Below are 230,686 nucleotides of genomic sequence, written 5' to 3'. Positions count from 1 at the left end.
TGGTGGGCGAGAAAACACTTTTACCGACACCAATTGAAATTCTTCAAGTGTTGCTGACGTTCGTATTGGTGACCTTTTCGCGAATATTTTTTAGATCTCCCACCCTTACGGATTCGTTTGCGTACATAAATCAAATTATCAATAATTTCACCTACGAATCCTATATCCACCCCATGGGGTATAGAATGTTGGATTTTTATGTATTGTTGGGCCTGTTTATTTTTTATGAGTACCTAATTAGAAGACATGAACGGGAACCCTTCAGGTTTAAATCCAAGATTGTCAGGTTTTTATTGTATGTTATAGTCGTTTTGGCAATGCTTTTATTCTATGATGATGGAGTCAACCGATCATTCATCTATTTCCAATTCTAGAAGTATGAAAAAATTTATCTTAAAAACAGTTTTATATATATTTCTTATTCTGATCGCCCTGGAACTTACGGTAAGAGCTCTTCACCTGTACACTGAAGATCCGCCGAGGTTTATAGATGACCAAGGGGTTGAAAAACGAGTGCCCGGCCATAATGGGTATGCCGTAACAGGAAACCGAAACCAAAACTTCTCAGAATTCCATATCAATAGTGATGGTTTCAATTCTTTTAGGGAATTTGAGCCCACTAAGGATAAGTTTGAAATCGCACTTATTGGTGACTCCTTTATTGAAGGTTTTCATCAGGACTTCTATGATTCTACAGGAAAGAAGATTGAAAAAGCCCTCAACGATGGCACCGAAGTGTATGAATATGGGTATGCAGGGTATGACTTGGCCAATCAAATGCATTTGATCAATGCTTACCATGACCAATTTGAACTAATTGATGAAATTTTTATTTATCTCAATTATGAAAGTGATTTGGGCCGTGGAGAGTACAAACCGAACAAACAAAGAATTGCCATGCTGCGATCTACAGTTTTTAAAATTAGGGACAACATCAAGCTTTTGGCATACGGATCTAAAATTGGTATTGTAGAACCACTTAAAAAACTCGTTACCGGAAAAGCATTTCAAGAAAGCTCAGAAGGTTTTGAGACAAACAAAATAACGGTGCCCAAAAAAAAGGATGAAGAGTACCTTGCCAATTTCAAGAGCTTGGTCGAATTATATGGTTTTGATAAATGTAAGACCTCTATCCTACTCGATTCCAGAAAAACCAGTGACTCATTTCTTGAATATTGCCGACAAAACGAAATTAAATATCTGGACTTTGCCCCTGCTTTTGAAAAGACCACCAAACCGGTAACGCTCATTTATGACCATCACTGGAACAATCATGGAAGAGATTTGATTGCAAACGTAATTTCTGATTATGTGGTACAAGTGGCCAAAAACAAAAAATGCGAATAAATCAATATTCGCACTCTTTACTTTGCCTTTATATCAAGTTTTTTAAAAGAAGTTGCTTCCAGCATTGTTCCTGTTATACCGGTTTAAAAAATCAAACCTTAAAAAAACCTCAAAAGAGCCATCGTTGAACTGTGTGCTGCCCAGTTCCGTGGTTTCCCAATCGTAGGATAGGCCCAACAAGAACTTCTCGGTCACCTGAAACCCAAAAAGGGCACTTACCGCACTATCCAGACGATATGCCGCACCAAACGAAAATGTTTCATTGAACAACAAGCTGGCCGAGATGTCTACGGATAAAGGAGCTCCCTGCACAGCTTTCATCAACATACCGGGTCTTAGCTTCAAACCAGGATTCAAATCAAAAACAAAACCTGAAATCAAATAAAAGTTCATCTGCTCGGAGGCCAGATAAGTATTCTGGGAACTATTGTCAAAATGTTCCGTTTCCAAAATCCTTGGCACCGATAATCCTGCATAAAATCGTTCTGTATTATAGAACACCCCCACCCCAAAATTTGGAGAAAATTTGTTGTCTATATTCGGCAAGTTGGATTCTGCCCCGTAATTCACCAATTGAGAAAAGTCCACGTTCAAAATATTGGCACTGGCCTTGATTCCAAATGATAAATTCGCGTAATTGGATACGGGCAAACTATAGGAAAAAGAAGCATCCACGAATGTTTCTTGGCTGGTACCATTTCCTATTTCATCGTTCACCACCGAAAAACCGATACCTACTTTTTCAGAAAGCGGTGTATTAAAATGTAATGTCTGTGTGGTTGGCGCTCCATCCAACCCCAACCATTGGGCCCTATATAAAGCTCCAATAGTGGTGACCCCTCTGGATCCCACCAAAGCTGGATTGATGACTTGGGTATTGAGCATATACTGTGTATACTGGGGATCTTGTTGACCTGTTACAGTGATTGAACTGATCATACTCCAGATCAAAATATTTAAGAAGATTATTCTTTTCATTATTCAAGCTTTTGCCTTAGTACTAACGATTTATATATAAGTATCCTGATCTAGTATTGCCTCTGGTTCCATTGGCATATTTTATAACATAGAAATAGACACCTGCCGGAAGCTGTTCCCCTTTTTGTAACGTTGCCCTACCTTCTGAAATACCACTAAAAACATTGGATGCATTATCGTATCCCGTTGTTTCGAATACGATTACCCCCCACCTGTTGAATATCTGAACGACGTTGTTCGGGAAAGATTCGATATTGGTGATGCTAAAGAAATCGTTGACCCCATCGTTATCCGCGGAAATTATGGTGTTGCCAATTTCAATATCGCACATAGCATCACTAGGAGGTGTACCACCCATGGAATCGCATGGATTTAAAGGATCGGTTTCGTCATTTACTTCTTGTCCATCATCAATGGTATCTCCATCCGTATCCGAATTGTTGGGGTCGGTACCTAAATCAATTTCTTCTTGGTACGTCAGTCCATCACCATCACAATCACTATTTTCCGATGGTGTTCCTCCATTCGAGTCGCACTCATCAAGTGGGTTTGTATTGTCCAAAAGCTCTTGTCCGTCACCAATCCCATCACGATCTGTATCAAATACATAAGGATCGGTTCCTAAAACTGTTTCTTCACCATTGGTCAATTGATCAGAGTCACAATCTGCAGCTGCCCAAATGGAATTGGTTTCATCAAATCCTGTATATCCTGGTGATTGAACCGGGTCGCATGGATCATTGAGGTTCGTTCCATTTGCCACTTCTTGAGCATCATTGATCCCATCCCCATCTGTATCAATATCCGCTGGGACACTATATGGATCGGTACCATTGATAAACTCATCGCCGTTGGTCACACCATCGCCGTCACAGTCGGCTGCGGCCCAGATTGCATTTGTACTATCATAACCTGTATATCCTGCTGCTTGGGTTGGTGAACAGGGGTCATTTTCATCCGTACCATTATTGATCTCGTTATCGTCGTCGATGCCATCTCCGTCCGTATCCGCAGAAGCTTCATAAGGGTCAGTTCCGTTTGTAAACTCATCCCCGTTGATCACGCCATCACCATCACAGTCTGCAGCGGCCCAGATTGTATTTGTACTATCATAACCGGTGTACCCAGCTGCTTGGACTGGATCACATGGGTCGTTTGCGTCGGTACCATTTGCCGCTTCAAGGTCATCCGATACACCATCACCATCGGTATCCGTGTTATCGTACGGGTCAGTACCATTGGTATCCTCATCGCCGTTGGTCACACCATCGCCGTCACAGTCCGCGGCCGACCAAATAGCATTGGTAGAATCATAACCTGTATATCCTGCTGCTTGGGTTGGTGAACAGGGGTCATTTTCATCCGTACCATTATTGATCTCGTTATCGTCGTCGATGCCATCTCCGTCCGTATCTGCTGAAACAGCGTATGGATCGGTGCCATTGGTAAACTCGTCCCCATTGGTCACGCCATCACCATCACAGTCTGCAGCGGCCCAGATTGCATTTGTGCTATCATAACCCGTATAACCTGCTGCTTGTACAGGGTCACATGGATCGTTCAGGTCAGTTCCGTTGGCCGTTTCCAAATCATCCGGTACGCCATCTCCATCGGTATCCGTGTTATCGTACGGGTCAGTACCATTGGTATCCTCATCGCCGTTGGTCACACCATCGCTGTCACAGTCGGCTGCGGCCCAAATTGTATTGGTTGCGTCATAACCTGTATAACCTGCTGCTTGGGTTGGTGAACAGGGGTCATTTTCATCCGTTCCATTATTGATCTCATTATCGTCATCGATGCCATCTCCGTCCGTATCCGAAGAAGCTGCGTATGGGTCGGTGCCATTGGTAAACTCGTCTCCGTTGATTACGCCATCACCATCACAGTCTGCAGCGGCCCAGATTGCATTTGTGCTATCATAACCCGTATAACCTGCTGCTTGTACAGGGTCACATGGATCGTTCAGGTCAGTTCCGTTGGCCGTTTCCAAATCATCCGGTGCGCCATCTCCATCGGTATCCGTGTTATCGTATGGGTCTGTACCATTGGTATCCTCATCTCCGTTGGTCACGCCATCACCGTCACAGTCGGCAGCGGCCCAAATTGTATTGGTTGCGTCATAACCGCTATATCCTGCTGCTTGGGTGGGGTCGCATGGATCCAAAGGATCATCTGTATCAGTAACCTCTTGGCCATCATCCACCCCATCGCCATCCGTATCGGGATCATCAGGGTCAGTGCCCAATACCGCTTCCTCACCATTGGTCAAACCATCACCGTCATCGTCGCAACCGGGACCGGTCACCGTATCGTCGGTACTGCTCACATCGGACTGTCCGCCGGATACCGCCACAGGCACACCATTGGCATCCACCGCACCATTTATTCTTCCATTACCATCTACGCTGGCTAATGTTAAGTTAACATCGTCACCCTCAAGAGCATCTACACAGCCGTCATCGTCGCTATCGTTGTCCAAATGGTCTTGGATTCCATCCCCGTCCGTATCCTGATAGGTACAGCTCCAGCTTAAATTCGATATCAAGAAGGCCATGAACGCTGTACTGGAACTTACCTCCGTATTGGAAAAAGTTAGTACCACCCTATCCACTGCTTCGCCCAAATTGAACACCACATCTCCAATGTCCGGTGTTAAAGGAACCAGTGCGTTCCCTTCAAAAATTCCACCACCCAAATCGTCCACTGCACTGCCAACCGTATAATCGGAAGCGTTCAAGGGTTGGGCCACACCGTCCCTGAACAGGTTAATGGACATCCTACCTGTATATGGGTTGTTAACTTGTGAACCTGTACCCTCAAAATCCAATCTTTTGTCTATATCCACAACGCGGAACGAAAGTCCGGAAACTGGCCTGTCGAATCGTATCTCATAAACTATGGGGCTATCATCCAATAAACCTATCGCAGACTGTAACAGTAAGCCTTGAACACCGTTAAAAGGAGTGTCCTCGATTGCAAAAAGGGAATTGTAAAGACTTGCGTCCGTTCCTGTATTGTCCATCGTTACCTCTGTACCATCTATGGTCGTGGTCGCCGTAGAAGCAAAATCATCATCAGGATCCCCTCCTGTCCATACTGGATCTCCCCACACCAAACTTCCGCTAATGGAACAATCGTATTCGTCAACATCCAAAATCCCATCGTTGTCGTCGTCCAAATCTTGGGTATCCATTACGCCATCATTATCGGAATCGACCACAACATAATATGGGTCGGTGCCATTGGCCACCTCGTCCCCATTGGTCACACCATCGCCATCACAATCAGCTGCTGACCAAATCGCATTGCTCGCATCATAGCCAGTATATCCAGGAGCTCGAAAAGGCGAACATGGGTCTAAGGGATCATTGGAATTTGCAACCTCTTGGCCATCATCTACACCATCGCCATCGGTATCAGGATTTAATGGGTCGGTGCCCAGTATCGCTTCCTCTCCGTTGGTCAGACCGTCCCCGTCATCGTCGCAACCGGGACCGGTCACCGTATCATCAGTGCTGCTCACACTGGACTGTCCGCCGGATGCCACCAAAGGCACTCCGTTGGCATCAACTCCCCCACTCAAACTGTTGTCCGCTGCAAGGTCTGCTATGGTAAAGCCTCCATCGCCCTCAATAGCATCCACACAGCCATCGCCGTCGCTATCGTTGTCCAAATGGTCGGGAATGCCATCCCCGTCCGTATCCTGATACGTACAGCTCCAGCTTAAATTCGATATCAAGAAGGCCATGAACGCTGTACTGGAACTTACCTCCGTATTGGAAAAAGTTAGTACCACCCTATCCACTGCTTCGCCCAAATTGAACACCACATCTCCAATGTCCGGTGTTAAAGGAACCAGTGCGTTCCCTTCAAAAATTCCACCACCCAAATCGTCCACTGCACTGCCAACCGTATAATCGGAAGCGTTCAAGGGTTGGGCAGTGCCCTCCCTGAATAAATCAATGGACATCCTACTGGTATAGGGATTTCCCGTAGGAGCTTCACTGGTTAATCTCTTATCTATATCCACAACACGGAAGGAAAGTCCGGAAACAGGCCTATCAAATCGTATCTCATAAACTATGGGGCCATCATCCAATAAACCTATCGCAGACTGTAACAGTAAGCCTTGAACACCGTTAAAAGGAGTGTCCTCGATTGCAAAAAGGGAATTGTAAAGACTTGCGTCCGTTCCTGTATTGTCCATTGTTACCTCTGTACCATTTATGGTCGTGGTCGCCATAGAGGCAAAATCATCATCAGGATCCCCTCCTGTCCATACTGGATCTCCCCATACTAAACTTCCGCTAATGGAACAATCGTATTCGTCGACATCCAATATCCCGTCATTGTCGTCGTCTAGATCATCACTGTTCAATACCCCGTCGCCGTCCGTATCGTCCGCGGTGACCGAAACACTAGGGATAATTGGAGCTGGAACATCGCCTCCATTAATAAAATAAGCCGCTCTTAGGCTCATATATTCGGAAAGTAAATCCTCTCCAACCGGTGAAGACGGGTGAACGCCATCAAAGCCAGGGTCGCTTACATCAAAATAGGTTTGATAATTATTCCGTGTAAAATTGTAAAGATCCACTATGGGATTACCATCCGCATTTATTTGGGATGGTGTGTTTGCAAGTATTTTGGGAATTAGAATATTCTGGTTGTAAGGCAAACTACCCAACTCCTGATTGTTGTAAATGTCATCGGAGATGTCATACGTTCGAAAAGTAATGGGCATAATGATAACGTCGTCCAATCTGGCTGGAGGTATTGCGGCATACAGGGCATCATAATCATCGCTTATTTGTTGGAGTTCTGCAGGAGTCGCGGTACTATAAGGTCTAGTAGCAGAAACATTATTACCCCCAATATGCACCATAAACAGTGTATTGGCTGGGTGTGCCGCCATTGCCGATTGAAGTCGGGCGACAACATCACTGATTTCTTCTCCTTCAAACCCATAACCGTACACATCCACATTTACACCATTGCCCTGCCATTCCGAAGTTCTGGCTGCGTTCGGAATTGTTAGATTCTGACCATACGTATATTCCATTATGGAAGCTCCCAGGATAACTACTTTGTCATACTGCGCATAAGAGAAGTAAGAAAAAACAAAAACAGACAGGAATGCTATTTTGGCCACGGCCTGCTTTCCTTTGTGGAGCAAGGAGCCCAATAATAAATGATGTGTTGGTGGCATTTATAAAAAATTGAGGTTGTTTTTAAACTATTCTTCCAATTGCGGCAATGTCAATTAGCTGGCCATCTATTTAAATCCCAAAATGGGGTTTACTATCAAAATTCAATGATCTGAAAGTCGGACCTTCTATTCTTGGCGTGCTTTTCTTCCGTACACGGTACTCCGTCAGAACATTCGTTTACCAATTGGGTTTCACCAAAGGCTTCGTGACTGATCCTATCTTCGGAAATTCCTTTGGAAACAACATACGCCACTGTACGTTCCGCTCTCCGTTCCGACAACCATTGGTTGTATTTTTCGGTTCCCCTAGAATCCGTATGTGCCGTAACCCGTATGATGATATTTGGCTCATCGTTCATTATCGCAACAAGCTTATCCAACAATTCTTTGTCGTTGGCCGTTAGGTAAGACGAGTTCAGCTTAAAGTACACATTGCCCAACTCGTTGATTTTTGTTTGAAGTGCAGCCCTCCTTGCATCTTCGGCATCTTTTTTGGCTTTTTCCGCTGCAGCGAGTTCAGCAGCTTCTTTTTCCTTTTGTAAACGTTCCGCAAGCAATCTTGCTTCTTCCTCTGCATTGGCAATGGAGTCTTGGACTCTTTTTTGCTCTTCTTCCATTTCTTTGAGCATAGCCAATTTTTCCTCTCCTTTTCTGGAAAGTCCTTTTTCCACTTCGAATCGATAGGCTACCCCTACGGCATGCTGCACATGGTTGGTTGCATTTTCTGTATCCATGGCCCATTTTCCTGTGGAGTTGAAGTCGATTCCCCAGTGATCGGAAAACCAGGTCCTAAAACCCAAAACAGCATTATATGTTCCCCTGCCTTGGTTATTGGCATCGGTATAACCTGCCCCTACGCCAATATAAGGATCAAAAAAACCTGTGTGACCCAAGATTTGATTTAAATCATAACTCACACGGAAATCAAGCCCCCAATAATCAATATCCTCTGGGTTGACCACATTATCAACAATCTTTCCTTCCTTGTACCTGTTGTAAGAGCCTATTGCCTCAAGTCCAATTCCGTTTTTAAAATAACGACCAACACTTACCCTGGATGGATAGGGAACCATATTCCAACCCTCTTTAAAGTCGAACAGCTCACCAAATTCATCTCCGGAATCATCAACAGCATTGGCACCAACGGTAACCAACCAGTAACTCTGTACAATACTGTCCTTTTTTGTTAATTCCAGATCTTGGGCGGAAATAAAAGCATGGCATAAAATAGCCATGACCATCATAGCGATAGGCTTTGAAGTATTCATTTTTCTCGATTTGAGGTTATCGACTTCAAATCTATATGAAGCTATGTGAAAACAGAATTTTGTACTTCTAAGTGCACTTAAATTCGATAAGTAGCAGCAACATTTCTGAAAATTCTAATTATCAACCTGTTGAAACCTGAGTGTTTTCTCGACCAATGGTATTTTATAAAGATAAAATGGGAAGTACACGGGTTGTATGGATATTTCTTCTTCTGTAGATACGTTGCGAACATCTAAGGCGATCAACATTTCTTGGTCGGTTTCCTCTAATTTGGACAATTGGATTGTTTTTTCTCCGTGCTGCTCACCTAAACAGAGCAGAATCAATATGTCCTTGGAAAAATCCACCATCGGAACTGGCAATCCGGGTTTACGTGTTTTATTGATCTGCTTATAAAACTTGCCCAAGGTCTTTGTATCCCTGATCACATGTGTCGCAAATGAATCAATATTGGTGAAATTATCATGGTCGACCAATTCCAAACCGTGGATTTCCTTCCCAACAGGAGGATTTTGTTTTTTTTGGGCTTTGCAGGAAAACAAAAATATAAGTGCTATAAAAAATAAATATCTAATGGCTAAAACGTGTTTTTAAATCTTGATTTATATGCCTTATCGTAAAGATCCTCATACAAGGGAAGAATGTGTACAATATCAAATTTGGAAGCCACATTGAATGCGTTTTCCTTGAACCGTTGCAAGGTTTCATCATCCTTCAAAATCTCAATGGCCTTTGTCGCCATGGTGTCCACATCGCCAACATCCGCCAAATAACCGGATACGCCATCGATATTTACTTCGGGAATACCTCCGGTATTGCTGGAGATTATGGCTACTTTATTGATCATGGCCTCCAATGCCGCCAGACCAAAACTCTCTGTTTCGGAAGGCAATAGGAACAGATCGGAAAAACAAAGGATGCGATCGATCTCGTTACTGTTCCCCAAAAAGAGCACCCTATCCTTGATCCCCAACGATTCGCAAAGATCTTCCGCCTTTTCCTTTTCCGGACCCTCGCCCACCATAATCAGTTTAGCGGGCATTTCTTTTTGGATACGATGGAATATTTTGATCACATCCGGAATCCGTTTTATCTTTCTAAAGTTACTGATATGGGTTATGATCCGTTCATCTTCCTTGGCCATCATGCTCCGTTGGCAATCTGTATAAACATTTTTATACTTGGTGGTCTCTATAAAGTTGGGGATGACCTCAATGTCCCTTTCAATATCAAAAATCTTTAAGGTTTCCTTTTTTAGTGCCTCGGAAACAGAGGTCACCACATCTGATTTATTGATACTGAAGGTAACGGCCGGCTTATAAAAAGGATGTTTGCCCACCAAGGTGATATCCGTTCCGTGAAGGGTGGTGATCATCGGTATAAAAATACCATATTCCTGTAGCATTTTTTTGGCCATATACCCGGCATAGGCATGCGGAATGGCATAATGCACATGCAGCAGTTCTATATCATACATTTTGATGGTATCCACCAATTTGCTGGATAGGGCCAGTTCATAGGGTTGATAATGGAACAACGGATATTCGGGTACGTGCACCTCATGAAAATGGATATTGTTTCCCAAAAGTTCCAATCGGACGGGCTGACGGTAGGTGATAAAGTGTATTTCGTGGCCCCGTTCTGCAAGGGCAATACCCAATTCCGTGGCAACAACACCACTACCGCCAAAGGTCGGGTAACACACAATCGCTATTTTCATAAGAACAAATCTACGGCAATATTTTATACCTAATTAATAATGGAATCATAAATGGCCTGCTGTATTCGGGTCCGCAGCCCCGATTTTATGAGCAAGGTATTTGTTGCTGACGGATAGGTCCTATTGGACAAAAACACATAAACAATTTCCTCATCAGGGTCGGCCCAAGTGTAAGTCCCCGTAAATCCGCTGTGCCCAAAGCTCTTTCTGGAAACACACCCGCAAGTAGGTCCGCTATCCTCCAACTGGGGCTTATCAAAACCAACGCCCCTCCTCACATTCTTGTTACAGAAATAGCAGGTATTGAAGCGCTTTACCGTTCTGGCATTAAAAAAACGTTCGCCCCCATAATAACCTCCCTGTAAATACATCTGCATGATCTTTGCTATCTCGTTGGCCGTGCTAAAGAGCCCCGCATGTCCTCCTACTCCGCCCTGCATGGCCGCTCCCATATCATGAACATACCCCTGCACTGTTTGATATCTGTAATAGTCGTCCTCCTCTGAAGGAACTATCTCCGTTTTGGGAAATTTTTTGAGCGGGTTAAAGGTCGTTCGCTGCAAACCCATTGGTCTGTACAAAAATTCATTCACCAACTCATCAATGGGTCTACTGTAGGTCTTTTCAATATATTCCTTAAAAACGTAGTAGCCCACATCGCTATATCTGTACCTGTTTGATTTTAAACTTTGCCGACCGATTCTATTGTAAATGGAATCCTTATAGGCCCTTGTCAAGTATAAATGCTCGGCCACTTTATAAGGAAATGCTTCTGAAGGGTTGGGACTGTAAAACTCCGTTGATGGCTTCCGGTCCTTGTCCAAAGTATCCAAATAAAAAGCTATCCAAGAAGGCAGGCGGCCATAGTGGGACAATGCCTTGAGCACCGAAACATCCTTAAGCTCGGTATCCGCATAAGCTGGAATCAAGTCCTTAAAAGTATCGTTCAAGGCTATTTTTCCTTCTTCCTCCATCTTCATGATCATGGGCAAAGTGGATAGTATTTTTGTAAGGGAGGCGAGGTCGTAAATGGATTCTTCCGTTACTTTTTCCTCGGAATTGTAGGTTGGATGGCCAAAACTCTTGTTATAGATTACCTTTCCCTTTCTGGCGATCAAAACCTGGGCGCCCGGGAACATCAAGGAATCCAATCCATGCTGCACCAAGGTGTCCACCTCGGCCAAAAGCTCCGAACTCATCCCGACCCTTTCGGGGATACTGTAGCCTAAGCGTTGTATGGGTTCCACATCGACACCTGTTCCCACGGGAAATTCATTATGGGCAGAGACCGGCAGTTTTCCCGTTGCACCAATGGCACCAAATATTACCTCCGCTACCTTTTCTTGGGCAATCTTACTGTTCTGATAACCTACCACCACACCGTCCATCGTATCAAAATTGAGAACGTCCAACAGAGCATAGGGTCTGGCAAACAGTGCCAAAATAGTGTTGCTGGTTCTCAAGCGTGATATTTCTTCCAGCCAAAACAGCTCGTTTTTCGAAAATTTATACCCTTTCCATGGGCTGGAATTGTCTTTATGGAAACCGATAATGACCAAGTTGTAATTGGCGAGCTCTTTTTTATATTGTGCAATATCCTTGGCTTTGATGTGGGTCACCTTGTAGTATTTGTTCATTGATTCGTGGAAAGTGGTACCAGGATCGTCCCCAAAATGGACATAGGCTATTTTTTTGTTGTCCAGTTTTTTGATGGGCATCAATGAGAAATTGTTTTTTGCCACTGTTATGGCCGCCTCAATGGCCTCTTCATAGATTACATCGTTCTCGAGTCCGTTCAGATCCTCGTACAAATTCTTCAGGTCCACGGCCTTATAATCATACAAGCCCACCTTATATTTGGCCATCAATATCTTTTTAACGGATTCGGCCAGTCTTTCCTCTGTAATCAATCCTTCATCATAAGCCTGAACAAAAGTTTCTTTGGCCTTGAGCACATTCTCAGGCATCAACAATAAATCGTTACCTGCCAAGAAGGCTTCGAGCTCAACTTTGCCTTCTGGAGCAAATTCGGAAACTGCCTTCATGTTCAAGGCATCTGTAATCACCAAACCTTTAAAACCCAATTGATTTTTCAACACTCCGGTAACAATACTTTTGGAAAGGGTGGATGGATGCCCTTCCCTGCTCTCCAAACTGGGAACTTCCAAATGTGCCACCATGGTGGAACTTAATCCGGCCTCCATTGTTTTTTTAAAGGGATAGAGTTCAATGGAATCCAAACGCTCCACGGAGGAGGTAATGATGGGCAAAGATTTATGGGAATCCGTGGCGGTATCCCCATGCCCCGGAAAGTGCTTGCCACTGGTGAGCACGCCGGCCTTTTCCATTCCCCGAACAAAAGCACGCCCCTTTTTGGCCACATTTTCAGGATTTTCACCAAAAGACCGGTTTCCAATAATAGGGTTCTCAGGATTATTGTTCACATCCAAGTCCGGTGCAAAATTGATATGGACGCCCAATCGTTTGGCATGTTTTCCTATTTGATTACCTACCTTTTCTACGATCGTACTGTCTCGAATGGCTCCCAACGTCATGTTCCACGGAAATGCGTAGGTAGAATCCAAACGCATGGCCATGCCCCACTCAGCATCGGAACCGATCAGCAAGGGTACTTTGGAAACGGATTGATATTCATTGGTGAGTTTGGCTTGCCGTAACGGTCCACCGACCAAAAAGATAACCCCTCCTATACCCTGTTCCTCAACAAGGTTTTTGACCTTATCGGTCGCTGCCTTGCTTTGATTTGATGCAACACTTACCATGAACAGCTGTCCCACTTTTTCCTGTAGGGACATGTTCGCATATTGATTTTCCACCCATGCCATCTGGGCCAAGGAGTCCTTGACAATCAAGGGATTCGACTGTCCAAACGTTTGAAGGCACACGAGTAGGAAAAGGGGGAGTTGGAGTTTTATCCGCATAAATATCTTGTCTTAGACCTCAACTTAATGCCCATAAAAATATTGCATTTCGTCGAGGAAAGTATGGAAATTAAGATAAATTAAGGGTTTTGTTATACAAATCTGGAGTGCCAACTGTCGCTGGCAGGTACTTCCCAGTTTTCCAGATATTCCTGTTTGGTGGCTACCAGATTGTTGAACACGATGGTGCTTGGAGAAACCGATTTGGCCTTGGCCATTTTCTTAAAATCGATCAACGGCTTGTAAGCTATGAACTCTCCCTGTTTGAAGGAAACATTCATTCTATCCAATAGTTCTACATTATATTTTTGCTCCAAACTTTGGATAAAGTGCACCGAGGCATCAATGGAACATCCCGAAGCACTGACATTGGTCTGGTCCAACCCGATAACAATAAAACGTTTGTATTTTATTTCGAATCCTGCGTTAAGGTCACTGCCGTGGGCCGTCCATTCCTTTAAAAAGGCTGTTAGGCTTTCCTCAATTTCTTTTTGCTCTTCTTCCGTAAAACTCCTATTGGCTTGATAAATCCAAACTCTGGAGTGATCTGGCAATTTATTAAAATCCGCTAGCATATTTTTTTGTGATTAGGTCTTGAAAATCGACCTGGTGTTTTAAACTTCTTTTTACAATCCTTGGGAGTTGGCCAATACTTCGGCTACATCCAAAACTGTGACACTGTCCTCTTTTTCGTGTGCCTTGATACCATCTGTCATCATGGTATTGCAATAGGGGCAGCCTGTGGCTATGATATTGGGATTGGTCTCCAAGGCTCCTTTGGTCCGTAGCACATTGACGTCCATATCTCCCTTTTCTGGCTCTTTGAACATTTGAGCGCCACCTGCCCCGCAGCACAGCGCTGTTTTTTTATGGCGCTTCATCTCCACCAATTCTGCATTTGTCTTGGCAAGCAGTTCGCGTGGTGCATCAAAAACGGAATTGGCCCTGCCCAAATAACACGGGTCGTGAAAAGTGATGCGCTTCCCTTTGTATCCGTCCCCGGTAATGGTCAAGCGCCCGTTATCGATAAGCTCTTTCAAGTATTGGGTATGGTGCACCACATCATAATTGCCTCCCAAACTTGGGTACTCGTTTTTTAACGTATTGAAGGAATGCGGGTCGCAGGTAACAATTCGTTTTATTTCGTAGCCATTCAGTACTTCTATGTTCATCATGGCCTGCATCTGGAACAAAAATTCGTTGCCAGCTCTTTTGGCCACATCACCGGTCGAGCTCTCTTCGGTGCCCAAAACGGCAAAATCCACATCGGCCTTGTTCAACAACTTTACAAAGGCCCTGGATATTTTCTTGGCACGGTCATCAAAACTACCGGCAGAACCCACCCAGAACAATATCTCTGGCTGTTTTCCTTCTGCCATAAACTCTTGCATGGTCTTGACCTTCAATTGTTCGCTCATAGTTTTAGATTTATTCGTTTACCCAATTTAGTCGGTCCATTTGGTTGTACGGCCATGGAGCTCCATTGTTTTCGATATTGGACATCATATTGTTCAACTCGGTAGGTGCTGCAGATTGCTCCATCACCAAATACCTACGCATTTCCACAATAATGGACAATGGGTCTATGCTCACAGGGCAGGCTTGCACACAAGCATTACACGTGGTGCATGCCCAAAGTTCCTCTGGGGTAATATAATCGTTCAACAATTGTTTGCCATCGGAAAAAAATTCTCCTTTGTTGGCATCCATGATTTTGCCCACTTCTTCCAATCGGTCGCGGGTGTCCATCATAATTTTACGTGGGGACAGTTTTTTTCCGGTTTGATTGGCCGGACACTCCGCTGTACATCGTCCGCACTCGGTGCAGGTGTATGCATTGAGCAACTGTACCCAATTGAGGTCCATAACATCGGATGCCCCGAATTTTTCGGGCTCTGCGGTGCTATCTTCCGCTGGTGCGGCATATGGGTCCGCATCGGGGTCCATCATCAATTTAACCTCTTTGGTGACCGATTCCAAATTATTGAACTGCCCTTGTGGCTTTATTTTACCGTAATAGGTATTGGGAAATGCCAAAAGGATGTGTAAATGTTTTGAGTAATAGAGGTAGTTGAGAAAGGCCAAAATACCCAAGATATGCAACCACCACGCTGTCCTTTCAACCAAAATCAAAGATGATTCGGAAAGGCCATCCAACAATGGAACAATAAATTGGCTAACGGGAAATGCGCCTGCTTGCTTATAATGCTCGGCGCCCAATTGTTGCAACTGAAAATCGGCAGCGTTCATGGTGAGAAACAGAACCATCAATACAAATTCAATGTACAGAATCATGTTTCCATCCGTTTTGGGCCATCCTTTCATTTCTGGTTTTATGAAACGCTGAATCCTGATTATGTTCCTTCGTATCCAAAAAACCACCACGGCCACAATAACCAAAAGTGCCAATATTTCAAAAGAACCTATCAAAAGGTCATACACAGGACCAAGCGGCGAAAACAATCTGTGGGTTCCAAAAAGCCCATCGAGAATAATTTCCAGTACCTCAATATTGATGATGATAAAACCGACATAAACTATAACGTGCATTATGCCCGCTATGGGGCGTACCACCATTTTTGTCTGGCCCAAAGCTATCTTTGCCATGTTCTTCCATCGCTGTGCTTTGTTGTCGCTTACATCAACATCTCTTCCCAGCTTAATGTTCCTTGTCAACTTTTTTACGTTGCGGACAAAAAAGCCAATGCCCGCTATCAGGGCCACGGCAAATATAATATTGGGCAGATATTCCATTTACGGATTGTTTTCTTGTTGTTCGGTCGGGTTTTCCTCTTCTTCGGCAGGGTCGTCTTCCGGGAGCGTGTATTCTTTTTGCTTTTTACCAAACACGGAAACGTTGACGTAGCGTTTTGGATTGAGTCTAAAGTCCTGGAGCAACAGGTCCAGTTCCCTGGATGCCTCTGCCAAATTATCGTAGAGCGCATCGTCCTTTTGCAATTTGCCCAATGTGCCCTCGCCACGCTCTATTTTGGCGAGAATACTGTTCAATTTGCCCACGGTGGTCTGGAACTGGGCCAAGGTACCGCCCAAATCTGCATTGACCAAAGAATCTGAAATCTTGGAAAAGTTTGATGTTATATGGCTCACGTTCTTCAGTGAGCTGTCCAATTGCGCCTGATTATTGTCCAACAATTTGTTCAAATTATCGGCACTCCCCTTAAAAGATTTTACCAATTGATTCATCGAAACAATCGTTTCCTGAAGTTGTTTTTTGGTAGGGTCATCCAGTATTTGGTTCACGTTCATCAACAGCGAGTCCGCATTGGAGACGGCACCCTCTACCTTCATTTGTAAAGGCGTCAGTTTTTGCTGTACCAGCTCGGTAAGCCCCAATTTTATTTTGGATTGCAATGTATCCCCTGATTTTGCAGGCGGGGCGTTGTCCAATACCGGTACAATTTGCACCCCTTTACCTCCAATGATTCCAGTATCGAACAATTCAGCAATACTATTTCTCGAAAACTCAAATTCGTTGGTGACTGTCAAGGTTACCAGTAATTTTCCGGAACTATCCCTGAACCTGATATCGGTGACATTGCCCACATTAAAGCCGTTAATGGTCACTTTTGTTCCCGGTTGCAAACCTCCTACATCATCGTAAATGGCGTAAAAAGTCTTGCTATTTTCAAAAAGAGCGGAGGATTTTAAGTAGCTCAAGCCAAAAATAAAGGCTGCTATTCCAGCAACTACGATAATCCCGGTTTTAATTTCCCTGGTTAGTTTCAAAAGATTCGGTTTATGATTTAAACAAAATTAGGAATAATTTTAACAAGACGTTATTTGAAGCCATCCTACTTCAATGCGTCCGTTATCGGAACCCTTACCCCATTTTTGTATGCCACGATGTACGATGTGGTATATCCCTTGGAATCCGCATCGTTCTTCAACTTCTTTGCCGCCTCGTAATTGCTTGCATTGCCATACATATATCGGAACATATTTTTGTAAGGCTCTTTGGACAATTCGTCCAGTCCATTAAAATTTTCCGGACTTAAAGGTATCGCTTTTCCACTTGCCATGAGCTGTACTTTAAAGACTATGCCAGAATTTGTGGCTTCCGCCCCATTTTTCTCTTCTGTCTTGGCAACATTGGTATTGCTTGTTTCTTGTTTGGGCGGTTCTTCTTTTTTGATGGTTTCCTCTTTGGGGGCCTCTTCTTTTATTTCCAAGGCCACTTCGGTATCTTCGGGTTTTGGCGTTTCGGCAACGGGATTTGAAGTAGCGAGCCCCATTTCCTCCTTATATGCCAATACAGCTTTGGCTATGGCATTGCCCATTTCTTGCTGACCTTTTTCGGAATTAAGGTAGCTTCCTTCGTTCTTATTGGTCAAAAATCCTGCCTCGACCAGGACACTTGGCATAAAGGTCTGGTGCAAGACTATAAACCCGGCCTGTTTCACCTTTCTGTCTTTACGCTTTAACTGTTTTGTAAAATTATCCTGAAGCTTTTTTCCCAATTGGATGCTCTGGTCCAAAAATTCTTCCTGCATAATGGTAAGCCCTATTACGGATTCCGGCGAGTTGATGTCGTACTCGGCATAGCGCTGCTCATAATTATCCTCTAGATAGATTACCGAGTTCTCCTTTTTGGCCACTTCAAAGTTTTGGCGATTGGCGTGCAATCCAAGCACGTAGGTTTCCGTTCCATAGGCATCGGAGCTATGTGCGTTGCAGTGTACGGACACAAAAAGGTCGGCGTTCGCCTTATTGGCGATTTCCCCGCGTTCGAACAAATCCACAAAGGTGTCATCATCCCGTGTGTAAACCACTTTGATGTCCGGATGCTTTTCCAGCTCTTTCCCGACTTTTAGGACAATGGCCAGTGCTATTTTCTTTTCCAAATAGCCATTTCCAATGTTGCCAGGGTCATGCCCACCATGCCCCGCATCCAAAACCACAACAAATTTATCTTTCGATTGAACCTCGGTATCATTTTTGTTGAAAGAGGTCAAGGGAAGGACCAGAAGTGCGAAAACTAAAAATGCCAACCGACTTTTATTCATAAGACTTGAGTAATTATAGCGTTCTGTAATGGTTAAAAATATCGTAATCCCCAATTAGTAGAACAAAAAATATATGTAAGTTTGACCCCAAAACTGGGCCAACTAGCACAAAAATAGGATTTATCACGTTGCAACCAAATAAACATCTTTTAGTTTTCCTATTTGTTCTTCTTTGTGGCATCGTCACCTTAAGTGCTCAGGAAGACCCGATTACACCTTTGCCAATCAAGGCCATCAAGGATACCATCTTTGCTCCTTTGATGCCCCCGAATATTCTCAACGACTCCATCCGAACAGATTCTGTTCAAACAGATACGGTGCCAGAAAAGCAACCTATGCTGTTGGACAAAATAAAATATAAGGCCAAAGATTATGTAAAGCTAAGCCAAAAGGACAATAAAATTTACCTGTACGATGAAGCGGAGATCTATTATCAGGATACCGAGCTAAAAGCTGGGGTCATTGTAATGGATTATGTAAAAAATGAGGTATATGCCGGCCGTATGAAGGATTCCTTGGGAAATTACTCCCAATTGCCATTTTTTAAACAGGGGGAGCAAGAGGTCCGGCCCGACTCCATACGTTTTAATTTTGATACGGAAAAAGCATTGATTTGGAATTCCCGAACCGAGCAACAGGCCGGTCTGGGACAATTGGGCAGTGACGCCATGAAGGTGTATGCCGAAAAGACCAAAAAAGAGAACGATTCCGTTTATTTTTTAAACGAGGGAAAGTTGACCACATCGAGCGATACGGTAAACCCCGATTACTACATTCGGATAAGAAAGGCCAAGTTCGTCCCCAAAAAGAAGATCATTGCCGGATACAGTAATATGTACATTATGGACGTGCCCACACCCATAGCCCTACCATTTGCCTATTTCCCTTTAACAACGGGAAGAGTGGCCGGTATCCTGTTCCCAACTTTTGGTAACGACCCAAGAAGGGGATATTTTATCCAAAATGGCGGGTATTATCTGCCCATAAGCGAATATGTGGACCTGAGCATTACAGGGGATTATTACACCAACGGGAGCTATGGCCTGCAGGGAAGGTCCATTTATTCAAAAAGGTATAAGTTCAATGGCAACATCAACATAAGCTACGAAAACTTGGTAACCAGTCAAAAAGGTTTTGATGATTACAGTCGAACGAGCAACTATAATATCCGGATTTCCCACTCCCAAGATTCCAAGGCCAGTCCAAATTCAAGGTTTTCGGCATCCGTTAACCTAGGTTCCAGTCAATATTACACCAACTCGTTGAACCAGGTCAACCGTAACAATTCACAGACCAACACCTTTGCATCATCCATAAGTTACTCCAAAACATTTCCGGCCTATCCCTCTGTGAACACGAGCTTAACACTGAGCCATACCCAAAACAACCGTTCGGAGGAAAGGACCATCAACATGTCGCTGCCCACCTTCCAGGCAAGTATGGAACGTATTTATCCATTTGTAAAACGGGACGAGGTAAAAAAGGGAGTGTTCGAGAACATCAACTTCCAATATGACGTGAATGCACAGAACAGCATTACGACTACGGAAGAGAACTTTTTTAAAAGTGGTATGTTCGATGATGCCCGGATCGGTGCACGGCACAGAATTCCGGTAGCGACCAACTTTAAACTGGCAAAATACCTGAGCGTTAGTTTAAGTGGTAATTATGAGGATGTCTGGACCATGGAAACCATAAGGCGCCGGTATGATGCCGAGGCAGAAGAAGTGGTCACCGACACCATTGCTGGGTTCGATAGATTCAATAGATATAGTTTCGGAACAAGTATCGGTACAACCGTATATGGTACATGGAACCGTGGTGAGGATAAAAAGATACAGGCATTGAGGCACGTTATGCGACCCTCCATAAGTTATGGGTACACACCATCTTTTGAGCAGTTTTATGACAGTTACATTGATGGGGACGGCGATGAGGTTCAATATACGCCTTACGAGACAAGCCTGTACGGCAGACCTTCACTGAACAAGGGCAGCTCATTGAGTTTTTCCCTTCAAAACTCGTTAGAGGCAAAAGTGAGGGATAAGGACTCCACAGCAACCGAGCCCAGAAAGGTAAAAATACTCAGCAACCTTAGTTTCAATGCCAGCTACAATCTCGAAGCGGATTCCTTAAAGCTAAGTCCCATCAGCATGAGCGGTGCAACGGAGATCATAAAAAATGTGCCCATCAACTTTGCGGCAACGTTCGATCCCTATGCCATAGACAACAGCGGAAGAAGGATCAACACCCTTAACATAAAAAACGGTGGCGGCATTGCCCGTTTGACTTCTGCCAGGATCAACACCAGTTTTTCCCTGAACAGCGAAATGTTCCAAAAAGGCGGCGCAAAGGAAAAAAGCGAAGAGGAGAAACAATCCGATTTTAGCGACAACCCTTTTGCCATGGACGATATTCGCGGTGAACAGTCACGTTTTGATCGCGGCAATGCAAACAAGGGCGACCAAAAAAACGAAGACCAGCCTATTTACAACAACAAGTTACCGTGGGACGCCCGATTTACCTACGTTGCCTCCTACAACAACAGCAATCGGCAAAGCGAGATAACCAACCATTCCCTAATGTTTTCGGGCAACATTCAGCTTACCCCAAAATGGGAAGTGGGGTTCAACTCGGGCTACGACCTAAAGAACAAAGGTTTTGCCGATACCCGGTTTGCCTTTAAACGCGACCTTGGGAGTTTTAGGTTGAGCTTTGACTGGACCCCTTTTGGCAGATTTGAACGTTGGTATTTCTTTATTGGGATTAAGAGCTCGATTTTGAGCGATATCAAATGGGAAAACAGAAGTCAGCGTTAGTCGCTATTGTTTTATTCGTTACCTTAAACCGTCAAAATTTGCACCATGAAAAAAATCATAAATACCTCAAAGGCACCTGCTCCGATCGGACCGTACAACCAAGCTGTACTTATAAAAGATACCCTTTATATTTCCGGACAGATTCCGATCGACCCATCAACGGGCGAATTGGTTGATGGTGATATCAAGGCCGAAACAAAACAGTCCATGGAAAACCTGAGGGCCATTCTTGAGGAAGCGGGAATGACTTTTGAACACGTGGTCAAGTCCTCCATATTTATAAAGGACATGAACCAGTTTGCCCAAATAAACGAGGTGTATGGAACTTATTTTGATGCGGATACCGCTCCTGCCAGGGAAACGGTGGAGGTTGCAAACCTTCCAAAGTTCGTCAATGTTGAAATTTCGATGATCGCTATCAGATAGTTTCCTTGTGGAATTCCACTAGGCCTTCGATGGGTCTACGGCGAATGACTCCCAAAATCAAATCGTTGCGTTCCAGGCAAGCGGTAAGTTCGTCCTGCAGAAAATGTGCTATACTGCCCACAAAGCTAATCGGCACTTTGGTGGCCAGCTCATACTGCATAATATAATTGTTGACGAATTGCTGTAATCCTTTTTCGATGACACCTTTGCAGTAGGGATGCTCCTTGTTTTCAATAATAAAACGTGCAAATGTGGCCAAATAGGTGTTCGGATTGGGCTGTTTGTACAGATGCTCCTTGATCACATCGGCATCGAGGTCGAATTCCTTGGCGAACTTCATCCCAAGATCTTGTGGCATTTTGTGGAAATAATAATCCCGTATCAATTTTCTACCGAAGAAATTTCCACTGCCATCATCCATTAAAATATACCCCAACGAGGTTACTTTCTGGATCAATTGGTGCCCATCGTAATAGCTACAATTGGAACCTGTTCCCAGGATACATACGATGCCCTGTTTACCAATTTTAGTGGTGGAATAAATTGCGGCGTAGGTATCTTCCCGTACTTCCGCCTTGGCATTTGGAAAGAAATCCTTGAAGATGGATTTCAAAAAGTTTTTCATTCTATCGGTACCACAACCGGCACCGTAGAAATACAATTGACGTACTTGTTCCTTGTTCTTGGACAGCTCAAAATTATTGGCCAATCTATCCTCTATTACTTCTTTGGTAAGCACTTCTGGACTAAGTCCCAGTGTTTGGGTAACAAAAAGTTGTTCCCCTTTTTCATCAAGGGCAATCCAATCGGATTTAGTGGCGCCACTATCCACGATCAAAACCATACGTCGAGATTTTATATTGAAATCCTGAAGAGCGGGGTTCCGCCCTTCAGGATAAAAATTTATTGAGATAAAAAATTATAGGCTTGCTGCGTGCAGTGCCAAATCAACCAATTTATTGGAGTAACCTGTTTCGTTATCGTACCAAGAAACCACTTTGAAGAATTTGGAATTCAGTTCAATTCCTGCATCTGCATCAAAAATGGAAGTCCTGACATCGCCCACAAAATCTTGTGAAACGACCAACTCATCGGTATAGCCCAAAATCCCGGACAATTCTCCTTCGGAAGCGTCCTTCATGGCCTTTTTGATTTCTTCATAGGAAGTTTCCTTTGCCAAACGTACGGTCAAATCCACTACGGATACATCGGCAGTAGGCACCCTGAACGCCATACCTGTAAGCTTACCTTCCAAAGATGGAATTACCTTGGTCACGGCTTTTGCTGCACCTGTTGCGGCAGGAATAATGTTCAAAAGGGCACTTCTTCCGCCTCTATAATCTTTTTTGGACGGACCATCCACGGTCAACTGGGTCGCTGTTGTAGCGTGTACCGTAGTCATCAATCCCTCATCGATACCGAACGCATCGTCCAAAACTTTGGCGATGGGCGCCAAACAGTTAGTGGTACAAGAGGCATTGGAAATGATTGTATCCGTTGCCTTAACGTCCTTGTGGTTAACTCCCATTACGAACATCGGGGCATCTTTGGAAGGTGCCGATATCACTACTTTTTTGGCACCTCCGTCGATGTGGCTCTGTGCCATATCCAAAGTTGTAAAGATACCGGTACATTCTGCTACGACCGCTGCACCAACTGCATCCCATTTCAAGTTTTTTGGATCGCGCTCAGCTGTAATTCTGATCGTGTTGCCATTAACCACCAAGTTTCCGTCCTTAACTTCCACGGTCCCATCAAAGTTACCGTGTACCGAATCATACTTTAAAAGGTATGCAAGGTGCTCCACATCCAACAAATCGTTGATTGCCACAACATCCACATTGTCCCTTTTTACGGTTGCTCTAAATACCAACCTTCCAATTCTACCGAATCCGTTGATCCCTATTTTCAAATTTGACATGTTCTTCTTTTTTGTGTTTAAATTTAAGTTGTCATTATATCCGAAACTCTAATGAGCTCTTCATCGATTTCTGTGTGTGCCTTTATGGCTTCTGCCAATGGCGTCAGCACCAATTTGGTATCCCTGATACCTACCATTAGGTTTGATTTGCCCTCTAAAATGCTTTCCACGGCCTTTACTCCCATCCTACTGGCCAGAACACGGTCGAAACAGGTCGGGTTGCCCCCGCGCTGCATATGCCCCAGTACGGATACCCTTACATCATAAATTGGGAGATGTTCCTCTACATATTCCTTGAGTTCGAAGACGTTTTTACCAATTTTGTCGCCTTCCGCCACAATAACGATGCTGGAGGATTTACCTGATGCCTTACTGCGCTTCAGGGAATCCAACAAACGCTCAAGACCCAAGTTTTGTTCTGGTATCAATATTTCTTCGGCACCGGCACCTACACCCGCATTGAGTGCAATATGTCCCACATCCCTTCCCATCACCTCAACAAAAAACAGTCGATTATGGGAACTTGCGGTGTCGCGTATCTTATCTATGGCATCTACCACGGTGTTGATCGCTGTGTCGAAACCAATGGTAAAGGATGATCCTAAAATATCATTGTCAATGGTACCGGGTATGCCGATTACCGGAAAATTGTATTCCTCGGTAAACAAAAGGGCTCCTGTGAAACTGCCATTTCCCCCGATAACGACAAATGCATCGATACCTTCTTTGGTCAATTGGTCGTAAGCTTTCTTCCTTCCTTGCTTTGTCCTAAAATCTTCGCAACGTGCAGACTTTAAAATGGTACCTCCTTTATTGATAATATTGTTTACACTACGTGCATCCAAGGTCTTAAAGTCGCCTTCTATCATACCTTGATATCCTCTGTAGATACCAACACATTCAATATTTAAATATGCGCATGTACGGACAACGGAACGAATTGCGGCATTCATTCCAGGAGAGTCTCCGCCAGACGTAAAAACTCCTATTTTTTTAATTTCTGAAGCCATTCAAATTTTTAAGAAATCAAAGCTAGGAAACTTTATTTAAATTTTGAATATCTTAATAATTTATTTGTTTTAAAGGGCTTTCTCAAACGTTTTCGTAATAAATTAATACAAAAACGCTTAAAAATATAAATTTTATTGGCCTGATTTAAGGACGGTTAACCGGCTTTTGGGAAAAACGGATAAGGCTATCTTTGCCCATGACCTGGGTAGCTTGTTTTCGAGGAGCGGGCTCCTCTTCTTTTTTGGGCTTTTCCTTTGTGCGGAACACCTTTCGCATCAACTCCCTAAAGCTGTTAAAGTCTACTTGATAGGATAGTCCCAATCCCTGTGTGTACCCTTGCCTTTCGGCCAAAAACTGCTGTATTTGGTTCTCACGGTTAAATATTTTGGCACTCAGTGTTCCCTCGTCGTTCAGTAAAATCTGTACTTCCACATCACCAGCGACCACGGTCTCGGAGACCCCTCCTACCGGTACGCCTACCCTTCCGTTGACCAAGATACGATCGGATAGTTGCGTGGAAACGGTAACCCCTATCCTATCCTCCGTGGCAATATCCGCATTGGGATCGTTATAGCCCTGTTCGTAGGAGACCCCAAAGTTCAGTTTGTCGTTGTTGCCAGATAAAATTTGATTGAACAGTCCGGATGCGGTCTGTATCAGGTTGCCGGTCACTGCCTGTTGGTTGATTCCTCCGGTCTGCGGGTTCACAAAAGTTCCCTGTGCCAATAAGAAAAAGGCATTTCTTTCCTTGATGGTGGGATCCTGCAATCGATACTCCAGTTCTGATTGCACTACGGATGTGGTACCCGGAAAATCAATACCAAAATTGATGTTCGGACTTTCCAGTTCGCCATCCAACCGAACCACGACCTCGGTGGGTATTCTTCCCGTATATCCGGCATTGTCCAAAAGCGGCGCAGGGTTGGCGTTCAACGAATATACCGCTTCGAGGTTCAACTGGGCCGCAAGAGGATCTTGTTCCCACAAAATGGTTCCTCCCGGACGCACTTTGAACTTTTTGTCTATTACCCCGCCGTACTTAAAGTTATATTCCCCCGTGACCACTACAAAATCCCCGTACATATTAAATTTTCCGTTGGTATTTATCTCGATCAGTAATATCCCCTCGCCTGTTCCCTTTAGCGAACTTCCCGTGGACTGGTCGACCACGATCTCCACTTCGGCCTCTGGTGTAACGGCAAGGTCAAATGCCATTTCCAGACCTTGATAGTCTTCCAGGACACGCTCTTCTTCCAGGGACCCCTCGCCCCCTTTTTCTATAAAGTTGATAAAGGAATAATCGCCAACACTGGTCACATCGCTTAACGGGATTTTTAACGAAGTGCCCCTTGCTGTGCTGGCATCCACGGTTATGGTCAGCGCATCGACAGGGCCATAGATACTGCCAGTTCCATTGATAAAGCCTGTTCCGTAGTACAGCGATTCTTCGTCATAATCCGTGTTCAAGATCATAAAACGGTCTTCCTTGGTATTCAAATCCAAATCAAGGTACCAGTCATCAAAACCTGTATGGCTAATGGAGCCGTCCATGGTTGCCGTTGTACCTTCTTCTACATCGGACAGTTGTACATTTTCAAAATAAAAGGTCTGATCAAAGAGCCGCACCTGTGATCTGGGCGCAAAATCGTAATCTACATTGAGGTACGGGACTCCAATACCTGCCTCGTTCAAAGTCAACAGACCATTGATAGATGGATTTTCCACGTCTCCCGTAATCACGGCATCACCGCTGATGAAGCCCCTAATATTGGAAATTATATCTTGCCCCAATGGTTTAAAGGGCTCCATGGCAAAATCCTTAAAATTTGCCCTTAAATCTAGTTCCTGCTCGTTGTTCACGTTGGTCACCCTGCCGTTTATGCTCATGCGCTCCCTGCCGTCATCGTTCAGCCAAGTGCTCACACCAAACTCGGTAAGGTCGTTATTACCGTAGATTCCCACTTCCAGGTTGCCCATACGCATGTCGTTGACGCTAAAATTTTTGATATTGAGGCTGGATGTGGGCAAATAGTTCCCATCTTTTTGTAGAATGTTCAAAAACCCGTCTACTTCACCGTTCAACTTTAAACTATCTATGGCCGGGGTCACTTTATCGAGTGACACCAACTTGAACTGCAGATCTAGATCTTTGTAGGTTGAATCGGCTATCTCTCCCCGCAATCGGATTTGTTCCTCATTGTTGTTGTCCATGACCACATCCTCGATAAGGATACTATCCAACGTACTGTTGAAAATGACCTTGTTCTTGTTGTTGCCGTTTTTGTTGAGCACCCAAGTATTGCCCTTAAAACTGATGTCGGATTTTTTGAGACCGATCACCGATCGGTTGTTCTCGTTAAAAGTGTGGTAAAAGTTAAGGTTATAGCTATCGTTGTACTCGCTACCGCCCTTGAACTCGGTTCTAAAGAAAAGTGTATCCTTTAAGGTGGTGTTTATCAAACTAAAATCCTTGATGTCGTAATATACCGTGGACATATCCTCAACGGAAACGAAGGTATTGAACAGGGGGTTCTTGTTGTCGATCTTCAATTCAATATTGTCGAATTTGTTGCCGAACGCTTCAATACTGGGCGATTTGAACGTGAGCTTAAAATCGCTCTGGTCGGCTTCTATGGCCCCTCGTATAAATGTATTGGCATCAAAAGCGATTTCCGGCACAAACACATCCACGATTTTATTGTAAATCTTAAAATTGAAGTCCAAATATTGCCCATCGGAAATTTTAAAGGGTTGATAATTGGTATAGATGCTACCTACCGAGTTTTGGACCAATTGGCCCAACTCGTTCAACTTGAAGCTGCCCCGCATGTATCCGGTTATAATGTCCGGGGAATTGATCTCAATGGTACGTATGGTATCCCTATCAAAAGACGAGACCACACTGAAATCCTCAAAATAATAGGTATCGTTTTTATTTTGATATGTGGTATTGGAAAATCGAAGCTGTCCGGCCATATCATCCAGATTATTCCCTTCGATGTCCATGTTCACATGCCCTTTAAAGATGGAAATACTATCATTGATGAATTTCAATGCTTTTAAGTCAGCATAATCAACTGCGGCCACAAAGTTGAATTTGTTCTCCCTTTCCCCGAAATTGGCCAATCCTTGAAAATCGAACCTAAAGTTCTCATCGTTGCAAAGAAGGACCCCATCGAACAACTGGTTACGGAGTATACCGGAGACCTTTATTTTATTGTATTCATAATTATTGAATTCGAGTTTGTAAACATCTCCTGAGACTTCGGTGTTCAAACTTTCCGCAACAAACCCCTTTCCTTCCACGTTCATGTCCATGGAGGCCAGCCCCAATTGTTCATTGTCTATAAACTCGCCTATATTAAAATCGATCAAGGAAATAAAACCAATGTAGGAGGCATCTTCAATGGTCTGCACGTTGGTCATCTGTAAGTCTACATAACTGTCCCCTACCGCTGTGTTAAGGTTCACGGTCACATCTATCGAGGTTTCGGTGACCTCCGTATCGCCCCGAACCGTAAACTGACCAAGTTTTTGAACGGACGCCGGAATGTTGTCGCCCAAAATTTTGGGCAAAATACTTCTTAGCTGATAGTAACTGGAAGTCAGGTTGTCAATATCGCCCCGTAAAACAAATGGGGCCTGCTCACTGAACATATTATCGAACCTAAAATCGCCCCGAATCCCGGTGTTGTCGGTGAACAGAAACAGATTATCCACCTGAAGCTGATTGAGCCTACCGCTAAAATCCCCGGTAAAGTTTACGATTTTATCCTGCCCAAACTCATCAAAAAAAGCGTTTACTTCGTTCAGGGCCACGGTAGATTCTGTAAATTTCGCATCCAATTCCACCAAATCGACAAAGTTTGCCAAATCTTCGCGCTCATATTTGAACATAAGGTCGCCCTTGAGCTTGGACTGCTCGGTATCTATCAAAAGGGAGTCAAAACGCATATATTCCCTAGTATATTCAAAGTCCGCGGAAAGCTTCTCCAACCGAATGCCCCTTTTGGCCAATGTAGAGAGGTCATCTATTTTAAGGGAAACATCCGGGCCAAGAATTTGAAAATCATAGGCCAGAATTTCAATTTCGGAAAAGTTCAACACTTCGGCCGCATCCAAGTTCTCATCGATCAGCCTAAATTTTCCTTTATGTATCTGCACTTCCCCCGAGGACAAAAAAAATGGAGGGGTTCCCGGGTCACGGGGCTTGCCATCATCCAATTTATCCACAAAAACATCCAAATTGGTATCCGATGCGCCCTCGTAGGTCTTTAAATTAAAGGTAAGCCCATCCAACTCTATATCGCCAAACTCCATTTTATTGCCGGCCATGTTCCTAAGATTAAGGATAGATGTAGAGAGTTTGTGTATATAAAAAAGAGTGTCCTGCCTGTAGTCCTCGACATAAACGCCCTTTATATCGGCATTTAGGCCGAAAAGAGAAATACTTACGCGATCAATCTGGATATTGGTCCCAAACTCCTTGTTCAAGGTATCCGTTGCGTATTTGCCCAATCTGGTCTGAACGGCCGGAACGGAAAGCACCACAGACCCCAATACCAGAATAAGTATGATGGCCAACAGGGAGCGCAACAGTATTTTACGAAGTTTTTTGATAGGGCTTTTATGTTTTACCTTTGTTGACCAATTTTTGTTCCAAAACCAGTGGAAAATCAAAAAAAATACATCCTAGCAATAGAATCATCCTGCGATGATACCTCTGCCGCCGTACTTTGTAATACAAAAGTACTGAGCAATGTGGTAGCTACACAAGAAATCCACAAGCAATATGGAGGCGTTGTTCCAGAATTGGCCTCAAGGGCACATCAACAAAATATAGTTCCCGTGGTACACCAAGCCTTGGCCAAGGCAAATATCGATAAAAAACAACTATCTGCCATAGCCTTTACCAGAGGACCGGGACTCATGGGCTCCCTATTGGTGGGCACATCCTTTGCCAAGTCGTTGGCACTTGGGCTGGACATTCCCCTGATCGAAGTGAACCACATGGAAGCGCATATACTCGCACATTTTATCGAGGACGATGCCCAAACAACCCCGGAATTCCCGTTTTTGGCCATGACCATCAGCGGTGGACATACACAAATCGTAAAGGTGACCGATCATTTTAACATGGAAGTCCTGGGCGAAACCTTGGACGATGCCGTTGGGGAGGCTTTTGATAAAAGTGCCAAATTAATGGGACTGCCCTATCCCGGGGGACCGCTTATCGACAAATATGCCAAACTGGGAGACGCAACTGCTTTTTCATTCCCAAAGCCAAAGGTCGATGGGCTAAATTTTAGTTTTAGCGGACTAAAGACGAGCATTCTTTACTTTTTACAGCGCGAGTCCCAAAAAAATTCTGATTTTGTGGCTGAGAACATCAACGATATCTGCGCCTCGGTACAATACACCATTTTGGAAATATTGATGGAAAAGCTCCAAATGGCCGTTGACCAGACCGGGATAACCCGAATTGCGATCGGTGGCGGAGTGGCTGCCAATTCAGGTATACGCGGTAGATTAAGAGATGCCGAGGAAAACTTGGGATGGCAAACCTTTATTCCTAAATTTGAGTATTGCACGGACAATGCCGCCATGATCGGTATCGTGGGATACCTCAAGTTCAACAAAGGGGAGTTCACCCAACAAAATATTGCCGCCAAAGCAAGATATGCCATAGGCAGCTAACTAATTTAAACCTTAGCTATGCAGCTTTTTTACAACGCCAAATTGGACAATAGTGCCAAGCAATTTGTTTTTCCACCCGACGAAAGCAAACACATTGTCAGGGTTTTGCGAAAATCCGAAGGGGATACCGTCCAAATTACAAATGGCAAGGGCTACCTGTTCGAAGCAGAGATTTTGGAGGCCGACCAAAAAAGATGCAAAGTGCGCATTGTTTCGGAAAGTAGGACCATTCCAAAAAGATACAAATTGCATATGGCGGTGGCCCCCACCAAAATGAACGACCGTTACGAATGGTTTTTGGAAAAGGCCACAGAAATAGGCGTGGATGAAATCACCCCTATTATTTGTGACCATTCCGAGAGAAAGACCATCAAACTGGAGCGAATGGAACGGGTGCTCCAGTCGGCCATGAAGCAATCTTTACAGACTATTTTACCAAAAATAAATCCAGCCGTCCCCTACAAAGAGTTTTTGGAAACGAACGTTTCCGTAGGGTTTAAATTTATCGCCCATTGCCAAAATGGCGAGAAGATGGAATTAAAGCGAAGGGTTATCGCCGATAATGATGTTACCCTACTTATTGGTCCCGAAGGAGATTTTTCCAAGGAAGAAATTGATCTATCCAAAGAAAAAGGATATACCCCAATTTCCCTTGGGCGAAATAGGCTCCGAACCGAGACTGCGGCCATTGTGGCCTGCACAACAGTGGCGATTATCAATAACTAAAGAGAAACACTTCATTGTTTTACAAATGATTGTCCTATTTTTAGGGTCGGTTAACCGTTTCTTATGAAGAAAACCATGTTTTTGGTGTTTTCGCTGCTTTTTTTTGCACAAAACACCGCCATTGCACAGCAAATAGCCATTCTCAAATACGGTGGTGGCGGTGATTGGTACTCCAACCCAACGGCACTTCCAAATTTGATCCAGTTTTGCAACACCAACATAGATACCAAAATAGATTCTGAACCAGAGACCGTTGAGGCCGGCAACGTTTCCATATTCAAATATCCGTTTTTGCACATGACAGGGCATGGAAATGTGTTTTTTACTGATGAAGAGGTTCAAAATTTACGAACCTACCTTTTGTCCGGCGGATTTCTGCACATTGATGACAACTATGGTATGGAGCCCTATTTGAGAAGGGAATTGGAAAAGCTGTTCCCTGATAGGCAACTGGAGGAACTGGGTGCCGACCACCCTATATTTTCCCAAAGGTTCAACTTTCCGGATGGGTTGCCCAAAATTCACGAACATGATGGCAAGCGCCCACAGGCCTTTGGCATTTTTGAAAAAGGGAGGTTGGTCTTGCTCTACACCTACGAAGCCGACCTCGGAGATGGCTGGGAGGACCCTACCGTACACAACGATCCCGAAGAGATTAGGACAAAGGCCCTGCAAATGGGTTCCAATATAATTGAATATGTTTTTAAAGGCTGATCAATGAACTCAAAAACAATAGCCAACGGAATATTGAGGGCAGTGGCCATAATGGTGGGCGCGGTACTTATATGCTGGTTCTTTTACAAAATACAGTCCGTATTGGCCTACTTGGCCATAGCCGCGGTACTGGCCTTGCTCGGGCGTCCCATAGTTAGGTTTTTAAGAAACAGGTTGCGGTTTCCGAACACCTTGGCCGTGGTAGTGACCATGCTTTTTATGCTTGCGATATTCGCGGGTATCTTGGCACTTTTTATTCCATTGATCGCGGAGCAGAGCAAAAACCTTTCTTTATTGGATATGGAAGCGCTCAAGAACGACCTTAACAGGCTTTACCTGCAAACTTTGGAATATTTTGGCGCCTCTACTCGGAGCGTCAACGATATGATCAACGAATCCAAAATCGAAGAGAACGTACTCAAGGGATTGGACCTTAAGTTTATCCCAAACTTTATCAATTCATTCGTAAATGTATTGAGCAATTTTAGCATCGGCCTATTTTCAGTGCTCTTCATTTCCTTCTTCTTTTTAAAGGACAGCAAATTGATGCAAAACGGCATACTGACCTTTGTCCCCAATGACAAAGAAAGCAATCTGGTAAAGTCCATCGATAAGATCAATAATCTGCTCTCGAGATATTTTGCAGGCATACTGTTGCAATTGTTTATTCTGTTTGTAATTTATACTATTTCGCTTTTGATTGTAGGTGTGGAAAACGCCATCGTAATTGCGTTCCTTTGTGCCCTCTTCAACATTATCCCCTACATAGGTCCGATCATTGGCGGAGTGACCATGGTTCTTTTAACAATGACCACTTTTATCGATGCCGATTTTAGCTCCGTAATTTTGCCCAAAGCAATGTATGTTCTGATAGGTTTAACGGTGGGACAATTGATAGACAATTTCTTTTCGCAACCCTTTATTTTTTCCACAAGCGTTAAATCCCATCCCTTGGAAATTTTCTTGGTCATTATTATAGCGGGGCTTCTTTTTGGTGTGGTAGGAATGGTCGTCGCCGTACCTGGATATACTGCAATAAAGGTGATTTTGAAAGAATTTTTGGCCGAAAATGCATTCGTGAAAAAACTGACCAAAAACTTATAGTTTTAGTTTGAATAAACTTATATTAAATACTGGTGCACAGGATTTTATTTTAAAAAATTTATCAGGTGACATCATGTCAGTTCTGTTGGTAAAACCACTTTTTGAAGGGATTTCCCAAAAGGAACTGGCCGAACAGATTGAAGCGAAGAATAAGTCTAAAGATAAGCTCCCGATTTGGTTCAGCACCCCGAATATTTATTACCCCAATAAATTAAATATCGAGCAAACAAGTTCAGAGCTAACGGCAACATATAAAGCTCGATTGGTAAACGGAAAATCACTAGTGGATTTAACAGGTGGGTTTGGTGTGGACACCTACTTTTTTTCCCAAAAAATAGCCGCTGTTTTTCACTGCGAGATCAATCAAGAATTGAGTGAAATTGCCCATCATAATTTTGAAATTTTAGGCCAAAAAAATATTGAATGTCTAACTGGGGACGGCATCGATTTTTTAAAAAATGTAAGGACTGATTTTGATTGGATTTATGTGGATCCATCCCGAAGAAATGATGCCAAAGGAAAGGTATTTTTATTGGAGGATTGTCTACCAAACCTACCTGAACATCTCCCCCTACTTTTTGAAAAAACGCAACATATTCTGGTAAAAACCTCTCCGCTCTTGGACATAAAATTGGGGATCGAAGAGCTTCGGTTTGTAAAAGAAGTCCATGTAGTTGCCGTCCAGAATGAAGTAAAGGAACTTTTGTTCGTCTTAGAAAAGGGTTTCACAGGAAGCATCAAAATAAAAACCATAAATATTGCTCCACAACAAGACGATACCTTCAATTTTGAACTGGAACACGAGCATACCGCCCAAGTGGAATTTGGGGAACCATCGGCCTATTTGTACGAACCCAATTCGGCCATTCTAAAGTCAGGAGGGTTTAAGTCGGTCGCAAAGTACCATGACTTGGCCAAATTACACCCCCACTCCCATTTGTACACATCCGACAGGGTCATCGACTTTCCGGGAAGAAGGTTTAAAGTGAATCAAGTACTGCCGTATTCCAAAAAATCAATAAAATCCTTAGGGGTTGCCAAGGCAAACATTACCACTCGCAACTTTCCCATTACAGTGGCCGAACTTCGTAAAAAACATAACATAAAGGATGGTGGAAATAGGTACCTGTTCTTCACCAAGTCCCACAGCGGTTCGTTGTTGGTCCTGGACTGTGAAAAATTAGTCGATTAGTCCAAATGCGCTATCCAATCAAACAAAAGGTGTATCCAATCTTTCAATTTTTCATCTTGTAATGCCAACGAAAATCCATGCCCGCCTGTTGGGTAAACGTGCATGGTTGCGGGTACATTGTGTTTTCTCAAAGCTTCAAAAAACATGATGGTATTCTCCACTGGCACGGCCTCATCGTCCATGGCATGTAACAAAAAAGTTGGTGGAGTATCCACATCTACATGTTTTTCGTTGGACAGGTAATCCACTGCATCGGCGGAGGGCTCCTCCCCAATCAATGATGCTCTGGAACCGGTATGGGTGCTGGGCTCCCCCAACGTGATAACAGGGTAGATCAATGCCATAAAATCTGGACGGGCCGATAGGTCATCGGCTTCATCCTGCCTTTTGTATACCTTTTCATTATAGTGGGTGCCCAATGTGGACGCCAAATGTCCCCCGGCCGAGAAACCCATAATTCCGATTTTATTGGATGCGATGTTCCACTCTTCAGCGTTTTCCCTAACCAATCTAATGGCACGCTGGGCATCTTGTAAGGGCACTACGTTCTTCCCCCCGGTTATGGATTTGGACCAAGGCAAGCGGTATTTTACCACGATACCCGCCACCCCTCTCGCAGTAAGGGTTTTAGCAATATCAATACCTTCCCAGTCATACGCAAGACCATAATATCCGCCTCCCGGAAAAATGATTACCGCCTGCCCTGTCATGCTTTTTTGGGCAGGAAGGTAGACTTCCAATGTAGGCTCTTGAACATTGGATATCCAAATTATACCGTCATCGGCATGCTCTATCTTCTCCTTTTCTTCTGACTTAATTTGATTGGGTATAGCTTTTGGCCATAATGGCATAATAGTATCCTGAGCAGACATTCCAAACGAAATCAATACTATGGCCAAGGTTGATTTTTTAAGCTTTTTCATAAAGTTGAGCGATCACTAGTTACATTCCCATTTAAAATTGGCCACGGGATCATTGGAGGCTGACGAAAGGTTGTAATGCCACCACTCCGTTCTTATGGACCAAAAGCCATGGGCCTCCATGGTTTCCTTTAATAATTTTCGGTTGTCCAATATTTCTTGGGGCAAATCCATGTTATCGTGATAGGCCCTTTTTCCGAAATAATCAAAATCGGTTCCCATATCCAGTTCGTTGCCGTCCATATCCACCAAGGTAATATCCACGGCACCGCCCCTATTGTGAATCGATCCCTTGTCCGGGTTGGCCACATATTGGGGGTTGGGCACTATTTCCCACATTTTATATTGCACGGAGTTGGGTCGATAACAATCATAAAATTTGATTTTAACGCCTTTATCCATAAAATACTTATTGGCTTTGATCAATGCCTTGGCCGTTTTTACGCGGGTGTAGCATTCGGCACAATCGTACACCTTGGCCTTTAAAAAATTGTTTTTGGTGGCATAGCGCATATCGTAGGCGAAATCCTCGCTAAAATCTGCCAACCTTACAAAAGTGGTGTCGGCCAAACCATCGAAGGTTTTTAGAACGGGCTTGGCAACTTTAGCCGTGGTATCCGTGGGTATAGCATCCAAAGCTACTTCTGTTTCGGCTTCTACGGTAGTATTCTGGCGGGGATTTTCCTTTTGACGACAGCTTATTATCAAAAGAAACCCTAGAAAAACAATTGAATATCTCATATAGTTCATTTAATTCGTTTTTGAGCGGCCAACCAGGTGTACAATGAATCTGTAGTATAGGCTCTGTCCCATACATTATGCCCAACACCATTATATCTGGTGTAACGGATATTATGCCCCATTTCCCGTAATTTTTTCACCATATCATCGGACTCCTTAACATGGATCACATCGTCTTGGTCGCCATGAAAAACCCAAATGGGCATATTTTTATCGATCCAATGCGCATATGGCAAGGGGGCCATTCCACAGACTACGGCCATGGCGGCAAACTTATCGGGAAATTGGGTAGCCAATTCCCAAGATGCACTCCCTCCCCTACTCAATCCCGATAAATAGATCCTGTTTTTATCCACTCGATTGTTTTGGACCACGGAATCCAACAGTTGGACAACCGCATCGGTATTCCACCACTTTTTTGCGTGCGGGTTTTGAGGGGCCAAAATCAAAAATGGGAACTGCTTGCCTTCCACCAACATTTTTGGGGGACCTGTATCCTTTATTTCCTCCACGTTCCTACCTGACTCTCCTCCTCCGTGGAGAAAGAGCAACAGACCAAATTCTTTGCTTTGGGAATCGAAATAATCCTCGGGATAGTAGAGGTAGTATTTTACGTTTTCCGTGGTAACGGTTTCCAGTTCGTCCTGTACCAAATGGGACTGTGCAGCACAGGCCTGAAGCATGGACATGCCCAAAAACATAAAAAACCGGGATACTTTGTTTTGCATTGCAATTGCAAGTTACAAAAGTTTCTCCGCTATATCCTTCCAAGTATCGGCACGTTCAAAATCGGTAACGTGGGCGTTATGGGGCGATGTGAACATGATCGACCTACCATCAAAAGGTCCAAGGTTTTTGCTCCTGTCATCGATAAGTACATCGCCTTTTAAAATATGTTTGTTGCCGCACAATATTCGGTTCTGCCAAGGAATAAACGGGAAATGGGTATCCAACCAATCCGACTTTTCCCGTAAGGATTGAGGGAACTCCATTGCGGCCGAGGCAATGTACACCTCGTGTTTTTTGCTCAATTCCTCAAGCACCTCTTGGCTATCGGGGATTACCTTTAAACTACCAAAAAAACCATCCCGTCTTGTATGGTCTTTTATGGATTGCTGGTGTCCTTCGGGGACCATCTGCCAAAATTCTTTGCCAAAACAGTCCTCGATTTTTATCCGTGCCTTAAATTCTTGATTGTAAATATCTAGATGTGCAACGTAGGCATCTGCAATAACCTCGTCCATATCAACAAAAATGATCATAGAAATGAATTTTAATTTGTGAAGTACGCAAAATCTGAATGAAAAATCAAAGTTTTCAATAATTCAAAATACATACTTTACAATTTGGTCATAATGGACTCGACCATCGATGAAATACCACTTTAAGAATTGCTTAACGCTATTGAACGTTGATTAAAAACCGTTCAAAAAACTCTTCAAAAATCATTCTGACAAACACTTGTGCATCAATACTTTTGCTGCCGATTTTGAAAGTTATGAAACAATTTAGCAGATTTTTTATCGTATTTTTTCTATTGGTATCAACCTACTCATGCACCACTACTTCGGTGGAGGAAGTTGAAACAACCTACTACAAAAATCAAGTATCCTCGATGGAGGAAGAAATTCTTGAGCTTGTCAACCAACACAGGGCCTCTATAGGCATGAACACTCTTGAATTTGATGGTATTGCCTATGATTATGCCATTGCGCATACCAAGGATATGATCAACAAACAAGCGATCAGCCACGATGATTTTGATCAGAGGTCATCCAATCTTACCGTAGAGGCCAAGGCCAATTACGTATCCGAAATTGTGGGCAGGAATTTTGTGACGGCCAAAGGCGTGGTAGATGCTTGGTTAAAAAGTGATTCCCACCGAAGGGCAATAGAAGGCGACTACATCTTTTCGGCTGTTAGCGCACAAGCGGACGCTAATGGTGTTTTTTACTTTACCCAAATGTTTTACAGATAAGTATATCATCTTAAAACACATCTATTTCTTTCATTATAAAAAATAATTTCCTACAAATTTTAATCCATTGCCAAAAACGAATTCAATAGCGGCAAACCCTAGATTTTAAGCGGATTTAACCAAATACTTAAAGATCAACACTTTATTCATTTTTCCTATTTATTAAACAGTTTTTTCCTACATCATAAAATATTAGTCGATTCATTGCGTTTTTTATAATAATGAAAAACATTTTTTATGGATCAATTATTACTATTAGGAAAAAAGTGCTTATTTCTCATTTTGCTATTGTCTTCAGCTTGGACATTGGAAGCACAGACCTTCGCCACAACTATTAATAGTGAGGACGAAGTTGACAACTCTACAAATGCTATCGACGGGGACCTTTCCACCTCCGCCAACGTAAGGGCAAGTTCTGGTTTGGCGTTAGGCGTGGGTGCCTACGATGGACATCTTGAACTGGAATTTCCATCTACTTTGACATCCAATACACAATCTTTTGTAAAAATTGAAACAGAGGATGACCTATTGCCATCGTTGCTGGGGGGCAGCCTGGGAAGTCTGCTATCCAATGTACTTGGTGTAGTACTAATAGGAAACCAACAGTTTATAGTAACCGTAAAAAACAACGACAACAATGTTCTCCAAGAATCATCATTTGGCACTAATGCCTTCTCCTCCGACCAACTTAGAGTGGTAACGGATGCCAATAATGATTTTTACCTCGCCATTGCACCGGAAGACGATTACAACAGGGTACGTATTGAAAACCAGATTGGTTCAGTCCTTGGTCTGTTCAATACCCGGAGCTTGGATGTATTTGGAGCCTTTTACGGCGGAGACCCCAGCTTGTGCGGAACTCCCTCCTATACCTCCTTTGATGGAAGCGGTCTTTCTTTGGACCTTCTAGGGCTTGGTGGTGCAGGCGTTACAAACCCAAACTTGGCCATAGATGGGGACTTGAATACAGCTTCGGAAGTAGGTCTTGGTGTTTTGGGCGTGGCCGCCAGCATTGAGCAGACGGTCTATTTTGACTCCCTCTCTCAACCTGGAGACAACTTTTATGTGCGCCTTGCCGTAGACCCCTCCCTGCTTACGTTGGGCGTAGCCGACAACATCCAAGTGATTGCCCAAAATGGTTCCGAATCACCTATTTTTTCTGGAAATCTTTCCGCTTTGTTGGATTTAGATCTTTTGGGGCTTCTGGAAGGAGGGCAAGTGGCCACTATTCCGTTAGATCCATCGGGACAGGCCAACCGGGTCACCTTCCGACTATCCTCCCTATTAAATGTTGATATTGCGCAATCCTTTGATCTTTATGAAGTATATCGTGCCCCTGCTTTGCCCGAACTCGATGCAAGTTCACAAGATGTAAGTATATGTACGGGAGAATCCGTCGATTTGGTGGCAACTACCGCAGCCGGCAACGAACTTAGATGGTACGACTCCGAAACCAACGGAAATCTATTGGCCACCGTAAACTCCGGAGATCCCTACACCACGCCGGTTTTAACTGCCAGCACCACCTATTATGTGGCAGCTGCAAACCCAAGTTGCCCGGAAGAGTCCCCAAGAATCCCCGTGGAGGTAAATGTGGTGGACATACCTACGGCTGCTGATATAGACATTATCGGTGATGAATCCCCAATTTGTTCGTCCAACAATGTAGTTTTGACTCCCTCTAGCGATATTGATGGGACATACACTTGGTTCTTCGATGCCAATGCAACCAACGAAATCACAGACGGTTTAACCGTTGGTGCTGTAACTTATACCATAGATCCCGAAGATGGGGCACTGATCATTAGCGGGCTGGACCAAGGAGGGAGTCCCTATACCTATTATGCAAGGGTGACCGAATCATCGGCAGGTTGCGAAAATGCCGCTGGTGACTTACAATCCGCAACAGTACAAATAGTGGATTCGGGGGCTAGCATTGCAATAGATGCGACACCTGTTATCACACTGGATATATTGTCCGACATATTTCAAGTAGACCCGACATTTAATGTATCGGGAAGCATTAGTGGTGATGCAAGTCCAGGGGATGCCATTATCCTTTCCGTTAATGGACAAACTTTTAACGGGGTTTTGGATGCCAACCTTGATTTTAGTGTAGACGTAAATGGTATAGATCTATCCTTGGACGCCAACAGCGCCATTGAAGTATTTGTGGATGGTGGTCTTTGTTCCCTTACCGGAGGCATTGATATAGACATTCCCGACTTGATCATTGACGATTTGGTCCAGACTTTCTGCGCATCGGACAACCCTACATTATTGGATTTAGTGGTTAATGTGGACAATATTGCATTCTTTGATAGTTTGGATGCGGCCCTTGCACTAGACCTTGGCACACCTTTGGTGGATGGCGAAGTATACTTTGCCGGAATTTTGGGTGTTCCCCTTGAAGTGCTTGTAAGGGTGGGCATCACGGTTAATCTAATCAATCCGTCAACGCCCACCGCAAGCGAGACCACACAGACTTTTTGCGCAAGCGAGAATCCAACATTGGCCGATATTCAGGTAAACGAATCCAATATACTTTTCTTTGCCGATGCCGGTGCAAACACAACGTTGGACGTCACCACACCTTTGGTGGATGGAGAGTCCTATTTCGTTGCCAATGTTAGTGCAGAAGGTTGTATCAGCACATCATTGTTGGAAATAATTGTCAATCTTGAAGGTCGCACCCCCACTACCAATTCGGTAACACAGACCTTCTGTGCAAGTGCGGGACTCACTTTAGCGGATATTCAGGTAAACGAATCCAATATCCTATTTTATGATAGTGCCACGGGCGGTCAGGAACTGGATGCGTCGACACTGCTCTCGGATGGCACCTATTATCTTTCTTTAGAGGAAACAAGTGGTTGCGAAAGCCCAACCCGTTTGGAAGTCACCGTTGTATTACAGGAAGATGAACCGATCACCCTTACCGGCCAATCCGAAGATGCCTGTATCAACCAAGAATATACCTACACCACCGAAAGTGGAAAGCAAAACTATTCATGGACTGTGACCGGCGGAACCGTTGTTGACGGTGGCGGCATCACGGATGACTTTGTATCGGTCAATTGGACCAGCCTCCAAGAAAATTCGATAAGCATAGCGTACGACGACCCTGCAGCTTGTACTCCCTCGGATGCTTTTGAACTGGATGTTGCAACGATTGAATGTGGGGAAGTATTGGATGAGGAATTCTGTCTCATGGTCTATAACGAGTTCTCTCCCAATAACGATGGATTCAATGATTTCTTCGAAATAGAATGTATCGAAGATTATTCCAATACCATTGAGGTCTTTAATAGAAACGGCAATACCGTCTTCAAGGCGGTCGACTACCGGAACACTTGGAACGGCATAGCAAATGTAAATGGAATCCTTAACAAAGGAGATCATCTTCCTTCGGGAACATATTATTACGTCGTCAATATTCCAGAACTGAACCGAAACCTTGTAGGCTGGTTACAGCTCGCCCGATAATCCAAAGCCTTTTAACATTCACATATCAATTCTATCAATTATGATAAATAACATTCAATATAAAATGATGGTTACATTGTGCATTGTCCTACTTCATTTTGGCGCAAAGGCACAACAAGCCCCGCAGTATACGCAATACATGTACAATACCACAGTACTCAATTCAGGCTACACGGGCACATCGGCGAATTTCGAAGCAAATGTCCTTTACCGCTCCCAATGGGTGGGCCTGGATGGAGCTCCGGAAACACAATCCTTTACCGTTCAGGGCAGGACAGGTGAAAAGGTAGGACTTGGGCTCACCGCCATCAACGACAATATCGGTGCCTCCAACAATGTTCGGGTCAATGGGCATTTTGCCTATGAGCTTACCACGGGAGCAAGCACAAAGCTGTCGCTCGGGATCAACGCCGGGGCCGATATTCTGAGTATAGACTGGTCCAAAGGAAATTTCAACGATGACCTGGACCCTGTTTTTAGCGAAAACCTTAACAAAACAAGACCCATTGTCGGGTTCGGGGCATTCTTTTACAGCGATCATTGGTATTTGGGCGCCTCCACCGATAACTTTTTGAACTCGGAAATCTACAATGATGATGACCGAGAGGTGACCGATAGAAAAAGTCAATACTATTTTATGGGCGGATATGTGTTCGACCTTTCACCATCACTAAAGTTTAAGCCCGCCATGCTTACAAAACATATTGCCGGAGCACCGCTCACCGTAGATGTATCCGCCAATTTCTTGATTCAGGAAAAAGTGAACCTTGGTCTGGCCTACAGGTACGACGATGCCCTAAGTGCATTGGCCGGTTTTCATTTAGGAAGCAAATTCTTCATTGGCTACGCCTATGATTATTCTTTGACCGGTCTTGAAAACTACAACGATGGGTCCCACGAGATCATTCTTAAGTTCACTGTTTTTGATATCAACAAAAGAGCATTGTCCCCCCGTTTCTTTTAAAAAAAATCATTATGAAAAAAATAATACTAGTTATAGCCTTAGGCACGTCCTTAATCAGCCTTGCCCAGAGCAAATTGGATAGGGCAGATCAATACTTTGATGATTTTAAATTTGAAAAGGCGATAGCACTTTACAGTGACCTTGCCTCGCAGGACCAAAAAAAATCGACCCATATAATTCAACGGTTGGCCGATGCCCACTTTAACATGGGCGAGTACCAGAGCGCAAAGGATTGGTATGTGAAACTCTATGCCGTGCAAGGACAAAATGTGGGCGAAAGCAACATTATAAAACTTGTACAGTGCTTAAAGGCAAGTATGGAACCCGAAAAAGCGGACCAATTGCTCAAGGATTTTTACTCCGATCAGGATAGATTGAAAATGATTCTCGCACAAAAAGAGCAATTGGAAGGGCTTAGGGAAGAAAATCCAAAGTTTGAGATTCAAAAGTTGGCCTTCAACAGTAAAAAATCCGATTTTGCCCCTGCCATGTTCAACGATATGCTGGTTTTTGCATCCGCGAGGGATACATCGGAATCAAAGGGAAAAATATATCCCTGGAACAATCAGCCCTACTTGGATGTCTACCTTACCAATCCCAATATTCCGGACTTTGTCCCAGAAAAATTCTTGGACAACATGGACTCGGACTACCACGATGCCAATGTGGCCTTTGCACCGGGTTCCCAAACCGTATATTTTACCCGGAACTACATTAAAAAGAACAAGTTGAGCGCCAACAACGACGGTCTCTCCAATATGCAGATATTAAAAGGGAGCATTTACCAGAACAAACTTATAGAGGTTACCTCACTATCCTTTAACAGTAAAAATTACTCCTGCGGGCATCCTGCCGTTAGCCCGGACGGTAAATTCCTGTACTTCACTTCCAATATGCCGGGCGGCTACGGTCACAGCGATATTTATGTGGTGGAACTGGGAATGGACGGCGATGCCGTATCGCCACCAAAAAATTTGGGCAAACAAATAAATACCAAAGGGCGTGAAATGTTCCCATATATTGATGGCGATACCCTTTATTTTTCTTCGGACGGCCATTACGGGCTGGGCGGGCTGGATGTCTTTGCTTCCACCATATTGTCCATGAACCAATTTGAGCTGCCCAACAATTTAGGGGAGCCCATAAATGGAAACATGGATGATTTCTCTTTGATATTCAGTGCAAAAAAAGACCTTGCCTTCTTTGCGTCCAATCGATTTGGAGGCGCTGGGGATGATGATATTTACCAAATAAATGAAGCTAAGCCGGTTGATTGCCTGGTGTATTCCGGTTACGTACTGAACAAAAATACGGGAGATCCCATACCCATGTCCAAAATTGAACTTTATGATGGTGCTACCGGATTTGTAAGTGCGCTGCAAACGGATGATAATGGCTACTTTAACATTACTTTGCCCTGCAACAAAGAGAACAAACTTGTATTCTCCAAGCCCCGCTTCACCAAAGAGGAAGTGATTATCACCACGGGAGAAAATCCCGAGGAAGCTTCGGAAGAAAACATGATATACCTTACTCCTTTTGAAAGTTTGGTGGTCAAGGAAGGGGATATCGAAAAAATCAAGGTAAACCCCATCTATTTTGAATATGACAAATCCGATATTACCCCAAGGGCCGAGATAGAATTGGAAAAAGTACTCTACGCCATGCGGGAGTTCCCGGATATCAAAATAAAAATTGAATCACATACCGACTCCAGGGGCACCGACCAATATAATTTTAAACTTTCGGACGACAGGGCAAAATCGACCATGCGATACCTAATATCCAAAGGCATTGACCACGACAGAATCGTAAGTGCCGACGGTTATGGTGAATATCGATTGAAAAACAAGTGTGCCAATGGTGTAAAGTGCAGCGAGCAAGAACACTTGATGAACAGGCGCTCGGACTTTATTATTGTGGAAAAAAGTGAAACCTTGGAAAACGTACAACGATAACACAAGCGGTGTATCCCCCATAGCAATCGGTCGGTTTTAAAATTTTAAAACCGACCCCGTTTAAAAGTCCCCCGAGACAAAACCAGGTCCCCATAACTTTTGGGCACTTGGTTTTTCTTTTGGTAAATATCCATTACCTTCACATGGTAAGATCGTGGAAATGTACCCTATGTATTTTTCCTTCCAAAACCGACCACATGTTGCCCAAGGGAAACTTTCCTGAAAAAGTCTTTTTAAATGGAAAAATAATATCGGCCGAAGACGCCAAAATATCTGTTTTTGATCGTGGTTTTTTATTCGGGGATGGCATCTACGAAGTTATGGTGCAATTGGAGAACGGAATTTTTTATAAAAAGGCGCATTTGGACCGACTGCAAGATAATTTGAACAAAATAGGTGTTTCGTTCCATGTTAAAACTATTGACGATGCCTTGGAACCGCTGCTCAAAGCCTCGGATTTAACGGACAAATCCTGTTTGATCTACATGCAGGTCACCCGTGGTGTTGCCCCACGAAAACACTCGTTTCCAAAAGGTGCGCCTGCCACCGTGATGATGTATGCCCTTCCGTATGACCTGCCCTCCATCAACCCTAAAAACATGAAAGCCATTTTGGAACCTGATTTTAGATGGCACCGATGCGATATTAAGTCCATTTCGTTGCTCGGCAACATTATGACCAATGAATCCGCTATGGAATCCGGCGCAGATGAAGCTGCATTGGTCCGTGATGGTATGATTTCGGAAGGTTCGCATACCAATATCTTTTTTGTAAAGGATGGTACTGTGATCACCCACCCGGCCAATGAACATATATTAGATGGTATAAGCAGGCAAATTGTTCTAAAACTCTGTAAAGAAATGAACATTCCAACCCTTGAAAAGCCTGTTCCACAAACCGAGATCCAAAATATGGATGAAGCCTTTTTTACCGGAACAACTACGCAAGTAGCTTCTATAGCCGTATTGGGAGAGCATACGTTTTATGACAACGACAATGTTGGCAAAACAACAAAAAGGCTTCAAGAGGCATTCGCCAAATTAAGAACAACTGACACTTCACAATCCACACTCTAGCGTTTTACCATTGAAGGGAAACACTAAAAAATCCTAAAAGAAAAAGCAAGGTTTTGCACCGGCATTCTGCTTTTTAGAATTACCATTGCCCATTAAGTAAATTGACTTTACTCTGCTTTGGTAAATACCAGGGCCTTGCCCCTGTTCTGAGTTACCACAATGTAGGGGTTTCCACCTCCGGCCCTTTCCACCTGAACCATATCCTTTGCATCCCCGGTAACCTTAAAGCCACTTTCCTCGGCATTTTTAAACTCAAAACTTCCGTTGTTGTCCCCCAACAATATTCCGCCATTAAAGGCATCGTACCTTCCAATAAAGGCCTCATTGCCAAAATCGTTGCCGATCATTAATATATCCGTTGCAGTATTACCTGCATCGGTGGTAATCATACATTTAATCGGAGCTGATTGTGTTTCCCAAGGAAGTTTGCCCATTGTGAATTGTCCATTGCCGTCGTTTTCAAAATAAGTGGTCTGGTCGTGGTTTGCCATGAGCTCATCTGCTCCTTCCAGTTGTTCGGGAGTGAACAGTTCCTTTTTGGTGGTTGTGGCATAGTCCCTAAAGTAATCAAACTTTTTTCTGAACATGGGGCTCTGCCCGATCAGGTCGCCCCAAAAATTGACTGGATAGGGGTTATAAATTGTATCCCCGAAGTCCCCCTTGAAATAGGCGAACATTACAGGATCTATAGCTCCGTTGTTATCAAAATCCTTGGCCAACATGGTAACCGGCCTTTCCTGTGATGGCTGGTACAAATTGTTTTTTCCCAAGTTGCCTGCAATCAAATCCACATCCCCGTCATTATCAAAATCCTGGGCCAGCACGCATTCCCACCATCCAGAGAGTTGTTGTATTCCGGTTTGATCCATCTTTTGAAAAGAATCTTTTTTATTTATAAAAATGGTCACGGGCATAAATTCTCCCACCAAGATCAAATCCTTGAGGTTGTCGTTGTTCAAATCCGCCCATTTGGCATCGGTGACCATTCCTGGTTTTCTAAGTGCTTTACTGTACGTATCGGTGACATCGACCAATTTTCCGTTTTCGTTTTTCAACAGATAGCAATCATCCGGCTTTGGATACTGGGAAAAAGGAGTACGGCCACCAACAAAAAGGTCTACATAGCCGTCACCGTCAAAATCCTCTGCTTCCACTACGGATCCGCTGGATTTTATTTCCGGCAATCTATCCGTAGATCTTTGGAACTTTCCGTTTCCTTGATTGATCATAAGGTAGTCTTGGTAATAGGGCGAGTCCAAATCAAACTCATTGCTTCCTGCCACCATGTAAATGTCAAGGTCTCCATCATTATCCAAATCAAAAAGGGAAATACTGGTCTCCTCCCGTTTTTTACTGGCTTCATCTTCAAACAGCGGTGTACGCGTAAAGGTTCCGTTTGCATCTTGGGTAAAAATCATCGGCGAGTATCCAGATGAACTTCCAACGATAAAATCCTCAAAACCATCGCCATTTATATCCCCCTTTGCCAATCGTGGACCATTCTGGGTAAGTTTATGTGGGAGTGTGGGCTGCACGTAAAAGTCGGCCTTATCGGTTTCTTCGTGAACGTAGTCGACACCTACTTCGCCAGAAATTTCCCGGTAAATGGGGTCGGTCTGTTTGGGTGCCAAAGGAAATGCCAGTTTTTGTTCGCCGATGGCTTTGGCATCGCTATAATTTACGTCCAACTTTTGATTTCCCTGAATGTTTTTTATTGTTTGATATTTGCCGTCGGGCCATAAAATATCCAAGGATTCTATAGTTGTTTGGACCCCAATTCCAAAGTGTGCCATGCTTTCTACCGTGGATAGATACCCTCTGTTTAATTGGTGTTCGTAATATTGAAAGGTTCCATCCTTGAAGCGTAACGCTACCTTGGTTCCAAGCCCGGCCGTATTGGATTTTGGCCCTTTTAAATTCAATTGAAGAAAATTGTTTGTTCCCGTTTGCTTGCGTTCCAGATTATTTTTGAAAAGAAATGCTTCGTCGTTTATATTGCTTACCACATAATCCAAATCGCCATCGCCATCCAAATCGGCAAAGGCGGCACCATTGGAAAAAGACGGTATGCTCAAGCCCCATTCCTTGCCCACGTCCTTAAATTGTCCGTCGCCTTCATTGCGATAAGCGTAGTTGGGTATTTTCACCACGGGGATGGAATCCAAAATTTGGGCGGTACTCAAATATTTTTGAACGTTGAAATTGAACTCTCCAAAATCAAGGTCGGTTATGTCTCTTGGAAATCCATTGGTGATCAATAAATCTTTACGTCCATCGTTATCGGCATCAACAAAAAGTGGCGACCAGCTCCAATCTGTTTTGGCCACGCCCGCCATAAGCCCAATCTCACTGTAAGGCATGTTCGGGCCCTGTCCCATTTGAAGCATGTTACGCATATACTGATAGTCGTAACCATACTTCTCGTTCATGTAATAATCGTTATAATTTGTTGCCTTTATGGTAGTTTTTAATCTATAGTTCGTTTCCCCGAGCATATCGAGTGTGAGAATATCCAAATAACCATCGTTGTTGAAGTCGGCCACATCGGAACCCATTGAAAATTTGCTTTGGTGCTTTACATATTCCCCGATTTTATCGGTAAATGTTCCATCGCCATTGTTGATGTAGAGGATATCGTTGCTCAGGTAATCATTACTGACATAAATGTCGGGCCATCCATCATAATTGAGGTCGGATACGGCCACTCCCAATCCATAGCCTTCAATGGTGATGCCGGCCTCGATGGTTACGTCGGTAAACGTATTGTCGCCATTGTTTCGGTACAGGCGATCATTGCTCAATGATGAGCCATCGGTTATTTTTTCCCTGTAGTTTGCAGGCAAAACGTGGATGTCCACGTTGTTGAGTACATAGAGGTCCAAAAGGCCATCTTTGTTATAATCTATAAATGCGGCGTTCATACTATTGCCCGTATCGGCTACCCCGTATTCCTTGGCCATTTCTTTAAAAATAGGGACACCGTTATCATCCATTCCTTGGTTCACATATAATATGTTCGCCTTTTCTTCTGGGCTATCGTACATAGCGGCGCATACATAAATATCAAGAAGCGAATCATTGTTTATGTCAACAACTGCGGCCCCGGTTTTCCACTTATCGGATGCTGCAACGCCAGATATCTCGGTTACATCCTTGAACTCGAAATTTCCCTGATTTAGGTACAACTTATTGGTCACCTGGTTTCCGGTGAAAAAGAGGTCGGGTTTTCCATCACTGTTGAAATCGCCCACGGCCACACCACCTCCATTAAAGATATATTCACTGGTAAGGATGTTAAAGCTGTCCGTCTCCACAATTTTATTGTTGAAGGCGATACCTGAATGATCGGATGAGACCTTGGAGAACAAGGTATCATCTTCCTTCTTGGAACAGGAGACAATAAATAATGAAGCCAGAGCTATTAAAATATAACTTTTAGTCACTGTGTTGAAGTTTTATGGTTGACCCTAATTTTGATAAAATGGTAATGGTTTTAAATTGAATGACCGCAATTATTCAAAAAAATGGATTTGTTCTCGTTCATGCCCATACCGAATTGCTAAAAATAAAAATTTGGATGCTGTATTGGAGTCACGAACGGTTAATATTAACTAATAACGATTAATTTTTAATTAATATGGACTGTCCTTAATTAAAATAGGTTGCCAATAAAATTGACAACCTATCTCTCTACTCGAATTAAATTAAACTAACTCAGATTCTACTTTTCATTATTGCCATAGTGGACTCTGCTGCAACACATTTCCACTTTGGTCAATGGCGTTAATAGGAATAGGGAACAAATCATGCTTAGGTTGATATTCATTGAATTTTGAATCGTAACCAGCTTGATCTAAATCCTCTGCTTCGTTTTCTATATAGGTATTGATGGTCTCCATAGCATTGCCCCATCTTCTTAGGTCGAACAACCTATGTCCCTCCATACCAAATTCCAAGCGACGCTCAAAACGAATTGCTTTTCTAGCAAACGCTTGGTCTGGAAAGGATGCATAAAGCTCAATTTGATAATTGGCCGCATCTGTATCTGGAATAGGATCATCGTTTTCATCCAAGGCCTGTACATATGTCATGTTCTTTGCCCTATCACGTACCCTATTTACATACTCCAGTGCCAAAGGTAAGTTTGGACTGGTTTGCTCTACAGCAGCTTCAGCCGCCATCAACAATACATCGGCAAAACGCATAATGTTATAGTTGATACCGGACCAATCGGATCCCCAACCACCCGTTCCGCGGTTGGCGCCTACTTCATCTGCTTGGTACACGTTCTTCTTGGGCAAATAAGGTCCTGAAATATCACTAAAAGTTGCTCTGATCCATGCCTTTCCAGGATTACGTCCAAAACCGTTATAATCGATTCCTCTACGGGAAACTGTGTAATCCAACCTTGGATCTAATGGTCCTGTATGAGGTGTGAAATCTGTTGGGATTTCAGGAGTCTCTTCATTATCATCATGATCAAAAGTGGAGTTAATTCCATAATCACTGACTACATCGGTAGCAGCATAAGAATCCAATAGTGGCAATCCTGAACCATCGGTCTGATAAGCATTTACCAAGTCCTGTGTAGGTTGATAAAATCCACAACAAGTACCCAAAGGCCCACCACCTGGGAAGTTTAATGTACCGGCACCGTTACCATTAAAGGAACGACCATCATCCGATGCAAACTGAATGGCAAACATCGATTCGAGTCCATTCTCTCCAGCAGCATTAAAATTGTCAACAAACTCAGTATTTAATGCGTATGGTCCATTATTGATGACATCATTGAACAGAGGTAAGGCCTCATCATACTTTCCTTGGTACAAGTATGCCTTTCCTAAAAAGGCCTTGGCCACCCAAGCATTTGCTCTACCTACAATTATTTCATCATCCAACCTTTCTATGGCAGCTTGAAAATCAGCTTCTATTTCGGCCCAGATAGGTCCAGGATTGGGTTGATTGAATTCTTCATTCACCAAATTCTCTACAGAAATAAAGGATGGATATCCATAGAACTTTTGAAGTTCAAAATTAAAATATCCTCTTAAAAAATAAGCTTCACCTGCTTGTCTTGTAAAGTCTTGGTCCGTAATTTGATCAATCAACGCCAAAACCGCATTACTCCGATTGACACCGCCATAAAGCGCACTCCATCTTCCTAAAAACCAGCTATTACCGGTTTGCCAGTCCAAGGTTTCTACTTGGAACAAGGCCGTGTTGTCACCATCGGTACTTCCACGGTGCGCATCATCGGAAACCACATCGGACCACCAGTTGTCACCACCAGCGGCAACTCCCTCTCCTTGTCTGTTTACACGCTCACCATCCATAGCTGAGTATGCTGCGGTCAACTTTAACTCTACACCAGTTGCTGTTTGTAAATCCTGATCGGGTATGTTCCCGGTAGCCGATTTCTCTGTAAAATCATCTGCACAGGCCCATAGCAATAGACCTACCAGCATTGTTGAAAATATTATCTTCTTTTTCATTTTTTAAAATTTTAGATTAACTCCAAAGGAATAAATTGCAGCCAAAGGGTAGTTGTTGTCCGAAACCCCTATAGTAAGGTTGTCTATAGCTCCACCATCAAGTCTTGGTTGTAGTTCTGGGTCTACCCCATCGTAACCTGTAATGGTAAACAGATTGGTTCCTTGAAGATACAAACGGACGCTGTCCATTCCCAAATAACCGGACACTTCTTCGTCAAAAGTATAACCAATTTGTAGGTTCTTCAATCGCATATAGGAGCCATCCTCTACAAAAAATGAGTTCGCCGTACCTTCGTTGTTTGTGATACTCTGACTCAATGCGGGTAATTCGGCATCCAAATTGTCCGGAGTCCAGGAATCCAATACCCTCACACTTCTGTTAGCGTTAAAGAAGGTAGGAAAGTCGGTATATACTTTATCATTATTGAATATATCGTTTCCTTGGGAACCTTGGAAGAATGCAGACATATCGAATCCTTTGTATGCCATTCTAAAGTTAACACCATAAGTGAAATCTGGGTGAGGAGAACCGATAAAAGTTCTGTCATCGTCATTTATAGTCCCATCACCATTAATATCTCGGTATCTAAATCTACCAACACCATCAGCATTTGTTGCAAACCCTTGGCTTGGTGCATTGGCCACTTCAGCTTCAGAAGCAAAGATGCCATCCACAATTCTACCATAGAAAGAGGAAATGGGTTGACCCTCTTGTGTTCTGGTTACAGTTCCTGTAGTCCTAAAACCACCAAAACCTGTTTGGAATGCGCTGATCAAATCAAGTACTTCGTTCTTGTAATGTGAAAAATTAACGTCGATACCATAATTAAAGCCGGAATCGGTTTGATCTGAAAAGCTTAAAGTGGCATCCACACCTTTATTTCTAAATGAACCCAAGTTTACATAAGGAGGGGCTGCGTCCAAAGCTGTAGAACTGTATAAGCTACCATCTTGATTGATCAAATCTTTGGTAGTAATGGTAAAATATTCTGCAGAAAAGTTCAGTTTATTGTCAAAGAAGCCCATTTCAATACCAAAGTTGGTGGTCTCTGAAGTTTCCCATTTTAAATTTGGATTCCCAGCTGCTGACAATATTGCCCCTTGGGTTATACCTGCAGCACTTCCATTATAGGCATAATTTGCATACTGCTCACTTAATATAGAGAAGTTTACTGTTGGGTTGTCCACTGGTAAGCTTTGGTTACCTAACTGTCCCCAAGAACCTTTCAACTTCAATCTACTCATAAAGGAATCAGTCGGCCAGAAGTTTTCGTTGCTCACCACCCAACCTGCACTAAACGAAGGAAATATATCGCTCTTATTGTCTCCAATAAATCTTGAAGATTCATCACGACGAACCGTAGCGGTCAAAAGATACTTTCCATCGTAGTCATAGTTTACCGTACCAAACACAGAGAACAAAGATGATGCATTATCATAGGCATAGGCCACGTTAGGTGCACCTCCACCATTGCTCAACAAATAATAGTCAGGTCTTTCATAAAAATAGTCGGTCCTGGAAATCTCTTTCCCTTTACCGTGATTATCCAATGCTTCAATACCAACAAGTGCATTAACACTATGATCTCCAAAAGATTTATTGTAATTCAAAGTGTTTGTCCAAACCCACTCATAAGTATCCTGGTCTGCTTCGGTCAATGTATTCGTGGCAATAGGCTCGGAGGATTCCGGAATCAACGCTCTGAAACGTCTATCGTTATACGCCCTGATAGATCCACCAAAAGAGGTTTTGAACTGTAATCCGTCCAAAATATCAACGGTTGCATAGATGTCACCGAATACTCTAAATGTTTTGGCAAAGTCATCTTTTTGGCGAGTTGCCTCTGCAACAGGGTTGTTGGGATTGGAAAGACCGGTATCATTACTATAGTTACCACCAAAATTACCATCGGTATCATATACCGGTACCAATGGAGACATTCTTTGGGCAAAGTTGAACCAAGATTGTCCACCGCTTCTTCTATCAAACGAAATATTTGCGTGTTGTCCAATCCTGATTCTATCTCCAACTTTAAACTCGGAGTTCAATCGTACGTTACCTCTTTTAAATCCAGTATGGATTTGGATACCTTGACGGTTCAAATAACCGGCAGAAAAAAGGAACTTGGATTTTTCGTTACCATTCTCCAATGTAATAGAAGCATTTTGGGTAATGGCACTTCTGTAAATTTCATCTACCCAATTTGTCCCATTTGGAGCGACATTCATTGTTACCGGAACACCTTGGATAGTTTCCGGCACAACAGGGGTTGGTCCTTCTCCATACTGTGGATGGGAAGGTGTGCCTCCATCATTCAGTATACTCTGCCATAGCATTTGTCCATGCTGGGCAGGTGTCAACATTTCAGGTAAGTTGGTAGCGACGGAAAATCCAGTGTACATATCCAAAGACACTCTTGCTCTATCCAAATTATATCCACCACTCTTGGTAGTTACGATAATAACACCATTTGATGCCCTAGCACCATAAATAGCCGCGGCACCATCCTTAAGTACGTTCATCTGTTGGATGTCAGCTGGGTTTATTGAGTTCAATATACCAGGGTCATCTGTTTGGACACCATCAATAATGTAAAGTGGATCGTTACTGTTTCCAGAACCGAAACCCCTTACACGAACAACAGGAGCGGATCCTGGCTGTCCATTATTGGTTATGGTAACACCCGCAACCCTACCTTGCAAGGCTTCTGCTGCGTTAACCACTGGTGTTTTAGTGGCCTCGGCCACATCAACCGTTCCAACGGAACCGGTCAGTTCACCCCTTGTTTGGCTTCCATAACCAGTAACCACAACTTCATCCAAAGCTGCTGCATCTTCCTGCATGGTCGCATCCACAGTAGCATTACCGTTTACCGGGATTTCTATGGTTTTAAACCCTACATAAGAAAAAATCAAGGTAGCGTCGGAAGGCGCTGTAATGGAATAATTACCGTCAAAGTCTGTCTGAGTTCCGTTAGTGGTACCTTTTACAATAACATTGGTACCTGGCAAAGGTGTTCCGAAATTGTCCACAACCGTACCCGTTATGGTTAATTGGTAAGGGGGCGAAGGAGCATCACCCGAGTCCGGGGCTGCTGCAATTGCAGATCCACCCACCAACATCATTGTCATTGACAAGAAAAAAGTCTGAAAAGCCTTTAGGGCACCAAACAACCTTGTCAAAACTTGAAATCTGTTTTGATTCATAGATAGTCTATTTAGTTTAGTTATTTTATCCGATCTCGACCGTGCATATTGTCTCAATCAGGAACAATAATAGTTAAATTTTTATAATTGGCAATATTTTAACACCAAATAATAAATATGAAAAAATAAATACTCTAACATTATAAATTTGATATTTCCAAAAAAAACCTCCGAACAACAAGGCCTGTTGGGTGAAAACGACACTTATAAAAATTGCTCAAATGTCAACCCCAGTTTAAAAAACAACAAAAAACCATCATTTAGTTAAAAGTTAAAATGCAATAGCGTATTACACCCAAAAAAAGAATTTTAAAGCTAACTGAATGAAACCGGTTAGGGACTTTACCACTATATAAGCATAGCATATAATCTTAGGAAATAAGATTTACCACCTTAATCTTCATTGATTTCCTCCAAACCTCTTTATTGTATCAAATTGACACAATAGTTTTTGATTTTTTTCATATTTATATTTTTTTAATGTAAATTTTGCGATGTTTATAATATGTTGCCTTCAGAAACTAAATACCTAACCAACGTTTCCTTTGATACCGTAATCTTTGGTTTTACGGGCGAAGAGCTGAAAATTTTGGTCCTTGAATATCAAAATACCGGCTTGTTCGCACTGCCCGGCGGTTACATTAGGCGCGATGAAAACCTGCTGGATGCCGCTAAAAAAGGGGTCATGAAACGTACCGGTCTAAAAACCATACACTTGGAGCAATTCCATACTTTTGGAAAGTTGAACCGATCTGACCCCGAACCTTCAAAACAAATAGCTAAGGGCCTAGGTTATGAAATGCCAGAGGATCATTGGGTTTTAGATCGATTCATTACCGTAGGCTATTATTCCTTGATCAACTATAACCTGGTAAAACCAACACCTAACAAATTTTCCGATTCCATCAATTGGTATAGTATAAACAATCTGCCCCCATTAATGATGGACCACGAAGAAATCGTACAAAAAGCTTTGGAAGCCATCAGGAACGATCTTGGAAAAAGACCCATCGGGACCAACCTACTACCCGAAAAGTTCACCATGAAAGAATTACGGAAGGTCTATGAGGCCATATTGGACAAAAAATTACGGCGGACCACTTTTCAACGAAAAATATTGAGCATGGATATTTTGATAAGACACGAAAAATTATTCACAGGGGCAGCTAACAAAGCTCCTTATCTATATAGTTTCGATAAAAAGAAAATTGAAAAACTATAAATTATTGAACAACAGTCCTGAGAATTCGCCAAATAATTGCAACCTTTAAAATCTAAACTAAATACCTAAAATGCCAAACTTTAATATTGATGCCGACCCCAAGCATACTTACGATGCCATTGTAATCGGCTCAGGAATAAGTGGTGGGTGGGCCGCCAAGGAACTTTGCGAAAAGGGTTTGAAGACCCTGGTTCTGGAACGTGGCCCTGTAGTGGAACATCCCCAAGATTATACAACTGCCAACCTTGATCCATGGGATTTGGAACTAAGGGGCGGACTGACACCCGAACAAAAGAAAAAACATTATAAAGGAATCCGTTCCGGTTTTATAGGACAGGATACCGAACATTTTTATGCCAACGATGAGGAAAACCCATATACCGAAGTAAAGCCATTCCTTTGGATACGTGGACACCAAATGGGCGGTCGTTCTTTATTATGGGGAAAACAGACCTACCGCTGGAGCGAAATGGATTTTGAGGCCAATGCGAAAGACGGCCACGGAGTGGATTGGCCCATCAGATACAAGGATCTGGAACCTTGGTACACCTATGTGGAAAAATATGCGGGCATTAGTGGCGAAGCACTCGGGTTGCCGCAACTTCCCGATAGCCACTTCCTCCCTCCTATGGAACTGAACTGTGTAGAAAAAGACATCAAAAAACGCATAGAACGGGACTTTCCAGGAAGGCACATGATCATTGGCCGTGTGGCCCATTTGACCGAACCTTTGAACGGCAGGGGACAATGCCAATACCGAAACCGATGCAGCCGGGGCTGCCCTTACGGCGCATATTTTAGCAGTAATGCCGTAACACTTCCCGCGGCCAATGCCACTGGAAATCTAACTTTTAGACCCTACTCGATCGTACAATCCATTATGTATGATGAAGGTTCCGGTAAAGCCTCAGGTGTTCGAATTATCGATGCCGAGACCAATGAAGATATCGAATTCAAGGCCAAGATTATTTTCTGTAATGCCTCTACCTTGAGCACCACGCAAATTTTGCTGAATTCCACTTCAAACCGTTTCCCCAACGGAATGGGGAACGATAGTGGTGAACTGGGCCACAACCTTATGGACCACACCTATCGTGTTGGAGCCTTGGGGAAAGTCGATGGTTATGAAGACAAGTACTACAGTGGACGTAGGCCCAACGGAATCTACATTCCACGCTACTGGAACATTGACGAAGAATCCAAAACCGATAAATTCCTAAGAGGTTTTGGTTTTCAAGGCGGAGGATACCGAATGGGCAACAGTGAAGCTGCCAATCGCAAGGAATTTGGTGGTGATTACAAGGACAGCATCATGAAACCGGGACCATGGGAATTCTTCATTACAGGATTTGCCGAATGTTTGCCCTATCATGATAACAAAGTCTTCCTGAACAAAGAAGTTACGGACAAATGGGGACAACCCACCCTATCCATTGATTGTGAATACAAGGAAAACGAACTGGCCCAAAACAAACAAATTCAGGAAGATGCCGTGGAAATGTTGGAAAAAGCAGGCGTTAAAGATGTCATAGGTTTTGATAACGAACACGAACCCGGGTACGGCGTCCACGAAATGGGGACCGCACGTATGGGTCGCGATCCAAAAACTTCCGTTTTGAACGGTACCAACCAGATTCATTCGGTAAAAAATGTTTTCGTTACCGATGGCGCCTGTATGACCTCCAATTCATGCGTAAACCCATCATTAACTTACATGGCACTCACGGCACGAGCTGCCAATCACGCAGTGGAAGAACTTAAAAAACTCAACATTTGACCTCATGGACCGTAGAAAAGCTTTAAAATTTACAGGAAGTATGGCCGCAATAGCGGTTGCAGGGCCGTCTTTGCTCTCTTTATTGCAATCGTGCAAAAATGAGGCTCGGGTAGATTGGCAACCGATGTTTTTAACCAGCGAAGAGGCTGCATTTGTATCCAAAATAGTGGACATGATATTGCCTCGGACCGAAACACCCGGCGCATTGGATGTAAAGGTGGATATATTTATAGATAAGGTCTATGCCAAATTGTACGATGCCGAAGCGCAGGAAAATGTCAGAAAAGAAATAGAAAGATTCAACGCTGATTGCATTTCGGATTTTGGTGACAGCTTTGTAAACCTATCCGAATCGGAACAAATCAAAGTTTTGCAAAAAGCGGAAGATAATTCAGGACAATTTGGTAGCGGCGTATGGGGAACCACAGTTGGCAAACCAGAACCCGTAGGTTTTTATCGTTCCTTAAAATCAACAGCGCTCTGGGGCTATTTCACTTCACAGGAAATTGGCGAAAATGTATTGAGCTACGACCCCATTCCAGGTGCATACCACGGTTGCATATCCTTGAGCGAAGTAGGCAACAAATGGAGCCTCTGATATGGACTCCAAACCCTTTTATATCAACCGAAGAAAGTTTTTGGCAAGCTCCACGGCAGCTCTGGCACTTTCAACATTTGGCGCCTATGGACTGGATTTGATCTATTCCCAAAAAAAATGGAGGGTCGGGCTTATCGGATGTGGCTGGTATGGTAAAAGTGATCTGTTCAAGCTCATTCAAGTGGCCAATGTAGAAGTGGTATCGCTTTGCGATGTGGATAAAAAACACTTGGAAGAGGCTGCTCAATTGGTCGCCCAACGTCAAGCATCCAAGAAAAGACCACGTTTGTACCACGACTATCGTAAAATGCTAGCGGAAAAGGATCTGGACATAGTTCTTATTGGCTCCCCAGACCATTGGCATGCGTTACAAGCCATTGAAGCCATGGAATCCGGGGCACATCTCTATCTGCAAAAGCCCATAAGTTTAGATGTTCTGGAAGGAGAGGCTATTTTAGCAACTGCCAAAAAACTGGGTAAAAAAGTACAGGTCGGCACACAACGAAGAAGCACTCCCCATTTAGTGGAAGGCAAAAAAAATATTATCGATGCAGGACTGTTGGGCAAAATCTCCCATGTAGAAATGTGCTGCTATTACCATATGCGGTGGAACGCCAACCCACCCGTACAGCAGGTTCCCGATTATTTTGACTATGATTTTTGGTCAGGTCCCGCCCCGATACGCCCCTACACCGGGTTGCCCCACCGAAGCTGGCGCGCCTTTATGGAGTACGGTAATGGCATCGTGGGCGATATGTGTGTCCATATGTTGGACGCCGTCCGCTGGATGCTTGATCTTGGCTGGCCCAAAAAAGTAAGCTCCACAGGAGGGATTTATGTACAAAAAGACTCCATTGCCAATACCTCGGACACCCAAATGGCCATTTTTGAATTTGATGAACTGAACTGTGTATGGCAGCATCGTAGTTGGGGCACTCCGACCGACCCAGATTACCCGTGGGCCTTCTTCATTTATGGTGAAAAAGGCACCTTCAAAGGAAGTGTCTTCCAATATGAATTTATTCCCAATGGCGATGGTGAGCGCATAAAAAAAGAAGTGGTCTATGAAAGGGAAAAATATCCCGAGGATTTAAAAGAAAAGGATATCGAACTGCATACGGCACCAGCAACAAGAGCCCATATGTTGGATTTAATACACTCCATTGAAAACGATAGCCTACCAGTAGCCGATGTAGAACAAGGACATATTTCCACTGCAAGTTGTATTTTGGCCAACCTATCCATGAAACTGGAACGGCCCCTGGCCTACAATCCACAGGAAAAAATTATCCTAAATGATTCCGAAGCATCTGCGTTGTTAAAGAATGCGTACCGTGGGCCATGGAAACATCCTTACAAATCCATCTAATCACCAATAAAATTGGTGAAGCAAATGCGAAAATATATTATGAAAAACCTCTACCCCCTTCTCTTTTGTATTTGTTTGAGCACCATATGCCCGGCCCAACAAAACACTAAAAGAACCATAGTCACCACTGATGGTGAAATAGATGATGTGGACACCTTTATCCGTTTTTTGATGTACACCAACGAATTCGAAACCGAAGGACTTGTGTATTCCAGTTCCATGTGGCATTGGAAAGGCGACGGTAAGGGCACCACCATGGTTTCGGAAATGGAAATGACCCGTAATCTATACGGAGAACGGAGTGAATTAAGATGGCCCGGTACCACTTGGATGCAAGAACTATTGAAGGAATATGCCAAGGTTCACCCAAATCTACTTTTGCACGACAAGAATTATCCTTCAGCTGAAGAACTTTTAGGATTAGTGAAGGTGGGCAACATCGATTTTGAAGGTGAAATGGATAAACGGACCGAAGGCTCCAAATGGATCGCACAAAAATTGCTGGACGATGACCCCCGCGAAATATTCCTTCAGGCTTGGGGCGGCACCAACACCATTGCCCGTGCCTTAAAATCTATTGAGGAAGATTACTCAAACCATAAGAATTGGGGGGAAATCAAAGAAAAAGTATCCCAAAAGGCAATCATTTACACGATAATGGACCAAGATGCCACTTATAAAAACTATATAGGGCCCAATTGGCCGAAAATCCGTGTATTTTACAATGCCAATCAGTTTTGGTGCTTTGCCTACCCTTGGAAAAGAGTGGTGCCCAAAGGCCAGCAGCCTTATCTGGAAGGGAGTTTTATGGGCCCAAATATCATCAATGACCATGGCCCGCTTTTCAAAAAATACTATTCCTATGGAGATGGGCAAAAACAACAGGGCGATCCCAACCATTTTGAAGGGGATATCTCCAAAATTGTACATACAGAGAGAGGAAGTTTTTCAAAATATGATTTTATATCCGAAGGGGACTCCCCTGCATTTTTGCATTTGGTAGATGTGGGGCTGGACAATTACGAGGACCCATCACGAGGGGGCTGGAGCGGTCGTTTTGTACAATCAACAGAAAATCCGTACCGATATGAAGACGGGGAAGCCGCTTCCGATCTAAATCCAGAAACCGGAGAAATGGATAAAAGCTATCCACAGACCCGGTGGATCAAACCCATGCAACTCGATTTCGCCGCACGCGCCGATTGGTGCGTAAAATCATTTGACGGGGCCAATCATCCCCCAAAAATTACGGTCGCAGAGGGAAATACCATAAACGCCGTTTCAGGGGAATCCATTTCCCTCAATTTATCCTACGAAGATGTGGACGGACATCCTGTATATTTTAAAGCATGGCCTTATGCTGAAGCAGGAGATGGAGCCGCGGAAACGACCCTTAAATTAGATCATGCCACCGTGCAGATACCAAAAACTGCAAAAAAAGGGGAGAAATACCACATCATTATTGAAGGTACGGATACCGGTTTTCCGGCTTTGACAAGGTATCAAAGGGTAATCATAACTGTGGATTGAACCGGAAAACATCGGTTGATAGTTAATCCAAGAAAAAGGTATATGTGCCGCAACGCTACGTTGCCCCTACCGTAAACTGGTTTGGTGTGGCAACAAAAGAGCGAACCGAACATCCATTTAACATGGAAGTGGTCGCAAAATATTTTGAGGTTGTGGACGACCCTAGCGAGGCAGATTTTGCCATGGTAGGAATCGAAAACCCGAATGGCGGTGTGGGCTACAATATTGCAGATAAAGAAAGTGGAGGAAACGGATATGTTCCCATAAGCTTACAGTTCGGAACATATACGGCAACACATGCCCGAGAGGAAAGTTTAGCGGCCGGCAGCCCTTTGGAAGAAGGAATTACCAATCGTTCTTATAAAGGCAAGACCACTACGGCCATCAATATTTCCGACATGGCACTGGTAACGGATACCAAAAGAAAAATGGGCGACAAACCCGTTGTTGTACTTGTAAAAGTGGCCAAACCAATGGTTTTTGCCGAGATCGAACCAGCAGCAGATGCCATTTTGGTACACATGGGAGTTCAAGATCAAGCATTAATGGACATAGTTTCAGGAAAAGTGGAACCTTCTGCCCTATTGCCGTTTCAAATGCCAAAAGGCATGAAGACGGTTGAAGAACAGTTTGAAGATGTTCCAAGGGATATGGAACCCTATACCGATTCGAATGGAAACACCTACGATTTTGCTTTTGGCCTTAATTGGAGCGGCACCATTGAAGATGAACGGACCCAAACATATAAATAAGCAAAGAATCGTGACTTATACAAAAGGTCCTCAACTCGTTGAGGACCTTTTTCTTTATAATTTTGAACCAAAAAGAACATTTTATCGTGTATCCCGTGGCTTTGACCCAATCAAAATTTCAATTGTGGGTCAATGTATTAGTTTTGCATCGCCAAACTTTTTTTGAAAACCTAAACCAGTTTTTTGAATGCTCCCAAAAGAAAATATCGAGAAGAACCTCTACATCATTCATTTTCTCAATTCCATTTACCCTTTGGGCACAGAGTTAAAAGAATATCTTGCCCAGAAAATCAAGAGCTGTTCCTTCGAAAAAAATGAGCTTATCAGCAAGGCCGGTGATATCTGCGATTGTCTTTATTTTATCAAAAAGGGAATGGTCCGCGGATATTTTATAAGCGACGGCTCGGAAATCACAACTTGGATAGATTCTGAGCATGAGGTTTTTACATCAATAACAGGCTTTTTTAGAAATCAAAAAAGTGAGGAGTATATTCAAAGTTTGGAAATCACACATTGTGATTATTTGGAATATGAAGATTATAAGTATTGCTTGGACAACTTTCCCGAGATGCGTCATATCAATCGTATTTTATTGGAAGAGTATTATGTGCTGGCAGAACACAGGGTTTACTTGGCCAGAATTCCGAATGCCAAAAAAAGATTGACCTTTTTTATAGAAAAAATGAAGCCTCAAATCGTCGACCGAATTCCTAGAAAGCACTTGGCGTCGTATTTAGCGATACGACCAGAGACTTTGTCCCGATTAATGAAGGAAAAAAAGTAACCCAGCCACTGCAAGGGTTTATAAATAAGGATAGGATGGTTGCAACAAACAGGACAAGACCGTAACCTTACCTGAAAAAGGCCATCAAAGCAGAGTCTTACTTTTGCAGATACTCTTTTTATTGAGTGTGATAGGCTTATTTAACACGATTGGCAATATTCTTGGAGCTAAGATTTACAGTAGCCTTTTCAGTAAAATGTTTAAGCAGATAGTGTAAATAGACCACCAAAATGGACATGAAGAGATATTCGTTGAAATAGTTATCCGATGAAGGTGGAGTCGGCACATATACTTTGAACGAAATCAGGTAGTTCAGCAATGTTAAAACACCTAAAAAAGCCAAGAATTTAATTTTTGAAAAACAGATTTGGTAAGCCCTGTATGAAAATAACAAGGAAATTTCCCTGTAACAATATTGACCAACGATGGGCCATATAAAAACAAGCGGAAGGGAAAATAACCTCGCCTCTCTGGAAAAGGCGGCCACGAGCACAATAATTATGTTCGCCGAACAGCTCAGATAAAATGCCTGTACAAACCTTTTGTGATTCACTCTAGTGTTACGTAAATGAGAGCGATAAATAAAATATGTGAACACCCCCAATGAAAGAAAAATGGAGACCAGTGTCTCTATGGAACGCTGAGTATCCCGAAAATTTTCCTTGAGACAATGGAACCTATCCTGTAATTCGACATAGGTATTTGCCCAAAGTCCGTTTATCTCCATGTAAAATAACAGGTACACTCCATATAAAAGTACGGGCATCCCTATACATAGAAAATTATAGAGTCTCCCCAAATAAGAAGTGTTTTTGTGGTAAAACGGGGAACCTCTCATAAAAACCAAAAGGCCCAAGATCAAAACCACCGTATTTTCCCGAGCTATCATCGCAGCGGTAAACCACAACACGTAGCCCAACCATTGCCGTTTCAAAAAGCTGGTCAAGCCGGCAAATACCAAACAATATTGAAGTGGTTCATCATAGCTGAAAACGGGAGGAAAAAATGCAAATATCACAGAAAAAGAAAGGAAAAAGAGTATGATATTGATCAGTCCCTTGAAATATCCAGAGTTCAATTCCCTGGAAAGTCGAAACAACAAGGTTCCTGCTAGGAAGAATAAAGAAAAATTCACCCAAATAAAGGCTCTCCCCAAAGTAATTCCGGATAGGTTTGCTGTAGTCTCTATCAAAAAGGTTGTCAACGGTCTCCTTGCAAAGGGACCAAATTCCTTATGATAATTGATCTGTGAAGCAAGAAAAACATTGGAGATGACATCGTTTTTTTCGTTGAGCATACTGTCAACGTCGCTTAACATGTGTATTTCGAAAATCAAAAGGGAAAATGCAGCACTGATCAAATAAGGAACAAGAAAGCTATACTTTTGGAAAAAACGTTTTCCAAGACTTTTGTAGCCATCATATATCTTGGAAGTATAGTTCTTTATTTGGCTCATACACCGTAATCCAAGTGTTTTGAAATTGGGGCGCACCAAGTACAGGTTTCGAATAGCACATACATTTGATGAATGTAGGGAATCTTGGATTGATTTTCAAAAGAGATACGAAATATATTATACTATCTTAATGAAAACAGGTTCTTGACTTTTCGCAAAGCCGACCTGTATTAAATCATCTCATAAAAATCCATCACATTGATTTTTAAATGGTCAAAATTCCATCATCTGACCACAATTTTATCGTTATACATAGCATCCAATCCCATTTGCACACAAGTTGCGGCCATGGCGCCCGTTTTGGCATTGGAAACCGGTAAGGTATTGTTCACGATGTTGTCCCTGAAGTCAATCAAGGCCTGTTTGCTTGGATCTTCATGATCAAACTTTAAGGGTATGCCCTTGCCCTGGTCCCAGTTTAAGGTGGCCCCCGAAACACCATCGACCTCACCGATCTCTTTCTGGTAACTACCCTCTGGATAGTACCAAGCCTTGACGTAATCCAAAATATAGGTCCCCTTGTCCCCCATTACCTTGACCTTGTAGTCGCCCATGGCATTACTGGTAAGGCAGGTAAACGATGCCCGTACCCCTTCTGGATAGCTGTAGATAAGATGGATATTGTCATAGGTTTCCCTACCATCTTTCCAGTAATCGATACCACCAACGCCCATCACCTTTTCGGGCATGGCACCCATTACCCAGTTGGCAAAATCCAATTGATGCGAACAAAGTTCGGCCAAAAGACCCCCTGAAAATTCCTTGTACATGCGCCAATTGATCATACGCTCCCATTTTGGGTCAGGAACAGGGCGTCGCCAATTGCCGTTTCGGTTCCATTGGCACTCAAAAGCCGTTATCTTGCCTATCTTACCATTTTTGATCTCATCAACGACATGCGAATACAAACGGGAACTATGGTATTGGTGTCCTGCTTGAAATATACCGTTTGATGCTTCGGCCGCCGCCACCAATTCTTCTATCCCCTCGTATCCCTTTGCCATGGTCTTTTCCCCATACACGTGTTTTCCCGCTTTTAGGGCATCAACAACGATTTTGGAGTGTGTACTGAACGGGGTCGCCACCAAAACAGCATCCACATCCTTGTCTTCCAACATTTTTTTATAATCGGAATAGCCCTTGGCCTTTCCTTCTACTTTTGAAAGTCCCGAACTAAGTCTAAAGGGGATGATATCGCAACAGGCAACGACCCGCATATTGGGAATCTGGTTGATAAATGGAATGAGTCCGCCGCCCCGGTCTCCTGTTCCAATGACCCCCACATTGATAGTTTCGTTCGCACTGGGGGTTCCGTAGGCAAGTACCGTTGGGGCATACAAGGCGGCAGAACCGGCCAAACTACTTTTTACTACAAAATCTCTTCGCTTCATATCCATTTAAAGTTTTGGTTCCCACCCAGGTTCATATGTTCGTTTCCAAAGCTCCATGCCTTCCCGATCAAATATCCTGCCCGTGTTTCCATCCACATTAAAGCCTTTATCGATGCGATAGGCTATATTGGCATAGTGTGTCAACATTTGCGAAATGGCCCCCACTTCGATATGTGATGTCAACGCTTCTTTTCCTCTAATGGCATTAAAGAAATTCACTGCATGCCTAGTTGACAGGTCTCCTCCACCCCCAAGAGCGGTTCCTCCTTCATTGCCGTCGGATTTATTTTCCTTGATCAATTGCCCCTTGAGGTCGTACAGTTCATATCCGTCACGGTCCACCATTACCGAACCCTCGGAACCATAAATAAGGGTGCCTCGACCACGACCGTATTTGGAATAGCCGTTCCTACTGCTCCCATCCCATTGAATTATCTTATCATCGGCAAACGCATAGGTCGCCTCCATGGTGTCGTACATTTCCCATCCGTCATCCATAAATTGCTCTTTTCCAGCGATCACATCCACATATTCCGGATATTTTACATCCAACGCCCATCGGGCTATATCCAGTTCGTGGGTTGCATTGTTGCCCATTTCGGCGGTGCCATAATCCCAACCGTACCAATGCCAGTTATAGTCCCAGGTATCGTGCTCATACGCTTTTCTTGGAGCGGGCCCTTGGAACAGTTCCCAATCCAAGTCCTCTGGCGGTGCGGTCTTTACAGGTACTGGAACTTCTCCCCTGCCATTGGTATAGAAAGCTATTGCTTTGTAGGCCTTGCCAATAATTCCTTTATGGATATCGTTGATGATTTCGATACTCTGTGGTGACGATCGTTGCTGATTGCCCATTTGGACCACCTTATCGTACTTTTTTTGAAACGCGACCACTATTTCATTCTCATGGGGATTATGGCTGCAGGGCTTTTCCAAATAAACGTGTTTCCCGGCTTCCATGGCCATACAGGCTCCCGGTGTGTGCCAATGATCGGGCGTTGCCATAAAAATCGCATCCACATCCTTGTCCTCAAGAATTTTTTTGATATCCTTTTCCTGCTTGGGATTATATGATATTTGTTCGGATACATATTTTGCCGCTTTTTCCAATTGGCTGCCCCGAACATCGCATAGATAGTCCAGGCGCACATTGTTTTGCTTAGCCGCTATGGAAGGAATATAGGCTCCATATCGCCTGCCCAAACCTTGAAGAGCAACATGGATTCTATCATTTGCCCCTAAAATATTGTTATAACTCTTGGCCGTCATGGCATTGATGCTACCCGGTAGTCCCATGCCAATGGCAGCGACCGTTGTTTTCTTGATAAAGTCTCTTCGCGCTCCCATACATTTATATTTAGTCAATTGGTTTTATTTTGATGTTCTTAAAACTTACGTGGTCCCCATGGTCCTGTAACAATATATGACCTTTATCGGCCTCACCAAAGTTGGGCCATTTCTCGTACTTGCTTTCGGATACCAGTTTGCGATATGCATCGCTTTTTCGTTCGTACTCCAAAACCTTTGTGCCATTGAGCCAATGTTCCACATGGTTGTCCTTAGAGATAATATGGGCGGTGTTCCATTCTCCGATCGGATTGATGGGCTTATTGATATCAGCTTGAATAAGATCGTACAAAGATGCTACGGTGCGACTACCTTCATGATTCCCCAATTTTGCATCGGGATGCCTTTCATCGTCCAAAATTTGATATTCCAAACCAATTGAGGAGCCGGGTCCCTTGTTCAAATCCGTGTCCACATAATATTTTATACCACTATTGGCACCTTCCGTTAATTTGAAATCCACTTTCAATTCAAAGTCCCCGTACAGCTCCGTGGTCACAATATCCCCACCGGCGGCGGATTCTTCCCCCCCAGAGGACAGCACGGTCAATATACCGTCCTTGATTTCCCAACCTTTATCTGGAAAATCATCCAATCGGGCACCGCGCCAACCTACGGTGGTCTCGCCGTCCCATAACATTTGCCATCCATTTTTTTGCTCATCAATGGTCAGTTGATTTTTGGTCACAACCGGGGCCAAGGGCATTTCTTTACTGTATTTTGAAAGACTGTCCGTCAAGATTTTGACATTTTTCCAGGCTATCTCCGTTCCCGCCTTCTGATCTTTGCCAATACTGTGCACCTGAAGCGCAATAAAGCCGCTTGCTGTTTTGTCATCGATCAAATGTGCCGCTGGAACCCCGTTGATCCAGGTTTGGATCGTATCTCCGATGGCCTCGATGCGATAGTGGTTCCAATCGTTTTGCTTGAAGGCCTTTTGTGCCTCAGGATTATCTTCCAAGGTTACGAGCCAACCTCTTCGCCCTTCATCGTAGATTCCGGCACTCCATGCCCGGTCCGATGGGTCTATCTCAATCTGATAGCCATGCACCCTCCCATTTTGATAATGGGGAAAGCTATTGCTCCGTATTTGGATTCCCGAATTCATGGTGGAATCCACTTTGTAATCCAGCTCCAAGATAAAATCGTCGTACATCTTATCCGTGGTCAAAAAGGAATTGGGCGTATCATGGACAGTGGACCCCACAATGGCATCCTCTTTTACCTCATAATTGGCTTTTCCGCCCTTTTGGTTCCATCCGTTAAGCGTTCCATCGGACAATTCAATCCACGGAGTATCATCTTTGGGTGCGTCGGCACATGCCCAACACAGTAGCAATGCCAAGACGCCTAGTTTTAGTTTGTTCATTTTATGTGTCATTAGTTAAAAATTATATTCTACAATTCGATTTATAGACCAAAAAGACCGGGCAACCACAAGGCCAACTCTGGAATATAGGTAATCAGAAAAAGTGCCAGTATCATGGCCGCAAACAAGGGCAACAGGGGCCTAATCACTTTTTCGATGGATGTTTTTGCCACACCCACGCCTACAAAGAGTACCGAGCCCACCGGAGGTGTACAGAGTCCTATGCAAAGGTTCAAGATCATAATGATGCCAAAATGCACCGGGTCTATCCCCAATTTGGTGACAATGGGCAAAAATATCGGGGTAAATATGAGCACGGCCGGGGTAATGTCCATAAATATACCCACTATCAGCAAGATTATATTTATGATGAGCAACAGGGCAATCTTGTTATCGGTAACAGACAATAGTCCTGAACTGATTTCCTGCGGTATATGCTCAAAGGAAAGTGCCCACGACATGCTCATGGAGGCCGCTATCAAAAGCATAACAACAGCGGTGGTGGCCGAAGCATTCAAAAAGATATGGGGCAGTTTTTTGAACGTTATCTCTTTATAGACAAAGCCCAGTATCATACTGTATAGCACGGCAATGGCGGAAGCTTCGGTGGCGGTAAACACACCGGCCACGATGCCCCCAATGACCAAAACCAATAGGAACAGGCTTGGTACGGCATCAACAAACGTTTTAAAAACCTGTTTTAATGAGCTTCGTTGTCCCTTTCCGTAGCCTTTCTTCTTGGCCCAGAACATGGCGACCACCATCAACAATAAGCCGGTGATCAAACCTGGGATGTAACCGGCCAAGAAAAGAGCGGCAATGGATGCACCTCCACTTGCCAAGGAATACACGATCAATACATTGCTTGGAGGAATTACCAAACCTGTTGTGGCCGAGGTAATGTTGACGGATACCGAAAAACCCTTATCATAGCCTTCTTTTTCCATTTCCGGTCCTAGAATGCTTCCCATGGCAGAGGCAGAGGCCATGGCCGAACCTGCAATGGCGCCCATGAACATCGCCGATATAATATTGATCAGGGCAAGCCCTCCGGGCAATGCACCCACCAAGCTTTTGGCAAAAGCTATCAAACGGTGGGCAATTCCACCGTGGTTCATCAGTTCGCCTGACAATATAAAAAATGGAATCGCCAACAGGGCGAAACTATCCAAGCCCGTGGCCATTCGTTGGGATATGGTGGCGAATGCGGGCAGCATGGGTAAACTGACCAGTAGGGTCAACATAGATGAAATGGCTATGCTCCAGGCCACAGGAGTGCCAATGGCCAAAAGCCCCACAAAACTGATGATCAAAACTAGCAAGGGTATATATTCCATAAGACTCAATCCGTTATTATATCCACGACTTTGTTATAGGTCACTATCAATCCGCTCAAGGGAATCACGACATATACATAGGCCAAGGGCAACCCCAATGCAGGGGAGTGCTGTTTGAGTTCGTAGGTAGTGTACACCAACCATCCGCCGCCTATCACCATTGCCGCCATACAGAAGAGGATAATAAAACCGGACACTGCTCTTTTTAATACTCTTTGATTTTTGGCATTGGCCCGTTTGGCCAATACATCTATGGCCACATGACCATTTTTCCCCGACACATATGCCGCTCCCAATAATCCCAACCAGATCATAAGAAATCTGGCAAGCTCATCCGTAAAGGCACTTGGTGTACCCAGAACATATCTACTGAACACCTGCCAAAGCACATTAAGTACCATAAGGCTCATTAACAATACCAGCAAGTGAGCCAAAATATTTTCCACTGTCCTTTTGAGTCCCATCAATTTGCCAATGATTTGATTTGTTCTATCATGTTGTTCAACGCTTCGTCCTCTTCGTAGGTCCGGTACATTTCCTTTGTCATTTCGATAAATGGCTTTTTATCCGGATATGAAACCTCTACACCAGCTTCCTTGATTTTTTCCAACGCTTCGGCTTCCGATTCGGCCCACAATTTCCGCTGATGCTGCAGCGACTTTTTTACTGCTTTGTTGAGCCAACCTTTTTCCTGGTCTGAGAGGACATCCCAAAACTGGGTACCAACGATCAAGACATCTGGCGAAAATGTATGTTCGTCCAGCGAATAATACGGACAAACCTCATAATGTTTGGAAAGATAAAAACTAGGTAGATTGTTCTCCGCTCCGTCCACCACACCTTGTTGTAGGGATGTGTAGAGCTCTCCCCACGAAATGGGGGTCGGGGAACCTCCGAGACTTTTGACCATATCCATTGCGGTAATACTCTCCATCACCCTTATCTTGAGCCCCTTTAGGTCATCTGGGGCGGTTACGGCTTCTTTTTCGGTATAAAAACTTCTAAACCCGGCATCGTAATACCCTAAGCCTTTCAATCTAAATTGTTCGGCATTGTCCAATAATGATTGTCCGATTGGACCATCCAATACCTCAAATGCGTGTTCCCTGCTCTCAAAAAGATAGGGCAGCCCCAATATTCTGGTCTTCGGGGCAAAATTCTCCAGGGTTGCAACCGACACTTTGGTCATATCAAGGCTGCCCAATTGAATCAACTCCAGAATTTCACGTTCAGTGCCCAATTGTTGATTGGGGTAGATTTCGATTCGGAGCTTTCCTTTTGAAACACTATCAAGGTCTTCCCCCATTTTCACCATGGCCCTGTGCACGGAATGGTTAATGTCCAGACCATGTGCCAACCTAATTGTTCTAATGCCCGAGGTTTCTTCGCAACCGAGGGCGAAAAACAAAGTGCATAATAAAATGGTGGCTTTGAGGTGCTTCATTATTTCTCTCTTCTGATTTTTTCTATCAATTTTAAGGTGTCCGTCACTTTTTTCTGCAATCCTTTAAAATCCTTTTGCTCCAGAACCTCTTTGGAAATCAATTTCGAACCCATTCCCACACATGTTACTCCTGCATCAAACCAAGCCCGAAGGTTTGCCTCCTCTGTACTGACCCCTCCGGTGGGCATGATACTTGTCCACGGCTGGGGGCCTTTAATGGCCTTTACAAACCCTGGGCCATAAGTAGACCCGGGAAAGAGCTTGATGAGTTCACAGCCCAATTCTTCCGCCCGGTTGATCTCGGTCAAAGAGCCACAGCCCGGAGACCAAAGTACTTTTCTGCGATTGCATACTATGGCGATATCTTCCCTTAAAGATGGGGTTACCACAAAGCTTGCCCCCATTTGCATGTACATGGATGCTGCAGCTGCATCGGTAATGGAACCAACTCCCATGATCATACCGGGCAGCTCCTTCATTGTATATTTGTTCAGCTCCGAGAAAACTTCGAAGGCAAAGTCACCACGGGCAGTGAACTCCAACAATCGGGCACCGCCATCATAACATGCCTTGAGCACCTTTTTCCCTATTTCGACGTCGGAATGATAGAACAAGGGAACCATACCGGTTTCCTGCATTACCCGAACTACTTCCAATCTTGAATATCTTGCCATTTTGTTTTTTTATCGTGATACTCTTCCAGAGGCATCGCCTCCCATTAACTTTTCCACTTCTGCAACGGTGGCCAAATTGGCATCCCCTTTTATGGTATGTTTCAAACATGATGCCGCTACGGCAAAGTCCAATGCTTTTTGGTCGTCGCCGGGCCAGTTCAGCAATCCATAGATAAGACCACCCATGAAGGAGTCACCTCCCCCGACACGGTCCACGATGTGTGTGATTTGATACTCCCTTGATTGGTACATGGCTTGTCCATCATACAGCACGCCGGCCCATGTATTGTGCGAAGCTGACAAAGACCCCCTTAATGTTGTAATGACCTTTTTTGCGTTGGGGAACCTTTTCATCATCTGTTGGCAGACCGATAAAAAAGCATCCGCCTTTACATGCTCGCCTTGCGTGGTAATGTCCAGCCCTTCGGGTTTGATACCAAAGTGTTTTTCCGCATCCTCCTCATTTCCCAAAACAATATCGCAATACGAGGTCAGTTCGGACATGATCTCTTCTCGCTTGGTGTCGTCACAATATTTCCAAAGTTTGGCCCGGTAGTTCAAATCCGTGGATATGGTAACGCCATGTTTTTTTGCGATTTTCACGGCCTCGATACAGGCATCTGCCGCCCCCTGCGATATCGCCGGTGTGATGCCTGTCCAATGGAACCATTCCACATCCTTGAACACACTGTTCCAATCTACCATACCAGGCTCTATCTCCGCCATGGCAGAATGTGCCCTATCGTAGACCACCTTGCTGCCCCTGCTGACCGCACCTGTTTCCAAAAAATAAATACCCAAGCGGTCTCCTCCATAAACAATGTTATCGGTACCTACACCTCGCTTTCGCATCTCCATCAGGGCACATTCCCCAATATCATTTTTTGGCAATCGGGTCACAAAATCCACTGGCACGCCATAGTTTGCCAAGGAAACTGCGACATTGGACTCCCCTCCGCCATAGACCACATCAAAACTATTGGCCTGCGAGAACCTCAAAAATCCCGGTGGGGCCAAGCGAAGCATTATTTCCCCGAAGGTTACTACTTTTTTCATCCTGTTACTTTTGTTTTAGTTATCTCCTAAATTAAAATAGGCTTTGGCATTTCTATAAGAAATGTCTTGGACCAATCCGCCTATGTATTCGATATCATTGGGTACAAGCCCTTTTTTTATGTCATTCCCCAATATATTGCACAACAATCTCCTAAAGTATTCGTGTCTGGGAAAGGATAAAAAGCTTCGGGAATCGGTGAGCATCCCCACAAAACAACTGAGCAAGCCCATATTTGACACTGCATTCAACTGTTTTTCCATACCATCCAGTTGATCGTTGTACCACCATCCGGAACCCATTTGCATCTTCCCCCGTACACTGCCATCATTAAAATTTCCCACCATTGCGGCAAAAACCTCATTAAGGGCGGGGTTGAGGTTATAAAGGATTGTCTTGCTGAGCTGTCCCGTATTTTCAAGGGCATCTAAAAATTTGGCCAGATTGATGGCCTGCGGAAAGTCACCTATCGAATCAAAACCGGCATCAGGTCCTAACTGGTCGAATTTTCTTTTGTTGGTGTTTCGCAACGCTCCCAAATGAAATTGCTGTACCCATCCCAATTTATGGTATTCTCGGCAAAGATGGATCAAAGTCTCAAAGGTAAAGTATTGTTTCTCTTCTCTTTCCAAGGGAAGGCCGTTCAATAGCTTACCAAAGATGGCCTCAACATCATAGCTGTTCATCTCAAAATGATACAGTTGTTCCAGACCATGGTCGGAAAGGCGGCAACCTTGTTCATGGAAAAATATCATTCTCTTCTTAAGAGCCTCTATCAAATCCTGATAAGTAGCTATTCGGATTCTGGATGCCTCCCCCAATCTTTCCAAATATGCCCTGTAGGCACTATTGTCCTCTATGGCATATGCCTTATCGGGCCTGAAGGTCGGCAGCATCTTTAATGAAGTATTCTTTTTCGCTGTGCTACGATGGTGTTCCAAATTATCAACCGGGTCATCAGTGGTGCAGATGACCTCTACGTTGCACTGTTGCAACAGTCCCAATGCACTATGGCTCTTCTCTTGCAGTTGTTCTTTGGTATCCTCATAAATACGTCCCGCGTTTTTTCCGCTAAGCAGATCATCGATTCCAAAGTAACGTTTTAGTTCCAAATGTGTCCAATGATATAATGGGTTTCTTAGGGTGTAAGGAACTGTCTCGGCCCATTTTTGAAACTTTTCCCTATCGGGTGCATCACCGGTAATGTAACCTTCATCAATACCACAAGCCCGCATTGCCCTCCATTTATAATGATCATCCGTCAACCAGGCCTCCGCGAGATTTTTAAACTGGTGATTATTATCAACATGCTCGGGCGACAAGTGGTTATGGTAATCAATTATAGGCATTTCCTTGGCATAGCCGTGGTACAGCTCCTCTGCTTGTGGCGTCTCCAATAAAAAGTTCTCTTTTATGAATGTCATTATAGCAGAGATTTTTCGATGCCGTACATGAGTCCCCTTAATTCCGCAAGGCCACGAAGGCGCCCTATAGCGGAGTATCCCGGATTCGTTTTCTTTTGGATATCGTCCAACATTTGGTGTCCATGGTCGGGCCGCATGGGCATACGTTGGTTCTTTGCGTTTTTTTCCTTGCGCCCAAGCTGTTCTTTGAGCAATTCGTACATTACCCCGTACATATCCACATCCCCATCCAGATGGTCCGCTTCATAAAAATTGCCGAGCGCATCTCTTTTCGTGCTTCTTAGATGTATAAAATTGATTTTTTTTGATAAACGACGGGCCATGCCCACAAGCTCATTGTCCTCCCTGACGCCATAAGACCCCGTGCAAAAACACAGTCCATTGTGAGGGCTGTCGTAGGCCGCAAGCAGTTTGTTGGCATCTTCTTCCGTACTCACCACTCTTGGGAGGCCCAAGATAGGATATGGGGGATCATCGGGATGTATGGCTAAAAACACCCCGGATTTTTCCGCAATCGGGCCAATCTCCTTGATAAAGCTGTACAGGTTGTTTCTAAGTTCCTCTTCTCCAATATCCCTATACATGTCCAAAGCCCGTTGAAATTGCTCCACAGTATATCCTTCCTCAGCTCCAGGAAGACCGGCAATGATGTTTTGCACCAAACGGTTCTTTGCATCGTCGTCCATCAATTCGAATGCTGTTTTGGCCATTTCAATGGTTTCCTTGGAGTAATGGTCAAAGGCTTCTTCACGATTTAAAATAAAGAGTTCAAAGGCGGCAAATTGAACGGCATCAAAACGAAGTGCATAGGAACCATCGGGCATTTCATAGGACAAATCCGTTCGGGTCCAGTCCAAGATGGGCATAAAGTTGTAACACACCGTATCTATTCCGCAAGAACCAAGATTCTCAATGCTCTGTTTGTAATTCGTTATATAGGTCTCATAGTTTCCCGTTCTTTTTTTAATCTCCTCGTGCACGGGTATGCTCTCCACCACCGACCAAGTGAGACCAAAGTCCTCTACTTCTTGTTTTCTTTTGTTTATTTCCGATATCGGCCATACATCGCCATTTGGAATATGGTGCAATGCCGTTACAATGCCGGTCGCGCCGGCCTGTTTAATATCAGCAAGGGAAACAGGGTCTTTTGGTCCGTACCAGCGCCATGTTTGTTCTAACCCCATAATTATTGAATTTTAAAGCTTTTAATTTCTTTTTTTACACACCACTAAATGCACTGAACCCGCCATCAATGGGAACCACAATCCCGGTAACAAATTTTGACTGGTCGCTGCACAACCATAATGAGGTACCTACCAAATCCTCCGGTTCTCCAAAACGCCCCATGGGAGTTTGATCGATAATCGTAGCCCCTCTAGCGGTCAGACCTCCTTCGGGCTCGGTCAATAAACTTCTGTTTTGATCGGTAAGAAAAAAACCGGGGGCCAATGCATTGACCCTAATGTCCACTTTGGAAAAATGGACGGCAAGCCATTGGGTAAAATTGGAAACGGCGGCTTTTGCCCCACTATAGGCCGGTATTTTGGTAAGTGGCGTAAAGGCATTCATCGAGGAAATGTTCAGAACATTACTGCCTGTGCGTCCCACCATTTCCTTGGAAAAAACTTGTGTGGGCAAAAGGGTTCCGATAAAATTCAAGTTGAACACAAATTGAATCCCTTCCATGTCCAAATCAAAGAATGTCTTGAAATCCTTTGCTGTTTCAACCAAATCCTCCTTGAGCAAATAGGGGTTACTGGTCGTTCCCAAAGGATGATTCCCTCCTGCTCCATTGATCAGTATATCGCAGGGACCAAACTTTTCCGTAATCTTCTTTTTGGCCTCTTCCAAGCTTTCTCGATCAAGTACATCTACTTTAAGAGCAATTGCCCTACCTCCGGACTTATCAATCTTGTCGACAACGGCTTGGGCGGATTCCATATTCAAATCCATCACGCAGACCTTTGCGCCCTGCCCGGCAAAAGCATGGGCCAGTGTACTGCATAAAATACCTCCACCACCTGTAATTGCGACAACCTTGCCTTTCAAATCTTTATATTTGGGATTATCCATTGGTATTGTTTTTTCTTTGAACACAGTTTTAAATGAGGCATAAAAAATATTCTGTGTACTTTTAACATAGTTTCAAATATATAAAATTTAAACACCCATTCGGAGAAAAAGACAATATTTCCTATAAAAAAATGAATACTCAAGAAAAATTACAGGACATTCAAGTAAAATCGGATTCCTTTGAATGTTCGGTGACAGCTGACATAACGGTTTTCGGATATGTTGATGGTAAACTGAAAATCCTTCTTATAAAAAGGTCGTTGGGACATTTTAAAAACCAATGGCACGTTCCCGGAGGGGTCATGGAAGAGCATGAAACTATTGAAGATTGTGCCGCCAAAGTCCTTTATTCCCTGACTGGGTTCAGGGACATACACTTTGAACAGGTAAAGACCTACACGGCTTTGGATAGACATCCTTTAAAAAGGGTCATTACCATCTGTTTCTATGCACTGGTCAAACCGGAGAACCATCCTTTAACCTTAAGGGACAACATTACGAGCATTGATTGGTTCGATATGGACGACATACCCAATAATCTTGGTTACGATCATAAAAAGTTGATCAGCGAAGCGTACTTATTTGTGCAGAACAATTTAAAGCATAGGCTAATCGTTGGCGAGCTTCTTCCAAAGGAATTCACTTTACACGAACTGCAAAAGCTCTATGAGGACATTCTAAATGTTGAACTGGATAGAAGGAATTTCAGAAAACGTATTTTCCAAATGGATGTTTTGGAGAACACTGGCGAAAAAAAGCAGGGTGTTAAGGGAGGCCCTTATCTGTACAAGTTAAAATAATGCCCGCTGAGATACTATCGCATATTCAATTATCAAATCCCTTATTTTGATTCAAACAACACCTAAAGGCAGCTATTAGCTTTACTTTCGATATACCCAGAATCATTTAGAATACAAATTGGGAAGTAAACTTAATTATGCTTTACATTATTCAACGGCATAGACCGGTCAAATGTAAAATTTCTTAAGTTTGTTATTCTATGAAAGGTATCCTTGGCCGTCTTTTCAGTGTTTTTTTAATCGGATTGCTCCTGATCAAGATTTCTGCATTTCATGTTTATGATGACCATGACCCTTCAGAAGATTCATCCAATCACTGTGAGCTCTGTCTTCTGAGTTTTGTTGGGCAACAATCAGAAGGACAGATTACACCCCCATTTATCACCCTCCAAGAACCTGAAACGCCCATTACCACCAAGCAACAAAATGTTTTTTACGCTTCTAGATATTCAAATGCGAACAAGCCCGTCATACTTTTTTCCAGACCACCTCCCTACAGCCCCAGTTGATTTTTATCTGAGTAAAACGACAATAGTATAACACAACTTGGAAATATTACCATTTCGAATAATGGTTCCCTGTCCATCTGGAATTTGGAGAACCTTTATAATAATTACCCATAATCCATTTATAAATTCTAAAAACAAGAAAAATGAAAATGTTTAAATCAAATTTTGTTACAATCATGCTTTTTTTGGTTGCCATTACCACATCGTGCAAACAACAGAAAAAAGATGCTGCCGATGAAACTGCTGAAGACAGCAAGATGGAAACATCCCTAGAGACAGAGCAACCGACCATCACTCTTGAAAAATTGGAAGGATCACCCGAATATGCGGATGCTGTTCTTCAATTGGATGAACCCACAAACACCAAAATCGCGAACGGTGGAGAGGTCAATTTTTCGTTTACGGTGAACAATTATGAACTGGGTGCCCAGACCGAAGGTCCTAACGCAGAAATGCTCGCCAATTCCGGCAAAGGGCAGCACATCCATTTCATCTTGGACAATCAACCTTATTCGGCCCATTACGAACCAAGCTTCGCAAAAGAAATTCCTGATGGGGTTCATCATTTGGTGGCATTCTTAAGCCGTTCCTACCACGAGTCGGTCAAGAATGATAACTCCGTAGTGGTAAAAAAACTTGAAGTCGGCACAAATCCCGAGGACAGTCTGGGATTGGATATGGATGCCCCGACCTTGATCTACAGCCGACCTAAAGGTGAGTATTCCGGGAAGGACACGGAAAATCTACTTTTGGACTTTTTTGTGCTCAACACGAAACTTTCAGAAAGTGGCAATAAGGTGAAGGCGACCATCAATGGTACGGAATTTTTGATTGCGGAATGGGCCCCACACATCATAAAAGGACTTCCCAAAGGAGAAGTAACCATTACGTTGGAACTCATTGATGCTGACGGAAATATGATTCCAGGACCTTTCAATCAAGTTACAAGAACCGTTATGCTCAAAGAATAGCAATTGATGAAAATTGAATAATCCACAAAAGTTTATGTGCCTGTTAAAATCCAGCACCGTTTCTCCCTAAACTTTTGAGGTTATACCTAGTTTTAAAGTTGGCACAACCCGAAATATGGCATCAATCTTTGCTTATTTTATGAGATGTATTGTGTCAACTTTATCATTTTTTCCGCTAAATCGGCTATTGCGGCTGCATATCGTTCATCCCATTCTTCCAAACGTTCCGTGGAATTTGAAGACATTTCATACTCCAATCCCGGAAGAATCCAAGAAGCATAGCCGCTAAAAGGGTCGGTAGAGGCATACAGCGATTTATACCAAGAACCAAAATACATCCCTTTTTCGTCTATAAAGCTCTTTTCCAAGGCCAACAATTGTTTGTTGATTTCCTTGATTTCCTTTTTTGATAGTTTTTCGCTCGACAGGGCACTTTGAATTGCAGCGCTCAATTCTTTTCCATTTTCTTCCAAAGTGGCCAGTGATTGCTCTACTTTATCAAATCCAGCAAATTCCTTGTCAAACTTTTGGATTTTTTCAACGGCATTTTCAAAATGACCCTTTAGATCAGTGGCGTAACGTTCCACATCATAAGGGATTATCTCGGCATTGGCCATCCTAAGCGCCATCAACCCCACCCATTGTTCTATGGTTCCGCCCATTTGAAACTCGGGGTCCACAAACTTTTCGTAAAAATGAAAATCGTCATAATTGGTATGATACAATGTTGGGCCGCCCGCTCCCCCACTCAACGAAGGAACTCCCACGTGCATGTAAAAACCGATATGATCGGAACCTCCTCCCAAGTTTCCTATGGAAGGCTGTTCATTCTCACCACTCCAATGACCATACAATGTTTTATCGGAATAGGGATACTCCACTTGTTTTGCCATTTCGGTCATTATTTCCTTTAAGGTAGGTGATGATGAACCACCAATGTTCTTGCCAGAAACACCTGCATCAAAATTCATATAGGCCACTGCCTTGGCTCCCAGTTCCTCCTTTAATTGTTCCACCCATTCCGAAGAACCGAGCACGCCATGCTCCTCGGCATCCCAATGTGCAATCATAATGGATCTCTTGGGTGCCATTCCATTCTTAGCCAATTTTCCGAGGGTTTCGCTCAAAGAGATCAACATAGCGGTACCACTGTTGGGGTCGGTTGCCCCAAAGGCCCATGCATCAAAATGGCATCCAATAATAATCCACTCATCAGGATATGTAGTCCCTTTTAAGGTTCCCACAATGTTGCTCACTCTTACAAAATCCCTCTTTTGGTCAACCTTTACACGGACCTTTAATTCCTTGCCTCCCTCCAAACGGTAGGTATGGGGCAAACCTCCCTGCCATCCATTGGGCACGACCTGTCCTTTCATACGACCTATGATTTCGTTTGCCGAGCCATATGGCAATGGCAATACCGGAATGGTATGGAGGTCGGTTTCGGCAGGATCCAATCTTTGTATTTTTTTCTTGCCGTCCAATGGCAATGCGGGTTCAAACGGGGTAAGTGGATCACCGGTATAATCAACGGTCAAAACGGAGCCTCTTTGTATGGCACTTTCATTATAGTACACCCCATCCGGATACACCAATCCTTTGGTATATCCACTATCACCAGGGTCGGTATAAATAATAAGCCCGGCAGCACCATATTGTTCAGCAAACTTGGCTTTAAATCCCCTGAAGTTTTTTCCGTAACGGGCGATAACGATTTTTCCTTTGACATCGACCCCCATTTCTTCCACCTTTTCGAAGTCTTCCTTGGTCCCATAGTTGGCATAGACAACTTCGGCGGTAACGTCGCCGCTTCCAGAGTACGCATTCCAACCCTTGTCCAAACTTGGATCGCTGGAAAATGGATCCTCTTCCAAAATATATTCCTGTTGGTTGAGTGGCAATCGAATTGGGGTGACCAATTCCACAACGGAGCTCCCTCCTTCGGTGGACATATAAATATCGTAGGGGTATCGGTCGACTTCCATTCCGGCGTCTGCCATGACCTGAAATATGTAATCGGCAACCTTATCATTGGCAGGGGTTCCCGCCACGTGGGGCTTCTCTGTTAACTTTTGAAGGTGTTCCTTGAATTTTGGGAAATCCACCGTGTTTTTAAAGGTGGATTCCAATGCCTGTTGTTCTGATTTGGATGATGGTGTATATCCTCTAAATTCTTGGGACATGACAAGTTGAGCCGCCATCAATCCAAGAAAAGAACAGATAATGGTTTTAACGGGGGCACTCCCCTTTCTTTTGTAAATCATAATTGAGTGTTGAGTTAGTTAGATGGTTAAAAATAAAAATTATACAATTGGCTTCCGCTATAAATGGATTAAAAAAATAATCTTGAACCCATCGCTTGCCATACAATTAAAGTCGATCATACCTCTATTTGGTTGAAAAGCACTGGTACATATTCGAATTATTAATGCAACTATATCGCAATAATAGAAATTGTTCTTAGATTTGACCAAAATCCGGCAATATTTAGTGTATAGCCAAAAACACAACTTATGATTTGATCGCACTGACAAGTTCGCTTGTTTGCGCCATTCGTTGTGCGCTGGGCAGATTGGATTTAAGTGAACTCTGGGAGGTGTCCCTTGTGGTTCTGCTGGTTTCGATGGCCCATTTCGTCAACTGGAAATTATTGAGATCATCCTGTAAACATAAAAGCGAATGAGTTTTATAATGGATTTTTACAATACTTATTCGTTGCAATGAGACAAAGTTCCTTCAAGATCAGCATCTCCATTTTATTCCTTGCCATTTTCCTAACCTTGAAAATAGCTGGGCTACATTCTTTTGCGCATCTTGGTGATGGCGATCACCCCCAACAATGTGATGTTTGCGATATGGTAGTGGCCAGCCAATGTTTGCCCATAGCAAGCTTTCAATCCGAAGAAATTACTTTTTACAACGGGGATTTTTTGATTGTAAAAACAAACCCTGAAGTCTATTGCTTTGTTCCTGTCAATAAAATTTCTGTAAACCTGCTCTTTTCGAGACCTCCTCCTTATTTCATCTAAACAAATTAACAGATGCATTTTTAAGGTTGAGCCATAGTTTTTGGGTGTATGAATCCTTTCATTCCCATACATTTTATTCAAAAATTTGGGCTCCCATAATGTCATTTATAGTCTGTTTTTTAAATTTTTTCAAAATACTTTTTAATTCATATAAATATTTTTTTAGCTTTGTCTAAATTTAATTTTATACTAACAAAAATAAATATGCACAAACATATCCCCCTATTTATGCTAGCCATATTCTTACAATTCACCTCGTTATTTGGACAAGAAGAAATGGGTGTTGTAGTTGGCCAAGTAACCTCAAATGGAAAACCTGTTCCTTACGCGGCCATTTATGTCAAGAATGGAAGTCAGGGAACCAATACGGACGACAACGGCAATTTTGAACTAAATGTTCCGGTTGGAGAACAAACCATTGCGGCCGCCTCACAAGGATTTAGAACCGCAACACAGTCCGCCACAGTCCGTAAAAACCAACAAACGACCGTGAATTTTGAACTTATAGAAGATGCCCTTGGCCTTAACGAAGTGGTGATCAGTGCCACCCGTAACCGGGTGGAACGCAGGGAGGCACCCGTAGTGGTTTCCTCTATAAAACCACGGTTGTTGAATGCCACACAATCCATATCGGTTGCTGATGGACTAAACTTTTCTCCGGGGGTGCGTGTAGAGACAAATTGTCAAAATTGTGGTTTTACCCAGGTTCGTTTGAACGGGCTCGAGGGTGCCTATACCCAAATATTGCTCAATAGCAGGCCTGTTTTTTCTTCCCTATTGGGCGTATACGGATTGGAACAGATTCCCACAAATATCATTGAGCGAATTGAAGTGGTACGAAGTGGAGGTTCTGCACTATACGGTTCCAATGCCATTGCCGGGACGGTGAACATTATCACCAAGGACCCGATTCTAAACACTTGGGAAGTGGGAAGTACATTGGCCTTGGTAGATGGAAAATCAGCAGACCGTATCTTGACGTTCAACACCTCCATTGTGGCCGATGATCTCAAAAGCGGAGTTACCCTTTTTGGCAATTACCGAAATAGACAATCCTATGACGCCAATAGTGATGGCTTCACAGAGATGGTTGAACTCCAAAACAATACCGTTGGGGCCAAAGCATTTTTCCGCCCCAATGACCTCAGCCGTATTTCGGTCAACCTGAATGCCATTAGAGAAACCCGTAGAGGGGGTGACAAACTAGACCATGCACCACATTTTACCGATATCACCGAACAATTGGACCACAATACCTTTCTTGGAGGTGCCGATTATGAGATTTACAGTGAGGACAGAAGTGCCCAATACCAAGTGTACACCTCTGCCTCACACACCGATCGTGGCAGCTACTATGGCGGATTGGGAGGTGGAAGAACCCGTCAGGACAGTATCCAGGCGAACAATGCCTATGGAAACACAAAGGATTTGGCTTGGGTAAATGGATTTCAATATACCAAAACCTTCAAAGGGAAGGACGTATTGACTTCCGGTGTGGAGTATAACCATTCCAACACCGAGGATGAGATTCCGGGTTATGACAGACTGATTGACCAACAAGTAAACTCCCTTGGTGTTTATGCCCAATATGAATGGAAACCCAGCGACGCGTTCACGGCCTTGATAGGTGCCAGGTTGGACAATGTTTCCGTTGATGGTGCGTACGCCATTGGAGGAATCAATAGAGATGTCGACCTTACCCAAACCGCTTTTTCTCCCAGATTGACCCTATCCTATCAATTTACGGAAGAATTGAAATTCAGGGGCGGTTATGCCCGTGGTTTCAGGGCTCCACAAGCTTTTAACGAGGATCTGCACATTTCCAGCGTGGGTGGTGAGCCGATGTTCGTGATTCTTTCCGAAGACTTGGAAACTGAATATTCCAATGCCTACACAGGGTCGTTCAATTACTCCGTGACCAAAGGATTGTTACAGATGGATATCCTTTTGGAAGGATTCTACACAAGCATTGAAGCCCCCTTTACCACCGTCAGCACCGGGGCCACCTTGGCAAACGGGTCCATTTTGGAAGAAGTGCGCAATGGTTCCGGGGCACAAGTGTATGGCTCCAATTTTGAATTTGGCATTTCTCCGGACCCTAAATGGCAAATGCAGTTGGGCGGTACGTTGCAAAAATCCGAATACAAAGAGCCTCAGCTGCTTTTTGAATCGGATGGAACCCCAGGAGAGAACGACATCATCATTGATGAATTTGTCCGCAACCCCAACCTCTACGGCTATCTGAACGTAACTTGGTTGCCCAGTGAAAAATTCAATATGGGCGTTACCAGCACCTATACCGGTGGTATGGTCGTTCCCCGCGTTATCAGCGATTCTGGATTTATGGAGTTGGTTGATACAAATCCTTTTTATGACCTCAACCTAAAGTTAGAAACCCACTTTGACCTTAATGAGAATTTTGCGATTACACTTTCTGGTGGGGTCAAGAATATTTTCAACAGTTACCAAGATGATTTTGACACAGGTGCTGAAAGGGATTCCGATTACGTTTATGGCCCCGGTGCCCCAAGAACCTACTTTGTAGGATTAAAGTTTGGAAAATTGCATTAAAACAACACATAAAATTTGATATACGAAAAGGCCACATTTCTTTTTAAACCAAAATTCCGGTAATTTAAAAGCGAAAAGGATGTGGTCTTTTTTTAAAATCATTAAAATGTATCGTAAAAAAATATACCTATCTATTTGTTTCATTTTTATGATGATAACATCCCTTGTAGCGCAAAAACGAGGGATCGATTGGCTGAGCTTTGAGCAATTGGAAGATTCGCTTTCCCTCAATCCAAAAAAAGTATTGCTATTTTTCAATGCGGATTGGTGTGCCTATTGCAAAAAAATGGAACAGGCAGCATTCAAAGACTCCAAGGTTGTTTCCCTGCTCCGCTCAAGCTACTATGCGGTAAAAATGGATGTTGAAACAGCGGACACCATTGTTTTTGACGGACAACGTTTTATAAATGATGAAATCGGCCAAAAAAGAAGCCCTGTGCATCAAATACCCAAATTATTGGCCTCCAGGGAAAGCATCCCTTTTTCCGTACCGGCCATAGTCATATTGGATACGGAGTTCAAAGTGGTCGGTAGATATTTTGAATACCTCTCTCCTAAAAAAATGCACGGCATTCTATCAAAGTAAGAAAAACGTTTGTTTCTATAAATGAGTTTCATGCAACATAGTTACGCTCGTAACGACATCTATTGTATTTGCACATAATTGTTGGACACCTTTGAGATGATAAAACGGGGAAAAGCACCGTAGTTCACCCCCCTGCACCAATTTAATATTACAAATGACGGTTTAATTGGTAAAATATCTTTCTAAATGGAAAGGAAAATTTTGACTAGGGAGGTTGTAGCAGCATAGATTTCCAAATCACTGAAATTGAGCTACTTAAAAAAGGTATTCAATATAAATATTCGCAGGCTTCTTCACCTTTTTTTAGCCTCGATAAGCGTATGCTTGGTTTCCAACTTGGACATCGGTCAACCTTAGCTAAGAAAACAAGCATTAATCGAAGTTTAAAAAAATAAATATCTATACAATACTAATATTCATCTAAAAACCCATAATTAATTGGGCGATACTATAATTATTCCTAATTTCAAGTAAAATTCCCCTACAAACAAAAGACTAAATGAACTACAAAAACAGGCTTTAAATAAAGCCTGTTGAAATTGTAAAAATCACATTTTGTATGTGGAAAAGGATTATAAAAACATCCCTGGCCTTATATATTCCATTATTGATATTTTCCCTTGTTTGGGGCTATCTACAAAAAGACAGCCTCATCAAAAACATGGGGGAAATACAGCAGCGGAATATCCTTAACAAAAGCTACCACTTGATTGATCAGAGTATTATTTTGGTCAAAATCACCTCTTTTTGGTCCGATGTCAAATTTCCCGAATCCTTTTCGGAAGAAAATCCGTTGGACTCAACTTTCATCTCCAATTATATACGAATTATGCAAGGCCTGGATGTCTATCATCAACTAAGGTTCATTGATTTACATGGGGACGAAGTAATGCGATACGAGAGATTCAGTCCAGATAGTATGACCCCTGCTCCGTTACAGAGCAAAATAGACCGTGGCTATTTTCAAAAAGGACTTACTCTGAGCAAAGGTCAAATCTATGTGACTCCCATTGAACTCAACAGGGAAAATGGTGTGTTGGAAACCCCACATAAACCTGTAATACGCGGAGTTACACCAATTTTTGACAATAGGAACGTGCAAGTAGGACTGGCCGTTGTGAATTTTGATATGGACAAAATCTTTGGTTTGATGCGAACAAGGATTACGGACGACAACTTTTATTTATTGGACAAAGATAGGAACGTGATCACGACGAACCTATCCAATGGCATCTTGCCACACCAGTCCCATATGAGCCCAATGGATTCCTCTATTAAAAAGAGGCTTGAACTAAAGAAATTGATTTTTCCAAGGGACACATTTTTTATGGAAAATGGAAGTTTGTGGGCCTATCAAAACGTAAGAACGGGATTTGAGAAGGATGTCGGCATGAACCGCTATGCGGATATGGCTGAAATAGTGTCAGATGACAGCTGGGCCATTCTTCAGGAAACGCCGCATCAATATCTTAGAGAAAGACTACAGCCCATTAGAAGAAACCTGATTTTGTTCAATGCACTGACATTGATAGTGATTGCAATAATTGCCATGGTCTATGCCCGCACACAAAGAGAGCGAAAAAACTTTTTGGAACAGCTACAGCACCAAAAAAATGCTTTGGTAAAAAGTCAAGCACAGCTTAAGGAATCCAACAACTTGGTAAAAAGTGCCAATGAACGCTTAAAGGTACGCAACAGGCAGTTGGAGGATTTTAATTACGTAGTTGCCCATAACTTAAAAGCTCCCGTAACCAGTATGTCCATTATTGTGAATATGTTGGGTAAGTCAGAGGACAAAAAAACAATGAGGGAGCTTTTGCCCAAATTGGAAACCATATCCAACAACATTAGCACACTTACGGAAGATGTACAGACCTACGTCTCTATTTTGAACAACCAAGATCTTAAAGTGGAGAACGTTAACTTGTTACTATTGATCAAGAATGTGGAAAACGATTTTGTGGAGAATTTACTGGACGAGGCACCCCATGAGTTTGAAACCATATACAAGTTGGATGCTTGGCACTCCATAAAGTGTTCCCCTTTTTATATGAAGAGTATCGTACAGAACTTAATATCCAATGCCATAAAATACAGACAATCGGATGCTGAATCCCATATTGTTTTTGAAAGCGCCTGGGAAAACGATAAAAAGGTACTTTATGTAAAAGACAACGGACTGGGCATAGATATGGAAAGGCACAAGGACAGTTTGTTTAAACTATATAAAAGGTTCCATAGAAGCTACTCGGGCAAGGGAATGGGCCTTTTCATTGTAAAATCGCAATTGGAAGCGATGAATGCCTCGATTGAAGTTGAAAGCAAGGAAGGTGTAGGTACAACTTTTAAAATAAAATTTCATTAGTTATGAGGAAACCCAGCTTATTATTGGTAGACGATGACGAAGTTTACTTATTTGTCACAAAAAAAATATTGAACAACCTTTCAAATGATTTGGTGATCAATACCTTTACGGATGGAGAACAGGCCATTGAATATATGGACCTATGCCTGAGAGAGGATGTAAAACTTCCCGAAATAATACTGTTGGACATCAATATGCCCTTTTTGGATGGTTGGGGTTTTTTGGCCGAATTCAAGAAAATGAAACCCAGACTGGATGCGGAAGATGTCAACATTTTTATGGTCACTTCCTCCAATGATCCCAGCGATTTAAAAAAGGCCCAGGATTTTGAAGAAATTACAGGCTATATTGTCAAGCCGGTTTTTGAGGACAAAATGGAAGAAATTTTGACGGAAGTTTATAATGGCCGTTGGAAAAGTTAAATTTGGGACAATATGGTATTAAAAAGCCTCCGCTTTCTCGGAGGCTTTTTTATGTGATCGCGATAGGACCACTGCATACTTTATATCTATCTGACATCCAAAAAGTTGTGCCGATATATTTTTGGATGCACACCGTTTTGTACACTGTTTTATGGGAACATCCAAAGAATTTTTAATTGGTAATAAATATCGACAAATATTATCAAATAAAAAACCTCTTCAATAAATAAGTTGGTTGATTCGGCATTGACTGGTGCTCAAATGGTGTAGGATTCGAACCTGTATTCCAACTCATTAAAAACCAATAAGTTATTTTTAATTGACCGATAGGGCTGCGAATGTGGCAGGTTATCGGCCAAAAACGGGTCTCGTTGGGGCAAAAATATGAAATGAAATCAATTGATTGCAAATAGAATCAGTAGAATCAGCCATATTAGAGCCATTCATCAAGAGTGTATGAAATAGATAGTCTATAGCGAAGATATTAGAGCGCGGTTTTTCCGTATATACCGTCTATTCTCTTTCGTCTTTGGTAATTTATCTAATTCGACCATTCAAAAGCAGTGAAAAGAAAGGCTTACATAATTAATAACTAAAACAAATAATACAACGCTCAACAAACTTTTAAGATTCTTTTTTAATTCTTGTTGAGTTGGAAACTGAAGGACTCGGATTTTTCCATTGAAACGACCTTCCCGAAATCGGGATGGAGGGGATTTATGAGCAAGTTGTGCTCTGTTGGATACGCACTCAAGTTCAATCTGGCAGATGGAACTCCCAAGCAAACACTTTTTTGGTCTGCTGCCCATTTCGACCCAATATCTTTGGTTGACTTTCCTGATGGCCTATGATTCCAGTCTTTGGGCATGTCAGTATCTCGAAGAAAAAGTATGCTACTTTCATCTATTTCCAGAGTTGCTAAAATCCAGTTGGATTTCGCCACTACACTCCCCTTAATACTTAATATCTCATTGATAACTATCGAAGAAAAATTTGATACATATATCAATGGAATACCACTGTGGTTCCACCGTGCACCACCAATACCAAAACCCAGAGGCGACCTTGAAGAAATATCCTCGAACAATCGATAATATTTCATAAGTAACTACCCCATGACATAGCATCAATGGCCTCCTCCACGAGTTCGATGGAGTATACATCCTTCAAAAGATCAACGGGCTTTACATCTCCTAGCGCATAATTATTGGTATTCAACCAGTCTTGAAAGGATTCCTCACCACCAAAAAGCCTCACACCCTTGGCAATGACCTCATCGATATCCAAAATCACCTTAGACCTTATTTTACCAATATCCACGGGCTTGTCAGAATTTTTCCATCGAGATAGCGTACTGGGATTTGCCTCCAAGAGCTTTGAAGAATCTTCCTGATTATAGCCCAAAAAGCTTAACAGGGGTTTAATATCCGAATAGTTATAGGTTGGGGATTTAACACTAGTTCGTGGAAGGAAATGTAAGATGTCCAGCTTAATTGCCTCGTCGAGATCAAGCTGCTGCGGAGATACCTTTGTCTTGATTCGGACCGTTCCACGATGGGATTCTACGGATTTATGTCGATGCTTACCCTCTTTGTGCTTTCCCGTTTTTTTAGTAGACCTAGTCCTTGAACTCGAAACTTTTTTTGCCATAACAATTGCATTTACAATAATAAAATACTGTAATTACAATAAAAGTACAAATTTTACAGATATTTTAACTCTGATTTGGGTTAATTTTAGTTGTTTGGGGATTTATTTGTTTTTAATGTAGGCTTTTTTCTTGTTTGTTCTCTCAACTATTCACGACCCAAAATTTAAGCGTCCCAAAATCCTTACCAGGGCTAACCTAAGCACGGAACCAGTCCCGATATTTTAGCGTATAGAAAATTTAGCGTCAAAAAATATCGGTACAGGCGCTTATATTATGCTATTTGGAAATATGCAAGTTGATGAAGTAAAAGAAGCCATGTACCATTTTCGAATATAGGCCTGCATGAAGAGAATTACCAGTTCAAATCATATTTACGTTAAGCTTATTGAAGGGCATCAAATACCATTTTGTAAAGTTTTTCCACATGTTCATCAACTATTTCATTATGAATTAGATATTTCCTTATTTCACGTAAATATTCTTTGGAATCACTTCTTTTCCCTTTTTCACCTTTAAGAATAATTTTAGCTTTTTCTTCTAAATCAACGTTAGGTTCAAGGTAATTTCGTCCTTTGGGATTCGGGAAAAATACAATACAGTTTTCAATTTTTTGATTCAGTAGATTAACCACTTCCAACTCATTCGATTCTCCCGTATTCTTAGGGATATATCCTCCTTCTCTTTCTAAAACCTTACTATAATTTTCTTCTGGTATTCGAATAAGTTTTCCAATACAATCACCGCCATATTCCAAACCCAAAACTAAACCGGGGTTCTCCTTGGTTCCCCTTGATACAATTGATTTCTTGTTAAAGCTTCTGTGGGCTCCATTAAGTTTTGCGTCAATTATTTCCGAGGGCTCTAAATCTTCGTTGTCCCAAATAATCGAACCATATCCAAATATTAAGATCGTACTATTTTTTTTCATAAATCATCATCAATATCAAAATTGATAGATTTAGCATATTCAGATAAATCTATCGCAGCCACTGTTCCAATGCTTTGCTGGAGATATCTGGTTAACTGAAGAAAAAAAGTAACCAATGAATTATTTTTTTGGCTAAACTCAATAGAATCAACCTTTCTAGCCTCATAGAATTTAACAAAAATATCATTGTGCTCTTCCAAGGTAAGTACCGTATCATGTCCTATGTTAAAAACACTGTCATCTTTTAAAAAATCAACATAAAAGCTTTTGTTTTTTACTGCACAACCGATATCAATTGCTTTTAACCCCTTTAGATTCTTTAAATGCTTTTCAATGGTCATCTCTGCAATTGAAGTTTCTATGGTTAAAATCCCACCCAGTATTTTAGTCAAAGTCCTTGGATTGTATAACTTACCTCTATCAATCATATTTGTGGAAGTCCTAAAAAGCTTTCGAACACTTTCAATTTTTTCGCCAGCATATTCAATATTGCCTTTATCCAGTTCGGGTTTTACCTCAAATACGGCATAAACTCCTTCTGCAGGAATGTAGAAAATACCATTTTGTTTAAATACAAATGGCGTATATGTCTGATCGTAAATTACCAAATCAATCTGATGGCTTAATTGGCCCTTTGAGTCTATAATTATTGCTTTGTCTACGCAATATCTATTGGGTAAATAGTTTCGCAACCATTCAATCCATGTATTTTCCAGTGAGTCTCCTTTTGAACTCGGATGCCCAATAAACTCCCTATTTGTATTTAATTGGGCAACCATTTGATTTTGTAGTCCACCAAACAGTTTTCGAATATTTACCTTAGAGCTCATATCTATTTAATTTCGATTTATTGTATATATAGAAATCATTCGAAAATGATTCCATAGAAACAGCCACGATCATAAGTAAAGGTTGCGCAATGCTGATTTTTTTATCTCTTGCAATTTTTTTCATCTCATTAAAATCTCTTTTGCTTGGTTTTGTGGGACCGTCTGGATGCGAGTGCCACTCGCCCAAATATTCTATTTTTCCATTTGTGGTTCTATGAATTTCACTTAACCTTTGATTTAGACTGCCTGGATGCCTAATAAATATTGCCCTTCCATTTTCAAATTTATCAGGGAGAAGGAGATCGGTAATTATAAAATCACGGTCTGTTCTATAACCAACGAAAACCCCACCAAACTCATTTGGGTAATGAAATCTTGTGATTTCTTCTATTTCATTTAGAAGACCCATAGGAATATGTATAGAACTGTTTTGATTATCACTAAATGAAAAATTGTATTCTATAATATCAATTGACGGTACGCTTTCAAATTCTGGTTTAATGACAAAGGTTTCATTCTTTCTATTTTTAGAATAGTTGTTATTTATGATTTTCAATCCGGTATGCAGAAGATAGTTTATGTCATTATAGTTAGCTTCAAATGTTGGATAACCGCAACCGGTTCCCTCAATATACGTTGGTTCGGAGTTCTCAAGAAAGGCAAACAAACTTCTTGCCTGTTTCGTCAAATTTGGCCCTGTGATAGATACTAAAGATTTGGCATTATTTGTAATAGCCAAACTGAATATATCTCCTTTGAAACCAACCTTATCCAAAATGAATGTAACCTCCGGATCAGCTGAACAATCGAAAATAACGTCGATATATTTGTCCAATATTTCCTTAACTTTCCTTAAATCGATACTATTTAATTTAAAGTCGATCGAAGTAGTATTCAAAAAAGGGGAAATGGCTTTAAGTCTTTTAGTCAAACGCTCCGTTTTTTGGTAAATCATATCGTATAGATGATAATTTGCCCTGCATAAATTTCCGCCCCTTATATTGTCAAAATCCTCCAATGAAAGGTTTTTAACTCCTCCTCTTGCCAATATTTCGGCCAAAGAGCTACCTAGTGCACCACAGCCAATAATCAGAATATGAGAATTTGTAATCTTATCATTTAACTTGCCTCTTCCGAAAAACCTTGTATAATCTATATTCTCTGTAGTTCCCCACAAGATTTTGCTTTTTTTTAGAGTAGTCTCATGCATCTTGTTCAGCTGTTCACGCTCTTGTTTTGGAATTCTTCGACTTTCTACTGGAATATTTCTTTTTGAAATTCTGATTAGATCCCAATGTTCCTCATAGTTTTCCAGATTGGGAATTCTATATCCGATTAAAAAAAGAAGATTATTCTCATGAAAAAAACTTTTCCCGAAACCCCTTCTGAGTCCAGTGTGTAGATAATCAATGAATACATCGGAAAGAAACGTGTTCAGCTCATCCCAGGTTTCAACACCTTTTCTTCCCCTTGAAGACTCCCTTATAGGTTCATCTTCTATGAAATAGTAAATCCCCTTTTTACAAGTTCTACTCTTCAGTTCATCCCTAAAGGTTTTTGACCATTTATCTTCCTCTCCATTACGAAAACCTAGTCTGAAGAATTTCTTTACAGGAATTTTCGAATCACCATATTTTTCATCTGTAAAGATTGAATAGTCAAATTCACCGAATGAATTCTTGTCAAACTTGTTTTCAGTATTCGTGAAATAAAGCCTGTTTACCTTACCCTTTTCGGTGGTGTGAACGAGATATGAATAATTTTCATCCTGTTTTCCAATTATGTAGTAGTCCCGAATCCATTGTTTTAAGCACTTTAGTTCATAAATAAATTTTCTGTCAAAATCATCATCTTTATCTGGGTGAAAACAAACAGATCCATCCAAATTGATATGTTCTAGACCAACATATTCCTCATTTTTAAAAATGATTGAGATGTTGTCAGAGTTGGGATGGGTTAGTGGGTAGTGATTCGGGACTTTAATTTGAAAGGACAATAATTCATTTAGAAAACTGACCTCTATTTTCCCGGAAAAGTAATTTCCATCTAGACGAATTTTCTCAAGTATTGTAATATCCTCATCTTTTCCAATTAACCTATTTAACCTTTCGAGGATTTCGCTTTTTTCTTTATCCAAACTTGCTCGTGCTAAGAACTGACACTGAAGAGGCTTTTGAATTAGAATCGTCATCCTCGTCATCATACTCTTCATTAATTGGAAAATACTCCTTTATCTTATCTGAATCCTCGTCAGTATCCTTTATTGTTTTTTTCATGCCGCTTTTGGTATCAGATTTAGCCGTGTCACTCATGGAATCTGAAACAATATTACTGGAGTTTGCAGGATCCACTAGGTCATTTTCAGTAATATTATCTACAATATGGTTCATTACCATCTTAACCTTCCCCCACAATCCATTCGGTATTTCATCGGCTTGGTCAAAAGCTTCTTTAGTATAGAGTTCCATCATGAAGGACTTGATCAGCTTTCCTCCATTCTGATTTTTTCGTTCAGTTTTCCAAACCTTAAGCAATTTTGCTACTTTCCTTTCATGCACTCTGCTGCTGCCTGATAGCAAATCAAGATGTTTTTTGATGTTTGTTTTGATACGGGTCTTACCATCGTCCACCTCCTTCTTTGACCTATTCGGTGGATGGATATGCAAGCTTAAATCAGTATTGTTATTTCCATAATCATTATTGCTCGGTCTTTCTCTACCTGGAACTACGTCCATTTCGAATTCCTCGCCATCAATATTGAATTTTAGCCCAATCGAAACCTTCTGTTTTCTAACGTCATCTTTTTCTATGTCATCATCTTCCTCAGTGTACTCATTTTTTAAGTACTTGTAGACATCCTCAAACATATCTGAAAGACTACTGTAACCCTTATCTGAGTCTTTTTCCCGTTTCCTGAATGGGATGCAACAATCTATATCAAACTTTGTGTTTATTGCAGTATGTTTAGCATATGAACCAGAATCCATACAATTGGAAGCTTTGTCTTCAGAGAACTTCTCATTCAAAGCATTTTTCACTTGATTCTTCTTTGCAATGAACTTATCCAAGTTTTCCAACTTGTTTATTTCGTGGGTTTTTAAAACCTTATGTAAATGTTCGTTTCTGTCTGTTGCCATTTGCGTAATACTTTTTTAATGCTTGCAGTATGAAATGTCTTTACTGGTAGCGAAAAACGATTATAAAAAAGGGAGTTTCAGAAGGTTGGTAAACATAAAATTACAAACAACATAGAAAGTATTGTCCTACTATAATATTATTTATTAACGAAAATATTAACAGGTGTAATTAAATAATTCATGTAAACACCCAAATTCATATGGAACTCTTAAAAAATTTACTACTGTGTTAAGAGAAGAAATACCGACAAAAAAAGGGGTTTCCCCCTTTTCTCCTAGTTTCCTAGATTCTTGGTCTGTTCCTGAAGGTCATTTTTGAAGACTTCCACGACTTGGTCCACTTCGTTCAACAGATAGGCTGTGAAGTTTTCGACGGTCTCGGGTTGGTTGATGGTGAAAATTTCCTCGAACCGGTCGTAATCCCCTTTGCCCTTTAGAACGATAACATATGGAAATTCCTCCACTTCCTCCTGCTCGAACTTGTCACTTTTCTTGGATTTGTGCGTTTTGATCTTTTCCAAGGCCTTTTGAAGATCGGTCTGCTTGTACTTCAATCGACCATAGTGTCTTTTGAGCTGTTCCAAGCGTTCAATTTTCTGAAGGATGGTCTCCATGTTCTCCAACTTCAGAGTTCCCTTTGCTGGAACCACATTCGCAGCTTTTGGTTTAGTTGCCACTGCTGTAGCTTTCGCATTCTTTTTTTGTGTTTCAACTGTTTTTTCCATGATTAAAAAGATTTTAAATTAAACATGCAGTGAACCCAACCAACAGGAGCGAAGCGGAGGATGGATCAAGGTGGAATTAGGGAGCTGGCTCCCGGTAAAAAATTTAGCGGGCTCAATTTTTTAAATCGACCTTGACAGGGGTAGCGGCTTGGTTATCTTTACTGAATGATTAAGGTAAATCGAATTATTCCCCTTTCCTGAACCAGTATTTAATCTGGTCATAGACTTCCTTCAAAATACATTTAACCAATGTTAGGGCCTCATTTGTTATTTCCTTCATTGAAATAAGTAATCAAGGTTTCCAATACGACCAAAGCAATGGCGGCAATGCTTGGCTTCTTTTTAAGGTGCTCCTCTTCTACCCTATTGGACAAAAACCCAAGTTCGACCAATACCGAGGGGCACAGTTGGGTGGTTTCCTGTAGTACCAGGAAATTGGCCATCTTTACTCCTCTATCCTTTAGGCCCAAATGTTGGTTCAAATTCTGGCGAATGGCATGGGCCAACTGAAGGGAAGTTTCCGTAAACCTACCACCGCCCTCGGGAACAAATACTTCGATGCCCTGGGCTCCGATTCTCCGAGCTTGGTTGCAATGGATGGACACATAGGCATAAGCTTTCAAGGCTTTGGCCAACCCTGTCCTATCGCTGAGTGAGATCAGTGTATCAGCGTATCGGGTCAGGTAGAGTTCCAAGGCACCACCATGGATTTCCCGGTTCAACCGCACCATCTCCTGGGCCACCTTCAGTACGATGTCCTTTTCCAAGACCCCTTGTGTCCCGATGGCCCCTGAATCCACTCCCCCATGTCCGGGATCGATGACCACCAAGGGCGGATCAGGGAGGTTTTGTCCGAAGCATAATGGTGGGTATCCTGTGCATAGCAGGAGCAGGATTGGCATGGCAACTCTCATATCAAGGGTTTTAAAATTCCATTGCACAATTTTTAGCGAATACCTCATTTTGTTCAAAATCCCCCAAATTTTAACGTCCCCGAATGTTAAAATTTATGTGGTTTCCAAGGAACCTTCCCAAACGCTAGAAATTCCGCAATTGAATTTCTAATCCGCCCGAGAAGGGCCTTAAAGCCATTTTTATGAGACCACTTTCAAAAATTCGGGCAACATTGTTGCTCATTTTGTTTTCCCTGCCCATCTACCCCCAGATCGGGGGCATCGAGGATTCTGTCAACGACATTTCGGATACCATCCGGACCATCTTTCCCATCATCCTCGGGGTCATCTTCCTGATCGGGTTCCTGTTCAATGCGGGGCACTTTTTCGGGGAGAACGCGGACCTTAAAAAGGGGATCACGCGGGTCCTGGTCTTTGTCCTGATCGCAGGGGCGGTGGTGGGTATCTTTACCTATCTGATCGGTATCGTCGTCTAAGCCTCAAAGAGGCCTTATTATACCTTTCTTATGAAGCAGTATGCAGTTTATCGCCATATCCGTGGGCGTGCCCTGATCTTTGGGTTGCCCGTGGCCTTTTTTGCCCTTCAGCTACTGGCCGTCATCGGCTCCCTGATGGCGGTCATTTTCTCCTTTGACCTGGTCTTGCTCTTTGGGGCGATGGTGGCCAATGGGATACTCTATGGTCTCCTCCTCAAATGGGCCCAACGACCTGAAATGTTACGAGTGGGGAATGTATTTCCCGATATGATCTCCAATAAAAAAATCACTATACATGAAACATACGATGAACCTTCATGAGCGGTACCCGATCGTGGACGTGGACCAAAACAGGATCCTGGCCAACAATGGGAACCTGGCCTATGCCTTCCGGCTGGAACTGCCCGAGATCCACTCCCTTTCGGAGAAGGATTTCGAACAGCTCCACGATCTGTGGTTCCAAGCGCTCAAAGCCCTGCCGGTGGGCACCTTGGTCCACAAACAGGACATTTATAAGAAAACGGCCTTTGATGCCAAGGGCTTGCCCAACAATACCTTTTTGGCCCAGGCCACCCAAAAGCATTTTCAGGGCCGGGAATACCTGTCCCACGAATCCTTGCTCTTCTTTATCTGGCCGAAGAACAAAGCGGTAAATAGCTCCAGTTTGGTCAATCCCTTTGCCCATATCCCCAAAAAGCTGCCGGTGACCCTTGGGGAAAAGGCGGAACAGTTCGGCAAAGCGGTACGGGATGCGGTGGGCTTTTTGAACAACGGTCCCCATCTTTCGGTCCTGCCGTACAACCAGGCGGCCATGATCCAGTATACCGATACCTATTTCAATGGGTTCAATGCCGGTTTTGACACGGATATGGTCTTGGGCAGGGACAAGGTCCAGATCGGGGACCATTTCTTCGGGGCCATGGCCGTGAACAACGAGGCCTGTTTTGGGGACATGGTGAAGACCAGTCGGCCCAACGAAAAGTATACTGCGGACGGGTTCCTGTTCCACCAGGGCTTTATCGATGGACTTGGGCTTACCCTTCCGGGGAACCATATCGTCAACCAGATCATCCATCTCGACGACAAACATAAGTGGCGGAAATTGTTGGAAAAACGCTTGGAGGAACTCTCCAAGAGCAGCAATTTCGGGTCGTGGAACAAGGTGCTGTACGACAGGGTATCGGACACCTTGGCCCAGATCAACAATGACGATTCCTCTAGAATAGTTCGGGGCCAATTGAACACCATTTTTTGGTCAAACGAGGAAAAGAAACTCGACCATACCGTCTCGGAACTCGTGGCCCGTTTCAAGGAACTGGACATCCAGCCGTACCGGCCCGAGGGGCAGGCCCGTATCCATTACCTGCTCAACAGCTATCCGTTGTTCTCTTCCAACTTTTCGGACAACGATCTCTATGTGACCGACCTGAAGCATGCCCTGTGCCTGATGGTCAACACTACCAACTACCGTTCCGATGCCGAGGGCATCCTTTTCAATGACCGTTTGGACAATATCCCGGTACTGAAGGATGTCTGGGACGAGGGGAAGAAGCGCATCAAGGCCCGGAACTTTGCCATTTTTGCCCCGACCGGGGAGGGGAAATCCTTTTTGGCCAACAACATCCTGCGGCAATATTTTGAACAGGGAACCCGCTTGGTGATCATCGACCTGGGGGGCAGTTATGCCAAGTTCGCCCAGCTCTATCCGGACCAGCACATCATCCTCAAATACGAGCAGGGCAAAAACCTGGGCATCAATCCCTTTTGCAAAGCCCCTGGCGACGGTGTCGCCCCGGAGTGGTTGGAGGATTTGACGGTCTTTTTGATGGAGCTCTATGGTTCCCACCAAAACGTGACCAAGGCCCAACAAGTGGCCTTGAAGAAAATCCTACGCCGCTACTATGGAGCGGTCCAAGAGAACCACAGTCTGGATGGACTGTACACCTTTATCGAAGCGAACCAAAATTCATTATTACAAGGGTTGGGCATCGACCCGAGCTATTTCAACCTGACCCATTTTCTGCACATTCTTTCCGAATATGTGGGCGATGGCCTCTACAGCTTTCTGTTCAAGGTCGGGGAAGACCAATCCCATCGTCTGGAGGACAAACGCGTTATCGTCTTTGAACTGGACGAGGTCCGGAACAACAAGGAAGTATTGTCCGTAATGCTGAAGCTCATCAAATCGGCCATACAGCGGACCATCTGGCGGAACCGTTCGGAGCGGGGCATTATCCTCTTCGATGAGTTCGCCAAGCAGCTCAAGTTCGACAATGTGTTGGAGAGCGTAGAGTTCTATTACCAGGCCATTCGCAAACAGAACGGGGCCATTGGCATCGTTCTACAGTCCATCAACCAATTGCCCGAGAACCACACCTCGGCTTCCATTCTGGAGAATACCCAGGTCCTCTACAGCCTGCGCAATGAAAAAGGATACCAAACCCTTAAACAACGGCTCCACCTGAGTGCCCATGACCTGAACCAACTGCGCTCCATCCAAAACGACCTGAAGGGGGATCGGAAGTACACGGAGATCTTTATCAAGATCGGTTCGGAGAGCAACGTCTACCGCTTGGAAGTGCCCCCTGAGGCCTATGCGGCCTACCTGACCGATGGCACCGAAAATGAGGCCATAATGGCACTTTATGAAAAAAGCCATGATATGGAGAAAGCCATAAAAGAATTCCTAATCCAAAAATCATTTATCTAAAATCACAGACCATGAGGAAAAACAACACCAAAATTTTAGGACTGGCCCTAACATTGGCCCTATTACTATCTCCCCGCATTGCGGGGGCCCAGGGGATGCCGGTGTATGACAACACCAACTTTTTAAGCTTGGGGAAACAACTGATCGAATCCGCCAAGCAGACTGCTGAGCTGCTGAAAATGGTGGACGAGCTCAACGCCGTCCGGGAAAAGATCGAAAAGGTCAACAATGCCGTCAAACAGTATCAGGCCGTTAGGGACATTACCCGCAACAATGAACAGCTTTTCCAGATGGTCCGCGACGATCTTCGGGAAATTTTGAACTCCCCTTATATCCATGGCGATGAAGTGGAGACCATAAGTAATGCCTTCAACGGCATCATGGAACATTCCCTGGGCCAACTGGACTTTATGGGCCAGGTGCTCAGTAGTGATTTTTTGAACATGAGCGATGCGGAACGCCTGGAAATCTTGGAGGCCCAGCGGGCGGACTCCCAAGCGATGGTGGCCGACATCCAAATGAAAAAACGTCGGTACGATAGGATCATATCCTTTCGGAAAATGCAGGCCCTGATCAAGGACCGAAAACCAAACTACTAAAGACAAGGTATGGGACTCGAATATATAGATGCGGTCTTCCAGACCATCAAGGACAGTAGTTTTGCCACCTCCACGATTGGGGGCATGAAGGCCTTGGCTGTACTGTTCTTTTTGGTCAACATCCTCAAAAAATACTATGAGGGCGGGGCGACCCGCACCGGGCTGACCTGGGGGCTGACCCCGACCGATCTGATCAAGAACTTTGCGGTGGTGCTGGTGGTGCTCTTCTCCACGGAAGTGCTCGGGGCCTTTGATGGCATTCTGGTGGCCATTGAGGGCCAGTACCGGGACACGGCCCCCGACCTCTTGCCGCTGGGACTTCAGGAAGTGGAAATCGAGGAGGAGACCGGTCTCTTCGATGCGGCGACCAAGGCCATGGCCCTGTTGTACGAATGGTTGGCGACCCCCTTTTTGGGGCTGCGCACCCTGGCCTGGAGCGGGGCGTTGGTCCTCTGGGTCCTGGACCTGTTCATCTATCCGCTCTTTTTGGCCGAACGCTATTTTATCCTGGGGGTGATGCAGGCCTTTTTTCCGTTGGTCATCAGCATGGCGGTCTTTGAGAAGTTCCGGGAAATGGGCTATCGTTTCTTTCGGCTCTATGCGGCGGTGTACATGATCGTGCCGGCCTTCTTTTTGGTCAACGTCTTTGTCAACGCACTCTACCAGGAGGTGACGGAGAATTTCTGGCCCAACCTCTTTGGGACGGAGTATGGGAGTGAGCTCTTTGCGCCCCTGATCGAACTGGCGGGGATCGGGTTCATCGTGCTGTTGAAGTTCAAGCTCTACAAACGGGCGACCTCGTTCACCTTCCGCCTCTTCAGTGGTGCATAATGCACATTAATTATTTAAAAAGATTACCCATGAAAAAAGTATATAGGAACATCACCGACATTTTACGATTGAACCGTTTTATCGTTCTGGCGGTGGTCGCACTTTGCCTGCTTTGCAGTGGCCTTTCCCTGGGACTGCTCTACCATTATCAGGAAAAACTGTTGAACTCCGCCTTTGCCATCCAAAGCGATGGTTCGGTCCTTCCCTTGGAACTGGTGGACCAAAGGGAAAACCGTGAGGTGGAGGCCCTGGCCCATATCGACCGCTTCCACCGGCTCTTTTATGGCATCGATGGTACCAATTACCGGTCCCAATTGGAAAAGGCCCTCTGGTTGGGTGATGCCTCCGTGGATGCCGTCTACCGGCAAAAACGCTCGGATGGGGTCTACAACCGCTTGTTGCAGTTTTCCCTACGTCAGGAAGTGGTCCAAGTGGACATCGAACTCCATCTGGACCAAGAACCCTATCGCTTTCGGGCAAGGACCGTGTTCGAGGTGAACCGGGGATCGGTCACAGACTATTACCAATTGGACACTTCTGGGGAACTGGTCACCGTGGACCGGAACTTTCCGCACAACCCCCACGGGCTGTTGATCACCCACTTTTTTGAGGACGCCCTTCGTAAACTGGAACCACAACCCTAAAACCCCACTCCCATGAAACTGGAAAAGAACAAAATTGTATTTGTCGGATTTTTATTGGCCATAGTGATCTTTATCGTGCTCTATGCCATTTCCTTGGGCAAGGAAACGGAGGAACCTGAGTTGAAACAGCCCAAGGTACCGGAACTCAAGGATATGCCCGAGGAGTATGGCTCCAAACTGGAGGCGGTGGATGACATCAAGGAACAGCGGGAGACCCCAAAGCCCAGCCTGTACGGGGAGGGACATATCGATTCCACAGGGACTTATGACCCCTTACTGGAAGAAAAAGAGCGGCAACGTATCGTGGACAGTATTTATCGAGAGGGACGGATCGATTATGGACAAGGTACCTATCGAAAGTCCAAACAGGTTGTAGTAGAAAAGGAAACCGCCTCCCAAGCCACACCCGATGCACCTCCGAAACAGGAACCCGAACTTGTCTATTTTTTAGAGGCCTATAGAACCTTCTTTGCTCATAACACAAGGAATGTCAATACCAACCCACCTATGGTGGTGGCGGTGGTCAATGGGGAGCAGATGGTCCGATCCAAAAACCGTCTGGAACTTAGGTTAAGGGAAGCCGTGGACCTGAACGGGAGGCATTTTAAACGGAACACCCTGCTCTATGGTTTTGTCAGTTTTCGGGCCAACCGGGTCTTTGTGACCATCGACCATATTGGCCAACATCCCGTAAACCTTAAAGTGTATGACCTGTTGGACGGGGGTGAGGGCATCTATGTGGAGCACAGTTATCGGGAAGAGGCCACGCGTGAGGTACTCGACGATGCCGTACAGGATATGAACCTGCCTGGGGTGCCCCAGGTAAGTGGCATCAAACAAGTGTTCCGACGTTCCAACCGCACCGTCAAGGTGACCATCCATGACCAATACCAATTGATACTTAAACCTTAACATTCCATCCTATGAGACCTTTCCACGTATTCATTTTCAGCCTTTTGTCCCATTTGACGTTACTGGCCCAATCGGACACCCTTTACGTAAACGACACCCATACCCTGGCCCTGGTATTCCCCAACCCCATTGCGCGGGCCGTTACCGGACACCCCAATTATACGTTTGGATATGATACCACCTCCCCAGGGAGGCTTGGACTTTTACAGGGACATCCGGGTACGGACAGTAACCTGTTGGTTTTGACCGATGATGGTCTGGCCTATTCGTTTTATCTGGTCTATCGAAAACAGTTGCAGGAAGGCCATCGGTTTGTGAATGTGGACAAAAGCATTGGAAACGTCCGGCCTGAAAAATGGTTGGATTCCTTGGTGCCAAAGAAAAAGAATTTGTCCAATACCTCGCCAGAATCGGACAGTCTCCAGTACCAAAAGGCCAGTACCTATTTTTTGGAAAGGGCCCAAACGGTTCTACGATCCAAACGAAGGGATGGTATCATCCTAAGGCTCCGGGATGTGGCCTATTATGGTACGAGTACCTATCTCGTTCTGGAGATAGAGAACCGCTCCGCCATCGATCTTGAGGTGGATTTTGTCCAGGTATTCAAGGCCCATGGGAACCCACGGAAAAAGTCCTCCTACCAAAAACTGATTATGGAACCGGTTTACAGGCACAAAATGCCCTCCATGGTCAAGGTGGGGCAAAAACAATGCTTTGTATATGTGGTGCCCAAGTTCACCTTGGGGGATAGGGAAAAACTGGTGGTGGAGCTCCGGGAAAAGCGTGGGAGTCGTCTTATTGTACTTAAAGGCATTATGCGTACCCATCATTGAGATATTTGCAAAACATCCTTGTACGTCTTCAAGTTTCATTATCTTTAAAAAGGGCGCGGCCATTCTTGATTGCCACGCCCTTTTAACTACCCAAACAAACTAAACTAACTCAAACAAAAAATAATCTTTTTATGGAAAACAAGTAGTCCTGCAATGACAATTATTAAATATCCATACAATTATGTCAATTTAATGTGACATTCAAATAATCAATAAGTTCTTGAGGACGGTCGGTTTGGATTACATTGATGTACTTTTTTGAAAAAAGTTTGGAATACCCTGAATTCTGTTCTTCCTTTTCCATATTATCATATTTACCCAGTGCATTGATCCAAACCCTAACATTGGAATCCACTATTTTTTTCATCAGTCGTTCCTTGTAAAAACTTTCATCCACATGTATGATCTTAATATAATCCCAATCCAAAATATTGTTCACATCCTTCTTTTTGTATGCACGCGGCATGATAATAAGCTCTGGACATATGGAATGCAAAACCGGAGCTAGTTTATAATCGTACAGAAAAAAGATAATCTGGTGCTCCATCCCATATTTTTTAATCAACTCCACTGTTTTTACCAAGGCTTCCTTGCTGTTGGCCTTAAAGTCGATATCGATTAAAATTTTGTCCTTTGCAATGGGCAGTACCTCGTCCAAGGTTGGAATAACTTGTTCGGTAGGCTGGTCTTGATGGAGTAACCGGAGGCTTCTTGCCTCTCCAAAAGTCATCTCGGATAATTTGCCCTCTCCATTGGTTGTTCTATCGACCGTTCTATCATGAAGAATTACAAGTACACTATCATTGGTCATCCTAACATCCAATTCAACAATATCGACCTCTAATCGAATGCTTTCCTCTAGGGCAGCAATGGAATTTTCGGCAAAATTTTGATGGGCGGCCCTATGGGCCGCCACCAAAATTTTATCTGGCTGATGATAAAAATCCTCTAAAATACGATCTGCCCTGGTTGATTGGCCAATTGCAATGGTCGCACAAAAAAAGGCAACGAATGCTAATGCAGTGGTTTTAAGTTTATATCCCATCATCATTTATTAATACCCCTCATTTTGGGGAAAACTATTGGTACTCAAATCAATTTGGGACTGTGGTATTGGTCTTAGCCCATGAAAAGCCTTGATGTTCGGTGTGGCATTTTCGTTGTACATGGATACTCGTTCCTGCAATTTTCCGGTACGAGCCAAATCCATCCATCTTTGTGCTTCACCTCCCAATTCACGGGCCCTTTCGTCAAGAATAAAATCAATATCCACCTCATTGGCACTTACCTGTACCATTGTGCTCCCTTGTTCCGCTGCACGGGCCCTGACCACATTTATGTAATCTGCTGCTTCTTGAAGCTTGTTTTGTCCCATTAAGGCTTCGGCAACCACTAAATAAGTTTCGGATAAACGGTACACAAAGAAATCCCTAAACCCTCTGGTGTCTTGAAAGCTTGCCCTTGTCGGATCATCATGCTTCTTCACGCCCCAATGCATTTGGTCTGTGTTCGGGGCAATAAAAGAAAACTCTCCAGGGGTTGTTTCCCAAACTACCGTATCACCTATTTGGGCACCTTCTGGTAGGGTTGCTTCATTGTTATAGGTCCAAGTATACCTAAAGGTTACATCAAACCGGGTGTCATTGTCCTCGAACAATTCTCTATAGAACTGTGTGGGCCTAAACCTTGTCCATGGCCTTCCTCCCTGTGTCAAATCCCTGGTAAGCCCTGGAAATTGGTCGTAGGCAGGTGTAAAGAACAAATGTCCTTGGTTACCGTTTGCGTTGTTCAATGGATCGTTGATATATTGCACTGCAAATACAACCTCATCGTTTATTTGGTTGTCGTACTCAAAAATATCACTGTACGAATCCAATAAGGAATTTGGTCCTTCCTGAATCAATTGCTTTCCAGCTTGTTCAGCACCAATATAATCCTCGACCAAGAGCAAAATCTCTGCCAATTGATGCAATGCTGCACCCTTGGTGGCCCTTCCGTAATCGGTGTTGCTCCAATCAAGGTTTTCCACGGCAAACTCCGCATCCTCTCTCATAAATTCCCATACCAAGGCCCTATCCGTCCTGACATCATCCGTAATTACCCCTTTGGTCTCCGTATTCCTCAATACCACATCTCCATACTGAATGGTAAGCCAGTAGTAAAAATGCGCTCTTAAAAACCTTACCTCTGCTTTATATCTTGTTTTATCGGAATCGGGCATTTCCACCAAGTCAATTCTATCTAAAATCGTATTGGCACTGTTGATGCCACGATAACATATTTCCCAAATATCTTCCACATAACCCAAAGAGGAATTAAAATCGGTGCCGTAGCGGTCCATGGCCTTGTAGCCCCCATCCTTTCCATGTCGGAAAATATCGGTCCCCATGGTTGTCATGGTGAAACCGGCTTGGCTTCCATATAGGTCACGTAGATTGGAATATACTCCGTTCACACCATCCCTTATACCGCTTGCAGTGGAATAAATGGCATCGGGGGTCGGTTCGGAAATTGGGACTTCCTCAAGAGAACAAGAGAAAAGTAATATTCCCGAAATCAAAGCAAAAATCGAATTGAATATTTTAGTTTTCATGTATTGATTTTTTTAAAAAGTTAGGTTTAGTCCTATCGCATACAATTTGGTGGAAGGATAAAGCGCTCTTTGACCATTGGACTCAAATTCTGGATCCATACCCTTGTATTTGGTAAATGTGAATGGATTTTCGGCCGTTAGGTTAAAAGTGACATTCTTCATTTGCAACTTGTCCAATATTGATTCTGGCAACGAATAAGAAAGTGCCACATTCCTGACCCTTACATAGCTCACATCCTTATAGGCCAAAGTTGACCCCAAAAATGCGGATTCCTGACTTACATTCGGCCGTGGATTGTCATTGGTCGGGTTCTCCGGAGTCCAATAATCCACATCGATATTATTGTATCTACCTGCCAAACGGTTGTTGTTCTCATACCATTCGGAGAAAATCATATTGCTTTGTCTTGTATTCAACACAACGGAAAGACCAATGCCCTTATAACCGATTCTTGTGGTAAGTCCGGCAATCCAATCAGGAGCGGCATTCCCCAAAATGGTACGGTCATCAGCATTGATCACCCCATCGTCGTTGATATCCTCCACCTTGATCTGTCCAGGCTCAAAACCGTAGCTTTCCGCCAAATCGGCCTCATCCGTCTGCCAAATACCAATTTTCCTGTAATCATAAAATACATTGATGGGCTTACCTATGAACCATAGGTTGCCCAGATCATCCAGGCCATCACCAAAGAGTTCGGTGATCTTGTTCCTGTTTCTTGAAAAAGTAAGATCTGCTTGCCAGTGAAAATCTTCGGAAGGAATGATGTCCCTAAAGGAAACCAACACTTCCAACCCTTTGTTTTCGGTCGAACCGATATTTTCCAATACGGTCGTGAAACCTGAACTCGATGGCAGACTTCTGGGCAACAATAGATCTTTGGTCTTTGATACATAATAATTGATGGACCCAGCCACTCTTTCCTTCCAAATTTCGAAATCCAACCCAACATTGAGCTGTTCGGTGGTCTCCCATCTTAAATTGGGATTGGAGATGGACTGTGGAACAAATCCAGGTGCGCCATTATCCCCAAGGGCATAGGAACTGGTGTTCAACGTACTGAAGGTCTGATACGGGTCAATCCCTGTATTACCGGTTTCGCCATAGCTCAATCTGAGTTTCAATTCAGAAATTGCAGAGGTCGGCACATTGAAAAATGGTTCTTCCGTTATTTTCCAAGCCACTGCCGCGGATGGAAAAAAGCCCCATTTGTTGCCTTCTGCAAAGCGGGATGAGCCATCGGCTCTGGCTGTTGCGGTAAATAGGTACCTGCCCATCAATTGGTAGTTCAATCTTCCAGTATAAGAAAGTAATCTCCATTTTTGATAATTACTTCCCACTCCCAATACCTCCCCTGCCGATGCTAGGTTATTATAGGATTGGGAATCGAACGGTAACTTACCCACGTTTGTATAATCGCTTCGGGTAACCTGATTTTGATAGCTTTGAACCAAAGTGGCACCAAGTTCATGTTGATCGCCCAATTTACCATTGTAGTTCAAGATGTTTTCGATGGTCAAGGAAATTCGTTCATTGTTGCTTATACCGGCAGTTGAAGACCCTCCTTGATTGTTCGTAGTCATACTGCCATAGAAATAACCCCGCTTAGATGTTTCCGCATCCGGTCCGATATTCAATCTATAGCTTAAATTGTCGTTGAACTTGTACTCACCAAAAATACTGGCAAAAACCCTTGTCTTAAATCGGTCATCAACTGAATTGGCCAAATCCGATAATGGGTTTACCCGCTGACTTTCATCATTTGTTGGTCTGAACAATACATTGCCCTCATCATCATAAGGTGTGCCCAATGGGCTAAGACGAAGTACGTTGTCGTACAGGTCTATTTGAACAACATTTTGCTTACTTCGGCTCATAAAACTGGATACGCCCAGGTTTATTTTTTCACTCAGTTCATGATCCAGATTGATCCTTAGATTGCCACGTTGGAACTTGGCCTTGTCCACAATACCGGTTTCTTCAAAAAAGTTGAACGAAAGGGCAAATTGGGTCTTCTCACCACCACCGTTCACACTTACCTGGTGGCTTTGTCTCTGACCTGTCCCATAGGTGAAATCCTGCCAATCCGTAAACCTTCCTTGTTGTAGGGATTCCAATCCAATATTATCGAATAACTGGTCATCCGAGGGTGCGGTTCCGTCCGCTGAAACGGTACGGTTGGCTTCCCTGCGCAATTGCGCGAATTGCTCCCCGTCCATCACATCCAATTTATTGATAACTGAAGTAAGACCGTAGTAACCATTATAGGTGATTCGGGTGTCCCCGGTTACACCGCGTTTTGTGGTAATCAGGATAACACCATTGGATGCCCTGGACCCATAAATGGCGGTAGCGGATGCGTCCTTAAGTATTTCAATGGAGGCTATGTCATTTGGATTGATTTCATTGAGTCCCCCGGCGATGGGGATGCCATCCAATACGATCAAGGGACTGTTGTTGGCCCCAATGGAACGCTCACCCCGCAAACGAATGGTAATATCGCCGCCTGGCTCATTTCCTCCATTATAGACATCAAGTCCAGCAACCTTACCTTTTAGTGCTTGTATGGGGTTGGTAACGGGTATTTCGGCCAGATCTTCTTGGCTCACAGAGGCCACTGCCCCAGTGATATCGCTCTTCTTCTGTTTTCCGTACCCAACCACCACAACCTCTTCCAGGGCATTGGAGTCTTGATCCATGGTTACCGTTATGGTGGTCCCTGCATCCACGACCACCTCTTGGGTTTTAAAACCAATGTATGAAACTTGTAGCGTTGCTGGGGAACTTGACACGTCGATGGAAAAAGTTCCATCGAAGTCCGTTGTGGTACCATTGGAGGTCCCTTTTTCCACTATCGTGGCTCCCGGCAAAGGTGCACCATTGGAATCGATCACGGAACCCTTAACGTTAAATTGTTGGCTTTCATCACTACTGCCTTTTTCCGCGATCAGCACCTTGTTCGAACCTATCTCGAAAGCAAAATTTGCCTTCCCTGACAAATCGGAAAGGATTTCTCTCAAAGACTTATTTTCATACTGGAGCGAGTACCTTTTTTGATCGTTCAAAACGTACTGTCCATAACTGAACTCATACTTGGTGGTATTTTCAAGCTCTGAAAATATCTCCAACAGTCTGGCTTCTTTCAGTTTAATGCTTATATTTGACGGCTGTACATATTTACTGGCCTTCATGCTAAAGCAACTCAATAAAATAACAACCAAGAGGTTGATTTTTAAATAATTGATTTTTAATTTCATTATAAGTGTTGTATTATCATTTACATTCGACGCTTTAATTTGAAGAGGCTGCTGGAACAGCCTCTTTTTTATTTTTTCAATTGTACTGTTATTTCATTGTTTTGGTTTTTGGTTAAACTAAGTTGGCTAATAAAATTGATGTTATCCATGACATCTTCGATACTCTCATCCTGGTCAATGGCAATGGTCATTTTTTGTTCCTTGGTCATCTCTTCCTTAAAGTATACCCTGAGTCCATAACGGGATTCAAGGATTCGGGCCACATCCAACATACGCACCCCATCCAATTTGATGGAGTTTTTGTACCACGAGGTATATAGGTTGTGATCAATTGAATCCTTTTGCATTTTATGGGTTTGGGTATAGTAGGATACTTTTTGATTTGGTCGCAATTGCACAGATTCTTCTAGGGACGTCACCTGCACCAATCCAGTGGCAACCGATATATCTATAATACTGTCTGTGCTCCTTATATTAAAGCTGGTTCCGAGCACCTTGGTCCGAACATCATTTGTTTGGATCACAAATGGGGCTTGTTCATCCCTGGCTACATCAAAAAAAGCTTCCCCTTCCAATACCACAGATCGCACCCCATCAGATTTTTGATGGTATTGCAACTTGGAATTACCGTTCAGCATCACTCGGCTGCCATCTGGCAAATCGATAGGCATAAAGTGAGCGGTTTCATTCCTATATATGTTGGGTTCACCATTATGGTAAACTGCCCAAATTGTAGCGGTCAAGACCACGGCGATCGAGGCTGCAATTTTTAACCATGGGCTCTTTGATTTGCTCGAACCAATCTTTTTAAGGACTATTTTTTTGATTTCACGGTTCAATGCTTCTTTATGCATATCACTTTCAAAAGCTTTATCCTTTGAATCTTTAACGGCAAATTCCTCGTATTCCACTAGAAGTTTCAGTTCCTCCTCGGTAGCAGTACCTTGCACATATTTGTCAAGTAGATTTCTGAATTCTTGCTCTGTCATAATCTTGGTTCTATTATAGAATACCAAAATCAGATAGGCACACGTAAGTGAAAAGTGATTTTTTTAAAAAAAAATGATGCCAACGACAAACAAAGAGATGGCCAGCTCCTCTTTAATCTTTGAAAGGGCATTGGAAACATGGGTTTCCACGGTTCGCTTGGAAATATTCAAAATTTCGGAAATCTCTGCATTTCCGAGTCCCTGGTACCTGCTCAAAACAAATACTTGCCTACATTTTGGGGGTAAGCCTTCAACAATGTCATCTATTCTGGACTTGGTCTCCTTGGCTTCGATATCTGAAATGATATCATTGCTGCTGGGCAATTGCAGTTTATCCAAAATACTTTGGGAAAATTTCACAGTTTTTGAATCACGAAGAAACTTGTATACCTTAAAGCGGGTGGCCTGAAGTAAAAAAGCTTCAATATTCCGGTTTTCGATGCCAAGTTTTCGCTCCCAGAAATCAATCCAAACTTCCTGTACCAAATCCTTTGCAATTGCGCGGTCTTGGAGAAGACTGAACGCCAACACGTACATACGTTCCCATAAACGGTCGAAAAGAACCTGATAGGCAAGTTCATTGCCGTACTTGAACATTTCGAATAGCACTTCGGAAGGAAGATTGTTTGGGTCACCACGCTGCATGTAGCAAATAAATCGAAAATTGCAGAATTCTAGTTTAAGTAAATGTAATGTTTAGTGTAAAAAACGGTCATGGTATACTACTAAAAACGGAAAAAAGCGGGCATAGTTAAATTACAAATAAACCACTGCCCCACATACATCCATAGTAAAATATAAGATGGTTCAAACATCAGTATTTTTGGGTAATCCGGCAGGAAAGCCCGAAACGTATTACCCCTATGATGTGGGGATATTGCCACATTGGGCCAAGAACAAAAACCTTTTTGAGGACCTTAAGAAAATCAAAGGGCAACGTTATTCGCTATAGGGTTTTGCAATTCTTGATATGATTTTGGTCATCCTCCCTGTAGTTTTCTAATCTTGGCATTTATTTCATCCAATACTTTCTCGGAAATACTTTTGCCGTAGAGTTTTTCTGTTACTTGGACACCGGAATACCCCCATCCAGATAAGATTTTTCGGATACCTAGGCCTATGTTTGTCATATATCCCTTATAGCCTATAAGTCGTGATTTTTTTCGATATCTGCCAAGTTCTTAATTTCTATTTCATATGGACTTGTTTTTCACGATATAGAGGATAAAAAGTCTCTCAACATATAACTGGCTATAGAAACCAAACAAAAAACCGTAATCCAAATCCACTCCCCTTTGCACAGCATTCCTACCAATTCTTAAAAATGTATTGTTCGCGAGCTATGTCATTTTACCTGCATACAACAAATAAAGTTTAATGTCAATTTTATGTTCCCAAATTGTAAACTAACTTTGTGCCAAAATGTGGATACTCTCAAATCAATGTTGAAAATCAACTGGCTTGGCCTGGAAAAACCAAATCCTTTCCATCTACTGGATATGGAATATCACCTACAGCTACAGGTAATCATGGTTCTTATCAAGGAGGCGGAACATTTGATGGATTACCTTTCATTGGTCATCATCGACATTGACCCAAAAGAGGGTTCTCTCCAAATTAATATGGACACCCCGGAACCATTGCGCACCATTTTAAGAAAAGGCTTGACCGATTCCCATTTGCCAATGATGAAGAACAAACCTTTAAATTCCCAAAGGCTCTCCTTAGGCGTGACATCCAAACTAAAACAAAAGGCATAATGAAATTCATTATGCCCATTGCCAACTAAACTAACTCAAACAAAATTTATCTTCAGATGTCCCATGCCATACTAGTTTCCATTTTTTAAGGTACTGTGGTAAAAATTGGGATCTTGGTTCAATTGGAGTTGTAATAGTGATGCGACAATCTTGCCCACATCTTCCAGGTACATGTTTTCTATGACCTCCCCTTTCTGCATTCCTTTTCCATCTCCTACAAAACCGGTGGCGATATCGTGAAAATTGGGATAATACCCATGCTTCCCTCCTTTTTTATAAGTCATCAAGCTGCCTTCGGTATCATTGCTGAAGCTGTATCCCCTTTGAGCTGTCAATGCCAATCTAACTCTTGGATCTCCCCCACGAATGGCTATTTGGTCACGATTCACAATATCAAAGGTGCTTCGGATCTCTATGGGCAATTCTTCAAATAGCTGTTGTATCCGTTCCAAGGTCTCTTCATCATTTTCATCCCTTAAATGTAAAAAAGCAGAACCCCCTGCCGAAAAGAAAAACGCTTTGGGCCTGCCCCCCTTCTTCTCATATAACCCATGTTGGGCCAAAAGGACATTGGGAGCTATTTGTGTATGCACATCCACAAAGCCGTGATCTCCCGTTACTATTATCGTGGTCTCTTTTTCAATTCCCGCCTTTTGCAATGCATCTCGAATAACACCTATGGCATTATCCGCCCCGGCAATGGCCTTTCTTACCATAAGTCCTTTCCTTCCCTGGCGATGCTGGGCACCATCGGTAATGGGTAGATGAATGGTAAGTAAGTTTGGTCGGTACTTCCTTAAGAGATACCCTGCAATTCGTGCTAAATTCTGGTCCATAGTCAAGGAACTGAGATTATAATCATTGATTTCCAAGGTCCCCGTAGCATTTTTGACCACTTCTTCGAAAAGGCCCTTTGGGTTTGCTTTTTCTGAAGTTGCTCCCCTACGGTCCATAGGGTTTTCAAAAGACCAGAACTCTGGAATATTATAATCAATGTACTGCGCATTGACGGACACTGGCCAAGAGACCGATGCCGTGACCAGACCTTTTTCCTTGGCGGCCTGCCAAAGGGTCTTGCTCTTGATTTCCCTGAAGTCATAGACCCAACCTCCTGCTGAACCATCCTCCTTGATAAGGGTATTGTAATAGATTCCATGCTCTTTCGGAGTGGTTCCTGTAATGAGAGTGGTATGTGATGGATAGGTGACCGTTGGGAAAATCCCGGTTACCTCCTTGGCCGCCACTCCTTCCCTGAACATTTCCTGTAGGTTGGGAGTGGGCATGGAACTGTCCATATAGAACTCTGGCCTAAAACCATCGATACTGATCACAACCACGTGTTTGGGCTTTTCCTGGGCCACAACAGATTGGAAAATGGCCAATCCCAGCAGCATACAGATTAATTTAATGAAACGGTGCAACATCTTCAGAAGTTTTATTGTCCACAATTACTTGGTTCATATCATACAACATGGTAACATTTCCCGTAGTTCCATCCACTATAAAATCATCCATACCCCCATCCAATGGAATAAAACTTGGAATAACGGCTTGGGTAAAGGAGTCACCGACATTGGGATTGTTCAGCTGTTCGGTCTGGGAAACCGGGTAACGGATACCAAGGTCATTCATTCTCCTCCCTTCGCTTATGAATATCTCTTGGCGCAACCTGTAAACCAGATAGAGGAGCTGATCATTGGTCGTTGCCGCCGTTATATCCTCTTCGGTCACCTTGGTCCCTGAAACTGTATGGACCGTGATATCCCCTGCCTGACGGTCCAGTACATAGCCATCCTTGAACATAGCTTCCCCATTTTCCCTGACCTGCACTGCCGTAACGGGATAATCGGACCTATTGGTGCCATTTCTAAGTTCCCTGCTATCGTCCAACAGCTCAATTGGCCTTGTATTGACCACATTCAATAAGTCGATTCCCATGGTCTTTGCCCCGTTCAAATCATTTTCGGCCAACAAGGCTTCCATGACTATTAAGTAGGCCTCCTCTGCTTTGGCCAGACTCACCGGTTTTTGATCCGAAGCGGCCGTACCTTCATCAAAGTATTTGGGATCTAAAAAATCCAACCGGGGAAGCGGTGCAAACCTATTCTGGGTGCTGGTAAAAGTGGCGTTTTGCATTTCATTCCCTACACCATTCTCCCCGTCAAACCCTACGGTATACAGCAAGGACGTATTGTTCAGAAGTGAACCGGCAATGGACTTGGCGTTGTCAAGGTCTCCCAAGCGGTAATAGGTCCTTGCCTTTAGAAGTTGATAAGCGGCTATGGCCTCGGTATCAGCAGTCTGGGCAATGGCTATATCAAATTCTTCCAAGGCAACTTCCAACAAAGTCCTCCAATCGGAAACTTCCGCCAAAGGCTCAATGGGCAACCCGGAAAAATTTTCCCCGGCCAACAACAACGCAAATCCCCTGCAAAAGTGCATGTAAGCTACACTTTCATCCTCAACGTCCTCATCTTCCGCAACAACGATTTCCAATCCATAGTCCGCCATTTCCCGTAGCCTACCGATTTCTTGTTGCAAGGCATTCACGTCCACATCAGTGTAACTGATCTGTGGTCCATCAAAAACTTTGCTGTACAGTGTATAGTTGTTAAAATAATTATCAGAGGTCATTTCCGTATTGATCAACACACTGTTCATCGTCAACGCCAATTGACGCTTGAGACCGTTCACCCAACTTTTTGAGGGAGCCGGCGTGTTCAGGTAAATGTCCTCGGTCACATTTGGGTTGTCAACACAAGACCCTAGGACCACTAGCAACAAAAGGAGCTGAAATATATTTCTTGGTTTCATTTTGCTATGTTGTTTTCAGATTATTTAAAGTTGATTCGCAATGAGGTCAAAAATTGTCTCGGAGCAGAATAGGTCGCATAGGAAATACCTCCTGTTGATGCACCTCCCTGTCCCGTAGCGGCACCACTGATGGTTGCCTCTGGGTCAAAATCCGAAGATGTGAAGTTTAATGGGTTCACAATGTTCGCGCCTATGATAAGGTTGTCGAACACCTTGCTCGACCTAGGGGTAATGGTATAGTTCATGCCTATATCACGGACCTTTATAAAATCCGTTTTCTCAACGAACCTATTGGTGAAATTCAACCAATTTGATGTTCCGTTGGCCTCAATCTCAGCAGTAGGTATCTTATCCTCGGAAGCCCCGTACAGAAATCTGAACTGTTGGTCAAAGCTATTGGCATAAGCGCCCTTTTGGTAACTGGCATTGGCATAAAGGGAGAAATCACCATACGTAAAGGTCAGTCCCATATTCCCATAGAGGTCTGGTAAGGTGGTACCGAGATAGGACTGCGGGGTCGTGCTTTCCAAAACACCGTTCTCGTCAAATACACCAAGGTTCCCCCGAATGTAGCCAACAGGATATCCTTCCTCCACCACGGTCTGGATGGTACGGGCACTGAAACCGTTGATGTTGAAAGGGGCTATCCCCCCAGAATTCAACACCTTGTTCTTTAAGGTGTTTATGGAAAGGTTCAATTGCAACGAACTTTTATCCGTTCTGATAGGCTCAACATTTGCGCTTATTTCCCAACCTTTGTTCTCTATCTCGCCCACATTGTACAATTGACTTTGGTCGAATCCAGTGGATGGTGTGGGTGGCACATAAAAAAGGGCATCCTTTGTTTTGGCACTATATCTTGAGACGGAAAGGTTGACCCGGTTGTTGAACATGGCCACATCCACACCCCCTTCATAGGTGGTGGTCTTTTCCGGTGTCAGGTCATCATTCCCTGGATTGGAAAAAAATGCGGCCTGTTCCCCTTGAAAACCGTTGAAAGCAATGGTTCTCTCACTTACAAATGCCGGTGGCAGGTTCCCTGCAACCCCGTAGTTTCCACGAAACCTCAACGAGTTGAGCCAATCTACATTCTCCAAAAAGGATTCAGCACTCGGCAAATATGATAGCCCAATCTTCGGGTAGTACTGTGTCCCGATATTGTCCCCAAAAGAAGGGTTTCTATCACCCCGAATCCCAAGATCCAGGAACAACTTGTCCCTATATCCAATATTTTCCTGTGCATAGACGCCATAGTTCAATACTTCAGTTAAAAATTCATCACTGGTCTTTATGGCCGCGTCACTGATGGTTCGGGCCCCATCCCTGATGTTGGTCCCCACATACCTGATCTGATGGTCTTTATTTCTGAACAACTGCCCACCTATGGTGGAAACAAAAGAGAAATCACCGGTATCCCATTTGTGCTGCCCGGTAAATTCCAATGTGATTCCAAAATACTTCCGATCTACGTTGGAAATACTCCCTTCATCATTTACTTCTGATTGTGTCGTATGCGATAGGTACTCGTTGGTCTGCACGTTTTGGTCCGATTGTACCCTATAGTCGATACCTCCGGTAAACTTGAACTCCAGATTATCTATGGGCCTAAATGTAAAGGCCTGGGATGTGGTAAAACGGTTTACATTGATTTCATTGTCCTGCAATTCTTCAGCACGGTGCACATAAGCCTTTATTTCCTCAAACTCTGCCGCGGTCATTTCATCCAACCTATTGTTGAACCCATTCAAGGTGGAGGCGCCACTTTCAGCAAACCAAAGCCCTGTATACCCGCCTTGGTTTCCATTGCGGTTCCTTTTGTATTTGTTGTTCACGAAAATGAAAGAACTGTTATAGATTACTTTATCACCCAACCTGGCCCTAAAGCCGGTACTGAAGTCCAATTTTCCATTGGAATTGTTATCGGCATATTGTGATCCTTCATTGTCCAGGTAATTTCCAGAAAAACTGAAGCCAAAACCTTCGTTGCCCCCATTGATGCCCAAATGGTATTTTTGGTACAATCCTGTCTGGAACAACAGATCCTTGCTCTTGTCAAAATAAAGATAATCCGTGGTCGGGGTCTCAACACCTGATTGGACTTCAAGGGTGACTTTTGTCCCAGCGGCACTTCCCTTTTTGGTAAAGATCTGGATAACCCCATTGGCGGCATCGGATCCATACAATGTTGTGGCGGCCCCACCATTGATGTATTCGATACGTTCGATATTGTCCATGGGAATATCGGCAATGGAACTGATGGCCGCTCCTTGGGAACTGCCCCCACCCAGTGCGCTCCTGGTATTGAGGTTGTCCATACGCACCCCATCGATATAGAATATGGGAGTGGAGCTCAAAAATGCCGAATTGACACCACGGACACGGATAAGTGAGGAGGCACCGGCCTGTCCCCCCGTCAAATTTATTTGGGCATTGGGAAGTTTGGCGGACAGCAATTGATCGATACGTTGCGAAGGTATGTTTTCCAATTCCTCCGCCCTTATCACCTCGACCTTGCTTGAAATACGTTTTTTGTTGATGCCCGCTCCCTGACCGGTCACGACCACCTCATCCAGCTCAGATAAAGAAGCCTTCATGGTGACCTGTATCCTTAGGTCATTTCCGACTGTTATGGCTTGGCTTTCATATCCGATATGGGAAATCTGGAGTTCCAACGGCAAATCGGTGACTTCTAAGGTGAAGTTTCCTTCCCAATCCGTCATGGTACCATTACTGGTTCCCTTTATCACGATAGAGACGCCAGCCAATGGCTCCCCTTCTTCGTCCCTGACATTTCCTTGAAGGGTTTGTTGTAGTGGGGAAAACTTTTGGGGACTTAAGGTCGAACGCACCAAAATCCCACTTGGAGTCTTTTTGAACCTTAACCCTGTCTTCTTGCTCAAAGTCTGTAATACATTGTCCAAAGTAGCATTATTGATGTTCAAGGTAATGGGGTGTTCCACCAAAGGGTCGCTGGTCACATAAATGAATTTTACCGCAACCTGTTTTTCAATAAGCCGAAGTACCTCTTCTATCCTCCCGGAATCAACATGTATGTTTATGGTGTTCCCATACGCCGGCTTTTCCAAAAGATTATCGGAATTCCTTGCAAAGCCCAGCTGGGCCAATAAAGCAAAGAGCAGTATAATTGTTTTTTTCATTTTTCAAAATTTTAAGTTGGTTCTTACTTGTCCGTTAAGCTGTTTTTAATGGTTTTCATGGTAATGGCCACGTGCTGCTCCACTGTTCTGTATGAGATGCCTAGGATTTCTGCAATTTCCTTGTACTTAAAACCTTCTATCCTGCTCATCTCAAAAACTCTTCTGGAGCGCTCCGGCACATTCTTCAATACATTTGATATGCGTTCCTGATCGATTCGCTTCTCTTCTTGTTGAATGAGTTCTTCTTCATGACTGTGTTGTTCCGCATTGGAATAGTTCAGATTGTCCTGGATCCTTGTCAAAAGGGTTTCACTCTTTGCTGTTCGCAGCAATTTGTTCCTTACCATGACATACAGATAGGCCTTGGGATGCTCGACCTCCGATAGCATATCCCGCCGTGACCATAGTTCAATGAACACATCGGCCACTTTTTCCTCAACGATAAGGCTATTGTGTTCGAATAGGGCCCCAAACCTGCACAGAGGGCTGTAAAATCTTTGGTGCAAGCGTATCAATGCCTCATACTTTCCCTGTTCAAGCTGGTTGAACAAGTGAAGGTTGGTTTCCGTTTTTGACGATGGTCTTGGGGGATCGGTCTTCATTTGTTCTGGATCAGATAGGTTTGCTCTTCTACATTTTCTATGGTGAACCCGGTAATGAACTCCATGGCATCTTTGAACTCATCGACATCTTTGCCCTTGAACACTCCCTTGATAGATTTAGTGCCCGCGATACTGTCATTAAGGATAAATTCAACGCCATAATAATTGTTGATCTTTGGCAAGGCCTTTTGCAGGGCAATATCCTCCAATACCAATACATCATCTTTCCATACCAAGGTCACTTTTGGATCGAACCACCTTTTGTCCAAATGTTTGTTCTCAGGATCGTATACGACCAATTCATTGGGCAAAAGGGTCACGTTCATCCCACTCTCTGGAATCCGCATGCTCACCTTACCCTCTTCCAAGGCAACGGTCCGCAGGGAATCTGAAGTGTTCACATTGAATTTGGTGCCCAATACCAATACTTCGATATCTTCTGAGAAAACCTTAAAGGGCTGGCCTTTGCGATGGACAACTTCAAAAAAGGCTTCTCCCTGAAGATTGACATTCCTGTTTTTCAAAAAGTCCTTGCAATAGGAGAGACTGCTCTGCGAATTCAAGATGACCTTGGTACTGTCCGGCAAATAAAAAGTGACCCGTTCCCGGGCCTGTGTGGCTACCCGGTTTGGGTAGGCATCATAAAAGTTTTCAAAAAGGAACCACCCCATTAATAGGGAAGCCGCTATGGTTAAAAAAACTTTTACCCTCCTGAATTTTGATTTGAACGGATTTGGTTCCGATACGGTCTTTTGGCCATTCCTCTTTTCTTCAAAATCCAAAGGATATGCCTCCCATATCTTTCGATAGATGACGTAGTTTTTCTTCAGGTCGTCATTGATGCTCAATTCCAATTCAAAAAGAAATCGCTCTTCCTCACTCCCTTCTTTGGAAAGGTAACGGATACATTCCTCTTCCACTTTTTCGTTTCTCATCATAATTATCACCCTGTTGGTTGGGCCACATAAATAAGAGACATGAAGTTGAAAAATCCCGTAGTGTTGGATCTCAAGAAAACGCTAGAAAACCATGAAGTAAATGTTAACTTGGGTAACATGGTGCAACCAGATCAATTCCTGGACCAATTTAGGGGAAAGGTAGGGAGAGGATCTTTTTACTGAATGTTGGGCATTGGCCATCTCTTGAAGCAGTTTGGAGCCTGCCCCGGTTCCCATATAAATATCACATTTGGCCTGGTTGAACCACATGGTATCTCAAGTTTGAAGCAAACTTAAAATTACGGATTCCCATTACAAAAATGAAGCTGGTTTTATTCTTAAATCATTAGTTATCAACAAAATTAGGCCAGTGAAACAAGAATAAAATCCCTCAGTTGGATTCCATAACGATGACCAAATCTTCATCCTTTGAATACAGAAATAGGTTGGAACCTTTGATCTTATAGGTTTTGGGTCCCGTGATATGGTATAGATCAGCCCAGTCGGGTTGGTTCACCAAGGTCGTCGCAATGGGATCAATGGTCAGGGTTCCATTCCTCTCCAAGGTGTAGTCCCCATGATAGGCATTCGTCACGGATATGCCTGATACCACGCCCTTTCCATTTCCATCCGGTGCAGTAAAGGTGGCCGTGATGTCGCCATTGTTGTAATCCGGCCAGGTGGGGCTATCCTCCTTGGTCACCTTTTGGCTGCCTTCCATATAATAGGAAACCTTCCAGCTTCCAACGAAGTCATATGAAATTGTTCCGTCATCGTTTGAGCAGCCCAATAAGAGGGTGAACAGGAAAAAAAGAAGTACGGATTTCTGATGGGTCAAGGTGGGCTTCATAAAGAATCAAGGTTTTAGCGTGTAGATGCAAAATCCCTTTTCCCGTTGCGTACTTTTTTCAGGTCAGTAATAAAAATTGGCCATGTCATTTGTCTGGAATACCGCCCTTATACTTCGATGGATATTTTAACCTTTCCCCCAAGCCCCTTTTCAACAATATCATATAAGGTTTTCAATGTCAAATTGCTGCCATTGTTCTCCACCCTTGAAATATAGGTCCGTTTTTTATCCACCAACTCCCCTAGTTGCTCCTGTGTCAGTTTTTTTTCTTCCCTGGCCTTACGCAATAAAAGCCCGATCTTGAAAGATTCAAAGTCCCTTTCCAGTTCGTCCCTACGCTCAGTGCCCTTTTCACCGTAGACACTGTCCTTTATCTCGGTCCAGGTCTTTGTGTCCCTATTACCCATTTTTGTTTTGTCCATACAACGTTCATTTAATACAAATTCACGATCCGCCATGGGCGGTTTCATAATATTCTTTCATTAACCTGACAGCTTTGTCAATCTCTTTCTTTGGTGTCTTTTGCGTTTTCTTGGTAAACCCGTTCAACAGAATCACCAATTTGCCTTTGTCGAAAAAGCAAAATACCCTCCAAATGTTCGACCCCAATTTGATCCGGGCCTCAAACAGTCCATCGGTTCCAGTAATTGCCTTTAAATATGTCGTCGGAATCCGTTCAAAGGTTTCTATGATTTCGATTACTTTAAAAATCTTGTCCTGCACCTTTTTAGGCTGTGCCACCAAAAATTCCTCAAAATAGTGCTTGTAGGCAATTACGGTCCTGACCTTTTGTTCCATTGTTACAAAGGTAACTTAAAAGTTACAATATTCAAAATGGGACCATATTATCCGCTAAAGTTCCATAAGGCATTTAAAAAGTGAAAGCAAGTGGGATAGGGTCCGTCATAAATTTAAGTCCAGTCCATTCACCCAGGTTATGTCTTTCTGGTGGAAAATTGTATGGTTTCCGTTTTAAGTTTGGATTCCACTATGGGCAAAACCATCTTACCCTCCTTTAGTTTGTTATTTTCGATCAAGGAATACAAAGTGATAAAACTTTCAAAGGCCTTGAAATAATTGTTGCACTCATTTTTGGAAAGCAGCAGGATGGCTTTCTCTTTCAAATCTGTGACATCAATGGTAAAACCACCGTCATTGTCATCCTTGGTACTTAAACCTTGGTAAAAATCCTTTCCGTGGGCTATTTGATTTCTTTTGTTGATCATCCCACATAATGTCTTATACTCAAAGGAATCCAGATCCCACTTGTATGCATTGCCACTTACAATGGGCAAAAAGGTCAATAGCTTGGCTCTCAAGCCCAAAGTCATAAAGGATTCCGCATATATTTTTTGATCGGTGCCAGAAAAATATCTATTTGAGTATTCTATAAAAATATCATTCAATAGGTATTCCACACTGGTTGCACAAAAAAGGACAAACGGAGCGTAATATATTTCGGCCTGTTCGGGGTGTTTGGCCTTATCATAGAGTTCTTTGGCCACCTTCAAATACCTCTCGGAATTATCGATTTTAACGTAGACTTTCTTGGGAGCTATATCTTTTTTGTTCATCATCTTCAATTGCCATTAGGACTTGTCTAATAATTTTATTCCAAGTATCTATTGTCCAACCTTTTAAATTTTGCCTCACGGAACGGGAAGTTTTCGGAAAGCAATTTTTCCATTGCAGCATCATATACCCACTTTTCTTCTAAAAAAGCCCAGTACATATCCAAAACCAATTTTCCTTTGATTTCAGTTTCGAACATCACCAATCCAACACAGCGATGGGCTTTTTGATCATACTTTTGGGCATAGGTGAAATTACGCAAAGCGGTCTTCCAATGGCAGGAAGCTCTTTTGATCAGAGGTACGAAGACAAATCCACAATCTGTCCTTGGAATATAGATTCGGTAGGGAATCGTGACACCTTCCTCCCTACATTTTTCAATTGTAAGGACAAACCTTTTTTTAAATTCCGTCAGTTCGGCCCGATTTAGCTTTGCAATTTCAGCAATGATTGGGTAATAATCGGTCTCTCCTTGTAATAGTTTAATGTTTTTGTTAAAATTATCAATTAGATATGAGAGATTAAACTTGCTTGAATCCATGGTTACTTTTTTGAAATTGTCCATGTGTTCCAATTTGATTTCAGAGGTATCCAGTGTTTCAAAAAAATGGGCGAGGATATATTGTTCCGGCAGTTCATTCAATAGTTTGGGATGTGCATCATAAAATTCCTCCCTAAATATCAAATACTCATCTATTTCTGCAGGAGTAATAAGGTATTTACATATCCAATAATAGTCCTCTGAATGAAATAGGTGAATTAACCCAATTTCCTTACTTCTGTAAAACTTCATGAACCTTTGGGATTCACTGAAGTTATCGCTTGGGGAGTAAACGATGATTGATTGGATCCTGCTAAAATCGGCCTCAGAAATATTCCTTTTATGCCCTTTTTCATTGAAAATGGGTATGTTAGGGTATTTTTTTAAATACGTATGGGTCCTTTTGACCTGTTTAACAGCCTTGTTTAAAATTTTATTCTCAAACCAACTGGAATCATCAGAATCATCCTTCGCATTCCTTTCCTTTATTTCAAAAATTAAAAATATATTGCCCAGCCAGATTACATTATCGGAGAATTCAAGTTTTTGTTTTGAATCCAAATCAGTAAAATCATTTCTGGCAAACGTAAATTCCTTAAAAAATACATTGGAATTAATCCGTGAAATAACGTTTTCCGATGTGTTGATGGCTTTCATTTTATTTTTTAGTTATCCAAGATTTCCAATCCAACTTAAATATCTTAAAATTACATGAGCTTTTCGCTCCCGGTTTCCTATAATTTGAATACTTGTCATTTCAAAAAGGGTAACACAAGAGAATGGAAATTAATTTCTTTCCGCAAAATCCTTTAATGTTTTATAGCTTTCAATTTCAAAGTCATTGAAGATAGTGTCATATCTTTTTGTCACAGCTGACCCTCTTTTTCCGTACTGCGGATTGACAACAGTGATTTTTATATCATTCCGATTTTCGATAAAATAAATCTGTCTAAACAGCCATTCACTGTAATAATCTGTTGGAGGAAAAGAATATCCTATGAAGATAAGTTCATTGGTATCCAATAATTTTTCCCTGGCGATGAGCCATTGATTTTTCAAAAATTCGTCTTTGTGTATCATTTTGTTGCTCACTGGGGGAACAATGAGGGGTCTAAGATTATTGCTGCCACAATCCTTACAGGTATACGATTCATTCAAGCCGATAAGCTTATACCTGTTCTTTTGAAAAGGGGGCTTAATGGTATCAAACGATGGACACTCTGGATTCTTACAAACCATCCAATTAAACGATCCATGCAACTTCAATAGTAATCCCGTGTTTCTATACATCCTTGGTTCAATTTTATCCGACCGCATCAGCTTAGCATAATTCCTTATTTGATTGGCTTTGGCTTTTGCCAAGGTGTACTCAGCGATCGTATCCCAGTTGTATGAGATGACGGTATCTTTGGGTTCCAACCCAAAAAATACCCTGAGCAAGTATTCGCAATGCTGTCCTTCGCAGATCATTGGAATTAGTGGAAACATAAAGTCCAACAATGATTTTTGCGCCTGGCGATAAAGTTTCCCTTCCTGGGAGTCCTGGTCGAACATATTCGAGCCTACATCAAAAAAAGTCATGACTTCTTCTATATTTACTCCCCTCCATCCATTGGGATCAAAATCGTTATTGCCCTTATTTATGTTCCATGCCCTTACGATTACATCATAAAGGGCCTCGTAGGTCAATCCTAAAAAATTCAGGAAACGCTCATTGTGATTTTCGGTCTTATTAAGTTTGAACAGATCATAAAAAAAGTTTTCTGCCGAAGGCATCCTGTCCCTTAGTTGATCGAGAGATGAGTTAATGGGATACCTTTTGGATCCTATTGAAGCCCCAGCTCCCAATACCACCATTTTCCTTGATTCATTTGCCATGTGTTCGATGTACCTTTTAGAACGTAGAATATATACAACTTGTGAGACAGGCCGAAATTCAGTGCCTCAATCCCGAATATAACCAAGTTTCCCATGCTATCAAATAGTTTGCTCTTTCGTACTACTTCCCTTTTCTTTATTAAAAAACGATATCTACCATTTACGGTTTTCGAACAGTTCCTGCACCTTTAAATGGATGGTCTTGTAATTGGCCTGAATTGCTGGATCGTCATACTGGTAAAGGCGGTTGGGCAACTCCCTTATGATTTTCGGTCTGGGAAAGCGGACCCTTCGATCCCTGCCATCCCCAAAGGCGATGAACTCTCCTTGTTTCAACCGGAAGAACAGGTCGGCCCGTAGTTTGCTCACTTCCTTCTCCCCTTTGGTGACCCTGGTATCGAACTTCCAGTTGCTGCTCTTGCTCACACTGCGGGTCGGCCGTTTGACAATCTCAAAGAAGCGTTCGTAGTATTTGGCAGTTTCAGGGTCGTTGGCCTTTCCAAAGAACTGATAGGACAGGTTGCTCAGGATGGCCCTACTCCCCTTTTCCCCATACATCATGTCGTTCTGGATCTTGTCCTGAAGGATATAAATGGTCGCGATGTCATAGCTCCGCAGGGTGGCCGGGATACGGTGCATGTTCAGCAACCGGATGGTCGGTGCTTCTTCCATCAACAAAAAGGAAGGGATCTGGCCCCGTACGCTCATCTGTTTGGTGATGGTGTGCAGGATGGTGGCGATCACCGGGGAATAGGCCGTCTCAAATTTGGGGTTGTTCACGATGGCGATCACCGCGGGGTTCTTGGGATTGTTGATGTCCAGGGGCACCTCGTCGGCAGAGAGGGCCATAAAGATGCGTTCGGTGCTGATCTTTTTCAGGGCATTGGCCAAGGTGCTCATCACCCCGGCCGTCTGCCGTTCGGAATCCACCCCGGAGAGAAAGGCGTCGGCCATGGCCTTGGAGGTAAAGTCCGATTCCAGAAAAGCCATCAACTGGTCCCGTTTCAGATATTGAAAGGAGGCCATCAAGTGTGGCAGGGTACAGTACCGGGGAAACTCCGTCTTCAGTTTCCAAATGAGCCCGCCCAACAATCCTTCCACGGCATCGTTGAAGAACTTGGAGGAGCCATGGGCCAAGGACTCCCGTTGTTCGAGCAGGTTTTCCAACAGGACCCTTGAGATTTCGTTCACGCTCTCCGCATCGGGCAGGTAACGTGGGGCAATGGGATTCACCTTTTTGTGGATATCGTCAAAGGAGACCACATGGAAGGGAATTTTACTGCCCCTGAACATGGGATAGGCCATTTCGGTAATCTCAAAATGCTTGTAGTCATGTATGACCCCTGGGAACTGGTACCGGTTCAGGTGTTTCAGCAAGCTATAGACCACGGATTCGGTCTTCCCGCTGCCCGAGGAACCAATGATGGACACACCCCGCTGAAGGTTTTGTATGGTAAAGTTTCCCAACCGGACCCTATACTGCTTAGGGATGGAATCGGATTGGAACCCGTCCCAAACCAGATAGCACAACAAATTAAGGACCACCAAGGGAAGGATATGATGGAGCGTTACCTGGAGCAAGGTATCCAGCCCAAAACCCAGATACACCACAACCCCCAAATAGGTCCATAGGCCCATGATACATCCAAAGGCATATTGGGTATAGCGGTATACCAACAGAATCGTCCCTATCGCCATCACATAAAACAAAATAAATTGAGCTTCCATATCAGATTTCGATATTGCTGGCGGTTCGGGCCACCTGCATGGCCTTTTTGAATTCCTTGATGGTCTTTAGGGCCAGGTCCACCTTGGTCTTGGGAATACTTATTTGGGGAATATGCACCCCTGCCTTGCCCAGGATCTTAAAAGCGGCGCTGCGTTCACTGGTCGGCAGTCCTATCAGTTTGGCAAAATAGCCATAGGGATTTACATTGAACTCCTTTCGGGCCTGGTAGGTCTCCACATAGTTCCGGTTGTATTGGAAGAGGGCATCGAAGCGTTTTTCCGCTTGGTCATAGAATTGGTTCCGATTGAACCCCCGCTTGATCAGCTGACCGTTGAGGGAGGCTTCGGATTCGATATACCGGCTGCCAGGGGACAAGCTCAATTTGTTTTCGGCATCCTTCCGGCTGACAATGATATGGATGTGGGTCTGGAGTCCCGGCTTCTGCATCCCCTGTTTGATGGGCACCCCATCGATCTTGTGGGGCGTATCCCGAACCAATTGCTCGATCTCACTTTGAATGGCCTTGGCATTGCCCGTGATCTCTCCCCGTTCCAATTTCCGCAGGTCGTTTTCCAGTTTGGTGATCCGGGCCCTATAAGGTTGGTTTTCCTTAACCTGTCGGTCAAAACCTTTGAACTTACGTTCGTGCTCGATCTTGGCAAAATATTTGACATCGTCCACGGTCACCTCCCTATCCCGGTGAAAGGCTTCGGCATAGTCCTTTATCACTCCCCGGACATACTGCCGAAGCTTTTCGGGGTCGTTTCCGATATGCCGGAGCTCCCGTTGGCTCGGGTTGATGGTCAGGGCGTAGAACTTGGGCTCCCTCTTTTTGAGCTTGGCCGTATTCTTATCGATTTCATCGACCACCCGCTCCGGGGAAACTTGATTATTGTTCTGGTCAAAGAAATGTTCTTGGTCCTCTGGGGACCTATCCTCATTTTCCTTTTCTAGATAGGCCACATAGTCCCCAGCACTTTGGGAGAAGTGGTTATCGAGATGCTGTCGTGTGATAGTAATGTACATAACTATTTCGCTTTATAGGTGAGTTGGATCCGTTCAAATTCTTCCTTGGGCAGTTCCAGAATGATCTTCGGCTTGCCGAGGCCTCGGGTGGAGATCTTAGCGTTTTTCAGGAGCAGTTCCATATCGTTTTTGATTCGATTCAGTTCCTGTTGGAGCTGGGTGTTCTCCCGTTCCAGTTCAATGCCCCGTTGGGCGGTGGCAAAGAAATTGTCGTTCCTCCGGGTCTGGGACTCCCGTTGAGAGGGATGGCTTTGAGTGGGTTTGGGTGCCTGCTCAAAGATGAGCTGCATCATGGCAGTGGTGGGACCCGTCTGGTGCTTTTCGATGTCCTTGACAATGGCGATCAGGGCATTGATCCGTTTCTTGAGGTTGAGCTCCAGACCATGAAGATCTTTGCCCAGGTCGCCAAAGGGATTGATCTTATACTGGACGAAGAAGTCCATCATGGCCTCCAGGGTCTCGGTATGGGTGTGGTCCAGTTCCTTGGAAAATTCCCGGAACCGGTTGGTGGTCTCCACCCTGAAATTGATACGTGCAAAAATGACGGTCATAGCGGTTTTTGGTATAAATGGGACAGTGGTTTTCCCTGTTTATGGGGCTTCCGGGAGGCCACTGTCCCAATGGTTCGACTTTTTTTATTGGAAAGAAACGGTCCTTTGTATAGCTAAAGCCTTGAAATACAAGGAATAATAAAGGGTCTATGACCCCACAACGTCGCGATAGCGCGTTGTCGTCTTGCTCTTCCGATTTGTGCGCCGGGCCAAAATTTTGGCTTGGTGCACCCCGGTCCGTTCTGTTTCCATGTCGAATGTATTCCAGTGCTCAGGAGGTTATTGATGTGGCGTATTTTTTAAGATTTGGACTGGGACATTTTTGCGGGATTCTTGGCAAAAGGATAAAAACGTTGAAAATCCCGTAACCCTCGGGCATTAAAAAACCCCTGATTTCTCAGGGGTTGCGACAATTTCGGGAGGGATTTATAGGATGCCCTCGTCCGCAAAGCTGTAATGGCTCCCATCAGGTGCCAATATGATATGGTCGAGCAGACGGATGTCCAGAATGGCACCCGCTTTTCTGATCTTTTCGGTGATCTGTCTGTCCGCTTGGCTAGGGGTCAAGGTGGCACTTGGATGGTTGTGGGATAGGATGATCCCTGTCCCAGCCACCTTTAGCACAATCCCGAAAAGCAGCCGTACATCGACGATGGCGCCTGTCATACCCCCATGGGACAGTTCGATAATGGCCTTGACCCTGTTGCCATTGTTCAATATGGCCACTTTGAAGGTTTCATAGAGGGCAATGGTATCTTGGTCCCAACGTTCATAGAGCAGGGCGGCGGTATCCTGCGAACCGCTGATCTTGGGCCATTGTCTTGAGGGGATGCGCTGTTTGTAGCTTACTTTTATTTCATTAACTTTCATGTCCTTTAACTTTCGATGGTTAGGGGATAATCATTAACTAAGGGGTGTCTTTTCCAAGGGGACACCCCTTTTTGGTTTTAGTACTCCGAGGGCAATAACAGGGTATTGTCCACAAAGTAGAGTTTGAGGGCATCCATTGGAAAATCTGTGATGTGGTATTTCTGCTCGGTAAAAACGGTACCGTTCCCATCACCATAGGTAATCACCGCATCAAAACCGACCGCTTCCCTTTCTGCCTCGGAATAGCGTTTGAAATCCACGGAAATGAACCAACTCTTGTCCATCAGGCTCTTGCCCATGACCGATGCGTCCGTCAACAGCCAATAGGCTTTGGCCGCTTGCGCAAGGAAACGGATGCCATCGGTGTACAGGGTACCGCAGATGGGCAGTTTGTAGATTGTGCCGGTGGCCTGGAAATGGGCAAGGTTTTCCCAAAGCTCCCGGGCATCGGGAACCTTGGGAACATTGCCTTTTGCATCAGTCCGCATCCCCATCGGATTTGCTGCCCAAAAGCAGGATCTCATCGACCACGATGTCCGTTACCCTGCGCTCGTCACCGTCCTCGGTATTGTAGGTACTGGTCTTGAGCTTTCCCGATACGGCCACCTGCTTGCCCTTGGTCACATACTTTTCGATGATCTCGGCGGTCTTGCCCCACGCCTTGATATAGTGCCAATCGGTGGTCTGCACCTTTTCACCATGCTCATTGCGGTACTGTTCGTTGGTGGCCATCGGGAACCGTGCCACGATCTTCCCATCGTCCAAACGGGTCACTTTGGGGTCATCGCCCACATTTCCGATCAATGTTACTTGATTTCTGATACTACTCATAATAAAGGATTTATGGTCTGTCAGGTTCGACAGACGGGTTAAACAATGATTTTTAAAAACTGGCTTACTTATTATATCCGGAGCATTTTCCTTTTTTTGATTTTTTTGTGCCGTTGCGATCTGTTGTTGTGGATTTGATTTCATGTTGGACTGTTTTCGACTTACTTCCCATAGAGCCACCGCATTACCTTTTTTTGATGCTGTTGGACGTACAACCCCCAGGCTTGCACGGGGCGTATAAATAGCGAAGCGGCTTTATGCCGCCCGCAAGGATGGGTGTTGTTATTTTGCCATCCAAAAAAAGGGAGTGGTACTAAGGTGTCGGGCAAGTCGGGAACGTCCCGGAGAAGAAAGACCGTCAGCAACGCATCGGCACAAAATGCATTATGGAAGGAATTGGTATCGGAATGATAGCTCTTTGGGCCTATGGCTGGATTTCTGCCCACAAGAGAGGGTGTTCACTTGCTGCATGCGCTCTTTTTTGGAGGGTGGGATAAATGGGCCATTTCCCGTGGTTGTCGGGCCAGATACCCTTACGGTGGAGCCCTGCCCCTATGGAGCGTTCCCAAAGTGGGGGAGAGACCAGAAGGTAGTCCTGCTGCTTAAGATTGATGCCCTTTCGGTAGGCGGTCATGCTGTGGTAATGGGCATGGTTCCCCAAATCAGTGTCCGATACGAACCTTGGATGTCGGGATACAGATTGCAGGTCGGTCTCCCGTAACAGAGGTGCCAGGGTATTGGCAAACGAGGGGTCATAAAAAGTGCCGCTGACCATTATGCTCTGATGCCCTTCACTTCTCAAATTACCATAAATCCTGGCCAGGGCATGTGCTTGCTCTCTGCGAAACTGTTCCGATTCCTTGGAGAACTGCGCACATATCAAGACCATTGTACCGTGGGTATCCGATGTGATATGGTATTCCTGACAGTTCAAAGGAAAAAGCAACCCTCCTTGGCTATTGCGCAGGTAGCGGTGGGTCACAAGGCCCCGGAGATGGTGTCCGCCGTACAGCACGATCCCAAAGCCCCTACCCTTCCCCTCATTTCCCTCAAAAACGTGGATCTCAACATCATCCAGCATGTGGGTTTGTTGCAGGTACGTTTGGTGGAATGAAACCAATGAGTACAGGTCTTCCACTTCTTGAAGGAGGAGGATGTCCGCCCCTACGTCCAGGATCGTTCTGGCCTTATGATTTTGCGATTGCTTAGGAACGGGTCGGGTGTGGATAGGCAGCCAACCGTTCCACAGACTACTGGTACCCGCCTTGGGTTCCCCGCCCTGTACCCCCTGTTTGAGGTAGAGCTCCCCATTGCGGGTACGCAGGGTACCATAACGGTGCATATCCACTTGTTCAAAACCCAGCAAAAAGGAGAGCTCACGGACCCGGTCGATGTCATTGGGTGATTTGTCAGCGCGGAGCATGAGGTCGTCAAGTTCTGCCACCCATTGTTTGACATTGTGGGAGAGGGTATTCTCCCAAAGGGATTTGTGTCTGTGGAAGAGGTTCTGGATGTTATAGGTGGCGATTTTCATTTTCTTTCGTTTATGGTTTTTTGTTGATGGTAGTTGGGGTCATTTTCGTTTGTCCTTTGTATTTTGGTCGAAGGCTATGAGGTTAAAGAGTTCGCGCATCCGGCTGCGGACGCGTTTGCCATAGCGTTCCTCTATTTCCTGGGCATTGAGATTGGTGGTGGCATGGGTTCGGGTACCGGTCTCCATGAACAGATCGTGGCGGGAAAGCAAGATCTCGCCCATCACATTACAGTCCTTTCCAAAGTGCCGGCCTGTGGGTTCCACGCCGAGGTCGTCGAAACAGAAGAAACGTCCGTTGCCGTAATCCTCAATGATGCTGTAGCCCATATGGTTGAAGCCAAAGACAATGTTCCGGGCGGGAATTACCTCGTAGGGTTTAAAGTGGGGGGTGATATGACGGATAAGTTTCATTAGACTGGTCTTCCCACAGCCCACGGGGCCGGAAAGTAGAATACCCTTGTTGGGATCTATCCCGAGTTTGCGACAGGTCCCAAAATCCCTGATGGCATAATTGCAGAGTTTGAACAGCACTTCATGGTCTTCTTCGAAGATCTCAAAATCGGTACCAAAGAGCAGGTTGCCCTTGGCCTTGAGGAAGATCAGGATTTTCTTGAAATCATAGGCCACTTGCCTGCCGTCGAAATGGCCGAGGGAATAGACCATGGAGCCCAGGGTGATCTTAGAGGGGTTGGTCATAGTCCTTGTCGTTTTGGGTGATCAAATAATCCGGGTGGGCCAGGGTCAGGGACATTGGCCCTCTTTTAGTCATGGGGTCGGGGTGTTGCTGTGCGTCGGCTTTTAACATCCAGTTTTCGGCGGCGGCCTGCCAATCCTGGATGGGGGCTTTGCCCATTTTCCATCCGATGGCGCTGTAGTGCATAAAAAAGCGTTTGGCCTCATAAGGAGACCCTTCTTTTTTTTCAAAAAAGTCCAAGGCCTCTTTTAGATTTTTTGGTCGGGGCCCGTTTATATCCGTTTTATGATGTTTGTTATGTTTTATTTTAGGGACCGATACTTGTCCATCACTTGTTCCATGCTTGTCCAGTGCTTGTTCAGAGGTTGTATCAAAAATGAGCATCTTGATCTGACTGCCCTTATATGGGTTATGCGAGGGCAGGTACAACAGGTAGTTCCAAGAATCCAGGGCATGAAGGCATCGATGATAGGTGGCCTTGGAACCGATCTTGGACCAGGCCATGATCTCGGCCCTGTCCACAAAGAAGAAATCGGGAAATCGATGGATGTTCCAGTATTGGAACAGGGCCATATAGAGGCTGATATGGGTGGGGTTGGCACGACGGTCCCCGGCGAATTTCCGGAGTACCCCGTTCAAGTGGCGGATATAGTTCATCACGTGTCTCAATGAAGATTTTGGGTTTGGCCCTGGCCCAAGACCCTTTGGATATGTTCGGCGTCGTAGTAAAGGATATTGCCCAATTTGGAGTAGGCCAAGGTCCCATTGGAACGGAGGTTCTGGAGGGTCCCTGCACTGATCTGGAACATTTCCGTCACTTCATGGGTCCGGAGCCACTTTTTAGGTCTTTCGCCCAGGTATTGGATCAACAGTCCCTCGATTTCCTTTAGGAGTTCTACCTTGAACTCTTGAAGGTCTTCTTGAGTGATGATATTTGCTCCCATGGTACAATGATTTAAATTGAGGAGACCTTCGCCTTACTGTCACCTATTTTGATGGCCTCTTTGTTGATTTGACTTTCGTTCGGTAAAATTGATGGCATTTATCGGGAATCCATCAGAGTCCGGACCGAGTTCGGTCATATTTTAACAATTGATGGATTTGGTGCCATTTGAAGTGATTCGGTGTCCAACAAATGGTATCGGATACGCTAAAAGGAAAAACTGTTTATGGGATGGACAAAAAAACCGAGTATTCACCGAACTCGGTTTTTCCTTGAACGTCCGCAATGCATTCGATAATCTTTCTTGATTCCCTGGCCACTCCCTTAACAGAAAGCTACAACACTGGTCCGGGACCTGAAAGCTCCCAAACTATTGACTGTTTTGACTTCCTCCCACATCTTGTTTTGACATACTTAAAAATTCAGAAAAACTTAATATTATACTGGATCTTGGCCATAAAGAAAACAGTACCTTTTGCATTGCCTTGACATTAAACATAACAAGTTGAAAATCAGAAATTAAAAAATAAATTCAAATGAAAAGAATCATACCGTTATTGGTCATCGGGATACTTTTTACAAATTGTTCGGACGATAAAGAGGATTGCTGCGTAACGATCGACACTGGAATTTCAATAAAGTATCTCAATAGTTCCGGGGAAAACCTGTTTGCCATGGATAACGGTCCGACCGAATCGGACATTACAATATACCACAGGGAAAATGGAGTGTGGCAAAAGTACCACCAAGGAAACCTGGACCATCCCAAAGGTATCATGACCCTAGGAAAAGGGGATGAAACCTATTTAATGGTCTTTCCAAGCAATATAATCGTGGAGAACAATTGTTCTGAAACGAAAATTGAATTTTCAGACCCAGATCTGGGTTCGGACATCCTCAAAGCTGAAATCGACAGGGACAATTCCAATGAAATCGTGACCAAGGTGTGGTATAATGGAGCATTGAAATGGGAATCCCATCATACTGAACGTATGTTCGAAATCATTAAATAAAAGCTGTCCCCACTATATACGGTACTATAAACCCAGCCAACGACCTATCTGATCCATGAAAAAATCCTTATTGAACTGGTTACTCCTTTCTTTACTGCCAATGGGCTTCTTTTCTTGTTCAAACAATGATGATGGGACCAATTGTCCAGAGACCCATGTGACCATGACCATAAATGGGGAATCCCAATCTTTCGAGGCAATGGGGCGTGGAATCGATCTGCGCCAAAATCGCTATGAACTTCATCTAAACTTGGACAGAAGGAGCAACGATCCCTCCAGGGAACAGGGAATTTCCATCATCTTGCCCTATAAAAAGACCGGGGCAAATGTAATAGAGCAGTTCATCTACCATCAATATATTGACAATGTCCCATTTGATGGGGATTTCTTGGATGGGGAATTCCAAAGCAATGTAATGATCAATACCCATGAATGCTTTTATGCAACTTTCTCGGGAAAACTCCATGATGGGAACCAAGAGGTCACCATTACCAAGGGGGAATTGCGCTATACCTACGAAGAACCCTTTGAGGAATAAAACGAATCCAGTCTTTTATCCGCTGTCCACACCATCTTCATCCTCCATCTTTGTCAGGAGCCGATAGACCATCTCTTCCAAGAATTTCACTCGGGAACCCTTCCGGGACTTCAGTTCATTATAGGTCCTTGTATGGTTTCCTCTGGGGACATCCAGAAAGTTGCCCAGTATTTCTATAATTTTTTTGGTATCCTCCCGGCCACCGTCGATTACCCCCATTTCCTGAATTCCATATACCAATTCCACAAAACCTGCATAAGAACCTGTCCATTTAAGATTGTCTTCTGTATCCTGCTCGGTCTTTGGCACCGACCCTTCTTTTTTCCCTCTAAGATAGTTCGCATAAAGACCGTATCCCCGGATACGAGCCAATATCTCATCATGGGACGTATTGAACGACCTATCCTTGAAATAGGGCTGGCCCTTGATCCAAGGAAACCTGTTCCTATGCTTACGGGTAAAGAAATGCTTGTCGAAATGCTGGTAATCCTGATCTATATAAATCAAAAACTCGATGTGCTTTCCCAAGAAAACATTTACCTTATCCAATTGTCCTTGCAAAAATTCCAATCGATGGGAATCCCCAGATTGGGGGTCCCGTAGTTCACAGAACCGTACTTCCGTGTAGTAGACTAGGTATTTCATGGGGATTATCTTCAAATACTTGAAAAATTGAATTTCCATATCCCTGTTGGCAAAACCCTCCTTTTCGACAACTTGCTTCAATTCCTCCAAGGTCTGGTTACAGAGGGCCAGACCATTCACCGCCTCCCCCAAGATGTCTGAAGCGGTGTGCCTAATACGCTTTAACTCTTTACTGAATCTGGATAATATCTCATTGTACGGCATTTCCTTTTCTTTTGTTTGTCGGTATACCATGGATATGTTGGTCGGTTATGGTTTCCTTTTTATTTACATTTTTTTGGTCTTATTTTTACATTATCGTTTTAGGGCCAAAAAAGGGCACGGTGTGTTCCGCGCCCTTTCATGTTTTAAACTGTGGTCATAGCATGCCCTTCTCCTCCAGTATCGACATCAAAATGATGGACAACAGGTAGATCGAGAACAGTATCACCGAGAGCAGCATCAATAGCTCCAAGGGGTTCCCTCCCTTATTTTCCTCCAGCCCCACGTTTAGTCGTTCCCGTTCTTCCTGATTTCCCGGTATACCTTGACCAGGGTCCCCTTTCGGTCCACATAGCTCTCGGTCAGCCGTTTCAACCGTTCGATCATCTCCAGGTATTCCCCATAGATCTCCTCCAGTTTCTCCCCCAGGTCCAGCATGTCCGTGTTGTCGTGCCCTTCCCGTTCCAATCTTTTGGCCATGGCCTCCACCCTGCGTTCCACCTGTGTATGTTCCTTTCCCGTAATCCCTCTCATTTCCCATGATTGCCTTCATGACAGTGCCCCCTGCCATGGGGACAGGGTCCCCGTTCCCGTTTTCTCCCCGTCAAAAGTCAGGTAGGCGTCCTCCTCCCTGCCTGTGGTAAGGACATAGATCTTATCATCCAATCGGGCCCATTCTATATAACGGAACCGCAAGGCCACCTGTACCAGTACCTTTCCGGTGGACGTCTCCGGCCATGTGGGTGCCGAGAGGGTCACCGTGCCCCCTAGGGGCGATACCCGGCGGACGTTCCCGTTCCCATCCTCCACATAGCAGTTCCCCTGCACATCGAGACCCAATAGTTCCGGATGGTCGAACCGGGCCATATGGCCCGGACCGTCACGCTGTCCGCATTCCCCACCGGCCAGTACCGAAAAATGCCCCGAGGGACCTTTTTTCCAGATTAGGTGGCGGTACCTGTCCGCCAGGTACACCGTCCCCTCGGGGGAAATCCCCGCGGCCGTGGTATGGGTCTCCGTGAAAAGCCCTGCAGATAGCCGTGCCCATAGGCGATGCCCCCATGTCGTTCGTGTCCTTGTCCTCATTTTGGTCGTTGTTTGGTCTTGTTATATTGTCTAGGATCGGCTTCCTATAGTATGCCGTTGTCGAGGGCTCATAATACTGATATAAGTGCCATCAGTAGATTATAGTGCCCAAATATTGATTTTGTCCCTTCTTTTCAATTGACATCTATTTTTTGTGTTTAGTTAAAAAATCCCAAGGAGAGGGCACGGTCATACCCAGCCCTGGGAAATTTTGGCAAGAAAGTGGCCAAGAGAAGGTTTTCTTCCCCCTTAGTCTATCTCTAAAACAAAATAAGCGGCCTCTTCAACTCCCGTGAATAATACTTCCACATTGCTTCCGTCCAATCCAGCTCTTTTTATTGGTCCATTCGCAAGACCGGTATAGGTACACCAAAAGATAAATTCATTTTCCGTGTCGATTTCGATATCATAGGGCACTTCATAATCTTCCTGATAAATAATTTCTGAGTGCGAAACAACCTCTGTAAGTTCTCCAGTACCATCTATATTCCCAATATAAATTGCATTTGACAGCCCAAATTCCGCTCCTTTATCTATGACATAGATTTTTCCATTTGTTTCATCTAATGCAATGTTTGCTGGTAAAGCTTCTACCTCTCCTGTCTCAAAAAGATCATTATCAAAGCTAAAAAGTATGTTCGCTGAGTGAGATAATCCGTTTAGATTGATTACTCCTACTTTTCCTCCGTAAGAATTTGCATAAAATAATTTTGAGCCATCATTTGATAATTTCACTCCACTTGCATCATCGAAGCCACTGCTTTCATCTTCAAAAATTAACTCATGAGACAAATTGGACAGATTAATTCTAAATATCACCGCTTTACTACCACCAACGATAGTATCTTCAAATCCTGAAACATATAGGTACTGATTTGTTTCATCAAGAACCAAATCATTAAATGCTCCTGTAGATATTAAATCATCAGTCCCAATTAAAATATTTGCTACTCCTCCAGAAATGCTTCCATAATAAATAGAACCATTTTGGAGCCAATAGATGTTCTGGTTGGATATATCTAAAACTACCCCTTTGCCACCAGATTCCCCAAACAAAAGATCAATTTGTGCTCCAGTATCCGTAATTGTACCCTTATATACTCCACCATCCGCGGTCCAGTATACAGTCTTTACATCTACCGGAGTAGCATTAATCATGAAACTTACTGCGTTTGAGATTTTTTCATTTACCTGAACAGTTATAGTTGTCTCTCCTTCCGGTAATCCATCAGGAATGAAAACCGTGATTTCAGAATCTACGTCGGGGTAAGTAATCTCTCCACTAAATGACTCAACTGTGGCCTCTATTTCCCCAAAATATACTTTTGGCACTACCTGTTCATTTACATCTGTAAAGTTTACCCCAATGATGGTAATCATATTGCCTGAAAAACCATCATTGGCCGAAAGGCTCACAATCTCAGGATCGCTCAAAGAAGTATCTAACGTAAAATCAGATTCCGAGGCTATCTTTTCTTCTCCAACTACTATGGTAATGGGACCTGTCTGAGCATCACGATGAACCTCTACTACTAACTGGGTAGGGCCAGCACTGATCAAAGTTGCTATCTCGTCATTGGTTCCGTATCCCCCTTGGTGTGTTCCATAAAAGTAGACCTTGTTTTGGGAATCCACATCGGAAAACCCCGTCCCCGTAATGGTAACGGTCTCGCCTATGCGTGCCGTTGCCGGCTCGATTGCCGTAATGGTCAATTCGGTCTCCCCGGGCCCAGGGTCTGGTCCATCACCCCCGTCATCGTCACTACTACAGGCGGTAAACAGTGTCCCTATCAGTCCTAGGAACATAAACATGATTGTTGTTTTGGTTCGATTTGTTCTCATCATTTGAAGTTTAATTTTTAATAGTTATTACTTTTTCAGTGGAGTCATCCACTATTTTTCTCCTTTTATTTTTACATTGGGCCTTTTTGTCCTAAAACTCAAAATTCAGGCCTAACGAAAAGTATGCCCCCTCTTTCCATTCCCGCTCCACATAATCGTTCCACATCCGGCCATCTTCAAAAACACGGGGATTTTCGTCTATTTTATTGGGCTTGTTATTGAGGTTTTCGTCTTTGTAAAACTGTATGGGGCTGTTCAGCAGGTTTTGGACACCGGCCTTGACACTGAAAGCTTTTGTTATCCTTTGGCTTAGGCTCAAGTCCAGCACATGCCGGCGTTGTTCGTACAGGCCACCATGTTGGGACCTTACGGGTGGAGCCGAATAAAGACGGGGACCGGTCAAATTGTAAACGACAGATGTCTTGGTACCACTGTCCCGGTGGTCAAAGTATAGGCCCGCATTTACGATATACGGTGATGTACCCTGCATGGGGCGATCGAACACGGCACCACCATACACACTCCCTACCTCCTCTTCTATCTTAACTTCACTTTTTAACCAAGAGGCATTTACAATCAGTGAAAAATATTCCATAAAGGGATCGATGAACCCCAGGTTTTTCCTTACCTCCGCTTCTATGCCATATACTTTAGCCTCGTCGGTATTCCCATATTTAAAGGCAGGGAAGTTCCACGATGAGTCCGAAACGTCGGAGCGTTCTATCGCATCTGTCAATCTCTTATAGAACCCACCTACGGCGATAAATTCCGATGGGCCAGGATATAATTCAAAGCGCAGGTCATAATTATCTATCGTGGCATCTTTCAACAAAATATTAGGGTAGATAATGCTGCCCATCTCAAAGTCGAAATAGTTGAAATTGGACTGCTCCCTGTACTGGGGGCGATCTACGGTTTTGCCATAACTGCCTTTAATTATCAACTCTTTCGAAAGGTGATATGCTACATTCATCGAAGGGAGCCAGTACTTTTGTATCCGATCGGGAGTTCTTTCATAAACCTGATGCCCATCAATAAAATCCACTACCACGGAATCCGGCCTTTGGTTTCCATTTTCATCATAAACAAAGCGCTCGTTCCATTCATAACGGACCCCTCCATTGACCACCAGCTTATTTCCAAGAAGCGGAAGCCCAATGGAAGCATAAAAAGCCCGTACCTCATCGTCGATGGAATATTTGCCCGGATCGGCGGACTGGACCAAAATCAGCCCTGTTCCGTCCTCGCTAAAATAATCTTCGTGTAAGTCCTTTATCAATCCGTCCCATGGGGCCTCATCCATGTTAGGGTAACTGTTCGGACCCGCGTTAGGGCCCTCCTCTATTTGGTAGCGCCCAGATGTGAATATCCGATCGTTCTCTTTCCAATAAACGCCTGCCTTAATCTTGAGCGGACCGCCCTCCTTATTTGTTTCATAAGTTCTTGTATAATCCATATGTGCACTCTTACCCTTCTCCTTGGTATGGAAATCAATACGGGCATTTTCCAGACCGCCAGGAAGATAAAACCATTGATTTCCATCTGACACACTGTTATTTGTGTAATTGAACCTTTGTAGGTCAGGGGTGTAGTCCTCAACTTGATTGATCCCTGCCGACCACTCGATCGAGTGCGAATCGAAGGCATGCGAACCTGCAAGTTGTAACTGGTATAGATCGCGACGTTGATATTCGTAAGAATATGTTTTTTGAGAATTATCATAACTGCCACCTATACCATTTCCCTGCCGAACGAGCACCTGGTCGTTCACCGAACGGTTAAAAAAACTGTTGAATGCGATACTGTGGTCATTACCGATCACCAGGTTTAGGTTTTCCATGGCGCTAAAGCGAAGTTTATCGAGGTAGATGGAATCGTTCGCCAGATACTTTCTTCCCCGAGTCCATTCCCCGGTTTCTTCATTGTGCTCAATGCTCTCTGCCTGTTCGGTATATTTTTTTTCGATGAATTGCCTTTCATTGGTATAGCTTAAGGCGGTAAGGTTGTTGAGGCGGATTCCACTGTCGGTCAATTTCCACGAATCGTAATAATTAAAGTTCGCGCGAACATCAAGATCATGGTGCTGTTTTTCGGGCAGGCGTACATCCGGTAGGCTTTTGCCCATTTCGGTCACTTCGCCCGGATATTGGCCAAAAGGGGGAAGGGTGTAGCTTGGGTCCCTCAACAGTGCGGGCAACTGCCTATCCTCTACCCCGCCACCGTACCAGTCCTTGCCACTGCCTTTATAGCCGATATGGTCCGTGAAACTGGAACCCTCCCGATATTGTGTGGAAACACCCATCTGGAACCTACGTGCGGTCGATGAGTTTTTGGTCTGGATCTTTACGACGCCGCCCCCGAAGTTACCAGGGAGCTCAGGGGACGGGCTTTTGTATACCATGATCCGATCGATGATTCCCGTAGGTAGCAGATTGAGGTTGAACGCCCTGGTGTCCATTTCGGCACTGGGAAGGGTCATTCCGTTGAGCATGGTCAGGTTGTAACGCTTGCTCATCCCCCGTACAATGACAAACTCATCCAATACACTTACCCCTGGCACACGTTTCACCACATCCCCTGCATCCCTGTCCATCGATTGGGCTATTTGAAAATTGGAGATCCCCGTCACGATACCCGAGGCCTCTTGGATGACCTTGACCAGGCTCTCCTCGGTGGAAGCCTCGATCGGGGAAACCTTTACATTGATATCGGCGGTGACCACCACCTCGTCCAGGGCATCGCCCCCCTGTACCATGGCCACCTCGATCTCGGTTCGGTTCCCCCCGATCACCCCGATGTGCTCCAGGCGCTGGGGCACAAAGCCCACATAGCGTACCAATAGGCTGTACTCTCCTTCGGGAAGGCCTTTGAGCTCGAACATCCCATCGAAATCGGTCACTGTCGCCCATTGGGAGCCCTCCACTTGTACCGTGGCCCCCATCAGGGGTTCGCCGGGATTATCGGCATCGTAGACCTTTCCCCCGATGGTCCCCCGAGACTGGGGAATCCTTATCGGTTTTGGCTTATAAAGGATTATGCTTTTTCCGTTCACTTCGTATTCAAGGCCTATTTGTGCCATCAGATAGGCAAGTACATCCCCCAATGGGCTATTGTCCACTTTTATGGAAATGTGCTTTCTAATGGACCTAATAAGTTCCGCATCATAGGCGAACCGATATCCTGTTTTTCTTTGGATGAGCTCCAGTACCTCTCTTGGGTCATTCCCTTCATATTCTAAACTCAACCTCACATTTTTGTCCACTTTGGTGTCATTGAAGCTCGCTGATGTTCGGGCGTTCACTCCCAGGGCCTGGATGCAAACCAGGGCCAAAATCAAAAATCTTTGCATTGTTTATTGGTTATTTAGTATCCGTAGTCGTTTTGATGGAATCTCTGGGCTGTCCCTATTTTGATGATCGAGTCATTGGGCTGTTCGATCGTAATTCCCATACTGAGCCCTATAGTGTGTAAGATTTCGGGAAGCTTTTGACGGTCAAAGACCCCAGTAAATTTTTTATTGGCCAAATCATCCTGTTTGTCCAACTGAACGGTCACCCCAAATTTCCGTTCCAAGCTTGAGGCCACCTCGGAAAGAGGCCTGGCCTCAAAAAATAGGATATCGTTCTTCCATCCATGGAAACGATCGACAGGGTTGTCGTGCGTCAGTTCCGGGATATCCCATCCTATACCAAAGGCCAGCTCATCCCCAGGTTTCAACAGGTAGTCCTTGTGGTCCGGGCCATTGGTCACCGGCCTGACACCCACTTTTCCGGTCACCACCCCTACGGACTGGCTTTCATCTGGATAGGCCCGCACTGAAAAACTGGTGCCCAACACTTGGGTGGCACTTTGGGCCGTATGTACGGTAAAAGGACTTTGTTCATTGCGCGTCACCTCAAAAAAGGCTTCCCCGTCCAATGCCACGTTCCGACCCTTTCTTCCATAGTTGTCACTATACCGCAATGTGGTTTCCGAATTGAGCCAAACATGGGTGCTGTCGGGAAGGTAGACTTCCTTGATCTCCCCGATGCCGGCATAAAGAACTGTTTCGGTACCCTTCGAGGGTCCTGTGATATCCGTTCCCCAATAGAGGTAGGCCCCTATGCCGAACAGGACCAAAACAGTCGCCGCTGTGCCCAAGGCATATCGTGTAAAACTCAGGTAGTGCGTTTTTGATTGATTCAATTGGGCCTCGATACGGTTCCACATGCGGTTTCTGATCCCAAACCATCTCCCTACTTCAAAAAGATTCCCCTCATTTCGTCGATAGGTATTGAACCATTCATCCAATCTATCCCTTTCATTACGATCGGCACGTCCGGTCAACAGGCGCCGAATCAGAATGGCTATACTTTTTTGGTTGTTTGTCTCTTTTGACATTTTTACGGTTTCGTATGATATTCTATTTATATGTGCCGGAAAAAGAGAAAATGGGGGATATGGAACACATTAATAAAACAGAAATTTTATGTTAATTAAAAGTTACTTGGAAAGACATTCTTTGTGGTTCCATCGATATAATCCCAAAATTTCCATTGGGGCAGTATTAAAAAAAGGAGGGGATGGTATATTCCTGTTCTGTACAAACAAACCGAAAAAGCCTGTCCATCAAAGTCCAATAGGTCAAAAGGAATGGGGATGAAAACCTTCGCTTAATACAAAGTTAATATCAGACAATCAATACATTGCGGAAATCGTTCTATTTTTGAACCGCTTTTTAAGTTTGTTCACATCAAGAAAAGCAGCATATCGATTATTGATTATGGACGACGGATGGAAGAAAAGTGTTCCAGGATTCAGATCCTTTTTTGAAAAGCACGCGAAACGACTTTATTATACTGCATGTCGCCACTTGTCACCGGAAAATGCCGAGGACGTGGTACAGGAACTCTTTATAGATATTTGGGAGCGCAGACAGTCCATCAAGGTCCGTACCTCTTGGGAAGGCTATCTGTATGCCGCCTTGAAATACCGTATATTCCGTTTTTTGGACCAACAGAATGCGCTGAACGTGGAGTTGTCGGAAGCTGTACTGGAAGCTGGTACCGAGGAGGAAATCCTTGATTTTGAGGCCCTGTACCTGATGTTGGAGGATTCCGTGGACAAACTTCCCGAACAGTGTGGAAAAGTGTTCCGGGCCAAATATTATGGCAATAAAAAGAACAAGGAGATTGCCAAGGAACTGGGCATTTCGATAGAGACTGTAAAGTCCCATCTGAAAAGGGGACATATGTTGCTCAGGGAACAGATGCGGGATGCTTTGGCCAATTTCTTGTTTTTTTAAGTCAAATAAATGGTGGCCATGTCCCTTTTTATTTTCATACACTCAGGCTATTATGGGGCCATATTGCGCACAATAGTACCTCGAAACCTTCCTTCAGTAATTCGCAGAAAATATTCGATGCTCTTTCCGCCCTGTGCCTCGGGAAACAGTTCGATGGCAAAAGTGCCGGTCACCGTCCCATTAGCCTCATTATAGGAATCTATGCTGAATGTGGCCTTTTCAGGTTCCCGTAGCGTGTATTCGTCCACAATAACATCACCACCGAGTGTATCATAGTAAAGGGCCTTTTCCTTTTTCAAGGTATAGTCGCCCTCACCATCGAATTTCATTTTGACCATCAATATACCATTGTCCAATCCTTCCCCTATCGCCAAAAACGTGAGGGTGTCGTTTGCTGTCAGCTGTAGGTCGATCGTCCCTGTCCAGGCATCGTCGTTCTTTTGGGCGGTAAAGGTGTTGGCGGCCAAGGGGGGGGGTATGGAATCGTTATCAGAATCACATCCGAGGAACATTGGAATGGTCAGTAATAAAAGAAATATGGGTCTCATGGGTCTTTTTCTTTAAGATGAAAGGTGCCATAAAGGTTGCTTCTTTCTCGATTTGGTTACCTCTGGGAGCATCCTATTTAGTGGGCAAATCTGTCCTGAAAATCTTTAACCAGTGGATCAAAGGTATGGAATTACCAAGGCATCTAGGACCAGGCATTGGGGATTCCCGTGCTTGATCAAACCATTCATTTCATCGAATTGAAGGCGGTTTATTTGCACGGGTATCACTATCCCTTTTGTTTCGGCATCAGATATCCATCCCATGTGACGGGTACATTGACTTTACAAGATTGGTTTTTCCAACATATGGCAGCCTGCCGTCCCGTAACTGGAAAAGCGAATTCATTTACCCGGGTCAGTTGTCGGGGGCGAGCTGTTTTTTTCCTGTTTGAATTTTACTCCTGCCTTTGTGCACAATGCGATAATTTCCAAAAGCGTTTTTTTGCCGCAGTTCCTAAAATCACCTATGGCCCGTAACGATAGTTTACCGATATCCGAAACTTTAAGATCATTGTTCGTTATGGGAAATATAGGTCGTACCCCAAATGCTTTTGAATTGTTATAGAGCACGTTTTGTGTCCGTACACTTAGGTGGCAATCCCTTATAAAAGAATCCTTGTCTATTTTTGGCCCATTCTTCATATCCTTATAAAATTAAGAATATATGCCCAATAAGGGAATGAGCTATCATTAATGGTCATCCCCTTGTCTATCTAACTACTTTTAACACAGGAACGTAATGTGACTTTGGATTTGTTTCCTGTTCAGGAATAACCTTTGCTTCTGTGCCTTCTCCGCGGCCATCCAATTTGGTACGAAGTGCTGCCATGTCTTGACTGATCTTTTGTTCGATGACCCTGGCATATCTTTTCGTGGTGGACAATTTGGTGTGACTCAATAGTTTTGATACGGTCTCTATCGGCACTCCGTTGGTTAGGGTAATGGTGGTTGCAAAGGTATGGCGTGCGGAATGGAAGGTAAGATGCTTATCAATCCCTGCCTTTTAGGCCAAGGTCTTTATATCTCTATTTACGGTTTGGTTGGTGGGAATGGGGAGCAGTTCACCGGAACGGGCAACCTTTGGATTTCCTTCATACGCTTTGAGGATTTCCTGTGCTTTCCCTAATAGCAGTACTTTTACTGGCACTCTTGTCTTTTGACGGGATACATTGATCCAATCTTCCCCGTCGATTCCCTGTACAATGTGCTGTGGCTTCAATTGTTTGATTTCTATATAACTTAATCCTGTATAGCAGGCAAATAGGAACATATCCAATGTTAGTGCTAACCTTTTGTTCCTAAGCCTGAATTTTTCAAGGGTTCCAAGTTCGCTTTCTTCCAAAAAGGCAGCTTCCTTTGCCCTGAATTTCAATTGATACCGCTTGAAGGGATTGTGTGATACCCATTCGAACTTATGGGCAAGTCCCATCATTTTTTGGAACCTTTCCATGTGTTTCATGGCCCCGTTGTGGCCCAGGGATCACTGCTCTTGGTCCCTTCCCATTGGAACAGGACCCGATCCATCGAATCGTCGGGGTCGGAACAGGCAAACCATGGGAGCATCAGCCCAAGGGCCATCACTGGACCATATTGCTTTACTTTCATGATATCCATTTATCTTTTACCCAAAAAACGAGACTTTGGGCAAAGGGTTGTCTCTTGGCATTTTATCTTATGGTTAAGCCCTGATTATGGAAACCTTAATCCAATGTCCGATCAGGAAAGGCGCAGTCCATGTCATTCCCAATGCCACCAAGACCTCCCAAAATTCTGTCCCTGATAGGATGATTTAATCTTTAGTTTACAACAGCCTCCATCCAAAAAAATAATTTTACACCTCTAATCACATAATGACCTTTACATTTATATCATGGCCAACACCCATAAGGTTTCCCTTTTTTCCTATCTGATAATCATAGTGGTCATCTGTGGAGCCTATACCGTGAAGTACAGTGCAAATACACTGGAATACCAACAATCCAAGGAAAAATGGTTCTTCAAAGCCATATCCGGATATCCGATGTCCATTACCTTTGAACCCCTTGTCCTTTTTGAAAATGGGGACTATGTGGAAGTGGGCATGGAACCTATTGAATCCCTCAACAGGACTGTCTCCAAGAGTAATCGGCCAAAAGCTTGGGGAAAATGGGAATTGAAAGGAGACCGTTATTACCTGACCAACCACAAGGGAAAAACAAACGATTATGGATTGGGGTCCGGGAACTGGTTTCCCGCCTTTCCTTACCAGACCAATTTGAAATTGGCCAGGAGCTATAAGAACACCTGTTCCACGGATGTAGGGTATGGGAATACCCTGACCATCTCGAAGATTACGTTCATTGATGGCGAACACTTTTTGGAAGGGGAAAACATGGGTGCCCTTTCGCCCAATGCAGCTGCTTGGAAAAAAAGTGGCCATACAGGAACGTACCATATTGAAGACCATACCATCACATTAAACTTTTCGGATGGCAAACAGGAAAAGCGTTCCTTCGCCATCAGCGCAAAGGGAAATCCGGCTGTCCCTAACCCCAAGATGATCTTTATCGGAGGGGATGCCTATCTCGCTGAGGAATGAAACAAAAACAATCCAATATATTTTTTAAAACCAATGAAAAACAACCTTTCTATTTTGACCCTATCAGTATTGACGTTCTGCCTATATTCTTGTGATGAAGGTGGAGAAGGCGACAACGACAATAATGATGACAACGGATTTGACACGGAGATTGTGGGAGAATCCGGTATTTTGGAAAACTTGAACACCACAAACCTTGATACATCCAGTTTTCCTTGGTATTATCAGGACGATATCAACGAAACCGGGTGTATTTTTTCTGAGCTGACCAATGGAAAACTGAAAAGATGGGATATCGAAAATGAGGGTTTGATACCCGTAAAAATTGGTGCCGTGCCCTTTGCTACAGATGCCTTGGACGCCATCGAGGATAAATTGGGAATGACCTTGTTCGATAGGACGAGCATCTCCAATACGCCCAATGAAAATGTTTCAAGGGGACTGATCTTTAGCGAGGGGACCGCTTCCGGGCCAAATCCATCCACTGATTGTGGACATGTTTCTGCAGGTGTTGGGACGTTCAGTTACCCCTATGAAGGAGAGGACACGGAATACTCGTCTGAAAATATATATTTTGAATATGATAATGAAGGAAACATCATAGGCCATGACAATCCGATGGTGGGCCTGGCCTATGACGAGGCTGGTAATGCTGTGGGCAACATTTTGGAGGATACCCCTTTTATTTTCGACGACAATGGATTGGTTATCGGTGTCAAGGCAGAAGATGAAGAGCTGATCAAGGACATCAACGGGAAGGCCATTTGTACCATACTGTACAACAAGACCCTGTTTGATTCAGATGGAATGGCCATAGGGGCAAATGCATGGATCAGTGGGAGCCACGAAGACCGGGATGCCTACCTGATCAAATACCGTGTGGTCGAAGATCCCTTCTATGATGCAACGGGCCGTATCAATACCGTACTATATGTACATATCGGCTCTTCGGCCTGTGAAAGTGAGATCGATCTGGACTTGGTCGTACACGAGACCGGGCATGCCCTTGGACTGGGAGCACATTTTGAGGGATTTGGCTATGGTCCCGCAGTGGACGGTAACTTCTGGAACGTCCTCAATACCCTGTACCACAATCCCATTGGGAGCGATGAAAGCTCCATGGACATCCGTCAGATCGAGTTTTAGGTCCAAAGGAAAAAAATATGGAATTCCAACAAGCCTATTTGCCCCCCTGTTGGGTTTGTTTCAAGGTCCTGACAAACTGTTTCAGGTTCTCATGGGAATAACTCAAACGGCCATTTACCATGATCACGGGGGTGCCCACTTGGTTGCCGATGACGCCTTGTTCCCTGAGCTTGTCCCACATATAGGCACCATATTCGGGATGTTGGGTGAAATTGAGCAGGGTAAAGTCCACCTTGTTCTGTACCAGATAATCCGTCGCATAGGCACATCGTGTACAACCATCTCTACTGAAGACCACGATGCCCTGTTCAAACTTTTTGAAATCCTCGGGGTCGTAGAGCTTGGCCGGCATAAGCACCTGGTTGTAGCCATAGACATAACCTACAGGTCCCCCTATCTTTTTGAGCTCGGCCACCAATAAGGTCTTTTGAGGCTCCACTAGCTTTACGATGGGTTGCCCATCATATTCCAATCCCCTGATCTCACTGAGTTCAAATGTAATCTCAACAGGTTCATCCAAAGTATTTTTCGCCTTGAAAACCACATGGTCCGCGGTTTCCTCTTCAAGAATCTCCACGGCCATCTGTTGTGAGTAGGACAAAAGAGCGGACATAAGAAATACAAAATGGACAAAAAAGGTTTTCATATCGGATTGGTTTCAATAAGGTTGACACAAATTTGTTGCTTGATAAAGCACTGGAGTAAATTATTAAAAAAACAAATGCCTCAAGTTTACCATAATGTAAAGGATATTTTCCCGTGCATCTGATCTGACATGTATATCACGCATTTTCAGATGGAAAATTATCCGGTGAAAATCGGATATATTACTGCCTTGCCTTCGTTTAGTGCGATATGGCCAATTTGCTATTATGGCGTACCCCACCATGCTTCTAAAGATTCACTCGTATACCTTCGGGGGCTTGACCGAACCCCATTCCCGAACGGGGCTATCCGGGTCTCTTCCCCATCATCTGCCCAAGGGGGCAAGATATGGGACCGAATTGACGGCCCACTAGCAAATCCTGTACTTGGACAAGACCACATCCATGTCCTCCACCAGTTTCCTATCTACGACCTTGGCATAGATCTGGGTGGTCTTTATACTGGTGTGGCCCAACATCTTGCTTACGGATTCTATGGGCACGCCGTTGGCCAGGGTCACAGTGGTGGCGAAGGTATGCCGCGATAGATGGAAAGTGATCCTTTTGTTGATGCCGCACTGTTCGGCGATGTCAGTCAGGTATTCGTTTAACTTTTGGTTGCTCATTACGGGCAATATCAGGTTGTCCTTGGATCTGGCATGGAATTCCCCGTATTTTTCCATAATCTGTAACGGTATGGGAAGTAGTGGTACACTACTCTTGGTCTTGGTCTTTTTCCTTTGGGTCTTGATCCATTGTTGTCCGCGAATATCCAATACAATATCAAGGGATGAGAGTTTCTTGACATCGGCATAGGATAGCCCAGTAAAACAACAGAACAGGAATATGTCTCTGACCCGATCCAGTTTTTTGTTCTTGAACTCTTTTTCCTTAAGGGCATTGAGTTCAGGTTCTGTCAGGACTTCACGTTCGGTGGGCTTCCATTTGGCCTTCCAGTGAAAAAAGGGGTCCTTGTTGATCCAATTGTGGGCATAGGCGATACGGACAATCTTTTTGAAATTGGTGATATATTTTGTAATCGTGTTCCTTCCCCCTGCCTTGGTGACCTTCAGATGGTGCTCGAACCTATGGATGAATGCCAAATCGACCTTTTTCATCGGGATGTCCTGTTCGTCGTATTCCTTTTGTATGAACTTTCGCAAATGCTCCTTGGTCCTGTTATGTTGGTAGTATCTCCCCATGGAATATTCCTTTCCGACCAGTTCGAGAATCTCATCGTTGTGCTCTTGGTACAGGACTAGGAGCATTTTTTGCCGCTTTCCCTTTCCCGAAAATTCATTTCTGATGGTCTCGGCGGAAAAGGGTTTCCCCTTGGTGGTCAGTTTGCCGTGGATCTCGAACAGCTTGTGCCGAATCTCTTCTAGGTACCTATTGGTCTCCATTGCCAACTGACCGCTTCCCTTTACCTTGCCCGCGTTTGGGTTCCATTGGTTGGGATTTACCTTTCGTTGGACACTCATTTCAGCTCGCTTCGCACCTACAGTAATTCGGAGATGAATGGTGGCTCTTTCATCGCTATTGGACCTGCTTTTCCTGATGTAGAACAGGATGGAGAACGATTTTTTCATGGTTTTCTGCCTTTGTTTCGACTTCAATGTTGTTTTTATTGCTGCACTAAAAACTGATATTCAGTTTTTTAACACTGTATCGACACACTTTTTGCGGATTTGGCAATGCCAAAAAGTGTACACCGGATTGTACACCGGATTGCTCACCAATCCCTTTGTTTGCGTTTGGGACCAAATAGGGGCAATGAAAATAAAAAAGCCCTAAATCATTGATAACTAGGGCTTTTTGGACTCATATTGAAGTATGATGTGATCGCGATAGGATTCGAACCCCATCCGCCAACCCTTATGTTTATTGAGTTTTACCTTGCTTATGCTTTGTAACTAACCGAATTACAGACCACGTATTGTAATCTAACTTCGTATGACGCAAAACTAACCATTTAATATTAATTTAGTTAAGCATAGTACCTAGATTTGGCACAACAGTCTTGAAGAACTGTCAATTATCGTTGGATTTGGAATGAATCAAAGACAAATATGATCAGAAAAAAGAGGAAACATATATAGTTCTAAAGTTTTTCATACATGTTTCTCTCTTTATCTATTTCAAAATTCGACATGCAACAAACTATAATAAGTACAGAAAACCATACTCATTTGACTAATATTTGATGTTGTTCGTCTTTTCCATTATCATCCGTAATTTTCAAGAAGTATATCCCACTACGTAGATTAGAAACATTGATTTTAATTTCAGAAGTACTACCACGGATTTTTTCGTCAATAACTAGTTTTCCCGTTTGACTAAAAACTTTAACATTTGCATTATTGTATTGGATATTGTCAAAATTTGAATTTTCATATTTTTTTGACTTTTTAGGAATAAAAGTTAGGTCATCTTTTCCAGACTCAGAATTATTTATTGTAATTTCCGATGTACTTGGATTTGGATAAACAACGCTCTTATGCCCACCTCCACCACTACAATCTTCATAATAACTTTTGGAGTCGGATCCTCCTCCGCTACTAACAACTGAAATTATTGAGTTTCCTCCTTGACATCTATACCTGTAAGAAAAGGATGGATTTGTAGTGGTTGCAATAAGTGTGCTATTGACATACCATTTGTAGGGGGAACTACCACCAATGACAGAGGCTGAAATATACATTTCAAAATCCGACTCGAGATAATTGATAACTAAATCCACATCTTCGGGGTAAAACCTCCTTCCTGACATATAACTCTTATTTGTGCCAGTGGGATCCAGGTAATCCCTTACCCGACGCCTTATGGAATATGGGTTGTCCCACATGGAGCTAAACCTTCCAAACTTTGCAATTTGACTCTGGGGATTGGTGCAATTTGTTGTTGTGCTAGAAGAAAGCACGCCCAAAATCCTTTTGTTTGCTGATATCAATGGAGATCCCGAAGAGCCCGGCTGAACCACAGAATATCCATTAGTGGTGCCAATCCAGGAAACATCCCAGTTTGCCGGCGCATAACCTATTTGACTAGGAATAGGAGTCACGGTATATGTCGCTATTTTTTTCACATCTACACGTGGGTGGTGAATCACCACTCCCCCTGCGGGAGGATTTTGTGTTCTGTCCCATCCATTGAAATAAGTATTAAACCCTTTTTGAGCGGGCGATTCAGAAAGCCGCAGCAATCCAAAATCGGTGTTCAAATTATCTGAATTGTCATCATTAGCCACTAAGGTGGCCCCAAAGGTTGATTGAAGTGTTGGTTGGATGGGGCTATTGGCACATCCCGGTTGTTCATAGTTCCAATAAAATATCCAACCCGAGGCATTGGGGTTACTTACTGCGTCCTTGTTTCCCAGACAATGGTCTGCTGTCAGAAAATAGGGTATTCCATTTTGTGATGTGTTATTGACAAGACTCCCAGTACAAAATGTTATACCATTGAAAAAAACTGCAACTCCTTGCTTTTCATTTTGCCAGTTATTTCCTTCTGAGCAATTGATATTGACTTGGCAAGGCCCTGAGGTATTCAAGTTAGGGTCACGGTTGGTAACATCAGTTGCACTTGCCTTAGCGAGTTCAAGCTCTTTTTTAATATTTACCGCCTTTATTCCATGATTTATCTCTGATATTTCTATAATAATTTCACCTTTCACTCCTTTGGATTGAAAATACTCCAAAATAACTTCGTCATCACTGATTATTCCACTTGCATAACTTCCCGGGCTATCAAAATCTCCTTGATTATTAGCCTCTGTAAATCCTCCAAGCATTTCTGATCTGTCATTATTGTATATATGGATTAGTCCACCAGGAGGTATGTGGAATTTACCAAAAACTATATTTAAAAATTTAGCGCCTGGACTTTTTAATTTTATGCGCCAAATTTTAGCCCCATTTTTTAAAGTGGTCCAAACACCTGAGTTACTTGGCGAATAGTTTAATGTTTGCGTTACAGCGTAACGGTCAACATACTCTAGACGAGAATCTAGTTTATCATCACTTAGGGTTTGTGAAATTGTTTTTGAAAAGAATACAACTTTAGAGTGCTTTTCAACGTCATCGTCTAATTTATAAATATCAGAATAGGGTTTGAAAATGTCTTGTCCAAAACTAAGTGTAGAATAACAAAACAGGAATGCTAAGGTAAATAATCTCATGGCTAACGTGTTTTAAGTTAATTAAAGGTTTTTTGGGGGACACAAATTGAATTTATTATCTACGGATTAAAACCATATCCTTATTTTCATTGTAACTTAGTCTCAAGGTTTCAGACGAAACTGAAAATTCCATGATGATTTCCAGACTATTTGGGTCTCTCGCCGCTTCCAGAGCTTCATAGAACATAATCCCCCAATCTGTTTCGCTAACCAATGTCGTGGCAAAATTTGTAATGATCAATTTCTCTTGTTCAGTAGTGAAGTTCCCATTGATTTCATTGCTCGTTGTAGTCGCATGAAAATCCAAATTCTCCAAAAAATTGAGGATAATGGGAGTCTCTCCTGTCTGTGGTTCAACAATGTTAGTGCCATCAGAATTTTGGAAGCGAATTAATTCCCATCTATCTATCAATTTAGATTGCAAATTTAGATTAGAGTTACCATCATCATCCCCACAAGAGAATAAGAGGAAAAGAATGAAAAAAAATAAAGTGTTATAAAATCGCATGTCGCTGAATATTTGATAATTTAAAGTTATTTTTTTAGCGAATATTCTGGGTTTTATGTAGGTGAAATAATTGTTATCAAAATTGTAGATTCTAAATTCTGAGTTTAGGGAATAAGGTATCTTACCCTCTTAGACGTGATGTCTGAAAGAATTTCGGCTTTTTCTTTTAAAATTAACCGGTAAAGTAAATTCCGATGCTTCAGCGCACTTTCGGTAGAATGGTATATAATTGAAAAGACCGAGCATACAATTCTTTCAAGAGTGTTCAGTGATATTGAAATTGTAAACAAGAATGAAAACTTTAAGACCATCAAATGAGACCATTTGATACTTTATGGATCTACCATAAAAAATATAGAAATAGATTATAGAGTTTTTAATGACGAAGAACACTTGATTAAGTGATATTTTTAATAAGATTCTATTTCAGAAAATATAAAGGAAAGCTTACACTTTGCTTTCATCGTTTATTTGAACTTTATAATAGATTCATATATCCAGCCACTACCAAACAGACAATGAAGAGAACAAACCAAAACAAAATTCCTAGTGTCTGAACTTCGGAAGCTTGTTTTGCCTTTTTATCAAATCCGTATTTCTCAAATCGCTGATATTCTGAATCCGTATAATGATCATTTCGCCATTTTGGCCTTGGAGTGATAAACGGTAATATGAAAAATGACAACCACTCTTCTCTTGTTAAGGATTCATCCTTTCGATTTTCTTTAAATTCAAGATACTTCAAATATTCTGATTCTGTAGTTTGAAGCTCCTCATCCGTTAATTTCCTTTTCTCCAATTCCGCCTGAGCATTAACCACTAAAGCTTTATTCTGACTGTTTTTAATCACATTTAATAACTCTACATTGGTATATCTATAGATTTTCTTGTCAGACATTAAAAGTTGGATTTATTGGATTTGCTCATCGTTTATTTGAACTTTTTCATTCATGAAACCATGAATATACTACTTCAGAAATATCTCTGCTTTGAGATTCAGTCACATCTAATCCATAGGTGCTAATTAATTCACTTGTAATAATCCTATTAACCTTAGCCAAATCACAATCATTTTGTAATTGTCTAAGAAGGTGCTCACTTAACCTTACGAATGAATCATTTTTCCCAGACGGCATAACATTGGTTTGATAGATAATTTTACTAAGCTTTCGGATGTTATGATCGTCCAAGTACTTCATCGTTTATTTGAACTTAGTTAAATGAATTAATAAAATAGATTATAACCGATTCCCAGACTTAACTCTTGAAATGAGCTTAATTTATAATATTTCAGGAATATCAAAAATCGTTTAAAACTTCCTTGAATTTTACCTTGATACTCAATATTATCTTTATAAATCGAGATTTTGCTTACTAATTCTGGATATAGAGGTCTTCCAAATGAAGTTCCAAATCCAATTAACAAACCTGAAGATTTATAATTTCTTGAATTACCTATATTATTAATTTCTAGATGACTATAACCCGCTATAAAACTGATTCTTGAAAGATTAAAATCCGTTTCAAAAGAATAGGTGTTGTTCTTAAGTTCATTGTCAAATTTAAAATCTCGGTAGCTAGCCCTGAAATCAATATCAAATTCACAATTTGATATTGAATGTTTGAACTCTAAGCTACCTTCTTGGAAAACATTTTCTTTCGAATTTGTCTGATAGCTATAACTGGCTTCCAATACCCCTCCAAAATAAATGTATGGGGAGGCAATATCAATTTGTCCACCAATTGGATTGTTTATTAGTCCAGACTGCCCATAAATTCTAATCCTGTTTGAATCAAAAAAATCTTTGTTGCAATCCCATTTCGTTGTTACTATAATTTTATTTTCTCCTTTAAGGCTATATTCTTTGGTTACCATTCCAACAAATGAAAAAACCAAGATTGCATTAGGGTCTGAAACTTCAATCGAAAATTGACCGTCGAAGTCTGTTTGAGCTCCATTTTCAGTGCCCTTTTCTTTTACGATTACACCAGGGATTGAATCATTATCGGTTTTAGATATTACAACCCCAGATACTTTGAATTGACTCCAACTCAAAATTGGAACTAAAAACAAGGCGAATATCAGATGCTTTCTATTCATTTTTTTTGGTGATTACTGCACAACTTGTTTATAGAGATGTATTTATCATCTTTTATTGGAATCCAAAATATTGTTTGCATCCTCTAAATCAAAGTCAAAATCAGTGTAAGGTTATTTTGGATGAGTAAGAGCAATCGTTTATTTGAACTTATAATTATTGGTTGAATATTGGCCTCCCAAAAAAACGGTAGAAATCAATATGGCAAAATGTGGCATATAAGTAGGCCAAGCACCTAGTAAAATTCTTGCTAGAATATATATTGCTAAAACATTTAACCCACAAATCAACACTGTAAAAGTCCATTGAAAAAAAGTTCCGTTCTTGATGCTAAGTTTAATTGAAATATAAATTTCAATCAGTGCGATTATTATCGGAAGATATCCCCAAAATATTGCTTCAAGATCCATCTATCGTTTATTTGAACTTTAATTTTGTTTTTATCATGAAATCCAGGTTCCAACAATCTCATCGATTACCCATCCACCGACATCATTTCTTTTGATGAAAATTCTAAACCCACTTCCATTTAACCTTCCCCTAGTATAGCCACCACTAAGAACGCCATATTCATTTTTCTCATCAAATAATATTGGGCTAAAACTTATGGTAAAAGCTATATAGTAGTCATAATCAGTTCTCCAGATTTCAGATCCTGGCGGAAATTCAGAACTATACTTGAATTTTAGCTTTTTCTTGTTTGCATTTAACTTGCTTAAATCAATTTTGAACCGATCATCTAATTCTATGTTTCTTGAATCCAGAACTATTTTATGTGGTTTAAAATGATTTATTAGTTCATAGAAATCTTCTCTATCATAGTCACTTAAAGAATCCGAAACAACAATATAGACAGCGGAGGTGTCCTTTTGAATTTCCTCTTTTCTGATTTTCCAATTCTCTATTGCCTTTTTATATTGAAGAGAATCAAATTTAATTTCCGTTCCGTTTGAATCAATATAGGATGGTGGTGGAGGTGGCGGTGGAGTTAAGCGTTTATCGAAGTAAATCGAATCAATAATAGAAGGAAATATTTCATAGAAGACAGCCTGTTCAAATTCTTTTGATGAGACCTTTTCTCCATTACAATTCCATAAAAAAAATGTGAGGATTGATAAGGTAAAAACTGAAGTAAGCTTAATTCTCATTGGAATCGTTTACTTGAACTTTGGCAACAGTCGTGCGTATGGTACGTTTCCCGAAAGGTACGTGCTATATACAGTGTAGGCGCAATTACTTTCATTTTATGTTATTGTCTTTCATAAGTTTATCAAGAGCATCACCTCCCCAGTCTTTCCTTAAATTCTTGTTTTTCTTTACAGTTTTTAGTATTCTTTGATTAACATCAGAATCTTCATAAGCAATAAGAGCTTGGGCCGCTTTGAGATAAATGTGAGCATTCCACTCTGTTTCAAGTCGGTCAAAGAGTGGTTCAATGAATGATTTATCCTTGAGTTCAGCAGTTTTGTCTGCAAAAATTGGAAATAGATTCACGTTTGCTTCTTCAATATTCTTTCTTATTACTTCAAATCCAAATTCCTTATCTTGTTTTAAGGCAAGGTCAAGCATTGTCGATGTAAGGTTTTCAGATGCGTCAAAATCATTAAAGTTCAGACTGATATTCGCACTATAAAGTCCGTCAGTGTTTTTCAGGCTTTCTTTTGTCAGCTCAAATGTCTTTTCTGGATTTGTGCTTGATAAATACTTAAAAACGTCAGGGTTTATTCTTTTTTCCTCAGTCCAAAGTTTCCAGAACAAGTCCTCATAGATTGGGTCTTTGAATTCTCGGAGTGCACTAAAAACAAAGTCGATGTGATACTTTCTGATATTGTTGTGCTTAACTTGGGTAAATGGTACGAGAAGTAACTCTTTTGCTTTGTCATTCTTGTAGCTAGCAATTGCCTTATATAGTTCTCGCCACTCGGTACTAAAGTGCGTATTGTCAAGTGTCTTTTCAAGATTCTTTTCAAGAAGTGGAAAAAAGTCAGAATGAGGGAATTGGCTTATTGCTTTATATGTATAGAAGAAACCTCCTTCGTCAAATTTGCTTTTCGTCTTATTATTTTGAATCAGTTCAATATCCTGCTCCTTTTGGTATTTGGCCAATGTCACCAAAGCCGTTTGGTCATTTTCCTTGACAACCAATTCTCTGATTTTAGGGTACAGACTTTCGGTAGGCTCTGCTCTGTTGATTGCTGCTGATTTGGCACTCAGGTTATTTGGAGTGTAAATGAGAATACTGTCAAGAGTTGCGAACTGGACAGAGTCAAGTTTTTTGGAGTCAAGGTCAATGCGCCCTAGGGTAACGACATTGATGAAAAAGTCTCCGACAGATTCTCCACTGACAATGCAGCCGAACTGTGTATTTACGAATTTACTGTCGTTTATGTGGTTAAGCACAATTGGATACGGGTCAACGGAATGGTCATACGATAATGCCCAAAATGCATAGGAACGAACTGTCGGATTTGGATGACTTGTCAATTCCTTTAATTCGTCTGAAGTGGCCATTGATTTAAGCTTCATGAAATTGTCGTACTGTTCGGGTCGCACCCCTGCAAAACCTACGGCACTGCTCATAACCATGTTTATTTCTTCAATGTCTTGGGCAATTTTATTTGTCTCTTTTGAAATTTTGGACTTATCAAACTTTGTCTGCCCGTAAATGGTCAGTGTCAATAACAGAAATAATATTATCGTCCAGTTTCTCATTTTTTGTATTTGTGCCAACTTGTATATAAGAAGGTAAAATACTTCAATATACCATCAAACAGGAATAAATTCGATGTATTGATTCATCTTTTATATGATCTCAACTTTCCTGAAAGTCCCCTATGCCGTAAATACTTGTAATAGGTGGCTCTTGAAATGTTCAATCGTTCACATATCTCTGTAACGGTCAACACCCCGTCATTGAAATACTCCTCACAAAGTACAGCTTTTTGTTGATTTTTCTTACTTAATCCCCTTGGTGCACCTAATATCTTTCCTCTTCTCCTTGCTGATTCCAAGCCTGCTTTGGTCCGTTCAATAATGATGTCCCTTTCCAATTGTGCCAATGCGGCAAATATGTTGATGATAAACTCCGAATGTGAAGACTTCTCCGTAGTATCTATGAAAGGTTCGGTAATACTCCTGAAACGAACGCCCTTTCCTTTTAACTTTGTCATTAGATTGGTAAAATGAATCAGGCTCCTTGCCAACCGATCAAGTTTCCAGACCACAATAGTATCTCCGTCCCTTACATATTTTAAAAGTTTGCTCAAACTCTTCCGTACTTCCTTGGTACTTGATACCTTGTCCGTGTAAATGTTCTTTTGTGGAATCCCTTCCTTGAGGAGTGCATCCAATTGTAGGTCCAAACTTTGTTCCATCGTACTCACCCGTGCATATCCAAAAACCATAACCGAAAGTTTAAATAAACGGTAGAATGTAAACTATTTATTTAGTACGGGGAAATGAACTTTAACAAACCAGTGGGCTCGTTTAACAATGAAAGTTCAATAAAACGGTGCCTTAAAAACCACCATTATTAATCTAATATCGATATCAAAGCGAGCGCAACGAAGTGGAGTGCTGCAAGCCCCAAATCTTGCCAAACTAACCTTACTGAGCAAGGCAATTTTATCCATTAATCCGATATACTCTTCTCATCATTTGAGGTGATCCAATGGTCTGTTGGCCTCAGTTTTGTAACGTTCCAATCTCCATTCCGATATTTTAAGCTTTAGATTACTTTTCCAAAGGCCCAATTTTGTTTTTTAGTGAAATTGCGTCAATTTTTTCGTCAAAAATTCCCAGTGTTTCTAGGGGTTCCCAAAGGGTTTACTGTAGATTTTGGAAAAGTCTACTGTAGCCCCTGATTTTGAACATTATTCCAAAATATATTCAATTAACTGGTTTTCAACTTGTTGAAGACCCGAAAACAACAGTGATGGCGCAATTTGCGCATCACCCTCTTGCTATTCCCTTAGTTTAGCGCTGGCCATTTACATAGAGCTTTTCCTTTAAGATGATCGTTGCTCAAATGACGGTCGTCTTTAACTCGGGAATACCCTCGGTGACCGTAAGTGGCCACCGACCGATAAAGGAGGATTAAGCGCAAGAAAAGTCCAGGACTTATGCTTTTCAAATCCTTTTATCGGTCATCTCTGAACGGCATCAGATGGAAATACAGGCTTCAAGGCCTATTGTCCAGGGTTTCGATATGGTTCAGATATCATTACATCAACATCCCTATGTATAGGACCGGAACATATATCGCCGTCCATTGAGAAGGAATCGGGTATTGCCTACCTTGGAACCTCAATGATATTGGACGGCAACCAGACCGATAAAGACGTATTAATTGCTATTCAAAGTTCAGGACTTATAAGGTAGGATTAAATGCTTTATCGGTCATCTTCTGGGCCTGCATCATATGGAAATTCAGGCTTGAAGGCCTATTATCAGGGATTGGATAATCGTTCAGTTGTCGGTTGTGCCTAATTCATGGATCTCTCATTTTTTAAACTTTTTTATCATGGAAAAATCTGACTTCAAGTATTTTGTTGGCGTGGACATATCCAAAAAGTCCTTTGACATCGCCATTATCGAAGGGGACGACACGGCCTCGTTCGTGTTCGACAATTCACAAAAGGGCACCAGAGCGTTCATAAGGCTGCTCAAGAACAGGGGCATACCCTTGGAAAGCACCCTGGTCTGTCTGGAACATACCGGGATATACGGCAGGCTGGTCATCGCAAGGCTGCTGGAAAAACAGGTCAATTTCTGCGTCGAGATGTCGTTGAGGATCACACGTAGCCTGGGGATACAACGCGGAAAGAACGATAGGCTGGACGCCATCCGGATCGCACGGTACGCCGCCAAGAACCACAACGAGATGGAACTGTACAGACCTGTCCCGGAGATCCTGGAAAAGGTCAATGCCCTGCTCAAGGTAAGGGACCAACTGGTCAGGTTCAGGGCCGACCTGGGCAAACATCCCAATGAACTCAAGACCTTTGACCCGGAACTTGGAAAACATCAAAGGCACATCAGGAAGACGACCAAGTGCCTCAACGACGAGATACGCCGCATGGAGGGCGAGATAGAGGCTCTTGTGCTCTCCGATGAAAGGCTGAACACCACGGTGCGACTGGCGACCTCCGTGACGGGGATAGGTATGTTCACGGCACTATACTTCACCATCTTCACCAATTTTTTCACCAGGTACGAAACTCCCAAACAGCTTGCCTGCTACTGTGGTGTGGTGCCCTTCGAGCACACCTCCGGTTCCAGTATCCAGAAACGCTCCAGGGTGCACCATATGGCCAACAAGACGATGAAAAAACAGTTGCACATGTGCGCACTTGCCGCAGTCAGGCACGATCCGGAACTGAAGGCCTATTATGAAAGAAAGGCCGAGGAGGGAAAGAACAAAATGCTTGTCCTCAACAATGTCCGAAACAAGCTTGTCCTTAGGGTGTGTGCCGTGGTAAAACGGCAGAGGCCCTATCAAAAAAGTGTCGCTTGATACCGATATCATCGAATTGTTCACTTTGTTCATTTTTGACTTGTTTTTGACATGGAAATCATTTTTTCACGCTCGCGTGAAAACCCAAATACCTTTCTTTGGTGTGCAAAGCCATCAATAATTTGTGTGGTTTTTGTTGATTATAAGTTGTTGATTAAACATATCTTCCTGAACTCCACAAAAAACAAATAGAAACCAAACTCAAAGTTTAAAGGTAGGACTTGTGACAAAACATATGATGTGCATTTATGAATGCCTTTTCAGAATTACAAATCAAAAGTCAAGATTTCCTAACTTTTCCATATTGTCATTTGAATCTGAAAATTTCGAATCCAGAATCGTTTCTAGACCACTCATATCTTCACTTATTTTCTTATCCAATACTCTTGCATAAACTTGGGTAGTGGCCAATTTTGTATGTCCTAATATTTTGGAAACCGTCTCTATTGGAACCCCATTACTCAAAGTAATCGTAGTTGCAAAAGTGTGCCTTGCCATATGGAAAGTAACATTTTTTGGAATGTCACATGCATCCGCGATTTCCTTTAAATAACTGTTCAATTTTTGATTGGAGATTCTAGGGAATAGTTTTTCAGGTTCTCGTTTAGGATGATATTGGTATCGTTTAATAATAGATAATGCTGGACCAACCAATGGAAGCTTAAAACTATTCTTCGTTTTCATCCTTTTTGTGCTTATCCAATATTTTCCATCAATGCCAAGTACAAGGTTATCTTCGCTAAGACCCATTATATCACAATAAGAAATACCAGTATAGCAACTAAAAACAAACAAGTCTTTTACTATACGTAACCGTTCAATCCCTGTGTGATATTCTTGAATTTTCTGAAGTTCAGGTAAGTTTAAAAACTTCCTTTCCTTTCTTTCCATTCTAATTTTAAACTTTTGAAATGGGTCTTTATATATCCATTCATTATCAACGGCTATTCTAATCATTTTTCGTAGACGTTGAATATGCTTCATTGCACCATTGTTTGAAAGGTTAGCGTGATGATTTATGGGATGTAATTTGCGTAAATATGTTTCAAATCCAACTATAAATTGGTGATTAAGTTGTGATAGTCTGTAGTCATCACATTTATATTGTTGTTTGATATACTTCAACAGGTACTTCTGACATGTCTTGTAATGACTAAGAGTAGCCTTGCAAAGACTATGTGCATTATGTGTGTTGTGATACTCAAACAAACTCTTTAAAGTAACTTCACGTACATCTTCTCCAAAATAGTGCGCTTTGACCATCTGTGGAGTGATTTGGGACGTTCTAGACCGAAGTTCACGATAGCATTGAAAAAGTTCTGTTTCAACTTCCATCAGATAAGTATTGATTTCCTGAGCTTCCTTTGTTCGCCCCAGAACCTTCGACCCCTTACTGTCCCAGATCTCTTTCGGGATAGTATACTTTAAACTCATGTTTGCCCTTTGCGAATCAACGGTGATTCGGGCATAGATCTTTGCAGTGTTGTCACTCCTTCGGGATGTGCTTATCCAAAAACTGATTGAAAATGTGGACCGGGTTCTCATAGGTTTTGTGTTAAATTGAACGAAAATCACCTACGAAAGTCAAATACTAAGTGTTTGTAATATAGTTAATTACATCCTTATTCGGTTAACACTTTGAAGAAAAAAATTTACTAACCGAATTACAGACCAAAACATACCAAATCAAACCAGTTCAAATGAGGGTCTTAAAACATTAAAACCTTGCAAATCAATAAGATATGCAAGGTTTTGTTTTTGTTTGAACTCTAAAAGTGATCGCGATAGGATTCGAACCTATGACCGTCTGCTTAGAAGGCAGATGCTCTATCCAGCTGAGCTACGCGACCAAACTTTGCGGGTGCAAAGATACTAATGTAACCGATTGTAAAAAATATTTTTTTGAATTCTTGCCATTTTTATCAAAAGGCAGCCCAATCGGTTATCCTATTTTTTATTTGAAACCTATCTCTTTCAATCCTTTATGGCTGATTTTGATAACTTCCAGAGGTTTTTTGTCCCACGTCATATCCTGCTCAACAAAGTATTTTTCCATTCCAGATGTGTCCTTTTCATCCAAAATTCTTTTAAAATCGATGTTTCCCTCGCCTACGGGAGCAAATTTTCCTTCTTCATCCATATCCTTTACATGCCATAGTTTGAACCTCCCAGGGTATTTCTCAAAATAGGCCACTGGATCTGCTCCCGCTCTGGTCACCCAATATAAATCCATTTGGAAGTTTACATATTTTGAATCGGTATTCTCCAACAAATACACAATTGGTTTTATACCGTCCTCATTATCCTTATATTCAAAGTCATGGTTATGGTAGAGCAATTGCAGTCCTGCCGCTTCGCATTTTTTGCCAATTGTGGTCAAGATTTCTGCAAAGTCTTCCATGGTCCCTTTCATCCCCATTGTACGGTTCTCAGGGTCAAAAGTAAACATGCCCATCGGCGGTACCGGAATGGTGAAATACTCAAAACCGGCAGCTTTTGTATCTGCAATTTGCTGATCGGCATTCTCCAATGTAACGCTTCCCATGTGCGTACTCACAGGTGTTAAACCAATACTTTCCAAATAGGATTTAAATTCTTGTGGTTCCATCCCATAAAACTTTCCATCGGCATAACCTGCTGCTTCGATGTAGGCATAACCTGCGTCTGCAACTTTTTGCAACGTTGCTTTGGCATCTTCGCCCATGTTGTCCCTAACGGTGTATAAGGCAAGTCCACCAAACTTATCCTGCGCATAAAAAAAGGTTGAACATAGCATAAAGGCAAGGGCAACAATTCCCTTTGTAAATAAAATTCTCTTCATTGTAAGTGTTTGTAGTTAATCTAGGTTTCAAATGCCTTCCAAGATAGGGCTTTATCCATAATTTTTTGAAAGTATATTGTGATAATATCCAAAAATACAAGCCATATATCCACCTAAAAATCAAATGTGCTCTGTTTTTTGTTTTAACCTATGTGGCTATCTCAAACATTAAAAAAAACAACTAAGATGACCAAACTCTACATGCTGCCCTGCAGTTGCTTTCTTGTACGGTGGCCCCGACCAACCCAACGCCATTAGCCGTTTAAGGTACTACTCCATGTACGTACCCAAAATTATGAAGCGTATTGCCGAAAGTGCCCCGCAGGGAGCAGATTTAACGAGTTGGAAGTATAAATAATAAAAAATGGGGGCAAATAAGCCCCCATTCTTTGATTGGATATGTAGTTGTGGTTATCTGTAAAGGGTAAAGTGCCCAACGAATTCACGGGTATCTTCATCACCATTTAGCTTGATGATGTACCAGTAATCCCCTGTTGGCAAATCGGCTTTGTTATAAAAACCGTCCCAAGGATCGGTATCCTGCAACATTTTGTATATGCTTCTTCCATATCTATCAAAAATGGAAATGGTGATATTCGGGAATACTTCAATATTTCTTGGTTTCCAGGTATCGTTCAACCCATCACCGTCCGGAGTAAAGAAGTTTGGAATCTCAATATCAATAAATTCCATAAAAATTTCCCGAGTTACACTACATCCGTTTTCATCGGTAACGGTCACGGTATAAGTCGCTGTTTCCTTTATCAAGAAGGTGTTGTCATCCCCGTACGACACTCCGTCCAACTCAAAGGTATAGTCGGGGTTACCTCCTGCAACGCTAGCCGTTATCTCGTTGATATTGTCATTGCCCAACTCAAGTGTCAATGGTTCAAACCCTTCGACTTCAAAAGTAAAGGTACGGTCGCAACCATTTGCATGTGCCACTGTAAGGGTGTGTTCCCCAGGCGCCAAGTTGGTGAAATCCGGAGTCAAGACCATATCGTTAGGGTCATTGGAATCCAATCCGTACAACAGGTCCTGGAGTACGCTCTGGTCTTCAAAGTTGATATCAAGATAGTTGGTCGGTGAATCACCATCACACTCGTAGACTACTTCCACGGTGCCTTCCAAGTTTACCCCTGGATCTATGGTAACTATTTCGGTGGTGGTGCAACCGTTCGCATCCCGAATGAATACTACGTAGTCTCCACTCGCCAGATTGCCATAGCTCATCTGTCCCTCAACAAAATTCTCATCTTGGCTAGAGTTCAAGCTTGTGCTATACGGTGCTGTTCCGCCTTGGATATCCAAAGTTATCAAACCATCTTCACTACCAAAACAGATTTCATGTTCCGCTGTTGATGCTACGGTCAATGCATCGGGTTGCGCAATGGTAAAGTCCAGTACTTCGAAACATCCGTTGGCATCCTGTACAATTACGGTATAATCCCCTGCGGCAAGATCGGTGAAGGTCGCTTCGTCCACAAACTGGTTCAGGTTGGGTGAAATTGCATACTGATAGTCCGCTGTACCTCCCGATACGTTAAGTGAAATGCTTCCATCATCGGCACCCATACAGGTAACATCGGTAAGATTGCTGGTAATTGCAAGAGGTGCTGGTTCCGTAACATTTATGGCTCCTGATACCCATTCACAATCACCACTGGTTACACTTGCATAATATGTACCTTGAGAAAGGCCATCAAAATAGCCGTTAGTGTTGGTCGGTGCCGCTGGTAGTGTCAAGGCACTATCTTGGTACAGACCATATATGTAGTTTCCAAGACCGCCGTCCGCATCCACAGAAATATATGCCGTACTGTCCCCATTACAGTTCACGTAAGTCCCGTTCTCATCGACCACAGCAGTCAATGGAACAATCTCGTTTACCGTGATGGCATCACTTATTGCAGGTTCACAACCGTTCGCATCAATTACATAATATTGATATGGGACGGTACTTGGGCTCACATCAAAAGTGTGGCTGTTTCCACCAGACATATCGGTAAAAGGACCTGATTCGGATGTACTGAATCGATACACATTTCCAGCAAATGGGGTTCCCCCTGTTACCGTGAGCGTCAACTGCGCATCGGTATCACAAGTAAGGTTTTGTGACATGGCCAAGTTTGCCCTTACCGGTATTGGGTCACTGATAACTACTTCGGCAGTTGTCACGGTACATCCTGCATCATCAGTAATATTGATGGAATACGTACCTGCATTCAAATTATTGAAGTTATTGGAGGTCTGGGTAGAAGAAGTCGAAACGACACTTCCCGCCTCAATCCTATTTAAGCTGTACAATACGGTTCCCACACCACCAGATGTGAGTGTAGCTGTAATGCTTCCGTCGGAATCACCGATACAATCCAATGTTTGGTTGGCCGGCGTGATGTCCGCCAATAGAGGATCTACCGTTTGAATGGTTCCGCTCAACGTGGCGTTGGTACACCCTGCAGCATCGGTAACCTCGATGGTATAGTTTCCGTCATCCAAATTGGTGAATACATAGCTGTACACATTGGTCTGCGTCAATCCCAATGATGGTATCGAAATCGTGTACGGAGCAATACCTCCCGTTGGCGTTACGGACAATCTTCCTTGGTCGTTTGCGCAGGACGCATTGCCAATCTCGGTGATGGTCGCATCCAAAATGGCATCGGCCCCACCTACGGTAATTGTGGTTTCTTCGGTACATCTAGGAAAGTCGCCCTGAACCATCTCAATACGGTAAGTTCCCTTGGGCAAATCAATGTTTCCGCTGGTTGTACCGCTTCCGCTTCCGGTAGGACCATATTGCGTATCGTCACTGGTATCGCTCAACGTACCATTGGTATTGTAAACGGTCCAAGTAAAATCACCGGAATACCCTCCAGTCAATTCAAAATGATATTGGGCATCGTCCCCAGCACATACCACTGGTGCATCTTCGATCATATTGATTTGGAACTGTTCGATTTCTTCCACATTATGCGTCACAACAATGGAACATCCGGTCACAATATTGATTACTCGGAACGAATGCAATCCTACCTGAAGTCCCGTAAAAGTTCCCGTTGCATTGGTACTTCCTGTCGAGATTTCTTCAAATTCATAGTTATGGGGCCCTGAAGAGGAATCAGACAACAGGCCATGTGCGGTAATGGTAATGGTTTCCCCTCCGTTGTCACAAGAAATATCGTCATCCACATCGACGGTCGCATTTTGCAGCTCATCAAATTGTTGGATAAAGGCCGTAGTGGTTCCCGAACAACCCGTATCGTCATACACATTGATGGTATAGGTACCTCCTGCTCTATTCGAAATCATTAATCGGTTGTTATTTCCATCTTGCGCTACATTACTGGACGGGTCGATAAACTCATATCGAACATAAGTTCCCGTTCCACCGGTAATGGAATTTACCGTAATGCTTGCATTATCGGGGTTATTCCCTGCAGCACAACCAAACTGTACCACATCCGTAGCGGGAATGGTCACTGTAATGGTTGTGGGTTCGCCAATAGGGATTATGTTAGAGTCGGCGGGACAACTGTTGGTTCCAGTAGCCCTGACCACATAATTCCCAGGCGCCAAGTCTTGGAAGGTACGGGTAGCAGAATCATAGATGAAATCAGTTAAAGGAATCGGATTCAATCCACTGTCCAACAATTCATACGTCAATGGTGTGATACCATTATCTGTCTGTCTTACCGCGATGCTTCCATCATTGGCTCCATTACAGCTCACATCGGTTGGTGTTGCGGTGAAGTCTGGTTCTATTGGGTCAGGAACGACAATGGTGAATGTACGCTCACAAGCTTCATGGTCTGTTGTGGCATCCACGTACACTATGATTTCATACTGTCCTGCGGTTGTTGGGTGGAATTCAACGGAATTACCTCCCATGGATGTTTTAGGGACCTCGGTAGATGTAGTGGTCAGGTTTTCCACGGAATATTCGTAGGTTCCCGAACCTTGTAACGCTTCTATTTCAATGGTCCCATCTGGTGTACTGGAACAATCGATAAGTTTGGTCAATTGGGCATTGGCCTGGAGTGGTGGATTAACGGTAAACGTGGCCTGCGCCATGGAACACCCATTGCCATCAATCACATAGAAATCATAATCCCCTGCGGTTACATTGGTGAATGTTCCACCATTGTTCAAAAATGTGGTCGGAGCAGCAGCACCTGCCGTTACCATAGCATAACGAATCCCGCCTATGGCAGAACTTGCCGTTACGGTAACATCTGCGCTGCCATCACAGTTGGCCACTTGAATGTCATCAATAATCGGGTTGGGCGTCAACGTCATTGCAACTGAATATGGTGTGCTTACAGTACATCCATATACATCGACAACGGTAACATTGTAATTTCCTGCTGGTGAATTGGCAGGTATTTCGATTGGGTTTTGTGTGGTCGCAGAAATCGTCGAAAATCCAGTTGGACCGGTTACATCAAAAGTGTACGGTGCTGTACCTCCATTGATGTTTGTAACGGAAATCAATCCAGGTTGATTGCATCCAATTTCACGAGTTGAAGAAACATCTGCAGTAATCGGAAGTTGTTCCTCAATTAACACATTTTCACTGCCTCCAAGACATGCATCTACATTTAAACCATCTACCTGTGTAACGTTTACATAGTATTCCCCTGCAGATAATCCTGTAAAATCGAGGGTACTCGTATAAGGTACATTTGCTGCAGACACTCCACCTCCACTAACCTCCAATGGGGTAGGGTTTCCTACCTCAAAAAATTCCCATCTTATTTGAGGCTCTGCAAAATCAGGATTTAAACTGAAACTTACACTGCCGTTATTGGCACCATCACAACTTGGAATTGCCGTTTCTGTTATTTCAATAGGTAAATCAACTCCTGGTATTTCATTGACATTTCGATCACTCTGTCTAATACAACCATTAATATCCCTAACATAGAAAACATATGTTCTACCAGGTATTAAACCTGTAAATACGTATGGATCGCTTAATCCTTTAGCTGGAGATGTCCAACTTGCTGATGAAGGATCAAAATTTACCGGGTCTTCCGTGTAGGCATACACATAATCCGGGGTTCCTTGCTCCCCTTGAACCGTTACTTCCAACTCATTACAATTCAAAACAATAGCGGAAATCGAAATATCCAGATCATCCAAAGGATAGGTCAAAGTATATTGTGGCAAATCATATCTGCAAAGCGTATTTCCGCTTCCATCCACTGTTCTAATGGCAGGCTTTACTTCGTCTCCTGAAACCAATCCTAAATCATTAAATGTATCACTGGTTCTCCAACTTGATCCATTGTCATGGCTAAATTGAAGTGTTCCATTCAATCCACTTGTTGGATACCCGGTAATCCTAAATCCGATAGCGGGGTCGCAATCATCCGAAGGAAATTCAGTAAGTGTATATCCCGTCAATTCCGGTGGATCAACGACATCTATCAAAGTTTGGTTCAAGCTACATCCTGAACCATCCGTAATTCTCACCTCATAAGTACCTGCGGTCACATTGTTAAAGGTATAGTTGGTAGTTGCCAAATTGGAAATCGATGCAACTTCAGTAGCACCTTGATATAAAGAATACGTAAAAGGACCTGCTTGAGTAATTTGTGCAGGGGATAGGCTTCCTCCTCCGTTCAATTGTACATTGGCCACAATGCTTCCGTTGCCACCATTACAATTGGGGTCTTCGGCCACTGCCGCCACTTCCCAGTCTACCGCGGGGTTTATAATAATATCTTCCTCTATTACTTCGCAATAGGTAGAGGTTCCATTATTGTCCCTAACATACAGGTCAAAACCTGTTGGATTTGCCGTGGCAGTGGCATTGTCTATTGAAAAATTAGTTGTAGATCCAAAGTCACCTGAAGTGGGCACGTCACCTTCCGGAACTAATGCATAGACCAAAGTGCCGTTACCCCCTGTTGCCGTCACTTCGATAGACCCGTCCGCACAACTGCTCACATCTGTTGCGGTAACATTTACCACTAATTGAGCATCTATAACGACTTGGGTTATGACATCATCACAACCGAAAGCATCTTTTACATTAATGTCGTAAGTACCATTGGCCAATCCAGAAAAGGTATAGGTATTGGATGTACTTGGGTTTGGGCTTTGCCATGGGCCTCCATCAATCTGGAAAAGGTATCCGCCATTTCCAGAGGTTACGGTAATATCGATGGATGCATTATTGCCGCCATCATAACAACTGGTGTAATCTACATCGTAGGCCAATGCATCTGGAGCATCCAGTGTAATTATTGCGCTTCTTACTTCGCAACCGTTGATATCCTTTGCAACAATCACATAATCTCCCGCAGCCAGTCCATTAAATGTATTTCCTGTTGGGTTTGGAAAAGCTACAACAGAAGCTCCAACACCATCCTCCAGAGCATATTCGTAAGTAGGGGTTCCTCCTGTTACAGTTGCTTCGATACTTCCCAATGGGTCATTACAACTCGGATTTTGAAGAATGTTGGTACTAATGCCAAGCGCTGCTGGCTCGTCAATATCTTGGTTAAGTGTTATGGAGCAGCTGGTATCATCTGCCTTGCGTACCAAAACGCTTTGAGTGCCGGACGACAAAGTTGTTGCCGTAGTCACCGGTGATGTTGTTGATGCAGTCCAGTTGCTACCGCCATCTATGGAATATTCAAAACCGGCAGTGGCATCAAAATTTTCTACTTCAAAAGTGATGGAGCCATCGTTCGTGCCATTACAGGTAATATCGGTATGAGTAAGCACAGTAGCACCAAAGCCGTTACCAGCTTCGATCACCACGGGAATATCCATAGTCCTTGGGCAGGATTGTGGCACTTGTTCCACCAAAATATCGTCGATGGCCACATCATTACCACTATTGCCTATTTTTTTGGAAATTAGAACAAAATCCAGTTCGGTATGAACTCCTGGGTTTATGGTAAAATCAAAGGTGTTCCAAATGCGGTTCTTTGGGATATCATTGGTCTGGACTTCCCCTACCACGGTACTGGTTCCAGGTATTCTCATCTGCACATAGATGTCCGGATCTAGCTGTCCCCCACTTCCAAGTAAATTAATGGCAGCAAAGGAAATCCGCATATCTTGATTGGGGATAATGTCCTTAATTGGTTTTTGATATATAATTTGACCCGGTGCAGGAGAACCTACATTGATCACCAAATATCTACCATTGGAGTCAGTACCTCCCGAAGTATGGTCTGTTGGCCTAATCCATGGCCCAAAAGGAGATACGATATAACTCGTTATGGAATAATCGAAATCATTGATCTGGGTGTTGCTACCCACTTGATCTTCATAAGTATAGCCCAACACATAAGGACTGTCCACTGTTGGCCCACTGCCAAAATCCTCCAGTAACAACACACTTGGGTTTGGAGGGTCATTGTCCGTATACTCGGCCGTTATGGTGTAAGTGCCCGGAGCTATACCCGCGAAAGTTCCATCTGTTGAGGAAACAGTCGGTGCTGTGCTTATGGTATAATTGTAATCATATATACTTTGGTCGGGTGTGAGGAGTATATTTCCGTTACCATCACAATCATACGCAACATCCATATCAAAATTCGGAACAGGCAATGGAGGATCTATGGTAATCGGAAGCGTAATTTGACACCCTCTGGCATCCTTGGCGATTAGAATATGATTTCCCGGTGGCAACAGACTGATTCTTACCGTTGGGTCCATAGGATCATCGGCGATGAAGGAGCTTCCTCCATCAAAACTGAACTCGTATGGTGCGGTTCCCCCTTCTACATTGGTGAACCGTACTTCAGAGTTTCCATTGACATCACAGGTTCCTGTACTGGAAATACCGGCATTGGCCTTAAAAGTTTCCGGGTCGTCCAAAGTTACCGTTGTACTTTCTTCACAACCATCAGCGCTTCTAACCCTTAGGGTGTAAGAGCCCGGTGATAGATTGACAAATGTTGGGTCGTTCTGTTCCGTGGCCCAATTATCGATACTATAGCTGTATGGCGTCTGGGCCCCAGATACGTTCATCGTAACCTGCCCTGTATTGGAACCTTCGCAGGTAATTTCCGAATCAATGGTAGGTGCGGCAACAGTTAGTCCGCCCAAATCGTTTATGGTGACCGCGTTGGAAATTGACGAGCAATTATTCTCATCCACGACCACAAAACGGTAGGTACCTTCTTCGCCTGATGCAAAGCTGAATACGCCCGGTGTAGCTATATCCCTCTGAAATTCAGTCGTGGGAATATCGGTGATGTCGGTATAAAGTTCAACTCCATCCTTTTCCCAAATAGCAAATGAATAGCCAGGGGCACCTTGCGAAGCGGTCAATGAAATGGTCCCATCGGTACAGGTAATATGTTTGGTAGTTGATGCGGTAACCTGTGGATCGGGTATTTCCTGAACGGTGAACGCTTCAGATTCATTACAACCATCATCAGTTTCCACCACGACCACATAATCTCCCGGATTTAGTCCAGAGAAGGTGTAGTCACTGTGCGCGTATGCCAAATTTTGATTAACGAAGGCGCCAGGGTTTCCTGATCCGTCATCTTTGTACAATTTGTAGGAATAGTTGGCCCTAGCTTGGGTGGCTTGGATACGAACACTGCCCTGTCCCAAACAAGTAACCGGTACTACATCCAAGCTAAGCGCAAGGTCCCGTCTCTGAATTCCTATCTCCTCCGTGCTAAAGACACAACTACCATCCAATGGATCTCCTGTTGATGGGTCCAATTGTGTAAAATCCACTCGGTAAGTTCCTGGAGTGTCAATATCGAAATTTGGTCCGTTGTTGTCGGCATAGGAAACCAAAACAGTTTCTGAAGCAGTATCCACCAATTGATATCCGTAACCTGATCCAACATTTTGGATCCTGATATGCCCGTCGGTAGTACAAAAAATATTCTGGGTATCAACATCAAAATCCAGATTGTTCTGGAATACATCAAAGTAAAAAATACTGTTACAGCCACCTGTGTACGACAATACCAATCGGTAACGCCCTTCTGTATTGGCCGTAAACGAATTTCCTGAATCCACTTGGCTCCACGTACAGCCCATTTGGGTATTTGGACAATCGGGGTTGGTGGCGGCACAACTGGCCTCGTCCAATTTTTCCCATCTTATGGCCTGGGCATCCGTAATGTTTAATGTTATATCCTGCGTGTCGTTTATACCACAAAGAAAAATCTTTGGCAATTGTGAACCGTCGTTGGCACAGGTTACGACCTCTCCCTGAATATCGTTGGTGATATCGGCATCACCATTAAGATTATTAAAGTATGTGATGATAGGATTCACCTGAGTGGTCCCAAACCGGGTCACTTCCATGGACTCTATGTTGGTACCACAGGTTGCCGATTCCTTTCTCACCAAATATTGACCTGTCTCTTGAACAGTGACGGTGGTAGGGTCGTTATCCGGGTCACCATCCGTGTAAACGGTATCGGTCGCATCAATTTGACCGTTCCCGTTCAAATCGCGGTACCAGGTATAGGTGTCGTAACCATCACCTGCCGTGATCTGTGAGCTGGCTCCACATATCTGGATTTCGCTCTCAAAAATACAATCGGTCAAATCATCCAAAAGGAAGTTGGTGGCACCCGTGGTCACAAAACCACAACTATCCACATTAGATACACTCGGACTCGGGGTGTCTGAAATGGTTTGACCGGTGGTTACTCCATCATAAGTGGAGTAAGCCGTATTGTGGATGGTAGAACTACAGGCCGCCACAAAATCGTGGCAATCATCGGATACCTCCACACGAATGATTATTTCATATGTATTCCCGCCTTGGGTTACCAATTCATCGGGTACTTCGAATACAATTTCCTCCGGGTCCATCCCGCTGGTTGTCATAGTTACGCCGGGAGCACCAGATAGATCAATATTGTTCAAATCCACATTATCGGGCAATACGTCGCGAATTATAAAATTGGTTGCATCGTCGTTACCGCGGTTCCAAAAACGCAAAACATATTCCAAAGACTGCCCAAGGTTGACACCTGATCCTGTTATATCGTTCCCTGCCAGATCCTTTACCTTTTTCTCAACAATGATATCAGGATTAATTATTTCGACTGCTACTGTGGTAAGGAAGAGGATTACCCCTTCACTGGAAGTACTGATCAATATTTCTCCGCTCTCGTGATTATTTGGCAAAACGGAGTTGTTAGGATTGGGCAGGTCCAAAATATCCGCATCCCAACCTAAGGTGTTGCGACTGGCGGGGGTCCGTGTATCCACCCAACTGCCCAAGTGGCTTATGGTACTGTTAAAAACGTTGTTGCTGGGGTTTATGGCATCGCTCAAATAGGTCCAGCTATCGCCTGGATTTGCCCTAAATCGCATGCTGGGCCCGGTTACCCTGTCACCATCCATGGTACCTGCTCCGATAACTGCATTTACCGGAAGTGGCGCGGGCAAGGTCTTAAATCCTGAAAAAGGAAAGTTCACATTCTTATAGGTGCTCCCCATGGCTGCATACCCATCAAAAGTGGATATGTATTTGCTCGTGGAGTTTTGGTTTTCATATATCACCACCATGGTCCAACCTGCACTTACATTGCTCTCTCCTGTAGATGCGACCACGTTTGCAACGGTATATTCGCCATTGGGATTTCCCAGACCCGTAAGCAAGTGGGTCACATTGGCGTAGTTAAGGTAAGAGGTCATGTTTACCCCGCTCAAATAATCCACATCAACTACCCCTGGATCAGTGGTGCCGTCACCATCCCGATCTCCATCCTTATCATAAATCTGTTCGTACTGAAATTCCGGTGCACTACCGGGTCCAATATCGATATAGGAACCTCCCGGAACCTTGAATTTGACTGATTTGTACGGATCGTCACGATCCGTATCCCTATAAATACCTCCCCAATACAAACCTGCATACACCACAGCGGAACAGCTGGGCGCATTCAATTCGGCACTACTGGAACTAAATGTGGAAGGGTCACCATCTATATCAATATAATCCATCTGAACACCTTGATTACTGGCACTGCCGTTATAATCGGTATTGGGATCGGATGCAATACTCACAATATTATTGGCCACGTACACCAAGTCTCCCTTTACCTTAATGTTTCCATCGGGCAAGCGAGGTTCAAACGGTACGGAAAGTTGTGCTTGGGACAGCGATACAAAAGCTATAAAAAACAATAGAAATAGGAGTCTATTGGAAAGAACAGCAAGAGGTTTATAATTCATTTTTGAGGTTTTGGATAGTGTGGGTTATTTAACTGCGGTACCAAATCTATCCAAAGAAGAAAACGTGGGGAATCTTATGTTGTGGAAGGCTTGTAAAATGTTGCAAACCTTGGTTATACTGGTGTTTAAAACCAATACAGATAGGGTAAAATCACTGAAAAACTGGGGTTTATGGTATTGTAGAATCCAATTAAAATATAAAATCAGCGTGCCAATTTCGGTTCCAACCACAACCAGCCCATCCCCAAAAGAAGCACAATATAAAACCAATATAGCGATATGGGATGCAACACTTTTCTTGATTCGGAAATGGAAGTCCCAAAAGTAGGTTCGGAACCAAATTTTTGATGGTTGGACCTTAGTACTTCGTCTTGTTCCAAGGTTTGAAGTTGATTGTCATCATAAACAAAATACGGGAACGTAACAACGGAGTCATTGGATACCCGCAGTTGGTTCCAACCAGTTGCTCTCGGGTATTCCACACCGGTCCACTTATTTATCAGCAATCCATCTTGAAGCAATGGGATGTTTGTATCTTGATTTGTCTTTACCTCAACATCATTCAAAGCGGTACGGAGTTCAAAATGAAAAGGTTCATCAGTTCTGGGAATCCGGGTAATCGCTTTCCAAGATACCAATGTTTCCCGTTCCCTTGTAATGCTGTTGAGGATTTGTGTCCATATTCGGGCATAGAGATTTTCTTTGCCGTCCAACACCAATTGGTATGTGTTCTGTAGCAAGGTTGTGCCCACTTTTCCCCTTTGCATCGGTAGGTAAGATGCTATGGTGACCGAATCCAACAAAATTTCCTGTGCCCTCCAAGCTTCTTTAAATTGATATGGATATTTGGACAGGTTTTGGACAGGTGCCCCCAAATTGATGTCGTTCTTATAATCCTGAATGAATTTGAATGGGGAACGACTTTCCGAAAGACTGAACAAACCTTGGCTGGGCTGCACAAAAACACCGAGTCCGGATGATTCCATTGCAGCTTCCATCGCCTGTTTGGATGCACCGGTAAGCCCTGCGTAAGAATCGGAGTCCAACACCAAAAGGTCATATTCTTTCAGGTTTTCTGAAGTGAAACCATAAATAGGACTTGACGCCCCATTGAAATATTCGAACTTGTACTTTCCTTTCGTGAGCTGTGTCCGTGCCAAGACCTGATGCCCTTTCTCGGTCAAGAAATTTTTAAGGTACTTTGTCTCAAAAGTGGGAAATGTATTGATCAATGCTACTTTTAACGGGGCTCCTTTTTCCACCTCAACGGGCAATGGCTCTTTTGATATTAGGTTTCCCTCATCATCTTTTTCCAAAAGGCCATAAACAAACCGTCCGCTAGCTTTAGGAGCTGCCCTTAATTTCACAATCTGCTGCTGCTCACCAAAAACAACGGAGTCCAACGGATTGCCACCGTTATCCACCAAAACGGCCCAATGTCCGTTTTTAGGATTGGCATATTTGGCATCTACCTTAAAAAAGTCGCCCAAAACCACTTTCTTTTTATAGGAAATGCTCGTCCATCCCGTTATTGCCTCCCCACCCAAAAAAGCAACGGACTTGTCTTCCAATTGCCAAAAATCATATGGGGCAAGGCCATGGCCCATTAGAAAAATAGAGTCCGTATCGGTTAAAATGGACAAGGTTTGACCTTTGGTATACTTTACGGTTTTTATACGCTTGTAAATTGATTTTAGACTGTCCAACTGTTCGGGGCGGTACCCGTTGGTCAATACGATCGCCTTCCCTTTTGTGGATTTTTGAAACGTTCCCGGTTTGAGGATGATCATCACCAAGGAAGAAAGTGCAAAAAATGATGCAATCAGTTTGGGCCAAAACCTTCGTTCCCTTCGCTGTGGCCATTCTTTCCAAACAAAGACCGACCAAAGTACGAGACCCATCAAAATTATGGGCCAAACAAGTTTTGGATTCATAAAAACCACACCATCACTCATAAACACCAAGTTCTTTTAGATACAGGAGATTGATTTCGTCCTGATATTGGCTCTGTTTCATTGGATTGTCCTCTACGTTGGGCAAAACGGACAAGAGATTTTTTTGAACCTCCCTATACCCTTCCCTGGTTCTGTTCGATGCCTTTTCCAAGTCTCTCAGGCCCTGTAAGACTTTTAGATACTTCAATGGTTCCGATATGGCCCTTTGTGCCAATTCGTTGCCCGCATCCAAGAAAAGTTCACTGTCATCCGAATTAAACTTTTTCTTGTTCTGGATCAAGGATTCCAACCGATCAATGGCCTCCCTTGTTGATGCAAAGGGCATTTTATAGGCAAAATCCTCCTTTTTATCAAAATTGGTGATTTCCTCAGTATCACCGCTCAGCCTGTTTTCCTCTTTAATGGGCGGTGGGTCAAAACCGATACGGTGGACATAGATCCTGGCACTGTTTTTTATATCCTGAATGATTTCAAGGGCATCATGTTGGTAAGGCAATGATTTTTCCGGCTCGTACAGTCTCAAGTACAGTTCGGCGTCCCACATAATGTTCAAGGCCTCCCGAAGCTTTGCTTTTAAAGATTTCTCGAACAGGGTGGACTCTTCCGGGTCGTCATGGTTGTGCACATAATCGTGCAGTAAATCTTCCTGTTCTTGGGTGGCTGAATTGTTACCGGGTCCACTTTCATCTTCGTGGTCATGATCGTGTTCCTCCACTAGATTGTGTTCGTTTTCGCTATCGTGTTTATGGCTGTATTCGTCCAATAAATCTTCTTCTTCCCCTTCGTGATCATGTTCATGGTCATGTTCTCCCTCACCTTCTACATGTGAGACCTGTCCCGGCGCCGATTGCATTTCGGTTTCGTCGCCCATAAACTGTCCATATTTTAAACGCAGTTGTTTCTGGTCAAAGCCCAGTTCGTTGCTCCTGAATTTGAAGTCTTTTTCAGAAATATTGGGCTTATCGGCAATCAGTTTTTCGGTATCAATAATCAGTTGGCGCTGACTCCTAAAATAGTCGGGCATCAAGTCCACGCCCAAATTGCCCTCAACCGCAAATGCATCGGTCACCGTATCGCGGATTACGGCGAAATAGGTCTCGCTACGGGCAACGTTTGGCGAAGGTGCTTTTTGGTCCAATGCCTCCACATAAAAATAAAGCTCATCTCCCGGGTCCATTTTTAGGGCATCCAAATCCACTGGCTGCCTTAATTGAATCGACTTTTTTCCTTTGGGTATGGGGTTATCAAAACGTACTTTTTCCTCCCTGAACTTTACGGATTCTCCCGAACCTTTGCTCACGGTGGCGATGATGTAGGCCTCCCCTATTCCAAAATCATCCGAAATACGGGTGGTGAACATCAATTTCTTTTCATCATCAAACTCAAAATAACTGTAATTGTCCAACCCTTCAATTTGGACCATTGGCGGTTCATCGTTGGCCATTTCCAAAGAATAGAGATCACTAACGTAAGTATTGCCCATGGTATCTTTAAACGTGAAACTGTAAAATCCCGAAGTTTCCAAAGTCTTGGACAACTGGTACGCCCCTTGATTTTTTGACAGGGCAATCCGGTCGCCCATCAAATCCATTTCTACTTCCCCGACCTCTCCCTCAAACCTAAGGTTCCAAATAATTTTTGCCCCCTTTACGGCACTTATGTTTGGATCATTGGTATGTATGGTTGCCTTTCCCGTATAACTTGGGTATTGGATCGTGATTGCCGTTTCAATCAATTCTGGTATCTCGATCGTGGTGGACAGACTATCCTTTGGTGCAAAAGTGATTTGCTCCCTATCCGGGGAATTCACCGAAGAATTTCCCCAATTGCTCCATATAAAATTTCCTGCAAGACCGCATAAAATCAACCCAAACATAACAAGGGTGGCCTTTAACAAGTTATGTGGTGGCCTCAATTTGGACAAAACCGGTTCTAATTGCGATGCTACCCTGTATTGTTGCAACTTGGACAAATTGGATAGTTCGCTGGATGGTGACAATAATAGTCCGCTGCTATACCCGGCTTGGGGCAAATGGGCATCAATATAACCCACGGCATTTTCCGAACTGATGCTCCATGGCCTTAAAACAAAAAAAGCTATTCCGGCAGCTATAATTAGGGCAATAATTCCGTAAAGCAGGCCATGGGTCCATAAATAGACCAGGCCGCCAAACCCGATGCCATATAGGAGCGCTTCCATATATTTGGACTGCTGCCATCTTTTTTGAAACCGTTGTATGGACGCCGCTCCCATCATTGTTTTTTATAATTTGATAACAACCGCTCAACAATCATCAGCAGGGCAAGGAAACCGAACACCCATAGGGAAATATCCAAAAAGGTCGCTCTTTCCCTTTTTCGTTTGGGTTCCACGTAATTCGGTTTGAGTTGTGACTCGTCCATTTGCCTTGCATCGATGCCGGCCACAAGATTCTTTAAGTCCCCATTCAAATCCAATAGGTGCAATAATTGCTCCGGCAATCGTTGCTCCACCGTATTCTTTGGATTCAGCCTTGCTGTTAGATAAAATAAATTTTTCTCCTGCCCAGGTGCAATCAATTCTTCGGTTAAGGGGTCTTCTTGATATATCACCCTTTTACCTGCTACTTGATTATTCTGAAAAGTGCCCAAAAGAATGTTCAAATCAGCATGCTCGTGCATTGCTTCTTCGGTTTGGTGAACGTTGATTTCCTGGTTCAAATAAGACGATAAAGCTTTAAAAGATGCTTCAATAAATTTGCTCTCTTTCTCAAAATCTTCCGTTGCATACATATTTATGTGAAGGGTGTCCAAGTTTCTTAACGGAACGGTCTGCGAAGCATCCGAAACTATACGAAGACTGTCTCCTTCGGCAATAATCTCAAAACCATCCACTAGGCTTTCCCTTTTTATTCGGGTCGCCATACCATTGCCCGAAGCTGTTACCAATTCCACTCCTGATTCACGATTAAAAGCCATCAAAGGTTGGGACAGGGTTTCTTCCGCATCCATGACCACCCAATGGATTTTTTTCTGGGTATCCGGACGTTTGGATTTGATTCCCTTTACCAATGCCCGTGTAAATATCACTATGCTATCGGAACGCAAAGAGTCCATTTTTTGCACCAATTGCCAATAATTGGGCCGTACTTTTTCCGATTTATGGTCGACATCGGCTTCCCAATCCGGAAAACCATTTTGTAACAACAATACCGGGGCACTTTCCTTTAAACTGTCCAGAACGCTTCCAATGGAGGGTTCATTGGCAATGGCCGGCTCGACCAAATAAGTAATTTGTTTGGGATTGCCCTTGGTACGCCATTGTGGCCCTGCCATTAATAAAACCACCAAAGCTATTATGAGCATACGGAGCAACAGCAAGAACCATTCGTTCAATTGAATGCTGCTGGATTGTCGTGAATTGGATTCGTCCAACAACTGGATACTGCCAACTTTTATGGTTTTTGCATCTTTTTTGCTCCACAAATGAATGGCCAAGGGAACCAAAAGTCCCAAAAATGCCCAGAGATATGACGGATTCGCAAAAACCATTTATTTTAATCGTATTCGTTCCTTTAAAAAGAGCTGTAAAGCATCGGCTAGGTCATTGTCCATTCGAAACAAATGATAATGCACTCCTTGTGAGAGCAATTGTTCCTTGGTCTGTTCTATTTTTTCATTCAAGGTCTTCAAATAGGTGGCTTTGGCTTTGTTGACATCCACTTTTACCTTTGCTCCTGTTTCCAAATCTTCAAAGACAACAGATGTATTATAATCGAAATCCATTTCATTTCCGGCCATAATTTGAAGCACCACCACCTCATTGTTGGCGGTTTTCAGATTTTTCACAAAGTCGGACAGTTCGGAAAGATCCTCGTACATATCCGTCAGGAAAAAAACCAGTTCCTTTTCTCCCCTATTATGGATTCTTCTGGATGCAATGGATAGTTCGGGCCATTTTCCTTTGGTGGAAATCTTCAAAAGTTCCAACAACAATCGGTTGAAGTGTTTCTGGTCCGCTTTGGGGTATATGCTCACAAAATCATCCTCGTTGAGCGCAAAAAGCCCAACTGAGTCACCCTGTTTTTGGGCCAAATAGGACAAGCAAGCCACCATTACCCGAGCAAATTCCAATTTGGAAATGCCATCTTCTTCGTGCTCCATGGACGCACTGGCATCAACAATAAATTTAACGTCCACGTGACTGTCCACTTCGGATTGTTTGATGTAATATCTACCTGAACGGGCCAACATCTTCCAATCGAGCAGCCTAAGGTCGTCCCCGGGTTCATAACCTCGGTATTGACTGAACTCCATTCCGGGCCCGACACTCTTGCTCCGGTGCAGACCGGAAGTGTAGCCTTCAACCACAATACGCGAGATCAGGCTAAGGCCGGATACGGTATTGATGACTTCCGGTTTTAAAAGGTCGTGGTAGTCCCGTGCTGCCATTATTTATCCCTTAATTGTACTGCTTTCAATATTTCCTTGGTTACCTTATCCGAAGTAATTCCTTCGGCATCCGCCCTAAAGTTTACGAGCACCCTGTGTCGTAAAACCGGCAATGCAACGGTCTGTAGGTCTTCCAAAGTCACGGCCAATCGGCCTTCCAAAAGTGCATTTGCCTTTGCGGTCAAGATCATCGCCTGACCCGCCCGTGGACCAGCGCCCCAATCCACCCATTGTTTCACGTAGTCTACCGAGGTAGTATCTGGTCGGGTGGCACGGATTACATCACTCACATATTGGATCAATCCATCACTAATGGAAACTTCACGGACCAGCTGTTGCAATCGTACAATATCTTCGCCTGATAGCACCTTGTTCAATTGCGCCTTTTTGGTTCCGGTAGTTGCCTTTAAAATCTGTGTTTCTTCTTTATCCGTAGGATAACCTATTTTGATGTACAGCAAAAATCTATCCTGTTGTGCTTCCGGCAGTACAAATGTTCCCGATTGTTCAATAGGGTTTTGGGTGGCCAGAATAAAGAAAGGTCTATCCAAAGGATAGGTTTTGTCCCCGTAGGTCACCTCGAACTCTTGCATGGCTTCCAAAAGCGCTGCCTGTGTTTTGGGTGGTGTTCGGTTGATCTCATCTGCCAAAATGATGTTGGAGAAGATTGGCCCTTTGTTGAATCTGAAGAATTTTTTGCCCGTGGTATGGTCTTCTTCCAAAATTTCGGTCCCGATAATGTCCGACGGCATCAGATCGGGCGTAAATTGTATCCGTTTGAATTTTAAATCGATGGCGTTGGAAAGTGTACGGATCATCAAGGTTTTGGCCAGTCCGGGAACACCTTCGAGCAAGGCGTGCCCACCTGCAAGAAAAGTAATGAGCAGTTGGGAAACTGTGTCCTCTTGGCCAATGATGACTTTTCCAATTTCTTTTTTAAGGGCGGTCAGTTTTTCTGAGAGCCCTTCTACTTCACTTGCAATTTGTTGTAGTTCTTTATCCAAATTAGTATCGTTAAGAGGTTAAAGCATATAACACAATATTCACCCCAAATCGGGTATTGTCAATTTTGTACCAGCGTTTGTTTCTAAAATCGTAATCCCATTCGCAACCATAGTCCTTGTTGCTGTAGAGCACACCTATCCTACCATCGATAATAATGGCCTTGAGGTAATCGTGGACAAGGTCGTCCCCCCAACCGTTCAGTTCTTGGGATGTAGTGGGCGGTCCATCATCAAACTCAAAGAAAATGGTATAGATTTCGTGGTCATTGGGAATCTTTTTTAGTTCTCCCGGTCCGAATATCTCATCCATTTGGCGTTCGAACGATTTTGCAAATAGGCCATCGATATCGTGGTTGCAGTCATCAGCAAAGACAAAACCGCCATTGCGCACATATTTTTCAAAGTTTTCCCGTTCCTTTTTGGTAAACTGCACCAATTTATGACCCGAGATATAACAGAATGGGCTTTTAAAAATATCGTCGCTGGCGAGGGTAATGATTTTTTCCTGAGTGTCTACCTTCAAAGTGGTATACTCGACCAAAGAATTCAGCAAGTTGGAAGGCATACGCTGGTCCACATCCCAATCGCCTGATTCGTACTGTAATCGTGTAAAAAAGAATTCGTTATCCAATGCCATTTGGGTAGTTGGCTAAAATCATTGTCAAAATAAAAACTGGCGATCAAGGCTAACCTGACCACCAGTTTGTTTTGATTCCTCTGTTTATACCGCGTCCGAAAGACTGGTGAACGTAAAGTCACGAATCTTCATATAGGGTATCAAGTTTCCTTCGACACGTACTTGTTCGCCAAGGGACTCCAAATTATTCAACATAATAATTGGGCTCTCGTTAAACCTAAAGTTTTTGACAGGGAACTTGATTTGTCCGTTCTCGATATAGAACGTTCCGTCCCTTGTTAAACCAGTGTACAATAAGGTTTGTGGGTCCACACTACGGATATACCAGAAACGCGTGACCAAAATACCTTTTTTGGTTCCCTTGATCATATCTTCCAGGCTTTCATCCCCTCCTTCCATAATGGCGTTGCTGGGGAATGGAACGGGTTCCACACCTTTCTGTTCCGCCCAATAACGGCTGTAGGCCAGGTTTTTTACAACTCCGTTCTCTATCCAACTGGTTTTCTTCAAGGGCATGCCTTCCCCGTTCCACGTGGATGTTGGCACGTCCGGATGCAATGGATCGGACCAAATATTGACACGCTCATCAACTATTTTTTGACCGATTTTTGTCCCCCCATCCTTAGCGGACATAAAACTCCTGCCTTCATCTGCAGATCTTGCATCAAGAGATCGGAACATGTTTTGCAATAGCCCGATCGATGCCGCAGGCTCCAAAATAACCGTATATTTTCCAGGTTCTATGGCGCGCGCCTCTTTGGACATCACAGCTTTGTCTATGGCGACTTTTGATGCCTCTGAGGCATCGAACTTATCAATATCGTTATAATCCCTGGTCACCCAACCGGAACCTGTACCGTCGTTGGTACGCATGGTCACAGTAAAGTCCACATTGGTGGATTGATTGTAAGCGAACAGCCCCTTGGAATTGATCATGGCCGAAAATCCGGCCGAATCGTCCAAGAAACCTGCTGCCGTAACATCTTTTGCGGCGGCGGGAACGATACTGCTATTGGCCACCTCAGCTCTGTATTCGGGCGTTACATTCGCGGTAGCTTCCTTGTAAGTGATCGCTTCATCGTATTCCTGCGGCTCCAAGGGAGACATAAACTCAGGGTTTTCGGGAGATAGCTGAGCTAGTTCTTCCGATCTTTTCACCACCTTTTCAAGTGATGCATCATCAAACTCATCTATGGTAGCCGTTCCCACTTTTTTTCCGAAACTTGATTGTACCACCAAGCTTTGGGTAGATCTATATCCTGCTGTGGACACGGTATTCCGTGCATATCGAATGTTTCCACTGTTACTTCCACTTAGGTTTATCTCGCAGGCATCGGCACTGGAAAAGCTCAATGCTTTCTCCAAAATCTTTTTTGCTTCTTCTTTTGTATATATAGCCATTGTCTTATTATTTAATTTGAATAAACCTTAAATGGTCCTACCTGTATTGATTACGTTGATTCCGTTGAATCTTGATGTGGAACTACCGTGAGAAACGGCACTTACCTGGGACGGCTGTCCTTTTCCATCGAAGAATGAACCGAACAACCTATAGTCGTCCTTATCACATATTTTGGCACAGGAATTCCAGAACTCCTGGGTGTTGGACTGATATGCAACGTCTTCGAGCATACCTACTATCTCACCGTTCTTGATTTCGTAGAACAAGGTTCCTCCAAACTGGAAATTGTAACGCTGTTGATCAATGGAGTAAGAACCACGACCCAGAATGTAGATGCCTTTTTCCACATCTTTGATCATATCCTGCAAAGAGTATTTTTCCTTGCCCGGCTCCAATGAAACGTTGGGCATTCGCTGGAACTGGACATCTTCCCAACTTTGGGCATAGCAGCAACCATGCGATTCGTTTTGATCGATCATATGCACCTGGTCCCTTATGGCTTGATAATTCACCAAAGTTCCATTTCTGATCAAATCCCATTTCTTGGTCTTTACGCCTTCATCATCATAACCAACGGCACCCAAAGAGCCTTCTTGGGTCTTGTCCGCGACAATGTTCACGATATCGCTACCGTAGTTAAAGTCTTTTGACTCCCATTTGTCCAAAGTGGCAAAACTGGTTCCGGCATAGTTGGCCTCGTAACCCAATACACGGTCCAGTTCCAATGGGTGGCCTACGGATTCGTGAATCGTTAATCCAAGGTGGTTGGGTTCAAGTACCAAATCATATTTGCCGGCCTCCACGGATTTCGCAGACAATTTCTCTTTGGCCTGTTTTGCGGCCATGGTGGCATCTTCAACAATATCGTAGCTTCTGTTGTATAGTTTGATGCCCTCTGGACCTTGAAGTTTTTCTGATTCCAGGCCATCCATATACTCGTAGCCCATGCCCATGGGTGCGCTCAACGCCTGACGGCTCCTGAACTTTCCTTCTGCACGGTCAATGGCCGTAACGTTAAAGGTTGGCCAAATTCGATGGACATCCTGATCAATGTACGATCCGTCGGTGGAAGCAAAATACTTTTGCTCGTTCACCATAAAAAGGGCCGAGTTTACAAAGTTGGCGCCATTTTCCATAGCTGCCGAGTTTGCACTCAATAGCAAATCAACTTTTTCCGAAATAGGGACTTCCTTAAAATCCTTTTTTATAGGTGTTTTCCAAGATACCTCTCCATGTCCCTGCACCGGAGCCAACACAACGGGTTCCTTTTGAATCTTGGCATTGGCCTTGGCAATGGAAACCGCATGCTGTGTAGCCTTTTTGATTCCGTCCTCGGTTACATCGTTGGTAGAGGAGAATCCCCAAGTTCCATTGGCAATAACCCGTATTCCAATCCCGAAGGATTCGGTGTTCACCACGTTCTGAACCTTATCCTCACGCGTAAAAACGTATTGGTTCAAATATCTTCCGATTCGGGCATCTGCATAGGAAGCTCCCATGGACTTTGCCGTATTCAGGGCAACGTCGGCCATTTTCTTTTTTAGTACGGTATCCATGCCCGGTTCGAGCAAGGCTTCCGCAGGAATGTCATTTCCCAGAAGAAGCGAGGGCATCATCATGGCCCCTGCACCCATACCGGCGTACTGTACAAAATCTCTTCTTTTCATCTGTTAGTTATTTGATTTGCTTTGAGTTAATAAAAGGTAAGTATATCGCAAAAGTGATTCCTTCAAATACATAGTTGGTACTAAAAATAAGTAGCACATTGTTAGTATTATGTTAATTTTAACCTAAAATCCTTAAACGACGACCCAAAGGCCCTGAACGACTTTTTATAATCCCCAACACCGTTAAATAAAGCGTACTACATCCTAACTCCCCGACCATAAATTCAGCGGGGTACGTCCACCTAGCTATCTGTAGGGATTTTATATTTTTTGTTACAATAAAGAGGTTGAATAGGACTTTTTGCTTTCTTCGCCCGATGCGGAACAATTTTAAATCATCTCCTCTATTGATCAATTGAATTCCGGCTAGCGGTCGTCCGCACCAAAGGATTTTTTTACCAACGCTTTAAATTGGTTTTGGGTCATGCTGTCGGTTGTTTCGGTTTTCTTCACTTTGTCCGCTAAACGGGAATGTCGCGTTTTTAGGGCGTCCAAAAATTTATCCGGGGTTTCGGCAGGGCCAAAAATCGCCAATTCATCGGCATCGGAAACTTGCTCGGCAATCTCTTCAAAGTATTTTTTTAATTGGTGCTTCTCCCTTTCAAGGTATTTGCTGTCCTGGACCACATCCTGCGGTCCCCATTTTGTTTTGGAGCGCGCACCTCCCTTGGGATTATAAAAATCCAGTTCCGATACTATGTTAAAAAAACTTTCCTTTCCATTGTTCAACACTACTCCGTTGGTCTCTTGTTTGTCCAGCCATATTCCTATCTGTTTCATAAAATCATCTTTTAAATTACAATTCATTTTATTTTGGGCATTTCTTATCCATATCAAAAACCCAATGCTTTGATTATAAAATACAAGAATTTCTATGTTTTTGCTAGGATTTATATCAATTTGAACAGCAATCTTGGCTCAATGGGACGAACGGAGGTACCAAAAATGTGATTTTACTGTAAGACCTATTATTGAAGGAAGGTTACAAAACAATTACAAAAAATACTGATTTTGATCATGCATAAATGTCGATTAGATCAGTATATTTATTCCCGAGCTAAAAATTAAAAAATGTTGGAATCTGGAAAAAATCAAGTGAACGAATTGTACCAAAATCTGGGAAGGTTGTTTTATGCCGTGGCCATGGCCGACCACAGTGTTCATATGAAGGAAATGGAAAAGTTGAACGAAGTGGTCCGTAACCATTGGTTGGATGTTGATGATATTGAAGATGAATACGGAACCGATTCCGCTTTTCAAATTATTTCTGTTTTTGATTGGTTGTTGGAATATCAAAAGGAGAGTGATGAAACCTACGAGGAGTTTGAAGCCTTCTATATGGACCATAAAACACTGTTCACCCCAAAAATAAAGAAATTGGCCATGTCCACTTCAAGGGCCATAGCTTCTGCATTTTATGGCAGCAATAAATCGGAACTCGTTCTGTTGGGTCGTTTGCAGTTGCTTTTTGATAAATAATCAAATTTAAAGGATAACCCCAAAAACCTTTGAGCGTTCGGGTTAAAGTTGACCGTTATGATTGCACAAATCAAATTTTGCGGTACGTGAACTCATTTTAATATCTACCCGGCAAAGAGTACCTTTATATGGAACCAATTCCCAAAAAATGATCGTTCATCAATTCGACCAGACCAATTCTATCCTGAATACCTTTATCGCGGAGATAAGGGACGTGGACATTCAAAAAGATTCCATGCGCTTTCGGAGGAATATTGAACGTATCGGAGAAATACTTGCCTATGAATTGAGCAAATCCTTGGATTATAGGGATACAACCATACAAACACCTTTGGGCAACAAAAAGACCTTTACATGTTCGGACAAGGTAGTGCTCTGTTCCGTGCTTCGTGCGGGTTTACCGCTCCATCATGGAATTTTAAGTTATTTTGATGATGCCGAGAATGCTTTTATTTCGGCCTATCGGCACCACCCTAACAATGATGACGCTTTTGAGGTGGTCGTAAAATATTTTGCGGCCCCAGTTCTCGATGATAAAGTGTTGGTACTGACCGACCCTATGCTGGCCACAGGAAAAACCTTGGAGAATGTTCTTGATGCCCTAAAGTCCCATGGCGAGCCCAAACAAATTCACATTATATCCGTTATAGGCTCCAAAACAGGGGTGACAAAGGTTGCGGAGGTGTTCCCAAAAAACACCCAATTGTGGATCGCCGCCGTTGACGATGGACTTACCAGCAAGGGTTATATTGTTCCCGGATTGGGCGATGCCGGGGATTTAAGCTACGGTCCAAAATTATAACCGTTCAAAATCAAGAAACGGCACTTTTGGAAACATCTACCTCTTTTACCGTTCTACCTTTTTGGATGGACAAACGTACATCTTCCAAAATTAGATATAGGCATGGAACTATGACCAAGATGATCGCCGTGGCGAATACGATACCAAATCCGAGTGAAATGGCCATCGGAATCAAATAAAATGCTTGACTTGAGGTTTCCAAAATGATGGGTGCCAAACCGCCAAAGGTCGTCATTGTGGTTAAAATAATCGGGCGGAACCTTCGCAAACCGGCTTCGTGAATGGATTTGTAGATTGGGTCGCCTTCTTTCCGCCGTTTATTGGCATAATCGATCATGATTAACGAATCGTTCACTACGACCCCGGACAGGGCAATCACCCCCATCAAACTTACAAGTGAAAGGTCGTAACCCAATAAAATATGACCGATTACGGCTCCTACAATACCAAATGGGATTGCCGTCATCACTATCAATGGTTGTACATAACTGCCAAAAGCAATGGCCAAAAGGGCATATATCAAAAGCATGGCAATCGCAAAACCGGCCTTTAGGGTACTCGTGCTTTCGCGCATATCGGCCTGACTTCCTTCGAAGGTCCAAGTGATTCCTGGAAAATCCGCTCTAAGTTGGGGCAAAGTTTCTTCCTGTACCTTTGCAATGACCCTGTTTACGGCATTTGCTGGTTCCACATCCATTCCAACATTTACCACTCTACGTCCATCCCTGCGGTTGATACTGGTAAATGCCTCGCGCTGTTGCACCTCGACTACATCCATTAATGGCACCTCCACTCCATCCTGTGTACGAATCAGAAAATTTTCAAGGTTTTTGATGTCCTTACGCTCTTCCATGGGGAGTTTTACGCGGACTTCGATTTCGTCCATGCCACGGAGCTGCCTCATGGCCAAGGCCCCAAAAAAACCGTTCCGGACCTGCCTTCCTACCTCGTTGGATGTAAGCCCAAGGTTTCTTCCTTGTGGCAACAGTTTAAAATCATATTGTAGTTTTCCTTTGTTGTAATTATCGGTGACGTCCCTTGTGTTGGAGAACAATTCCATTCGCTCAACAAAGGCGGTGCTGGCCTTCTCCAGTACATTGATATCGGTATGGCTCAAATCTATGCTAATGGCCTGACGGGCACCCCCCGGGCCTCTTTCTGCCTCAAAGGTAATTTGATCTACCCCTTCTATGTCCCCGATATTGTCGCGCCATAGAGCGATGACCTCACCGGCGGTAATATCCCTCTGGTCCGGTGGCAGCATCACAATTTCGACATCTATAAAATTTTGTCCCCTTACATTGGTCTTGATCCCTTCGGCAACCTCATACAAATTATGCTCTTCGAACATTCTTTGGGTAGCATCGGAAATATCGTGGGCCACCTTTGCCGCTTGATCCGGTGTGGTACCTACGGGCAATCTAACGCCTGCTTCTATTTCGTCGGCCGCCACTTCGGGCATCATGATCATGCCCATATGTCCACTGTAGCCATACCCTCCAACAATCAACAAAAGTGCCACTGCACTTGACAAGGTTATATATCTATGTCGAAGACATTTATCCAATAACGGGCGGTACCATTTATCTACCAATTCATTGAACTTGTTCGCAAAAGCGCCTTGCCAACTCTCCAGTTTGCGCACCCATTTGTTCTTGCTCGGATTTTTTTTGAGATGGGCCAAGTGTGATGGCAGGATAAAAAGTGCCTCCAGCAGGGAAACCGCCAATATAACGATAACAACAGCGGGCAACGGCTGCCAGAACTTACCGGTTTCACCCGGCATAAAAAGCAAGGGAACAAAAGCAATGATCGTGGTAGTGATACTGAAAACGACGGGCAAGGAAACATCCTTGGTCCCCGCAATGGCAGCTTTTATAGGGCTTAATCCCTTTTTTCTGTATTCGTACACATTCTCCCCCACTACAATGGCATCATCCACAACAATACCGAGTACGACCAGGAACCCGAACATGGATATCATATTGACGCTAATTCCGATCAAGGGAAGAAAAATCATTCCCCCGATAAAGGAAACCGTCATTCCCATCATCACCCAAAAGGCCAAACGGTATTCCAAAAACAGGGTCAATATCAACAACACGATAATAATGGCCAAAACGCCATTCTCTGTGAGCAATGACAATCGTTCACGGTAGTCAGAAGCCCTGTTGCTATCGGTTCGGTAATTTACGCCGGGCGGCAATTGAAAATCCTTTAAAATGCCCAAGGTAACATCCTCTATTTCCATGGGGGATTGATCGCCTATCCTGAAAATCTGGAGTTCCACATAATTCTGTTGGTTGAATTGACCGTGAAAACCTGTTTCTTCAAAATCATCGGTAATGGTAGCGATGTCGCCTAAGCTCACCTTTGCTCCCGATGGTGCCGAAACAATGGTGATGTTACCAAATTCATCGGCCCATTGTTTGCGCTCTTTCATCCGAAGTAAAATCTCGCCGCTCTGCGTTTGAACTGCCCCTGCCGGCACATCGTTGCTGCTTTGCTGAATAATGTCCGCCACCTGACCAAGGGTGAGGTTATACTTTTGAAGATTGTTTCGGGTGATCTCTACACGGGTCTCGTAGTCGGGCACATTGTTGAGTTCCACTTGGGTTATGGCCGGATTACTGAGCATTATGCTTCGGAGGCGTTCGGCAAGTATGCGCAAGGTCCAAATATCCGCTTGTCCGTATAATCCAATTTGAATAACATCGCGTTGCCTTGATCGCAAACTGACCTCGGGCCGCTCTATATCGTCTGGGAATGTTCTGATCCGGTTAATGGCCTGATCAATATCCTGAAAAGCCTTCATACGTTCGGAACCTGCAACCAATTCAATACTGATCTGTGCTGAACCTTCATCGGCCTGTGAAACAATTTCCTTAATGCCCTGAACACTTCTAATGGCCTCTTCCACAGGTTGAAGAACACCTTGCTCCACTTCTGCCGGGGAGGCCCCTGGATAAACTACAGACACATCCACAAAATCCAATTGGAACTCAGGAAAAACTTCTTTTTGAATGGTGTACATGGTAAAAATTCCTCCACCCAATAGAATCAACATCAATAAATTGGTCGCTATTGAATTTCGGGCCATGTAGCCTATGGCGCCTTCCTTTCTTACTTTCTTGTCCGTATCATTATCCTCCATCTTAGCAGTTTTTAGTCATTCTCTTCTTCTGAAGTCCCTTCGGAACGAGTCCGAAGTTCCACACCATTGCTCACGGTGCTCAGGTTTGTGGTGACGACTTTGTCGCCATCCTGCAAGCCCGATCTTATGTATGCATATTGATTATCGGTTAGGATAATGTCCAATTCTCGTATTTCCAATAGATTGTCCTTCATCACCCATGCAGTTTGATTGCTTCGGACCAAATCACGGTCCAATCGCACCACATTTGGGATAGAATCCGCTTGGATATTTACTTCCACAAAAGTACCTATCATCAATTTTGGGGCGCCTTGCAGTTCGTCGCTTGTGGCCAAAGGGTCCTCGACACGTACCAAAACCCGAGCCAGTCGCGTTTGGTTGTCCAATGCCCCTATTTGCCTGTCCAAATAACCTTGGCGCTGAGTACCGGAGGGCCAAGCGGAGGAGTTTTCGATATGTACGACGGAACCTTTTTCCTCTTCGGAGTCCGGGAATTTCAACCATTGGATTCGGGATACCGGAACGGTTGCAGTTACCCAATAACTATCGGTTCCCACGATTCTGCCCAAATCGTCCCCTTGCGCCACTTGACTGCCCACGGTTACATTTTGGGTAAGGATATGCGCATCAAAAGGCGCCCGTATGGTGGTCCTGTCCAAATTTAGCTGTGCTTGGTTCATGGATGCCCTTGCTGCCTCAATAGTAGCCTTTACGGCATTCAATTGGGGTTTACGAAGCACCAATTGCGTTTCGTTATCGGACAGTGGATTATCGCCGAACAATGAATCGTTATTGATGAGTTGTAGGTCTTGTTCGGCAATCTGTTGGCGTCCCATTTCGGTGGCCAGGGCTGTTTCGGATTGCAACAGCTCGCTTTTGCGCAGTTCCAGTGTGTTTCTGTAGTCCGATGGGTCTATTTGTAGCAGTACCTCTCCTTTTTTCACAAAACCTCCTGGTGTAAAAGCTGGATCGCGGCGGACAATCTGCCCCGGCACCAAAGGACTGAGAATCACATCTTCTACGGGCTGTACCGTACCTGTGGCCACAATGGTGGGAGCAAATGTTCCCTTTTCTGCAGTAACCACGTCCACTAAAATAGCGGTCTCAATGGTTGCCCCCTCACTTTCAGCTTCGGGTTCGGTGGAAAAGATAATGGCGGTCACTAAAATTCCTCCGACCAGAATGGCCAAACAGATCCAAATTAATTTTTTATTGCTCATATAGTTCGTCCACTTTACTTTTTTGATCTTCTATGTTTCTACCGGTATCAAAACCTCCTGCCAATGCCCTGTACAAAGCAATACGGATTTGAACATGTTGCAATTGGGCCGTCACGTAATCCCTTCGAAGTTGTTGCTCTTGGTCAAGCCCCAACAGCACATCCAAATACGGACTGAACCCGTTGAGAAACTCCACCCGTAATTGTTTGTTACTTTTTTCGGCAAGTTCCAATTGGCGCTGGATATTCTCCAATCTTTCCGTTTGTTTTACATCTTGTACCATGGCATCCTCCACTTCTCTAAATGCGACCAACGTGGCCTGACCATATTCGTACAAACGCTGTTCCTTAATGGCCGTAGCCCTGTCCACTTCTGCATTTAGCCTTCCGCCGTAAAAAATCGGGGCTAGAATGTTCCCCGCCAAAGAATAGGCCCAATTGTCAAAAAGGTTATCAAAATTATTGGAACGTAGCTGTCCCCTACCACTTAATGAAATCCGTGGATATTTACTCTGTACGGCTGAGGCCATATCCCTGTCGGCGGCCAATAAAAGTGCAAATGATTGTTTTACATCCGGTCTTCGCCTTACCAAATCCAACGGCAACCCGGCATCGGGAAGTTCCGGTACGACTGGCATGTTGGATGCCTGCATTGAGATTGCAATTTGGGGCTGCTTGCCCAACAGTACGGAAAGTTGGTTTTCCAACAATTCCACATTGGTCTCAAAAATGATTTTTTGTTCCTTTGTGCTTTCGAGCAATTGTGCCTGCCGCAGAATATCCACGGCCCTTATTTGACCTCCCACAAACCGGGAACGAATCAATTTGATGATGGCCTCGTTGGTCTTTATCTGATCTTCGGTGATCTGCAATTGCTTTTTGGCCGCCTGCAATTGGTACCATGTTGTAGCTACTTCCGCAGAAAGTGACAAAGAAAGTGCCTGATAGTCGAAATAACTCGCTTCGGACCTGAACTTTTCCGCATTTACGGCAGTGCCTATGCGACCCCACAAATCAAGTTCGTAACTGGACAAAAAACCCAACTGCGTATTCTCACCTCCCACAAAGTCAGGTTCTGGAAGCGTCCTTGCGGTTTGCGCGGAAGCTTCGAGGGTGGGCCATTTAACGGAGACCTGGGACCTTACCGAAGCCCTGGATGCTATAAATTGTTGCCATCTTGCGGCCAAATTTAAATTGGACCGCATGGCGGTATCCATCAAAGTGTTTAACTGGTCATCCTCAAAAACTTCCCACCAATTATCGGACACCAAAGTATCTCCGGTTGTGGAAAACTCCTGAAATTCATCTATCGGGGGAGATAGGTTGGAATATTTGGGAGAGCAATTTAAATAGAGTAATCCTATGGAAAGAACACATACTAAAACCCAAAGGCTTCGCCAACGGCAAACCCCGGGATTTACCCGCACCATTTTGTTTTTTCTCATTACCTTGATTTGACATGACATGGTTTTGCAAAAAACCACTTACATAAGTACGTGAATTTCAACGAACTTTGAAAATAAAACCGTTTCAACTACAGTGAAGCCCCTCTCAACGGCACGATTCCCCTAGCAAGCAGGTTTCACCAGAATACAAAACATCATTTTATTCCATTGAAGATATGCTCCTAAAAAATAGGTGAAACTGGGATATCATTCGAATATGAGTGTACTGAATCCATAATTCTAAATTAGTTGGTATCTTATGCCTTCAAAATAAACTGAACAACTAAACTATTATGAAATATCCATTTTACCTGTTGTTGTGCCTTTGCATAATGGCTTCTTGCAAGGACAACAAAGAGAAAGCTGCGGAGCAAGAAAAAGAGGACCAGAAACGTCCCAACATTGTCTTTATCATTAGCGACGACCATGCCTACCAAGCGATCAGTGCATACGGCGGAAGGTTGGCCGAAGTCGCCCCTACCCCGAACATTGATAGGATTGCAGAAGAAGGAATGCTCTTTGAGCGCTGCTTGGTCACCAATTCCATCTGCGGGCCCTCCAGAGCGGCCATCCTCACCGGAAAGTACAGTCACTTAAATGGTTTTATCGACAACACCATTGGTTCCAAATTCAATTTTGACCAACAGACCTTTGGCGAATTGTTGCAACAGGCAGGATATAAGACCGGTGTTCTGGGGAAACTGCATTTGGGCGATACGCCATCGAAAGGATTTGATTACATCGATATTTTACCTGGCCAAGGTTCGTACTACAATCCAACTTTTATAAATGAGGAGGGCCAATACGAACTTGAGGGGTACACCACGGAAATTATCACGGAAAAGGCCATTTCATGGATGGACTCCGTAAAGTCCGAAGAACGGCCCTTTATGCTGTTCTTGGGACATAAGTCGCCGCACAGGCCATGGCAGCCGGGGCCCAACGAACTGGGAATGTACGAGAATGTTGAAATACCTGAGCCAGTGACCCTGTTCGATGATTATTCCGGAAACCGTGAGGTCGCCGGCATGAACTATATGTCCATTTCCGAAGCGATGAAAATGGGACAGGACCTTAAAATTACCGACCGACCACAGAACGGGTTTACCGAAAGGCAACAGCAAATGTGGGATTCCGTTTATGGGCCCATCAATGAAAAGTACAATAGGGAAAAACCTACCGGCGATGATCTGACCCGTTTCAAGTACCAACGCTATATGAGGGATTACCTGGCCAGCGTTGCCGGTGTGGACAAAGGCGTAGGACATGTTTTGGATTATTTGAAAAAGGCCGGTCTGGATGAGAATACCATCGTAATCTACACCTCCGACCAAGGGTTCTATTTGGGCGAGCACGGCTGGTTCGACAAACGTTGGATGTACAAAGAATCGTTGCGCACACCTTTATTGGTCAAATGGCCCGGCAAGGTAAAGCCAGGTACCATAAACACCGATCTGGTTTCCAATATCGACTTTGCAGAAACGTTTCTTGATATTGCACAGACCGATATTCCCGGGGATATGCAGGGTAAAAGTTTGGTTCCCATTCTTGAAGGGGAGACCCCAGAGGATTGGAGGAACGAGCACTATTACCATTATTACGAGCATCCTTCGGAACATGATGTTCGAAGGCACTACGGGATAACCACCGACAGGTACAAGTTGATTCATTTTTATTACGACCTTGATAAATGGGAACTGTACGACCTAAAGAACGACCCCAGCGAAATGAACAACATCTATGGTGACCCGGATTATGCCGACGTGCAAGCAAAATTGCATGAGGACCTTGAAAAATTGAGGGCGAAATACGAGGACAACGATTCCCTGAACCAAAAATATATCGATGAATATCACGAAAAAGTAAAGGACAACCCGTTAATCGAATATTGGAAGATCGCCCCTGAAGAACGGGCTAAAATGTTCGAGGAGTACATGAAGAACAAAGGGGAATAAATTTTTCCGCTGTAGTGATATGTCCTAAAGAAATAGTTTGAGTTTCCAGAAAATAGATCGATGATTTCCAAACTTATACGTTTTATTTGCCTCGTATCCTTTATTTTGATGTTGGGCTGCAAATCCAAAACTGAAAAATTAGATGATTCGGCAAATTCCAATACCGAAAGCCCTCAAAGACCTCCGGCAAAAGCGCCGGAGGGCATGGTATGGATCCCCGGTGGGGATTTTATGCAAGGGGCCGTACCCAATGACAGGATGGCCATGGACCACGAAAAACCGGCCCATAAAGTCCATGTGAACGGTTTTTTTATGGACATCCACGAGGTGACCAATGCCGAATATGCAAAATTTGTGGATGAAACGGGGTATGTGACCGTGGCCGAACGTGAAATCGACTGGGAGGAAATGAAAAAGCAATTACCGCAGGGAACCGAAAAACCGCACGATTCCATTTTACGGCCCGGCTCCCTGGTTTTCAAAAAAACGAAGTCAAGTGTTCCGAATTTATATGATTATTCCCAGTGGTGGGAATGGAAAATAGGGGCCAATTGGAAACATCCCGATGGCCCAGAAAGTGATATTGAAGGGAAAGAAGATCATCCCGTGGTGCATATCGCTTACGAAGATGCAATTGCCTATTGCGAATGGGCCGGACGACGATTGCCAACGGAGGCGGAATGGGAATATGCCGCACGCGCCGGTAAAACGGACAACAAGTTCTTTTGGGGCGATGATGTTTCACAACTGGGTTCGCATGTCAATTCTTGGGAAGGTGAATTTCCGGTCGAAAATACCTTGGAAGATGGATTTGAGCGTACCGCTCCGGTGATGAACTATCCCAAAAATGATTTTGGATTGTACGACATGGCCGGAAATGTCTGGGAATGGACCGGCGACTGGTACAACACCGATTACTACGAAGAACTGGCATCAAATACCGGGGCGGCCCAAAATCCAAAGGGGGCGACCTCTGCCTTTAACCCGAGCAACCCTTATGCAGAGGAAAGGGTGATCAAAGGAGGTTCGTTTCTGTGCAGTGCTTCCTACTGTGCCAGCTACAGGATTTCCGCGCGCATGGCCACCAGCCCGGATTCGGGAATGGAACATTTGGGGTTTAGGACCGTATGGTCGGAATAACTATTCTTTTTCTTTTTTAAGAACAGTTAAGGGAGAATTTCTGACAATACCCATACTGTTGCCTACGCCCAAGGCAAAAACCAAAAATGTAATCGCGGGCAGAATAACAATAAACGGTACGGCCGAAGGTGCAAAAGTGGTATCGAACAGCATCCATGCCAGCAAGCCGCTCCCCAAAACTGCCAATACTACGCCCATAAAGGCACCTAAAAACCCTAAAATGGTATACTCGATGGCTATCATTTTTAATATCTGGGAGGTTTTGGCCCCAAGGGTCCTTAACAATGCTCCCTGCTTCACCCGCTGATGCTTACTACTGTAGATGGCTCCCATAAGTACTGCTATCCCGACAAATATGCTAAAAAAGGCCATAAAATTGATTATCCAACCTATTTTGCCCAAAATATCTTCCAAAAGGGATAGAATTCGTTTTAAATCCAAAATCGAGACGTTGGGAAAATCCCTTACCAATGTCTGTTGTAATTTGGCAGAGGTATCGTCATCAGGGGTTTGGAGGGTCATCACGCCAAATTGAGGAGCATTTTCCAAAACTCCGGAAGGGAAAACCACAGAGAAATTGGGTTGTAACCTGCTCCAATCCACTTCCCGAATGCTTCGTACCACTGTATTCATTATCCTACCTTGAACATTGAACGAAACCGGGTCACCAATGGTCACCTTGGCCATGTTGGCAAAATCACTGCTTACGGAAATCGGGATATCGCCTTCGGAGTTAAAACTGTTTACCCAATCGCCCTCTAGTACTTTTTCGGAACCAATGAGACTGTCCCGATAAGTAACCCTGAATTCATGGTTCAGTATCCATCTGCCGACTTGCGAAGTAGTGTCCTTTCTGATATCTTCCACATGTCTTCCGTTCAAGGTTTCCACACGCATGGTCACGATGGGGATTTTATCTATTATGGGCAGACCCGAGGCCTCAATAGTACCGGATACGGCTTCCATCTGTTGACTTTGGATGTCCATTAGAATCATATTTGCACTGTTCGCGCTATCTTCAATAGCTGCCTTTTCCAACAACATATCCTTGGTGAAATACAAGGTGCTTATCAAAAATGTGCCAATACCTATTGACAGCACCAAAACCAAGGTCTGGTTTTGAGGACGGAACAAGTTCTTTAGGCTTTGTCGAGGAACAAAACCCCATGAATACGGGAAAAATCTTTTCAATAGGGCCATAAAGAATCGTGCAACAGCAGTCAAAATCAAAAACACCACCAGTAGGCCTACCACAAAAAAGAGCGACCGTAACAAATCACCCAACAACCAATAGGAAAATCCGAACACAAAAAGTATGATGCCCAAACCAACCAGCCCCGTAGCTCTTTTTGAACGGGTTTTGGTTTCCTGTACTACGCGCAATGCCTGCAATGGGGAAACATATAGCGTTTTCATCAACGGGTACAGGGCGAACAGCACGGACATGGCCAGCCCGAGCGTTAGTCCTAGAACCACGCTCTGTAAGGACAGTGCAACATCGACCTCAACAGGAATCAAGTCACCTAATAGTAACGGAAACAATTGCTGGAGTCCATAGCCTATAATCGTCCCCAAGAGACCGCCAACGATTCCCATACAAGCTATTTGAACAAAGAAAATCAGATAGCTTTGTTTTTTTGATGCACCCAAACATTTGAGCACGGCAATGGATTTGATTTTCATTTGGACATAAATACCCATACCACTGGCAATTCCTACGCACCCCAATAACAAAGCGATAAATCCGACCAGATTAAGGAACCTTCCGAAGTTTTCATATCTCCTGCCCAAACGCCTAGCCTCGGACAAATGGGTATCCAAATCGGCCTCTTCAGCATCGAGCACAGGTTCCACTTTCTCGCTCAAAAGAGCCATATCCTGACCTTCGTCTGCCCTGAAATAGTATTTGTATTCGATTCGGCTACCGGTCTGCACCAAACCTGTTGCTTCAATAAATTGAAAAGGAATGAGTACGGGAGGTGCGATCGCTCCGAAGACGGAAGTGCTTCCCGGTACGTTTTCCAATGCTCCGGCAATGGGAAGGGTAACCGCTCCCAATTTGATGCTGTCCCCTGTTTTCAAATTGAGCTGTAACATAGTGGTGGCATCTACCAAAGCTCCATTGTTTACATAGCTGCTTTTAGCCGACGACGGATTGGTCTCCAATTCCCCATAGAACGGAAAACCTCCTTCCACTCCCCTGACTTCCATCAACTTGGTACCATTGTTATTTGGGAAAGCGGCCATGGACAAAAAATTGATTTCCTTGGCATCGGAGCCGCCCAAGGAGTCCATTATGCCCTGAACCTTATCGTTTACAGGTTTATCACTCTCGATTACATAATCCGCCCCCAACAGGGATTTGGACTGCAAGGCTATATTTTCTTTCAACAATCGGCTAAAAGAATGGACACTGACCACTGCGGCCACCCCCAAGGTTATTGAGAAGACAAACAGTAAAAGTTTACCGTAGCTTGCCTTTCCATCGCGCCATGCCATTTTTAAAAGCCATAAGAACCCAGCGTTGTTTTTTCCCATAATCAACCTACGGTTTCTTCTATTTTCCCAGACCTCAATCGGATACTTTTATCGGTTTTTCTGGCCAATTCCAAATCGTGGGTTACAATAACGAGTGCCGTGCCCTGCTCCTTGTTCAATTCGAACAGCAGCTCCTCTATTCGGGTTCCGGTATCATCGTCGAGGTTTCCTGTGGGTTCATCGGCAAAAAGAATGGATGGCTTGTTGGAGAATGCACGGGCCAAGGCTACGCGCTGCTGCTCCCCACCTGATAGTTGCGATGGATAATGCCCTGCCCTGTTCAACAAACCTACTTTTTCCAAGAGTTCCCTTCCTTGCTCGGCAGCATTTTTTACTCCTCGGAGTTCCAACGGAACTATCACATTTTCCAAAGCTGTCAAAGTGGGCAACAATTGAAAATCCTGAAAAACAAATCCCACGTTCTGGTTTCTTAAAAATGCTCTTCCGTCCTCATCCAATCCCAATAAATTTTCGCCACAAAGCCAGATTTCACCTTCGTCCGTAGTGTCCAGTCCGGCACAAAGCCCCAATAGTGTGGTTTTTCCGCTACCCGAAGGTCCGACTATGGCAAAACTCTGACCTTTGTCCACATCAAATGACACGTTATTCAGTACATTTAGGTCATGTTCGCCACTCCGATATGTTTTAGAGAGGTTTTCAACTTTTAATATCTTTGACATACCATGCTTTTGGTTAAAACTCTCAAAATACTAAAATTGTCCATGATCAAGAAAAACTCAGCCCTCAACACGTCGTTAATGTTTTGTTATTTTTTGATGCTGTTCGTAGCTAGCTGCGGAGAGAAAAAACAGCAAAAAGAGGAAAACGAAGTTTCTGTTGAGGAAGAAGTGGTTGAAGAGACGACGGTATCCAGTAAAAAAATCCTGTTTTTCGGGGATAGCTTAACAGCAGGTTATGGTTTGGAGCTTGGTCAAGCTTTTCCATCAATTATCCAACAAAAAATTGATTCCCTCGGTTTAAACTACACGGTGATCAATGCCGGATTGAGCGGTGAGACCACGGCGAGCGGCAAAAACCGTTTGGATTGGGTGTTGGAGGATGATATGGATATCGTCATCATAGAATTGGGTGCCAACGATGGTCTCAGGGGTGTTCCGATTGCCGAAACCAAGGCAAATCTTCAAGAGATGATAGATCAGGTACAACAGGACCTCCCAAATGCCAAAATTATATTGGCCGGCATGAAGATTCCACCAAATATGGGACCGGAGTACACATCCCAGTTTGAAAACATATTTCCAACATTGGCTCAGGAAGAAAATATAGCCTTGATTCCATTTTTACTGGAAGATGTGGCCGGAATCCCTGAACTGAATCAAGGAGATGGCATACACCCTACGGTTGAAGGGCAAAAGTTGGTGGCCGAAAATGTTTGGGAGGTATTGAAACCAATGTTTTAAAATGGCATCTAGCCTCCCATTATTTTCTAAGGAACTCGATTATCTATCGGCCATCAAAGCCAAAAAATCTTTGTCGTGCTGGGGTTTTGCTTCACAGGTGTTATCAAAAAACATGGTAGCGGTATTCTGAGGGTCGTATTCTGGCCATTGCGGCAAGCTATCATGGTTCGGATTTCCAGTTTTTGCAAAATTGATCCATGCGCTGCTCATTTTATCCGCCAAAATGTGTGCTTCTTTACCACCGCCCGTCATCTGTCTGGCCCGTTCCACATTGTCAAAAACAAAAGGGAGTTCCATGCAGTGCAACGCTTTATATTTTCCGTCGAACACTGGTGATTGCCATGTAAACATATACATGTACACCGGCGCACCATTTTCCAATTGCGACTTTTTGTTCGCTTGGAACACTGCCCCAGGTCTAAAGGTTGCATCTATATCCAATAAATCGGATGGGCGGGTATCGTTGGGATATGCCTTTTTTACGGCAGCTACATAATCATCCGCCTTGTCCTTGTACATTTCTTTGATGTGTGTCATCACTTCTTCTTCGGATGCGTTAAAAAAACGGCCGTTCATGAAAGGGGTGAACTCATTTTTTGTGGTGCCCAACATTAGTGGGATACCTTTGGAAAGCTCAAATGCCTCTTCGGACATCAAATCATGAGGAAGTACTGTACCATCCATGCTTGGTCCCCAATTAAGGCTCATTCCCACAGGAACAACACCCTCTGCCTTCATTTGTTCGGCCACTGTTTGCAATGCTGCACTTCCCGCTGCACTTAATTTATCAAACGGAACAGTCTGAAGACTATCCACTTGGTTCTCCGATAGTGAAAGTTCCTTTAACACTTCGGCCGCAATGGCTCTTGTTGTTTCTTTTTTGGACAGACTTCCCCTAAACGAGCCGCTTTGGTTAATGGCCTTGTGGAACAATCCTTCGGCCTTAGGCATGGCCATTAACGTATTTACCTTGGCCCCGCCTCCGGACTGACCAAATATGGTGACATTGTTGGGGTCTCCCCCAAAATTTGAAATATTGGTTTTTACCCAGTCCAATGCGGCCACTATGTCCAACATGCTATTATTGGCAGACGTTTTGTATTTATCCCCGTAAGCGGATAGATCTAAGAAGCCCAAAATATTTAATCTATGATTGATGGAAACCACGACCACGTCTCCCTTTGCGCTCAAATTTTCTCCGTGATACGATGGCAGTTCTTGACTTGAGCCGGCGGTAAATCCGCCCCCATGGATCCAAAAAAGTACGGGTCTTTTTTTGTTATCATCAATGCGAGGTGTCCATACATTGAGCCGAAGGCAATCTTCGCTTGTGTATCCCCAATCATGGTCGAAAACGAATTCTGATTCATCTTGCACCTGTGTGGTAGGTGTCATTAAAGGGGCTACCGGGCCATACATGGTGGAACTTCTAACCCCTTCCCATGGTCCTACTTTTTTCACGGGCATGAATCGCTCTGCGGTTGCATAGGGTATTCCCTTATAGGTGTAGATCCCGTTTTGAATAAATCCGCGGACCTTTCCCGATTCGGTATCTGTAACGGCGACATCGGCTCCGGTAATCACTTCTGTTTGCGCATAAAGCTGCCCCAGCCCCATAATTGCCATGAGCTGTAGTAATGTTCTAAATTTCATTTGGATGTGTTTAGTTTGTTGTTTCTATGTGCCAGAAACATACCTGCTTGTTTTTAAACCTATTCAAAGATGTATGGTGTACTTCATCTTTTATTCCGGTCCCAGTATGCTTCTTGACGTACTAAATTTAAGGGAAGTACCCTCCAATTCACAACCTATGCCAAAAAAATTAATAAAAGCTGCCTAAAACGTAACTGCTTCAGCAATTTTGATCCCTATTTCATATACTTCTGCATAGCGATATACTGGTCAGTTGTTGTTAGTGTTTGGCGCTATGATGGAACCATGTACATATTTTTTGATATATGGGATCTCGTCCTACCCATCACTGGAAAACAGTTCAATTAAAGTATCAAATCTTAAATCGTCTGCTTCATTTTGGCCCCTGCGGTAGCCATTACAGTATTTGAACACTTCTCTGGAAAAACATCAACATTGTTTTGATTGTTGGGTCCGTTCTTGGGATTTTCGCACAATATTGTGGGTTTTGACAGGTTTTAATATTTTAGATCATAAATAACCCCCGATGACCGCCACACCATCTATTTTCCACAATGCTGCCATCCCATTTGCAATTTTAGATGAGGAAAAATTATTTGTTGATTTTTCCAAAGAATGGCTAAAGCAGTTCCATCTTCCCCCTGAAATAGAGGGGAAAAACTTTTTTAAAACCATGCCCGTACTACCAGATGAACTTGAGACGGATATCAATCTCTGTTTGGAAGGTATGGAGAACCGCTCGGATACCAAACGTTTGATTTTGGAAAACGGGGACTATGTTTGGTACTATTGGAAAGTTAGCAGTATCCATAATGACGAGCAATCAAGTCCTAGTGTTTTTATTATTCTAGAAGATATTACAAAGGAACGATTGGAAGAAGATCTTATGTTGAGATCTCAAAAAGTTGCCAAAATCGGCGGTTGGGAAGTAGATTTCGTAAAAAATACAATCCATTGGTCAAAAATCACCAAAGAAATTCATGAAGTACCAGAGGATTATGTCCCGGACTTGGAAAAGGGAGTTTCCTTTTATAAGGAAGGACATGACCGAGAAATGATCAGCAAATTGGTTCAGGAAGGAATGAAACTTGGAAAACCTTGGGACGTCGAACTTCAAATCGTAACCGCTAAAGGCAATGAAATTTGGGTAAGGGCCATTGGGGAACCAGAAATGATAAAAGGAAAGTGCGCCCGTATTATTGGCACCTTCCAAGATATAGACAAACGTAAGAGGACAGAGCTTGAATTTAAAAAAGTCAGTCAACGTTTATCCTTGGCAACCGAAACGGCCGGTATCGGAATCTGGGAATTCAACATCCAAGAGAACCTGATACATTGGGACGACAATATGTATAAATTATATGGTATAAACAAAGAGGATTTTAAAGGGGTTTATGAAGCTTGGAAGGCTTGCGTACATCCGGATGACTCTAAAATAGCCGCCATAGAAGTGAACGATGCCATAGCAGGTGTTAAGGATTTCGATACCATTTTCCGGGTAAAATGGCCGTCTGGAGAAGCCCGCTGGATCCGTGCCGAAGCCACAGTTATCAGGGACGAACAGGGAACACCCTTAAAAATGATAGGAATCAACGAGGATATAACAGCCTTAAAGGTTACCCAGTTACAACTACTTAAAAGCGAAGAATCCCTTCAAGGAACTTTGGAAAACTCCTCTATAGGCATGGCCCTAGTGGCCACCAATGGCAAATTCATAAACGTTAACCAAAGTCTGTGCAAAAGTTTGGGATATTCGAAGCCCGAACTTTTAAATTTGAGTTTTCAAGATATTACGCATCTCGATGACCTCGCAATAGACCTCGGCCTATTAAAAGACCTTGTTGCCGGTAAAAGAAGTACGTATCAAATTGAAAAGAGGTACCTTAACAAGAGGGGCAACCCAGTCTACGTAATTTTAACGGTAACAGCTGCCAGAAACATTGATGGTGATATTTCCCACTTTATTTCCCAAATCGTGGATATTTCCGAAAGGATAAAATACGAAACCAAGCAAAAAGAGCTGTTGGAACTATCCTCCAATCAAAACAACAGCTTGCTGAATTTTGCCCATATTGTATCCCACAACTTACGCTCCCATGCTGCCAATTTGACCATGATCACAAGCTTTTTAACGGACGAAACCTTGGGAGAAGAGGAAAGAAAAGATAGTCTGACGATGTTGGGCAGGGCTTCCGATGGTTTAAACCAGACCATATCGCACCTTAACGAGGTTGTCCAAGTAAAACTGAGGGCGGATGAACAGTTAAAGTCCATACAACTATCCTATATTGTAAAAAAAGTGCTGATGGACATTCAGGCCCTAATTGATAAAAATAATATCCAATTGACCGTGGATGTCCCGAAGGAATTTGAAGTGAAAGGGGTTTTGGCCTATCTGGAGAGTATTGTGCTCAACTTGGTGTCCAATGCCATTAAGTATAAGGATCCGGACAAAAAACAGGCTAAAATTGATATAAAATCCTTCGAAAAGAATAAAAACATCATCTTACAGGTCAAGGACAATGGATTGGGAATCGACCTGAAAAAACATGGCGAGAAATTGTTCGGTATGTACAAAACATTCCATAAAAATGAAGATGCCCGAGGGATTGGACTTTTTATCACCAAAAATCAAATCGAGTCCATGGGCGGTAAAATTACCGTGGAAAGCAAACCGTTGGAAGGCTCAACGTTTAACGTTATTTTATTAAAAGGTTAGATCAATAAACCCGATCTTAGGGCAAAAATGTATATTTAGGGCGCACACCAAAACTAAACAACATATCATGAAGATTTTTGTTCGTCTTCAGGAATACTTATTGCCCAATTATTGGCATCCCATCAAAATAGTACTCCTGCTTTTCTGCGGAACAACGCTTTCTACACAGTCATATTCTCAAGAAAACGTAAAGGATACCACAAGTTACATTCAAACCGTTGACATTGATTCCAGTAGGATTGATACCATTCTTGCCATAAACGAACATTTTGAAGCGCCCAACTGGCATCCCGACGATTATTTGATAGTCAACAGCAAAGGCAAACTTTACACTTTGGATTTGAAAACCAAGGATTTAAACCTTTTGAACACCGATTTCGTCGACCAGAGCAACAACGACCACGGGATCTCAGCGGACGGCAAATGGTTGGCCATTAGCCATAACGATGTGACCGACCCCTCCCCTAAATCATATAAATCTGCCATCTACGTGGTTCCGGTTGAAGGAGGAACACCTAAGAAAGTCACTTCCAAAGTACCATCCTATTGGCACGGTTGGTCGCCCGACGGCAAACGATTGGCCTATTGTGCCGAACGAAACGGCAATTACGATGTGTATACCATTAGCATCAATGGGGGCGATGAAAAGAGATTGACCACAGCAGAAGGACTTGATGATGGCCCCGAGTATTCCCCCGATGGAAAATATATTTACTACAACTCCTATAAATCCGGACATATGCAGATTTGGCGCATGCGGACCAACGGTAAAAAACAGGAACAATTGACCTTTGATAAAAACTCGAACTGGTTCCCCCACCCATCACCGGATGGGAAATGGATTGCATATATTGCCTATACTTCGGACCAAAAACAAGATCATTTATTTGGAAAACAGGTCAAACTAAGGGTGATGAATCTTGAAACAAAGGATATTAAAGATATTACCCCGGTTTTCTACGGTGGCCAAGGAACCATAAATGTGCCTTCGTGGAGCCCTGACAGCAAAAAATTGGCATTTGTGAGCTATTCCGTCAACTAAACCAATGATATAATCAAAACACATGAAAAATAACAACTCAAACAAAAGAAGAAAATTTTTACGACAGATAGGGGCCACTACTTTGGCCTCCGCCGCCACTCCATTTGCTTCTTTCGCTGCCCAAGAAAAGGCAGAGGAGCGTATGCTGAGATATGACAGGATATTTTCCAATAACGATACGGTGCGAATCGGTGTCATCGGTTATGGCGTACAGGGCCATTTTGATCTTAGAACCGCCTTGCAGGTTCCCGGTGTTGAACTAGCAGGCATTTGTGATCTGTACAAGGGTAGGTTAACACGGGCCCAAGAGGAGTTTGGCAAAGACCTCTATGTTACCAGAAGCTATAAAGACTTATTGAACAGGGAAGATATTGACGCCGTGCTTATTTGTACCACCGATGTTTGGCACCACCAGATTACCTTGGATGCCCTTGCCAAAGGCAAACACGTGTATTTGGAAAAACCCATGATGCATAAAATTGATGAAGGCTACCCCATGATGAAGGCCGCCAAACAATCGGGCAAAGTTGTCCAAATCGGTAGCCAAAGGGTAAGCAGCGTTGGTTATGCAAAGGCAAAAGAGCTTTTGGCCGCCGGCGAAATCGGAGAACTCAACATGGTCACGGCTGCTTGGGACCGACAAAGTTCCATAGGAGCTTGGGAATATACCATACCGGACGATGCCAGCGCCGAGACCACTGACTGGGATACCTTTATCGAGGTAACGGACAAAATGGAATTTGATGCCAAAAAATTCTTTTGGTGGAGGGCTTTTAAGGAATTCGGCACGGGCGTGGCAGGGGACCTTTATATCCATTTATTGAGCGGAACCCATTTTATCACCAATTCCAAAGGGCCCGAAAGTATTTACAGTACCGGACAATTTAGTTATTGGAACGATGGCAGAAATATGCCCGATGTGATGTCCGGCGTTATGCAATACCCCAAAAGTGAAGCGCATCCCGCTTTTCAATTAAATCTAAGGGTAAACTTTATCAGTGGTACGGGAGGCCAGGAAATAATACAGTTGATCGGTTCGGAGGGGACCATCACCGTAAACGGCAATAACATAACCGTTGGTTATAGCAAAATGCCAGAAGCTCCCGGATTTGGAGGCTATGATTCCGTGTTCACCTTTCCCGAAGAAATGCAAGAGCGCATGAAGGCCGAATACAATGCAAAATGGACCGAGGAACAACAACAGCGACACCCAAAAGGCGATGTAATTTTTAAAGCTCCCGAGGGCTATAGTGACCATTTGGACCATTTCACCAATTTTTTTGATGCCATAAGGGATGGTAAAAAAGTGGTGGAAGACGCAGAATTCGGTTTTAGGGCGGCAGCTCCTGCCCTCGCCTGCAATACCAGTTATTTTGATAAAAAAATAATGCACTGGGACCCCGAAAAGATGAAATTGGTTTAATTTTTTTGAATTAAAAGGAGACATACGGCAAATCGTAATGTCTCCTTTTAAATATCCCGCAGCATACAAAAGTTCGGTTGCGCATTGTTCTTCCATGATTTATTGATACATTTGCATGTTTCAATATATTATAGCATTTTGAACTTAAAACAGGTAGAACGCATCTCAAAAGCACTTAGCGATGTCAATCGTTTAAAGATTGTTCAGGCTATCCAGTCCTGTGAGGATAAACTGGAATGCAGTACTATTACAACCTTTTTGAACCTATCACAGCCATCCGTAAGCCATCATATTAAAAAATTGGTCGATGCTGAATTGATCGAGCCTCAAAAAGAAGGCCGGTTCTACTTTTATACGCTCAACCAAGAGGTGATGGACAACTACTTGTTGGCACTCAAAAAGCTATAATTTTTTATTTAATCAATACATCGATACATATAAATATATGGATTCAAAGAAAATTGCTTATTCACTTTTGGAACTTGCCGTTCTTCCAAAAGGAAGTACACCAAACCAAGTATATAAGAATACGGTGGCGTTGGCCCAAAAAGCAGAGGCATTGGGCTATAAAAGAATGTGGTTTGCCGAACATCATAATATGCCCGCTATCACCAGTAGTTCGCCCGAAATATTGATAGGTCACGTAGCACAGGCCACTACATCTTTACGTTTGGGTTCTGGTGGGGTGATGTTGCCCAACCACTCCCCTTTTGTAGTGGCCGAACGCTTTGGTACCTTGGCCAATTTGTTCCCGAACCGTATTGACCTTGGTCTGGGAAGGGCTCCTGGTACCGACCAACCTACCGCGCGTGCGATAAACCCGGGTTTTATAGAAGCTACCCATTCCTTCCCAAAGGATATTGAGCAGATTCAACAGTATTTTTCATCAGATAATAAAGACTCGAAGATCAGGGTTCCATTGGCCGAGGGCGTGGATGTACCCATTTATATTTTGGGTTCAAGCACCAGTAGTGCCCGATTGGCAGCGCAAAAAGGATTGCCCTACGCGTTCGCCAGTCATTTTGCGACCGCACAGCTGTTCAATGCCCTCGAAATTTACAGAGACCAGTTTCAACCCTCCAAGACATTGCAAAAGCCTTATGTTATCGCTGGAATCAATGCGATTGTAGCGGATACCGATGAGCAAGCCGAGCGTTTGTACACCTCTGCCCTAAGAATGGTCATAAATATATTGTCCGGTACGCAGACCCAATCCATAGAACCTCCCACCGAAATGAGCACTAGTTTACAGGAGGTACGACAGCATCCGGCCATTATGCAAATGACCCGCTACTCTTTTGTGGGCAGTAAGGAAACCGTAAAAAAACAAGTGGAAGATTTCATTGAGCAAACAAAAGTTGATGAAGTTATTGTCTCCTCCATGATGTATGATAGCAATGATCGCATCAAGTCGGCAGAATTGTTCGCAGAGATCATGAAGGACATCAATGAAAATGCCCTGGTAGCGATGGATTGATTTTTGGTACAGTAGTTTAGCATACCCTCAAACCAATTTGATTGTATATTTGTTGAAAATCAACCTGTTTTTTGAGAGTAGCGCTTGTTTACATATGGTGCCTTTTTACCGCTTCGCTTGTTGCTCAAGACAAGATGCTGGATGTTGTTGATAAGGACACCTCCACGGTAGATAGTCTGAACCAATTGGGTTATGACCTCTGGATTCGAGACCCCTCGCGATCCGTTCAATTGGGCAATAGGGCGTACACCATGGCCACCGCCCTAAAATATGAGAGTGGCTCCGCTTTTGCCAAAAGGGTTTCGGGTGTGGGCCATTGGTCCTTGGGAGAGGCCAAACAAGCACTTTTCGACCTTTACGAAGGATTGGACCTATACGAAGACCTCAACGACCTTGAAGGAGTTTCCAATATTAAGCTCAACATCGGGATGGTCTATGCTGATATTGATGAAGATTCCTTGGCCCTGAAGCAATTTCATGAGGCCATCAATGGGTTTTCACAGCTCAACTTGGATGATAGAACTGCGACCGCATACACTAAACTGGGCACCCTTCAAATGGAAAGTGGCCGATTGGACAAGGCCCACACCAATATTACCAACGCCCTGAACATACATACCAGGATGGATTACAAATATGGTATGTCCGAAGCCCACAACAGACTTGGACGTATCTATCTGGAACAAGGCGACCTGGAACAGGCAGATTATCACTTAAGGCAATCGCTTACCATTGGCAGACGAATCGATGACAAGGACGGCATGGTGAGCAACCTTTTACAGTTTGGCAGAATGTTCTCCCTTCAAAAAGATTATGAGATGGCCGATATGCATTTTAAGCTCGCTTTGAGCAGGGCCGACCAAATGAACCTGAACAACTACAAACTCGATATTTTAAAAAATTTGGCTGAGCTCAAACATTTGACCCAGCAAAATGATTCGGCCCTTATTTATTACAAACAATACGTCAACCTGAAGGACTCCTTGTTTACCATTAAAAAATCCAGACAAATTGCCGGACTGGAGTTTAGGAACGAGATTTTACAGAAAGACCAAGAGTTGAACGCCCTATCCAAAAGTCAAAAACTGAACAGGACCATACTGTGGATTTTGATCGGAGGCATTTGTATTGTGCTGTTGCTTTCTTTCTTTTTGATGAAAAACATTAGACAGCGTACCAAGCATCAGAAACAATTATTGGAGCAACAAAAAATTATTGCGGAGCAAGCATTGGAGAATCAACAATTGCGAAGTACGGATCTGGAGGGAGAACTTGATGCCAAAAACAGAAAGCTTACCTCCTACGCCATGAATTTTGTTCAAAAGAATCAACTTATCGAAGATTTTAAAGACAAAATCCAACAGGCCAAAAAGTCGACCTCCCCTGAAAAAACCAAACAAATACTCACCGATATTGAGCGTACCTTGAAAATCAACCAAGGAAAAGAAAAGGATTGGGAAGATTTTAAAGAGCATTTTGAAAATGTGCACCCCGACTTTTTCACTAATCTAAAGCAACAATATCCCGACTTAAGTAGCAACGATTTGAAGGTTGCCGCACTAACAAGACTCAATTTATCCATTAAAGAGGCGTCCAACATTCTCGGAATTTCGCCCGAAAGCACAAAAACAGCCAGGTATCGCCTAAGAAAAAAAATGGACTTGCCCCAAGAGACCGACCTTTTCGATTTCCTCATACAACTCGACAACTAATTTTTAATTTATTGATTTTTAGCGATTTGAATACTATTGAAAGTATTCTTGTCTACCTGTTGTCTACCTCCATCTTTTCGTTGTTCACTTCATATTTGGTTACCGTACACTCCGTATGACCCTATAAATTATTTGTCACGAGAACTACCCTCTACTTTTGCGCCGTCAAAAAATATGTGGGACTCCCACTAATTCATCAATCTTTAAATCATTTATTATGAGACGACAGTTATTTATTCAAGGTTACCAGTGCAACCAAGGTTTGCCTGCCATTAGGGCAAGAAGAAAAATGGAGTTTAACGCGAAGTATAAATCTAAAATGTAAACGCCATGGAAACCTTAAAAAATTTACCGACACCTTTAGAAATTCTTTTAGACCCTATCTCCTTAATTGTCTTGGGAATCTATGCGGCCCTTATGATCTGGGAAGGATTGTTCCCCGCCAGGGAATTGCCCAAAATTAAAAATTGGAAAACACAGGGATTATTGACCTTTGCCGTTTTCTTTTATCTATCGAGCTATTTACCGTTGATTTGGGACGGCTATATTTCTAAATACCAAATATTCGACCTTTCCTTTTTGGGAGATATTGGAGGAGCCGTAGTAGGCGTATTCATTTATGAATTCGGTCTTTTTATTTGGCACTACAGCCTGCACAAAAGCGACTTCCTGTGGAAAGTTTTTCACCAAATGCACCACAGTGCGGAACGTATGGATACTTATGGAGCTTTCTATTTTAGTCCTATGGACATGGCCGGATTTACACTTTTAGGGAGCCTTTGCTTGGTCGGTGTTGCCGGTTTTACACCGGGAGCATCCACCCTTATCTTGTTGACGACGGTTTTCCTGGGAATATTCCAGCACAGTAATATTGTTACGCCACAATGGTTGGGGTATGTTATTCAACGTCCAGAGAGCCATACGGTACATCATGCCAAGGGCATACATGCATACAATTATTCCGACCTGCCCATATTCGATATCATCTTTGGCACCTTTAACAATCCAAAGGGATATTTGCATGAGACGGGATTCTACAATGGAGCATCTAAACGGATAAAGGACATGTTGCTATTTAAGGATGTTAGTGAAGAAATCAACAAAAATGAAAAAGATGAAGCTTAAAAAATCAATAATCCTATGGTGTGCAACCATTGTAGTCTCTTGCTCATCGGACGATATAACGGGTTCCGGAACATTGACTACGGAAAGTAGGGAACTGAATGCCTTCACCGCAGTTTCTGTAAAGGGAATAGCCAATGTAAATATTACTCAAGGGGATAGTCAAACGGTAGAAATCACCGCAGATAGCAATGTTATCGATTACTTGAGAACAGAAGTCGAAAATGGCAGCTTGAACATATATCTGGCCTCTGGGCACAACTACGAAAACATAACTGTTCATGTAGATGTAATGGTAAAAGGCTTAAATGGTGTTACCAACGAAGGTTCTGGAACTTTAAAGATTCTTGATGTGGAAAATCTCGATTTCCACATCAAGAACATCGGTACCAGTGATATCTCCTTTTCGGGCTCATCCAAAACCCTATCCATAGAAAATGAGGGTTCCGGACGCATTTCCGGTTACGGATTCCTTACCGAATCCTGTGCTGTAAATATTGTTGGTTCAGGTGATGTGGAGGTGAATTGCGCCAACGAACTCCAAGTAGAGATAAATGGTAGCGGAAATGTTTTTTACAAAGGCAACCCGACCATATCCACAACGATTGAAGGCAGTGGAAAAGTCATAAACAGTAATTGATCAATTTAAAGAATCCCTGTCCGTGGAATCGGTTTGCGTTGTAGTGCTATCCTTTTCCTTGTCCGAATCCGACCATTCCTTGTACTTTTCCATACTTTCCGATTGGGTTTTCTTGACCTCTTTTAGTTCCTCGCCTTGTTTGGGATGGTTCAATTTTTTATCCCTGCACGAGGTTGCGTACAACATCGTAACAGCAAGTATCAGGTATAAACTATGTTTTTTCATCATGCTCTTTTTTAAAATTATAAGGGAAAGTAACCATTCTTATCTCTGGATATTGTCCTTATCCGCTCAAAAATTGTCTTGATGCATATCGTCACAAACTATTGTGAATCAATTAGAAATGAATCAATTTTTTATTGAAAAAAGCCAATGCCGTCCTTTCATCTGCTGTACCTTGACATTGAAAATGAGAGCTCGATGCTTTCAGTTTAAATAGGATTATTAATAAAATTAGACATTATGAAAACTTTGAAAACAATTACCGTAGCAGCGGCATTATTTGTCGCTTTCGGAACTTTTGCCCAAAGCAGTAAGGACAAAAAAATTATTGCGGATGCACAAAAAGCCAAAAAAACGCTGATCGCAAAAGATGCCGGGCTGAAAAAATTCTTTGAAACGTCCACGGGCTATGTAATCTTCCCAAATGTTGGGGAAGGTGGATTTATCTTGGGGGGAGCCTCTGGAAATGGTGTCGTTTACGAAAATGGAAACAAGGTGGGAATGGCCAACATGAAAAAGATTGATGTTGGATTACAAGCCGGTGGCCAGGCATTGACCGAGGTCATCTTTTTTGAAACCGAAGATGCCCTAAATGAATTTAAGACCGGAAATTATGCCTTTTCGGGCGACCTTTCGGCCATTGCAGTAAAATCAGGTGTTTCCAAAAGTGCTGATTATAACGATGGTGTTGTTGTATTTGCCATGCCAAAAGCTGGATTAATGGCGGATGCCTCTGTTGGCGGCCAAAAATTTGAATACATACCCTTTAAATAGGTTTCGTTTATTGACAATAAAAAAGGTCGGTATTGCTACCGACCTTTTTTTTGACCAAGAATCAAAAGCATGGTTTGATCTTGGCATCCGAATACTTGTTGCTATAAGTTTACAAATCCTTTTTCCCCGGAGTTGGACGCCATGCTTTCCTCTGCATCAAAAAAGGGCACAAGCTTACTGTTCTCGTTGTCCCAAAAGAATGCATTTTCCATATTTACACTGATCAGGGTAAGGTTCGGGTCGTCCTTGCCTTCGAACCAATTTAGCAAAGTATGGTTCCATAGCTCATCCTTTTTCTTTTCGGCCTTTATGTGTGTTGCATTTCCGAAAATGGACAGGTACTGCTGTTTTTTATCATCGGAGTAGATAATTTGAATGCGATTGTCATCTTCAATATCCTTAAAAAGTCCGCTTTCCTTGGAGACAAAGAACCAAAGGTCCCCTTTCTCGTCCATTTGCTGCACGGTCATTGGGCAGACCGAAAACGGTTTGGTATCCAAATTACTGGCCATCATTACGGTTTTCTGCTCATCTATCAAGGTCCTTACTTTTCTTAGACCCTCTTCATTTTTCATATAATTTCTCTTGTTCATGGTTTTTGTTTTTATGTATTATTGATTCTGTTCAGTCGCCCGGCCTGGACTTGTTTCAAAACTTTTGACGTGTCGGCCTTATGGATGGACGATTCATTAAATCTAACCGAAATAGGGCTGTTTGCTTTGCTCATTAGAAAAGATATTGGACGGAATCGATTAAATCTTATCATTTTTGATTTAAATCAAAATACACTCATATTCAGAACATTATCTATATATATCACCAAATACGGCAATTTTTCAAGCATAAGCGTCAAAAAAATGACCTGTTGTAGTTTATATTAAGAGTGATGATGAAAGGTGCCAAAGAAGTGGTACCGGTAAAATGAATTTTTAATCAAAAAAAATAACTATGATTGTTGCAGATAAAAGAAAGTTTAAACGAAAAGTAAAACAGAACAATCCCACGAACCCCACTGGTAACACCAATATCGATACGAACAAATTTGATATTGATGAGAAAACCATAAAAAAACAGCAGAACAAAGAATAATACTAACAACTGATGGATAAAGAAAAAAAGCTCCTTTTGAAAGGAGCTTTTTTGTATTAATTCAATAAAAACCAAAATGTAGGGTAAAATATCCCGACTACGCCGAGATGGCAAAGTTTCTCTGCTTGTCCTTATATTCTTTAGGGCTGCAGTTATATTTTGCCTTAAATATTTTTGAGAAATAACTCCTGCTTATAAATCCAATGCTGTACACCACTTCCGAAATGTTCATATCCGTTGTCTTTATAAGGTTTTCCGCCAATTGCACGCGTACATCCCTTATGTAATCCGTTACGGTTGTTCCGTGCATAAGTTTAAAACCTTCTTGCAGTTTAGATGGCGACAATCCGCCTTTTTTGCACAGATAGGTTACAGAAAGCTGTTTTTCGGGATAATTGTTCACAAAAAGGGACAGTTCCCGAACAACCTCCATTTCATTCTTGGTCAATGAGGACTCTTGCAAGTCCGTCTTTTTAAGGTCGTCCGAATGTTGTTGTATTTCGAGGGCCAAAATTAAATGTACCAGACCTTCTACCATCAATCTTCTTGCAATACCTGTTTCGTCAATGGAATTTAATTGTCTCACTCTTTCCGCAACCTTTAGGTTATACGATCCCACATAGGCAAAATTCTGTGCCTTATCGTTCTTAAAGAACAATTTTTGCAATTCTTCGCTCAGGTGGTTTCCGTTTGCGGATCTTGAGGTTGGGCTAACGAGGATCAATATCATTTTTAGGCGCATGTCCTTTTCAAAATAAAGCAGGTTGTCCTGGGACTTTTTACTTGTAATGATTCCTGTTTGGAAATTCTCCAACTCATGCTTTTCACCATTTGTACCAAAACTGTGCATAAAATGCCCCTGCGAACAATACGCAAAACAAATGGGCGTGTGGTCGGGAGAACTGGCCACCATTGCAATATCTTCGGTAAATTCCATATCAAATTCCATATAGGATATGCCACCTTTAAAAGATATTCCTTTGATAATGCCCTTTCCTATTGGATTGTCGATTTCCAAGATGTGTTCCTTGGCATCGGTTGTAAGTTTACCCGCAAAAGTGGTTTGCAACTGTTCAAGTACTTGATGGATTTTCGCTGTTTTTAAGGTTATCGTTTTCATGGCTTTCCTGTGTTTTTAAGTTTGTTTTCTATTACTCAGTGATAATGGAAATCTTATTTTGTAAAGATCACTATGTAAACGTCAACCCCTCTTATACAACTTTTGGATTCTGTTATATAACTTTTTGATATACCCCTAAAAAGTGTTAAAAAGCTCTTAAACAGATTGTTTTGCAAGCTTAAATGAGGTTTTTGGAAACTAAGCGGGAAGATAAATTATAAAAGTAGACCCCTTGCCGTCCACACCATGGGCCTGAATGAACCCATGATGGTTCTCCACTATTTTTTTGCAGATGGCCAATCCAATTCCTGTACCGGAATATTTGGTTTTTGGGTGCAGGCGCTGGAAGACTTCAAAGATTTTTGTGGCACTTTCGTTATCGAAGCCTATGCCATTATCCGTAAGGGTAATTTTATGGTAATGGTTAGCGGCCTTTATAAATGCCTCAGGAATTTCCTGGTGGTCCACTTTCTCCGATATAATGGCTATTCTGGGAGCTTCTTCTGGATTACGGTATTTTATGGAATTGGAAACAAGGTTACCGAAGAGTTGTTCAAGTTGAAAACCGACACCTTGTACCGTAGGCAGTTTTTCCCATTTGATCTCTGCCTTCTCAGCTTTTATGCGTTCTGCATATTCTTCCTTTACTTTTTGCAGGACCTTATCAAGATCGATGGGCTCAAAATCATCATGGGTACTGTCTATACGCGAATAGTTGAGCAAGTTCCGGATAAGTGACTGCATTCGGGCAGCAACCTTGTCTATCCTATCAAAATATCCCCTGCCCCTTTCGGACAACTTGTTTTTCTCTTCCCCATCAATACGGGATATAAACATTTGAATCTTACGCAACGGTTCCTGAAGGTCGTGGCTTACCACCCTATTGAATGATTCCAGTTCAACATTGCTCCGCTCCAGCTCAAGATTGTTCAATCTCAATACATTTTCCGTTTCTACCTGACTGGTTACGTCCTGTACCACCCCGATCAGAACCGTTCTGCCCTGTCGTTGAATATAAACACCTTTGGTACGTATATACTTTACCTGCCCCTGCTTTGATATAATCTTAAAGATGTTTTCCCTTGGCTCTTGCCTTGATTTAAGCCGTTTTCCGTTCTCATCATATTTCGTAAGATCATCAGGATGTATAATATTTCGAAATGATTCCAATGTGGGTTCGAACTCCTTCGGTTCGTAACCCAATATACGGTAGTAATTATCGGAAAGCTCTATCACGTCCATATCCAGGTCCCATGTATAGCTTCCAATCTGGGCAACTCTCTTGGCCTCGGTCATGATAAAGTTCTGTACCTCCAGCTCTTGGTTCAATTTTAGAAGGTTTTCCTTTGCATTATATTCTTCCGTATTGTTGCGAACCACCTCCAAAATTCCCCCATCCATTGCCCTAACAAAGGTATGGAACCAATATTGCTCCCCGTCCACGGTTACCTGTCGCTCAAAATCGATGGTCTTGTTTTGATGGAAACACTCTATCATCCTTTCCAGTTCGTTGTTTTGCAAAACAAAGGGAAAAACCTTGGATATGGGCTTACCAAGGAGTTCATCCGGTTCCAGGTTTAAATAGTCCCTATTGCATATATTGGCGAACATTACCTTAAAGTCGACCACCTTTCCGTTGGAGTCGCGCATCGGCTCGTAATAGTTCATGATATTGTCCGTGCTCTGCACAATATTCTGCAAAAGTGCCTCGGAGGACTGGATTTTGTTTTTGTGCCTGCGCAAGCGGAAAAATGCTATGGTAAATACCAGAATGGAGAACAGGGCAAGGAACAGGGTGGTGAGCGGCGTAAGAAAAGTGAGTCGCCTGTAGGCCGTTAAACGATCTTGCAGGAATGTCTCGTTATGCTGCAACATATTTCTTTTGATGCCCCGCAATTGCTTTAATGTCGCGGCTGCGTTTTCCACGTACACCATAGCGGTGGAATCTGCCAACAAGGGCCTTACCTTGCCATGCAAAGCTGTGAGGGTAATATGTAAGCTATCTTTGAATTGGGCAACGGAATCCAAACTTGTTCGATGGTAGGGCATTTCCTCGACAAGGCCATAAAGTCTATTAAACGTTTGGTCGCTTTCAATCTTATGGTCTATGTACGATTCCTCAAAAGTCGAGTCCCTTAATATTACGGACCTGAACTCTGCGGATTCCATTAAATCGTATTGGGTAAACAATGTATTGATTTCCTTATCTACCGTTAGGGAATGTGATACCGACTCGGCGGAAATCTCAAGTCTCTTTATCTGCCTGAACAAAACAGTCGTTATGAACAATAGCAGCCCTATGGCCATTACCAGGGCCAAGTTGTCCACTACGGGAGATCGTGCTATGCGGCGAAAAATCTTTAAATCCATTGGTTAGTGGAACAACCAAATTGTAAACTTGGCGTTGGGTTTATAACATATGGCTGCATAGTTAAAACATTTGCTCCACAATTTTGGTCACAATCGCAATAAAAAATTATCCCTATTGAGGTTTGATGTGTGGTATTGCCAATTGATCTGCAGTACTTTTTCTATTGATTCCCTCAATTTACTAAAGTTATTGGGCTTGTTCAAATAAACATTGGCACCGTTCACAAAGGTCTCTTCAATATCCTTCTCGGAACAGGAAGTGGAATAAATGGCAATGCACACATCGTTAAGCCTGGAACTGGAACGGATCTCCTTTAAGCACTGCATTCCGTTTTTAATGGGCATGTTCAAATCCAAAAAAATCAAATTGGGCAAAATAATGTTGGGAAGATTGAGATAATCCATCAATTCCTGCCCATCGTTCAACAACGATAGCTTGGTGCGTATGGCAATATCCTCCATGGCTTCCTGAAAAAATAAGCGGTCGTCTTCATCGTCATCCGCCAGGGCAACATTAAGGATTTGGTTGCCGGGATTTGAGGGAAGTATATTCATATAGTTTGTTGTATTCTATTGTCCTTTCGCTTTTCCAAAATATTTAGAAACTTGGTAGGCGTCAATCCAGTAATTTTTTTAAACTGACCGGATAAATGTGCCACGCTACTATAGTTTAAACGATAGGCTATTTCTGTTAATGTTAGGTCGGTGTTCGCTATTAGGTCCTTGGCAAGATCGACCTTTCGCAAAATCACAAAATTCTCTATGGAGGTATAGGTGGTTTCAGAAAAAAGGTTGGATAGATAGGTGTAGGAATAATTGAGCTTATCGGCAAGGTATACGGAAACCTTGTGCGACCTGAGGCCGTCATCTTCCAACATTTCATTAATGGTATTCTTGATGCGTTGCACCAAAGCTGTACGTTGGTCGCTCAAGACATAAATGCCATAGGCGCCCAAATTGGTGACCAATTGCTCCATTTCTTGGGCCGAAAGCGTCCTTTTAACTTCTATTTCACCTGTGCCGTGGAGAACGTGGGGTATGTTCAATTTATCCAATTGCTCCTTTAAAATGGTTTTACAAGTGATGTTTATATCATATTTGACGCTAATGTTCATTCCTATTCTGCATATTTGGTAAAGCCGTTAAAATGGTTGGGGCAGACCTTTGCAAGTTTAGAATAAATTTAGATAATTATTTAACAGTATTGTCGTGTTTTTGACCAATAATGAACTTTCACCATTACAATGGATTAGACTGTTGTGCAATTGATCGGTACTTAAAAAAATATTGGGAACGAACCCATTTACCACTTTTTAAGTACAACATGCCAATAAAAGTTGAACTTTTATGATTGTTGGAAAGAAAGGATTTTTGAGGTGATAGCATTTACAGGCCATAAAAAATATGGCCTTGTGATATGCAAAACTTATACCTTGAAAGAAAGGTAAACTTCTAACGCTTTAGGATTGATTCGTAAAGCTGATGAATCGTACCTGATTAAGAATCTATACTTGCCCTGTCGGATACATTTTCCTTTGGAATGGCCTTAAAGAATTCGGTCGCGTCCAAATCTGCATTGGGGCCATATCCCAACAAATGGGTGCCCTTTTTTCCGTCTTTGGTCTCCAGAACGTATAGTATGGACATGTCCGATGGATTGCTCATCCCCTCATAACGGTGGTCCGCAACAATAAAGATATCTTCCGGACTGTAGCTCTCCTTGGTTTTGGAGGCTATCAATTTCCCTTCATCAAATCTAAAATTTGTGGTGTATCCTTTTTCTTGGTACACTTTTATATAATCTTTCTCATGTTTTGCATATTCACTTTCCATACTTCTCAATTTTAATCAAAAGTGTGATAATAGTTGGATTTACGTTGACACATTAGCTAACTTTCTTGACCCATTTAAAAATAAAATTGGCAGATGATTGAAAAATATGCTTAATTAACGGTTTAAAACCAAAATAAGGTCTTTGGCTTATCTTATTGTCCAAGGACGACCATAATAAATGAACGTTACATTTGAAGTTAGCGATTCCGATGTCAAACAACTCATAAATGATCTGGCAGAAAGTTTTCAGGTGGACATCGAAGAAGAGAACAATGAATACTGTCTTCGGGTACCGGCCAAGATAGGCTCCGGCTTTATCAAGGGAACCCATTTTGAAAACGGCGTCGGGGTCTTGGAGTTTGACTGCCGATTAAAAAAAGAACTGGTCCTGGAGTACCAGAAGGGACTCATACACCCTTTAAAGTTGGTCTTTAACAGGGAATCCACTATTGTACATCAATTTGATGGAATGGACGAGACCCACGAAATACAGCGGTTGGAGAATGTTATTTTATCCAGCACCCCCCAAAACAACCATGTGTTCAGGTTTCCTCCGGACCAACCCATATGTACATTCAGCCTAGAAATTAACAGGAAACTGTTCGAGGACAAAATCAGTGAATTCCTTCCTGAAATGAACGAGGATCTTATGGAACTTTTTCGTGACCTGAACGGCACCCAAACTTTTTACCACAAGGCGCACTACAGTTTGGAAATCGCAAAATTTATGGAAGAATTCACCGAATGCGATTTAACGGATTTTATGAGAACGGTCTACCAAGAGGGCAAGGCTTACGAGATTTTGTCACACCAACTGCAACAATATCTCGATGACCTGAACGGCAACGGTAAGCATAAAATATTGAGGCAGGCCACGCTGTCAAAAATTGAAAAAGCTGCAGAAATAATCCATGATGAAATCAACAGAATGGACAATATTGTAAGCTTGGCAAAAAGAGTGGGGCTCAACCAAACCACTTTACAACTCGGTTTTAAAAGGCTCTACAATGCCTCGGTGAACGAATATATCCGAAACTACAGGATCGAGAAGACCAAGGAGTTTTTGGAAAAAACGGATATGAACATTACCGAAATAAGTTTTAAGGTCGGTATCAATTCCAGGAGTTACCTCTCCAAACTTTTCAAGGAAAAGTACGGCATATCGCCCAAGGAATACCATAAGCAGGTAAAAAACGGGCACTCCGAGTAAGTACAGGAAGTTAGGTTGGCCGCGTTGGCGTCTTACTTCTGGCCTATATCCTCCAACCTTCTTATAATGGTAAGGTCATGGGAAATTTTGTTCATTTGGCGTCGGATCAACAGTTCGGTGCTGGGAAGTAGCCCGATTTCCTCCAACACTCCGCGATATTCGTCAAGGACCGCTTTTTCGGCCATTATGGCCTCTTCAAACATGGATTCATCATTATTTGATGAAAAAAATGCCATTACATCCGTCCAACTTTCATGCAAAGTTCCCGCAGAACCAACATTCATGAGTATTTGTTGATTGAACTTCATCATTTCGGTTTTCAACTGGTGCCCAAACCGGCAACGTTCCGAGGCCTTTTCCAGAAAAAAGTTCTTTAATGCTGCACTGACCGCCCGTTTTGACGCCTTATCAAAACCGTTCTCCGTGCTATATATCTTTTCAAGAAGATTGTTGAGCTTCTTCCCCATTGTAGGTGATTCATCCATTGGTTTAGGTATTTAAAGTTATTTGGATGCTCAGTTTTTTGGGGAACTACATCCGCTTTAATAAAATTATCCCAAGTAGTGGATTCACGTTTATCCTATAAAATAGATTGTTGACCCATTTGATCAATATCGCCACTTTAGTGGCGGCCATCTTTTGGGTCAACATTTTATTTAAATATGTCAAAGTTGTACTTCAAAAATAAATAGCTTCGAATTGTTAAGGTGGGAATTTTGCACTGCCTTGCCAACGAAATCAAAATAACCCCATTATGAAAAAGAAAGATCAAAAGCAGTCCGAGGAAAATACAGAGTTCGTTAAAAACAAAGAAAATCCAAAACGCAACTATATCTTTAAAAATAGCCGTATCACTAAACTTGGCTTTGTGATAATCTTGGCCATTTTGATTCTTATTGTTTTTGGAATAATACTTTCTGGAATGTTCTTTGAATCCCCTGTTTAATTTTGGAGCAAGCAATGACCAATGCATGGTTATTGACTTGCCCCTATCATTTATTTTTTAACTCTCCCATTCATTCTTAAAGGCAAAATCTTCTTGGGGCATCCGTTGTCGGTCTGCCCTTTCGCTTTCTTGAAGATCTTTGGATAGGTCATCCAATTCGCCCCCATAATATCCTATTGCTATGGCCGAAGAAACGTGATAACCTTCCGGCACATTGAATCTTTTTTGTGCCTTTTTCCAATCCACACCGGCCATGTGGTGAAGAGCTATGTCCAGGTATTGTGCTTGGACGGTCATATTGCCCAAACTCAGTCCCAGATCATGGGGTGCATGGAAGTTTTCCTTTCCATCATCAGTTTCTTTTTTATAAATGGCCAGCACCAATATGGGTGCTTTGGATGCCCACTTCTTGTTAAAATCGCTCAAACAATCCACGATTTTGTCAAAAGCTTCGGATTCCCGTTCTGCATAGATAAATCTCCACGGCTGTAGATTGTTGGAACTTGCGGCCCAACGCGCAGCTTCGAAAAGTTGCCGTAGTTGATTTTCTTCGATTTTCTGGTCCCCAAATATTCTTGGACTATATCGCTGCTTTAGCAAAGCAAAGATTTCATGGTCCGTATCCGCTATTTTACTTAGTCTGATTTGTTCTAGTTCGTTCAACATTGCAATTTTTTTTGTTTAATAAATTATACTGATTCCAAAACTTTTTAATTAGTTCAAAACGGTTTTGTTTTGACACTAATGAGGTTTGTATTTATTGGTAAGTACATTTTTAAGCACTTAATTGCTGGTTTTCCCGGGGGTTGCCATATTCCCTTTTATATATTCGAACGATTACCAAGAAAAGGTTGATGAGCAAAGGACCAAAAACCAATCCAATGAAACCGAACAAGGGTATACCCACGATTACGCCTATTAAAGTTATCAATGGATGTACGTTGTCCAATTTTTTGAGCACGTAAAGCCTAATAAGATTGTCCGTTAAGCCTACCACAACAATACCATACACCAACACGCCCCAAGCTTGAAACGTTTGCCCATTGCTCAGGGTGAGGATAAATACCGGCACGGTACCCAAAAGGTTGCCCACAAAGGGGATCATGGAACCGATGGTGACCATCACCGCCCAAAAAAATGGGTTCTCTATTCCAAAAATCAAAAAACCGATCAAGGCAACCGCCCCTTGGGCCAGGGCCACCAGAGGTATTCCCAAGGTGTTTGCCCTAACAATATCGTTGATCTCATTCCCTATTACCTTAAGGTTCTTGTTGCTTATGGGGATATAGTCAAAAAGGGATTTATAAAGTTTTTTCTGGTTGGTGAGCATATAAAAAAGCAGAAAATACATTATGGATATGGCAATCACCGTATTAAAAGTACCGCCGACCAAACCTTCGAGATTGTTGGTAAGCCATTTCGAAATCCCAGAGGCATCTATTTGGGAACTGAGCTTGTACCCTATCAGGTTTTCAAAATATTGTATCTGCGACTTTATAATGGAAGTCACCTTCTCCGAATTCTCTATCGCCTTGCTGATTTTGTTTCCCAACATGAGAAAAGCCCCAGAGATCGGCAATAAAATAATAAAAAAGGATATCACCATTAACAGGCTTGCTGCCAATGTCTCGTTCCACCCCTTGTCCACCAACTTTTTCATTGGCCTTTTTAAAAGAACGAACAAGGTTATAGTACCCAAAACCCCGGAAAAATAAGGGGCCATTTCAAACATGATCAACCCTCCCAATGTCAAAATCAGCAGGAGGATAAAAATTTGTCGTATAATTTTGGGCGCTATATAGTTCATGCACTTAAACGAATTGGTTATGTTGTCTCTTTTAATGGTTCCTTAGGGCATGGATAAGCTCATCCTTGGTCATAGTGGAACGGCCCTCTATACCCACCATCTTGGCCTTGTCATAAAGTTTATCCTTGGTCCACTCTTCATATGGGCTTGCCTCTCCCCCTTTTTTTCCGGAATCGGGAGTGTTTGCGATTCGGGCCGATTTCTCCTTGCTGTATCCCTTATCGCGCAAAGCTTCATATTGTTCTTCGTTCTTAATTCTTGGATTTGGCATAGCCTTCTTTTTTTATTTGATGTAGGAGATACAACCTACACTTCAAAATTTAAAAATTAGAGGGGCAGAGCTTGCTCCATTTGACTTTTTTATTGCCCTTAAAGGATTAAAAACAAATTTTAGGTCAGGAGAATACTGGAGTGATGCATTAAGGTCAAAAATTTTGCGTTCCGGGTCAACACTTTGAAATATAAAGCAATAGCTTGGCTATAAAGAATTATTAATCTAAAATTTTACGAATATGAACAGCGATCAGTTAGAAGGTAAATGGAAACAAGTCAAAGGAAAGTTCAAAGAAAAATATGGTGAGCTTACCGATAATGATTTAACGTATTCCGAAGGAAAGTTTGACCAAATGTTGGGCAGACTCCAAGAAAAGACCGGAAATTCCAAAGAAGAACTAAAAAAGGAGATCGAGAGGTTATAGGAAACATCAAATCTGCTTTAAGTAAGGTCCTCAAAATATTTTTGAGGACTTTTTTTTGTTCCGTGCTCCCTAATCTTTCGAATCAATGTTCAACAATCTTGTCCTTTTTGAGCAAGGAAGCCAGAACGCCCAGACCAAGTGCCAAGGCAATAAAGCCCAAAGATATCCATTTGGGAAAGGCAATATGATGTGACAAGATCATTTTGAGCCCCACAAAACTTAGGATAGCCACCAAACTGTACTTTAGGTATTGGAACTTGTTGATCATATGTGCCAAGAAGAAATACATGGACCTAAGCCCCAAAATGGCAAATATGTTGGAGCTGAAGACCAAAAAAGGGTCGGATGTGATGGCCAATATGGCAGGTACACTGTCCAAGGCAAACAAAACATCGGTGAACTCAATAATTATCAATGCCATGAACAAGGGCGTGGCCGCCGTAATGTGGCGTAGTTTTACAAAAAACTTTTGCCCGTCCATATGGGAGGTAATTGGCATTATTTTTCTCAGGTTACGATAGATAAATGATTTTTTTGGCTCGAAGGGTTTTTCCTTGGAAGTCACCATTCTAATGGCTGTAAAAATCAAAAATGCCCCGAAAATGTAAATGGTAAAACTAAATTTATTGATGAGGGCCACCCCAAAAAATATCATTAGGGCCCTAAACACTATAGCCCCTAAAATTCCCCAGAACAGCACACGGTGCTGGTATTTTTGGGGTATTTGAAACGAGGTGAAAATTACGGCTATGACAAAGATGTTGTCTATGCTCAACGAAAGTTCTATCAGGTATCCGGTGATATAGTTAATGGTGGCCTCCATAGGCTCCAGTCCATCGACATTATCTATTTTTCCTGTACTGTAAAGCCAGTAAACTACTCCCGAGAACAAAAGGGACAAAGAAACCCATATCGTAGTCCAAATCGAAGCTTCCCTAACACTTATAACATGGGCGTTTTTGTTGAATACGCCCAAATCCAATGCCAAAAAAACAAGAATCCCCAACAGGAAGAAAATCCAAACTGTCATAAGCTTTTTATATTACGGACCGAAATTAAAAAAAGGAACCAACCTCCTCCCTAAAACACTTTATAATAAAATGTTAAACTGAGCGTCCATAGGTCCAATGGCAATGGATTGTAACGCAAACTGCAAGAAATCACAAAAAATTGGATTCCAGACGCAGAACTGGTCGAAATTGAAAATATTGGCCATTTGCCCACTACTTTAAAAATAGCTCAACAGTTTCAAAAAAACTTTTATCCGAACCACATACGGAACAAACATAACCACAAGGCACATCCTCGAACTTTGTTTTGGGCGTTACACCGGATTTGATGTCTCCGATTGCATCGTCGTAAACGGTCAGACAATTTTTACATTGATGGACCTCGCGTTTTACATCCTCCTCTATTGTTTTGTTTTCTTCAGGAACGCTCTTCTCCTGACCGAGCTGCTGAAAATATTTCTTGCTCAACTCCATCAATAGTTCGGGAAGTTCACTTTTGTCCACATCCTGGGCGTAGACCATGTATATTCTTGTATTGGGATCAAAATCTTTAAAGTGACACACATTAAAGGTCGGGCTCACATTATAATCCTCTCCGATTTTTGTGGTCGGGTTCTGCTCTATCACAATGGACGAAAAATGGGATTTTTTCCCCACATCCTTGCTAATCCCAAAGGTGAGCCCATACGTACTGATATCGTTTTGGTCGAATTTGTTGACCAAGTACCGTTTAAGCTCCAAAGTATCCTGATCATCAACCGGCAAATGCCAGTTCATCTCCAACTGTGAATGTCGCACATTAATGCCCCGCTGTCCAAGAAATCGTTCCAATGCCGGCCGCGACTCTTTGGAAATGCCCTTAATGATAAAGGATTTCCATGGGGTAATGCATATTTTTCCAATACTATTGTCCAAGCAGAAACCGCACAGTGCTTTTAGAAATTGAAGGTCGTACCGGTTATTTCGCCAATACAACCCCAACCAATATTGATCTAGGCCCATTCGGTTCATACCTTCGTAATAGGGAAAGGTCACCAATGGTATTTGTAGCTCTTTTTTGATTGCTCTATTGTTGGTCGCCTGCAATCGCTCGTTCAAAACGGCAAAAAGCTGTTCAACATTATCCATGGTATAATAGACCTCTTCTATGGCCTTACAGACCGAAACAATGTCCCAACTGTAGATCAATACGGGGTAGTAGGCATCTTGCTTCCAGTGTGGCAATAGAATGTTCAGGTACCAATAGTCCTCCTCTTCAGAAGCCACAAAATTGAGGTTTCCGCTAAAAATGGGCACCAACCGTTGTTTTGGGTCGGTTATATTTACCTTTAACTTGGGCATATAATCAAATTGCTCCAACAAATAGAGGTAGGTAGATCCTTTGAGCCAATGGGTCGCATCAAAAATGTCTGCCGAAACGTAAGAGCATACAATGTTCTGATAGGATCGGTCGGCAACAATGTCCGTATTGTACTTGGAGTTCTTTTCCAATCGGTCTTTGTTGGTATTTACCAAAGGGAATAAAATATCCTGCCTTGAGCCAAAGTAAACTTCCGACAGCCCGGCCGTTTCGAGCATGGCGATACTGTCCTTAAGCTCTCCTGGCGAGGTAATGCCCCCGCTTATCAAAATTCTGTGCAAATCGTCGTTCATGGCATCAGACCATTATTGTTTTTCTTTGTGTGTTCAATATTGCCTGAACCTCTGGTTTACAGCTTCCGCACCCCAATCCTGCACCCGTTTGGGAGCATAATTGGGCAAAATCCGTGCATCCGCCCGCTATGGCATCTTTAATATTGCCATCCCCAACTTGACTGCAGGAACAGACCAAGTTTCCTTTTAGCGGTTCCATCGTGGAAGTTCCCCGCAACAATTCTTCTCTTTTTTCCGAAAGTTCTATTTCTTCCTCTATGAGTCGCTTAAACTCGGCAAACTCATTTTTATCCCCCATCAGAATAGCCCCTTTCAAGGTATCGTCCTTTACAATGCACTTTTTATAGAACCGCTTGCTCACATCCATCAATAAAATTTCCTCGTAGGAAGGATCGTTCTTCGGAGCATTGACCATTCCAATGCTACAGAGATCAAGGTTCTCAAACTTTAAAATGTTCATCAACACGGAACCGCCATACATGCTTCCCAAATCCCCAAGGATATAATTTGCGGCCACATCGGCCTGTTGTTCGGCTGCCGAGGTAATGCCATATAGTGCGTTCTCAAATTCTGCAATTTCGCCCAATGCAAATATGGACGGATCGCTGGTTTTAAGATACGCATCCACCATAACGCCCCTTCGTGTGTCAAGGCCGGCTTCTGTGGCCAACGATATATTGGGGCTGGTTCCAATGGCATAAACAATGGCATTGCAACGTAAGGTCCTGCCCGTTTTCAGGTTGGCCATCAAAGTGTATTGCGACTCTTCATCTTCGAAAATAGTACTCACCTCATTATCAAAAAACAATTGTATTCCCCTTTCTGATACATCTTCGGCCAACAATTTGCTGGAAACAGGGTCCAATTGGCGTTCCATTAATCTTGGCGCACGTTGTATGATGCTGATGTTGATGTTGATTTTTTTCAACGCAGCTGCCAGTTCAAGTCCTAGAAGGCCTCCTCCCACGATAACCACATGCTGTTCGCTGGGGGAGAGCTTTGTTTTGGACAGATAGTTTTTGAGTCGGTCCGCATCCCCCCTTTCCCTCATCGTAAACCTACCGGGGAGATCCATGCGCACTTCATTGGGCACAAAGGCCTTGCTACCTGTGGCCAATATCAATAGATCATAAGTGTGTACGTTGGCAAAATCATCAGTTACCGTTTTGCCGTTACGGTCGATGTGTTTGATGCCATTGTTGGGATATAATCTCACCTTAAGCTTTTCAAGTTCACCTTGTTTCAATTTTTGAAGGGCCTCCCACGACAATTCTTCATTCACATATTCTGGAAGCAGAACACGGTTGTAAAATGGATGTTCTTCTTTGGAAAATACATGGATTTCATCGGTTCTGTTCTTTTCCCGATAGGTCTGGATAAACCGATAAGCAGCCGCCCCGGCACCAACAACAACTATTTTTTGTGGGGGTTTGCTATATTTTTCAACCTGAACGGCACAATATTTAAAGTCGGGCTCCTTGGAAATCGGGTCCACAATATCGTTGGTAAGATTATTGGCCCTGCTAAAATCATTGTTCAAGATCTTTCCCCAGTGCATTGGGAGAAAAACAACCCTTTCGCGAATATCGTAATTGATCTTGACCTTGACCCTTACAGTTCCACGTCTGCTCCTTATCACGGCAATATCGCCTTCCTTAAGATTTCGAACATAGGCATCCACCTTGTTCATTTCTAGAAAAGGAGATGGAATGTGGGTCAATAGTCGTTTTACTTTTCCCGTTTTGGTACGGGTGTGCCATTGATCCCTGATTCTTCCCGTATTGAGCACCAATGGAAAGTCCTGAGAAGTGATCTCTGATTTGTTGTACAGATTTCTGGGCGCATTAAAGTGTACCTTTCCATTTGCGGTAAAATATTTCTGATCCTGAAACAGGCGTGGGGTACCCTTGTGTTCGGGCGAAGGTACCGGCCATTGGAAACTTCCCTCCTTTTTGAGCCGTTCGTGGGACAGTCCAGAGATATCAATATTGGTCCCTTTGGTCATCAAACAATATTCATCGTAAACTTCGGAAACACTGTTATAGTCAAAACCTCCATAGCCCATTTCCTGGGCAAACCTCCACAAGATTTCTGCATCGGGCAGGGCCTCGCCAGGAGCATCGATCACCTTGGGCAAATAACTTATCCTACGTTCGGAATTGGTCATGGTGCCCTCTTTTTCCAACCAACCTGCCGCTGGCAACAACAAATCCGCATATTTTGTGGTCTCGGAATTATGGGAAATATCCTGAACAATCACAAAATTGGCCTTTTCGAGCGCTTTTTCAATCTTTTTGGCATTGGGCAAACTCACAACGGGGTTGGTGCAAATAATCCATATTGCTTTCATTTTCCCGGACTCCAAGGCATCGAACATTTCCGTTGCCGTAAGCCCTGGCTCACCCTTGATTTCCTTTCCACCCCAAAATTGCTGTACTTCTTCCCTGTGTCTTGGATTTCCCAGATCGCGATGGGCCGCCAATAAACTGGCCATCCCCCCTACTTCTCGACCTCCCATGGCATTGGGCTGCCCCGTTAACGAAAACGGCCCGGAACCGGGCTTGCCAATCTGCCCAGTTAACAAGGAAAGGTTCAATAATGAAACATTTTTGTCCACCCCAATAACGCTTTGGTTCAGCCCCATGGTCCACATGCTGATGAATCCTTTGGCATCCGCGATCATCTTGGCGGCCTTTTGTATTTCCCCTGCCGTTATTCCACACTTTTCCGCAGCCTTGCGAATGGAAAGCTCGAACGCCATCTGCTTGCAGGCTTCAAAATTGGAAGTATGTTTTTGTATGAACGATGTATCTATCTTCTTCTTTTCAATCAACCATCTTGCCATGGCATTGAACAAAATAACATCGGTTCCTGGCAAAATCTGTAAGTGTAAATCCGCCAAAGCACAGGTCTGCGTCTTGCGCGGATCCACTACGATCAATTTAACCTTGGGGTTTTGCTCCTTATGTTTTTCAATACGGCGAAACAATATGGGGTGGCACCATGCCGGGTTGGCTCCAGCGATCAAAAAGCAATCTGCCAACTCTATATCGGCATAGGCGATGGGCACGGCATCGTTGCCCACTGTTTTCTTATACCCCACTACGGCAGAGCTCATACATAGCCGAGAGTTGGTATCTATATTATTGGTCCCCAAAAAACCCTTGGTCAGCTTGTTCGCCAAATAATATTCCTCGGTAAGGCACTGGCCCGACACATAAAGTCCCACACTGTCCGGACCGTGTTTTTCCATGATGCTCCCAAAAACTGCTGCTGCCCTTTTGAAGGCCATATCCCAGGTGACCCGCTGCATGGGGTGGTTTCTACTCCATCGCATTTCCGGGTACAGTATCCTATCCTTGGTATCTTGGGCCACATAATTCAAGGTTTTTCCTTTGGAACAGAGCATTCCTTTGTTCACGGGGTACTCCTCGTCACCGGTTACGGACAATATGCCCTTTGCATCTTTGGAAACCGTAATGCCACAGCCCACACCACAATACGAACAAATAGTTTTATGTGTATTTTTTTCCAGCATTCTACTAACAGCATATTTTTGATGTTGAAAGTTAAAAAAATACGTATAAATACGTAGTGTCAATTCAATAAAAACGATGCTCTAAATCGAGAGAATGATAAAAAAAGTACCAAAAGGTTGAAGAAATGAAATTTACACCAAATTGTGCTTGTTGGCTTTTTTGGAAAGATCGATTAAATTTTTCACTTCCATCTTTTTCATCAGGTTGAAGCGATGCGTTTCTATGGTACGTTTACTGTTCTGAAGTTTTTCCGAAATCTCTTTGTTGGTATAACCTGCCAAAACCAGTTCCAGCACTTTAAGCTCTTTATTGGTAAGATCAAAAGGGTTGTTTTTATTGGCTTTTGATGATGGTTCGTTTGCCTTGCTATCGGAACTGAACAAATTGTTTACCAACACATTGGAAATATCACCGCTAAAATATTTGCCCCCTTCTTGAACCATATGTATGGCCTTTACGAACTCCGCCTTGCCCGTATCCTTTAAAAGATAACCATTGGCCCCGGCCTTGACCGATTTAAGAATGTATTCCTCCGAATCGTGCATGGAAAGAATGATGCACTTTGTACCGGATTGTCCTTTGGCATTGAGTTGCTCTACGGTTTCTATACCGTCCAACTCGGGCATTCGGATGTCAATGATCAAAATATCGGGGGATTTTTCGACCACCATTTTAAGGGCATCCAAACCATTGGACACTTCCCCTATCACATCCAAATCCGGCTCTTCCTCCAACAAAGCACGAATACCGTCCCGGACCAAAGAGTGGTCATCTGCCAAAACTATGCTAATGGTTCGCTGTTCTTCCAAATCTTGCATTGCACAAAAATAATCGAATTATTGAAATACGTAGTGCACAAAAAAAGGCCGTCCCATTTGAAAATGGAACAGCCTTTACACTCACTAACTCCAATAATCAATCTTTCTTGTCCGTTGAGAACAACTTGGGCTTAATGATCAACATGGCCCAAGCCCAATTTTGCATATGGGCAGCCTCGGCCTCGGCCAAACCCTTAAGTTCATACATGCCATCGGCAGGGAATAATTGGGAATATCCGACTTTAAGGGCATACCCATTGAATTTTTGTGTGAATACCAAATCGACTTCGGTGCCCAAAGATTTTTCACCACTGGGCAAACCTTGTTCGGCCTGAAAGTTTAAGACTTTGGCCATAAGACCCGATTTTTCACCCAAAGCTATATTGGCACTTAGATGGACATCCAACAATCCAACGGAATTGGCATGATTGCCCACATAGAAATAATCCATGAAGCCATTAAACTTATGGTTGGTACCGTACAGCGGAAAAAATGCACCTGTCTCACCTGGTGTTCGATCATCATTTCCACTAATTATTTCGAACCCGGCCCCTAATCCAATAGTGCCCGAAGCTTTATAGCTAGCATCCAGACCCAGCAAATAAGCTCCTTTTACATCGATCTCG

Annotated in this window: 190 protein-coding genes and 1 tRNA gene (2 of these 191 running past the window's edge); 64 read left to right on the top strand and 127 right to left on the bottom strand. The window is 43.3% G+C overall.

What is annotated here, in order from left to right:
• Both GVT53_RS05695 and GVT53_RS05690 read left to right on the top strand, forming a co-directional pair.
• Window positions 1-374, top strand: the 3' portion of a protein-coding gene (locus tag GVT53_RS05695) for an MBOAT family O-acyltransferase (RefSeq protein WP_166247847.1). It extends 1,081 nt beyond the left edge of the window; the window shows 374 of its 1,455 coding nt (coding positions 1,082-1,455); the start codon falls outside the window, past its left edge; it ends in the stop codon at window positions 372-374.
• A gap of 4 nt (window positions 375-378) precedes the next feature.
• The gene (locus tag GVT53_RS05690; RefSeq protein WP_166247846.1) at window positions 379-1,347 is read left to right on the top strand and encodes a hypothetical protein; all 969 of its coding nucleotides are present in this window, start codon (window positions 379-381) and stop codon (window positions 1,345-1,347) included.
• A 42-nt stretch (window positions 1,348-1,389) separates the two neighbouring features.
• Here GVT53_RS05690 and GVT53_RS05685 read toward each other — a convergent pair whose 3' ends face one another.
• The 11 genes from GVT53_RS05685 to GVT53_RS05635 all read right to left on the bottom strand — a co-directional run bounded on the left by GVT53_RS05685 (window position 1,390) and on the right by GVT53_RS05635 (window position 18,492).
• Complete coding sequence (locus GVT53_RS05685; RefSeq protein WP_166247845.1) at window positions 1,390-2,325, bottom strand: PorP/SprF family type IX secretion system membrane protein; 936 nt, start codon at window positions 2,323-2,325, stop codon at window positions 1,390-1,392.
• A 22-nt stretch (window positions 2,326-2,347) separates the two neighbouring features.
• A complete protein-coding gene (locus GVT53_RS05680) occupies window positions 2,348-7,537 on the bottom strand; it encodes a gliding motility-associated C-terminal domain-containing protein (protein WP_166247844.1) in 5,190 nt (1,729 codons plus the stop codon).
• Window positions 7,538-7,632: 95 nt separating this feature from the next.
• The gene (locus GVT53_RS05675) at window positions 7,633-8,805 is read right to left on the bottom strand and encodes an OmpA family protein (protein WP_240905154.1); all 1,173 of its coding nucleotides are present in this window, start codon (window positions 8,803-8,805) and stop codon (window positions 7,633-7,635) included.
• A gap of 114 nt (window positions 8,806-8,919) precedes the next feature.
• Window positions 8,920-9,348, bottom strand: a complete 429-nt coding sequence (locus GVT53_RS05670; protein ID WP_166247843.1) for a hypothetical protein — start codon at window positions 9,346-9,348, stop codon at window positions 8,920-8,922.
• Window positions 9,349-9,383: 35 nt separating this feature from the next.
• Window positions 9,384-10,526 carry an N-acetyl-alpha-D-glucosaminyl L-malate synthase BshA gene (bshA, locus tag GVT53_RS05665; RefSeq protein WP_166247842.1) on the bottom strand — a complete coding sequence of 381 codons (1,143 nt, stop codon included), beginning with the start codon at window positions 10,524-10,526 and terminating at the stop codon, window positions 9,384-9,386.
• 29 nt (window positions 10,527-10,555) lie between these two features.
• On the bottom strand, window positions 10,556-13,468 hold the full coding sequence (locus GVT53_RS05660) for a glycoside hydrolase family 3 N-terminal domain-containing protein (protein ID WP_166247841.1): 2,913 nt from the start codon (window positions 13,466-13,468) through the stop codon (window positions 10,556-10,558).
• Between the two features lie 92 nt (window positions 13,469-13,560).
• On the bottom strand, window positions 13,561-14,043 hold the full coding sequence (locus GVT53_RS05655; protein ID WP_166247840.1) for an ABC transporter ATPase: 483 nt from the start codon (window positions 14,041-14,043) through the stop codon (window positions 13,561-13,563).
• A gap of 51 nt (window positions 14,044-14,094) precedes the next feature.
• Window positions 14,095-14,886 carry a (Fe-S)-binding protein gene (locus GVT53_RS05650; RefSeq protein WP_166247839.1) on the bottom strand — a complete coding sequence of 264 codons (792 nt, stop codon included), beginning with the start codon at window positions 14,884-14,886 and terminating at the stop codon, window positions 14,095-14,097.
• Between the two features lie 10 nt (window positions 14,887-14,896).
• A complete protein-coding gene (locus tag GVT53_RS05645) occupies window positions 14,897-16,222 on the bottom strand; it encodes a 4Fe-4S dicluster domain-containing protein (RefSeq protein ID WP_166247838.1) in 1,326 nt (441 codons plus the stop codon).
• Entirely contained in the window at window positions 16,223-17,215 is a 993-nt protein-coding gene (locus GVT53_RS05640) for an MlaD family protein (protein ID WP_166247837.1), read from the bottom strand.
• A gap of 65 nt (window positions 17,216-17,280) precedes the next feature.
• Window positions 17,281-18,492, bottom strand: a complete 1,212-nt coding sequence (locus GVT53_RS05635; RefSeq protein WP_166247836.1) for an N-acetylmuramoyl-L-alanine amidase family protein — start codon at window positions 18,490-18,492, stop codon at window positions 17,281-17,283.
• 128 nt (window positions 18,493-18,620) lie between these two features.
• Here GVT53_RS05635 and GVT53_RS05630 point away from each other — a divergent pair, with 128 nt between their 5' ends.
• On the top strand, window positions 18,621-21,311 hold the full coding sequence (locus GVT53_RS05630) for a putative LPS assembly protein LptD (protein ID WP_166247835.1): 2,691 nt from the start codon (window positions 18,621-18,623) through the stop codon (window positions 21,309-21,311).
• Between the two features lie 45 nt (window positions 21,312-21,356).
• On the top strand, window positions 21,357-21,737 hold the full coding sequence (locus tag GVT53_RS05625) for a RidA family protein (RefSeq protein ID WP_166247834.1): 381 nt from the start codon (window positions 21,357-21,359) through the stop codon (window positions 21,735-21,737).
• Here GVT53_RS05625 and GVT53_RS05620 read toward each other — a convergent pair.
• The 4 genes from GVT53_RS05620 to GVT53_RS05605 form a co-directional block, all read right to left on the bottom strand.
• Window positions 21,730-22,581, bottom strand: a complete 852-nt coding sequence (locus GVT53_RS05620; RefSeq protein ID WP_166247833.1) for an N-acetylglucosamine kinase — start codon at window positions 22,579-22,581, stop codon at window positions 21,730-21,732. The genes GVT53_RS05625 and GVT53_RS05620 overlap by 8 nt on opposite strands.
• A 75-nt stretch (window positions 22,582-22,656) precedes the next feature.
• Window positions 22,657-23,658: a type I glyceraldehyde-3-phosphate dehydrogenase gene (gene gap / locus GVT53_RS05615; protein WP_166247832.1), complete on the bottom strand. Its 1,002-nt coding sequence runs from the start codon at window positions 23,656-23,658 to the stop codon at window positions 22,657-22,659.
• 23 nt (window positions 23,659-23,681) lie between these two features.
• Complete coding sequence (gene pfkA, locus GVT53_RS05610; protein WP_166247831.1) at window positions 23,682-24,668, bottom strand: 6-phosphofructokinase; 987 nt, start codon at window positions 24,666-24,668, stop codon at window positions 23,682-23,684.
• A gap of 145 nt (window positions 24,669-24,813) precedes the next feature.
• Complete coding sequence (locus GVT53_RS05605; RefSeq protein ID WP_166247830.1) at window positions 24,814-29,265, bottom strand: translocation/assembly module TamB domain-containing protein; 4,452 nt, start codon at window positions 29,263-29,265, stop codon at window positions 24,814-24,816.
• Window positions 29,266-29,337: 72 nt separating this feature from the next.
• On the opposite strand from GVT53_RS05605, the gene tsaD reads away from it, so the two are divergent.
• From tsaD to GVT53_RS05580, 5 genes are all read left to right on the top strand, one after another.
• Entirely contained in the window at window positions 29,338-30,366 is a 1,029-nt protein-coding gene (gene tsaD, locus GVT53_RS05600) for a tRNA (adenosine(37)-N6)-threonylcarbamoyltransferase complex transferase subunit TsaD (protein ID WP_166247829.1), read from the top strand.
• Between the two features lie 18 nt (window positions 30,367-30,384).
• On the top strand, window positions 30,385-31,092 hold the full coding sequence (locus GVT53_RS05595; RefSeq protein ID WP_166247828.1) for a 16S rRNA (uracil(1498)-N(3))-methyltransferase: 708 nt from the start codon (window positions 30,385-30,387) through the stop codon (window positions 31,090-31,092).
• Window positions 31,093-31,155: 63 nt separating this feature from the next.
• A complete protein-coding gene (locus GVT53_RS05590) occupies window positions 31,156-31,806 on the top strand; it encodes a DUF4159 domain-containing protein (protein WP_166247827.1) in 651 nt (216 codons plus the stop codon).
• A 3-nt stretch (window positions 31,807-31,809) separates the two neighbouring features.
• Entirely contained in the window at window positions 31,810-32,910 is a 1,101-nt protein-coding gene (locus GVT53_RS05585; protein ID WP_166247826.1) for an AI-2E family transporter, read from the top strand.
• Between the two features lie 7 nt (window positions 32,911-32,917).
• Complete coding sequence (locus GVT53_RS05580; RefSeq protein WP_166247825.1) at window positions 32,918-34,102, top strand: class I SAM-dependent methyltransferase; 1,185 nt, start codon at window positions 32,918-32,920, stop codon at window positions 34,100-34,102.
• Here the strand turns inward: GVT53_RS05580 and GVT53_RS05575 are convergent.
• From GVT53_RS05575 to GVT53_RS05560, 4 genes are read right to left on the bottom strand one after another with little or no spacing between them, the layout of a single operon-like run.
• On the bottom strand, window positions 34,099-35,025 hold the full coding sequence (locus GVT53_RS05575) for an alpha/beta hydrolase (protein WP_166247824.1): 927 nt from the start codon (window positions 35,023-35,025) through the stop codon (window positions 34,099-34,101). The two genes, GVT53_RS05580 and GVT53_RS05575, sit on opposite strands and share 4 nt — an antisense overlap.
• Before the next feature lie 15 nt (window positions 35,026-35,040).
• Window positions 35,041-35,763, bottom strand: a complete 723-nt coding sequence (locus tag GVT53_RS05570; protein WP_166247823.1) for a M15 family metallopeptidase — start codon at window positions 35,761-35,763, stop codon at window positions 35,041-35,043.
• A 5-nt stretch (window positions 35,764-35,768) separates the two neighbouring features.
• Window positions 35,769-36,491 (bottom strand): carboxylesterase family protein, encoded by a 723-nt coding sequence (locus GVT53_RS05565; RefSeq protein WP_166247822.1) that lies wholly within the window; start codon window positions 36,489-36,491, stop codon window positions 35,769-35,771.
• Window positions 36,492-36,503: 12 nt separating this feature from the next.
• Window positions 36,504-37,025, bottom strand: coding sequence for a 5' nucleotidase, NT5C type (locus GVT53_RS05560; protein ID WP_166247821.1), 522 nt, complete (start codon window positions 37,023-37,025; stop codon window positions 36,504-36,506).
• 236 nt (window positions 37,026-37,261) lie between these two features.
• Between GVT53_RS05560 and GVT53_RS05555 the strand changes: the two genes are divergently transcribed.
• The 5 genes from GVT53_RS05555 to GVT53_RS05535 all read left to right on the top strand — a co-directional run bounded on the left by GVT53_RS05555 (window position 37,262) and on the right by GVT53_RS05535 (window position 45,225).
• Window positions 37,262-37,741 (top strand): CAP domain-containing protein, encoded by a 480-nt coding sequence (locus tag GVT53_RS05555; protein WP_166247820.1) that lies wholly within the window; start codon window positions 37,262-37,264, stop codon window positions 37,739-37,741.
• A gap of 237 nt (window positions 37,742-37,978) precedes the next feature.
• Window positions 37,979-41,227, top strand: coding sequence for an Ig-like domain-containing protein (locus tag GVT53_RS05550; RefSeq protein WP_166247819.1), 3,249 nt, complete (start codon window positions 37,979-37,981; stop codon window positions 41,225-41,227).
• A 40-nt stretch (window positions 41,228-41,267) separates the two neighbouring features.
• Window positions 41,268-42,191: a PorP/SprF family type IX secretion system membrane protein gene (locus GVT53_RS05545; protein WP_166247818.1), complete on the top strand. Its 924-nt coding sequence runs from the start codon at window positions 41,268-41,270 to the stop codon at window positions 42,189-42,191.
• A gap of 11 nt (window positions 42,192-42,202) precedes the next feature.
• Window positions 42,203-44,149 carry an OmpA family protein gene (locus tag GVT53_RS05540; protein WP_166247817.1) on the top strand — a complete coding sequence of 649 codons (1,947 nt, stop codon included), beginning with the start codon at window positions 42,203-42,205 and terminating at the stop codon, window positions 44,147-44,149.
• Window positions 44,150-44,346: 197 nt separating this feature from the next.
• Window positions 44,347-45,225: an aminotransferase class IV gene (locus GVT53_RS05535; RefSeq protein ID WP_166247816.1), complete on the top strand. Its 879-nt coding sequence runs from the start codon at window positions 44,347-44,349 to the stop codon at window positions 45,223-45,225.
• A 107-nt stretch (window positions 45,226-45,332) separates the two neighbouring features.
• Here GVT53_RS05535 and GVT53_RS05530 read toward each other — a convergent pair whose 3' ends face one another.
• From GVT53_RS05530 to GVT53_RS05520, 3 genes are all read right to left on the bottom strand, one after another.
• Entirely contained in the window at window positions 45,333-48,668 is a 3,336-nt protein-coding gene (locus tag GVT53_RS05530; protein ID WP_166247815.1) for a VCBS repeat-containing protein, read from the bottom strand.
• 288 nt (window positions 48,669-48,956) lie between these two features.
• The gene (locus GVT53_RS05525) at window positions 48,957-50,720 is read right to left on the bottom strand and encodes a RagB/SusD family nutrient uptake outer membrane protein (protein WP_166247814.1); all 1,764 of its coding nucleotides are present in this window, start codon (window positions 50,718-50,720) and stop codon (window positions 48,957-48,959) included.
• Window positions 50,721-50,723: 3 nt separating this feature from the next.
• Complete coding sequence (locus tag GVT53_RS05520) at window positions 50,724-53,927, bottom strand: SusC/RagA family TonB-linked outer membrane protein (RefSeq protein WP_166247813.1); 3,204 nt, start codon at window positions 53,925-53,927, stop codon at window positions 50,724-50,726.
• Window positions 53,928-54,432: 505 nt separating this feature from the next.
• On the opposite strand from GVT53_RS05520, the gene GVT53_RS05515 reads away from it, so the two are divergent.
• The 7 genes from GVT53_RS05515 (at window position 54,433) to GVT53_RS05485 (ending at window position 61,959) form a co-directional block, all read left to right on the top strand.
• Entirely contained in the window at window positions 54,433-55,149 is a 717-nt protein-coding gene (locus GVT53_RS05515) for an NUDIX hydrolase (RefSeq protein ID WP_166247812.1), read from the top strand.
• A gap of 70 nt (window positions 55,150-55,219) precedes the next feature.
• Complete coding sequence (locus GVT53_RS05510; protein ID WP_166247811.1) at window positions 55,220-56,926, top strand: GMC oxidoreductase; 1,707 nt, start codon at window positions 55,220-55,222, stop codon at window positions 56,924-56,926.
• Between the two features lie 4 nt (window positions 56,927-56,930).
• On the top strand, window positions 56,931-57,524 hold the full coding sequence (locus tag GVT53_RS05505) for a gluconate 2-dehydrogenase subunit 3 family protein (protein WP_166247810.1): 594 nt from the start codon (window positions 56,931-56,933) through the stop codon (window positions 57,522-57,524).
• Window position 57,525: 1 nt separating this feature from the next.
• The gene (locus GVT53_RS05500) at window positions 57,526-58,893 is read left to right on the top strand and encodes a Gfo/Idh/MocA family protein (RefSeq protein WP_166247809.1); all 1,368 of its coding nucleotides are present in this window, start codon (window positions 57,526-57,528) and stop codon (window positions 58,891-58,893) included.
• Between the two features lie 24 nt (window positions 58,894-58,917).
• Window positions 58,918-60,423 carry a DUF1593 domain-containing protein gene (locus GVT53_RS05495; protein WP_166247808.1) on the top strand — a complete coding sequence of 502 codons (1,506 nt, stop codon included), beginning with the start codon at window positions 58,918-58,920 and terminating at the stop codon, window positions 60,421-60,423.
• 44 nt (window positions 60,424-60,467) lie between these two features.
• Window positions 60,468-61,175, top strand: coding sequence for a glycoside hydrolase family 3 C-terminal domain-containing protein (locus tag GVT53_RS05490; protein ID WP_240905153.1), 708 nt, complete (start codon window positions 60,468-60,470; stop codon window positions 61,173-61,175).
• A gap of 187 nt (window positions 61,176-61,362) precedes the next feature.
• The gene (locus GVT53_RS05485) at window positions 61,363-61,959 is read left to right on the top strand and encodes a Crp/Fnr family transcriptional regulator (RefSeq protein WP_166247807.1); all 597 of its coding nucleotides are present in this window, start codon (window positions 61,363-61,365) and stop codon (window positions 61,957-61,959) included.
• A gap of 136 nt (window positions 61,960-62,095) precedes the next feature.
• Here GVT53_RS05485 and GVT53_RS05480 read toward each other — a convergent pair whose 3' ends face one another.
• From GVT53_RS05480 to GVT53_RS05425, 12 genes are all read right to left on the bottom strand, one after another.
• Complete coding sequence (locus GVT53_RS05480; protein WP_166247806.1) at window positions 62,096-63,415, bottom strand: hypothetical protein; 1,320 nt, start codon at window positions 63,413-63,415, stop codon at window positions 62,096-62,098.
• A 224-nt stretch (window positions 63,416-63,639) separates the two neighbouring features.
• On the bottom strand, window positions 63,640-64,806 hold the full coding sequence (locus GVT53_RS05475; RefSeq protein ID WP_166247805.1) for a Gfo/Idh/MocA family protein: 1,167 nt from the start codon (window positions 64,804-64,806) through the stop codon (window positions 63,640-63,642).
• 6 nt (window positions 64,807-64,812) lie between these two features.
• On the bottom strand, window positions 64,813-66,153 hold the full coding sequence (locus GVT53_RS05470; RefSeq protein WP_166247804.1) for a Gfo/Idh/MocA family protein: 1,341 nt from the start codon (window positions 66,151-66,153) through the stop codon (window positions 64,813-64,815).
• A gap of 10 nt (window positions 66,154-66,163) precedes the next feature.
• Window positions 66,164-67,522, bottom strand: a complete 1,359-nt coding sequence (locus tag GVT53_RS05465) for a 3-keto-disaccharide hydrolase (RefSeq protein ID WP_166247803.1) — start codon at window positions 67,520-67,522, stop codon at window positions 66,164-66,166.
• Window positions 67,523-67,563: 41 nt separating this feature from the next.
• Window positions 67,564-68,859, bottom strand: a complete 1,296-nt coding sequence (locus GVT53_RS05460) for a TRAP transporter large permease (protein ID WP_166247802.1) — start codon at window positions 68,857-68,859, stop codon at window positions 67,564-67,566.
• Between the two features lie 5 nt (window positions 68,860-68,864).
• Entirely contained in the window at window positions 68,865-69,323 is a 459-nt protein-coding gene (locus GVT53_RS05455) for a TRAP transporter small permease (protein ID WP_166247801.1), read from the bottom strand.
• Window positions 69,323-70,303: a TRAP transporter substrate-binding protein gene (locus GVT53_RS05450; RefSeq protein ID WP_166247800.1), complete on the bottom strand. Its 981-nt coding sequence runs from the start codon at window positions 70,301-70,303 to the stop codon at window positions 69,323-69,325. The genes GVT53_RS05455 and GVT53_RS05450 overlap by 1 nt, the downstream gene beginning before the upstream one ends.
• Window positions 70,303-70,977 carry a bifunctional 4-hydroxy-2-oxoglutarate aldolase/2-dehydro-3-deoxy-phosphogluconate aldolase gene (locus GVT53_RS05445; RefSeq protein WP_166247799.1) on the bottom strand — a complete coding sequence of 225 codons (675 nt, stop codon included), beginning with the start codon at window positions 70,975-70,977 and terminating at the stop codon, window positions 70,303-70,305. The genes GVT53_RS05450 and GVT53_RS05445 overlap by 1 nt, the downstream gene beginning before the upstream one ends.
• 9 nt (window positions 70,978-70,986) lie before the next feature.
• Complete coding sequence (locus GVT53_RS05440; protein WP_166247798.1) at window positions 70,987-72,033, bottom strand: sugar kinase; 1,047 nt, start codon at window positions 72,031-72,033, stop codon at window positions 70,987-70,989.
• 15 nt (window positions 72,034-72,048) lie between these two features.
• Complete coding sequence (gene uxaC / locus GVT53_RS05435; RefSeq protein ID WP_166247797.1) at window positions 72,049-73,455, bottom strand: glucuronate isomerase; 1,407 nt, start codon at window positions 73,453-73,455, stop codon at window positions 72,049-72,051.
• On the bottom strand, window positions 73,455-74,639 hold the full coding sequence (uxuA, locus tag GVT53_RS05430) for a mannonate dehydratase (protein ID WP_166247796.1): 1,185 nt from the start codon (window positions 74,637-74,639) through the stop codon (window positions 73,455-73,457). Before uxuA ends, uxaC begins: the two co-directional genes overlap by 1 nt.
• A gap of 34 nt (window positions 74,640-74,673) precedes the next feature.
• The gene (locus GVT53_RS05425; protein ID WP_166247795.1) at window positions 74,674-75,528 is read right to left on the bottom strand and encodes an SDR family oxidoreductase; all 855 of its coding nucleotides are present in this window, start codon (window positions 75,526-75,528) and stop codon (window positions 74,674-74,676) included.
• A 131-nt stretch (window positions 75,529-75,659) separates the two neighbouring features.
• Between GVT53_RS05425 and GVT53_RS05420 the strand changes: the two genes are divergently transcribed.
• The 3 genes from GVT53_RS05420 to GVT53_RS05410 all read left to right on the top strand — a co-directional run bounded on the left by GVT53_RS05420 (window position 75,660) and on the right by GVT53_RS05410 (window position 77,808).
• The gene (locus GVT53_RS05420) at window positions 75,660-76,328 is read left to right on the top strand and encodes an NUDIX hydrolase (RefSeq protein ID WP_166247794.1); all 669 of its coding nucleotides are present in this window, start codon (window positions 75,660-75,662) and stop codon (window positions 76,326-76,328) included.
• A gap of 200 nt (window positions 76,329-76,528) precedes the next feature.
• Window positions 76,529-76,837, top strand: coding sequence for a hypothetical protein (locus tag GVT53_RS05415; RefSeq protein ID WP_166247793.1), 309 nt, complete (start codon window positions 76,529-76,531; stop codon window positions 76,835-76,837).
• Between the two features lie 176 nt (window positions 76,838-77,013).
• Entirely contained in the window at window positions 77,014-77,808 is a 795-nt protein-coding gene (locus GVT53_RS05410) for a hypothetical protein (RefSeq protein WP_240905152.1), read from the top strand.
• 137 nt (window positions 77,809-77,945) lie between these two features.
• Here GVT53_RS05410 and GVT53_RS05405 read toward each other — a convergent pair whose 3' ends face one another.
• A complete protein-coding gene (locus GVT53_RS05405) occupies window positions 77,946-80,072 on the bottom strand; it encodes a M28 family peptidase (protein WP_240905151.1) in 2,127 nt (708 codons plus the stop codon).
• Between the two features lie 456 nt (window positions 80,073-80,528).
• Here GVT53_RS05405 and GVT53_RS05400 point away from each other — a divergent pair, with 456 nt between their 5' ends.
• From GVT53_RS05400 to GVT53_RS05380, 5 genes are all read left to right on the top strand, one after another.
• Window positions 80,529-80,837, top strand: coding sequence for a hypothetical protein (locus GVT53_RS05400; protein WP_166247792.1), 309 nt, complete (start codon window positions 80,529-80,531; stop codon window positions 80,835-80,837).
• Between the two features lie 228 nt (window positions 80,838-81,065).
• Window positions 81,066-83,408: a TonB-dependent receptor gene (locus GVT53_RS05395; protein ID WP_205791901.1), complete on the top strand. Its 2,343-nt coding sequence runs from the start codon at window positions 81,066-81,068 to the stop codon at window positions 83,406-83,408.
• Between the two features lie 148 nt (window positions 83,409-83,556).
• Window positions 83,557-83,994: a thioredoxin family protein gene (locus GVT53_RS05390; RefSeq protein ID WP_240905150.1), complete on the top strand. Its 438-nt coding sequence runs from the start codon at window positions 83,557-83,559 to the stop codon at window positions 83,992-83,994.
• Between the two features lie 559 nt (window positions 83,995-84,553).
• A complete protein-coding gene (locus GVT53_RS05385; RefSeq protein WP_166247789.1) occupies window positions 84,554-86,359 on the top strand; it encodes a sensor histidine kinase in 1,806 nt (601 codons plus the stop codon).
• A gap of 2 nt (window positions 86,360-86,361) precedes the next feature.
• A complete protein-coding gene (locus GVT53_RS05380; protein WP_166247788.1) occupies window positions 86,362-86,781 on the top strand; it encodes a response regulator in 420 nt (139 codons plus the stop codon).
• Window positions 86,782-87,418: 637 nt separating this feature from the next.
• Here the strand turns inward: GVT53_RS05380 and GVT53_RS05375 are convergent.
• The 8 genes from GVT53_RS05375 to GVT53_RS05340 all read right to left on the bottom strand — a co-directional run bounded on the left by GVT53_RS05375 (window position 87,419) and on the right by GVT53_RS05340 (window position 94,966).
• On the bottom strand, window positions 87,419-87,883 hold the full coding sequence (locus GVT53_RS05375) for an RES family NAD+ phosphorylase (protein WP_205791900.1): 465 nt from the start codon (window positions 87,881-87,883) through the stop codon (window positions 87,419-87,421).
• On the bottom strand, window positions 87,880-88,431 hold the full coding sequence (locus GVT53_RS05370; RefSeq protein ID WP_166247786.1) for an MbcA/ParS/Xre antitoxin family protein: 552 nt from the start codon (window positions 88,429-88,431) through the stop codon (window positions 87,880-87,882). The genes GVT53_RS05375 and GVT53_RS05370 overlap by 4 nt, the downstream gene beginning before the upstream one ends.
• A 383-nt stretch (window positions 88,432-88,814) precedes the next feature.
• The gene (locus GVT53_RS05365) at window positions 88,815-89,360 is read right to left on the bottom strand and encodes a gamma-glutamylcyclotransferase (protein ID WP_166247785.1); all 546 of its coding nucleotides are present in this window, start codon (window positions 89,358-89,360) and stop codon (window positions 88,815-88,817) included.
• Window positions 89,357-90,190: a DUF6602 domain-containing protein gene (locus GVT53_RS05360; RefSeq protein WP_166247784.1), complete on the bottom strand. Its 834-nt coding sequence runs from the start codon at window positions 90,188-90,190 to the stop codon at window positions 89,357-89,359. The genes GVT53_RS05365 and GVT53_RS05360 overlap by 4 nt, the downstream gene beginning before the upstream one ends.
• The gene (locus tag GVT53_RS05355) at window positions 90,180-92,327 is read right to left on the bottom strand and encodes a ThiF family adenylyltransferase (RefSeq protein WP_166247783.1); all 2,148 of its coding nucleotides are present in this window, start codon (window positions 92,325-92,327) and stop codon (window positions 90,180-90,182) included. Before GVT53_RS05355 ends, GVT53_RS05360 begins: the two co-directional genes overlap by 11 nt.
• The gene (locus GVT53_RS05350; RefSeq protein WP_166247782.1) at window positions 92,320-93,327 is read right to left on the bottom strand and encodes a nucleotidyltransferase domain-containing protein; all 1,008 of its coding nucleotides are present in this window, start codon (window positions 93,325-93,327) and stop codon (window positions 92,320-92,322) included. The genes GVT53_RS05355 and GVT53_RS05350 overlap by 8 nt, the downstream gene beginning before the upstream one ends.
• A 275-nt stretch (window positions 93,328-93,602) precedes the next feature.
• Window positions 93,603-94,052, bottom strand: a complete 450-nt coding sequence (locus GVT53_RS05345) for a hypothetical protein (protein WP_166247781.1) — start codon at window positions 94,050-94,052, stop codon at window positions 93,603-93,605.
• A gap of 260 nt (window positions 94,053-94,312) precedes the next feature.
• Window positions 94,313-94,966: an N-acetylmuramoyl-L-alanine amidase family protein gene (locus tag GVT53_RS05340; protein WP_166247780.1), complete on the bottom strand. Its 654-nt coding sequence runs from the start codon at window positions 94,964-94,966 to the stop codon at window positions 94,313-94,315.
• 182 nt (window positions 94,967-95,148) lie between these two features.
• Between GVT53_RS05340 and GVT53_RS05335 the strand changes: the two genes are divergently transcribed.
• From GVT53_RS05335 to GVT53_RS05300, 8 genes are read left to right on the top strand one after another with little or no spacing between them, the layout of a single operon-like run.
• Window positions 95,149-95,442 carry a hypothetical protein gene (locus GVT53_RS05335; protein ID WP_166247779.1) on the top strand — a complete coding sequence of 98 codons (294 nt, stop codon included), beginning with the start codon at window positions 95,149-95,151 and terminating at the stop codon, window positions 95,440-95,442.
• A 30-nt stretch (window positions 95,443-95,472) separates the two neighbouring features.
• Window positions 95,473-95,763 (top strand): hypothetical protein, encoded by a 291-nt coding sequence (locus GVT53_RS05330; RefSeq protein WP_166247778.1) that lies wholly within the window; start codon window positions 95,473-95,475, stop codon window positions 95,761-95,763.
• On the top strand, window positions 95,738-98,152 hold the full coding sequence (locus GVT53_RS05325) for a TraG family conjugative transposon ATPase (protein WP_166247777.1): 2,415 nt from the start codon (window positions 95,738-95,740) through the stop codon (window positions 98,150-98,152). The genes GVT53_RS05330 and GVT53_RS05325 overlap by 26 nt, the downstream gene beginning before the upstream one ends.
• Before the next feature lie 11 nt (window positions 98,153-98,163).
• Complete coding sequence (locus GVT53_RS05320) at window positions 98,164-98,751, top strand: conjugal transfer protein (protein WP_166247776.1); 588 nt, start codon at window positions 98,164-98,166, stop codon at window positions 98,749-98,751.
• A 9-nt stretch (window positions 98,752-98,760) separates the two neighbouring features.
• The gene (locus GVT53_RS05315; protein WP_166247775.1) at window positions 98,761-99,582 is read left to right on the top strand and encodes a hypothetical protein; all 822 of its coding nucleotides are present in this window, start codon (window positions 98,761-98,763) and stop codon (window positions 99,580-99,582) included.
• Window positions 99,583-99,611: 29 nt separating this feature from the next.
• Window positions 99,612-100,226 carry a conjugal transfer protein TraK gene (locus GVT53_RS05310; RefSeq protein ID WP_166247774.1) on the top strand — a complete coding sequence of 205 codons (615 nt, stop codon included), beginning with the start codon at window positions 99,612-99,614 and terminating at the stop codon, window positions 100,224-100,226.
• A 12-nt stretch (window positions 100,227-100,238) separates the two neighbouring features.
• Window positions 100,239-101,138 carry a conjugative transposon protein TraM gene (gene traM, locus GVT53_RS05305; RefSeq protein ID WP_166247773.1) on the top strand — a complete coding sequence of 300 codons (900 nt, stop codon included), beginning with the start codon at window positions 100,239-100,241 and terminating at the stop codon, window positions 101,136-101,138.
• Window positions 101,139-101,149: 11 nt separating this feature from the next.
• Window positions 101,150-101,971 carry a DUF4138 domain-containing protein gene (locus GVT53_RS05300; RefSeq protein ID WP_166247772.1) on the top strand — a complete coding sequence of 274 codons (822 nt, stop codon included), beginning with the start codon at window positions 101,150-101,152 and terminating at the stop codon, window positions 101,969-101,971.
• 184 nt (window positions 101,972-102,155) lie between these two features.
• Here the strand turns inward: GVT53_RS05300 and GVT53_RS05295 are convergent, their stop codons facing one another.
• The 5 genes from GVT53_RS05295 to GVT53_RS05275 all read right to left on the bottom strand — a co-directional run bounded on the left by GVT53_RS05295 (window position 102,156) and on the right by GVT53_RS05275 (window position 109,456).
• Window positions 102,156-103,022, bottom strand: coding sequence for a glycerophosphodiester phosphodiesterase family protein (locus GVT53_RS05295; protein WP_166247771.1), 867 nt, complete (start codon window positions 103,020-103,022; stop codon window positions 102,156-102,158).
• A 3-nt stretch (window positions 103,023-103,025) separates the two neighbouring features.
• The gene (locus GVT53_RS05290; RefSeq protein WP_166247770.1) at window positions 103,026-104,564 is read right to left on the bottom strand and encodes a RagB/SusD family nutrient uptake outer membrane protein; all 1,539 of its coding nucleotides are present in this window, start codon (window positions 104,562-104,564) and stop codon (window positions 103,026-103,028) included.
• 12 nt (window positions 104,565-104,576) lie between these two features.
• Entirely contained in the window at window positions 104,577-107,822 is a 3,246-nt protein-coding gene (locus tag GVT53_RS05285; RefSeq protein WP_166247769.1) for a SusC/RagA family TonB-linked outer membrane protein, read from the bottom strand.
• Between the two features lie 68 nt (window positions 107,823-107,890).
• The gene (locus GVT53_RS05280; protein ID WP_166247768.1) at window positions 107,891-108,811 is read right to left on the bottom strand and encodes a FecR family protein; all 921 of its coding nucleotides are present in this window, start codon (window positions 108,809-108,811) and stop codon (window positions 107,891-107,893) included.
• A gap of 63 nt (window positions 108,812-108,874) precedes the next feature.
• Complete coding sequence (locus GVT53_RS05275; protein ID WP_166247767.1) at window positions 108,875-109,456, bottom strand: RNA polymerase sigma factor; 582 nt, start codon at window positions 109,454-109,456, stop codon at window positions 108,875-108,877.
• A 157-nt stretch (window positions 109,457-109,613) separates the two neighbouring features.
• Between GVT53_RS05275 and GVT53_RS05270 the strand changes: the two genes are divergently transcribed.
• Window positions 109,614-109,763, top strand: coding sequence for a hypothetical protein (locus GVT53_RS05270; RefSeq protein ID WP_166247766.1), 150 nt, complete (start codon window positions 109,614-109,616; stop codon window positions 109,761-109,763).
• 28 nt (window positions 109,764-109,791) lie between these two features.
• Here the strand turns inward: GVT53_RS05270 and GVT53_RS05265 are convergent, their stop codons facing one another.
• Window positions 109,792-109,941 (bottom strand): hypothetical protein, encoded by a 150-nt coding sequence (locus GVT53_RS05265; RefSeq protein WP_166247765.1) that lies wholly within the window; start codon window positions 109,939-109,941, stop codon window positions 109,792-109,794.
• 312 nt (window positions 109,942-110,253) lie between these two features.
• Here GVT53_RS05265 and GVT53_RS05260 point away from each other — a divergent pair, with 312 nt between their 5' ends.
• A complete protein-coding gene (locus GVT53_RS05260) occupies window positions 110,254-110,571 on the top strand; it encodes a hypothetical protein (protein WP_166247764.1) in 318 nt (105 codons plus the stop codon).
• Window positions 110,572-110,642: 71 nt separating this feature from the next.
• Here the strand turns inward: GVT53_RS05260 and GVT53_RS05255 are convergent, their stop codons facing one another.
• The 22 genes from GVT53_RS05255 to GVT53_RS05150 all read right to left on the bottom strand — a co-directional run bounded on the left by GVT53_RS05255 (window position 110,643) and on the right by GVT53_RS05150 (window position 131,103).
• Window positions 110,643-111,965 carry an alkaline phosphatase family protein gene (locus GVT53_RS05255; RefSeq protein WP_240905149.1) on the bottom strand — a complete coding sequence of 441 codons (1,323 nt, stop codon included), beginning with the start codon at window positions 111,963-111,965 and terminating at the stop codon, window positions 110,643-110,645.
• Between the two features lie 10 nt (window positions 111,966-111,975).
• Window positions 111,976-113,385, bottom strand: coding sequence for a tetratricopeptide repeat protein (locus GVT53_RS05250; protein WP_166247762.1), 1,410 nt, complete (start codon window positions 113,383-113,385; stop codon window positions 111,976-111,978).
• Between the two features lie 20 nt (window positions 113,386-113,405).
• Complete coding sequence (locus GVT53_RS05245) at window positions 113,406-116,543, bottom strand: TonB-dependent receptor domain-containing protein (RefSeq protein WP_166247761.1); 3,138 nt, start codon at window positions 116,541-116,543, stop codon at window positions 113,406-113,408.
• A 23-nt stretch (window positions 116,544-116,566) separates the two neighbouring features.
• On the bottom strand, window positions 116,567-117,145 hold the full coding sequence (locus tag GVT53_RS05240) for a sigma-70 family RNA polymerase sigma factor (protein ID WP_166247760.1): 579 nt from the start codon (window positions 117,143-117,145) through the stop codon (window positions 116,567-116,569).
• The gene (locus GVT53_RS05235) at window positions 117,142-118,083 is read right to left on the bottom strand and encodes a FecR family protein (protein ID WP_166247759.1); all 942 of its coding nucleotides are present in this window, start codon (window positions 118,081-118,083) and stop codon (window positions 117,142-117,144) included. The genes GVT53_RS05240 and GVT53_RS05235 overlap by 4 nt, the downstream gene beginning before the upstream one ends.
• Before the next feature lie 81 nt (window positions 118,084-118,164).
• Complete coding sequence (locus GVT53_RS05230; RefSeq protein WP_166247758.1) at window positions 118,165-118,353, bottom strand: phospholipase D-like domain-containing protein; 189 nt, start codon at window positions 118,351-118,353, stop codon at window positions 118,165-118,167.
• Between the two features lie 121 nt (window positions 118,354-118,474).
• Window positions 118,475-118,933, bottom strand: a complete 459-nt coding sequence (locus GVT53_RS05225) for an META domain-containing protein (protein ID WP_166247757.1) — start codon at window positions 118,931-118,933, stop codon at window positions 118,475-118,477.
• A gap of 107 nt (window positions 118,934-119,040) precedes the next feature.
• Window positions 119,041-119,355: a helix-turn-helix domain-containing protein gene (locus GVT53_RS05220; RefSeq protein WP_240905148.1), complete on the bottom strand. Its 315-nt coding sequence runs from the start codon at window positions 119,353-119,355 to the stop codon at window positions 119,041-119,043.
• A gap of 22 nt (window positions 119,356-119,377) precedes the next feature.
• Entirely contained in the window at window positions 119,378-119,731 is a 354-nt protein-coding gene (locus GVT53_RS05215) for a type II toxin-antitoxin system RelE/ParE family toxin (protein ID WP_166247756.1), read from the bottom strand.
• 137 nt (window positions 119,732-119,868) lie between these two features.
• Entirely contained in the window at window positions 119,869-120,510 is a 642-nt protein-coding gene (locus GVT53_RS05210; protein WP_166247755.1) for a hypothetical protein, read from the bottom strand.
• 32 nt (window positions 120,511-120,542) lie between these two features.
• A complete protein-coding gene (locus tag GVT53_RS05205; RefSeq protein WP_166247754.1) occupies window positions 120,543-121,703 on the bottom strand; it encodes a hypothetical protein in 1,161 nt (386 codons plus the stop codon).
• Between the two features lie 129 nt (window positions 121,704-121,832).
• The gene (locus tag GVT53_RS05200) at window positions 121,833-122,924 is read right to left on the bottom strand and encodes an SIR2 family protein (protein WP_166247753.1); all 1,092 of its coding nucleotides are present in this window, start codon (window positions 122,922-122,924) and stop codon (window positions 121,833-121,835) included.
• A 153-nt stretch (window positions 122,925-123,077) separates the two neighbouring features.
• The gene (locus tag GVT53_RS05195; protein WP_166247752.1) at window positions 123,078-124,652 is read right to left on the bottom strand and encodes a type IV secretory system conjugative DNA transfer family protein; all 1,575 of its coding nucleotides are present in this window, start codon (window positions 124,650-124,652) and stop codon (window positions 123,078-123,080) included.
• A gap of 1 nt (window position 124,653) precedes the next feature.
• Window positions 124,654-125,679: a MobB family relaxase gene (mobB, locus tag GVT53_RS05190; protein ID WP_166247751.1), complete on the bottom strand. Its 1,026-nt coding sequence runs from the start codon at window positions 125,677-125,679 to the stop codon at window positions 124,654-124,656.
• A gap of 2 nt (window positions 125,680-125,681) precedes the next feature.
• Window positions 125,682-126,230 (bottom strand): BfmA/BtgA family mobilization protein, encoded by a 549-nt coding sequence (locus tag GVT53_RS05185; protein ID WP_166247750.1) that lies wholly within the window; start codon window positions 126,228-126,230, stop codon window positions 125,682-125,684.
• A gap of 426 nt (window positions 126,231-126,656) precedes the next feature.
• Complete coding sequence (locus tag GVT53_RS05180) at window positions 126,657-127,100, bottom strand: JAB domain-containing protein (RefSeq protein ID WP_166247749.1); 444 nt, start codon at window positions 127,098-127,100, stop codon at window positions 126,657-126,659.
• Between the two features lie 77 nt (window positions 127,101-127,177).
• Entirely contained in the window at window positions 127,178-127,588 is a 411-nt protein-coding gene (locus tag GVT53_RS05175) for a DUF6876 family protein (protein ID WP_166247748.1), read from the bottom strand.
• On the bottom strand, window positions 127,578-127,931 hold the full coding sequence (locus GVT53_RS05170; RefSeq protein WP_166247747.1) for a single-stranded DNA-binding protein: 354 nt from the start codon (window positions 127,929-127,931) through the stop codon (window positions 127,578-127,580). Before GVT53_RS05170 ends, GVT53_RS05175 begins: the two co-directional genes overlap by 11 nt.
• A 424-nt stretch (window positions 127,932-128,355) precedes the next feature.
• Window positions 128,356-129,465, bottom strand: coding sequence for a hypothetical protein (locus GVT53_RS05165; protein ID WP_166247746.1), 1,110 nt, complete (start codon window positions 129,463-129,465; stop codon window positions 128,356-128,358).
• A gap of 39 nt (window positions 129,466-129,504) precedes the next feature.
• Complete coding sequence (locus GVT53_RS05160; RefSeq protein WP_166247745.1) at window positions 129,505-130,161, bottom strand: ATPase; 657 nt, start codon at window positions 130,159-130,161, stop codon at window positions 129,505-129,507.
• Window positions 130,145-130,816: a hypothetical protein gene (locus tag GVT53_RS05155; protein ID WP_417941821.1), complete on the bottom strand. Its 672-nt coding sequence runs from the start codon at window positions 130,814-130,816 to the stop codon at window positions 130,145-130,147. Before GVT53_RS05155 ends, GVT53_RS05160 begins: the two co-directional genes overlap by 17 nt.
• Before the next feature lie 8 nt (window positions 130,817-130,824).
• Entirely contained in the window at window positions 130,825-131,103 is a 279-nt protein-coding gene (locus GVT53_RS05150; protein ID WP_166247744.1) for a helix-turn-helix domain-containing protein, read from the bottom strand.
• Window positions 131,104-131,638: 535 nt separating this feature from the next.
• Between GVT53_RS05150 and GVT53_RS05145 the strand changes: the two genes are divergently transcribed.
• On the top strand, window positions 131,639-132,115 hold the full coding sequence (locus tag GVT53_RS05145; protein WP_166247743.1) for a hypothetical protein: 477 nt from the start codon (window positions 131,639-131,641) through the stop codon (window positions 132,113-132,115).
• Between the two features lie 55 nt (window positions 132,116-132,170).
• Window positions 132,171-132,653, top strand: a complete 483-nt coding sequence (locus tag GVT53_RS05140) for a hypothetical protein (protein WP_166247742.1) — start codon at window positions 132,171-132,173, stop codon at window positions 132,651-132,653.
• A gap of 15 nt (window positions 132,654-132,668) precedes the next feature.
• On the opposite strand, the gene GVT53_RS05135 is transcribed toward GVT53_RS05140, so the two are convergent.
• The 6 genes from GVT53_RS05135 to GVT53_RS05110 form a co-directional block, all read right to left on the bottom strand.
• A complete protein-coding gene (locus GVT53_RS05135) occupies window positions 132,669-133,532 on the bottom strand; it encodes an RteC domain-containing protein (RefSeq protein WP_205791896.1) in 864 nt (287 codons plus the stop codon).
• Window positions 133,533-133,787: 255 nt separating this feature from the next.
• Complete coding sequence (locus GVT53_RS05130; RefSeq protein WP_166247740.1) at window positions 133,788-134,033, bottom strand: hypothetical protein; 246 nt, start codon at window positions 134,031-134,033, stop codon at window positions 133,788-133,790.
• 15 nt (window positions 134,034-134,048) lie between these two features.
• The gene (locus tag GVT53_RS05125) at window positions 134,049-134,585 is read right to left on the bottom strand and encodes an NHL repeat-containing protein (RefSeq protein ID WP_166247739.1); all 537 of its coding nucleotides are present in this window, start codon (window positions 134,583-134,585) and stop codon (window positions 134,049-134,051) included.
• Window positions 134,586-134,834: 249 nt separating this feature from the next.
• Window positions 134,835-136,397, bottom strand: coding sequence for an IPT/TIG domain-containing protein (locus GVT53_RS05120; RefSeq protein ID WP_205791894.1), 1,563 nt, complete (start codon window positions 136,395-136,397; stop codon window positions 134,835-134,837).
• 121 nt (window positions 136,398-136,518) lie between these two features.
• On the bottom strand, window positions 136,519-139,776 hold the full coding sequence (locus tag GVT53_RS05115) for a TonB-dependent receptor (RefSeq protein WP_166247737.1): 3,258 nt from the start codon (window positions 139,774-139,776) through the stop codon (window positions 136,519-136,521).
• Window positions 139,777-139,790: 14 nt separating this feature from the next.
• Window positions 139,791-140,807, bottom strand: coding sequence for a FecR family protein (locus GVT53_RS05110; protein WP_166247736.1), 1,017 nt, complete (start codon window positions 140,805-140,807; stop codon window positions 139,791-139,793).
• 325 nt (window positions 140,808-141,132) lie between these two features.
• Between GVT53_RS05110 and GVT53_RS05105 the strand changes: the two genes are divergently transcribed.
• Window positions 141,133-141,711, top strand: coding sequence for a sigma-70 family RNA polymerase sigma factor (locus GVT53_RS05105; protein ID WP_166247735.1), 579 nt, complete (start codon window positions 141,133-141,135; stop codon window positions 141,709-141,711).
• A 50-nt stretch (window positions 141,712-141,761) separates the two neighbouring features.
• Here the strand turns inward: GVT53_RS05105 and GVT53_RS05100 are convergent, their stop codons facing one another.
• The 5 genes from GVT53_RS05100 to GVT53_RS05080 all read right to left on the bottom strand — a co-directional run bounded on the left by GVT53_RS05100 (window position 141,762) and on the right by GVT53_RS05080 (window position 143,864).
• Window positions 141,762-142,259, bottom strand: a complete 498-nt coding sequence (locus GVT53_RS05100) for a hypothetical protein (protein WP_166247734.1) — start codon at window positions 142,257-142,259, stop codon at window positions 141,762-141,764.
• 342 nt (window positions 142,260-142,601) lie between these two features.
• A complete protein-coding gene (locus GVT53_RS05095) occupies window positions 142,602-142,901 on the bottom strand; it encodes a hypothetical protein (protein WP_166247733.1) in 300 nt (99 codons plus the stop codon).
• 67 nt (window positions 142,902-142,968) lie between these two features.
• Window positions 142,969-143,202, bottom strand: coding sequence for a site-specific integrase (locus tag GVT53_RS05090; RefSeq protein WP_240905215.1), 234 nt, complete (start codon window positions 143,200-143,202; stop codon window positions 142,969-142,971).
• Between the two features lie 60 nt (window positions 143,203-143,262).
• A complete protein-coding gene (locus tag GVT53_RS05085) occupies window positions 143,263-143,718 on the bottom strand; it encodes a site-specific integrase (RefSeq protein WP_166247732.1) in 456 nt (151 codons plus the stop codon).
• Window positions 143,715-143,864 (bottom strand): hypothetical protein, encoded by a 150-nt coding sequence (locus GVT53_RS05080; RefSeq protein ID WP_166247731.1) that lies wholly within the window; start codon window positions 143,862-143,864, stop codon window positions 143,715-143,717. Before GVT53_RS05080 ends, GVT53_RS05085 begins: the two co-directional genes overlap by 4 nt.
• 265 nt (window positions 143,865-144,129) lie before the next feature.
• Between GVT53_RS05080 and GVT53_RS05075 the strand changes: the two genes are divergently transcribed.
• Window positions 144,130-144,837 (top strand): hypothetical protein, encoded by a 708-nt coding sequence (locus GVT53_RS05075; protein ID WP_166247730.1) that lies wholly within the window; start codon window positions 144,130-144,132, stop codon window positions 144,835-144,837.
• A gap of 33 nt (window positions 144,838-144,870) precedes the next feature.
• Window positions 144,871-145,983, top strand: coding sequence for a hypothetical protein (locus GVT53_RS05070; RefSeq protein WP_166247729.1), 1,113 nt, complete (start codon window positions 144,871-144,873; stop codon window positions 145,981-145,983).
• 34 nt (window positions 145,984-146,017) lie between these two features.
• Here the strand turns inward: GVT53_RS05070 and GVT53_RS05065 are convergent, their stop codons facing one another.
• Window positions 146,018-146,629: a glutaredoxin gene (locus GVT53_RS05065; RefSeq protein ID WP_166247728.1), complete on the bottom strand. Its 612-nt coding sequence runs from the start codon at window positions 146,627-146,629 to the stop codon at window positions 146,018-146,020.
• Between the two features lie 226 nt (window positions 146,630-146,855).
• Here GVT53_RS05065 and GVT53_RS05060 point away from each other — a divergent pair, with 226 nt between their 5' ends.
• Window positions 146,856-147,002: a hypothetical protein gene (locus GVT53_RS05060; protein ID WP_166247727.1), complete on the top strand. Its 147-nt coding sequence runs from the start codon at window positions 146,856-146,858 to the stop codon at window positions 147,000-147,002.
• Here GVT53_RS05060 and GVT53_RS05055 read toward each other — a convergent pair.
• The 9 genes from GVT53_RS05055 to GVT53_RS05015 form a co-directional block, all read right to left on the bottom strand.
• Window positions 146,999-148,216: a site-specific integrase gene (locus tag GVT53_RS05055; RefSeq protein WP_166247726.1), complete on the bottom strand. Its 1,218-nt coding sequence runs from the start codon at window positions 148,214-148,216 to the stop codon at window positions 146,999-147,001. The two genes, GVT53_RS05060 and GVT53_RS05055, sit on opposite strands and share 4 nt — an antisense overlap.
• A gap of 596 nt (window positions 148,217-148,812) precedes the next feature.
• Window positions 148,813-150,804 carry a T9SS type A sorting domain-containing protein gene (locus GVT53_RS05050; RefSeq protein ID WP_166247725.1) on the bottom strand — a complete coding sequence of 664 codons (1,992 nt, stop codon included), beginning with the start codon at window positions 150,802-150,804 and terminating at the stop codon, window positions 148,813-148,815.
• A gap of 55 nt (window positions 150,805-150,859) precedes the next feature.
• Window positions 150,860-151,312, bottom strand: coding sequence for an META domain-containing protein (locus GVT53_RS05045; RefSeq protein ID WP_166247724.1), 453 nt, complete (start codon window positions 151,310-151,312; stop codon window positions 150,860-150,862).
• Between the two features lie 478 nt (window positions 151,313-151,790).
• A complete protein-coding gene (locus tag GVT53_RS05040) occupies window positions 151,791-152,210 on the bottom strand; it encodes a hypothetical protein (RefSeq protein ID WP_166247723.1) in 420 nt (139 codons plus the stop codon).
• A 327-nt stretch (window positions 152,211-152,537) separates the two neighbouring features.
• Window positions 152,538-153,413, bottom strand: coding sequence for a carboxypeptidase-like regulatory domain-containing protein (locus GVT53_RS05035; protein WP_166247722.1), 876 nt, complete (start codon window positions 153,411-153,413; stop codon window positions 152,538-152,540).
• A 138-nt stretch (window positions 153,414-153,551) separates the two neighbouring features.
• Window positions 153,552-153,821 carry a hypothetical protein gene (locus tag GVT53_RS05030; protein ID WP_166247721.1) on the bottom strand — a complete coding sequence of 90 codons (270 nt, stop codon included), beginning with the start codon at window positions 153,819-153,821 and terminating at the stop codon, window positions 153,552-153,554.
• Between the two features lie 33 nt (window positions 153,822-153,854).
• Entirely contained in the window at window positions 153,855-154,559 is a 705-nt protein-coding gene (locus GVT53_RS05025; protein ID WP_166247720.1) for a hypothetical protein, read from the bottom strand.
• A 91-nt stretch (window positions 154,560-154,650) separates the two neighbouring features.
• A complete protein-coding gene (locus tag GVT53_RS05020; protein WP_166247719.1) occupies window positions 154,651-156,123 on the bottom strand; it encodes a hypothetical protein in 1,473 nt (490 codons plus the stop codon).
• Window positions 156,124-156,206: 83 nt separating this feature from the next.
• The gene (locus tag GVT53_RS05015; RefSeq protein WP_166247718.1) at window positions 156,207-156,815 is read right to left on the bottom strand and encodes a recombinase family protein; all 609 of its coding nucleotides are present in this window, start codon (window positions 156,813-156,815) and stop codon (window positions 156,207-156,209) included.
• A 1,118-nt stretch (window positions 156,816-157,933) separates the two neighbouring features.
• Between GVT53_RS05015 and GVT53_RS05010 the strand changes: the two genes are divergently transcribed.
• Complete coding sequence (locus GVT53_RS05010) at window positions 157,934-158,926, top strand: IS110 family RNA-guided transposase (protein WP_166247717.1); 993 nt, start codon at window positions 157,934-157,936, stop codon at window positions 158,924-158,926.
• Between the two features lie 273 nt (window positions 158,927-159,199).
• On the opposite strand, the gene GVT53_RS05005 is transcribed toward GVT53_RS05010, so the two are convergent.
• The 13 genes from GVT53_RS05005 to GVT53_RS04945 all read right to left on the bottom strand — a co-directional run bounded on the left by GVT53_RS05005 (window position 159,200) and on the right by GVT53_RS04945 (window position 184,810).
• Window positions 159,200-160,471, bottom strand: coding sequence for a site-specific integrase (locus GVT53_RS05005; protein WP_166247716.1), 1,272 nt, complete (start codon window positions 160,469-160,471; stop codon window positions 159,200-159,202).
• Window positions 160,472-160,702: 231 nt separating this feature from the next.
• Window positions 160,703-160,776: transfer RNA gene (locus GVT53_RS05000), tRNA-Arg, on the bottom strand.
• 104 nt (window positions 160,777-160,880) lie between these two features.
• Window positions 160,881-161,702, bottom strand: coding sequence for a sugar phosphate isomerase/epimerase family protein (locus GVT53_RS04995; protein WP_417941819.1), 822 nt, complete (start codon window positions 161,700-161,702; stop codon window positions 160,881-160,883).
• Between the two features lie 456 nt (window positions 161,703-162,158).
• Entirely contained in the window at window positions 162,159-172,934 is a 10,776-nt protein-coding gene (locus GVT53_RS04990) for a T9SS type B sorting domain-containing protein (RefSeq protein WP_166247714.1), read from the bottom strand.
• Window positions 172,935-173,137: 203 nt separating this feature from the next.
• Window positions 173,138-174,889, bottom strand: coding sequence for a hypothetical protein (locus GVT53_RS04985; RefSeq protein ID WP_166247713.1), 1,752 nt, complete (start codon window positions 174,887-174,889; stop codon window positions 173,138-173,140).
• The gene (locus GVT53_RS04980; protein WP_166247712.1) at window positions 174,882-177,146 is read right to left on the bottom strand and encodes a tryptophan-rich sensory protein; all 2,265 of its coding nucleotides are present in this window, start codon (window positions 177,144-177,146) and stop codon (window positions 174,882-174,884) included. The genes GVT53_RS04985 and GVT53_RS04980 overlap by 8 nt, the downstream gene beginning before the upstream one ends.
• Window positions 177,143-178,420: a BatA domain-containing protein gene (locus GVT53_RS04975; RefSeq protein WP_166247711.1), complete on the bottom strand. Its 1,278-nt coding sequence runs from the start codon at window positions 178,418-178,420 to the stop codon at window positions 177,143-177,145. Before GVT53_RS04975 ends, GVT53_RS04980 begins: the two co-directional genes overlap by 4 nt.
• Entirely contained in the window at window positions 178,421-179,320 is a 900-nt protein-coding gene (locus tag GVT53_RS04970) for a DUF58 domain-containing protein (RefSeq protein WP_166247710.1), read from the bottom strand.
• Entirely contained in the window at window positions 179,320-180,324 is a 1,005-nt protein-coding gene (locus tag GVT53_RS04965) for an AAA family ATPase (protein ID WP_166247709.1), read from the bottom strand. Before GVT53_RS04965 ends, GVT53_RS04970 begins: the two co-directional genes overlap by 1 nt.
• A gap of 10 nt (window positions 180,325-180,334) precedes the next feature.
• On the bottom strand, window positions 180,335-180,955 hold the full coding sequence (locus tag GVT53_RS04960; RefSeq protein WP_166250424.1) for a DUF4159 domain-containing protein: 621 nt from the start codon (window positions 180,953-180,955) through the stop codon (window positions 180,335-180,337).
• Between the two features lie 90 nt (window positions 180,956-181,045).
• Window positions 181,046-182,362, bottom strand: a complete 1,317-nt coding sequence (locus tag GVT53_RS04955; RefSeq protein ID WP_166247708.1) for a TldD/PmbA family protein — start codon at window positions 182,360-182,362, stop codon at window positions 181,046-181,048.
• A 27-nt stretch (window positions 182,363-182,389) separates the two neighbouring features.
• On the bottom strand, window positions 182,390-184,030 hold the full coding sequence (locus tag GVT53_RS04950) for a TldD/PmbA family protein (protein ID WP_166247707.1): 1,641 nt from the start codon (window positions 184,028-184,030) through the stop codon (window positions 182,390-182,392).
• Between the two features lie 366 nt (window positions 184,031-184,396).
• Window positions 184,397-184,810: a hypothetical protein gene (locus GVT53_RS04945; protein ID WP_166247706.1), complete on the bottom strand. Its 414-nt coding sequence runs from the start codon at window positions 184,808-184,810 to the stop codon at window positions 184,397-184,399.
• Window positions 184,811-185,101: 291 nt separating this feature from the next.
• Here GVT53_RS04945 and GVT53_RS04940 point away from each other — a divergent pair, with 291 nt between their 5' ends.
• Together GVT53_RS04940 and upp are read left to right on the top strand one after the other, a co-directional pair.
• The gene (locus tag GVT53_RS04940) at window positions 185,102-185,509 is read left to right on the top strand and encodes a hypothetical protein (RefSeq protein ID WP_166247705.1); all 408 of its coding nucleotides are present in this window, start codon (window positions 185,102-185,104) and stop codon (window positions 185,507-185,509) included.
• A 148-nt stretch (window positions 185,510-185,657) separates the two neighbouring features.
• A complete protein-coding gene (gene upp, locus GVT53_RS04935; protein WP_166247704.1) occupies window positions 185,658-186,311 on the top strand; it encodes a uracil phosphoribosyltransferase in 654 nt (217 codons plus the stop codon).
• 10 nt (window positions 186,312-186,321) lie between these two features.
• Here upp and GVT53_RS04930 read toward each other — a convergent pair whose 3' ends face one another.
• The 3 genes from GVT53_RS04930 to GVT53_RS04920 are packed head-to-tail and all read right to left on the bottom strand — an operon-like array spanning window position 186,322 to window position 192,129.
• On the bottom strand, window positions 186,322-189,465 hold the full coding sequence (locus GVT53_RS04930) for an efflux RND transporter permease subunit (protein WP_166247703.1): 3,144 nt from the start codon (window positions 189,463-189,465) through the stop codon (window positions 186,322-186,324).
• 11 nt (window positions 189,466-189,476) lie between these two features.
• Window positions 189,477-190,685: an efflux RND transporter periplasmic adaptor subunit gene (locus GVT53_RS04925; protein ID WP_166247702.1), complete on the bottom strand. Its 1,209-nt coding sequence runs from the start codon at window positions 190,683-190,685 to the stop codon at window positions 189,477-189,479.
• A complete protein-coding gene (locus tag GVT53_RS04920) occupies window positions 190,675-192,129 on the bottom strand; it encodes a TolC family protein (protein ID WP_166247701.1) in 1,455 nt (484 codons plus the stop codon). The genes GVT53_RS04925 and GVT53_RS04920 overlap by 11 nt, the downstream gene beginning before the upstream one ends.
• 293 nt (window positions 192,130-192,422) lie before the next feature.
• Between GVT53_RS04920 and GVT53_RS04915 the strand changes: the two genes are divergently transcribed.
• Window positions 192,423-194,084, top strand: a complete 1,662-nt coding sequence (locus GVT53_RS04915) for a sulfatase family protein (RefSeq protein WP_166247700.1) — start codon at window positions 192,423-192,425, stop codon at window positions 194,082-194,084.
• A gap of 60 nt (window positions 194,085-194,144) precedes the next feature.
• Window positions 194,145-195,224, top strand: a complete 1,080-nt coding sequence (locus GVT53_RS04910; RefSeq protein WP_166247699.1) for a formylglycine-generating enzyme family protein — start codon at window positions 194,145-194,147, stop codon at window positions 195,222-195,224.
• Here the strand turns inward: GVT53_RS04910 and GVT53_RS04905 are convergent, their stop codons facing one another.
• The gene (locus GVT53_RS04905) at window positions 195,225-197,762 is read right to left on the bottom strand and encodes an ABC transporter permease (RefSeq protein ID WP_205791892.1); all 2,538 of its coding nucleotides are present in this window, start codon (window positions 197,760-197,762) and stop codon (window positions 195,225-195,227) included. It abuts the gene before it with no gap.
• Window positions 197,763-197,764: 2 nt separating this feature from the next.
• On the bottom strand, window positions 197,765-198,442 hold the full coding sequence (locus GVT53_RS04900) for an ABC transporter ATP-binding protein (RefSeq protein WP_166247698.1): 678 nt from the start codon (window positions 198,440-198,442) through the stop codon (window positions 197,765-197,767).
• Between the two features lie 42 nt (window positions 198,443-198,484).
• Here GVT53_RS04900 and GVT53_RS04895 point away from each other — a divergent pair, with 42 nt between their 5' ends.
• Window positions 198,485-199,183: an arylesterase gene (locus GVT53_RS04895; RefSeq protein ID WP_166247697.1), complete on the top strand. Its 699-nt coding sequence runs from the start codon at window positions 198,485-198,487 to the stop codon at window positions 199,181-199,183.
• A 39-nt stretch (window positions 199,184-199,222) separates the two neighbouring features.
• Here GVT53_RS04895 and GVT53_RS04890 read toward each other — a convergent pair whose 3' ends face one another.
• Window positions 199,223-200,836, bottom strand: coding sequence for a carboxylesterase/lipase family protein (locus GVT53_RS04890; RefSeq protein WP_166247696.1), 1,614 nt, complete (start codon window positions 200,834-200,836; stop codon window positions 199,223-199,225).
• 526 nt (window positions 200,837-201,362) lie between these two features.
• Here GVT53_RS04890 and GVT53_RS04885 point away from each other — a divergent pair.
• From GVT53_RS04885 to GVT53_RS04850, 8 genes are all read left to right on the top strand, one after another.
• Window positions 201,363-203,555: a PAS domain-containing sensor histidine kinase gene (locus GVT53_RS04885; RefSeq protein WP_166247695.1), complete on the top strand. Its 2,193-nt coding sequence runs from the start codon at window positions 201,363-201,365 to the stop codon at window positions 203,553-203,555.
• Window positions 203,556-203,622: 67 nt separating this feature from the next.
• On the top strand, window positions 203,623-204,597 hold the full coding sequence (locus tag GVT53_RS04880; RefSeq protein ID WP_240905147.1) for a TolB family protein: 975 nt from the start codon (window positions 203,623-203,625) through the stop codon (window positions 204,595-204,597).
• Window positions 204,598-204,619: 22 nt separating this feature from the next.
• Window positions 204,620-206,020 (top strand): Gfo/Idh/MocA family protein, encoded by a 1,401-nt coding sequence (locus GVT53_RS04875; RefSeq protein ID WP_166247694.1) that lies wholly within the window; start codon window positions 204,620-204,622, stop codon window positions 206,018-206,020.
• A gap of 138 nt (window positions 206,021-206,158) precedes the next feature.
• Entirely contained in the window at window positions 206,159-206,428 is a 270-nt protein-coding gene (locus GVT53_RS04870) for an ArsR/SmtB family transcription factor (protein ID WP_166247693.1), read from the top strand.
• 37 nt (window positions 206,429-206,465) lie between these two features.
• On the top strand, window positions 206,466-207,497 hold the full coding sequence (locus GVT53_RS04865) for an LLM class flavin-dependent oxidoreductase (protein WP_166247692.1): 1,032 nt from the start codon (window positions 206,466-206,468) through the stop codon (window positions 207,495-207,497).
• A gap of 71 nt (window positions 207,498-207,568) precedes the next feature.
• Window positions 207,569-209,209, top strand: a complete 1,641-nt coding sequence (locus GVT53_RS04860) for a tetratricopeptide repeat protein (RefSeq protein WP_166247691.1) — start codon at window positions 207,569-207,571, stop codon at window positions 209,207-209,209.
• Window positions 209,210-209,539: 330 nt separating this feature from the next.
• Window positions 209,540-210,334 (top strand): sterol desaturase family protein, encoded by a 795-nt coding sequence (locus GVT53_RS04855; protein WP_166247690.1) that lies wholly within the window; start codon window positions 209,540-209,542, stop codon window positions 210,332-210,334.
• A complete protein-coding gene (locus tag GVT53_RS04850) occupies window positions 210,324-210,971 on the top strand; it encodes a head GIN domain-containing protein (protein WP_166247689.1) in 648 nt (215 codons plus the stop codon). The genes GVT53_RS04855 and GVT53_RS04850 overlap by 11 nt, the downstream gene beginning before the upstream one ends.
• Here GVT53_RS04850 and GVT53_RS04845 read toward each other — a convergent pair whose 3' ends face one another.
• Window positions 210,972-211,199 carry a hypothetical protein gene (locus GVT53_RS04845; protein WP_166247688.1) on the bottom strand — a complete coding sequence of 76 codons (228 nt, stop codon included), beginning with the start codon at window positions 211,197-211,199 and terminating at the stop codon, window positions 210,972-210,974.
• 234 nt (window positions 211,200-211,433) lie between these two features.
• Between GVT53_RS04845 and GVT53_RS04840 the strand changes: the two genes are divergently transcribed.
• Entirely contained in the window at window positions 211,434-211,967 is a 534-nt protein-coding gene (locus tag GVT53_RS04840; RefSeq protein WP_166247687.1) for a lipid-binding SYLF domain-containing protein, read from the top strand.
• A gap of 101 nt (window positions 211,968-212,068) precedes the next feature.
• On the opposite strand, the gene GVT53_RS04835 is transcribed toward GVT53_RS04840, so the two are convergent.
• The gene (locus GVT53_RS04835) at window positions 212,069-212,560 is read right to left on the bottom strand and encodes a pyridoxamine 5'-phosphate oxidase family protein (RefSeq protein WP_166247686.1); all 492 of its coding nucleotides are present in this window, start codon (window positions 212,558-212,560) and stop codon (window positions 212,069-212,071) included.
• Between the two features lie 355 nt (window positions 212,561-212,915).
• Between GVT53_RS04835 and GVT53_RS04830 the strand changes: the two genes are divergently transcribed.
• A complete protein-coding gene (locus GVT53_RS04830; protein WP_166247685.1) occupies window positions 212,916-213,056 on the top strand; it encodes a hypothetical protein in 141 nt (46 codons plus the stop codon).
• A 97-nt stretch (window positions 213,057-213,153) separates the two neighbouring features.
• Here GVT53_RS04830 and GVT53_RS04825 read toward each other — a convergent pair whose 3' ends face one another.
• From GVT53_RS04825 to GVT53_RS04805, 5 genes are all read right to left on the bottom strand, one after another.
• Window positions 213,154-214,176: a helix-turn-helix domain-containing protein gene (locus GVT53_RS04825; protein ID WP_166247684.1), complete on the bottom strand. Its 1,023-nt coding sequence runs from the start codon at window positions 214,174-214,176 to the stop codon at window positions 213,154-213,156.
• A gap of 198 nt (window positions 214,177-214,374) precedes the next feature.
• Window positions 214,375-216,546, bottom strand: a complete 2,172-nt coding sequence (locus tag GVT53_RS04820) for an ATP-binding protein (RefSeq protein ID WP_166247683.1) — start codon at window positions 216,544-216,546, stop codon at window positions 214,375-214,377.
• 87 nt (window positions 216,547-216,633) lie between these two features.
• Window positions 216,634-217,101, bottom strand: coding sequence for a response regulator (locus tag GVT53_RS04815; RefSeq protein WP_166247682.1), 468 nt, complete (start codon window positions 217,099-217,101; stop codon window positions 216,634-216,636).
• On the bottom strand, window positions 217,098-217,661 hold the full coding sequence (locus tag GVT53_RS04810) for an AraC family transcriptional regulator (protein WP_166247681.1): 564 nt from the start codon (window positions 217,659-217,661) through the stop codon (window positions 217,098-217,100). Before GVT53_RS04810 ends, GVT53_RS04815 begins: the two co-directional genes overlap by 4 nt.
• Window positions 217,662-218,043: 382 nt before the next feature.
• The gene (locus tag GVT53_RS04805; RefSeq protein ID WP_166247680.1) at window positions 218,044-218,379 is read right to left on the bottom strand and encodes a hypothetical protein; all 336 of its coding nucleotides are present in this window, start codon (window positions 218,377-218,379) and stop codon (window positions 218,044-218,046) included.
• Between the two features lie 178 nt (window positions 218,380-218,557).
• On the opposite strand from GVT53_RS04805, the gene GVT53_RS04800 reads away from it, so the two are divergent.
• Window positions 218,558-219,589 carry a helix-turn-helix transcriptional regulator gene (locus GVT53_RS04800; protein WP_166247679.1) on the top strand — a complete coding sequence of 344 codons (1,032 nt, stop codon included), beginning with the start codon at window positions 218,558-218,560 and terminating at the stop codon, window positions 219,587-219,589.
• Between the two features lie 32 nt (window positions 219,590-219,621).
• Here the strand turns inward: GVT53_RS04800 and GVT53_RS04795 are convergent, their stop codons facing one another.
• Window positions 219,622-220,074, bottom strand: a complete 453-nt coding sequence (locus GVT53_RS04795) for a DUF2383 domain-containing protein (RefSeq protein WP_166247678.1) — start codon at window positions 220,072-220,074, stop codon at window positions 219,622-219,624.
• A gap of 269 nt (window positions 220,075-220,343) precedes the next feature.
• Here GVT53_RS04795 and GVT53_RS04790 point away from each other — a divergent pair, with 269 nt between their 5' ends.
• Window positions 220,344-220,535 (top strand): hypothetical protein, encoded by a 192-nt coding sequence (locus GVT53_RS04790; RefSeq protein ID WP_166247677.1) that lies wholly within the window; start codon window positions 220,344-220,346, stop codon window positions 220,533-220,535.
• Window positions 220,536-220,592: 57 nt separating this feature from the next.
• Here GVT53_RS04790 and GVT53_RS04785 read toward each other — a convergent pair whose 3' ends face one another.
• The 3 genes from GVT53_RS04785 to GVT53_RS04775 form a co-directional block, all read right to left on the bottom strand.
• A complete protein-coding gene (locus GVT53_RS04785; RefSeq protein ID WP_166247676.1) occupies window positions 220,593-221,201 on the bottom strand; it encodes a nitroreductase family protein in 609 nt (202 codons plus the stop codon).
• A 109-nt stretch (window positions 221,202-221,310) separates the two neighbouring features.
• On the bottom strand, window positions 221,311-222,342 hold the full coding sequence (locus GVT53_RS04780; RefSeq protein WP_166247675.1) for an AI-2E family transporter: 1,032 nt from the start codon (window positions 222,340-222,342) through the stop codon (window positions 221,311-221,313).
• 31 nt (window positions 222,343-222,373) lie between these two features.
• On the bottom strand, window positions 222,374-222,613 hold the full coding sequence (locus GVT53_RS04775) for a DUF7218 family protein (RefSeq protein ID WP_166247674.1): 240 nt from the start codon (window positions 222,611-222,613) through the stop codon (window positions 222,374-222,376).
• A gap of 241 nt (window positions 222,614-222,854) precedes the next feature.
• On the opposite strand from GVT53_RS04775, the gene GVT53_RS04770 reads away from it, so the two are divergent.
• Window positions 222,855-223,040 carry a CsbD family protein gene (locus GVT53_RS04770; protein ID WP_166247673.1) on the top strand — a complete coding sequence of 62 codons (186 nt, stop codon included), beginning with the start codon at window positions 222,855-222,857 and terminating at the stop codon, window positions 223,038-223,040.
• Between the two features lie 82 nt (window positions 223,041-223,122).
• Here GVT53_RS04770 and GVT53_RS04765 read toward each other — a convergent pair whose 3' ends face one another.
• From GVT53_RS04765 to GVT53_RS04745, 5 genes are all read right to left on the bottom strand, one after another.
• Complete coding sequence (locus tag GVT53_RS04765) at window positions 223,123-224,070, bottom strand: TerC family protein (RefSeq protein ID WP_166247672.1); 948 nt, start codon at window positions 224,068-224,070, stop codon at window positions 223,123-223,125.
• Window positions 224,071-224,263: 193 nt separating this feature from the next.
• Window positions 224,264-225,703, bottom strand: a complete 1,440-nt coding sequence (locus GVT53_RS04760; protein WP_166247671.1) for a rubredoxin — start codon at window positions 225,701-225,703, stop codon at window positions 224,264-224,266.
• Between the two features lie 4 nt (window positions 225,704-225,707).
• Entirely contained in the window at window positions 225,708-229,241 is a 3,534-nt protein-coding gene (locus GVT53_RS04755) for a nitrate reductase (RefSeq protein WP_166247670.1), read from the bottom strand.
• A gap of 132 nt (window positions 229,242-229,373) precedes the next feature.
• Entirely contained in the window at window positions 229,374-230,060 is a 687-nt protein-coding gene (locus tag GVT53_RS04750) for a response regulator transcription factor (RefSeq protein WP_166247669.1), read from the bottom strand.
• Between the two features lie 97 nt (window positions 230,061-230,157).
• Window positions 230,158-230,686, bottom strand: the 3' portion of a protein-coding gene (locus tag GVT53_RS04745) for an alginate export family protein (protein WP_166247668.1). Its footprint extends 767 nt past the window's final position; only the last 529 of its 1,296 coding nucleotides appear in the window; its start codon lies beyond the right edge, outside the window; its stop codon occupies window positions 230,158-230,160.

It is taken from the genome of Flagellimonas oceani (assembly GCF_011068285.1).
GTDB classification, from domain to species: domain Bacteria; phylum Bacteroidota; class Bacteroidia; order Flavobacteriales; family Flavobacteriaceae; genus Flagellimonas; species Flagellimonas oceani.
Note: the sequence above shows the minus strand (reverse complement) of the source record. Positions and strands in the feature narration are given on the sequence as shown.

Excerpts from the sequence above, each read along its gene's own strand:
- GVT53_RS04785 (WP_166247676.1), bottom strand. The coding sequence starts at position 221,201 with ATGTTGAACGAACTAGAACAAATCAGACTAAGTAAAATAGCGGATACG.
- GVT53_RS05065 (WP_166247728.1), bottom strand. The coding sequence starts at position 146,629 with ATGAAAACCTTTTTTGTCCATTTTGTATTTCTTATGTCCGCTCTTTTG.
- GVT53_RS04760 (WP_166247671.1), bottom strand. The coding sequence starts at position 225,703 with ATGAACGACGATTTGCACAGAATTTTGATAAGCGGGGGCATTACCTCG.
- GVT53_RS05310 (WP_166247774.1), top strand. The coding sequence starts at position 99,612 with ATGAAAAAAGTATATAGGAACATCACCGACATTTTACGATTGAACCGT.
- GVT53_RS05635 (WP_166247836.1), bottom strand. The coding sequence starts at position 18,492 with ATGAATAAAAGTCGGTTGGCATTTTTAGTTTTCGCACTTCTGGTCCTT.
- GVT53_RS04910 (WP_166247699.1), top strand. The coding sequence starts at position 194,145 with ATGATTTCCAAACTTATACGTTTTATTTGCCTCGTATCCTTTATTTTG.
- GVT53_RS05085 (WP_166247732.1), bottom strand. The coding sequence starts at position 143,718 with ATGAAACACATGGAAAGGTTCCAAAAAATGATGGGACTTGCCCATAAG.
- GVT53_RS04890 (WP_166247696.1), bottom strand. The coding sequence starts at position 200,836 with ATGAAATTTAGAACATTACTACAGCTCATGGCAATTATGGGGCTGGGG.
- GVT53_RS05185 (WP_166247750.1), bottom strand. The coding sequence starts at position 126,230 with ATGACCGTCATTTTTGCACGTATCAATTTCAGGGTGGAGACCACCAAC.
- GVT53_RS05460 (WP_166247802.1), bottom strand. The coding sequence starts at position 68,859 with ATGGAATATATACCCTTGCTAGTTTTGATCATCAGTTTTGTGGGGCTT.
- GVT53_RS05240 (WP_166247760.1), bottom strand. The coding sequence starts at position 117,145 with ATGAAGACCGATCCCCCAAGACCATCGTCAAAAACGGAAACCAACCTT.
- GVT53_RS04920 (WP_166247701.1), bottom strand. The coding sequence starts at position 192,129 with ATGAGAAAAAACAAAATGGTGCGGGTAAATCCCGGGGTTTGCCGTTGG.
- GVT53_RS05315 (WP_166247775.1), top strand. The coding sequence starts at position 98,761 with ATGGGACTCGAATATATAGATGCGGTCTTCCAGACCATCAAGGACAGT.
- GVT53_RS04865 (WP_166247692.1), top strand. The coding sequence starts at position 206,466 with ATGGATTCAAAGAAAATTGCTTATTCACTTTTGGAACTTGCCGTTCTT.
- GVT53_RS05205 (WP_166247754.1), bottom strand. The coding sequence starts at position 121,703 with ATGAAAGCCATCAACACATCGGAAAACGTTATTTCACGGATTAATTCC.
- GVT53_RS05360 (WP_166247784.1), bottom strand. The coding sequence starts at position 90,190 with ATGAGCTCTAAGGTAAATATTCGAAAACTGTTTGGTGGACTACAAAAT.
- GVT53_RS05555 (WP_166247820.1), top strand. The coding sequence starts at position 37,262 with ATGAAACAATTTAGCAGATTTTTTATCGTATTTTTTCTATTGGTATCA.
- GVT53_RS05070 (WP_166247729.1), top strand. The coding sequence starts at position 144,871 with ATGAAAAACAACCTTTCTATTTTGACCCTATCAGTATTGACGTTCTGC.
- GVT53_RS04805 (WP_166247680.1), bottom strand. The coding sequence starts at position 218,379 with ATGGAAAGTGAATATGCAAAACATGAGAAAGATTATATAAAAGTGTAC.
- mobB (WP_166247751.1), bottom strand. The coding sequence starts at position 125,679 with ATGTACATTACTATCACACGACAGCATCTCGATAACCACTTCTCCCAA.
- GVT53_RS04900 (WP_166247698.1), bottom strand. The coding sequence starts at position 198,442 with ATGTCAAAGATATTAAAAGTTGAAAACCTCTCTAAAACATATCGGAGT.
- GVT53_RS05075 (WP_166247730.1), top strand. The coding sequence starts at position 144,130 with ATGGCCAACACCCATAAGGTTTCCCTTTTTTCCTATCTGATAATCATA.
- GVT53_RS04820 (WP_166247683.1), bottom strand. The coding sequence starts at position 216,546 with ATGGATTTAAAGATTTTTCGCCGCATAGCACGATCTCCCGTAGTGGAC.
- GVT53_RS05280 (WP_166247768.1), bottom strand. The coding sequence starts at position 108,811 with ATGACAGAGCAAGAATTCAGAAATCTACTTGACAAATATGTGCAAGGT.
- uxuA (WP_166247796.1), bottom strand. The coding sequence starts at position 74,639 with ATGGGGTTAGAACAAACATGGCGCTGGTACGGACCAAAAGACCCTGTT.
- GVT53_RS05035 (WP_166247722.1), bottom strand. The coding sequence starts at position 153,413 with ATGAATAGAAAGCATCTGATATTCGCCTTGTTTTTAGTTCCAATTTTG.
- GVT53_RS04970 (WP_166247710.1), bottom strand. The coding sequence starts at position 179,320 with ATGGCAGCACGGGACTACCACGACCTTTTAAAACCGGAAGTCATCAAT.
- GVT53_RS05235 (WP_166247759.1), bottom strand. The coding sequence starts at position 118,083 with ATGATGAGAAACGAAAAAGTGGAAGAGGAATGTATCCGTTACCTTTCC.
- GVT53_RS04915 (WP_166247700.1), top strand. The coding sequence starts at position 192,423 with ATGAAATATCCATTTTACCTGTTGTTGTGCCTTTGCATAATGGCTTCT.
- bshA (WP_166247842.1), bottom strand. The coding sequence starts at position 10,526 with ATGAAAATAGCGATTGTGTGTTACCCGACCTTTGGCGGTAGTGGTGTT.
- GVT53_RS04775 (WP_166247674.1), bottom strand. The coding sequence starts at position 222,613 with ATGCCAAATCCAAGAATTAAGAACGAAGAACAATATGAAGCTTTGCGC.
- GVT53_RS05470 (WP_166247804.1), bottom strand. The coding sequence starts at position 66,153 with ATGGGAGCGCGAAGAGACTTTATCAAGAAAACAACGGTCGCTGCCATT.
- GVT53_RS04800 (WP_166247679.1), top strand. The coding sequence starts at position 218,558 with ATGAACGTTACATTTGAAGTTAGCGATTCCGATGTCAAACAACTCATA.
- GVT53_RS04875 (WP_166247694.1), top strand. The coding sequence starts at position 204,620 with ATGAAAAATAACAACTCAAACAAAAGAAGAAAATTTTTACGACAGATA.
- GVT53_RS05620 (WP_166247833.1), bottom strand. The coding sequence starts at position 22,581 with ATGGTTTTGATCGTGGATAGTGGCGCCACTAAATCCGATTGGATTGCC.
- GVT53_RS05255 (WP_240905149.1), bottom strand. The coding sequence starts at position 111,965 with ATGCTGCTGGGATTGGCCATTTTCCAATCTGTTGTGGCCCAGGAAAAG.
- GVT53_RS04975 (WP_166247711.1), bottom strand. The coding sequence starts at position 178,420 with ATGGTTTTTGCGAATCCGTCATATCTCTGGGCATTTTTGGGACTTTTG.
- GVT53_RS05440 (WP_166247798.1), bottom strand. The coding sequence starts at position 72,033 with ATGAAAAAAGTAGTAACCTTCGGGGAAATAATGCTTCGCTTGGCCCCA.
- GVT53_RS05380 (WP_166247788.1), top strand. The coding sequence starts at position 86,362 with ATGAGGAAACCCAGCTTATTATTGGTAGACGATGACGAAGTTTACTTA.
- GVT53_RS04835 (WP_166247686.1), bottom strand. The coding sequence starts at position 212,560 with ATGAACAAGAGAAATTATATGAAAAATGAAGAGGGTCTAAGAAAAGTA.
- GVT53_RS05550 (WP_166247819.1), top strand. The coding sequence starts at position 37,979 with ATGGATCAATTATTACTATTAGGAAAAAAGTGCTTATTTCTCATTTTG.
- GVT53_RS05650 (WP_166247839.1), bottom strand. The coding sequence starts at position 14,886 with ATGAGCGAACAATTGAAGGTCAAGACCATGCAAGAGTTTATGGCAGAA.
- GVT53_RS05400 (WP_166247792.1), top strand. The coding sequence starts at position 80,529 with ATGAGACAAAGTTCCTTCAAGATCAGCATCTCCATTTTATTCCTTGCC.
- GVT53_RS05320 (WP_166247776.1), top strand. The coding sequence starts at position 98,164 with ATGAGGAAAAACAACACCAAAATTTTAGGACTGGCCCTAACATTGGCC.
- GVT53_RS04765 (WP_166247672.1), bottom strand. The coding sequence starts at position 224,070 with ATGACAGTTTGGATTTTCTTCCTGTTGGGGATTCTTGTTTTTTTGGCA.
- GVT53_RS05410 (WP_240905152.1), top strand. The coding sequence starts at position 77,014 with ATGCTTTTTTTGGTTGCCATTACCACATCGTGCAAACAACAGAAAAAA.
- GVT53_RS05080 (WP_166247731.1), bottom strand. The coding sequence starts at position 143,864 with ATGAAAGTAAAGCAATATGGTCCAGTGATGGCCCTTGGGCTGATGCTC.
- GVT53_RS04840 (WP_166247687.1), top strand. The coding sequence starts at position 211,434 with ATGAAAACTTTGAAAACAATTACCGTAGCAGCGGCATTATTTGTCGCT.
- uxaC (WP_166247797.1), bottom strand. The coding sequence starts at position 73,455 with ATGACATTCATAAAAGAGAACTTTTTATTGGAGACGCCACAAGCAGAG.
- GVT53_RS05335 (WP_166247779.1), top strand. The coding sequence starts at position 95,149 with ATGAGACCACTTTCAAAAATTCGGGCAACATTGTTGCTCATTTTGTTT.
- GVT53_RS05055 (WP_166247726.1), bottom strand. The coding sequence starts at position 148,216 with ATGAAAAAATCGTTCTCCATCCTGTTCTACATCAGGAAAAGCAGGTCC.
- GVT53_RS05515 (WP_166247812.1), top strand. The coding sequence starts at position 54,433 with ATGTTGCCTTCAGAAACTAAATACCTAACCAACGTTTCCTTTGATACC.
- GVT53_RS04990 (WP_166247714.1), bottom strand. The coding sequence starts at position 172,934 with ATGAATTATAAACCTCTTGCTGTTCTTTCCAATAGACTCCTATTTCTA.
- GVT53_RS05200 (WP_166247753.1), bottom strand. The coding sequence starts at position 122,924 with ATGGCAAATGAATCAAGGAAAATGGTGGTATTGGGAGCTGGGGCTTCA.
- GVT53_RS05345 (WP_166247781.1), bottom strand. The coding sequence starts at position 94,052 with ATGGAAAAAACAGTTGAAACACAAAAAAAGAATGCGAAAGCTACAGCA.
- GVT53_RS05390 (WP_240905150.1), top strand. The coding sequence starts at position 83,557 with ATGATGATAACATCCCTTGTAGCGCAAAAACGAGGGATCGATTGGCTG.
- GVT53_RS05465 (WP_166247803.1), bottom strand. The coding sequence starts at position 67,522 with ATGAACAAACTAAAACTAGGCGTCTTGGCATTGCTACTGTGTTGGGCA.
- GVT53_RS04845 (WP_166247688.1), bottom strand. The coding sequence starts at position 211,199 with ATGATGAAAAAACATAGTTTATACCTGATACTTGCTGTTACGATGTTG.
- GVT53_RS05385 (WP_166247789.1), top strand. The coding sequence starts at position 84,554 with ATGTGGAAAAGGATTATAAAAACATCCCTGGCCTTATATATTCCATTA.
- GVT53_RS05475 (WP_166247805.1), bottom strand. The coding sequence starts at position 64,806 with ATGAAGCGAAGAGATTTTGTAGTAAAAAGTAGTTTGGCCGGTTCTGCC.
- GVT53_RS05655 (WP_166247840.1), bottom strand. The coding sequence starts at position 14,043 with ATGCTAGCGGATTTTAATAAATTGCCAGATCACTCCAGAGTTTGGATT.
- GVT53_RS05215 (WP_166247756.1), bottom strand. The coding sequence starts at position 119,731 with ATGGAACAAAAGGTCAGGACCGTAATTGCCTACAAGCACTATTTTGAG.
- GVT53_RS05160 (WP_166247745.1), bottom strand. The coding sequence starts at position 130,161 with ATGACCAACCCCTCTAAGATCACCCTGGGCTCCATGGTCTATTCCCTC.
- GVT53_RS05140 (WP_166247742.1), top strand. The coding sequence starts at position 132,171 with ATGAAAAAATCCTTATTGAACTGGTTACTCCTTTCTTTACTGCCAATG.
- GVT53_RS05450 (WP_166247800.1), bottom strand. The coding sequence starts at position 70,303 with ATGAAGCACCTCAAAGCCACCATTTTATTATGCACTTTGTTTTTCGCC.
- GVT53_RS05495 (WP_166247808.1), top strand. The coding sequence starts at position 58,918 with ATGCGAAAATATATTATGAAAAACCTCTACCCCCTTCTCTTTTGTATT.
- GVT53_RS04825 (WP_166247684.1), bottom strand. The coding sequence starts at position 214,176 with ATGAAAACGATAACCTTAAAAACAGCGAAAATCCATCAAGTACTTGAA.
- GVT53_RS05680 (WP_166247844.1), bottom strand. The coding sequence starts at position 7,537 with ATGCCACCAACACATCATTTATTATTGGGCTCCTTGCTCCACAAAGGA.
- GVT53_RS04850 (WP_166247689.1), top strand. The coding sequence starts at position 210,324 with ATGAAGCTTAAAAAATCAATAATCCTATGGTGTGCAACCATTGTAGTC.
- GVT53_RS05525 (WP_166247814.1), bottom strand. The coding sequence starts at position 50,720 with ATGAAAAAGAAGATAATATTTTCAACAATGCTGGTAGGTCTATTGCTA.
- GVT53_RS05300 (WP_166247772.1), top strand. The coding sequence starts at position 101,150 with ATGAGACCTTTCCACGTATTCATTTTCAGCCTTTTGTCCCATTTGACG.
- GVT53_RS05560 (WP_166247821.1), bottom strand. The coding sequence starts at position 37,025 with ATGATCATTTTTGTTGATATGGACGAGGTTATTGCAGATGCCTACGTT.
- GVT53_RS05660 (WP_166247841.1), bottom strand. The coding sequence starts at position 13,468 with ATGCGGATAAAACTCCAACTCCCCCTTTTCCTACTCGTGTGCCTTCAA.
- GVT53_RS05180 (WP_166247749.1), bottom strand. The coding sequence starts at position 127,100 with ATGAAAGTTAATGAAATAAAAGTAAGCTACAAACAGCGCATCCCCTCA.
- GVT53_RS04830 (WP_166247685.1), top strand. The coding sequence starts at position 212,916 with ATGATTGTTGCAGATAAAAGAAAGTTTAAACGAAAAGTAAAACAGAAC.
- GVT53_RS05110 (WP_166247736.1), bottom strand. The coding sequence starts at position 140,807 with ATGTCAAAAGAGACAAACAACCAAAAAAGTATAGCCATTCTGATTCGG.
- GVT53_RS05245 (WP_166247761.1), bottom strand. The coding sequence starts at position 116,543 with ATGAAAAAAACAATTATACTGCTCTTTGCTTTATTGGCCCAGCTGGGC.
- GVT53_RS04790 (WP_166247677.1), top strand. The coding sequence starts at position 220,344 with ATGAAAAAGAAAGATCAAAAGCAGTCCGAGGAAAATACAGAGTTCGTT.
- GVT53_RS05015 (WP_166247718.1), bottom strand. The coding sequence starts at position 156,815 with ATGGTTTTTGGATATGCACGGGTGAGTACGATGGAACAAAGTTTGGAC.
- GVT53_RS05330 (WP_166247778.1), top strand. The coding sequence starts at position 95,473 with ATGAAGCAGTATGCAGTTTATCGCCATATCCGTGGGCGTGCCCTGATC.
- GVT53_RS05060 (WP_166247727.1), top strand. The coding sequence starts at position 146,856 with ATGGCGTACCCCACCATGCTTCTAAAGATTCACTCGTATACCTTCGGG.
- GVT53_RS04885 (WP_166247695.1), top strand. The coding sequence starts at position 201,363 with ATGACCGCCACACCATCTATTTTCCACAATGCTGCCATCCCATTTGCA.
- GVT53_RS05030 (WP_166247721.1), bottom strand. The coding sequence starts at position 153,821 with ATGGATCTTGAAGCAATATTTTGGGGATATCTTCCGATAATAATCGCA.
- GVT53_RS05045 (WP_166247724.1), bottom strand. The coding sequence starts at position 151,312 with ATGCGATTTTATAACACTTTATTTTTTTTCATTCTTTTCCTCTTATTC.
- GVT53_RS05050 (WP_166247725.1), bottom strand. The coding sequence starts at position 150,804 with ATGAGATTATTTACCTTAGCATTCCTGTTTTGTTATTCTACACTTAGT.
- GVT53_RS05290 (WP_166247770.1), bottom strand. The coding sequence starts at position 104,564 with ATGAAAACTAAAATATTCAATTCGATTTTTGCTTTGATTTCGGGAATA.
- GVT53_RS05625 (WP_166247834.1), top strand. The coding sequence starts at position 21,357 with ATGAAAAAAATCATAAATACCTCAAAGGCACCTGCTCCGATCGGACCG.
- GVT53_RS04795 (WP_166247678.1), bottom strand. The coding sequence starts at position 220,074 with ATGGATGAATCACCTACAATGGGGAAGAAGCTCAACAATCTTCTTGAA.
- GVT53_RS05690 (WP_166247846.1), top strand. The coding sequence starts at position 379 with ATGAAAAAATTTATCTTAAAAACAGTTTTATATATATTTCTTATTCTG.
- GVT53_RS04895 (WP_166247697.1), top strand. The coding sequence starts at position 198,485 with ATGATCAAGAAAAACTCAGCCCTCAACACGTCGTTAATGTTTTGTTAT.
- GVT53_RS05415 (WP_166247793.1), top strand. The coding sequence starts at position 76,529 with ATGAAAGGTATCCTTGGCCGTCTTTTCAGTGTTTTTTTAATCGGATTG.
- GVT53_RS05485 (WP_166247807.1), top strand. The coding sequence starts at position 61,363 with ATGCTCCCAAAAGAAAATATCGAGAAGAACCTCTACATCATTCATTTT.
- GVT53_RS05520 (WP_166247813.1), bottom strand. The coding sequence starts at position 53,927 with ATGAATCAAAACAGATTTCAAGTTTTGACAAGGTTGTTTGGTGCCCTA.
- GVT53_RS05570 (WP_166247823.1), bottom strand. The coding sequence starts at position 35,763 with ATGAGATATTCAATTGTTTTTCTAGGGTTTCTTTTGATAATAAGCTGT.
- GVT53_RS05275 (WP_166247767.1), bottom strand. The coding sequence starts at position 109,456 with ATGCAGCGTGGTGACCCAAACAATCTTCCTTCCGAAGTGCTATTCGAA.
- GVT53_RS05645 (WP_166247838.1), bottom strand. The coding sequence starts at position 16,222 with ATGGAATATCTGCCCAATATTATATTTGCCGTGGCCCTGATAGCGGGC.
- GVT53_RS05175 (WP_166247748.1), bottom strand. The coding sequence starts at position 127,588 with ATGCGGACTGATGCAAAAGGCAATGTTCCCAAGGTTCCCGATGCCCGG.
- GVT53_RS05395 (WP_205791901.1), top strand. The coding sequence starts at position 81,066 with ATGCTAGCCATATTCTTACAATTCACCTCGTTATTTGGACAAGAAGAA.
- GVT53_RS05270 (WP_166247766.1), top strand. The coding sequence starts at position 109,614 with ATGGTTCAAACATCAGTATTTTTGGGTAATCCGGCAGGAAAGCCCGAA.
- GVT53_RS05020 (WP_166247719.1), bottom strand. The coding sequence starts at position 156,123 with ATGAGAAACTGGACGATAATATTATTTCTGTTATTGACACTGACCATT.
- GVT53_RS05540 (WP_166247817.1), top strand. The coding sequence starts at position 42,203 with ATGAAAAAAATAATACTAGTTATAGCCTTAGGCACGTCCTTAATCAGC.
- GVT53_RS05505 (WP_166247810.1), top strand. The coding sequence starts at position 56,931 with ATGGACCGTAGAAAAGCTTTAAAATTTACAGGAAGTATGGCCGCAATA.
- GVT53_RS05170 (WP_166247747.1), bottom strand. The coding sequence starts at position 127,931 with ATGAGTAGTATCAGAAATCAAGTAACATTGATCGGAAATGTGGGCGAT.
- GVT53_RS04815 (WP_166247682.1), bottom strand. The coding sequence starts at position 217,101 with ATGAATATACTTCCCTCAAATCCCGGCAACCAAATCCTTAATGTTGCC.
- GVT53_RS05005 (WP_166247716.1), bottom strand. The coding sequence starts at position 160,471 with ATGAGAACCCGGTCCACATTTTCAATCAGTTTTTGGATAAGCACATCC.
- GVT53_RS05325 (WP_166247777.1), top strand. The coding sequence starts at position 95,738 with ATGAAACATACGATGAACCTTCATGAGCGGTACCCGATCGTGGACGTG.
- GVT53_RS05590 (WP_166247827.1), top strand. The coding sequence starts at position 31,156 with ATGAAGAAAACCATGTTTTTGGTGTTTTCGCTGCTTTTTTTTGCACAA.
- GVT53_RS05010 (WP_166247717.1), top strand. The coding sequence starts at position 157,934 with ATGGAAAAATCTGACTTCAAGTATTTTGTTGGCGTGGACATATCCAAA.
- GVT53_RS05120 (WP_205791894.1), bottom strand. The coding sequence starts at position 136,397 with ATGTTTATGTTCCTAGGACTGATAGGGACACTGTTTACCGCCTGTAGT.
- GVT53_RS05565 (WP_166247822.1), bottom strand. The coding sequence starts at position 36,491 with ATGCAAAACAAAGTATCCCGGTTTTTTATGTTTTTGGGCATGTCCATG.
- GVT53_RS04995 (WP_417941819.1), bottom strand. The coding sequence starts at position 161,702 with ATGCTATGTTCAACCTTTTTTTATGCGCAGGATAAGTTTGGTGGACTT.
- GVT53_RS05510 (WP_166247811.1), top strand. The coding sequence starts at position 55,220 with ATGCCAAACTTTAATATTGATGCCGACCCCAAGCATACTTACGATGCC.
- GVT53_RS04945 (WP_166247706.1), bottom strand. The coding sequence starts at position 184,810 with ATGAAACAGATAGGAATATGGCTGGACAAACAAGAGACCAACGGAGTA.
- GVT53_RS05145 (WP_166247743.1), top strand. The coding sequence starts at position 131,639 with ATGAAAAGAATCATACCGTTATTGGTCATCGGGATACTTTTTACAAAT.
- GVT53_RS05040 (WP_166247723.1), bottom strand. The coding sequence starts at position 152,210 with ATGTCTGACAAGAAAATCTATAGATATACCAATGTAGAGTTATTAAAT.
- GVT53_RS04810 (WP_166247681.1), bottom strand. The coding sequence starts at position 217,661 with ATGAACATTAGCGTCAAATATGATATAAACATCACTTGTAAAACCATT.
- GVT53_RS05295 (WP_166247771.1), bottom strand. The coding sequence starts at position 103,022 with ATGATGATGGGATATAAACTTAAAACCACTGCATTAGCATTCGTTGCC.
- GVT53_RS05685 (WP_166247845.1), bottom strand. The coding sequence starts at position 2,325 with ATGAAAAGAATAATCTTCTTAAATATTTTGATCTGGAGTATGATCAGT.
- GVT53_RS05455 (WP_166247801.1), bottom strand. The coding sequence starts at position 69,323 with ATGGGACTCAAAAGGACAGTGGAAAATATTTTGGCTCACTTGCTGGTA.
- GVT53_RS04880 (WP_240905147.1), top strand. The coding sequence starts at position 203,623 with ATGAAGATTTTTGTTCGTCTTCAGGAATACTTATTGCCCAATTATTGG.
- GVT53_RS05675 (WP_240905154.1), bottom strand. The coding sequence starts at position 8,805 with ATGAATACTTCAAAGCCTATCGCTATGATGGTCATGGCTATTTTATGC.
- upp (WP_166247704.1), top strand. The coding sequence starts at position 185,658 with ATGATCGTTCATCAATTCGACCAGACCAATTCTATCCTGAATACCTTT.
- traM (WP_166247773.1), top strand. The coding sequence starts at position 100,239 with ATGAAACTGGAAAAGAACAAAATTGTATTTGTCGGATTTTTATTGGCC.
- GVT53_RS05135 (WP_205791896.1), bottom strand. The coding sequence starts at position 133,532 with ATGGTATACCGACAAACAAAAGAAAAGGAAATGCCGTACAATGAGATA.
- GVT53_RS05445 (WP_166247799.1), bottom strand. The coding sequence starts at position 70,977 with ATGGCAAGATATTCAAGATTGGAAGTAGTTCGGGTAATGCAGGAAACC.
- GVT53_RS04940 (WP_166247705.1), top strand. The coding sequence starts at position 185,102 with ATGTTGGAATCTGGAAAAAATCAAGTGAACGAATTGTACCAAAATCTG.
- GVT53_RS04955 (WP_166247708.1), bottom strand. The coding sequence starts at position 182,362 with ATGGCTATATATACAAAAGAAGAAGCAAAAAAGATTTTGGAGAAAGCA.
- GVT53_RS05365 (WP_166247785.1), bottom strand. The coding sequence starts at position 89,360 with ATGAAAAAAAATAGTACGATCTTAATATTTGGATATGGTTCGATTATT.
- GVT53_RS05575 (WP_166247824.1), bottom strand. The coding sequence starts at position 35,025 with ATGAAAAAGCTTAAAAAATCAACCTTGGCCATAGTATTGATTTCGTTT.
- GVT53_RS05155 (WP_417941821.1), bottom strand. The coding sequence starts at position 130,816 with ATGAACTATATCCGCCACTTGAACGGGGTACTCCGGAAATTCGCCGGG.
- GVT53_RS05375 (WP_205791900.1), bottom strand. The coding sequence starts at position 87,883 with ATGAAATATTATCGATTGTTCGAGGATATTTCTTCAAGGTCGCCTCTG.
- GVT53_RS04950 (WP_166247707.1), bottom strand. The coding sequence starts at position 184,030 with ATGAAAAGAAGAGATTTTGTACAGTACGCCGGTATGGGTGCAGGGGCC.
- GVT53_RS05585 (WP_166247826.1), top strand. The coding sequence starts at position 31,810 with ATGAACTCAAAAACAATAGCCAACGGAATATTGAGGGCAGTGGCCATA.
- GVT53_RS05370 (WP_166247786.1), bottom strand. The coding sequence starts at position 88,431 with ATGGCAAAAAAAGTTTCGAGTTCAAGGACTAGGTCTACTAAAAAAACG.
- GVT53_RS05225 (WP_166247757.1), bottom strand. The coding sequence starts at position 118,933 with ATGAAGCCCACCTTGACCCATCAGAAATCCGTACTTCTTTTTTTCCTG.
- GVT53_RS05405 (WP_240905151.1), bottom strand. The coding sequence starts at position 80,072 with ATGATTTACAAAAGAAAGGGGAGTGCCCCCGTTAAAACCATTATCTGT.
- GVT53_RS05115 (WP_166247737.1), bottom strand. The coding sequence starts at position 139,776 with ATGCAAAGATTTTTGATTTTGGCCCTGGTTTGCATCCAGGCCCTGGGA.
- GVT53_RS04930 (WP_166247703.1), bottom strand. The coding sequence starts at position 189,465 with ATGGAGGATAATGATACGGACAAGAAAGTAAGAAAGGAAGGCGCCATA.
- GVT53_RS05250 (WP_166247762.1), bottom strand. The coding sequence starts at position 113,385 with ATGAAACCAAGAAATATATTTCAGCTCCTTTTGTTGCTAGTGGTCCTA.
- GVT53_RS05425 (WP_166247795.1), bottom strand. The coding sequence starts at position 75,528 with ATGGATAATCCCAAATATAAAGATTTGAAAGGCAAGGTTGTCGCAATT.
- GVT53_RS05150 (WP_166247744.1), bottom strand. The coding sequence starts at position 131,103 with ATGGGAGCAAATATCATCACTCAAGAAGACCTTCAAGAGTTCAAGGTA.
- GVT53_RS04925 (WP_166247702.1), bottom strand. The coding sequence starts at position 190,685 with ATGAGCAATAAAAAATTAATTTGGATCTGTTTGGCCATTCTGGTCGGA.
- GVT53_RS05480 (WP_166247806.1), bottom strand. The coding sequence starts at position 63,415 with ATGAGCCAAATAAAGAACTATACTTCCAAGATATATGATGGCTACAAA.
- GVT53_RS05260 (WP_166247764.1), top strand. The coding sequence starts at position 110,254 with ATGTTGAAAATCAACTGGCTTGGCCTGGAAAAACCAAATCCTTTCCAT.
- GVT53_RS05195 (WP_166247752.1), bottom strand. The coding sequence starts at position 124,652 with ATGGAAGCTCAATTTATTTTGTTTTATGTGATGGCGATAGGGACGATT.
- GVT53_RS05545 (WP_166247818.1), top strand. The coding sequence starts at position 41,268 with ATGATAAATAACATTCAATATAAAATGATGGTTACATTGTGCATTGTC.
- GVT53_RS05130 (WP_166247740.1), bottom strand. The coding sequence starts at position 134,033 with ATGAGAGGGATTACGGGAAAGGAACATACACAGGTGGAACGCAGGGTG.
- GVT53_RS04985 (WP_166247713.1), bottom strand. The coding sequence starts at position 174,889 with ATGAGTGATGGTGTGGTTTTTATGAATCCAAAACTTGTTTGGCCCATA.
- GVT53_RS04755 (WP_166247670.1), bottom strand. The coding sequence starts at position 229,241 with ATGCTGGAAAAAAATACACATAAAACTATTTGTTCGTATTGTGGTGTG.
- GVT53_RS05265 (WP_166247765.1), bottom strand. The coding sequence starts at position 109,941 with ATGACAAACATAGGCCTAGGTATCCGAAAAATCTTATCTGGATGGGGG.
- GVT53_RS05025 (WP_166247720.1), bottom strand. The coding sequence starts at position 154,559 with ATGAGAATTAAGCTTACTTCAGTTTTTACCTTATCAATCCTCACATTT.
- GVT53_RS04780 (WP_166247675.1), bottom strand. The coding sequence starts at position 222,342 with ATGAACTATATAGCGCCCAAAATTATACGACAAATTTTTATCCTCCTG.
- GVT53_RS05095 (WP_166247733.1), bottom strand. The coding sequence starts at position 142,901 with ATGAAGAATGGGCCAAAAATAGACAAGGATTCTTTTATAAGGGATTGC.
- GVT53_RS05285 (WP_166247769.1), bottom strand. The coding sequence starts at position 107,822 with ATGAAATTAAAAATCAATTATTTAAAAATCAACCTCTTGGTTGTTATT.
- GVT53_RS04770 (WP_166247673.1), top strand. The coding sequence starts at position 222,855 with ATGAACAGCGATCAGTTAGAAGGTAAATGGAAACAAGTCAAAGGAAAG.
- GVT53_RS05420 (WP_166247794.1), top strand. The coding sequence starts at position 75,660 with ATGAATACTCAAGAAAAATTACAGGACATTCAAGTAAAATCGGATTCC.
- GVT53_RS04750 (WP_166247669.1), bottom strand. The coding sequence starts at position 230,060 with ATGCAAGATTTGGAAGAACAGCGAACCATTAGCATAGTTTTGGCAGAT.
- gap (WP_166247832.1), bottom strand. The coding sequence starts at position 23,658 with ATGTCAAATTTGAAAATAGGGATCAACGGATTCGGTAGAATTGGAAGG.
- GVT53_RS05340 (WP_166247780.1), bottom strand. The coding sequence starts at position 94,966 with ATGAGAGTTGCCATGCCAATCCTGCTCCTGCTATGCACAGGATACCCA.
- GVT53_RS05210 (WP_166247755.1), bottom strand. The coding sequence starts at position 120,510 with ATGATGAACAAAAAAGATATAGCTCCCAAGAAAGTCTACGTTAAAATC.
- GVT53_RS05165 (WP_166247746.1), bottom strand. The coding sequence starts at position 129,465 with ATGAAAATCGCCACCTATAACATCCAGAACCTCTTCCACAGACACAAA.
- GVT53_RS05595 (WP_166247828.1), top strand. The coding sequence starts at position 30,385 with ATGCAGCTTTTTTACAACGCCAAATTGGACAATAGTGCCAAGCAATTT.
- GVT53_RS05535 (WP_166247816.1), top strand. The coding sequence starts at position 44,347 with ATGTTGCCCAAGGGAAACTTTCCTGAAAAAGTCTTTTTAAATGGAAAA.
- GVT53_RS04855 (WP_166247690.1), top strand. The coding sequence starts at position 209,540 with ATGGAAACCTTAAAAAATTTACCGACACCTTTAGAAATTCTTTTAGAC.
- GVT53_RS05350 (WP_166247782.1), bottom strand. The coding sequence starts at position 93,327 with ATGGCAACAGACAGAAACGAACATTTACATAAGGTTTTAAAAACCCAC.
- pfkA (WP_166247831.1), bottom strand. The coding sequence starts at position 24,668 with ATGGCTTCAGAAATTAAAAAAATAGGAGTTTTTACGTCTGGCGGAGAC.
- GVT53_RS05500 (WP_166247809.1), top strand. The coding sequence starts at position 57,526 with ATGGACTCCAAACCCTTTTATATCAACCGAAGAAAGTTTTTGGCAAGC.
- GVT53_RS04980 (WP_166247712.1), bottom strand. The coding sequence starts at position 177,146 with ATGATGGGAGCGGCGTCCATACAACGGTTTCAAAAAAGATGGCAGCAG.
- GVT53_RS04905 (WP_205791892.1), bottom strand. The coding sequence starts at position 197,762 with ATGGGAAAAAACAACGCTGGGTTCTTATGGCTTTTAAAAATGGCATGG.
- GVT53_RS05220 (WP_240905148.1), bottom strand. The coding sequence starts at position 119,355 with ATGGACAAAACAAAAATGGGTAATAGGGACACAAAGACCTGGACCGAG.
- GVT53_RS05230 (WP_166247758.1), bottom strand. The coding sequence starts at position 118,353 with ATGTGGTTCAACCAGGCCAAATGTGATATTTATATGGGAACCGGGGCA.
- GVT53_RS05100 (WP_166247734.1), bottom strand. The coding sequence starts at position 142,259 with ATGAGACCCATATTTCTTTTATTACTGACCATTCCAATGTTCCTCGGA.
- GVT53_RS05125 (WP_166247739.1), bottom strand. The coding sequence starts at position 134,585 with ATGAGGACAAGGACACGAACGACATGGGGGCATCGCCTATGGGCACGG.